At 50.1% G+C, this 199,439-nt stretch carries 182 protein-coding genes, 1 tRNA gene, 3 pseudogenes and 1 riboswitch (1 of these 187 only partly in view); of the genes and pseudogenes, 104 read left to right on the top strand and 82 right to left on the bottom strand.

Annotated features, from left to right (window positions below; all coding sequences use genetic code 11):
• Both M979_RS23635 and M979_RS16915 read left to right on the top strand, forming a co-directional pair.
• Window positions 1-287, top strand: a pseudogene (locus M979_RS23635) (hypothetical protein); the annotation flags it as partial.
• Window positions 288-695: 408 nt separating this feature from the next.
• Window positions 696-1,940: an MFS transporter gene (locus M979_RS16915; RefSeq protein WP_064555736.1), complete on the top strand. Its 1,245-nt coding sequence runs from the start codon at window positions 696-698 to the stop codon at window positions 1,938-1,940.
• Here the strand turns inward: M979_RS16915 and M979_RS16910 are convergent.
• A complete protein-coding gene (locus M979_RS16910) occupies window positions 1,937-2,791 on the bottom strand; it encodes a helix-turn-helix domain-containing protein (protein ID WP_064555733.1) in 855 nt (284 codons plus the stop codon). The two genes, M979_RS16915 and M979_RS16910, sit on opposite strands and share 4 nt — an antisense overlap.
• A 77-nt stretch (window positions 2,792-2,868) precedes the next feature.
• Window positions 2,869-3,528 carry a LuxR C-terminal-related transcriptional regulator gene (locus tag M979_RS16905; protein ID WP_034460551.1) on the bottom strand — a complete coding sequence of 220 codons (660 nt, stop codon included), beginning with the start codon at window positions 3,526-3,528 and terminating at the stop codon, window positions 2,869-2,871.
• A gap of 404 nt (window positions 3,529-3,932) precedes the next feature.
• Between M979_RS16905 and M979_RS16900 the strand changes: the two genes are divergently transcribed.
• From M979_RS16900 to M979_RS22660, 5 genes are read left to right on the top strand one after another with little or no spacing between them, the layout of a single operon-like run.
• Window positions 3,933-4,508 carry a fimbrial protein gene (locus tag M979_RS16900; RefSeq protein ID WP_064555731.1) on the top strand — a complete coding sequence of 192 codons (576 nt, stop codon included), beginning with the start codon at window positions 3,933-3,935 and terminating at the stop codon, window positions 4,506-4,508.
• Window positions 4,509-4,562: 54 nt separating this feature from the next.
• Window positions 4,563-5,270, top strand: coding sequence for a fimbrial biogenesis chaperone (locus M979_RS16895; protein ID WP_034460549.1), 708 nt, complete (start codon window positions 4,563-4,565; stop codon window positions 5,268-5,270).
• A gap of 15 nt (window positions 5,271-5,285) precedes the next feature.
• Window positions 5,286-7,739, top strand: coding sequence for a fimbria/pilus outer membrane usher protein (locus M979_RS16890; protein ID WP_064555730.1), 2,454 nt, complete (start codon window positions 5,286-5,288; stop codon window positions 7,737-7,739).
• Window positions 7,730-8,683, top strand: coding sequence for a fimbrial protein (locus tag M979_RS16885; RefSeq protein ID WP_064555728.1), 954 nt, complete (start codon window positions 7,730-7,732; stop codon window positions 8,681-8,683). The genes M979_RS16890 and M979_RS16885 overlap by 10 nt, the downstream gene beginning before the upstream one ends.
• 16 nt (window positions 8,684-8,699) lie before the next feature.
• Entirely contained in the window at window positions 8,700-9,044 is a 345-nt protein-coding gene (locus M979_RS22660) for a hypothetical protein (protein WP_074388677.1), read from the top strand.
• A gap of 50 nt (window positions 9,045-9,094) precedes the next feature.
• Here the strand turns inward: M979_RS22660 and M979_RS16880 are convergent, their stop codons facing one another.
• Both M979_RS16880 and M979_RS16875 read right to left on the bottom strand, forming a co-directional pair.
• Entirely contained in the window at window positions 9,095-10,486 is a 1,392-nt protein-coding gene (locus M979_RS16880; protein WP_064555726.1) for a M24 family metallopeptidase, read from the bottom strand.
• A 64-nt stretch (window positions 10,487-10,550) separates the two neighbouring features.
• On the bottom strand, window positions 10,551-11,600 hold the full coding sequence (locus M979_RS16875; RefSeq protein WP_034460545.1) for an AI-2E family transporter: 1,050 nt from the start codon (window positions 11,598-11,600) through the stop codon (window positions 10,551-10,553).
• A gap of 143 nt (window positions 11,601-11,743) precedes the next feature.
• Between M979_RS16875 and M979_RS16870 the strand changes: the two genes are divergently transcribed.
• Window positions 11,744-12,970: an MFS transporter gene (locus tag M979_RS16870; protein ID WP_064555724.1), complete on the top strand. Its 1,227-nt coding sequence runs from the start codon at window positions 11,744-11,746 to the stop codon at window positions 12,968-12,970.
• On the opposite strand, the gene M979_RS16865 is transcribed toward M979_RS16870, so the two are convergent.
• Complete coding sequence (locus M979_RS16865; protein WP_034460543.1) at window positions 12,971-13,525, bottom strand: DcrB family lipoprotein; 555 nt, start codon at window positions 13,523-13,525, stop codon at window positions 12,971-12,973.
• 71 nt (window positions 13,526-13,596) lie between these two features.
• Window positions 13,597-14,262: a 7-cyano-7-deazaguanine/7-aminomethyl-7-deazaguanine transporter gene (locus M979_RS16860; RefSeq protein ID WP_064555723.1), complete on the bottom strand. Its 666-nt coding sequence runs from the start codon at window positions 14,260-14,262 to the stop codon at window positions 13,597-13,599.
• Window positions 14,263-14,437: 175 nt separating this feature from the next.
• On the opposite strand from M979_RS16860, the gene tusA reads away from it, so the two are divergent.
• The 6 genes from tusA (at window position 14,438) to M979_RS16830 (ending at window position 18,551) form a co-directional block, all read left to right on the top strand.
• Complete coding sequence (gene tusA / locus M979_RS16855) at window positions 14,438-14,680, top strand: sulfurtransferase TusA (protein WP_034460541.1); 243 nt, start codon at window positions 14,438-14,440, stop codon at window positions 14,678-14,680.
• A gap of 201 nt (window positions 14,681-14,881) precedes the next feature.
• Complete coding sequence (locus tag M979_RS16850) at window positions 14,882-15,865, top strand: TRAP transporter substrate-binding protein (protein ID WP_064555721.1); 984 nt, start codon at window positions 14,882-14,884, stop codon at window positions 15,863-15,865.
• Window positions 15,866-15,899: 34 nt separating this feature from the next.
• A complete protein-coding gene (locus M979_RS16845) occupies window positions 15,900-16,409 on the top strand; it encodes a TRAP transporter small permease (protein ID WP_034460537.1) in 510 nt (169 codons plus the stop codon).
• Window positions 16,410-16,423: 14 nt separating this feature from the next.
• Window positions 16,424-17,710, top strand: coding sequence for a TRAP transporter large permease (locus tag M979_RS16840; RefSeq protein WP_064555720.1), 1,287 nt, complete (start codon window positions 16,424-16,426; stop codon window positions 17,708-17,710).
• A gap of 113 nt (window positions 17,711-17,823) precedes the next feature.
• A complete protein-coding gene (locus M979_RS16835) occupies window positions 17,824-18,138 on the top strand; it encodes a type II toxin-antitoxin system HigB family toxin (protein ID WP_064555719.1) in 315 nt (104 codons plus the stop codon).
• A complete protein-coding gene (locus M979_RS16830) occupies window positions 18,135-18,551 on the top strand; it encodes a helix-turn-helix domain-containing protein (RefSeq protein ID WP_064555717.1) in 417 nt (138 codons plus the stop codon). The genes M979_RS16835 and M979_RS16830 overlap by 4 nt, the downstream gene beginning before the upstream one ends.
• Window positions 18,552-18,665: 114 nt before the next feature.
• Here M979_RS16830 and zntA read toward each other — a convergent pair whose 3' ends face one another.
• Window positions 18,666-20,873, bottom strand: a complete 2,208-nt coding sequence (gene zntA / locus M979_RS16825) for a Zn(II)/Cd(II)/Pb(II) translocating P-type ATPase ZntA (RefSeq protein ID WP_064555716.1) — start codon at window positions 20,871-20,873, stop codon at window positions 18,666-18,668.
• 107 nt (window positions 20,874-20,980) lie between these two features.
• Window positions 20,981-21,607, bottom strand: a complete 627-nt coding sequence (locus M979_RS16820) for a lysoplasmalogenase (RefSeq protein ID WP_034460531.1) — start codon at window positions 21,605-21,607, stop codon at window positions 20,981-20,983.
• A gap of 175 nt (window positions 21,608-21,782) precedes the next feature.
• Here M979_RS16820 and M979_RS16815 point away from each other — a divergent pair, with 175 nt between their 5' ends.
• Window positions 21,783-22,139, top strand: coding sequence for a DUF2500 domain-containing protein (locus M979_RS16815; protein WP_064555715.1), 357 nt, complete (start codon window positions 21,783-21,785; stop codon window positions 22,137-22,139).
• A 2-nt stretch (window positions 22,140-22,141) separates the two neighbouring features.
• Here M979_RS16815 and M979_RS16810 read toward each other — a convergent pair whose 3' ends face one another.
• Together M979_RS16810 and rsmD are read right to left on the bottom strand one after the other, a co-directional pair.
• On the bottom strand, window positions 22,142-22,411 hold the full coding sequence (locus M979_RS16810) for a DUF1145 family protein (RefSeq protein ID WP_034460527.1): 270 nt from the start codon (window positions 22,409-22,411) through the stop codon (window positions 22,142-22,144).
• On the bottom strand, window positions 22,411-22,998 hold the full coding sequence (gene rsmD, locus M979_RS16805; protein ID WP_064555713.1) for a 16S rRNA (guanine(966)-N(2))-methyltransferase: 588 nt from the start codon (window positions 22,996-22,998) through the stop codon (window positions 22,411-22,413). Before rsmD ends, M979_RS16810 begins: the two co-directional genes overlap by 1 nt.
• A 160-nt stretch (window positions 22,999-23,158) precedes the next feature.
• On the opposite strand from rsmD, the gene ftsY reads away from it, so the two are divergent.
• The 5 genes from ftsY (at window position 23,159) to M979_RS16780 (ending at window position 29,154) form a co-directional block, all read left to right on the top strand.
• Window positions 23,159-24,808, top strand: a complete 1,650-nt coding sequence (ftsY, locus tag M979_RS16800) for a signal recognition particle-docking protein FtsY (RefSeq protein WP_064555711.1) — start codon at window positions 23,159-23,161, stop codon at window positions 24,806-24,808.
• A 2-nt stretch (window positions 24,809-24,810) separates the two neighbouring features.
• Complete coding sequence (ftsE, locus tag M979_RS16795) at window positions 24,811-25,479, top strand: cell division ATP-binding protein FtsE (protein ID WP_034460521.1); 669 nt, start codon at window positions 24,811-24,813, stop codon at window positions 25,477-25,479.
• Window positions 25,472-26,527 carry a permease-like cell division protein FtsX gene (ftsX, locus tag M979_RS16790; protein ID WP_034460744.1) on the top strand — a complete coding sequence of 352 codons (1,056 nt, stop codon included), beginning with the start codon at window positions 25,472-25,474 and terminating at the stop codon, window positions 26,525-26,527. The genes ftsE and ftsX overlap by 8 nt, the downstream gene beginning before the upstream one ends.
• A gap of 256 nt (window positions 26,528-26,783) precedes the next feature.
• Window positions 26,784-27,638, top strand: coding sequence for an RNA polymerase sigma factor RpoH (rpoH, locus tag M979_RS16785; RefSeq protein ID WP_034460519.1), 855 nt, complete (start codon window positions 26,784-26,786; stop codon window positions 27,636-27,638).
• Window positions 27,639-28,050: 412 nt separating this feature from the next.
• Complete coding sequence (locus M979_RS16780) at window positions 28,051-29,154, top strand: branched-chain amino acid ABC transporter substrate-binding protein (RefSeq protein WP_122974048.1); 1,104 nt, start codon at window positions 28,051-28,053, stop codon at window positions 29,152-29,154.
• Between the two features lie 92 nt (window positions 29,155-29,246).
• Here M979_RS16780 and panM read toward each other — a convergent pair whose 3' ends face one another.
• The gene (gene panM, locus M979_RS16775) at window positions 29,247-29,627 is read right to left on the bottom strand and encodes an aspartate 1-decarboxylase autocleavage activator PanM (RefSeq protein ID WP_064555707.1); all 381 of its coding nucleotides are present in this window, start codon (window positions 29,625-29,627) and stop codon (window positions 29,247-29,249) included.
• Between the two features lie 416 nt (window positions 29,628-30,043).
• Between panM and livK the strand changes: the two genes are divergently transcribed.
• The 12 genes from livK (at window position 30,044) to ugpQ (ending at window position 40,919) form a co-directional block, all read left to right on the top strand.
• Entirely contained in the window at window positions 30,044-31,156 is a 1,113-nt protein-coding gene (gene livK, locus M979_RS16770) for a high-affinity branched-chain amino acid ABC transporter substrate-binding protein LivK (protein ID WP_034460512.1), read from the top strand.
• Window positions 31,157-31,229: 73 nt separating this feature from the next.
• Window positions 31,230-32,156 carry a high-affinity branched-chain amino acid ABC transporter permease LivH gene (gene livH / locus M979_RS16765; protein WP_034460510.1) on the top strand — a complete coding sequence of 309 codons (927 nt, stop codon included), beginning with the start codon at window positions 31,230-31,232 and terminating at the stop codon, window positions 32,154-32,156.
• The gene (locus M979_RS16760) at window positions 32,153-33,439 is read left to right on the top strand and encodes a high-affinity branched-chain amino acid ABC transporter permease LivM (protein ID WP_034460508.1); all 1,287 of its coding nucleotides are present in this window, start codon (window positions 32,153-32,155) and stop codon (window positions 33,437-33,439) included. Before livH ends, M979_RS16760 begins: the two co-directional genes overlap by 4 nt.
• Complete coding sequence (gene livG / locus M979_RS16755) at window positions 33,436-34,203, top strand: high-affinity branched-chain amino acid ABC transporter ATP-binding protein LivG (protein WP_034460506.1); 768 nt, start codon at window positions 33,436-33,438, stop codon at window positions 34,201-34,203. The genes M979_RS16760 and livG overlap by 4 nt, the downstream gene beginning before the upstream one ends.
• A gap of 18 nt (window positions 34,204-34,221) precedes the next feature.
• Window positions 34,222-34,935, top strand: a complete 714-nt coding sequence (livF, locus tag M979_RS16750; protein ID WP_034460504.1) for a high-affinity branched-chain amino acid ABC transporter ATP-binding protein LivF — start codon at window positions 34,222-34,224, stop codon at window positions 34,933-34,935.
• A gap of 181 nt (window positions 34,936-35,116) precedes the next feature.
• Window positions 35,117-35,338: a type II toxin-antitoxin system Phd/YefM family antitoxin gene (locus tag M979_RS16745; RefSeq protein ID WP_034460502.1), complete on the top strand. Its 222-nt coding sequence runs from the start codon at window positions 35,117-35,119 to the stop codon at window positions 35,336-35,338.
• Window positions 35,335-35,706, top strand: coding sequence for a type II toxin-antitoxin system death-on-curing family toxin (locus tag M979_RS16740; RefSeq protein WP_064555706.1), 372 nt, complete (start codon window positions 35,335-35,337; stop codon window positions 35,704-35,706). The genes M979_RS16745 and M979_RS16740 overlap by 4 nt, the downstream gene beginning before the upstream one ends.
• 260 nt (window positions 35,707-35,966) lie before the next feature.
• Window positions 35,967-37,286, top strand: coding sequence for a sn-glycerol-3-phosphate ABC transporter substrate-binding protein UgpB (gene ugpB / locus M979_RS16735; protein ID WP_064555704.1), 1,320 nt, complete (start codon window positions 35,967-35,969; stop codon window positions 37,284-37,286).
• A 92-nt stretch (window positions 37,287-37,378) separates the two neighbouring features.
• The gene (gene ugpA, locus M979_RS16730; protein WP_064555702.1) at window positions 37,379-38,266 is read left to right on the top strand and encodes a sn-glycerol-3-phosphate ABC transporter permease UgpA; all 888 of its coding nucleotides are present in this window, start codon (window positions 37,379-37,381) and stop codon (window positions 38,264-38,266) included.
• Complete coding sequence (gene ugpE / locus M979_RS16725; RefSeq protein WP_034460497.1) at window positions 38,263-39,108, top strand: sn-glycerol-3-phosphate ABC transporter permease UgpE; 846 nt, start codon at window positions 38,263-38,265, stop codon at window positions 39,106-39,108. The genes ugpA and ugpE overlap by 4 nt, the downstream gene beginning before the upstream one ends.
• A 3-nt stretch (window positions 39,109-39,111) precedes the next feature.
• On the top strand, window positions 39,112-40,182 hold the full coding sequence (locus tag M979_RS16720; RefSeq protein WP_064555701.1) for a sn-glycerol-3-phosphate import ATP-binding protein UgpC: 1,071 nt from the start codon (window positions 39,112-39,114) through the stop codon (window positions 40,180-40,182).
• On the top strand, window positions 40,179-40,919 hold the full coding sequence (gene ugpQ, locus M979_RS16715) for a glycerophosphodiester phosphodiesterase (protein WP_064555700.1): 741 nt from the start codon (window positions 40,179-40,181) through the stop codon (window positions 40,917-40,919). Before M979_RS16720 ends, ugpQ begins: the two co-directional genes overlap by 4 nt.
• Before the next feature lie 78 nt (window positions 40,920-40,997).
• On the opposite strand, the gene M979_RS16710 is transcribed toward ugpQ, so the two are convergent.
• A complete protein-coding gene (locus tag M979_RS16710; protein ID WP_064555699.1) occupies window positions 40,998-41,447 on the bottom strand; it encodes a DUF2756 family protein in 450 nt (149 codons plus the stop codon).
• Between the two features lie 124 nt (window positions 41,448-41,571).
• Here M979_RS16710 and ggt point away from each other — a divergent pair, with 124 nt between their 5' ends.
• Window positions 41,572-43,344, top strand: coding sequence for a gamma-glutamyltransferase (gene ggt, locus M979_RS16705; RefSeq protein ID WP_064555698.1), 1,773 nt, complete (start codon window positions 41,572-41,574; stop codon window positions 43,342-43,344).
• Window positions 43,345-43,425: 81 nt separating this feature from the next.
• On the opposite strand, the gene M979_RS16700 is transcribed toward ggt, so the two are convergent.
• Window positions 43,426-43,923, bottom strand: a complete 498-nt coding sequence (locus M979_RS16700; RefSeq protein ID WP_064555697.1) for a GNAT family N-acetyltransferase — start codon at window positions 43,921-43,923, stop codon at window positions 43,426-43,428.
• A 443-nt stretch (window positions 43,924-44,366) separates the two neighbouring features.
• Between M979_RS16700 and M979_RS16695 the strand changes: the two genes are divergently transcribed.
• The 5 genes from M979_RS16695 (at window position 44,367) to gntU (ending at window position 49,507) form a co-directional block, all read left to right on the top strand.
• Window positions 44,367-45,404, top strand: a complete 1,038-nt coding sequence (locus M979_RS16695) for an oxidoreductase (protein ID WP_064555696.1) — start codon at window positions 44,367-44,369, stop codon at window positions 45,402-45,404.
• Window positions 45,405-45,528: 124 nt separating this feature from the next.
• Window positions 45,529-46,224, top strand: coding sequence for a pirin family protein (locus tag M979_RS16690; RefSeq protein ID WP_034460489.1), 696 nt, complete (start codon window positions 45,529-45,531; stop codon window positions 46,222-46,224).
• Between the two features lie 105 nt (window positions 46,225-46,329).
• The gene (gene gntR, locus M979_RS16685; protein WP_064555695.1) at window positions 46,330-47,325 is read left to right on the top strand and encodes a gluconate operon transcriptional repressor GntR; all 996 of its coding nucleotides are present in this window, start codon (window positions 46,330-46,332) and stop codon (window positions 47,323-47,325) included.
• A 311-nt stretch (window positions 47,326-47,636) separates the two neighbouring features.
• Complete coding sequence (gene gntK / locus M979_RS16680) at window positions 47,637-48,170, top strand: gluconokinase (protein WP_034460487.1); 534 nt, start codon at window positions 47,637-47,639, stop codon at window positions 48,168-48,170.
• Complete coding sequence (gene gntU / locus M979_RS16675; protein WP_034460486.1) at window positions 48,167-49,507, top strand: gluconate transporter; 1,341 nt, start codon at window positions 48,167-48,169, stop codon at window positions 49,505-49,507. Before gntK ends, gntU begins: the two co-directional genes overlap by 4 nt.
• A 57-nt stretch (window positions 49,508-49,564) precedes the next feature.
• Here gntU and xylB read toward each other — a convergent pair whose 3' ends face one another.
• On the bottom strand, window positions 49,565-51,019 hold the full coding sequence (xylB, locus tag M979_RS16670; protein ID WP_064555694.1) for a xylulokinase: 1,455 nt from the start codon (window positions 51,017-51,019) through the stop codon (window positions 49,565-49,567).
• Window positions 51,020-51,121: 102 nt separating this feature from the next.
• Window positions 51,122-52,444: a xylose isomerase gene (gene xylA / locus M979_RS16665; RefSeq protein WP_064555692.1), complete on the bottom strand. Its 1,323-nt coding sequence runs from the start codon at window positions 52,442-52,444 to the stop codon at window positions 51,122-51,124.
• A gap of 366 nt (window positions 52,445-52,810) precedes the next feature.
• On the opposite strand from xylA, the gene xylF reads away from it, so the two are divergent.
• From xylF to xylR, 4 genes are all read left to right on the top strand, one after another.
• Window positions 52,811-53,803 carry a D-xylose ABC transporter substrate-binding protein gene (gene xylF, locus M979_RS16660; protein ID WP_034460483.1) on the top strand — a complete coding sequence of 331 codons (993 nt, stop codon included), beginning with the start codon at window positions 52,811-52,813 and terminating at the stop codon, window positions 53,801-53,803.
• Between the two features lie 58 nt (window positions 53,804-53,861).
• Entirely contained in the window at window positions 53,862-55,403 is a 1,542-nt protein-coding gene (locus M979_RS16655; RefSeq protein ID WP_064555690.1) for a xylose ABC transporter ATP-binding protein, read from the top strand.
• On the top strand, window positions 55,381-56,562 hold the full coding sequence (gene xylH, locus M979_RS16650; RefSeq protein WP_064555688.1) for a xylose ABC transporter permease XylH: 1,182 nt from the start codon (window positions 55,381-55,383) through the stop codon (window positions 56,560-56,562). Before M979_RS16655 ends, xylH begins: the two co-directional genes overlap by 23 nt.
• Window positions 56,563-56,733: 171 nt before the next feature.
• Window positions 56,734-57,912: a D-xylose utilization transcriptional activator XylR gene (xylR, locus tag M979_RS16645; RefSeq protein ID WP_064555686.1), complete on the top strand. Its 1,179-nt coding sequence runs from the start codon at window positions 56,734-56,736 to the stop codon at window positions 57,910-57,912.
• Window positions 57,913-57,990: 78 nt separating this feature from the next.
• On the opposite strand, the gene M979_RS16640 is transcribed toward xylR, so the two are convergent.
• The gene (locus tag M979_RS16640) at window positions 57,991-58,824 is read right to left on the bottom strand and encodes a protein bax (RefSeq protein ID WP_034460478.1); all 834 of its coding nucleotides are present in this window, start codon (window positions 58,822-58,824) and stop codon (window positions 57,991-57,993) included.
• A gap of 315 nt (window positions 58,825-59,139) precedes the next feature.
• On the opposite strand from M979_RS16640, the gene M979_RS16635 reads away from it, so the two are divergent.
• Complete coding sequence (locus M979_RS16635) at window positions 59,140-61,158, top strand: alpha-amylase (protein WP_064555683.1); 2,019 nt, start codon at window positions 59,140-59,142, stop codon at window positions 61,156-61,158.
• Between the two features lie 190 nt (window positions 61,159-61,348).
• Window positions 61,349-62,602 carry a valine--pyruvate transaminase gene (avtA, locus tag M979_RS16630; protein WP_034460476.1) on the top strand — a complete coding sequence of 418 codons (1,254 nt, stop codon included), beginning with the start codon at window positions 61,349-61,351 and terminating at the stop codon, window positions 62,600-62,602.
• A gap of 43 nt (window positions 62,603-62,645) precedes the next feature.
• Here avtA and M979_RS16625 read toward each other — a convergent pair whose 3' ends face one another.
• The 4 genes from M979_RS16625 to hydN form a co-directional block, all read right to left on the bottom strand.
• On the bottom strand, window positions 62,646-63,668 hold the full coding sequence (locus M979_RS16625) for a HoxN/HupN/NixA family nickel/cobalt transporter (RefSeq protein ID WP_034460741.1): 1,023 nt from the start codon (window positions 63,666-63,668) through the stop codon (window positions 62,646-62,648).
• Window positions 63,669-63,672: 4 nt separating this feature from the next.
• Window positions 63,673-65,892, bottom strand: a complete 2,220-nt coding sequence (gene hypF, locus M979_RS16620; protein WP_064555681.1) for a carbamoyltransferase HypF — start codon at window positions 65,890-65,892, stop codon at window positions 63,673-63,675.
• Window positions 65,893-65,999: 107 nt separating this feature from the next.
• Window positions 66,000-68,150 (bottom strand): formate dehydrogenase subunit alpha, encoded by a 2,151-nt coding sequence (fdhF, locus tag M979_RS16615; protein WP_064555680.1) that lies wholly within the window; start codon window positions 68,148-68,150, stop codon window positions 66,000-66,002.
• 37 nt (window positions 68,151-68,187) lie between these two features.
• Window positions 68,188-68,733 carry an electron transport protein HydN gene (hydN, locus tag M979_RS16610; RefSeq protein ID WP_064555679.1) on the bottom strand — a complete coding sequence of 182 codons (546 nt, stop codon included), beginning with the start codon at window positions 68,731-68,733 and terminating at the stop codon, window positions 68,188-68,190.
• Between the two features lie 260 nt (window positions 68,734-68,993).
• Here hydN and M979_RS16605 point away from each other — a divergent pair, with 260 nt between their 5' ends.
• On the top strand, window positions 68,994-69,308 hold the full coding sequence (locus M979_RS16605) for a type II toxin-antitoxin system RelE/ParE family toxin (RefSeq protein ID WP_064555678.1): 315 nt from the start codon (window positions 68,994-68,996) through the stop codon (window positions 69,306-69,308).
• Complete coding sequence (locus M979_RS16600; RefSeq protein WP_034460470.1) at window positions 69,305-69,589, top strand: helix-turn-helix domain-containing protein; 285 nt, start codon at window positions 69,305-69,307, stop codon at window positions 69,587-69,589. Before M979_RS16605 ends, M979_RS16600 begins: the two co-directional genes overlap by 4 nt.
• 77 nt (window positions 69,590-69,666) lie before the next feature.
• On the opposite strand, the gene hycI is transcribed toward M979_RS16600, so the two are convergent.
• The 9 genes from hycI to hycA all read right to left on the bottom strand — a co-directional run bounded on the left by hycI (window position 69,667) and on the right by hycA (window position 77,585).
• Window positions 69,667-70,146 (bottom strand): hydrogenase maturation peptidase HycI, encoded by a 480-nt coding sequence (gene hycI, locus M979_RS16595; RefSeq protein WP_034460469.1) that lies wholly within the window; start codon window positions 70,144-70,146, stop codon window positions 69,667-69,669.
• Window positions 70,139-70,549, bottom strand: a complete 411-nt coding sequence (locus M979_RS16590) for a formate hydrogenlyase maturation HycH family protein (RefSeq protein ID WP_064555677.1) — start codon at window positions 70,547-70,549, stop codon at window positions 70,139-70,141. The genes hycI and M979_RS16590 overlap by 8 nt, the downstream gene beginning before the upstream one ends.
• The gene (locus tag M979_RS16585) at window positions 70,549-71,313 is read right to left on the bottom strand and encodes an NADH-quinone oxidoreductase subunit B family protein (RefSeq protein ID WP_034460467.1); all 765 of its coding nucleotides are present in this window, start codon (window positions 71,311-71,313) and stop codon (window positions 70,549-70,551) included. The genes M979_RS16590 and M979_RS16585 overlap by 1 nt, the downstream gene beginning before the upstream one ends.
• A complete protein-coding gene (locus tag M979_RS16580) occupies window positions 71,313-71,855 on the bottom strand; it encodes a formate hydrogenlyase complex iron-sulfur subunit (protein WP_034460466.1) in 543 nt (180 codons plus the stop codon). The genes M979_RS16585 and M979_RS16580 overlap by 1 nt, the downstream gene beginning before the upstream one ends.
• Window positions 71,856-71,957: 102 nt before the next feature.
• Window positions 71,958-73,667, bottom strand: a complete 1,710-nt coding sequence (locus M979_RS16575) for a hydrogenase large subunit (RefSeq protein ID WP_034460465.1) — start codon at window positions 73,665-73,667, stop codon at window positions 71,958-71,960.
• A 17-nt stretch (window positions 73,668-73,684) separates the two neighbouring features.
• Window positions 73,685-74,611, bottom strand: coding sequence for a respiratory chain complex I subunit 1 family protein (locus tag M979_RS16570; protein ID WP_034460464.1), 927 nt, complete (start codon window positions 74,609-74,611; stop codon window positions 73,685-73,687).
• Between the two features lie 10 nt (window positions 74,612-74,621).
• The gene (gene hycC / locus M979_RS16565; RefSeq protein ID WP_064555676.1) at window positions 74,622-76,430 is read right to left on the bottom strand and encodes a formate hydrogenlyase subunit 3; all 1,809 of its coding nucleotides are present in this window, start codon (window positions 76,428-76,430) and stop codon (window positions 74,622-74,624) included.
• On the bottom strand, window positions 76,427-77,032 hold the full coding sequence (locus M979_RS16560) for a 4Fe-4S dicluster domain-containing protein (protein ID WP_064555675.1): 606 nt from the start codon (window positions 77,030-77,032) through the stop codon (window positions 76,427-76,429). The genes hycC and M979_RS16560 overlap by 4 nt, the downstream gene beginning before the upstream one ends.
• Before the next feature lie 97 nt (window positions 77,033-77,129).
• The gene (hycA, locus tag M979_RS16555; RefSeq protein ID WP_034460460.1) at window positions 77,130-77,585 is read right to left on the bottom strand and encodes a formate hydrogenlyase regulator HycA; all 456 of its coding nucleotides are present in this window, start codon (window positions 77,583-77,585) and stop codon (window positions 77,130-77,132) included.
• Window positions 77,586-78,402: 817 nt separating this feature from the next.
• On the opposite strand from hycA, the gene hypA reads away from it, so the two are divergent.
• The 7 genes from hypA (at window position 78,403) to yajD (ending at window position 84,673) form a co-directional block, all read left to right on the top strand.
• Complete coding sequence (gene hypA, locus M979_RS16550) at window positions 78,403-78,762, top strand: hydrogenase maturation nickel metallochaperone HypA (protein WP_034460458.1); 360 nt, start codon at window positions 78,403-78,405, stop codon at window positions 78,760-78,762.
• Window positions 78,755-79,618 carry a hydrogenase nickel incorporation protein HypB gene (gene hypB, locus M979_RS16545; RefSeq protein WP_034460457.1) on the top strand — a complete coding sequence of 288 codons (864 nt, stop codon included), beginning with the start codon at window positions 78,755-78,757 and terminating at the stop codon, window positions 79,616-79,618. Before hypA ends, hypB begins: the two co-directional genes overlap by 8 nt.
• On the top strand, window positions 79,609-79,869 hold the full coding sequence (locus M979_RS16540; protein WP_034460456.1) for a HypC/HybG/HupF family hydrogenase formation chaperone: 261 nt from the start codon (window positions 79,609-79,611) through the stop codon (window positions 79,867-79,869). The genes hypB and M979_RS16540 overlap by 10 nt, the downstream gene beginning before the upstream one ends.
• Window positions 79,869-80,990, top strand: coding sequence for a hydrogenase formation protein HypD (hypD, locus tag M979_RS16535; protein WP_064555743.1), 1,122 nt, complete (start codon window positions 79,869-79,871; stop codon window positions 80,988-80,990). Before M979_RS16540 ends, hypD begins: the two co-directional genes overlap by 1 nt.
• An 86-nt stretch (window positions 80,991-81,076) precedes the next feature.
• Complete coding sequence (hypE, locus tag M979_RS16530; RefSeq protein WP_064555673.1) at window positions 81,077-82,087, top strand: hydrogenase expression/formation protein HypE; 1,011 nt, start codon at window positions 81,077-81,079, stop codon at window positions 82,085-82,087.
• A 115-nt stretch (window positions 82,088-82,202) separates the two neighbouring features.
• Window positions 82,203-84,287: a formate hydrogenlyase transcriptional activator FlhA gene (gene flhA, locus M979_RS16525; protein WP_034460454.1), complete on the top strand. Its 2,085-nt coding sequence runs from the start codon at window positions 82,203-82,205 to the stop codon at window positions 84,285-84,287.
• A 38-nt stretch (window positions 84,288-84,325) separates the two neighbouring features.
• Window positions 84,326-84,673, top strand: coding sequence for an HNH nuclease YajD (gene yajD / locus M979_RS16520; RefSeq protein WP_034460453.1), 348 nt, complete (start codon window positions 84,326-84,328; stop codon window positions 84,671-84,673).
• Window positions 84,674-84,716: 43 nt separating this feature from the next.
• Here yajD and M979_RS16515 read toward each other — a convergent pair.
• Window positions 84,717-85,187, bottom strand: a pseudogene (locus M979_RS16515) (NUDIX hydrolase).
• A 447-nt stretch (window positions 85,188-85,634) separates the two neighbouring features.
• Between M979_RS16515 and wecA the strand changes: the two are divergent.
• Window positions 85,635-86,738, top strand: a complete 1,104-nt coding sequence (gene wecA / locus M979_RS16510; RefSeq protein ID WP_064555671.1) for a UDP-N-acetylglucosamine--undecaprenyl-phosphate N-acetylglucosaminephosphotransferase — start codon at window positions 85,635-85,637, stop codon at window positions 86,736-86,738.
• Window positions 86,739-86,822: 84 nt separating this feature from the next.
• Here wecA and M979_RS16505 read toward each other — a convergent pair whose 3' ends face one another.
• Window positions 86,823-87,647, bottom strand: coding sequence for an AraC family transcriptional regulator (locus M979_RS16505; RefSeq protein WP_064555670.1), 825 nt, complete (start codon window positions 87,645-87,647; stop codon window positions 86,823-86,825).
• 243 nt (window positions 87,648-87,890) lie between these two features.
• Between M979_RS16505 and M979_RS16500 the strand changes: the two genes are divergently transcribed.
• The 3 genes from M979_RS16500 (at window position 87,891) to ompA (ending at window position 92,783) form a co-directional block, all read left to right on the top strand.
• Window positions 87,891-89,294 carry an MFS transporter gene (locus tag M979_RS16500; protein WP_064555669.1) on the top strand — a complete coding sequence of 468 codons (1,404 nt, stop codon included), beginning with the start codon at window positions 87,891-87,893 and terminating at the stop codon, window positions 89,292-89,294.
• A gap of 9 nt (window positions 89,295-89,303) precedes the next feature.
• Window positions 89,304-91,271: a glycoside hydrolase family 127 protein gene (locus M979_RS16495; RefSeq protein WP_064555668.1), complete on the top strand. Its 1,968-nt coding sequence runs from the start codon at window positions 89,304-89,306 to the stop codon at window positions 91,269-91,271.
• A gap of 462 nt (window positions 91,272-91,733) precedes the next feature.
• Window positions 91,734-92,783 (top strand): porin OmpA, encoded by a 1,050-nt coding sequence (gene ompA, locus M979_RS16490; protein ID WP_064555667.1) that lies wholly within the window; start codon window positions 91,734-91,736, stop codon window positions 92,781-92,783.
• A gap of 179 nt (window positions 92,784-92,962) precedes the next feature.
• Here ompA and M979_RS16485 read toward each other — a convergent pair whose 3' ends face one another.
• The gene (locus M979_RS16485; RefSeq protein ID WP_034460450.1) at window positions 92,963-93,832 is read right to left on the bottom strand and encodes an ROK family protein; all 870 of its coding nucleotides are present in this window, start codon (window positions 93,830-93,832) and stop codon (window positions 92,963-92,965) included.
• Window positions 93,833-94,021: 189 nt separating this feature from the next.
• Here M979_RS16485 and exaC point away from each other — a divergent pair, with 189 nt between their 5' ends.
• Window positions 94,022-95,560, top strand: coding sequence for an acetaldehyde dehydrogenase ExaC (exaC, locus tag M979_RS16480; RefSeq protein WP_034460449.1), 1,539 nt, complete (start codon window positions 94,022-94,024; stop codon window positions 95,558-95,560).
• Between the two features lie 61 nt (window positions 95,561-95,621).
• On the opposite strand, the gene selB is transcribed toward exaC, so the two are convergent.
• The 3 genes from selB to M979_RS16465 form a co-directional block, all read right to left on the bottom strand.
• Window positions 95,622-97,469 (bottom strand): selenocysteine-specific translation elongation factor, encoded by a 1,848-nt coding sequence (selB, locus tag M979_RS16475; RefSeq protein WP_064555666.1) that lies wholly within the window; start codon window positions 97,467-97,469, stop codon window positions 95,622-95,624.
• On the bottom strand, window positions 97,466-98,854 hold the full coding sequence (gene selA, locus M979_RS16470; protein ID WP_064555665.1) for an L-seryl-tRNA(Sec) selenium transferase: 1,389 nt from the start codon (window positions 98,852-98,854) through the stop codon (window positions 97,466-97,468). The genes selB and selA overlap by 4 nt, the downstream gene beginning before the upstream one ends.
• Before the next feature lie 70 nt (window positions 98,855-98,924).
• Window positions 98,925-99,533 carry a glutathione S-transferase gene (locus M979_RS16465; RefSeq protein ID WP_034460446.1) on the bottom strand — a complete coding sequence of 203 codons (609 nt, stop codon included), beginning with the start codon at window positions 99,531-99,533 and terminating at the stop codon, window positions 98,925-98,927.
• A gap of 499 nt (window positions 99,534-100,032) precedes the next feature.
• Between M979_RS16465 and M979_RS16460 the strand changes: the two genes are divergently transcribed.
• The 6 genes from M979_RS16460 (at window position 100,033) to M979_RS16435 (ending at window position 105,060) form a co-directional block, all read left to right on the top strand.
• A complete protein-coding gene (locus M979_RS16460) occupies window positions 100,033-101,952 on the top strand; it encodes a PTS mannitol transporter subunit IICBA (protein ID WP_064555663.1) in 1,920 nt (639 codons plus the stop codon).
• Between the two features lie 111 nt (window positions 101,953-102,063).
• The gene (gene mtlD, locus M979_RS16455) at window positions 102,064-103,212 is read left to right on the top strand and encodes a mannitol-1-phosphate 5-dehydrogenase (RefSeq protein ID WP_034460443.1); all 1,149 of its coding nucleotides are present in this window, start codon (window positions 102,064-102,066) and stop codon (window positions 103,210-103,212) included.
• A 51-nt stretch (window positions 103,213-103,263) separates the two neighbouring features.
• Window positions 103,264-103,803: a mannitol operon repressor MtlR gene (mtlR, locus tag M979_RS16450; protein ID WP_034460441.1), complete on the top strand. Its 540-nt coding sequence runs from the start codon at window positions 103,264-103,266 to the stop codon at window positions 103,801-103,803.
• An 83-nt stretch (window positions 103,804-103,886) separates the two neighbouring features.
• Window positions 103,887-104,249, top strand: coding sequence for a YibL family ribosome-associated protein (locus M979_RS16445; RefSeq protein WP_064555742.1), 363 nt, complete (start codon window positions 103,887-103,889; stop codon window positions 104,247-104,249).
• Between the two features lie 254 nt (window positions 104,250-104,503).
• Window positions 104,504-104,758: a type II toxin-antitoxin system Phd/YefM family antitoxin gene (locus M979_RS16440; protein WP_034460437.1), complete on the top strand. Its 255-nt coding sequence runs from the start codon at window positions 104,504-104,506 to the stop codon at window positions 104,756-104,758.
• The gene (locus M979_RS16435; RefSeq protein WP_034460435.1) at window positions 104,758-105,060 is read left to right on the top strand and encodes a type II toxin-antitoxin system RelE/ParE family toxin; all 303 of its coding nucleotides are present in this window, start codon (window positions 104,758-104,760) and stop codon (window positions 105,058-105,060) included. The genes M979_RS16440 and M979_RS16435 overlap by 1 nt, the downstream gene beginning before the upstream one ends.
• A gap of 31 nt (window positions 105,061-105,091) precedes the next feature.
• Here M979_RS16435 and ghrB read toward each other — a convergent pair whose 3' ends face one another.
• The 5 genes from ghrB to M979_RS16410 form a co-directional block, all read right to left on the bottom strand.
• Window positions 105,092-106,066, bottom strand: coding sequence for a glyoxylate/hydroxypyruvate reductase GhrB (gene ghrB / locus M979_RS16430; protein WP_064555661.1), 975 nt, complete (start codon window positions 106,064-106,066; stop codon window positions 105,092-105,094).
• Window positions 106,067-106,127: 61 nt separating this feature from the next.
• Window positions 106,128-107,411: an MFS transporter gene (locus tag M979_RS16425; protein ID WP_034460431.1), complete on the bottom strand. Its 1,284-nt coding sequence runs from the start codon at window positions 107,409-107,411 to the stop codon at window positions 106,128-106,130.
• 68 nt (window positions 107,412-107,479) lie between these two features.
• Entirely contained in the window at window positions 107,480-108,418 is a 939-nt protein-coding gene (locus M979_RS16420) for a sugar kinase (protein WP_064555658.1), read from the bottom strand.
• Between the two features lie 3 nt (window positions 108,419-108,421).
• Window positions 108,422-109,171, bottom strand: coding sequence for a sugar phosphate isomerase/epimerase family protein (locus M979_RS16415; RefSeq protein ID WP_064555656.1), 750 nt, complete (start codon window positions 109,169-109,171; stop codon window positions 108,422-108,424).
• Between the two features lie 110 nt (window positions 109,172-109,281).
• Window positions 109,282-110,301: a LacI family DNA-binding transcriptional regulator gene (locus M979_RS16410; protein WP_034460426.1), complete on the bottom strand. Its 1,020-nt coding sequence runs from the start codon at window positions 110,299-110,301 to the stop codon at window positions 109,282-109,284.
• Window positions 110,302-110,478: 177 nt separating this feature from the next.
• Between M979_RS16410 and M979_RS16405 the strand changes: the two genes are divergently transcribed.
• Together M979_RS16405 and M979_RS16400 are read left to right on the top strand one after the other, a co-directional pair.
• The gene (locus M979_RS16405) at window positions 110,479-111,021 is read left to right on the top strand and encodes an isochorismatase family protein (protein ID WP_064555654.1); all 543 of its coding nucleotides are present in this window, start codon (window positions 110,479-110,481) and stop codon (window positions 111,019-111,021) included.
• On the top strand, window positions 111,018-111,935 hold the full coding sequence (locus M979_RS16400; protein ID WP_034460424.1) for a GlxA family transcriptional regulator: 918 nt from the start codon (window positions 111,018-111,020) through the stop codon (window positions 111,933-111,935). Before M979_RS16405 ends, M979_RS16400 begins: the two co-directional genes overlap by 4 nt.
• Here the strand turns inward: M979_RS16400 and M979_RS16395 are convergent.
• Window positions 111,932-112,927: an acyltransferase gene (locus M979_RS16395; protein WP_064555652.1), complete on the bottom strand. Its 996-nt coding sequence runs from the start codon at window positions 112,925-112,927 to the stop codon at window positions 111,932-111,934. The two genes, M979_RS16400 and M979_RS16395, sit on opposite strands and share 4 nt — an antisense overlap.
• A gap of 143 nt (window positions 112,928-113,070) precedes the next feature.
• Between M979_RS16395 and M979_RS16390 the strand changes: the two genes are divergently transcribed.
• The 6 genes from M979_RS16390 to M979_RS16365 all read left to right on the top strand — a co-directional run bounded on the left by M979_RS16390 (window position 113,071) and on the right by M979_RS16365 (window position 118,241).
• On the top strand, window positions 113,071-113,382 hold the full coding sequence (locus M979_RS16390; RefSeq protein WP_064555650.1) for a YsaB family lipoprotein: 312 nt from the start codon (window positions 113,071-113,073) through the stop codon (window positions 113,380-113,382).
• 108 nt (window positions 113,383-113,490) lie between these two features.
• The gene (gene glyQ / locus M979_RS16385; protein WP_034460421.1) at window positions 113,491-114,402 is read left to right on the top strand and encodes a glycine--tRNA ligase subunit alpha; all 912 of its coding nucleotides are present in this window, start codon (window positions 113,491-113,493) and stop codon (window positions 114,400-114,402) included.
• A 9-nt stretch (window positions 114,403-114,411) separates the two neighbouring features.
• Window positions 114,412-116,481 (top strand): glycine--tRNA ligase subunit beta, encoded by a 2,070-nt coding sequence (gene glyS, locus M979_RS16380; RefSeq protein WP_064555649.1) that lies wholly within the window; start codon window positions 114,412-114,414, stop codon window positions 116,479-116,481.
• Window positions 116,482-116,836: 355 nt separating this feature from the next.
• Window positions 116,837-117,550 carry a hypothetical protein gene (locus tag M979_RS16375; RefSeq protein ID WP_064555647.1) on the top strand — a complete coding sequence of 238 codons (714 nt, stop codon included), beginning with the start codon at window positions 116,837-116,839 and terminating at the stop codon, window positions 117,548-117,550.
• Entirely contained in the window at window positions 117,543-117,746 is a 204-nt protein-coding gene (locus tag M979_RS16370; protein WP_064555646.1) for a hypothetical protein, read from the top strand. The genes M979_RS16375 and M979_RS16370 overlap by 8 nt, the downstream gene beginning before the upstream one ends.
• A 15-nt stretch (window positions 117,747-117,761) precedes the next feature.
• Complete coding sequence (locus M979_RS16365) at window positions 117,762-118,241, top strand: Hcp family type VI secretion system effector (protein WP_064555644.1); 480 nt, start codon at window positions 117,762-117,764, stop codon at window positions 118,239-118,241.
• A 152-nt stretch (window positions 118,242-118,393) separates the two neighbouring features.
• On the opposite strand, the gene uspF is transcribed toward M979_RS16365, so the two are convergent.
• From uspF to M979_RS16320, 9 genes are all read right to left on the bottom strand, one after another.
• Window positions 118,394-118,828, bottom strand: a complete 435-nt coding sequence (gene uspF / locus M979_RS16360) for a universal stress protein UspF (protein ID WP_064555642.1) — start codon at window positions 118,826-118,828, stop codon at window positions 118,394-118,396.
• Window positions 118,829-119,033: 205 nt separating this feature from the next.
• Window positions 119,034-119,324 (bottom strand): HTH-type transcriptional regulator, encoded by a 291-nt coding sequence (locus M979_RS16355; RefSeq protein ID WP_034460413.1) that lies wholly within the window; start codon window positions 119,322-119,324, stop codon window positions 119,034-119,036.
• Window positions 119,325-119,582: 258 nt separating this feature from the next.
• Window positions 119,583-120,965 carry an MFS transporter gene (locus tag M979_RS16350; RefSeq protein ID WP_064555640.1) on the bottom strand — a complete coding sequence of 461 codons (1,383 nt, stop codon included), beginning with the start codon at window positions 120,963-120,965 and terminating at the stop codon, window positions 119,583-119,585.
• Between the two features lie 287 nt (window positions 120,966-121,252).
• Window positions 121,253-124,783: a 5-oxoprolinase/urea amidolyase family protein gene (locus M979_RS16345; RefSeq protein WP_064555638.1), complete on the bottom strand. Its 3,531-nt coding sequence runs from the start codon at window positions 124,781-124,783 to the stop codon at window positions 121,253-121,255.
• A gap of 79 nt (window positions 124,784-124,862) precedes the next feature.
• On the bottom strand, window positions 124,863-125,498 hold the full coding sequence (locus M979_RS16340) for an urea amidolyase associated protein UAAP2 (RefSeq protein ID WP_064555636.1): 636 nt from the start codon (window positions 125,496-125,498) through the stop codon (window positions 124,863-124,865).
• Window positions 125,492-126,205: an urea amidolyase associated protein UAAP1 gene (locus tag M979_RS16335; RefSeq protein ID WP_064555634.1), complete on the bottom strand. Its 714-nt coding sequence runs from the start codon at window positions 126,203-126,205 to the stop codon at window positions 125,492-125,494. Before M979_RS16335 ends, M979_RS16340 begins: the two co-directional genes overlap by 7 nt.
• 14 nt (window positions 126,206-126,219) lie before the next feature.
• Window positions 126,220-126,984 carry an ATP-binding cassette domain-containing protein gene (locus M979_RS16330; RefSeq protein WP_034460402.1) on the bottom strand — a complete coding sequence of 255 codons (765 nt, stop codon included), beginning with the start codon at window positions 126,982-126,984 and terminating at the stop codon, window positions 126,220-126,222.
• 9 nt (window positions 126,985-126,993) lie between these two features.
• Window positions 126,994-127,806 (bottom strand): ABC transporter permease, encoded by an 813-nt coding sequence (locus tag M979_RS16325; protein WP_034460401.1) that lies wholly within the window; start codon window positions 127,804-127,806, stop codon window positions 126,994-126,996.
• 14 nt (window positions 127,807-127,820) lie between these two features.
• Entirely contained in the window at window positions 127,821-128,876 is a 1,056-nt protein-coding gene (locus tag M979_RS16320; protein ID WP_064555632.1) for a putative urea ABC transporter substrate-binding protein, read from the bottom strand.
• A gap of 60 nt (window positions 128,877-128,936) precedes the next feature.
• Window positions 128,937-129,031: riboswitch (guanidine-I (ykkC/yxkD leader) on the bottom strand.
• A gap of 315 nt (window positions 129,032-129,346) precedes the next feature.
• Here M979_RS16320 and M979_RS16315 point away from each other — a divergent pair.
• From M979_RS16315 to cspE, 3 genes are all read left to right on the top strand, one after another.
• Window positions 129,347-130,057 (top strand): DUF3053 domain-containing protein, encoded by a 711-nt coding sequence (locus tag M979_RS16315; RefSeq protein ID WP_034460399.1) that lies wholly within the window; start codon window positions 129,347-129,349, stop codon window positions 130,055-130,057.
• Between the two features lie 146 nt (window positions 130,058-130,203).
• Window positions 130,204-130,473: a hypothetical protein gene (locus tag M979_RS16310; RefSeq protein WP_064555630.1), complete on the top strand. Its 270-nt coding sequence runs from the start codon at window positions 130,204-130,206 to the stop codon at window positions 130,471-130,473.
• A 490-nt stretch (window positions 130,474-130,963) separates the two neighbouring features.
• Complete coding sequence (cspE, locus tag M979_RS16305; RefSeq protein ID WP_034460397.1) at window positions 130,964-131,176, top strand: transcription antiterminator/RNA stability regulator CspE; 213 nt, start codon at window positions 130,964-130,966, stop codon at window positions 131,174-131,176.
• A 64-nt stretch (window positions 131,177-131,240) separates the two neighbouring features.
• Here the strand turns inward: cspE and yiiM are convergent, their stop codons facing one another.
• From yiiM to M979_RS23395, 3 genes are all read right to left on the bottom strand, one after another.
• Window positions 131,241-131,915, bottom strand: coding sequence for a 6-hydroxyaminopurine reductase (gene yiiM, locus M979_RS16300; protein ID WP_064555628.1), 675 nt, complete (start codon window positions 131,913-131,915; stop codon window positions 131,241-131,243).
• Between the two features lie 70 nt (window positions 131,916-131,985).
• On the bottom strand, window positions 131,986-132,606 hold the full coding sequence (sodA, locus tag M979_RS16295; protein WP_034460735.1) for a superoxide dismutase [Mn]: 621 nt from the start codon (window positions 132,604-132,606) through the stop codon (window positions 131,986-131,988).
• Between the two features lie 200 nt (window positions 132,607-132,806).
• Window positions 132,807-132,980: a hypothetical protein gene (locus M979_RS23395; RefSeq protein ID WP_157093261.1), complete on the bottom strand. Its 174-nt coding sequence runs from the start codon at window positions 132,978-132,980 to the stop codon at window positions 132,807-132,809.
• Window positions 132,981-133,003: 23 nt separating this feature from the next.
• Between M979_RS23395 and M979_RS16290 the strand changes: the two genes are divergently transcribed.
• Window positions 133,004-134,425: an L-fucose/L-arabinose isomerase family protein gene (locus M979_RS16290; RefSeq protein WP_064555626.1), complete on the top strand. Its 1,422-nt coding sequence runs from the start codon at window positions 133,004-133,006 to the stop codon at window positions 134,423-134,425.
• A gap of 210 nt (window positions 134,426-134,635) precedes the next feature.
• Window positions 134,636-135,670 (top strand): L-rhamnose/proton symporter RhaT, encoded by a 1,035-nt coding sequence (gene rhaT / locus M979_RS16285; protein WP_034460392.1) that lies wholly within the window; start codon window positions 134,636-134,638, stop codon window positions 135,668-135,670.
• Between the two features lie 45 nt (window positions 135,671-135,715).
• On the opposite strand, the gene rhaR is transcribed toward rhaT, so the two are convergent.
• Together rhaR and rhaS are read right to left on the bottom strand one after the other, a co-directional pair.
• Window positions 135,716-136,591, bottom strand: coding sequence for an HTH-type transcriptional activator RhaR (gene rhaR / locus M979_RS16280; RefSeq protein ID WP_051880742.1), 876 nt, complete (start codon window positions 136,589-136,591; stop codon window positions 135,716-135,718).
• A gap of 147 nt (window positions 136,592-136,738) precedes the next feature.
• A complete protein-coding gene (rhaS, locus tag M979_RS16275) occupies window positions 136,739-137,575 on the bottom strand; it encodes an HTH-type transcriptional activator RhaS (RefSeq protein ID WP_034460390.1) in 837 nt (278 codons plus the stop codon).
• 301 nt (window positions 137,576-137,876) lie between these two features.
• On the opposite strand from rhaS, the gene rhaB reads away from it, so the two are divergent.
• The 5 genes from rhaB (at window position 137,877) to rhaM (ending at window position 143,111) form a co-directional block, all read left to right on the top strand.
• Window positions 137,877-139,349, top strand: coding sequence for a rhamnulokinase (gene rhaB, locus M979_RS16270; RefSeq protein WP_064555625.1), 1,473 nt, complete (start codon window positions 137,877-137,879; stop codon window positions 139,347-139,349).
• Window positions 139,346-140,605, top strand: coding sequence for an L-rhamnose isomerase (locus M979_RS16265; protein ID WP_064555623.1), 1,260 nt, complete (start codon window positions 139,346-139,348; stop codon window positions 140,603-140,605). The genes rhaB and M979_RS16265 overlap by 4 nt, the downstream gene beginning before the upstream one ends.
• Before the next feature lie 113 nt (window positions 140,606-140,718).
• A complete protein-coding gene (gene rhaD / locus M979_RS16260; RefSeq protein ID WP_064555621.1) occupies window positions 140,719-141,543 on the top strand; it encodes a rhamnulose-1-phosphate aldolase in 825 nt (274 codons plus the stop codon).
• Window positions 141,544-141,651: 108 nt separating this feature from the next.
• Window positions 141,652-142,800, top strand: coding sequence for a lactaldehyde reductase (fucO, locus tag M979_RS16255; RefSeq protein ID WP_064555619.1), 1,149 nt, complete (start codon window positions 141,652-141,654; stop codon window positions 142,798-142,800).
• On the top strand, window positions 142,797-143,111 hold the full coding sequence (gene rhaM, locus M979_RS16250; protein ID WP_034460382.1) for an L-rhamnose mutarotase: 315 nt from the start codon (window positions 142,797-142,799) through the stop codon (window positions 143,109-143,111). The genes fucO and rhaM overlap by 4 nt, the downstream gene beginning before the upstream one ends.
• A gap of 55 nt (window positions 143,112-143,166) precedes the next feature.
• Here the strand turns inward: rhaM and M979_RS16245 are convergent, their stop codons facing one another.
• The gene (locus M979_RS16245; RefSeq protein ID WP_064555618.1) at window positions 143,167-144,132 is read right to left on the bottom strand and encodes a chemotaxis protein; all 966 of its coding nucleotides are present in this window, start codon (window positions 144,130-144,132) and stop codon (window positions 143,167-143,169) included.
• Between the two features lie 165 nt (window positions 144,133-144,297).
• Here M979_RS16245 and M979_RS16240 point away from each other — a divergent pair, with 165 nt between their 5' ends.
• The 3 genes from M979_RS16240 (at window position 144,298) to M979_RS16230 (ending at window position 148,122) form a co-directional block, all read left to right on the top strand.
• Window positions 144,298-145,344, top strand: coding sequence for a LacI family DNA-binding transcriptional regulator (locus M979_RS16240; RefSeq protein ID WP_064555616.1), 1,047 nt, complete (start codon window positions 144,298-144,300; stop codon window positions 145,342-145,344).
• A gap of 161 nt (window positions 145,345-145,505) precedes the next feature.
• A complete protein-coding gene (locus M979_RS16235) occupies window positions 145,506-146,576 on the top strand; it encodes an SIS domain-containing protein (protein WP_064555614.1) in 1,071 nt (356 codons plus the stop codon).
• 184 nt (window positions 146,577-146,760) lie between these two features.
• Window positions 146,761-148,122 carry a PTS transporter subunit EIIC gene (locus tag M979_RS16230; RefSeq protein WP_034460377.1) on the top strand — a complete coding sequence of 454 codons (1,362 nt, stop codon included), beginning with the start codon at window positions 146,761-146,763 and terminating at the stop codon, window positions 148,120-148,122.
• A 61-nt stretch (window positions 148,123-148,183) separates the two neighbouring features.
• Here M979_RS16230 and M979_RS16225 read toward each other — a convergent pair whose 3' ends face one another.
• The 10 genes and pseudogenes from M979_RS16225 to fdhD all read right to left on the bottom strand — a co-directional run bounded on the left by M979_RS16225 (window position 148,184) and on the right by fdhD (window position 155,223).
• Complete coding sequence (locus tag M979_RS16225; RefSeq protein ID WP_034460376.1) at window positions 148,184-148,741, bottom strand: P-loop nucleotide/nucleoside kinase family protein; 558 nt, start codon at window positions 148,739-148,741, stop codon at window positions 148,184-148,186.
• Window positions 148,738-149,175 carry a PTS sugar transporter subunit IIA gene (locus M979_RS16220; RefSeq protein ID WP_034460375.1) on the bottom strand — a complete coding sequence of 146 codons (438 nt, stop codon included), beginning with the start codon at window positions 149,173-149,175 and terminating at the stop codon, window positions 148,738-148,740. Before M979_RS16220 ends, M979_RS16225 begins: the two co-directional genes overlap by 4 nt.
• A 9-nt stretch (window positions 149,176-149,184) precedes the next feature.
• Window positions 149,185-149,454, bottom strand: coding sequence for a hypothetical protein (locus M979_RS16215; protein ID WP_064555612.1), 270 nt, complete (start codon window positions 149,452-149,454; stop codon window positions 149,185-149,187).
• Between the two features lie 68 nt (window positions 149,455-149,522).
• Window positions 149,523-150,365: a class II fructose-bisphosphate aldolase gene (locus M979_RS16210; RefSeq protein ID WP_034460371.1), complete on the bottom strand. Its 843-nt coding sequence runs from the start codon at window positions 150,363-150,365 to the stop codon at window positions 149,523-149,525.
• A complete protein-coding gene (locus M979_RS16205) occupies window positions 150,352-151,719 on the bottom strand; it encodes a PTS sugar transporter subunit IIC (RefSeq protein WP_064555610.1) in 1,368 nt (455 codons plus the stop codon). Before M979_RS16205 ends, M979_RS16210 begins: the two co-directional genes overlap by 14 nt.
• Complete coding sequence (locus M979_RS16200) at window positions 151,712-152,026, bottom strand: PTS sugar transporter subunit IIB (RefSeq protein ID WP_034460367.1); 315 nt, start codon at window positions 152,024-152,026, stop codon at window positions 151,712-151,714. The genes M979_RS16205 and M979_RS16200 overlap by 8 nt, the downstream gene beginning before the upstream one ends.
• A gap of 11 nt (window positions 152,027-152,037) precedes the next feature.
• Window positions 152,038-153,018 carry a 6-phosphofructokinase gene (locus M979_RS16195; protein ID WP_034460365.1) on the bottom strand — a complete coding sequence of 327 codons (981 nt, stop codon included), beginning with the start codon at window positions 153,016-153,018 and terminating at the stop codon, window positions 152,038-152,040.
• Between the two features lie 427 nt (window positions 153,019-153,445).
• Window positions 153,446-153,739, bottom strand: a pseudogene (locus tag M979_RS16190) (DapH/DapD/GlmU-related protein); the annotation flags it as partial.
• 180 nt (window positions 153,740-153,919) lie between these two features.
• Window positions 153,920-154,279, bottom strand: coding sequence for an acid resistance repetitive basic protein Asr (gene asr / locus M979_RS16185; protein ID WP_064555609.1), 360 nt, complete (start codon window positions 154,277-154,279; stop codon window positions 153,920-153,922).
• A gap of 119 nt (window positions 154,280-154,398) precedes the next feature.
• Window positions 154,399-155,223, bottom strand: a complete 825-nt coding sequence (gene fdhD, locus M979_RS16180; protein ID WP_064555607.1) for a formate dehydrogenase accessory sulfurtransferase FdhD — start codon at window positions 155,221-155,223, stop codon at window positions 154,399-154,401.
• Window positions 155,224-155,395: 172 nt separating this feature from the next.
• Between fdhD and fdnG the strand changes: the two genes are divergently transcribed.
• The 5 genes from fdnG to M979_RS16150 are packed head-to-tail and all read left to right on the top strand — an operon-like array spanning window position 155,396 to window position 161,897.
• Complete coding sequence (gene fdnG / locus M979_RS16170) at window positions 155,396-158,446, top strand: formate dehydrogenase-N subunit alpha (protein ID WP_157093260.1); 3,051 nt, start codon at window positions 155,396-155,398, stop codon at window positions 158,444-158,446.
• A gap of 12 nt (window positions 158,447-158,458) precedes the next feature.
• Entirely contained in the window at window positions 158,459-159,364 is a 906-nt protein-coding gene (gene fdxH / locus M979_RS16165; RefSeq protein WP_034460351.1) for a formate dehydrogenase subunit beta, read from the top strand.
• A complete protein-coding gene (fdoI, locus tag M979_RS16160) occupies window positions 159,361-159,996 on the top strand; it encodes a formate dehydrogenase cytochrome b556 subunit (protein WP_034460350.1) in 636 nt (211 codons plus the stop codon). The genes fdxH and fdoI overlap by 4 nt, the downstream gene beginning before the upstream one ends.
• Window positions 159,993-160,922 (top strand): formate dehydrogenase accessory protein FdhE, encoded by a 930-nt coding sequence (fdhE, locus tag M979_RS16155; protein WP_064555603.1) that lies wholly within the window; start codon window positions 159,993-159,995, stop codon window positions 160,920-160,922. Before fdoI ends, fdhE begins: the two co-directional genes overlap by 4 nt.
• Window positions 160,923-160,982: 60 nt before the next feature.
• Complete coding sequence (locus M979_RS16150) at window positions 160,983-161,897, top strand: alpha/beta hydrolase (protein ID WP_064555599.1); 915 nt, start codon at window positions 160,983-160,985, stop codon at window positions 161,895-161,897.
• Between the two features lie 46 nt (window positions 161,898-161,943).
• Here M979_RS16150 and M979_RS16145 read toward each other — a convergent pair whose 3' ends face one another.
• The 5 genes from M979_RS16145 to M979_RS16125 form a co-directional block, all read right to left on the bottom strand.
• Window positions 161,944-162,165 (bottom strand): YgdI/YgdR family lipoprotein, encoded by a 222-nt coding sequence (locus M979_RS16145; RefSeq protein ID WP_034460347.1) that lies wholly within the window; start codon window positions 162,163-162,165, stop codon window positions 161,944-161,946.
• Window positions 162,166-162,336: 171 nt separating this feature from the next.
• Window positions 162,337-162,696 (bottom strand): hypothetical protein, encoded by a 360-nt coding sequence (locus M979_RS16140; protein WP_034460346.1) that lies wholly within the window; start codon window positions 162,694-162,696, stop codon window positions 162,337-162,339.
• 397 nt (window positions 162,697-163,093) lie between these two features.
• Window positions 163,094-163,438, bottom strand: coding sequence for a type II toxin-antitoxin system HicB family antitoxin (locus tag M979_RS16135; protein WP_034460344.1), 345 nt, complete (start codon window positions 163,436-163,438; stop codon window positions 163,094-163,096).
• A complete protein-coding gene (locus M979_RS24075) occupies window positions 163,435-163,692 on the bottom strand; it encodes a type II toxin-antitoxin system HicA family toxin (protein ID WP_064555597.1) in 258 nt (85 codons plus the stop codon). Before M979_RS24075 ends, M979_RS16135 begins: the two co-directional genes overlap by 4 nt.
• A gap of 132 nt (window positions 163,693-163,824) precedes the next feature.
• Window positions 163,825-164,355, bottom strand: a complete 531-nt coding sequence (locus M979_RS16125; protein WP_064555596.1) for a hypothetical protein — start codon at window positions 164,353-164,355, stop codon at window positions 163,825-163,827.
• Between the two features lie 136 nt (window positions 164,356-164,491).
• On the opposite strand from M979_RS16125, the gene M979_RS16120 reads away from it, so the two are divergent.
• Both M979_RS16120 and M979_RS16115 read left to right on the top strand, forming a co-directional pair.
• Window positions 164,492-164,665, top strand: coding sequence for a YlcI/YnfO family protein (locus M979_RS16120; RefSeq protein WP_064555740.1), 174 nt, complete (start codon window positions 164,492-164,494; stop codon window positions 164,663-164,665).
• Between the two features lie 149 nt (window positions 164,666-164,814).
• Complete coding sequence (locus M979_RS16115; RefSeq protein ID WP_064555594.1) at window positions 164,815-166,161, top strand: ImmA/IrrE family metallo-endopeptidase; 1,347 nt, start codon at window positions 164,815-164,817, stop codon at window positions 166,159-166,161.
• 41 nt (window positions 166,162-166,202) lie between these two features.
• On the opposite strand, the gene M979_RS16110 is transcribed toward M979_RS16115, so the two are convergent.
• Window positions 166,203-166,297: transfer RNA gene (locus tag M979_RS16110), tRNA-Sec, on the bottom strand.
• Window positions 166,298-166,580: 283 nt separating this feature from the next.
• On the opposite strand from M979_RS16110, the gene yicI reads away from it, so the two are divergent.
• Window positions 166,581-168,905, top strand: a complete 2,325-nt coding sequence (gene yicI / locus M979_RS16105) for an alpha-xylosidase (protein ID WP_064555592.1) — start codon at window positions 166,581-166,583, stop codon at window positions 168,903-168,905.
• Between the two features lie 31 nt (window positions 168,906-168,936).
• Here yicI and M979_RS16100 read toward each other — a convergent pair whose 3' ends face one another.
• Window positions 168,937-169,752 carry a helix-turn-helix transcriptional regulator gene (locus tag M979_RS16100; protein WP_245164768.1) on the bottom strand — a complete coding sequence of 272 codons (816 nt, stop codon included), beginning with the start codon at window positions 169,750-169,752 and terminating at the stop codon, window positions 168,937-168,939.
• Window positions 169,753-169,918: 166 nt separating this feature from the next.
• Here M979_RS16100 and M979_RS16095 point away from each other — a divergent pair, with 166 nt between their 5' ends.
• Window positions 169,919-171,358, top strand: coding sequence for an MFS transporter (locus M979_RS16095; protein WP_064555590.1), 1,440 nt, complete (start codon window positions 169,919-169,921; stop codon window positions 171,356-171,358).
• A 95-nt stretch (window positions 171,359-171,453) separates the two neighbouring features.
• Here the strand turns inward: M979_RS16095 and M979_RS16090 are convergent, their stop codons facing one another.
• Window positions 171,454-172,047, bottom strand: coding sequence for a YhgN family NAAT transporter (locus tag M979_RS16090; protein WP_034460330.1), 594 nt, complete (start codon window positions 172,045-172,047; stop codon window positions 171,454-171,456).
• 143 nt (window positions 172,048-172,190) lie between these two features.
• Here M979_RS16090 and asd point away from each other — a divergent pair, with 143 nt between their 5' ends.
• From asd to glgP, 6 genes are all read left to right on the top strand, one after another.
• A complete protein-coding gene (gene asd / locus M979_RS16085) occupies window positions 172,191-173,297 on the top strand; it encodes an aspartate-semialdehyde dehydrogenase (RefSeq protein ID WP_064555588.1) in 1,107 nt (368 codons plus the stop codon).
• Between the two features lie 350 nt (window positions 173,298-173,647).
• Window positions 173,648-175,834 (top strand): 1,4-alpha-glucan branching enzyme, encoded by a 2,187-nt coding sequence (gene glgB, locus M979_RS16080; RefSeq protein WP_034460328.1) that lies wholly within the window; start codon window positions 173,648-173,650, stop codon window positions 175,832-175,834.
• Window positions 175,831-177,813, top strand: coding sequence for a glycogen debranching protein GlgX (gene glgX / locus M979_RS16075; protein WP_064555586.1), 1,983 nt, complete (start codon window positions 175,831-175,833; stop codon window positions 177,811-177,813). The genes glgB and glgX overlap by 4 nt, the downstream gene beginning before the upstream one ends.
• Window positions 177,814-177,827: 14 nt before the next feature.
• Window positions 177,828-179,111 (top strand): glucose-1-phosphate adenylyltransferase, encoded by a 1,284-nt coding sequence (gene glgC, locus M979_RS16070; protein ID WP_034460326.1) that lies wholly within the window; start codon window positions 177,828-177,830, stop codon window positions 179,109-179,111.
• Between the two features lie 98 nt (window positions 179,112-179,209).
• Complete coding sequence (gene glgA / locus M979_RS16065) at window positions 179,210-180,643, top strand: glycogen synthase GlgA (RefSeq protein WP_034460728.1); 1,434 nt, start codon at window positions 179,210-179,212, stop codon at window positions 180,641-180,643.
• 22 nt (window positions 180,644-180,665) lie between these two features.
• Window positions 180,666-183,113 (top strand): glycogen phosphorylase, encoded by a 2,448-nt coding sequence (gene glgP / locus M979_RS16060; protein WP_064555585.1) that lies wholly within the window; start codon window positions 180,666-180,668, stop codon window positions 183,111-183,113.
• A gap of 104 nt (window positions 183,114-183,217) precedes the next feature.
• On the opposite strand, the gene M979_RS16055 is transcribed toward glgP, so the two are convergent.
• The 3 genes from M979_RS16055 to glpE all read right to left on the bottom strand — a co-directional run bounded on the left by M979_RS16055 (window position 183,218) and on the right by glpE (window position 185,224).
• Window positions 183,218-183,976 carry a DeoR/GlpR family transcriptional regulator gene (locus M979_RS16055; RefSeq protein ID WP_034460324.1) on the bottom strand — a complete coding sequence of 253 codons (759 nt, stop codon included), beginning with the start codon at window positions 183,974-183,976 and terminating at the stop codon, window positions 183,218-183,220.
• A gap of 22 nt (window positions 183,977-183,998) precedes the next feature.
• The gene (gene glpG / locus M979_RS16050; RefSeq protein WP_064555583.1) at window positions 183,999-184,829 is read right to left on the bottom strand and encodes a rhomboid family intramembrane serine protease GlpG; all 831 of its coding nucleotides are present in this window, start codon (window positions 184,827-184,829) and stop codon (window positions 183,999-184,001) included.
• Between the two features lie 65 nt (window positions 184,830-184,894).
• Window positions 184,895-185,224, bottom strand: coding sequence for a thiosulfate sulfurtransferase GlpE (glpE, locus tag M979_RS16045; protein ID WP_034460322.1), 330 nt, complete (start codon window positions 185,222-185,224; stop codon window positions 184,895-184,897).
• Window positions 185,225-185,419: 195 nt separating this feature from the next.
• Between glpE and glpD the strand changes: the two genes are divergently transcribed.
• Window positions 185,420-186,928: a glycerol-3-phosphate dehydrogenase gene (gene glpD / locus M979_RS16040; RefSeq protein ID WP_064555581.1), complete on the top strand. Its 1,509-nt coding sequence runs from the start codon at window positions 185,420-185,422 to the stop codon at window positions 186,926-186,928.
• Window positions 186,929-187,027: 99 nt separating this feature from the next.
• Here the strand turns inward: glpD and malT are convergent, their stop codons facing one another.
• Window positions 187,028-189,736, bottom strand: a complete 2,709-nt coding sequence (gene malT / locus M979_RS16035) for an HTH-type transcriptional regulator MalT (protein WP_064555579.1) — start codon at window positions 189,734-189,736, stop codon at window positions 187,028-187,030.
• 376 nt (window positions 189,737-190,112) lie between these two features.
• Here malT and malP point away from each other — a divergent pair, with 376 nt between their 5' ends.
• Both malP and malQ read left to right on the top strand, forming a co-directional pair.
• Window positions 190,113-192,515: a maltodextrin phosphorylase gene (gene malP, locus M979_RS16030; protein WP_064555576.1), complete on the top strand. Its 2,403-nt coding sequence runs from the start codon at window positions 190,113-190,115 to the stop codon at window positions 192,513-192,515.
• An 8-nt stretch (window positions 192,516-192,523) separates the two neighbouring features.
• Window positions 192,524-194,605: a 4-alpha-glucanotransferase gene (malQ, locus tag M979_RS16025; RefSeq protein WP_064555574.1), complete on the top strand. Its 2,082-nt coding sequence runs from the start codon at window positions 192,524-192,526 to the stop codon at window positions 194,603-194,605.
• Between the two features lie 99 nt (window positions 194,606-194,704).
• Here malQ and nfuA read toward each other — a convergent pair whose 3' ends face one another.
• Window positions 194,705-195,280, bottom strand: a complete 576-nt coding sequence (gene nfuA, locus M979_RS16020) for a Fe-S biogenesis protein NfuA (RefSeq protein WP_034460317.1) — start codon at window positions 195,278-195,280, stop codon at window positions 194,705-194,707.
• A 58-nt stretch (window positions 195,281-195,338) separates the two neighbouring features.
• Window positions 195,339-196,022, bottom strand: a complete 684-nt coding sequence (gntX, locus tag M979_RS16015; RefSeq protein ID WP_064555572.1) for a DNA utilization protein GntX — start codon at window positions 196,020-196,022, stop codon at window positions 195,339-195,341.
• A 38-nt stretch (window positions 196,023-196,060) separates the two neighbouring features.
• Here gntX and bioH point away from each other — a divergent pair, with 38 nt between their 5' ends.
• Entirely contained in the window at window positions 196,061-196,831 is a 771-nt protein-coding gene (gene bioH, locus M979_RS16010; protein ID WP_064555570.1) for a pimeloyl-ACP methyl ester esterase BioH, read from the top strand.
• 85 nt (window positions 196,832-196,916) lie between these two features.
• On the opposite strand, the gene feoC is transcribed toward bioH, so the two are convergent.
• Both feoC and feoB read right to left on the bottom strand, forming a co-directional pair.
• Complete coding sequence (gene feoC, locus M979_RS16005) at window positions 196,917-197,156, bottom strand: [Fe-S]-dependent transcriptional repressor FeoC (RefSeq protein ID WP_034460314.1); 240 nt, start codon at window positions 197,154-197,156, stop codon at window positions 196,917-196,919.
• 9 nt (window positions 197,157-197,165) lie between these two features.
• Window positions 197,166-199,439, bottom strand: the 3' portion of a protein-coding gene (feoB, locus tag M979_RS16000; RefSeq protein WP_064555568.1) for a Fe(2+) transporter permease subunit FeoB. Its footprint extends 48 nt past the window's final position; only the last 2,274 of its 2,322 coding nucleotides appear in the window; its start codon lies beyond the right edge, outside the window; its stop codon occupies window positions 197,166-197,168.

The raw sequence follows: 199,439 nt of genomic DNA, 5'->3' as shown, positions 1-199,439 counted from the left end.
TATCACGCACCCCAACTTCCGATCGCCGACAGTATGAACAATACAACAGGGTAATCTACGATAACCTGTCCAAAACCTATATCGGTATGGCTGATAGCCCAAGCATTGTATGGGGCTCGGCACGCGACAATGGCCAGACAGAGGATACTTATCGTTTGGCCCTGGGCTCACACGTCTATATTTGCGGGAAATTAGAAAAACTGCCGGATGAAACCGCGAACACCCTGTATGGAGAAGCGGACGACGAAAAACCGAGTGACGGGACCAATGCAATCTACGGTCAATAGCATTTGGCCGTAGTATTCTTTTCTTCAGATACCGTTCTTAGGTTCCTTTCTTAACTGCTGGTTTGACAATGTCATGCCAGCAGTTACATACCTCAGTCGTTCCCCGACAGCTTAAAATCACACGCTGATTTTATTTATTTCAGTCGTAACGTATTGCCTGGTGAGATCTGTATTTCATTGATGTCACTTAGCTTCCCGGAACCCTTTACCTTAAACTTACTGATAAATAACCTTTCTGGCTATGAGTTCGCCATGAACCGTTGGTACATAGCAAAGATCTTGTAGGTGGTGTTAGTAAGGGGGAAGTAAGGCATTACATATACCCATCATCCTTCTAGTTGTTGATGCGCTTGCCGCCTTATCACATCATAGTGAATATTAAGCCGCAAAATAGTTCGGGGAAAATTAGTGAGCACAGGTACGGCAGCGATATCTTCTAAGCGGGCATTTTACTATGCGCCGTTCCGCAATTTGTTTTTTGCTCGCCTCTTGACCGTGCTGGGCAATGGAATCGCACCGATTGCCCTGGCGTTTGCCGTGCTCGACATGGGGGGATCAGCCGCTGATTTGGGTATTGTTATTGCTGCGCGCTCTATCTTTAACGTCGCTTTCTTACTGATTGGTGGCGTACTTGCCGATCGTTATTCCCGAAGCCGTGTACTGCTGTACTCATCGGTTATCGCTGCAATCTCACAGGGTATTGTTGCCGTCCTTGTTCTGGATGGCTCAGCAACCATTATGTTGTTGGTGATACTAGGCGCAGTAAACGGAGCCGCAGCGGGGGCTTCATTACCTGCTTCACAAGCCATGGTCCCACAAACTGTCCCGGTGCACTCCTTGCGGGAAGCGAATGCTTTTATCCAGTTGGGTATTTATGGTGGGACGGTCATTGGCGCATCGCTGGGTGGTGTTCTCATAAGCGTAATGGGGCCTGGTTGGGGATTAGCAATTGATGCTTTAGGGTTTGCGGCATCAGCACCGCTGTATTTAATGATTCGAACTAATGCGGCGCAGTCTCAGGGCGCTGAATCCAATATCTTGCAGGATTTAAAGGATGGTTGGGCTGAGTTTATTTCACGCTCATGGGTATGGGCTATTGTGGTGCAATTTACCATCGTGAACGCCGCTTTTAGTGGGATGATGATGGTGCTGGGTCCGGTAGTCGCAGATGCAACATTTGGCCGAACAGGTTGGGGAATGGCGATAGCCGCGCAGAGTACGGGTTTGATTGTCGGCTCTGTTATTGCGCTTCGCTGGCGGCCGCGTCGGGATTTATTAATCGGTACAATTTTAACGGCATTTTGCGCAGGACCACTTGTTATCCTTGCTCTGATTCCGTCAACTTCAATTTTGATGGCAGCATTTTTTATCGCAGGTGTTGGTTTCGGGTTGTTTGGTGTGGCCTGGGCGCACTCGTTACAAACTCATATCCCCCCTGAAAAACTTGCCCGTGTTTATGCCTATGATGCATTGGGCTCATTTGTGGCGATTCCGATTGGCGAAATCGCCGCAGGGCCTCTTGCGATGCACTACGGCAACACAAATGTTTTACTGGCGTGTGCGGCTGCGGTTCTTGTTGCAACCTTTGCAGCCAGTTTCACACCCTCGATTAGAAAACTCGATAATACAACGCAGATCAGACAACACGGCTAGTTCTTATTCGGCACCGCTTCGACAGGAATGTAGTATTCACAATCCAGAGCATTTTCTGACCTGGCATAGCCGTTATAAGTAAAAACTTCAATATCAGGTGCGGTTCTGCGTTTTAACCTGTGTTTAGGAAAAATGCTGAGATAAATATGTTTTGAATACTTTGAATATTCTTCTTTATTGCACCTGAATGAGAATCTGGCATATACCCCCGAAGGGTAGGCATGATCACCCGGTTTTTTATTTACCTCTTTTTTATGTATGCCAATAATAGAGCTTAGTTTTATTCGCATTGAGTGTTTCTTATGTGCATTATATTCTGATATAGACCAAATATTTTGTTTCTGACTATTCAAATGGTTAATGATGGTATTCCAGCGGGACTCTAAAATATCTTTATTGGTGGGGATAGCTATTTCTTGATGAGACATATGGCCGGAAACATATCCTTCGGGCAATGTGCATATCTGAAAACTGCCTACGTCGACGCGGTTAAAGTTAAATTCTGCCAGTAATGGTGAGAAGTCCCAACAGCTACTGCGACGGTACTGAAGTGGTGTTATTCCTGCTGCTTTTTTAAATTCCCGGCAAAAGGACTGTTGCGAGTCGTAGCCAAATTTTGAAGAAATATCAATTACATTCATGCTGGTTAAACGCAGATAGATCGATGCTCGTGTCACTCTACGCTTACGTATGTACAGGCCGAGAGGCATCCTTACATGATGTTTGAAAATAGTCTGGATATGCCTGCGACTGTAACCTGTAAACAGGGATATATCATCAATGTTAATATTCACATCGATATGGTTTTCAATGTAATTTAATACTTCCTGTACTATATTCTTTTTAAGCATGTGGCAATGCATCCTTGAATAAAAAAATCCCTGATCAGATATACATATTGAATTAGTTTAGTCAATCAACCCCGTTATTATTGCGTTGTAGGTAAATTGATGTAATTAACAAGTTGGTTGTTAACCCAATTTACAGCTTGTATCCGATTATTTACTGATATTTTCTTAAATATATTATAAAGATGCGTTCTGACCGTGTTTTCACTGATAAAGAAAGATTGGGCGATACGTGCATTAGATTCACCTTTACATAACTCGTGCAGGATCTCGTACTCTCGTACGGTTAAATTTCCTGATTTTTTATCACCATATGTCTGTTCCGGTGCAATTTGAAGGTAAGCGTTTGCATTATTCTCATGTTTATTTTGCATCATACTTTTTATGGCATTAACCAGACTGCCAGGAGTGGAGTCTTCGGGTAATATGGTGTCGAAACGATGCCAAATTGATTTCTCATAAACCGATAAAGCCCTTGAGCAGTTAAGCAGGCATATCCGTATGCTGGACTGGCTTTCCGCAAGCAGCTTTGGCCAAACTTTGTTGGATTTGCTGCTGGCAGCATCAGTATCGTAAATAAAGATAGATTTCTCAGAAGCATAAAACATCATCGGTTTTTTTACATTGAGCACGACAACCGGGATCTTAATTTCCTGATTCAGACGCTCAAGAAGAAGATGGTTTTGCACTGAGGGTCGGGTGACTAAGAACAGTTTTTGCTCTGCTGCGTAGTTAAGCATTGATCTTCCCTCTTTATAGTTATTTTCTCCAGGACAGTAATTTCACTGTCACCCATTAATTGGGCTAACGATAAGATGTAAGACCTAATGAGATTTAGCTTATTGTGCATAATAATAAATCGGTTTTACCGAATTATTAAGCAGGAGTTATTTGTCTTTAGAATGGGGTTGTTGATATATAAGGGTTTAATTTTCCAAAGTGTTTCTTATAACCAGGAAAAGATAAAAACACATTCCATTGCATAACAAATTTTAAGATTAATATATTAGTAGCAAGCACTAGGCACTATACAAATACGTTAATATCCGTAGTTACTTATATGTTTACTTATTCATAATATATCTGAGGTAAATGCCTCTTGATAGATACAGAATTATTGTATTCCTAACAAAGGGAAAATATTATGAATAAGGTATCAATTCTTGCTTTATTGACATGTGTTAGTTTCTCTCCTGTAGCAATGGCTCTTGAAGGCAATGGATCAGGAATAAAAGAATGGGCCAATGTGGTTCATTTCGATGGCCTCGTATTTGAGAGTTCATGCAAGATATCTACCTCTGATAGAGGGAAACAGGTCTCTTTACCACCAGTAAGATTTTCAGAAATACCAACGTCAGAAACAAGAACCAACGCTGTATCATTTAAGTTAACACTTGAAAATTGTGGGTTAATTGCTGAAAAACCTCCGAAGATTGCCATTCAGTTTAATGATAATAATGTGACACAGCAGGGGTACTTGAAGAACTCAAATGAAGCATTGGGTAATGTTGGACTTCTGCTTATGACCAAAGATGGGAAAAAGATTGACGTAGGTGAAAGAAGCTCTCATCTGGCAGATGATGAAGGTGGTCATTATAATAGTAATAAACGCAACTATTCATTCAATGTTGGTTATATAAAAGTGAGCGACCCAGGTGTGAAATCTGGTACATCAGGTCCAGTTACTGCCCAGGTTAATTATCACATAACATATTTTTAAGATAAAAATACCATAGCCATTTATGGCTATGGTATTAATCACATGGAGGTTGCGATGCGATTTTTAATTCTTATATCTTGCATGCTATTAACGCCACGGTCCTATGCCGACAATATTATTGTTAATGGAACTCGTTTTATCTACCCGGCTAATGCTCCAGAAATCACTATCCAAATGACAAACACAGGTAGCGCGCCATCGCTGGCTCAAATCTGGTTGGATGAAGGTGATCCTGATGTACCGCCAGAAAAAATCTCTACGCCATTTATAATATCTCCACCTATTGCTCGCGTTGATGCGAAAAATGGTCAATCAATAAGAATTAAAAAACAGGATTTGAAAAAGATCACGATTAATGACAAAGAGTCGCTATGGTGGCTAAATATTTTGGATGTTCCTGCAATCGATAAGAACGAGTATAAAAAAGATGCTGGCATGCTAAATATGGCGATCCGTTCCCGTTTTAAATTTATATGGCGGCCTGAAGGGCTTGGTAATAGAGCAGATGCAGAAAATAAATTAGAGTTACTTGCTTCAAAAAATAAAATTACGGTTCTTAATTCCTCGCCATTCTTTATTACTATTGTCGATATTAAAACGGCTTCAGGTTCCGGCCTTTTAGAAGAAAGTGAGATGGTCGCCCCCAGGAGCCAAATGGAATTTAAAGTAAAAGAGAACATTTCTCACGGGCAAAATTTAGTTGTTCAAAGTATTAATGATTACGGTGGAGTAGTTGAAACAAAAATCATTACTCATGGATAGTAAGGATATAAAAAGATGGATCTCTATAAGAAAACGACTATCACTCCATTTTTAGTGCTGGCAAATATTTCATTTCTGCCAATGAGTGCAACCGCAGAGGATGATATTCGTTATACATTTAATAATGCCATTCTGATGGGAAATGCTAAGAGTAATGATCTTAGTGCTTTCGATATAAAATCATTGCCACCAGGGAGCTATAGCGTTGATGTTTATGTCAATGAGCATTGGCGCGGTCGTCACGATGTTATTTTTAATAAAACCAAAGAGGGTGACCTGGCAACCTGTCATTCAGCTTATTTTCTCGAGTCTGTCGGGATTAATACAATTCGGATGAATAAACCTCTTGCTGATGAAAAAAATTACTGTGGCACGATTAATAAATGGGACGTTTACGGTAATGCTGTAGAAACCTTTAATGCCGGGTTGTTGGAATTACGGATGAGTGTTCCACAAGCATATCTGGATAATACCGATAGTAACTATGTGCAGCCTGAGCAGTGGCAGCAGGGGATTCCGGCAATTAATCTCGGTTATATGGCTGATTACTACTCGATGCAGCAGCGTGACGATAGTCGTTCCAGTTCGGACAGTGCCTGGCTAGGACTTGATATAAGAGCTTCTGCATCAGGTTGGTTACTTGAGCATTTTGGCAGCCTCGACTGGAACAATGACAGTGGAAACCATTATTCCAGTAACCGGACTACCTTAAAAAAGCCATTGATTGGCTGGAAGTCCATGCTCAGTGCCGGGCAATTTTATACCGATAGCCAGTTGTTTGATGGTTTAAGCATTTTGGGGGCATCCCTTGAATCACAGGATCAAATGCACCCGGATAATACGTTGAGTTGGGCGCCAAATATCAGAGGGATGGCGGAAACGAATGCGCGTGTCACTGTTACACAAGATGGAAGGGTTATTCATCAAACATCTGTACCGGCAGGACCTTTCTCAATTGAGTCTATTTTACCGGCAAATACCGGTGGCGACTTGCTGGTGACAATTCAGGAATCTGACGGACGTATTCGGCGTTTCTCTGTGCCTTATTCATCAGTGCCACAATTGTTAAAACCAGGTGTGAGTCGCTATAACGTTTCGCTTGGAAAAATTGATGAGCAAGATAGCAATGAATCCCCCTTTGCTGCTCAGGCGACGTGGCAGTATGGCCTAAATAACTTTGTATCGCTCTATTCAGGTGCTACAGGATTTGACCATTACCAGTCGGCATTAGTGGGTGCTGGGTTGAATACCTTTTTTGGCGCTTTTGCTCTCGACATTACGCAGTCACGCTTTAATTTCGATAATCAGGAAAACCACGGGCAGGGTTACCGGCTGACCTACAACCGAACCCTACCATTGTCGCAAACCTCATTTTGGCTGGAGGGAAAATTCAATGCGAAAAATTTCTATGGACAGCGTGATGCTTTTGAACAGCAAGACAGTGGTTTGGAATACGCCGTATTACGCGAAAAACAGTCCTGGTCATTAAGCCTGAGTCAGCCTTTTCAGGATGGATGGGGATCATTAAATATCTCTGGTTCGATTAATAAATACTGGGAACAGCAGGATAGTTATCGGCAATATTCTGTGGGCTACAGCAATAACTGGGGCAATTTAAACTGGACGGTTTCAGTACAGCGTTTATGGAATGAAGATGAATATGGTGGAGTAACGAAAGACGATCAGGTTGCGTTAAACTTTAGTTATTCACTCCCGCGCTCAGACTCTGGGTATACGCAGATATATTCAGACAGCTACAGCAGTAATGGTAAAGCCAGCAATACGCGTATGGGCTTCTCAACCTCAGTTGATGAAGAAAATAATATGATGTTAGGCATTAACGCCGCCTACGGCCGTGGTGGAGAGATGGATTGGGGAATGAATGGAACTTATCGTTCACCCTATAGCACTCTTAGCACGACATTAAGCCAGGGCAATAACTGGCATCAGGCAAGTGCGGGTATGAGCGGTTCAATGATTGCGCATAGTAAAGGGGTGACTTTCTCCCCAGAACGAAGCGATACCGTAGCATTGGTTTACGCCGCAGATGCCAAAGGTGCCCGTTTGGATGGTGCGCCAGGAACCCGTTTTGACTCAAATGGTTATGCAGTTATGCCCTGGTTGCGTGCCTGGCGTGTTAACGATGTGGTGATTAACCCAAAAGGCGCGGATGACTCCGTGACTTTTCAGCAAACACAAAGGAAAGTTGTGCCCTTTGAAGGCAGTGTTGCTCACGTTGTTTTTGATACAAAGATAAATAAACAGACCATTATTCATCCTAAGCTTCATAACCAACAGACATTACCTTTTGGCGCAATTATCAAAGATCAGGAAAATAACCATATTGGTTATGTGGGGCAGGGTGGGCTTATTTATATTGATCAAACCCAATCATCTACGGTGAGTGTGCCGTCGGAAACTGGAGTATGCACAGTTGATATTAAAAGCCAGGGGGCAATATGTCGTTAGTTCGTGCAGGAATACCACTGCTGATACTCCTGGTAGTTGGTTTTAATTCCCAGGCTACATGTATTGTTAAATCACAAAAAATGACATTATCACCGGAAGTACTGACCAAGAGAAATAATCCTGCTTTAGGAACAGTATTAAAAAAGAGTTCTTTCGCTGTACAGCTTCCACCGTCTCCGGACTGTGAAAAGATTATTAAATTTAGTGCTGATGTTCCGGGTGGGGTATCGAAAATGAAAACTTCTGGAATTTTTCAAACCAATGCAAAAGGTGTTGGTATGAAAATGACTTTAGTAACGTCAAGTGGGCGTGAAATATTATGGCCTTCTAAATTTTCTGCAAGCATATCTGAATTATCTGGTGCCAAAATAATTATCGAATTAATTAAGGCCGATAACGGAACATTGGTTAGAGGAGGCTCAGGAGATATGCGCTTTGAAATAAATAACCTATTGCAGGGTACACCTCTGATAGATATTTATGTTCCGCCCAATTTTGTTACTGTCCTGAACCGTTCATGCCAAATTTATGGTGAGAGAACTCGCAATATAACGTTACCCAGTGTCGTACTTGACCGGTTTAAATCACCTGGTTCTGTGGCAGGTAAAACCCCTTTTGATATTCATTTATCTTGTGTAGCTGATGATAAAGCACACTCCGCTGTTTTCTTGAAATGGAATGGTCAATTCGGAAAAAAATCGGGTTCTGACGGTGTGTTAAGCAATTTAGTGGTGGGGCGTTCTGCTGCTAAGGGGATCGGAGTGCAAGTGCTTGGTGGTGATCATCAGCCGCTTAATTTTCATGAAATGAAAAAGGTTGAATTGAGAAATACCAAATCCGACAAATACGCCGTTCGATTTTATTCACAGTATTACCAGATTGATGAACAGGTACAACCGGGGAAAATCCACGCCAGCCTGTATTTCAATATTGATTACCAATAAATGAGTGAGACGAAATATGCACGCAACTCTTGTTAGAACCAGAGATCAGATATGGGTATCGCACAATCATCAATTTGGTCATCAAAATCTCACTGCATATGCTGTGTTTGAGAGAGATATTTCCGGGCAAATGACCATAGAACTGGTCATTAATACACAGCGAGGTTCTCAGCGAACCCGGCAGAAAATGTTTGTTTCCTATCAGGCTGGCTGCCCATACCCACTGACGCAACTTTTCTTTACCCTGCAATCAGGTGAATTTGCACAATTACATATTGCCGTCAGAAGCCCGGATGGACATGTAGTTGAATTCCACTGGACACCTGAACTTGTTCATCAGACCCATTGCCCGAGAAACTAAAGATTCAAAACTCCTGCGCGCGGAAGATATCCGGCGCAGGAATATAAGCATTACTGGCAAATCAGCGCCAAATCTTTATTCAGCAAATAGGGCCGCAAATATCCCACGGTGTTAGAGAGCGGCAGCACGTCCTCATGCAAGTGAATATTCAGTACTTCACGGATGTAATTCCGGCGTGCGCTGATGCGTTGCCATAACTCCGGGTAGAGGGTGGCTATTTTCAGACGTAAAGATTCATCGGCAAGCGCAATGGTGTCTTCAATACTGGCACCAGCGTAGCCTTTACGTGATGGGATAATGTCGATTTGCAGTAACATTCCACTGGATAAAGGGATATTTGACGCCGGGTAAATCGGCGAGCATAGCCACTCTTCGTCAGCAACTAAGTGACCAGGGTTAAGGTGCCAGTGGTATTCATTTTTTGGCAGGACCTGCTCAATCAGTTCATATACTTCATGGCCTTTGATACCGACACGCATGTATTCAAGCCAGCTCACGATGGCCTGATAATACGGGATGGCAACCACATCGAGATAATCACTGACTTCATCATGAAGTTCATTCGCCTGGCTGACAACGTATGCTGCACGGCTGGTTAAACCGCCCTTATAACTCACAGTTAATGAAAACTTATCGCCTTTTTGGATCTGTTTATCCGATGGGTACAAGTTGGCATTTTCAAAACGATCGCCTGTAGCAGCAATGGTCACGACGTTATTGGCTTGCCCATCGGCGGCAAGCAGGGCTGCAATCGACTTTTCCGTTTTACCTAATTCAATTGCATTCAGTGCGGTCAGCGCCGCGCCTGAAGCCAGGTTTGCGCCATATTCGTAGTGCGCAATTTCATTGGCGTTATTAGTTGTCCTGGCTCCCATGCGTGGAGAAATAAACAGATCTGTAGCGTTGAGTAATTCATATGCTGGAGTCAGCGCGCTTTGAAGCGCCAGGAAAATGAAGGTAGGGATATCAAACAGAGACTTATTGTTGTCGTTGATGCCAGTGAAAAGCTTCCAGCCCGCTATACCAACACGCTTTTGCCCACGAAGCCCGGCTTGTTGCAACACTTCGCTTAGTGAAAGTGTGGTGTCCATTGGTTGGTTTGGCAGTGAAAACCACGGTGCATGTACCACAGTTGCTGGAATTCTGGAGTGCTGTGCAAGTTTGAGATTTTCATTGCCGAGAACCAGTACCGCCTCACCGCTTTTATGCAGTACCAGCAAGCCCTCTTCAAAACGCGGAATGAAACCGGTCAAATATTCAAAATTCCCACCATGCTCTTTATCGGCATAAACGACGAGCGAATCCAGGTTTTGCTGCGCCATTCCCTGCAAAATTTTGCGCAAACGCTCCTCAATAGTCTGGTTATTTAGCACCACGCTTGGGGTATTCAGGTAAATTGCTGGCTGCTCTATGGCGGCAAGTGTGATTGTTGGCTGCGGCATGGGTGAGTCACTCCTTTTTCTTTTCCCGGGTGAACATTAACTTATCACCCGGGAAATTAAGAACCTATCCCGGCAACCGACTTTTTGGGCGCCCTTGCCCAAGCAGCACCGCAAGTTTTGCGCCTCCCTGAGTGGTTTCCATCAGAATCTTACATACGCTGGTTAGCGGCACTGACAGGAGCATACCCACCGGGCCGAGCAGCCAGCCCCAGAACAGCAATGACAGAAACACCACAAAGGTCGACATCCCGAGGCCGCGCCCCATCATGCGTGGTTCGAGGATATTCCCGAGCAGCATATGCACCGCAAGGAACAGCACGCCAACCAAAATCATTTCATAGGTGCCGTTAAACAAAAACGCCTGAATCATTGGCGGAATAGCGGAAATAACCGAACCGATATTGGGGATGTAATTGAGCAAGAATCCCAACACGCCCCACATCAATGCAAATTGCACGCCCAGCAGTTCGAGGCCAAGCCAGATAATCAGACCGGTCCACAGGCTGATGAGCGTTTTTAGCGCCAGATAATGCGTCACACCTTTGAGTGCGCGGTGCAGGCTGGCGATATGAATTTTCGGGTTGGAAAGGGCGAAGCGCAGTTTGTACGGAACATGGCGCACTTCGAAAAGCATAAATACCACAGTCATCACCAGCAGCAGAATACTGGCCATCGCGCCAGAAAGTCCGGTCATTAACGTGGTGGCGTAAGACATCACTTTCTCAGAGTCCATACGCTGCAACATGCGTTCAGGTGATAATCGCAGGTGCATAAACGGCAGCATCTTTTCGAGCTCAAACACTTTTTGCGTCAGCATCTTGTTGTACTTCGGCAGCATATCGATGAATTCAGACATGGATGCTGCCAGCACCCCGACCACCATCGTCAGTACGACGAGCATCGCAAACACGACCATCGAAATTGCGAGCGGGCGGTTTACTCCTCGACGAATCAGCCAGGTGACCAGCGGATTGAGCACAATGGCAAAAAATAGCGCGAGCAATAGCTGCACGATAATGTCTGCCGCAGCATGAATCCCGGCAAGAATAATCACCAGCGCTGAAAGCTTTATTAAAATATGTAGCCCGGTTTTATCGGGTTCTGGAGAGAGCATGGAAAAATCCTGAAAAGGAGGAATTCTCTAAGTGTAGCGCTTCGTTTATTTCGCACCCGCAGGGCAAGTCTGAAAGTCTGTTGCTGAAATGTGAATCTCGACGTGTATATACTGGGGAACGCTGTTTTAAAAGTGAATGCCCGATGCCTGACCTCACTCCTGCCCCCGCATTAAGCAGTTTCCGACTCAATCTACAGATTGTCTCTGTAGTGATGTTCAACTTTGCAAGCTACATGACCATTGGCCTGCCGCTGGCTGTTTTGCCTGGTTACGTTCATGACGTGATGGGCTATAGCGCGTTTTGGGCCGGGCTTGTGATAAGCCTGCAATATTTCGCCACGTTGCTAAGCCGCCCACATGCCGGGCGCTACGCAGATATTCTTGGCCCTAAAAAAATCGTCATTTTTGGTTTATGCGGCTGCTTCCTGAGTGGGGCGAGTTACATGCTGGCGGCGCTTGGCAGTGCCTGGCCGTTGGTGAGTCTGGTGTTGCTTTGTATAGGACGCGTCATTTTAGGGATTGGGCAAAGTTTTGCCGGAACCGGTTCAACGCTCTGGGGCGTGGGTGTCGTCGGGTCGCTGCATATCGGGCGGGTGATCTCCTGGAATGGCATTGTGACCTATGGCGCGATGGCGATGGGCGCTCCGTTGGGCGTGCTCTTTTATCATCTCGGCGGGCTAAAACTGTTAGCTGGAATTATTATGGCAGTGGCACTGGTGGCTGTGTTGTTGGCACTTCCACGTCCGGCGGTAAAAGCCAATAAAGGCAAACCGCTGCCGTTTCGCGCGGTGCTAGGCCGCGTCTGGCCTTATGGTATGGCGCTCGCTCTCGCATCTGCCGGTTTTGGTGTGATCGCAACTTTCATCACACTGTTTTACGACGCCAAAGGCTGGGACGGTGCTGCTTTTGCGTTAACACTCTTTAGTTGTGCGTTTGTGGGCACTCGCTTACTTTTCCCGAACGGGATTAACCGCTTCGGCGGCCTGAATGTGGCAATGATTTGTTTCTCGGTCGAGATTATCGGTTTGCTGTTTGTTGGGTTTGCCGTTGAGCCGTGGATGGCAAAAGTAGGCACGTTCCTGACTGGAGCTGGCTTCTCTTTAGTGTTCCCGGCGCTGGGCGTGGTGGCGGTGAAAATGGTGCCGCAGCAAAACCAGGGCAGCGCGCTTGCGACCTATACCGTATTTATGGATTTATCGCTGGGTATTACCGGGCCGTTAGCCGGGTTAGTGATGGCTTACTCCGGTGTATCGGTGATTTATCTGGCAGCTGCAGTGCTGGTTTGCATCGCATTGCTGATGGCATGGCAGCTAAAAAAACGGCCCCCGGTTGAGCAACCGGAGGCCGTGTCATCATCACAGCAACAATAGTTATTTGATGGTGATGGTATTAATGATGTTCTCAGCGGCCGTTTGCGCCAGTTGCTGATTATCCGCAGGCAGTGTGATCTGCATGGTTAACAGTTGGTTATCTACTTTACCCAGGATAACAGATGAGTAAGCTGTCTGGCCTTTTGCAGAGATAATACTGTCAAGTTGTTGCAGCGTGTGGCCTTTAATCTCAATGGATTTATTGGTCACGACTTGCAGCTGTGGGTCTCGAGCACGTTGTTGTTCTTCAAGACGTTTTGTCAAAGCTGCCAAATCGTCAGGCGTATTGTCACCGACAATCACAATGACTGCTTTCTGACCCGTAGCATCAGAATATACGTGCATGTTGTTTGCCTGAGTGCCCAATTTACCGCTCTGGTCGGTCATATCGGCGGGCAATGCAAAGCTTATTTTCCCGTCCAGCAGGCTGACCGGCTGACCGGCTGCGCTGCTTTGCGCCGCAGGTGTAGTAGCCGTTTTGCTGTCGTTGTTATCGCAAGCGGCCAGGCCTAATACCAGCAGGCCGATACCGACATATTTTACCAGGTTACCCATGACTTCTTCCTTTACGTTAGCAAGCCTTTGCGGCCTTCTACGCATCTTATCACAAGATAATTCAACCACCGTCAACCCGGCTGTAACGCCGAACTTTCAGACTTATCTGCCAGACGTTTCAACAACATATTCAGCAGCACGCCGTACATCGGCAGGAAGAATATAATGCTGATAAGCACTTTAAAGCAGTAATCTACGATGGCGATTTCGACCCAATGCTGCGCCATAAACGCATCCGGGCTGCGCCAGAAAGCAATAAAGAAGAAGGAGAGCGTGTCGCTGACGTTACCCAGGAACGTTGAAGCCGTTGGCGCAAGCCACCAGTGGCGGCTCTGACGCAGGCGGTTAAACACGTGCACATCCAGAATCTGCCCTAACGCATAAGCCATAAAGCTGGCGGCGGCGATACGGGCGACGAACAGGTTGAAGTGCAGTAACGCGTCAAACCCTTGCCAGGTGCCCATATAAAACAGTGCAGAAATGGCGTACGAAATAATCAGCGCGGGCATCATCACGGCAAAAATAATGCGGCGTGCGAGAGGGGCGCCAAAAATGCGTACCGTCAGGTCAGTTGCGAGGAAAATAAACGGAAAACTAAACGCGCCCCAGGTGGTATGGAAACCAAAAACCGAGACCGGTAATTGCACCAGATAATTGCTGGAGGTGATCACCAGCAAATGGAATAGCGATAGCCAGAACAGCGCTTTAGTGCGCTGAGTAGAATTGAACTGCGTCATTTTGTAGCCTTTTTAGTGGTGGGGTGAGGGAACCCAAAACGCTTTTTTAAGCGGGGGCGATGATACTGCTTTAGCCCTGCTTTGCAATGGTTAATTTTAACGCAATCGTTCACGTGACTTGCACGAGAATCTTCCCGGCGTAAACTATCGCGGTTTGTTAAATGCGAGCTTTCTCATGACCGATCTTTTTTCTAATCCTGACCACACTCTCGATGCCCTGGGCCTGCGCTGCCCCGAACCCGTCATGATGGTGCGTAAAACAGTCCGCAATATGCAGGCTGGCGAAACCCTGCTGGTGATTGCTGATGACCCGGCAACTACCCGCGATATCCCAGGATTTTGCATTTTCATGGAACACGAACTGCTTGCTAAACAAGTGGAATCATTGCCTTATCAGTATCTGTTGCGTAAAGGCTAATAACGCCGCGCAAGCCCTCTGCTCCCCGCTTTGGGCTTCTGAACCCTCTTTGCATCTCTAATGAACCCCAATTTCATTTTTTGTCGCTTTTTGTGAAGTGCTTCACCCACGCTTTTCTCCACGTAGTCTAGTTTTTAATCGACAAATTAAAACATTGTTTTACTTCCTACCTCACATTTCTACCTCTGCTGGAGCGACACAATGAAGAAGACCTTTCTGCCTGCTTTTGCTGGTTTATGTCTGTCTACCGCGTCAGTTCTGTTTGCTCAAACTGCACTCGCACAAGTGATTAAAGCCGCTGACGTTCACCCGGAAGGCTATCCGAACGTGGTCGCAGTGCAGCATATGGGCGAAAAACTTAAGCAAGAAACCAATGGTGATTTAGAGATTAAAGTGTTCCCAAGCGGTGTGCTTGGGGATGAAAAACAGATGATCGAACAGGCGCAAATGGGGGCGATCGATATGATCCGCGTTTCGATGGCGCCGGTTGCTGCGATCCTGCCGGATGTTGAAGTCTTTACCCTGCCGTACGTATTCCGCGATGAAGACCATATGCACAAAGTAATCGACGGCGATTTAGGTAAAGAGATTGGCGACAAGCTGACGAATAACCCGAAATCTCGCCTGGTGTTCCTCGGCTGGATGGACTCTGGCACGCGTAACTTGATTACCAAAAACCCGGTTGTAAAACCTGAAGATCTTAAGGGGATGAAAATCCGCGTTCAGGGTAGCCCGGTCGCACTGGCAACGCTTAAAGACATGGGGGCAAACTCGGTCGCGATGGGCGTGAGCGAAGTGTATAGCGGTATGCAAACTGGTGTTATCGACGGCGCTGAAAACAACCCGCCGACATTTATTGCCCACAACTACATGCCGGTCGCCAAAAACTACACGCTGAGCGGCCACTTCATCACGCCAGAAATGCTGCTTTATTCCAAAGTGAAGTGGGACAAACTTACGCCTGACCAGCAGCAAAAAGTCCTGACTCTGGCGCGTGCAGCGCAAATGGAACAGCGCCAATTATGGAATGCCTATAACACACAGGCACTGGAAAAAATGAAAGCCGGTGGCGTGCAGTTCCATGAAATCGACAAAGCCTGGTTTGTGAAAGCGACTGAGCCAGTCCGTAAAGAATACGGCGATAAACATCAGGACCTGATGAAAGCTATTGCTGATGTTCAGTAACTTTTGCCGCTAACGTTTTCGTGGAGGACATCCTATGTCCCAACGCTATTCAGACTTGATGGATAAAGTTTATTTGCTGGCGATGTTTGTGGCGGGGCTATCTCTGCTGGTGATGACAGTCATTATTCCGATTGGGATTTTCTCGCGCTATGTCCTTAACCGTGGGGAATCCTGGCCGGAACCTGTAGCGATAATCTGCATGGTGACCTTCACGTTCATTGGCGCGGCGGTAAGTTACCGCGCCGGTTCACATATTGCGGTTAACATGCTGACAGATCGTCTGCCGCTTGCGTGGCAGACGTTTTGCGCACGTATCGTCGACCTGCTCATGCTGATCATCTCACTGGTGATGTTCTATTACAGCTTCTACCTGTGTGCAGATCTATGGGAGCAACCTGTTGCCGAATTCCCCGTTCTCACTTCTGGCCAAACCTATCTCCCGCTGCCTGTTGGCGCGATTTTATTGATTCTGTTTGTTGTCGAGCGATTACTGTTTGGCTCTCAAGAGAACCGCCCGGTAGTGCTGCTTGGTAATCACGGTTAAGACCAGGGGATAACATGGACGCATTTATATTATTAGCAACACTCGCGGTGCTGCTTGCAGTGGGTATGCCTGTGGCTTTTGCCGTTGGGCTAAGCGCCATTGTGGGAGCGCTATGGATCGATTTGCCGCTGGAAGCGATCATGATTCAAATCACCAGTGGGGTGAATAAATTTACTCTGCTGGCGATCCCGTTCTTTATCCTGGCCGGGGCGATTATGGCGGAAGGGGGCATTGCCCGTCGTCTGGTCAACTTTGCGTATATTTTCGTTGGGTTTATTCGCGGCGGGTTGTCGCTGGTGAATATCGTGGCGTCCACTTTCTTTGGCGCGATTTCCGGATCGTCTGTGGCGGATACGGCATCTATCGGCAGCGTAATGATCCCGGAAATGGAGAAAAAGGGTTACCCACGTGAATATGCGGCGGCGGTAACGGCGAGTGGATCGGTGCAGGCGATTTTGATCCCGCCGAGCCATAACTCGGTGATTTACTCTCTGGCGGCGGGTGGCACAGTTTCTATTGCTACGCTGTTTATCGCGGGTATTTTGCCAGGGTTGTTGCTGGGTTTCTGCCTGATGGTGATGTGTCTCGGGTTTGCCCATAAGCGCGGTTATCCGAAAGGTGAACGCATTCCCTTCAAACAGGCGTTGAAAATTTTCTTTGATGCGCTTTGGGGCTTAATGACGGTGGTCATTATTCTCGGCGGGATTTTAACCGGGGTCTTTACCGCAACAGAATCGGCGGCAGTGGCCTGCGTGTGGGCGTTCTTCGTGACCATGTTTATCTACCGCGACTACAAGTGGAATGAGCTGCCAAAACTGATGTTCCGCACCGTTAAAACAGTCTCTATTGTGATGATTTTGATTGGTTTTGCCTCAGCGTTTGGCGCTGTCATGACTTACATGCAACTGCCTTCACGCATTACCGAGTTCTTCACTTCGCTATCTGACAACAAGTACGTGATTCTGATGTATCTGAACATCATGCTGCTGCTGATTGGCACGCTAATGGACATGGCACCGATTATCCTGATCCTCACGCCGGTACTGTTGCCGGTGACGAATTCACTGGGTATCGACCCGGTTCACTTTGGCATGATCATGATGGTGAACCTGGGCATCGGTTTGATTACACCACCGGTCGGTTCAGTGCTGTTTGTCGCCAGCGCGGTGAGTAAGCAGAAAATCGAAGTGGTGGTTCGCGCCATGTTGCCGTTCTACGGCGTGTTACTGGTGGTGCTGGCGATGGTGACCTATATTCCGGCAGTTTCATTGTGGTTGCCGCATGCTTTGGGGATGAATTAAAAAGACAAAAGGGCCCTTGTTCCAGTGGAATGAGGGTTAAATAAACATCATTGTTGACTGGTAGACAACAAAGAGATAGTGTGTTGACACGCAGACAACAATAAGCCTGTAAAATGCGCCTTATAACACGAAAGCCATTGAGGGAAGCCGCAGAAAAATATCCAAAGGCTGCGGACGCGCTGGAGGATTTTTGGAAACTTATCGAAAAGGGGGTTTTTGCGACGCCGGAGGATTTACGGAAAGTCATTCCTTCGCTGGATAACCACAAAGATATTGATAGGCATTACGTGATTAACATCTGCCGTAATAGCTATCGCGTGATAGTAAAAATAGATTTTAAACACCAGGTTGTTTACGTAAAGCATGTATTCACTCACAAGGAATATGATGTTTTTAACGCTAAACACAAAAGGGGAAGTAAAAAATGATCGCTGCTGAAATTAATAAAGCCGCCGCTGCACTCTACGCCATTGCGCCGTTTGTGGCGGGTATCCGTAACGACGAACAGCATGTTGCAGCGCTGGCATTCATTGAAGAGTTGATGGATGCAGATGATATTGCCAACCCTCTATTCGATATCGTTGTTGATAAAATTAAAGCCTACGAAGATTCTGCACCTGAATATGCAGAATTTAATGCCCGTTTAGCGGCGCTGCCTGCTGGCCTGGCCGTGCTGCGCACACTTATAGACCAACATAATCTCACTCTTTCCGATTTACCGGAGATTGGTAGCAAGTCTATGGTGTCCCGTGTCCTCAAGGGCGAGCGTAAATTATCGCTGGATCACATTAAGGCTTTGGCAGCCAGATTCGGTATCTCTCCAGGACTGTTTATTGAATAAGGTTTTAAAACTTTATTTCTGATCTGCCACTAAAGAGCATCTCGTTATTTATTAAAAATCGGTCAGGTAATTACCTGACCGTTATCACTTTAGCCTTAGCTTGTTCTTTGCGATTTACCGTTTCCGCAGCAGCCGCAAAGCATTCGCCGTAACCAATGCTGTCGCGCCAGAATCGGCTAATACCGCAAGCCACAGACCGGTTATCCCTAAAAGCGTGGTCACCAGGAAAATCCCCTTCAGACCCAATGCGATTGTGATGTTCTGGCGAATATTGTTATGCGTGGCTCGTGCCAGGCTAATCATACTAGCCAGTTCCGTCAGACGGTTATGCGTGAGAGCTGCATCGGCGGTTTCAAGTGCGACATCCGTGCCACTGCCCATCGCAATACCGATAGTTGCGGCCTTCATTGCGGGAGCGTCGTTGATGCCGTCGCCGACCATCGCTAACGGTGCACGGGCGTTGAGTTCATTCACCGCACTGACTTTATCGGCAGGCAACAGGCTTGCACGATAATCCATTCCTAATTCCTGCGCGATGGCTGCTGCTGCACGTGGGTTATCACCCGTTAGCATCACGCTCTGAACCCCGAGGTTGTGCAGTGCTGCAACTGCCGTTTTTGCATCGCTGCGTAAGGTATCGCGTAAAGCCAGAATGCCAAGTAACTGGCCTTGTTGTAAGAGTGCAACTACCGTCTGGCCTTCGGCTTCAAGATGAGTGATTCGCTGCTGCCAGGCCGTATTAAGCACGGTATTCGCGAGCTTACCCGGTGCGCTTAATAACAACGTTTCGCCATTAAGTGTGGCTTCCACGCCAATACCTGCCAGCGCCCGGTGTGCACTGGTGTCGGGCAATTCCAGATTGCGGTTTTGCGCTTCACGCACAATCGCCTGGGCCAGGGGATGCGACGATCCAAGCTCTACGGCAGCGGCCAGCGCCAGCAGATCGTTTTCGCTAAGTTCGCCATTTACTTCAATGGCTGTCACTTGTGGTTTGCCGGCGGTTAACGTGCCGGTTTTATCAAAAGCGATATGCTGAATTTGCCCGAGGCGTTCGAGTGCTGCGCCGCCTTTAATTAATGCCCCACGGCGAGCCGCCGCCGCAAGCCCTGAAGTGATTGCGGCAGGAGTGGAAATCACCAGCGCGCATGGGCAACCAATCAGTAATAATGCCAGCCCTTTATAGATCCACTCGCCCCAGCTTTGCCCAAACAGCAGCGGAGGAATAACCGCCGCAAGTAGTGCAATCGCCATAATAATTGGCGTGTAAATCCGGCTGAAACGGTCAATAAAGCGCTCAATCGGGGCGCGGCGCTCATCGGCCTCTTCAATTAAACGCAGGATGCGGTCAATTGCGCTGTCACCGGGTTCGGAAATGACTTCGAGCTGCACCAGTCTGTCTACGCTGGTGCTTCCTGCCGGGACTTTTTCATCTTGCTGGCGCTCGACCGGAATGGACTCGCCGGTTAATGCGCTTTCATCAAAGCTGGCAAATGGGGTTAACAAGCGACCATCGGCAGGTAAACGCCCGCCCGCCGCTACTTCTATGACATCGCCCGGGCGTAAATCAGAGAGCGCGATGCTTTCACGTTCACCGTTACGAATACGAGTCGCCACTTCTGGTTTCAGCGCCATCAGCGCGCTCACACCACGGCGTGCGCGATTGGCGGCATAGGATTCCAGACGCTCACCAATTAAGAACAGCAGTAAAACCATCGCGGCTTCGGCGGTCGCCCCGATAAACAGTGCGCCAATAGCGGCCACGCTCATCAACGTTTCGATGGCAAACCAGTTACCGCTGCGCATCAGACGCACCGCCTGACGAGCGATCGGCCACAGGCCAACCAAAGTGGTGACGATAAACGCCATATTGCCAAACGGGTGATTAAACTGCTCAAGACCCCAACTCAGCGCCATCATGGCTATCAGTAAGATGAGCGGTAAATTCTCATGCCATGAAGAGGTTTTTGGTGCCGGAGCTGTGCTGTTACGCAAAGTGTATCCTGCGGCTTTGACCGCTTTTTCAACGTCCTGACGAACGTCTCGTTCGGCGCTGACCAGCAGTTTTTCTGTAGAAAACAAGACCTTTACATGCTGCACATCAGCAACCTGTTTTACGGCGTTTTCAACTTTGCGGGCGCAGGCGGCACAGTCCATACCGTTGATAACCCAGCTATAACGTTCACCGCTTTGAGGGAGCATCTCCGTTTCCGGAGCGACGGTAGCTTCGCTACAGCAATCATTACCCTGGCATGCGTCTGTTTTAATCGGCAATGGGCTAAGTTTTGCCTTCGCAAATTGTGGTGTTTTTGGGGAGTTGAGCATATGCCCTCCTGGGTAATGATAATGTTCTCATTACGCATGTTACTCTCTGGAGTTGACTCCAGAGTCAAGAGGGAAATTTAAGGGGCGGTAACAACCGCCCCTCAAGGTCAAATATATAACGCGCGGACAATCATAAAGTGACCGGCAAAATAGCAGGCCGCGGCGATGGCGCTATCACCTGTGAAGCGGCGGCGGTAATGGCTACCCAGCCACACTATGTTGCCCAATAGCAGCAGCGTTGCGCCAATAAAGCCTGAGAAACTCGGACGTGTTGGTAAGAAGAAATAGAGCTCACCGGCCAGCCATACCATCACCAGCGTCATGCCAATAAATGTCAGAATCGGCCAACGGAAAGTTTCGAGGCGTGTCCAGATTACGGCGGTCAGTAGCGCACCAATTACCAGCAAAATTAGAGGCAAAGGCCAGAAGAAACTGAACGTCATTTGGCTGGCGAAATAGAGGGTATACAGCAGGTGCGACAGGAAAAAGGCCCCGATTGCATACAACATGCGCTGGGTTGGAAGCAGGGTGAGAGCGTCACCGAGCAGCGTTGCCGCAAGCCCCGCGAGGATCAAATAGCCTGTCGCGTTGAACATCGGCGCTTGCCAGGCTAGCAGTAATAACAGCAATAGTGTGACAGGTTTGAAGACCCAGCGTTGCCAGGTTGGGCCACGATAGGAGGCGTCAACGTATAGCCACCCGGAAAAGAATACAGCGATGAAAGACCAGAGCATGGCGGATCCCTTTTCCTACCCCTCATCCTGCAACTCGAATGCTGAAGGGTATTGAATTAAATTTATCGTACTTAAAGCACGACTCTATTGTCAGTCTAGTGGTTAACGTCGATAGATGACAACGCCACGACGTGCAGGGTATTCTTAAAAGTGCCTGACAAATCGAGATAAATCTATGAGTAAAATGCCACTTTTCTTCATTGCTGTTGTTGCTGTCATCATCGTGGCGGCATCGTTCCGCTTTGTGCAGCAGCGTCGTCAGAACGCTGAAAATGATGCGGCACCCGTGATGGAAAGAAGCGTGTTGGTGGCGACAAAACGTGAATCGCCAACCACCGATCGTCGTTCACGACAACGCCAGGTGACACCTGTCGAAGATATCATGCGTTATGAGGTTTGGTTTCGCCCACAAAGTGGCGGGCTGGAGCTAAAAATGCGCGTGACGGCAGAGCAATATCATTCGATGAGTGTGGGAGATAAAGGCATGTTGCAGTACAAGGGGACGCGCTTTGTTGGCTTCATCCCCGAGTGATTTTATTTGCCCTGACGCAGTTTCTTCTGCCAGACCAGCAGTTCAAATACTCCAAAGATAAAAATTTTAATCTGCTGAGCACGGCTGAGTGGCGGGCTGCCTTTCGGTTGAGTCGATTTCAGTAACGCTAACTGCATGCCGTGCATCAACACAGTAAAGATTAGCGCGACGTTAACGAAAATATTCAGCGGGCGCGGGAACGGATGGAAAATATTCAGTAACAAAAATGCCCAGACGCCCAACATTAGCAACCGGCCTATATTAATCAGCATCACTTCGCTCCTTGAACTTCACGACTGTATAAACGATATGCGACCTGGCCTGCGACTTTTTCACGATGCAGCGACCAGTTTGCTGGCACCGCTGGCATTCCGTTTTCAACTTCGCTTTCTACATAAATCAGCGCTTCATCTGCCAGCCAGTGGTTGTTTTCCAGCAGCGCGAGTGTGTCGTCCAGCAACCCCTTACGGAACGGCGGATCAACAAACACAACGGTATGCGGCTCGCCGGGTTGCGCGAGGAAATTGAGTGTGTTGGTGTTCACTACCTTTCCATTGGTCGCTTTTAACGTGACGAGATTTTTTTGCAACTGCTGTGAAACGTTACGATCCATCTCCAGCAATGTGGCACGGCTCGCGTAACGCGACAAGGCTTCAAGTCCCAACGCACCGCTTCCTGCAAAGCAATCCAGCACCGTGGCATCAACCATTGATGGTGCCAGCCAGTTAAACAGGGTTTCACGAACCCGATCCGTGGTAGGACGCAGGCCTGGGCTGTCTGGGACGGGGAGTTTGCGGCCGCGCCATTGGCCTCCAATAATACGGATCTGGCCGGTGCCAGTAGATTGCGGTTTTTTCATGAGACTCACTGCGATGCAATTTCTTGCCGTCTAGTGTAACGGTGTGTGTAAGGCGGGGAAAGTGATAGACTAAGGCATTCATTAGATAATTATTTTCAGTGCCCGTGGCATGCTCAATCGGGCCTGTGCCATGAATTAACAGCGAGGAGTGTGTTCGCAAATGGCGAAAGAGAAAAAACGTGGCTTTTTTTCATGGCTAGGCTTTGGCCAGAAAGAGCAGGCTTCTGAACAAGAACCAGAACAAAAAGTAGCTGAAGAACAACCGGTTGCCGAAGAGGTTGTTGAACAGGTCGTTGAATCTGAACAACCGCAAGCCGCTAAAGAAACTGCCCAGCCAGAAGAGACTAAGCCAGAAGCTCAAACCGAGATTCAGCCAGAGGTTTTGCCTGAAGCTGTGGTGCTTGATAAGCATGAAGAACCTGAAGCCTTCGCTGAAGAGATCGTAGAAGTCACTGAAAAACTCGTCGAAAGCGAAGTGGCTGCGGTTGAACCGGAAATCATTCCAGAACCAGAAATAACCGCGCAAGCGGCGGTTGAACACGAAGAGTTACCGGTTCCTGAAGAGATAGTCACGCCAGAAGCTGTGCAGGTTGAATCGCCAGAAGAGTGGCAGCCTGAGCAAGAACCTGTCCTTGCGGAAACTCCTGTTGAAGCTGTCGTTGAAGTTGAAACGGTTGTTGAGCCCGAAGAACTTGTTGCGCCTGAAGAAATTGCAGTCGCTCCGGTTGAAGACGTAGTCATTGAAGAAGTTGTTGCTGAAGAAGCGCCGGTAGAAGACCTCGTTGAAGACATTCCTGTTGCAGCCGTTATTGTTGAAGACGCTGCGGCAGAACTCGAGCCTGAAGAGACTCAGGCCGAAGAAGTCCAGCACGAACAAGAGCGACCAACCAAAGAAGGTTTCTTTGCTCGCCTTAAACGCAGCCTGATTAAAACCAAGCAGAACCTCGGTTCCGGATTTATCAGTCTGTTCCGCGGCAAGAAAATCGACGATGATCTGTTTGAAGAGCTCGAAGAGCAGTTGCTTATTGCCGACGTTGGTGTTGAAACCACGCGTAAAATCATCACCAATCTGACAGAAGGCGCAAGCCGCAAAGAACTGCGTGACGCCGAAGCGTTGTACGGTCTGCTGAAAGAAGAGATGGGCGAAATTCTGGCGAAAGTCGATGAGCCGCTAAAAGTGGAAGGCAAAACGCCATTCGTTATTCTCATGGTTGGTGTTAATGGCGTGGGTAAAACCACTACCATCGGCAAACTGGCTCGTCAGTTCCAGCAGGAAGGCAAATCTGTGATGCTGGCGGCGGGTGATACCTTCCGTGCCGCTGCGGTAGAACAACTGCAGGTGTGGGGCGAGCGTAACAATATTCCTGTTATTGCTCAGCACACGGGCGCTGATTCTGCCTCAGTGATTTTCGATGCCATTCAGGCCGCGAAAGCACGTAATGTCGACGTACTTCTGGCTGATACTGCCGGGCGTCTGCAGAACAAAGCGCACCTGATGGAAGAGCTGAAGAAAATCGTCCGCGTAATGAAAAAACTGGACGAAGACGCACCGCATGAGGTTATGCTCACCCTCGATGCCAGCACCGGGCAGAATGCGATTAGCCAGGCTAAATTGTTCCATGAAGCCGTTGGATTGACAGGCATTACGCTTACCAAACTCGATGGTACAGCCAAAGGCGGCGTGATTTTCTCCGTTGCCGATCAGTTTGGTATTCCGATTCGCTATATTGGCGTCGGCGAGCGTATTGAGGACTTGCGTCCGTTTAATGCGGGCGATTTTATTGAGGCACTTTTTGCCCGAGAGGATTAACCATGATTCGCTTTGAACACGTTAGTAAGGCCTATCTCGGTGGGAGACAAGCGTTGCAGGGAGTGACTTTCCATATGCAACCTGGCGAGATGGCTTTTCTGACCGGCCACTCAGGCGCGGGGAAAAGTACCCTGCTCAAGCTTATCTGCGGTATTGAGCGGCCAAGCGCCGGGAAAATTGCTTTTGGCGGCCATGATATTAGCCGCCTTAAGAGCCGCGAAGTGCCGTTCCTGCGTCGCCAGATTGGTATGATCTTCCAGGATCACCATCTGTTGATGGATAGAACCGTATATGACAACGTGGCAATCCCGCTGATCATCGCAGGTGCCAGCGGTGAAGATATTCGCCGTCGCGTTAGTGCGGCACTGGATAAAGTCGGCCTGCTCGATAAAGCGAAGAATTTCCCGATCCAACTCTCTGGTGGTGAACAGCAGCGCGTGGGTATTGCCCGCGCTGTTGTGAACAAGCCCGCTGTATTGCTGGCGGATGAACCAACCGGTAACCTCGATGATGCGCTCTCGGAAGGGATTTTGCGTCTGTTCGAAGAGTTTAACCGGGTGGGGGTAACTGTTTTGATGGCGACGCACGACATGGGGCTGATATCTCGCCGTAATTATCGCATGTTGACGTTAAGTGACGGCCATTTGCATGGAGGCCTGGCAGGTGAATAAACGCAGCGCGCTCAATCACATAAAGCGCTTCAGCAACAAGCTGGATAAAATCAACTCGCTCAATAAGCTAGGGGATTTAGGTCGCTCGGTGAAAAAACGTGGCAAAGGGCCTCAGTCGAAAAGCAAATCTCTAAAAGGTGGCGTGAACGAACAGTTCCGTTACGCCTGGCAGGGCGCTTTACAAGACCTGCGCAGCAAGCCACTAGCCACTTTCCTGACGGTGATGGTTATCGCCATCTCCCTGACGCTGCCTAGCGTGTGCTACATGGTTTACAAGAACGTGAATCAGGCCGCCACGCAGTATTATCCTTCTCCGCAAATCACGGTTTACCTCGATAAAGCGCTGGATGATAACGCCGCACAGCAAGTCGTTGGCGCGATTCAGGCGGAAGAGGGCGTCGATAAAGTTAACTATCTTTCGCGTGACGAAGCCTTAGGCGAGTTCCGCAACTGGTCGGGCTTTGGTGGCGCGTTGGATATGCTGGAAGAAAACCCGCTTCCTGCCGTTGCGGTGGTGAACCCGAAACTTGATTTCCAGACTACAGACCACCTAAATACCTTACGTGACCGCGTAGCCCGTATTAACGGTGTTGATGAAGTGCGTATGGATGATAGCTGGTTTGCGCGCCTGGCTTCGTTGACTGGCCTTGTAGGTCGTGTTGCTGCAATGATTGGTGTGCTGATGGTCGCTGCGGTGTTCCTGGTGATTGGTAACAGCGTGCGTCTGAGCATCTTTGCTCGCCGCGATACCATCAACGTGCAAAAACTGATTGGTGCAACGGATGGATTTATCCTGCGTCCATTTTTGTACGGCGGCGCATTGTTAGGGTTCAGCGGGGCATTTTTGTCGCTGATCCTCACCGAAATTCTGGTATGGCGGTTATCTTCTGCGGTGACAGAAGTGGCGCAAGTGTTTGGAACTAAGTTCGATCTTACGGGTTTAGGCTTCGATGAATGCCTGCTGCTGCTGCTGGTTGCCTCCATGAGTGGATGGTTGGCAGCATGGATCGCAACGGTACAACATTTACGTCGTTTTACCCCAGAGTAAAAATTTTTTGGTATACTTGTTCCCTGCTACGAAGTACCCGTCAGCAGGGGACACGCTCCCACCCCGGTATGTGTTTCTCCTGCCCAGTTTCATAGCTCTGTCACATTTTGTGTGTAATATATGCACAGCTTTACAGTGAACTTGTGGATAACATCACTGTCTGAGTTTACTGTGGATGGTACGGTTTGGCGCTTGACGTGTTGTCAGGTGCAGCATGGTGTAGCAACCTGTACGTTAGTCTTAAGAGAGGGTTTGAATGACCAAAGAAATGCAAAATTTAGCTTTAGCCCCTGTTGGTAACCTGGAATCTTATATCCGGGCCGCTAATTCCTGGCCGATGTTAACGGCTGAGGAAGAGAAGGAGCTGGCTGAAAAGCTGCATTACCAGGGCGATCTGGAAGCAGCGAAAAGGCTGATCCTGTCTCACCTGCGCTTTGTTGTTCATATCGCTCGTAATTACTCGGGCTATGGCTTGCCGCAGGCTGACTTGATTCAGGAAGGCAACATCGGCCTGATGAAGGCAGTGCGTCGCTTTAACCCGGAAGTCGGTGTCCGTCTGGTGTCGTTCGCCGTGCACTGGATCAAGGCTGAAATTCACGAATACGTTCTGCGTAACTGGCGTATTGTGAAAGTGGCAACCACTAAAGCACAACGTAAGTTGTTCTTTAACCTGCGTAAAACTAAACAGCGTCTGGGTTGGTTCAACCAGGACGAAGTGGAAATGGTCGCCAACGAGCTGGGTGTTTCCAGCAAAGATGTCCGCGAGATGGAATCTCGTATGGCGGCGCAGGACATGACGTTCGACATGGGTAACGACGACGATTCAGACAGCGCGCCAATGGCTCCTGTGCTGTTCTTGCAGGATAAATCTTCTAACTTTGCTGACGGCATTGAAGACGACAACTGGGAATCGCACGCGGCTGATAAACTCAGCGATGCCATGTTAGGCCTGGATGAACGTAGCCAGGATATTATTCGTGCCCGTTGGCTCGACGAAGAGAATAAGAGCACGCTGCAAGAACTGGCCGATCGTTATGGTGTTTCTGCTGAGCGTGTGCGTCAGCTTGAAAAGAACGCAATGAAAAAACTGCGCATGGCCATCGAAGCGTAAGTTATTCAACAAGACAAAAAAACCGCCTTCCGGGGCGGTTTTTTTATGCCCGTCACTTTCCTTTCCCATTGTGAAAAAATTGTTATTCCAAAAACCGTAAATTCGGGTATGTTTTTAACTCGGAGTGCGGCGAAGGCACGCGCGGTGTTCTTAAATCAAAAATAAAACCGTGCCAAAACAACACAACAATTATCCATTAGCATTCGAGTTGCAGGACAAAAGGTTTTTACCTTTTGAACAGCGCTTGCGCTGGCCCCAACGGGGCGAGGCTTTGCCGAGTAACGCGGCCAGGGAGCTTATCCCGATGAACTTACTAAGGTAAGTGATTCGGGTAAGTGAGTGCAGCCAACACCCCTGCAGCTTGAAGGATGATGGGTAAATACCAATCACAACAAGAATGGGGATTCTCAGGATGAAAATGAAGGGCAAAGCGTTATTGGCTGGTTGTATTGCGCTTGCGATGAGCAACGCGGCATTTGCTAAGGATATCAAAGTAGCGGTAGTTGGGGCGATGTCTGGCCCGGTTGCTCAGTATGGCGACCAGGAATTTACCGGTGCAGAACAAGCGGTTGCTGATATTAATGCCAAAGGCGGCATCAAAGGCGACAAACTGGTTATCACTAAATACGACGATGCTTGTGACCCGAAACAAGCCGTGGCTGTCGCTAACAAAGTGGTTAACGATGGGATCAAATACGTTATCGGCCACCTGTGTTCCTCTTCCACCCAGCCTGCGTCTGACATCTACGAAGACGAAGGTATTCTGATGATTACCCCTGCGGCAACGGCTCCTGAGCTGACTTCGCGCGGTTATAAACTGACAATGCGTACTACCGGTCTGGACTCCGATCAGGGCCCGACTGCGGCGAAATACATCCTTGAGCATGTAAAACCGAAAAACATCGCGGTAATTCATGACAAACAACAGTATGGCGAAGGCCTGGCGCGCTCCGTTCAGGACAACCTGAAAAAAGGCGGCGCTAACGTGGTGTTCTTTGATGGCATCACCGCAGGCGAGAAAGACTTCTCCACGCTGGTGGCACGCCTGAAGAAAGAGAACATCGACTTCGTTTACTACGGTGGCTACCACCCGGAAATGGGTCAGATCCTGCGTCAGTCTCGTGCAGCAGGCCTGAAAACTCAGTTCATGGGTCCAGAAGGTGTTGCGAACGTTTCATTGTCTAACATTGCCGGTGAATCTGCTGAAGGCCTGTTAGTCACCAAACCGAAGAACTACGACCAGGTTCCTGCTAACAAACCGGTTGTAGATGCCATCAAAGCGAAGAAACAAGATCCAAGCGGCGCATTCGTATGGACGACCTACGCAGCACTGCAATCTTTGGCGGCGGGTCTGAACCAGTCAGAAGATCCTGCTAAGATCGCGACTTACCTGAAAGGCGCGACGGTGGAAACCGTAATGGGGCCGTTGAGCTGGGATGAGAAGGGCGATCTGAAGGGCTTCGAGTTTGGCGTGTTTACCTGGCATGCTAATGGTACGGCGACCGACGCTAAGTAAAAATTGTCGGGTGGCGCTGGCGCTTACCCGACCTACTTTTGCTCACGTGATCGTAGGTCGGATAAGCGTTAGCGCCATCCGACGCTTAAATCCTACTTCTCCCAACCACCACTCTGTTCAACAAAGCCCAAAGCCCGCATAAATGCCGTCATAACTGCGCGGTCTTCCACGCCGACATCTGCCATCCACCAACCGGCAACGTCAGGATTATCACGAATCACTTCTTCGATCAGATATTGCCCAACGCCACGGCGACGGGTGATTTCACGTACCCGTAGCGAATCTAATGCACCTTCTGTTCCGGCAAGCGTGACGCGAACCGCGCCTAATAGTCTGTCATTAAATTTTGCAGCATAAATTCTGTGAGTATCAGTCAAAGCAAGCGAAGCGCTGGAGTATTCCGGCCAGATCTTAGCAAGATCGATCTCATCCTGAGCACTACACTCAAACAGACGAATGATGGTGAGTTTCATAAGCGAGCTAACCAAAAAGCGGGAAAACCCCGAGTGTAACCAATTTATTTGCGCCAGACGCTTTATCTTTTATCTGTCATATACCAGACGATTAATTTTTGCGTCAAACGTATGCCAGTTCGATAAGCGGCAGATTGAAATATGGTCAGTATAAAACCCTAAAACCTAGTGATTTATTCCGCTCTTTGTATCGCTATTTTATGCTGAAAAAGCTGCTTTTTTTTGTTTAACTATGAGCAAATACAGAATAATATCTTTGCTTAATAGCCTGAAAAATAGAGAGTTTAGCTTTAAAAATTGTAAATTTTAGCGCTAAGCCCTTAAAGGCACTCATAAAAATGGTTAAAGGCTACAAAACGCACAGTGCGTTTTTTGGTCACTATAAAACCACATAATCACGAACAGGAATTGGATCTATGAAAATGAACGCGAAGACATTACTCGCTGGGGTTATTGCGCTGGCGGTGTCTCACGCGGCAACCGCAGCAGACATCAAAGTTGCGGTTGTTGGTGCGATGTCTGGTCCGGTTGCGCAGTGGGGCGATATGGAATTCAACGGCGCGCGCCAGGCAATTAAAGACATCAACGCTAAAGGCGGCATCAAAGGCGACAAACTTGTTGCGGTTGAATACGACGATGCTTGTGACCCGAAACAAGCGGTAGCAGTTGCCAACAAAATCGTTAACGACGGTGTGCGTTATGTCATCGGCCACCTTTGCTCTTCTTCTACTCAGCCAGCGTCTGATATCTACGAAGACGAAGGCATCCTGATGATCACCCCTGGCGCAACTAATCCAGAGCTAACTGCTCGCGGTTACAAAATGATTATGCGCACCGCTGGCCTGGACTCTTCTCAGGGCCCAACGGCATCTAAATACATTCTCGATACTGTGAAACCGAAGCGCATCGCAGTCATTCATGACAAACAGCAATATGGCGAAGGCCTGGCGCGTTCTGTACAGGATGGCTTGAAAAAAGGTGGGGCTAACATCGTCTTCTTCGACGGTATCACTGCGGGCGATAAAGACTTCTCCACGCTGGTTGCGCGTCTGCAGAAAGAAAACATCGACTTCGTTTATTACGGCGGCTACTACCCAGAAATGGGTCAGATTCTGCGTCAGGCGCGCGCTGTTGGCCTGAAAACTCAGTTTATGGGTCCAGAGGGTGTGGGTAACGCATCGCTGTCTAACATCGCAGGCAATGCAGGCGAAGGTATGTTAGTGACTATGCCAAAACGCTATGACCAGGACCCGGCGAACAAAGCTATTGTTGATGAGCTGAAAGCTGAGAAGAAAGATCCAAGTGGTCCATACGTATGGATTACTTACGCAGCAGTGCAATCTCTGGCGACTGCACTTGAGCGTACCGGCAGTGCAGAGCCTGCTGATTTAATCAAAGATTTGAAAGCTAACGGTGCTAAAACCGTGATTGGGCCGCTGAACTGGGATGAGAAAGGCGATCTGAAGGGATTTGATTTTGGTGTATTCCAGTGGCATGCCGACGGTTCGTCATCTGTTGCGACGAAATAAGCAGATCGGTAATTCTGGGTCATCCCACCTCCCCGGCGGCTATGCGCTGGGGAGGAATAAATAAGGTTATTGTATGTCCGAGCAGTTCCTCTACTTCCTGCAACAGATGTTTAACGGCGTCACGCTGGGTAGTACTTACGCGTTGATAGCCATCGGTTACACCATGGTTTACGGCATTATTGGCATGATCAACTTCGCCCATGGCGAGGTATATATGATCGGCAGCTACGTCTCGTTTATGATCATCGCAGCGCTGATGATGATGGGCATTGATGTGGGCTGGATGCTGGTTGGTGCGGGTTTTATTGGTGCCATTGTCATCGCCAGTGCCTACGGCTGGAGCATCGAGCGCGTTGCGTACAAGCCGGTGCGTAACTCTAAGCGTCTGATTGCACTGATCTCTGCTATCGGGATGTCCATCTTCCTGCAAAACTACGTCAGCCTGACCGAAGGTTCACGTGATATTGCGCTGCCTAGCCTGTTTAACGGCCAGTGGGTCGTCGGTGCCAGCGACAATTTCACCGCAACCATTACCACAATGCAGTTGGTGATTTGGGTTGTAACGTTCATCGCAATGCTGGCTCTGACGCTGTTTATTCGCTACTCCCGCATGGGCCGTGCGTGCCGTGCGTGTGCAGAAGATTTGAAAATGGCGAGCCTGCTCGGAATTAACACTGACCGCGTTATCTCCCTGACCTTCGTCATTGGCGCAGCCATGGCTGCGGTTGCAGGTGTACTGCTCGGCCAGTTCTACGGCGTTATCAACCCATACATCGGCTTTATGGCCGGGATGAAAGCTTTCACCGCAGCAGTACTTGGCGGTATCGGTAGTATTCCTGGTGCGATGATTGGTGGCCTGATTTTAGGTGTTGCAGAGGCGCTGACTTCCGCGTATCTGAGCACTGAATATAAAGATGTTGTCTCCTTTGCGCTGCTCATCGTGGTACTGCTGGTTATGCCTACCGGTATCCTGGGTCGCCCGGAGGTAGAAAAAGTATGAAACCGATGCATGTTGTTTTGGCGCTGCTTTCGGCGGCCATATTTTTCGTGCTGGCGGGCGTCTTTATGGGCGTTCAGCTGAGCCTCGATGGCACTAAGCTTGTCGTCCATAGCGCAGAAACGGTGCGCTGGGAATGGGTGTTGATTGGTACAGCGATTGTCTTCGTCTTCCAGTTACTGCGCCCTGTATTCCAGAAAGGCATGAAAAAAGTCTCCGGGCCGAAGTTTGTCCTGCCTGCGTTAGACGGTTCTACGCCGAAACAAAAACTGTTCCTGTTGGCATTGTTGGTGCTCGCGGTTGCGTGGCCATTCGTGGTGTCACGCGGTACGGTGGATATCGCAACGCTGACGATGATTTATATTATTCTCGGCCTTGGCCTGAACGTAGTTGTCGGTTTGTCTGGCTTGTTGGTTCTGGGCTATGGCGGTTTTTATGCCATCGGTGCTTATACCTTTGCGCTGCTCAACCACTACTACGGTCTGGGATTCTGGACATGCTTGCCAATTGCGGGCCTGGTGTCTGCGGCAGCAGGTTTCCTCCTCGGCTTCCCAGTTTTGCGTTTACGCGGCGACTACCTCGCGATTGTGACGCTCGGCTTTGGTGAAATCGTCCGTATTTTGCTGCTCAATAACACCGAAATTACCGGTGGCCCGAACGGCATCAGCCAGATTCCAAAACCTACGCTGTTCGGTCTGGAATTCAGCCGCAGCGCGCGTGAAGGCGGATGGGATACGTTCAGCAACTTCTTTAACGTCGCATATAACCCAGGTGACAGGATTATCTTCCTGTACCTCGTTGCGCTGTTGCTGGTTGTGCTGTCGCTATTTGTCATTAACCGACTGCTGCGTATGCCTCTGGGCCGTGCATGGGAAGCATTGCGTGAAGATGAGATTGCTTGCCGTTCACTGGGTCTGAACCCAACGCGTATCAAGCTGACCGCATTCACTATTAGCGCCGCATTTGCAGGCTTTGCCGGTACGCTGTTTGCGGCACGTCAGGGCTTTGTTAGCCCGGAATCTTTCACCTTTGCCGAATCTGCATTCGTACTGGCGATTGTTGTGCTGGGTGGTATGGGCTCGCAGTTTGCCGTTATCCTCGCCGCCGTGCTGCTGGTGGTGTCGCGCGAATTGATGCGTGATCTGAACGAATACAGCATGTTGGTGCTGGGTGGCTTGATGGTGCTGATGATGATTTGGCGTCCACAAGGCTTGCTGCCAATGTCTCGTCCGCAATTAAAGCTTAAAAAAGAGCAAGTGGAACAAGTGAAAGGAGAGCAGGCATGAGTCAGCCATTGTTATCCGTAAACGGCTTGATGATGCGTTTCGGCGGCCTGCTCGCCGTAAACAATGTTTCTCTGGAACTGCATCCACAAGAAATTGTTTCGTTAATCGGCCCGAACGGTGCCGGTAAAACCACGGTGTTTAACTGCCTGACTGGTTTCTACAAGCCTTCAGGCGGTACGATTCTGTTGCGTGATCAGCACCTTGAAGGTTTGCCGGGCCAGCAAATTGCACGTATGGGCGTGGTGCGTACTTTCCAGCACGTGCGTCTGTTCCGTGAAATGACCGTGATTGAAAACTTGCTGGTTGCTCAGCATATGCAACTGAAAACCGGTGTGTTCTCAGGTTTGCTGAAAACACCCGCTTTTCGCCGCTCACAAAGCGAAGCGCTGGATCGTGCCGCAACATGGCTTGATCGTATTGGTCTGCTTGAGCAGGCTAACCGTCAGGCGAGCAATCTGGCGTATGGCGATCAGCGCCGCCTTGAGATTGCACGCTGCATGGTCACTCAGCCAGAAATTCTGATGCTTGATGAGCCAGCGGCTGGCCTTAACCCGAAAGAAACGCATGAGCTCGATGAGTTAATCATGGAGTTACGCAACCATCACAACACCACCGTGCTGTTAATCGAGCACGATATGAAACTGGTGATGGGCATTTCTGACAGGATTTACGTGGTAAACCAAGGGACGCCTCTTGCGAACGGCACGCCGGAGCAAATCCGTAATAACCCTGACGTAATCCGCGCCTATCTGGGCGAAGCATAAGAATGGGTGAGGCATAAGATGGAAAATATCATGTTGTCATTTGACCACGTAAGCGCCCACTACGGAAAAATCCAGGCGCTTCACGAGGTCAGTCTGCATATCAAACAGGGCGAAATTGTCACCCTGATTGGCGCAAACGGTGCCGGTAAAACCACGCTGTTGGGAACACTGTGTGGTGATCCGCGTGCTTCAAGCGGCAAGATTACCTTTGATGGTAAAGACATTACCGACTGGCATACCGCGCGCATCATGCGTGAAGCCGTTGCAATTGTGCCAGAAGGCCGCCGCGTGTTTTCTCGCATGACAGTAGAAGAAAACCTGGCGATGGGCGGCTTCTTTGCGGAACGCGACCAGTATCATGAACGCATCCAACGCGTTTACGAACTGTTCCCGCGCCTGCTGGAGCGTCGTATTCAGCGTGCGGGCACGATGTCTGGTGGTGAGCAGCAAATGCTGGCAATTGGCCGTGCATTGATGAGCCAGCCGCGTTTGTTGCTGTTAGATGAACCGTCGCTCGGTCTTGCACCAATCATCATCCAGCAGATTTTCGACACCATCGAAAAATTGCGCAGCGAGGGGATGACCATCTTCCTCGTTGAGCAGAACGCCAACCAGGCGCTGAAGCTTGCTGACCGTGGCTACGTGCTGGAAAACGGCCACGTGGTGCTGGAAGACACAGGCGACGCACTGTTAGCTAACGAAGCGGTACGTAGCGCCTACCTTGGCGGCTAATTTTACCCGTCATACTTCAAGCTGTAGGACTAAAACGCCTTCATCGTTTTAGTCCTACAACTCGAATTATCTAGGTTATATGCCTTAATTAAAAAGGAGCTCACGAGCTCCTTTTTTTCTCTCTGACTTCAAAATCGTACAATATACTTGTACAATAAATGTGTACTTTAAGGAGTCTGAAATGAACACCATGAATTATAGTGAGGCACGGCAGAATCTTGCCGCAGCATTGGATTTAGCCGTTGATGGCCAGCCGGTAACCATTACCCGTCGCGGGCATAAATCGGCAGTGATTATTAGCAGTGAAGAGTTTGAACGTTATCAGGAGGCAAAAATGGATGCGGAATTTGCCGCCATCATGGATGTTCATGGTGATGCGATAAGGGCACTGGCAGATAAATGACAATTCAGTTTATCTCAGCGGAAGAGATAGTTCAGTTCCATGACAGAATTTTGAAAATGACGCCCGGTGTCCCAGGAATGCCCGATCGCGGCAGAGCTGAAGCGTTGTTGTACCGTGTGCTGAATAAGTATGTCTATGAAGGCATCAATGATCTCTATTTGCTTGCCGCGATGCATTTGCTGGCGATTTCTCGCGGCCATATTTTTAATGATGGCAATAAACGTACGGCGCTTTTTATTACCTTATTATTCCTGCGTCGTAATGGTATCGATCTTCCTGGTAGCCATCACTTTGTTCAGCTCACAGTCGATGCCGCTGCAGGGCAGCTTTCTCTGGATGAAATAGCGGAACAACTGCGCCTGGCATAATTCCGTCATCTCCCCTTCACCCCATCGTCACGATCCTGTCACCTCACGGTTATTTTTCTGTCATACGCGCATGTCATGTTTTGATGCGAACAAAAACGCGTATTTCCGCGCAACCTATAGACCCCTAAATAATTCTGGTTGCATCGCGGCGGCAACAGAGCAAGTCCCGATGAGCTTACTCAAGTAAGTGATTCGGGCGGTGAGTGAAGCCAACAAAGATGCGGCCTGAAGTATGAAGGGGATAACTAGAGAGATAAGACATGACTGCATCGTTACGACATACAGCACTTTGCTTAGCGCTAGGATGCGTATTTAGCAGCAGCGCCATCGCAGCCACCTCCATTCCGTTCTGGCATTCCATGGAAGGTGAACTGGGCAAAGAAGTCGATTCACTGGCTCAACGCTTCAACCAGACGCACCCTGACTACCAAATTGTCCCGGTTTATAAAGGCAACTACGAACAAAATCTGGCGGCAGGGATCGCGGCTTTCCGCTCTGGCAACGCACCGGCTATTTTGCAGGTTTACGAAGTAGGCACCGCCACCATGATGGCTTCCAAAGCGATCAAACCGGTGTACGAAGTGTTCAGCGATGCGGGCATTAAGTTCGATGAATCCCAGTTTGTGCCGACGGTTTCCGGTTATTACACCGATGCGAAAACCGGGCATTTGCTCTCACAACCGTTCAACAGCTCCACGCCAGTGCTGTATTACAACAAAGACGCCTTCAAGAAAGCCGGGCTTGACCCTGAACAGCCGCCAAAAACCTGGCAGGATCTGGCTGAATACACCGCCAAACTTAAAGCTGCGGGCATGAAATGCGGCTACGCCAGCGGTTGGCAGGGCTGGATCCAAATCGAAAACTTCAGCGCCTGGAATGGCCTGCCGGTTGCGACGAAAAATAACGGTTTCGATGGCACCGACGCAGTTCTGGAATTTAATAAACCAGAGCAGGTGAAACATATCGCCCTGCTGGAAGAGCTTAATAAGAAAGGCGATTTCAGCTACTTTGGCCGCAAAGACGAATCCACCGAGAAGTTCTACAACGGTGATTGCGCCATCACCACCGCCTCTTCCGGCTCGCTGGCTGATATCCGCCACTACGCCAAATTCAACTACGGCGTGGGCATGATGCCTTACGATTCCACCATTCCGAATGCGCCGCAAAACGCCATTATTGGTGGGGCAAGTCTGTGGGTTATGCAGGGTAAAGACGCCGCAACTTACAAAGGCGTTGCCGAGTTTATGCAGTTCCTTGCTCAGCCAGAAATTGCTGCTGAATGGCACCAGAAAACAGGTTATCTGCCGATTACCAAGGCCGCGTATGACCTGACGCGCAAACAAGGCTTCTACGAGAAAAATCCGGGTGCCGATATCGCTACGCGCCAGATGATGAACAAGCCGCCATTACCATTCACCAAAGGTCTGCGTCTGGGCAACATGCCGCAGATTCGTACCATCGTGGATGAAGAACTGGAATCTGTGTGGACCGGCAAGAAAACCCCTCAGCAGGCTTTAGATAGCGCGGTTGAGCGTGGGAACCAGCTTCTGCGCCGTTTTGAACAGTCGACGAAGTCTTAAAACTTTACCATCGCCTTAACCCCCTCCCAACCTCCCCTGGAAAGGGGGAGGTTGGGAGGGGGTCATCCAGAGTCACCTACAAGAGCAACACTATGTCATCATCTCGTCCGGTGTTCCGTTCCAGCTGGCTTCCGTATGCACTAGTCCTGCCGCAACTGATTATCACCATTATCTTTTTCATCTGGCCTGCGGGCGAAGCTCTGTGGTATTCACTCCAGAATGTCGATCCGTTTGGGCTTTCGAGTACGTTTGTCGGACTGGACAACTTCAAACAGCTATTCCACGACAGTTACTATCTCGACTCTTTCTATACCACATTGATTTTCAGTGGCTTAGTTGCTGGCAGCGGCCTGCTGGTGTCACTCTTTTTCGCCGCGCTCACCGATTATGTCATTCGCGGCAGTCGAATCTACCAAACGCTAATGCTGCTGCCGTATGCGGTGGCACCAGCGATTGCCGCCGTGCTGTGGATATTTCTGTTTAACCCTGGACGTGGCCTGCTGACCCACGTGCTTGAGCAGTTTGGTTATCACTGGAACCACGCGCAAAACAGTGGTCAGGCGATGTTTCTCGTCGTGTTTGCCTCGGTGTGGAAGCAAATCAGCTACAACTTCCTGTTCTTCTTTGCGGCATTGCAATCTATCCCTCGCTCGCTCGTAGAGGCTGCATCGATTGATGGCGCAGGGCCGGTACGACGTTTCTTCAAGTTGTCGCTGCCGCTCATTGCTCCGGTGAGTTTCTTTCTGCTGGTGGTGAACCTGGTGTATGCCTTTTTTGATACCTTCCCGGTTATCGACGCCGCAACAGGCGGTGGCCCGGTGCAGGCAACCACCACGCTAATCTACAAAATTTATCGCGAAGGTTTTGCCGGGTTGGATCTTTCCGCCTCGGCGGCACAGTCAGTCGTGCTGATGTTCTTAGTGATAATCCTGACCGTGGTCCAGTTTCGTTTCGTGGAACGTAAGGTGCGTTATCAATGATTGAGAATCGTCGTGGGCTGACCATTTTCAGCCATACCATGCTGATACTTGGCATCATCGTCATTCTATTTCCCATGTATGTCGCATTTGTCGCGGCGACACTGGATAACCAGGCCGTATTTCAGACGCCGATGACGCTGATTCCTGGCACGCATCTGCTGGAAAACATGTCTTATATCTGGACGCATGGTGTTGGTGCTAACAGTGCACCGTTCGGCCTGATGCTGTTCAACAGTTTTGTGATGGCGCTGGTTATCACCATCGGCAAAATCACGGTGTCGATGCTTTCCGCTTTTGCCATCGTCTGGTTCCGTTTTCCGCTGCGTAACCTGTTCTTCTGGATGATCTTTATCACCCTGATGCTGCCCGTTGAAGTGCGTATTTTTCCAACTGTTGAAGTCATCGCAAATCTTAAAATGCTCGATAGCTACACCGGTCTGACGCTGCCACTGATGGCTTCAGCGACCGCGACCTTCTTATTCCGCCAGTTCTTTATGACGCTGCCCGATGAGTTAATGGAAGCGGCACGCATCGATGGTGCAACACCGATGCGTTTCTTTCGCGACATCGTGTTACCGCTCTCAAAAACCAATCTGGCGGCGCTGTTCGTCATCACCTTTATCTACGGCTGGAACCAGTATCTGTGGCCGCTGCTGATCATTAGCGACGTAAACCTCGGCACGGCGGTGGCGGGTATCAAAGGGATGATGTCTTCCGGCGAAGGAAGCACTCAGTGGAACCAGGTGATGGCGGCCATGTTACTGACCCTGATTCCCCCGGTAATTATCGTTTTAGTAATGCAACGCGCGTTTGTGCGTGGCTTAGTGGATAGTGAGAAATAACCCATGGCAGGACTGAAATTACAGGCAGTATCCAAAAGCTGGGACAACAAAACTCAAGTGATTCAACCGCTGACGCTGGATGTGGCCGACGGTGAGTTTATCGTGATGGTGGGTCCGTCGGGCTGCGGCAAATCCACGCTGCTACGCATGGTTGCCGGACTCGAACGCGTCACCAGCGGCGACATCTGGATTGACCGGCAGCGCGTCACAGAGATGGAACCGAAAGAGCGTGGAATTGCGATGGTGTTCCAGAATTACGCACTTTATCCGCACATGAGCGTGGAAGAAAACATGGCCTGGGGCCTGAAAATCCGTGGCATGGGCAAAGGGCATATTCAGCAGAAAGTCGCGGAAGCGGCCCGTATTCTGGAACTTGATGGCTTGCTCAAACGCCGCCCACGTGAACTTTCCGGCGGGCAACGCCAGCGTGTAGCTATGGGGCGCGCCATCGTGCGCGATCCGGCGGTTTTCCTGTTCGATGAACCGCTCTCAAACCTTGATGCCAAACTGCGCGTGCAGATGCGCCTGGAATTACAACAGCTACACCGTCGCCTGAAAACCACAAGTTTGTACGTTACGCACGATCAGGTGGAAGCAATGACGCTGGCGCAGCGCGTGATGGTGATGAACAAAGGTATCGCGGAGCAAATCGGTACGCCTGTCGAAGTCTACGAACGCCCGGCAAGCCGCTTTGTAGCGAGCTTTATTGGTTCGCCTGCCATGAACCTGCTGGAAGGCAATATCAGCGACGACGGCACGCGTTTCGAACTGGCTGGAGGGACGGCTCTACCACTGGGCAATGCAGCTAATCAGCAACGAGGTAGGGCTGTTACCCTGGGTATCCGCCCGGAACATATTGCGCTAAGCTCCCAAACCGCAGGCGGTGTGCCATTTGTGGTGGACTCGCTGGAGATGCTCGGGGCAGATAATCTGGTGCATGGGCGCTGGGGTGAGCAAAAAATGGTGGTGCGCTTAGCGCATCAGGAACGTCCGCAACCCGGTAGTACGCTGTGGCTATATCTGCCTGAAAATCATCTACATTTCTTTGATAAAGAAAACGGACAACGTTTATGAGTAACTGGCCTTATCCAAAAATCGCAGCCCATCGTGGTGGGGGAAAACTGGCGCCGGAAAATACGCTGGCGGCAATTGATGTCGGCGCGCGTTACGGTCACACCATGATTGAGTTTGACGCCAAGCTTTCACAAGACGGGCAAATCTTCTTGCTACATGACGACACGCTTGAGCGCACCAGCAACGGCTGGGGAATTGCAGGCGATTTACCGTGGGATAAGTTGCTGAATGTTGATGCAGGAAGCTGGTTCAGCGGTAAGTTTAAAGGCGAGCCATTACCTCTTCTTTCGCAGGTTGCCGCGCGTTGTAAACAGCACGGCATGATGGCGAATATCGAAATTAAGCCGACCACCGGCACCGATAGAGAAACCGGGAAAGTTATCGCACTGGCGGCTCGTGAATTATGGCTGGGGCAAACAGCGCCATTGTTATCTTCGTTTTCTATCGAAGCGCTGGAGGCGGCGCAGCTTGCTGTTCCAGAATTACCGCGCGGATTATTACTCGATGAATGGCGTGACGATTGGCGCGAGCTGACCGACAGGCTCGGTTGCGTTTCAATCCACCTGAACCATAAACTGCTCGACGAAACTCGCGTGCAGCAATTGAAAGAGGCGGGATTACATATTCTGGTTTATACCGTGAATATTCCCCAGCGTGCAGCAACGCTGCTGCGCTGGGGAGTCGATACGATTTGCACCGATAGAATTGATGAAATTGGGCCGGATTTTAACGCGTGATTGCGTTGGGTGGCGCATTCGCTTACCCAACCTACGATTTGTAGGTGGGATAAGCGCTAGCGCCATCTACCGTTACCTTTACGGCCCAATTGTTTTCAGCGGGATGTTCGGCTGTAGTGAAGTCGAGTTGCTGTTTTGATTGAGCATGCTGCCATTGGTTTTCGGTTGCAGCATATGATCCTGGCTGCTACCTCCGCTGCCACTTAGCATTCCGCCATTGGTATTTGGCAGTACCTGCTGCGTTCCTACTTCCATCTCATTCGGCAGCGTTTTTTTCACCTTAAAGACGCCCTGCTGCGAATTATTGTTTATCTGCCCTTCCAGATGCTGCTGTTGCATGCGTGTTTGCGTTTGTAACTGCTGATTCAACATCCCTTTTTGCTGTGCCTGTTGAGTTTGCATCTGCTGCTGCATCCGCTGCTGGCTTGGGATCTGGTAATCCGGTTGGTTTGGATTATTCAGGGTATTAATCGGCTGCGCCAAACAGGTCAATGGCAGCAGGGCCGCCAGTAATAATATTTTTTTCATCGTCATTTCCTCCATTGGGGGATCTATTAAGTTTAATCCTTTTCTATTCACATGAAGATTATTTAGGAATTGTGGACCAGGCTTATTGGGCGATTGACCTCATTGAAAAATGGAGAAAATAACGATGAAGCAGTGGAAAACAATACGTCTGGAAATTCTGCGCTGGATAGCCGTTCCTGCGTTAACGATCGGACTGTGCCTCTCAGTTAGTGCCGCACCACCGCCCGTTGCGGCTCCGGCTCCCGTTTCCTACGGCGTGGAAGCGGATGTGTTTCATCCTGTACGTGCTGAAAACGGCATGGTGGCGTCCCAGGATTCCCTCGCCACGCAAGTGGGTGTTGATATTCTTAAACAAGGTGGGAACGCGGTTGATGCCGCCGTTGCCGTGGGCTTTGCACTGGCGGTAACCCACCCGCAGGCGGGGAATATCGGTGGCGGTGGTTTCATGATGCTGCGCACCAAAGATGGTAAAACAACCGCGATAGATTTCCGTGAAATGGCGCCAGAAAAAGCCACGCGCGATATGTTCCTTGATGCGCAGGGCAATGCCGACAGTAAAAAATCCCTCACTTCTCATCTGGCATCAGGCACGCCTGGCACCGTTGCGGGCTTCGCCATGGCGCTGGAAAAATACGGCACGCTGCCGCTCAACAAAGTTATCCAACCGGCGATCAAACTGGCGCATGACGGATTTACCGTCAACGACGCGCTGGCTGAAGACCTGAAAGTCTACGGCGCGGAAGTCCTTCCGAATCACCCCAACAGCAAAGCTATTTTCTGGAAAGCAGACGGTAATCCGCTGCAAAAAGGCGACAAATTAGTGCAGACCAATCTCGCCAAAAGCCTGGAGATGATTGCTGAGATTGGCCCGGATGCTTTCTATAAAGGGACGATTGCTGACCAAATCGCCGAAGAGATGGCAAAAAACGGCGGGCTGATTAGCAAGGACGATCTGGCGAATTACAAAGCGGTTGAACGTGCGCCGATTAGCGGCGATTACCGTGGCTACCAGATTTTCTCCATGCCACCACCGTCTTCTGGTGGTATCCATATCGTCGAAATCCTGAATATTCTGGAGAATTTCGACCTCACCAAATACGGTTTTGGTAGCGCCGATGCGATGCAGTTAACCGCTGAAGCCGAAAAATACGCGTATGCCGACCGCTCGGAATATCTTGGCGATCCAGACTTCGTGAAAGTGCCGTGGCAGGCGCTGACCGACAAAGCGTACGCCAAATCGCTGGCTGATAAGATCGACATCAACAAAGCGCGTCCGTCGAGTGAAATCAAACCGGGGAACCTCGCGCCGTATGAAAGTAACCAGACCACGCATTTCTCGGTGGTAGATAAAGACGGCAACGCCGTGGCGGTGACTTACACGCTAAACACCGTGTTCGGAACAGGTATCGTGGCGGGCAACACCGGCATTATCATGAACAACCAAATGGATGATTTCTCTGCCAAACCAGGTGTGCCGAATGTATACGGGCTGGTGGGTGGCGATGCAAACGCCGTTGGGCCGCATAAACGCCCGCTGTCGTCGATGTCGCCAACTATCGTGGTGAAAGATGGCAAAACCTGGCTGGTGACCGGCAGCCCTGGCGGTAGCCGAATAATCACGACCGTGCTGCAAATGGTGATGAATACTATCGATTACGGTATGAACGTCGCCGAAGCGACCAATGCGCCGCGCTTCCATCATCAATGGCTGCCTGACGAGTTAAGGGTCGAAAAAGGCTTTAGCCCGGACACGCTTAAACTGCTGAAAGAAAAAGGGCAGAACGTGGTAGTGAAAGAGGCGATGGGAAGCACGCAAAGCATTATGATGGGGCCGGATGGCGCATTGTACGGTGCGTCTGACCCGCGCTCGGTGGATGATTTGACGGCGGGTTACTGAATAATTGGTGGATGGCGCTGCGCCTATCCACCCTACAAATCTGAGCCGTAGGGCGGATAAGCGCAAGTGCCATCCGCCTTGTTACACCGGCTTAAACCGCGCCATAAAATAGGCGTCTACATACTGACCTTCACGCAGCGCGAAGTTCTTACCAGTGCCTTCAATTTCAAAACCGAATTTGCGATAGGTTGCCAACGCCGCCTCGTTATCGGTGAAAACCGTCAGTTCAATACGCTCGATGCGCAGCCAGTTGTCGCACAGATTTACCATTTCCTGCATTAGCGCACTAGCGACTCCCTTGCCCTGATGGCGGCAGTCGACGCCCATCCCAAAAGTGGCTACATGGCTACGACGTGGGGACTGTTCCACCATCAGCATTAGCTGCCCGACAACATTATTGTCGATGCATGCCACCAGGTTACGGCTGCCGGGTTTTAGATCGTTCAGGCGATCGGTGAAAAGTTTTAGCGCAGGATGAGGAAGATGTAGCGTGTCACGAACCAATGCTGGCTGGGAGTAGATTTCATGCAGCGCCTGAGCGTCGCTGATTTCAGCGTGACGTACTACGATTTCGTTCATCCTTTTATCCTCAATGAGTTACATAATCCCTTTAAACATCATTGACTTTCACTTTGCTGTCAACCGCATATTTTTTGAAATTTCGCTTTACAAGTGCGAATGATAATGATTATTATTGCCATGCGTTCAGGGGAGACCCCTACGGAGACAACCTGAAAGCACGACATTGCTCACATTGCTTCCAGTATTACTTTAGCCAGCCTAGTGCTGGCTTTTTTTTGCCCGTCTTATTTGAAGCTGTAGCTGCGTTGGCTGCACTCCCTCACCCGAATCACTTACCTAAGTAAGCTCATCGGGATTCACTCCCTTGCCGCCTTGCTACAACTCCAAATAAATAGGGCAAACCAAGTGTCACTTTGCATTAGTAGGGCGGATAAACGAAGTGCCATCCGCCGGAGTTTGCAGTAGGGTAATTGCAATTCAAAGTCAAAAAGGACGAAGCAATGACCCTACACTGCGCTTTTATAGGTTTTGGCAAAAGCACCACGCGTTACCACCTTCCTTACGTTCTGGTTCGCAAAGATAAATTCCACGTTGCCCATATTTTCCGTCGCAATGAAAAGCCGGACATCGAACAGCAGCCGGAGTATAGCCATATTCATTTCACCAGCGATTTAGACGAAGTGCTGAATGATCCGCAGGTAAAGCTGGTGGTGGTTTGCACCCACGCTGACAGCCATTTTGATTACGCGAAACGCGCACTTGAAGCGGGTAAAAACGTACTGGTGGAAAAACCGTTTACCCCGACCCTTGCTGAAGCCAAAGAGTTGTTTGAACTGGCGAAAGCAAAAGGGCTGACCGTCACGCCTTACCAGAATCGCCGTTTTGACTCCTGCTTCCTGACGATGAAAAAGGCTATCGAAAGCGGCAAACTTGGCGACATCGTTGAAATAGAAAGCCACTTTGATATGTATCGTCCGGTTGCGGAAACTAAACCTGGGCTGCCGGCAGATGGCGCGTTCTATGGCCTCGGCGTGCATACCATGGACCAAATCATCTCGCTATTTGGCCGCCCGGACCACGTCACCTACGATATTCGTAGCGTGCGCAATAAAGCTAACCCGGACGATACCTTTGAAGCCCAGCTTTTCTATGGCGATATGAAAGCTATCGTTAAAACCAGCCATCTGGTGAAAATCGATTACCCAAAATTCCTGGTTCACGGCACCAAAGGCTCATTCATTAAGTACGGCATTGACCAGCAAGAAACCAGCCTTAAAGCGTACATCATGCCGGGCGAACCGGGCTTTGCGGCAGACAGCAGCGTAGGCGTGCTTGAGTATGTAAACGATGCGGGTGAAAGCGTGCGCGAAGAGTTGAAGCCGGAAGCGGGTGACTACGGGCGCGTATACGACGCGCTGTACGAAACCATTCTTAATGGCAAGCCAAATTACGTCAGAGAAATTGAAGCACTGACCAACCTTGAGATCCTCGAGCGCGGTTTCGAGCAAGCCTCTCCCTCTACTGTGACCCTCGCTTAAACCGAAATACGACGCCTCTGACTCGTTCATTTTTTTTGAACAGAGGCGTCAATTTTCACCCTCTATGATCATTTCCGATTCGAGTCCACACTTAGTCCATCAAACGAATTGCGGAGAAATGAAAATGATCTACTTAAGAAAAGCTGAAGAACGTGGTCATGCGAATCATGGTTGGTTGGATAGCTGGCACACCTTCTCTTTCGCTAACTATTACGATGCCAATTTCATGGGTTTCTCGGCATTACGTGTGATTAACGAAGACGTAGTGGAAGCTGGTGAAGGGTTCGGTACCCACCCGCACAAAGATATGGAAATCCTGACTTATGTGCTGGAAGGTGCCGTAGCACACCGTGACAGCATGGGTAACGAAGAAAAGGTTCCTGCGGGTGAATTCCAGATTATGAGTGCCGGTACCGGGATTACTCACTCCGAGTACAACCCAAGCAAAACTGAGCGCCTGCGTCTGTACCAAATCTGGATCATCCCAGAAAAAACCGGCATCACGCCGCGTTACGACCAACGCCGTTTTGATGCGCCGCAGGGCCGCCAGCTGGTGCTTTCACCAGATGCGCGAGACGGTTCATTGAAAGTGAATCAGGATATGGAGCTTTCACGCTGGGCGCTGGCTAAAGATGAGCAATCTGTTTATCAGATCCCGGCAGATCGCCGTATATGGGTTCAGGTAGTGAAAGGTGATGTGTCGATTAATGGCACTCAGGCAAAAACCAGCGACGCGGTTGCGGTGTGGGATGAGCAAGCGATTTCGATTCATGCAAATGCTCAAAGTGAAGTGTTGCTGTTCGATTTACCACCAGTCTAATATTTTCCGATAGTTACCGGTCACAACCTTCTCCTGAAACAGGGGAAGGTTGTGCTTTGTCCGTGCTAAACTTTGTCGTCGATTGTTAACCCGCACAGCAGGACAATGAAAAAGAAAAGACCGGTATTACAGGACGTTGCAGACCGCGTTGGCATCACCAAAATGACGGTCAGTCGCTTTTTGCGAAACCCCGATCAGGTTTCCGCTGCGTTGCAGGTAAAAATTGCCGCGGCCCTTGATGATCTTGGCTATATTCCGAACCGCGCACCCGACATCCTCTCCAATTCTACCAGCCGTGCAATCGGTGTGTTGTTGCCTTCACTTACCAACCAGGTTTTCGCTGAAGTGCTACGAGGTATTGAAAGCGTTGTCGATGCTTATGGCTACCAGACTATGCTTGCTCACTATGGTTATAAACCGGAGTTAGAAGAAGAGCGCCTGGAATCAATGCTTTCCTGGAATATCGACGGTCTTATCCTTACTGAACGTACCCACACTCCGCGCACCTTGAAAATGATTGAAGTGGCGGGTATTCCCGTTGTCGAATTGATGGACAGCGTTTCACCATGCCTGGATATTGCCGTAGGGTTTGATAACTTCGAAGCAGCACGCCAGATGACAGCCGCAATTATTGCGCGTGGCCACCGCCATGTAGCGTATCTCGGCGCCCGTCTTGATGAACGTACTGTGATTAAGAAAAAAGGCTATGAGCAGGCGATGAACGATGCCGGGCTTGTACCATATAGTGTAATGGTTGAAAACTCATCCTCATATTCCACCGGTATTGAATTGTTTCGTCAGGCCAGACGTGAATATCCGCAGCTCGATAGCATCTTCTGTACTAACGATGACTTAGCCATCGGTGCGGCATTTGAATGCCAGCGTCAGGGCTTGAGTATTCCAAAAGATATGGCGATTGCCGGTTTCCATGGCCACGATATCGGGCAGGTGATGGAGCCACGTCTTGCCAGCGTGTTGACACCACGTGAACGTATGGGGCGTATTGGTGCGGAGCGTTTGCTGGCGCGGATACGTGGCGAAACGGTCACACCACAAATGCTGGATTTGGGCTTTACGCTCTCTTCAGGCGGCTCAATTTAATTCTCGTTTAATTCAGGTTGCAGTGGCGCTAACTGCAACTCGGATTATTTACAGTTTATTTTTTGATGTAGTTCACAGTTATACGCTTTGCAAGCTAATGGTTATTGCTTATTGCTCGATCAGCTCAGAGAATGTTACCGATAACAGTTACCCGTAACAGTTTCTAATATTCCCAAAATAATTCGCGTTGCATCGCGACGGCAAGAGAAGGAGTTCCGATGAGCTTAGTAAACTAAGTGATTCGGACGAGTGAACGCAGCCAACAAAGATGCAACTCGAAGTATGAAGGGTATAACAGTCGGAGCTACGCTATGAGCACTACCAACCATGACCACCACATCTACGTCCTGATGGGCGTCTCTGGCAGCGGTAAATCTGCTGTTGCAAGCGAAGTTGCACATCAACTCAAAGCCGCGTTCCTCGATGGCGACTTCCTTCATCCACGCTGCAATATCATGAAAATGGCATCAGGCGAGCCGCTCAACGACGACGATCGTAAGCCGTGGCTGCAGGCGCTAAACGATGCGGCTTTCGCTATGCAGCGGACAAACAAAGTTTCCCTGATTGTTTGTTCTGCGCTGAAAAAGGTTTATCGCGACCAATTGCGCGACGGTAACCCAAATCTCTCTTTCATCTACATGAAAGGTGATTTTGAGGTAATCGAAAGCCGTCTGAAAGCACGTAAAGGTCACTTCTTCAAAACTCAGATGTTGGTCACTCAGTTTGAAACGCTGGAAGAACCAAAGTCTGATGAACCTGATGTTCTGGTCGTGGATATTGACCAAACGCTGGAAGGCGTGGTGGCCAGCACTATTGATGTGATTAATAAAGGCAGTGTGCAGTGAGTACATTAACACTTGTTTTAACAGCAGTAGGTTCAGTTTTACTGCTGCTGTTTTTAGTGATGAAGGCGCGTATGCATGCCTTCGTTGCTTTGATGGTGGTTTCAATTGGTGCAGGGATATTTTCCGGGATGCCGCTCGATAAAATCGCGGCAACCATGGAAAAAGGCATGGGCGGTACACTCGGCTTTCTGGCCATCGTCGTCGCGCTCGGTGCGATGTTTGGCAAGATTCTTCATGAAACGGGTGCCGTAGACCAGATAGCCGTCAAAATGCTCAAGGTTTTCGGCAAGAGTCGCGCACATTACGCGATTGGCCTGGCAGGCTTGATTTGCGCACTACCGCTGTTCTTCGAAGTTGCCATTGTTCTGCTGATTAGCGTGGCGTTTTCTATGGCCCGTCACACCGGAACAAACCTGGTAAAATTAGTTATTCCTCTGTTCGCAGGTGTTGCCGCTGCCGCAGCGTTTCTGCTGCCAGGGCCTGCACCCATGCTGCTGGCTTCCCAAATGCACGCCGACTTTGGCTGGATGATTCTGCTAGGCTTGTGCGCCGCCATTCCAGCTATGATTATCGCCGGGCCGCTGTTTGGTAACTTCATCAGTAAATACGTCGAACTGCATATTCCGGACGACATCACTGAACCGCATCTGGGCGAAGGCAAATTGCCATCGTTCAGCTTCAGCCTGTCGCTGATCCTACTGCCGCTGGTGTTGGTAGGGATGAAAACTATCGCTGCGCGTTTCGTTGAACAGGGTTCCACGCTGTACGAATGGCTTGAGTTTATTGGCCATCCGTTCACCGCGATTCTGGTGGCGTGTCTGGTTGCTATTTATGGCCTGGCATATCGTCAGGGAATGGCGAAAGAAAAGGTCATGGAAATCTGCGGCCACGCGCTGCAACCGGCTGGTATTATTTTGCTGGTTATCGGTGCAGGCGGGGTATTTAAACAAGTGCTGGTGGACTCGGGCGTAGGCCCTGCACTGGGCGAAGCGCTGACCGGTTTAGGTTTGCCCATTGCTTTAACCTGCTTCGTACTGGCTGCTGCGGTTCGTATTATTCAGGGTTCCGCAACCGTTGCTTGCCTGACCGCCGTCGGTCTTGTGATGCCGGTTATTGAACAACTGAACTATAACGGCGCGCAAATGGCTGCTTTGTCGATTTGTATCGCAGGTGGTTCGATTGTTGTGAGCCACGTTAACGACGCTGGTTTCTGGTTATTTGGTAAGTTCACGGGTGCAACCGAAGGGCAAACCCTGAAGACCTGGACCCTGATGGAAACCATTCTCGGCACCACGGGTGCGGTTGTTGGGATGATTGCGTTTACCTTGCTGTCTTAAATATTGGATGGTGAATGCTGCTAACGCTCAGGTAAAACCTGAGCGTTATTTTTTGTGTCACGACATCAGTGGCAGCAGTTGCTGATAAATTTGGTTAAACACTTTACGGCGCGTTTTGTAACGCGCATGGCGCGCCATATCTGGCGTGTGCTGTTGCTCAAGAAGCAATTGTGGCAGCAGAGATTGTAATGGCTTACCTGGAGACATCGCGATTTGTGCCAGACGCGCCGCCCCCAGCGCCGGTCCAACATCACCCCCTGTACGGTAATCCAACGTTTGCCCGCTGATATCCGCCAGTATCTGCCGCCAGTAAGGGCTACGCGCACCGCCCCCGATTAGCGTCACGCTATGTGGTGTCGCTCCACAAGAATGAACGACGTCCATACCGTCTGCCAGCGCATAACCCACTCCTTCAAGCACAGCCCGGGCAAGTTCTGCCGGCCCATGCTGATGCGTCAGGCCAAAGAAAACCCCTTTTGCCTGCGGATTGTTGTGTGGTGTGCGTTCGCCTGAAAGATATGGCAAGAACCAAATATCTCCCGCTTCTTCATCGGCTTTTTCAGCGGCTGCCAGTAATGCCGGAACGGTGCCAAGGCCAGTCAGTTTTGCTGCCCAATCCAGACAAGATGCAGCACTTAACATCACAGACATTAAATGCCAGCGGTTTGGCAGCGCGTGACAGAAGCTGTGAACGGCACTTTCAGGTTTGCTGCGAAAACCATCGCTAACAGCGAAGTAAACGCCTGATGTACCCAGCGACAACATCGCCTGGCCGGCATCCATCATGCCAACGCCAACGGCCCCTGCGGCGTTATCCCCACCGCCTGCAACAACGGGCACAGCGGGCATATTCCACGCCTTAGCCACGTCCTCTTTCAACGTGCCGGTTATTTCAGTGCCTTCATATAAGGCAGGCATTTGCTGGCGGTTGAGTTGGCAGGCGTCGAGCATTTTGTCGCTCCAGTCTCGCTTTGCGACATCCAGCCACATGGTGCCTGCAGCATCTGACATGTCACTGGCAAACACGCCGGTCATACGTAAACGCAAATAATCTTTTGGTAACAGGACCTTATCGATTTTGGCGAAAACGTCTGGTTCATGGCGCTGAACCCAAAGCAGCTTCGGTGCAGTAAATCCTGGCATCATCAGGTTGCCGGTAATCTCACGTGATTCAGGTACGGCAGCTTCCAGTAGCGCACATTCTTCACTGCAGCGGCCGTCATTCCATAAAATGGCGGGGCGTAGCACCTTCTGCTGGCTATCAAGCAGCGTTGCACCGTGCATTTGCCCGGCAATTCCCAGTGCTTTCACATCGGTGAGAGGATGCTGCTCCCCAAGTGCTTTCATTGCGCGGTCTGTGGCTTGCCACCAGTGTTCTGGATCTTGTTCCGACCACAGTGGATGTGGGCGTGACACAGTCAGCGTTTCGGTTTGTGAAGCCAGCACCTCGCCTTGCTCATTGAGCAAAATGGCTTTAACGCCTGACGTCCCGAGATCGATTCCGATGTACATACTGACCACTCCTTACAAACGCACCACGACAGGCGTGGTGCGAGGAAAATATGTGGGTGGATAAGTCGAAAGCTACCCACCACTTTTTGTATAGATCTGAATTTATCTATCAAACAGATAATGATTCACCAGGTTCTCCAACAACTCCTGATGACCGCTCTGGTGCTGCGGCGCCAGGTTATGTTGTTCAGCGTACTGTGCAATCTGCGCAAGAGACATTTGTCCTTTCAGAATTTGCTGGCCCAGTTCACCATTCCAACCGGCATAACGCTTCGCAACACGCTTATCCAGTTCACCATCTTCAATCATGCGTGCAGCAATTTTTAGCGACAGTGCCATCACGTCCATGGCACCAATATGACCATAGAACAGGTCGTACTTATCGGTGCTTTGGCGGCGTACTTTGGCATCAAAGTTCAGGCCGCCCGTGGTGAAACCACCTGCTTTGAGGATTTCGTACATCACTAATGAATTTTCTTCCACGCTATTTGGGAACTGGTCTGTATCCCAGCCCAACTGCGGGTCACCACGGTTGGCATCGACTGAACCGAAAATACCCAATGCAATAGCGCTGGCGATTTCGTGATGGAACGAATGGCCCGCAAGTGTTGCGTGGTTTGCTTCAATGTTTACTTTGATCTCTTTTTCCAGACCAAACTGTTTCAGGAAGCCATAAACCGTGGCGACATCGTAATCGTACTGATGCTTGGTAGGTTCTTGCGGTTTCGGTTCGATAAGTAATGTGCCACGGAAACCAATTTTGTGTTTATGCTCAACGACCATTTGCAAGAAGCGGCCAATTTGCTCACGTTCTTGACGCAAATCGGTATTGAGCAGGGATTCGTAACCTTCACGGCCACCCCAAAGTACATAGTTTTCACCGCCCAGTTTGTGAGTGGCATTCATTGCTGTTACGACTTGTGTGGCAGCCCAGGAGAACACTTCCGGATCCGGGTTTGTTGCCGCACCGGCACCAAAACGTGGGTTGGTAAAGCAGTTGGCAGTACCCCACAGCAATTTCACACCACTTTCTTGCTGCTTTTGCGCCAGTACTTCGGTCATTTGTGCGAAGTTGTTCAGATACTCTTTCAGAGACGCTCCTTCTGGTGAAACGTCTACATCGTGGAAGCAGTAATACGGCACATTCAGCTTGTGGAAAAATTCAAACGCCACGTCAGCTTTCTGTTTAGCCAGACCTAACGCATCGCCTGCTTGTAGCCAGGGACGCTCAAAGGAACCGGAACCAAACATGTCTGTGCCATTCCAGCAGAAGTTATGCCAGTAACAGGCAGCAAAACGCAGATGCTCTTCCATGCGTTTACCCAGAACGATTTCGTCTGGATTGTAGTGGCGGAATGCCAGAGGATTAGTGGATTTGGTACCTTCAAAACGAACGCGTTCAAGTTGGTCGAAATAGGCTTGCATAAGTGACTCCGTAATCAGGGGGGCGGCAAGTAAGCGATTCTGTCACCATCCTGTATTTTCCTCTGGTATTGCTCAATTACGTTATTTCACACTGCGTTTAAGAGAATCCTCAAATGTGCGCTGCTTCGCAAAAATACTGAAAATAATGAATGAAATATCTCGATGGTTATTCCAGTAAATAAAGAAACGAATGAGTTTGTTAAATTAAAAGCAGATCGTCATCATAAATTAGAAATTAAACCAAAAAACGTAATGGGAAGATAAAAATCTGTAATTGCTGGAATTGCATTCACAGACAACAATCTTCTCCGGTCGACAGATAATAAATTTAATCCGAGTTATTCATCCCTACAAAGGTATAACAATATGAAGATTAAGAACCTCTTACTAACGCTGTGCGCCTCACTCGTTCTGACCAGTATCAGTGGTATTGCTAAAGAAGTGAAAATTGGCATGGCAATAGACGATTTACGTCTCGAACGCTGGCAGAAAGACCGCGATATTTTTGTTAAAAAAGCCGAATCGTTGGGTGCGAAAGTCTTTGTACAATCCGCGAATGGCAACGAAGAAACGCAAATGTCGCAAATAGAAAACATGATCAACCGTGGTGTTGATGTACTGGTCATTATTCCTTACAACGGCCAGGTGTTAAGTAATGTGATTGCTGAGGCTAAAAGAGAAGGAATAAAAGTATTAGCTTATGATCGCATGATTAATAATGCCGATATTGATTATTACATCTCATTTGATAATGAAAAGGTTGGTGAATTACAGGCGCAAAGTCTTGTTAATAAAGTGCCTTCTGGGAATTATTTCTTAATGGGCGGTTCACCTGTTGATAATAATGCCAAAATGTTCCGTGCAGGGCAGATGAAAGTATTAAAACCTTATATTGAGAGTGGGAAAATAAAAGTTGTCGGCGATCAATGGGCTGATGGTTGGCTGCCTGAAAACGCATTGAAAATTATGGAGAATGCTCTGACAGCTAATAACAATAAAATTGATGCTGTTGTGGCGTCAAACGATGCGACTGCAGGCGGCGCAATTCAGGCATTAAGTGCGCAAGGGTTAGCTGGTAAAGTCGCCATTTCCGGGCAGGATGCGGATTTGGCTGGGGTGAAACGTATTATTGCCGGTACGCAAACCATGACGGTTTATAAGCCAATTACCAAGCTTGCGAATACGGCAGCTGAAATTGCTGTGGAATTAGGTGAAGGCAAACAACCCGCTTCTGACGCTGTATTGAACAATGGCATTAAAGATGTTCCCTCACGTCTACTGACACCTGTCGAAGTCGATAAAGCCAATATTGACAGCACCGTTGTGGCAGACGGTTTCCACAAGAAAAACGAGCTATAACCCACCGCGCCCGTGCTTTGCCACGGGCGAGACCCTGAAAACAGGTAAAGGAGGGGCTATGCCTTGTTTACTGGAAATGAAAAATATCACCAAAGCTTTTGGTGTTGTGAAGGCCGTGGATAACGTCAGTCTGTCAGTGGATGCTGGTGAAGTGATGTCCCTCTGTGGTGAAAACGGCTCTGGTAAATCTACATTGATGAAAGTGCTGTGCGGTATCTACCCCTACGGCAGTTACGAAGGTGAAATATGGTTCGCCGGTGAAAAACTTCAGGCGAGCCATATCCGCGATACCGAACGCAAAGGTATTGCGATTATTCACCAGGAGCTGGCTCTGGTTAAACATCTGACTGTACTTGAGAACATTTTCCTCGGCGCTGAGTTGTCGCGGCATGGTGTACTGGATTACGACAGCATGACGCTCCGATGCCAAAAACTGCTCTCACAGGTGAGCCTGAATATTTCCCCGGATACGCGCGTTGGTTCGCTGGGGCTTGGGCAGCAGCAGTTGGTTGAGATTGCCAAAGCGCTTAATAAACAAGTGCGCTTACTCATTCTGGATGAGCCTACAGCTTCACTAACTGAGCAAGAAACAGCAGTGTTACTAGCAATTATTCGTGATCTACAGGCTCATGGTATTGCCTGTATTTACATCTCCCACAAACTCAATGAAGTGAAAGCTATTTCCGACACCATCTGCGTTATCCGCGATGGGCAGCCGATTGGTACACGGGATGCGGCACTGATGCGCGAAGAAGACATCATCACCATGATGGTGGGACGTGAGCTTACGGCGCTTTACCCTAATGAACCGCATCAGACGGGTGAAGAAGTGTTGCGTGTTGAGCATCTCACTGCGTGGCATCCGGTCAATCGGCATATCAAACGAGTTAATGACATCTCTTTTTCACTGCATAAAGGTGAAATTCTTGGGATCGCAGGACTGGTCGGTGCCGGGCGTACCGAAGCTGTGCAATGTTTGTTTGGCGTCTGGCCGGGCAAGTCTGAAGGTCGTATTTTCATTGATAATCAACAAGTCGCTATCGGCAATTGCCAGCAGGCGATAGCTCACGGCATTGCGATGGTGCCAGAAGACCGCAAAAAAGATGGCATCGTGCCGGTCATGGCTGTGGGGCAAAACATCACACTTGCCGCATTAAGCCAGTTTTCTGGCGCGTTAACTCAGCTCGATGACGCTGCCGAACAAAACTGCATTCTGCAATCGATTGAGCGACTGAAAGTTAAAACTTCATCACCAGAATTGGCAATTGGTCGCCTGAGCGGCGGCAACCAGCAAAAAGCCATTCTGGCGCGTTGCCTGCTGCTCAACCCACGCATTTTGATCCTCGACGAACCCACGCGTGGCATTGATATCGGCGCGAAATACGAAATCTACAAACTTATTAATCAGCTGGTTCAGCAAGGTATTGCGGTCATTGTTATCTCATCGGAATTGCCGGAAGTGCTCGGTCTGAGTGACAGGGTGCTGGTGATGCATGAGGGGCGAATCAAAGCCAATCTGATTAACAATAACCTGACCCAAGAGCAGGTTATGGAAGCTGCACTGAGGAGTGAAAAGCATGTCGAAAAGTCATCCGTCTGAAATGAAACTCACGGCACCTGCGGCATCACCTTTTGCCGGACTACGGGCACTTAATCTCCAGGTTTTTGTCATGATCGCAGCGATTGTGGTGATTATGCTGTTCTTTACCTGGACCACCGAAGGCGCTTATCTCAGTGCCAGAAATATCTCCAATTTATTACGCCAAACCGCTATCACCGGGATTCTGGCGGTAGGCATGGTATTCGTCATCATTTCGGCAGAAATCGATCTTTCTGTCGGCTCGATGATGGGGTTACTTGGCGGTGTGGCGGCCATTTTTGATGTTTGGCTTGGGTGGCCACTACCACTCACGATTGCCGTAACGCTGGTACTTGGGCTCGTTTTAGGGGCGTGGAACGGATGGTGGGTGGCGTATCGTAAAGTGCCGTCATTTATCGTCACCCTTGCTGGAATGCTGGCGTTTCGCGGCGTGCTGATCGGCATTACTAACGGTACAACCGTATCGCCAACCAGTGCCTCAATGTCGCAAATCGGGCAAAGCTACCTGCCAGACGGAATTGGTTTTGGTATTGGTACTTTAGGGTTGGTGGTTTTTGTTGCCTGGCAATGGAGGATGCATAGTCGGCGGCAGGCTCTGGGGCTGGAAACGCCGGCCTCCACAGGTGTCTTAGGGCGACAAGCCATCACAGCAGTTATCGTGTTGGGGGCAATCTGGCTACTCAATGATTACCGTGGTGTACCTACACCGGTGCTGATCCTCACGTTATTACTGCTAGCGGGAATGTTTATGGCGACTCGCACAGCGTTTGGCAGACGTATTTACGCGATTGGCGGCAATATTGAGGCGGCGCGGCTATCGGGCATTAATGTGGAGCGCACCAAGCTTGCGGTGTTTGCCATAAACGGTTTGATGGTGGCGATTGCTGGGTTAATTCTTAGCTCGCGATTGGGGGCAGGCTCTCCGTCTGCCGGCAACATTGCTGAGCTGGATGCCATTGCAGCATGTGTCATTGGTGGTACGAGTCTTGCCGGCGGCGTTGGAAGTGTTGCAGGGGCAGTGATGGGGGCATTTATCATGGCTTCACTGGATAACGGCATGAGCATGATGGATGTCCCGACATTTTGGCAATACATCGTAAAAGGCGCCATTTTATTGCTGGCTGTCTGGATGGATTCGGCTACTAAACGTAGAGCATAAGTGTGCAAAATGCCCGTCGCTCTTCAATCTGCAGGGTTGTTGGCGGCTCTCGTTCACCTGAGTCACTTACTTGATAAGTTCTCAGGGTTCTCTCGATTGCCGCCAACCTGCATTTTGAAGTAGCTTGGGCATTGTTATTTTCACATACAGTTTTTTTATCAGGGAAAAGGCATGTTTGAGAAACGTCATCGCATCACGTTGTTATTCAATGCCAACAAAGCCTACGACCGTCAGGTAGTGGAGGGCGTTGGAGAATACTTGCAGGCGTCTCAATCTGAGTGGGACATTTTTATTGAAGAAGATTTCCGTGCCCGCATCGACAATATCAAAGAGTGGCTAGGCGACGGCGTGATTGCCGATTTTGATGATACTGAAATCCAGCGTTTATTAGATGGAGCGGATGTTCCTATTGTTGGTGTGGGAGGGTCCTACCATTCGCCAGAACACTACCCACCAGTACATTACATTGCTACCGACAACCATGCCCTGGTGGAAAATGCATTTTTGCATCTAAAAGAGAAGGGTGTGCAACGTTTCGCCTTCTATGGTTTGCCGAACTCCAGCGGCAAGCGTTGGGCTATGGAACGTGAGTACGCTTTTAATCAGCTTGTGGCAAAAGAAAAATATCGGGGCGTGGTTTATCAGGGTATAGAAACGGCCCCGGAGAATTGGCAGCATGCGCAAAACCGCCTGGCGGATTGGGTGCAAACACTTCCACCGCAAACCGGGATTATTGCCGTGACGGATGCGCGTGCACGACACCTGCTGCAAGTTTGCGAACATCTGCATATTCCCGTGCCGGAAAAACTCTGTGTGATTGGGATAGATAACGAAGAACTGACGCGTTATCTATCCCGCGTGGCACTTTCGTCGGTAGCACAGGGAACAAGGCAGATGGGATATCAGGCCGCAAAGTTATTGCATCGTTTGATGGACAATGAGCCACTTGCTTTACAACGCATTCTGGTGCCGCCGGTGCGTGTGGTTGAACGCCGTTCAACGGATTATCGTTCTTTGCACGATCCCGCTGTGATTCAGGCAATGCACTACATCCGAAACCATGCCTGTAAAGGTATCAAAGTTGAGCAAGTTTTGGACGCGGTAGGGATCTCGCGTTCTAACCTCGAGAAGCGGTTTAAAGAAGAAGTCGGTGAGACGATTCATACAATAATTCACACCGAAAAGTTAGAAAAAGCGCGCAGTTTGCTGGTGTCTACATCTTTGTCTATCAATGAAATATCGCAAATGTGCGGTTATCCATCATTGCAATACTTCTATTCGGTCTTTAAAAAAGAGTATGGCTCAACGCCGAAAGAACATCGTGAAAGACATAGTGAAATATTGGTTTAGTGAATGAGTTAAGCAAAAAAAACGCCTTCGAATTGAAGGCGTGAATTATTACTTATTATTAACATTCTATTTTTTTAATTAGTTCGGTGCCATAAATCGCTGATTGGTTTGGTACATCGCAAATAGGTAATTGTTATAGCTACTACCTTTTGTAGAATACCCTTTCAGCTTATGAATCATATTGCTGGCAGTCACTTCCTGATCCGCTTTACGCAATTGCGCACGTGATTTACGGAAGGAATTATAGGCCGGATGCGTATTCAGATTTGTTACGTAAGCGTTAACGCCTTCCTTAACTGAATCGTAATGCAAATAGCCTTTAACTTTACCTGGTTCACTGTTGCAATGGCGTTTGCTGCACTTCATACCAAACAAATTGTTGTTGCTACGGGCAAGTTTCGACGTACCCCAGCCGCTTTCAGCTGCAGCCATCGTTGCCACCATGTTGGTAGGAATGATGTCGACTTTTTCCATCAGCGTATTCCACGGCACACGCTTAGTATTACCATTCCACGCAATTTTATAGCGCTGGGTAATTCCTTTCAGGCGTGTACGCTCTGATGGTGACCAGCGTTTTTCATACTGCTTAGAAACCAACCAGTTACGGTCCGCAGTGATCGCTGCATTTTGACTAGTAATATATGGCATGACTGTCCGGAGAAACGCTTTTTTTCTAGGTGTTCCGGAAGGGTATTTTCGCAAGTCAGGGAGCGATGCAATTTCACTATTGCGAGAATACTCTTTTTTACTACTTACCAATTTCTTACTGTGTGTCGTCGTGCTTTTGGTCTTAACTATGTGGGCTTTATGCGATTTTGGCTCATGTTTACTTGCTAATACCCCAGTTGAAAAACTGAAGGTCAGTAACATAAGTATCGCAGCCCCAAATCGTCGGAAATGGGTTGATATCATTAGATCTCCTGGTCGGATCGTTACGTTTCCAGTGCCTTATTTATAAAAGGTTTCGAATAAAGTAAACGCAGATACTAACAAAAATAGACCTTCAGAGCACCAAAAGAAATAATCCCATTCCTAAATGATGTCACGTACGAACTTCTTATGACGCCAAAAAGTATTGCAATATGCGATGTTTATCCCATATTTACGCAAACTGATAACTGCATCACTCACCCTATTATCTCCACCCCTGACAACCCCTTTTGGGGATGAACTCCGCTATTTAAAACAGTGCCAAACTGAATAAAAGACAATCGCGGGCTTAACCCTATGAAAAAATTACCTCTGCTGCTTTTACTGTTTCCAGGACTTGTGCAAGCCGCCTGGATTGTTCCCGGAATACCTGCATTTAAAGAGCAAACTCCGGGCCTATTTGTCAGCGAGGCACAGCTTGCGAAAGGCACTCTACCGCTAAGTCTTAAGCTTGATCAGGCCTGCTGGCAGCCCGCGGAATCTATCAAACTTAACCAGGCACTGTCGCTTAAACCTTGTGAAGGGGCAGCACCCGTCTGGCGTTTATTTCGCGAAGGAGAATATCGCGTTCAAATTGATACGCGTAGCGGCACTCCTACACTCATCCTGAGCGTTAATAGCGAGACACAAGCCGCTCCTGTCGATGTCACCCGTCAGTGCCCGAAATGGGATGGCAAGCCGCTCACACTGGATGTCAGCAAAACCTTTGCTGAAGGGAGTGAGGTTCGAGATTTCTATAGCGGTGCCACAACAACGGTCAAACAAGGCAAGATTACTCTAATGCCTGCTGCGAATAGCAATGGGCTGCTGCTGCTTGAATCTGCCACTACCAAACAGGCAGCGCCGTTTAGCTGGCATAACGCCACGGTCTATTTTGTGCTGACTGATCGCTTTGAGAATGGCAACCCGAAAAACGATAACAGCTATGGCCGTCATAAAGATGGAATGCAAGAGATCGGCACGTTCCACGGTGGTGACCTGGCTGGACTTACCCAAAAACTCGATTATCTACAGCAACTGGGTGTGAACGCATTGTGGATAAGCTCTCCTCTCGAGCAAATTCATGGTTGGGTTGGTGGCGGCACAAAAGGGGACTTCCCGCACTATGCCTACCACGGTTACTACACCATGGACTGGACCAAACTCGATGCCAATATGGGGACTGAGGACGAACTACGCACATTGGTGGACGAAGCCCACAAACGCGGCATTCGAATTTTGTTCGACGTTGTGATGAACCATACAGGCTATGCAACGCTTGCCGATATGCAGGAGTACGATTTTGGCGCGCTTTATCTTAAAGGTGACGAGCTGACTAAAACCCTCGGCAAGCACTGGACAGACTGGAAACCAGGGCCTGGCCAGAGCTGGCACTCCTTTAATGATTACATCAACTTTGGTGATAAAACGGCGTGGCAAAACTGGTGGGGGAAAAACTGGATTCGCACCGATATTGGAAATTACGACTCCCCTGGATTTGACGATCTCACAATGTCGTTGGCCTTCCTGCCAGATTTAAAAACGGAATCCACACAACCGGCAGGCTTGCCGATTTTTTATCGCCACAAATCCGATACCCACGCGAAAGAAACTGCTGATTACACCGTGCGAGACTACCTGACCCATTGGTTGAGCCAATGGGTGCGCGATTACGGTATCGACGGTTTCCGGGTGGATACGGCAAAGCATGTCGAAAAATCGGGCTGGCAGCAGCTTAAAGAGCAATCTGTTGCTGCACTGGCCGAATGGAAAAAAGCTAACCCAGATAAAAAGTTGGATGATGCGCCGTTCTGGATGACCGGAGAATCCTGGGGCCACGGCGTGATGCGGAGCGATTACTACAACAGCGGCTTTGACGCGATGATCAATTTTGATTATCAGGAACAAGCGGCAAAAGCGGTGGATTGCCTCGAAAACATCGATCTCACCTGGCAACAGATGGCGTCTAAGTTGCAGGATTTCAATGTGCTTAGCTACCTTTCCTCGCATGATACCCGCCTGTTCCGCGAAGGCGGTCAGCGTGCGGCAGAATTGCTATTGCTGGCCCCTGGTGCGGTGCAAATTTTCTATGGCGATGAGACTGAACGCCCGTTTGGCCCGACAGGTTCCGACCCGCTTCAGGGAACCCGTTCTGATATGAACTGGGGGCAGAATGTTGCCACGCTTTCGCACTGGCAGAAAATCAGCCAGTTCCGAGCTCGCCACCCGGCAATAGGCGCGGGCAAGCAGAACACACTGAGCATGAAACAAGGGTACGGCTTTAGCCGTGAATCCGCAGATGACAAAGTGATGGTGGTCTGGGCAGGGAATCAATAACGAATAGCGCTTCGCTTATAGGGTATACAAATGCACTTGTAGGCCATAAAGCGAAGCGCGGTACTTAATGCTTTTAATCAGCGTTAAAGCAGCACATTCCATGACTGCGACTATCCTTAATGCGTTTGCACCGTGTCTTCTCCGGCGCTATGGTTAGCCTCTTTTTGATAGTCAAAGACAGATCTACGCTATGACGTTTTCACTTTTCGGCGACAAATTTACCCGCCATGCAGGCATTACACGCCTGATGGAGGATCTCAACGATGGTCTACGCACACCTGGAGCGATCATGCTCGGTGGCGGTAATCCTGCGCAAATTCCTGCTATGAATGACTACTTCCAGGATCTGCTGGCAGACATGCTGGCAAATGGGAAAATGGCTGATGCGCTATGCAATTACGACGGTCCGCAGGGGAAAAGTGAGTTACTTGACGCGCTTGCAGATATGCTGCGTACAGAATTAGGTTGGGATATTAATCCTCAGAATATTGCACTGACAAATGGCAGTCAGAGCGCATTTTTCTACCTGTTTAATCTGTTCGCGGGTCGGTATGCGGATGGCAGCACTAAAAAAGTGTTGTTCCCACTGGCACCTGAATATATCGGCTATGCAGATTCGGGTCTCGAAGAAGACCTGTTTGTCTCAACGCGCCCGAATATCGAACTGCTGCCGGAAGGCCAGTTTAAATATCACGTCGATTTTGAACATCTGCAAATCGGCCCGGACACCGGGATGATTTGCGTGTCGCGCCCGACCAACCCGACGGGCAACGTCATTACCGATGAAGAGCTGATTAAGCTCGATGCGTTGGCGCACCAGCACGGTATTCCGTTGGTGATTGATAACGCATATGGCGTACCGTTCCCGGGGATTATTTTCACCGAGGCACGCCCGCTGTGGAATCCGAATATTATCCTGTGTATGAGTCTCTCGAAGCTCGGCTTACCGGGTAGTCGTTGTGGCATTATCATCGCCAATGAAAAAATCATCTCTGCTATCAGCAACATGAACGGCATTATCAGCCTGGCCCCAGGAGGTATTGGCCCGGCAATGGCTTGCGAAATGATTAAGCGTAATGATTTGCTGCGCCTGTCTGAAACGGTCATCAAACCCTTCTATTACCAGCGCGTTCAGGACACAATCGCGACGATTCGCCGCTATTTGTCACCAGAACGCTGCTTAATTCATAAACCGGAAGGGGCAATTTTCCTTTGGTTGTGGTTTAAAGACTTGCCGATTTCCACCGAATTACTCTATCAGCGTCTGAAAAAACGCGGTGTATTGATGGTGCCGGGGGATTACTTCTTCCCAGGTCTTGATAAGCCGTGGCCGCATACGCATCAGTGTATGCGTATGAACTACGTGCCAGAGCCTGAGAAAATCGAAGCGGGTGTGAAGATTCTTGCCGAAGAGATTGAACGGGCGTGGGCTGAAGCGAAGTAAAATTTAAAAACCTTCTCCCTTTCCAGGGAGAAGGTTTGTCTGATTAGCGCACAACCAAAGAGTCGTACCCCTTCCAGCGGTAATTCAGCATGGAAATAATCCAGCAAGCAATAAACAACCCAACCACGATAAAGCCCGCATTGCCGAGATTTTCATTCAGCGCATCAACCCATTTCCACAGGCCTGTGTGCAGGTTGAATTTATCCGCCAGCAAACCTAATGCTTCCATGCCGCCAATAAACAGCGCCACGACCACAGAAGTGCCAGTGATAGTCATGTTGTAATAGAGTTTGCGCTGCGGTTTGTTAAACGCCCAGCCGTAAGCGCCAACCATAATCATATTGTCGAGTGTATCAATCAGTGCCATACCGCTGGCAAACAGCGCCGGGAACACCAGAATCGACCACATCGACATGCCGCTTGAAGCACTGGCAGCAGAAATGCCTAATACGCCAATCTCTGTTGCAGTATCAAAACCTAACCCGAACAAAAAGCCGACCAAATACATGTGCCAGCTCTTGTTGATAAGCTTGAAAGTGGAGCGGAACAGCCAGCTCATCATGCCGCCGCCGTTAAAATCGGTAGCCTCTTCAGACAATGATTCACCGCGTTTAAGCTGGCGGAAATTACGCCATACGCCGCGTAAAATCACCAGATTGACCAACGCCATTGCCAGCAAGAAGCAGGCTGAAACAGCGGTGCCAATCACGCCACCAACGTCATGAAACCAATCCATATCGCTCTGAAATGCCGCCGCTGTTGCGGCAATCGCAACCGATGCCAGCACGACAATACTCGAGTGACCAAGTGAGAACCACGCGCCAATACCAAACGGGCGCTTCCCCTGCTGCATCATTTTGCGCGTCACGTTATCAATCGCCGCAATGTGATCGGCATCAACGGCATGGCGCAAGCCATAGCACCAGGCAAGCAGGCTTGCGGCCATCAGAGCTGTGCTGTGATGGAATGAAACCAAAGCCCAGGCCCAGGCGGCTAAATTGGCTGCAACTAAAGCCACGAGCAACACAGCAGCGCGTGGGTTGTCACGAAGAATACGCAATAACATCATTTTATCCTTGTGAGGGAATGGTGATACGGGCGGCAGCAACAAGAGCCTGGCCCAATGAAAGGGCACCGTCACCAGCAGGCAACTGTGTCGGGAAGAGCAGGTTGAAATCTGCGAGGTGATACGAAAATCTTTGACGCATCAGCTGGTTATGCAGCACGCCACCGCTGAAGACGAGGGTGTTAATCGAAAGCTTATGCGCGTGGCTTCGGGCCAGATCAGCAAAACCTTTTGCCAGCGCATCATGAAATGCCCAGGCGCGTGCGGGTGCACAGCCGTGCCAGTTCAGCCATTGCTGCCAGAAGGTCGCTAAATCCAGTTTTCCATTGATGATCGGCAGTGTGACAGGATGGTGGCATTGCCCATTTTGCGTTGCCAGCGCTTCAAAGCGGCAGGCGGCTTCACCCTCATAACTTTGTTGTAGCGGTGCGCAATTGAGTGCCGCAGCGGCGGCATCAAATAACCGCCCTGTGGAGGAGGCGACTGGCACGTTAATGCCTCGTTCAATTGCCCTGGCCAGCAATGACCAGTTCTGCGTACGCACTACTGCCGTTTCAGGATACTGTTGCCAGTCAGGAACAAATGCCTGGCAATGAGCAAAAAGGTTGCGCCATGGTTGGCGCGCCGCAAGGTCACCACCTGGCAGCGCTACTGCCGGTAAGCCTCCGAAATGCTCGCATTCGCGATAGTTAACTCGCAGGCACTCACCACCCCACAACTGGTCATGCTCGCCATAACCGATGCCATCAAGGGTTATGGCAATCACATCACCGTTATCCAGCGGCCAGCCGTGTTCAGCCATACAGGCCACTGCGTGAGCGTGATGATGCAAAACAGTGCTCACTGGCAATCCCATCTCTTTCCCGAGACGGGAGCTGTGGTAGCCTGGGTGTGCGTCTATGGCGATATATTGCGCTTTAAAATCATAAGCCTCACACATGAGTGCACGAGCTTTTTGCCACTGCTGTTCAACACCATCTTCAGCCAGATCGCCCAGATGCTGGCTGAGCACCGCCTGGTTGCCGCGCAGCAGGCAGAAGGTATTTTTCAGGTCAGAACCTAACGCCAGAATCGGTGGTAACGCCTCAAAACCTGGTGGCAGCGGGAGAGCATCTGGCACAAACCCTCTGGCGCGGCGCAGCATCTCACCGTTTGCACGCACCACAGAATCATCCATACGCTGAACGATGTCGCGGTTATGTAGCAACCATCCGTCGGCAATTTCCGCCAACTCTTCAAGCGCTTGCTGATTGGTAATGGCTGGTGGTTTGCCATTTAAATTACCGGATGTCATTACCAGCGGACCGCCAAAATCCTGCATCAAAAGGTGTTGTAGCGGGTTGGCGGGTAACATCACACCGACTTCGCGAAGTCCTGGGGCGATAAGCGTGCTTAACTCGCGCAATGCTGATTTCGCCATTAAGACAATGGGTGCCGTTGGTGTGTTGAGCTGTGCGATGATATCTGCGGGTAAATTGCGTGAATCTGGTAGCATCACAGCCAATGGTTTTGCCGGGCGATGTTTGCGTTCACGTAAGCGAGCAACGGCTTCGTCATTGCTGGCATCCACGGCCAGATGAAAACCCCCCAGCCCTTTTATTGCCACGACTCTTCCGGCTTTTAACGCTGCGACGGCGGCCTGTAATGCGTCTTTATGCTCAAGCTTTTTCTCACCACATTGCCAGCTAATCTGCGGCCCGCATTGCGGGCATGCGACAGGTTGGGCGTGAAAGCGGCGGTCCATCGGATCGCGGTACTCTTTTTCACATGCCGGGCACAACGGGAACGCAGCCATCACCGTTTTGGGCCGGTCATACGGCATAGCATTAATGATGGTGAAGCGTGGGCCACAGTGGGTGCAGTTGATAAACGGATAGCGATAGCGGCGATCGTTAGGGTCGTTTAGCTCACGCAGGCAGTCCGGGCAGGTTGCGGCATCCGGGACGATTTGCGTGTCCATCGAGCTGCTGGCACTGTGGCGAATGGTGAAATCATGGGGGATTATTTCCCACTGCATTGTCGATTGTTCAACGCTATCAATACGTGCAAGTGGTGGGCATTTGGCGTGAAGCTCGGTGATAAACGCATCCGCACCAGAGGACAGGCGCACCAACACACCGGCACCGTCATTGCAGACATCGCCCGTGAGTTTGAGATGTTGCGCCAGTTGCCAGACGAACGGTCTGAAGCCAACGCCCTGTACTTTGCCGCGAATGCGTAGCATCACGCCGTTAAAATTCACAATGGGTACCAATTTTGGGTATTTTGTCGGATGACGCTGCGCTTATCCGACCAACCAGATATTTGGTGCGCAAGCGTCATCCACCGTTTTTAAGCTTCTACTGCCTGGCGCAAACGCGCTTTCATATCGCTATATGTTGTCTGGGCGTAGTTTTCTGCCCACTGCTGGTCAGCAATTTGGCTGACGTTGACCGCGCAATACTTGGTTTCCGGTGTTTTGGAAATCGGGTCAAGATTGTCCTGAGTCAGCTCATTACAAGCCCCAATCCACCACTGGTAAGTCATGTACACAGAGCCCACATTGATGCGCTCATTCACCTCGGCACGGCTGATAACTTTGCCGCGACGTGAACTGACCCATACCAGCTGCTTGTCTTTAATGCCGAGCAGGTTGGCGTCTGTCGGGTTCATCTGCACAAAACCAGGTTCGTCGGCCAGGGTTTGCAATGCAGCACAGTTCCCGGTCATTGAGCGGCAGGAGTAGTGGCCAACTTCACGCACGGTGCATAGCACCAACGGGTATTGGGCATCGGGTACTTCGGCTGGCGCACGCCACTGGGCGGCAAACAGCTGGCCTTTACCGGTGGGGGTATCGAACTTGCTGTCTTTGTAGAGATAAGGCGTACCTGGGTGATCCAATGTTGGACACGGCCACTGTACATGGCCCATATCGCCCATTTTTTCGTAAGTTACGCCGTAGAACAGCGGGCAGAGTTCGCGCAGTTCATCCCAGATTTGCTGGTTGTTGTCGTAGTGCATTGGGTAGCCCATCTCTGTTGCCAGCAGGCTGATAATTTCCCAGTCACGTTTGACGTTATATTTTGGCTCGATGGCTTTCTCAAAACGCTGGAAACCACGGTCAGCACAGGTGAATACGCCACCGTGTTCACCCCAGGAGGTCGCGGGTAAAATCACATCCGCTACTTCCGCGGTTTTGGTCATAAAGATGTCCTGCACCACGACAAAATCGAGCGCTTCGAAACCTTTGCGTACCAGGCCAAGGTCAGCTTCGGTCTGCAACGGATCTTCGCCCATGATGTAGTAGGCTTTCATCTCACCATGGATAGCCATATGCGGCACTTCGGTGATACGCACGCCAACTTTGTCGTCCATATCATCAACGTTGATACCCCAGGCTTTGGCGAATTTGGCACGCACTTCCGGGTCAACCACGTCCTGATAGCCAGGGAATTGGTTTGGCAGCACGCCCATGTCACATGCGCCCTGCACGTTGTTTTGACCTCGAACCGGACCAACGCCGACATTTTCACGGCCAAGATTGCCGGTGAGCAATGCAAGGCTTGAAAGTCCTTTAACGACATCGACCGCCTGGCCAAATTGCGTCACGCCCATCCCCCACATAATGGTGGCAGAAGGTGCTGCGGCAAAAGTGCGCATTGCCTGACGGACTTGCTGGGCCGGTACACCGGTCAGGTGTTCAACGTCTTCTGGCGCATAGCCTTTAACCACTTCACGGTAAGCATCCAGCCCTTCGGTAAATTTCGCGACATACTCTTGATCGTAGAGATTTTCTTCGAGTAGCACGTAACCAAAGGCATTAACCAGTGCCATATTGCAGCCGTTTTTCAGTTGCAGATGCTGGTCGGCAATACGCGCGGTTTCGATACGGCGCGGATCGCAAACAATGATTTTCGCGCCATTTTCTTTCGCTTTAATCACACGACGCGCCACGATCGGGTGCGAATCGGCGCAGTTATAGCCAAACACCAGCAGGCATTTTGAATTTTCGATATCGCCGATGGAGTTACTCATCGCGCCATTACCCAGCGTCACCTGCAAACCGGCAACGGACGGCCCGTGGCAAACACGCGCACAGCAGTCAACGTTGTTGGTATGCAGCACACCGCGTGCAAACTTCTGCATCACATAGTTGGTTTCGTTACCTGTCCCACGTGACGAACCGGTTGTCATTATTGAACGCGGGCCATACTGCTCTTTGATGGATTTCAGGCGTTTAGCAGTGTAGCTAATCGCTTCTTCCCAGCTCACCGGCTGAAGCTTGCCACCTTTTTCGTAGCGAATCATTGGCTGCGTCAGACGCGGTGTGAGCAACTTGGTATCGTTGAGGAAATCCCAGCCGTAATAGCCTTTCAGGCAGAGTTCATTTTGGTTAGTTACGCCATCAGCCGCTTCGGCACGGATAATTTTGTTCTTCTCAACAACCAGTTTGAGTTTGCAGCCTGCGCCACAGTAAGGGCAGACGCTGGTAATTTTTTTCATCAGTAACAGACCTGTTAAAAGTTGAAATACAGTTAAATTAAAAAATCAGGGATGAAGTCGCATCGAACGCAGCGCGGCGGCGTTTTTCGGCACTCATTTGTTCAAGCTTATTACGATCAACACAGATAATGGCGTTGGTTGGGCAGGACTCCATGCACGCCGGGCCTTCCGGGCGGGTGTGGCAAAGGTCGCACTTATTCGCTTCGGCTTTTTCGGCCATCACGTTAAGGCCCGCGCCGCTATTGCGCACAACCGGACGAACAACGACTTCCATCGCGCCATACGGGCAGGCAACCACACAGGTTTTGCAACCGATGCAACGTTCTTGCATCACATTTACAAAGCCATGCTCGCGGCTAATCGCCCCGTTAGGGCAGACGTTGGCACAAGGCGCGTCTTCGCACTGGCGGCACATGGTCGCGGTAGAAACATTCACGCCTTTAATCACATGAATACGTGGGAGGAAGGTTTGCGGGGTTAAGGTCGCGCAATCCTGCGCTTCCTGATGGGACACGACACAGGCCACTTCGCAAGTGCGACAGCCAATACATTTGCTTGAATCAGCAATGATGAAACGGTTCATCATAGACTCCTGGATAGAGTGTTTTTTTATAAGACTGCTCTAGGCATACATAAAGTGTGCCAACTTTGAAACTAGCGTGATTCAAGGCTTTGCGCATTGATCGGGGGAGGGGTGACAGTGACATCGACACATTTGACGATGTCATTTGGGCAAATGACAGAGGGTTCTGGAAAGCTGCTCGCAGTCCGTGCCGGCAAGTTGAAAAATTGATTAGGGAAAGCTTCCCCTCTTGATATGTTTCAGGGAACGGAGGGGTTAGAATGTATACAATATTGACGCATGGAGCGGCGGCTGAAGAACTGGTTGCTTTGCCAGCACAACTGCGAGGCCGAATGTTTCGCTTAATTGAACGCCTGGCATCTGAAGGTAACCAGCTAAAAATGCCTCATAGCCGAGTCCTGGGAAATGGGCTTTTCAAACTACGAGTCGGTGACAAAGATATTGCTCGAGCGGTCTATGCTTTTAGTTATGGGCAAACCATTTATATTTTGCATGCCTTTACGAAAAAGACAGCTAAAACGCCAGCTAACGCAATCGACATTGCCCGGTTAAGGCTGAAGGAGTTTATGAAGTGAAACCAGTCTCTCTTGATGAATTGAAAACAAAAATGCTTTCTGATGCTGAGTCCATTCAGGCATATAACGAGGCCGATCAGGAGCTGACGCTGATTCAGGCACTTTATGAAATGCGTGAAAGAGCAGGGCTTTCGAAAACAGAGTTGGCTGACAAACTCGGGACAAATTCATCAGGTATTAGTCGTCTTGAGAAGAACCCACTCAGCGCCAGTGTGAAGACGCTTGAACGCTATGCTGCAGCCTGTGGCGCAAAGATCTCACTCAATATTCGGTACGTGTGATATCAAATGGTCGGATGTTGCTGCGCTAAACCTACGAAACCCGTAGGTCGGATAAGCGCAGCGTCATCCGGCAACTATCACTCGAACTCAGGTGCTTCCAGATCGGCGAAACCGCCTTTTCCTTCCCAACCAGCCAGGCTTTGATATACCGTCTCAACCGCTGCTTTTATCGCATCAGTCATTGGGTAATAAAATCCGACGATATCTGGCTGAATGCCGAGGAAAATCACCTCGCCAACATCTTCTTTAATCTGATCGATTAAATAGTTAAGTGGCATGTTGTGGGTGGTCATCATAAACATTTCAGCGATATCGTCCGGATCGATAATACGGATCTCGCCAGGGTTCAGGCCCATATCCGTTGCATCTACCAACAGCAATCTGTCCGGGCGCAATTCGCGAATCGCCACCACATCATTTTCAGGAGCGGTGCCGCCGTCGATAACAATCCAGTCGCCTTGCGGGGCGGCCAGGCATTTCTCGGCAAGTAATGGACCTGCGCCGTCATCGCCCATCATGCTGTTGCCGACGCACAATAGTACGTTTTTGTTAGTCATAGCGTCTCCGTACCATCAAATAGATGGCGGGTTCTTGTTGAATGGCTTGCAGCATATCGAGCAATTCCTGGCTCCACTGTTGCTGCTGTGCCGTTTGCGTTGGTTTTGCGGTATCGAACGCTTTTGCCAGTAAAACGACGTGGCTTTGGTCGATAACGATTTCACCGTAACGCGGCACACCTTCCATTTTGCGTCGCGCTTCACTGCCCTCTTCAAGCGTGGCAATCCACGCTTTGTAAGGTTCAAACGAACAGACTAAATTTTCTTTCAGGCAGTCGATAACGCCGAGGTGGTGGCCGATTGCCAGGCTGTAATAAACCACCTGTTGCGCATCACTCGGTGTGTTGTCGTTTTCATCGACAAACTTACGGCTAAGCTGGCAAAAAACCACCGACTCGCTCATTACACGCGCTCCTGCTTCACTAGTTCTTCCAGATGCGTGACGATTTCAGTCAGACGCGGATCGTTCTCGTGCGCCAGCCACTGCTGAACGCTACCACCACCGGCGGTGAGATTTTCCATGTAGCTGTCAGCAATCTGGCGGCCATAACGATAGCCAGCCAGATGACGCGCTGCGCGGTCGATACGAACGCGCAATGGCTGAACCATATCCGGGTGCAGAATTTGCGCCGGTTGTGCATCCATTTCGCTGGCTTCACGGGCGTGGATTTTCTGCTCCAGCAGACCCAGCGCCATGGCAAATCCATACAGCGTTGCCGCAGGCGTTGGCGGGCAACCCGGAATATATACATCCACCGGTACGATTTTGTCGGTGCCGCCCCAGACGCAATACAGGTCGTGGAAGATACCGCCGCTATTACCACATGCTCCGTAAGAGATGCAGATTTTTGGGTCCGGTGCTGATTCCCAGGCACGAAGCGCGGGGGAACGCATGGCGCGAGTCACAGCACCGGTAAACAGTAAAATATCTGCATGGCGTGGAGATGGGACAACTTTAATCCCGAAGCGTTCTGCGTCGAAAAGTGGCGAAAGGGTGGCGAAAATTTCGATTTCGCAGCCGTTGCAACCGCCACAGTCGACGCGATAAACATACGCGGAACGCTTAATTTTTTTGAGTAGCGATGCTTTCATGCTGGCGATGGATTCATCCACCGTCATCGGTACTGGCATGCCTTTATCGTCACGTGGACCGAGTAACATACTCATTAGCTGGCCTCTCTTATCTGGCGGCTAAGATCGATTTGGTCGGAAGAGACCAGGCTTTGCTGGCGTTTGCATTCCGGGCAGGTTTCAAACGAGGCGCGATGCGCTTCGGCAAGCTTGTCGCCATTGTGCTCAAGCAAGGCAATCGCGTAATCAATCTCTTTTTGAACCGCGAAAGGCTTGCTGCATTGGCGGCAATTGCACAGGTCAAAACGTGCCTGTTGCAGGAAATCAGCTTTGTTCCATACAGCTAACTCGTACTCCTGAGAAAGCTTGATAGCAGCCGTTGGGCAGACTTCTTCACAGCGAGCACAGAAAATGCAGCGCCCCAGATTGAAGGTCCATGCCAGTTGCCCTGCAACCAGATCGGTCTCTACCGTCAATGCGTTGGATGGGCATGCGTTAACGCAGGCCGCACAACCAATGCATTGCTGCGGATTGTGTTCCGGTTTGCCACGGAAATTGGGATCCACGGCAATCGGTTGTAGCGGGTACGACTCAGTGGCCACGCCGCCTTTAATGGCTTTTTTGATGAAGTTAAACATGGTCGTTCCTTTGCTTTGCCTCCCGGCCGTTTTTGCGTCGGATGGCGCTACGCTTATCCGACCTACGCGTAAAATTTGTAAGCCGGCGGGAAGGCATCAAAATCATTTCAGCGGCGAATTAGTGCGCTCAATGCTATAGCGCTCAAGCTCTTTGTACGGCACCACTTTGGTCTTGCGCTTACGCACATCGACAATCGTCATGCGGTCAGTACATGAGTAGCAAGGATCGAGGCTACCGATGATCAATGGCGCATCAGAAACGGTGTTGCCACGCAGCATGTAACGCAGAGTCGGCCAGTTGGCGTAGGTCGCCGCACGGCAGCGCCAGCGGTAAAGCTTCTGGTTATCACCGGTCATTGACCAGTGAATATCATCGCCACGCGGTGCTTCAGAGAAACCGAGTGCAAAACGGTTTGGAATATAGGTGAAACCGTCAACAGCCAGCGGGCCACCAGGCAAGTTATCGAGGCCGAAATCAATCATATTCAGCGCGGTATAGACTTCATTGATACGCACTTTCAGGCGCGACAGCACATCGCAACCTGTCTCGCTATGAACTTCCATTGGCAGCAAGCCGTAACCGACAAACGGGTGATCGGCGCGGGTGTCACGAGCGTGGCCACTTGCGCGAACCATTGGACCGACGTTACTGAAATCACGAGCGATTTGCGGGTCGAGGCGGCCAATGCCGACGGTGCGCTGCTCGATGTTTGGCGTGCTCATCAGAATATCGACCAGATCTTTCACTTCGCGGCGCATTTGCTGTGCGAGCTGGCGCGTCTGGATCATGTCGTCTTTGAGCAGATCGCGACGAATCCCGCCGATCAGGTTCAGTCCGTAAGTCTTACGGGCACCGGTGAGGATCTCTGCCATTTTCATGGACATCTCACGTACGCGGAAGAACTGCATGAAGCCGGAGTCGAAGCCAACAAAGTGACAGGCCAGGCCGAGGTTCAGCAGGTGGCTGTGCAGGCGTTCAACTTCCAGCAAGATGGCGCGGATCATCTGGGCGCGTTCCGGGACTACGATGCCCATCGCATTCTCAACTGACGTGGTGTACGCCGTGCTGTGGGCGAAGCCACAGATGCCACATACGCGGTCAGACAAGAAGGTGACTTCGTTGTAACCCATGCGGGTTTCAGCCAGTTTTTCCATGCCACGGTGCACGTAGAACAGACGGTAATCGGCGTCGATAATGTTTTCGCCATCAACGAACAGGCGGAAGTGGCCTGGTTCATCGCTGGTGACGTGCAGTGGGCCAATTGGCACTACGTTGTTTTTCTTGCTGCCCAGCTCATTAATGAACTGATAAGTTTCCTGATCGCTGGTTGGAGCAGGGCGCTGACGGTAATCCATGCTGTCTTTACGCAGCGGATACAGGTCATCTGGCCAATCATCTGGCAGCACTAAACGGCGCTCATCTGGCAGGCCAACAGGTTGCAGGCCGTACATATCACGCACTTCACGCTCACCCCATACAGCCGCAGGTACACGCGGTGTAACGGATGGGAATTCTGGTTTGTCGGCGTCGACTTCTACGCGCACGGTAATCCAGCATTTCACGCCGCTTTCCATGGAAAGTACGTAATAAACGGCATAGTTTCCGCACAGTTGACGCTCATCGTTGCCGAACAATACGGATAACCAGCCGCCTTGTTGGTAGTAAAGCCACTCCACCACTTCTGGCAGCATGTTGAGCTTCACGGTGACAGTGATTTGATCTTTGGTTTGCCACGCTTCGTCGATCACCGCATGAGGAAACTGCTTATGCAAAGCGGCGAGATAATGTTGGCCAATCTTTTCTTCAGACATTGATAAATTCTCTTAAATCACGCCGCCAGCAAGGAGACGAAGGCTAAAAAGGCAAAGCCAAAACCGGCCCAGGTAACTGTTGAGGCTTCCAGCATCCGTAAACGCGCCATGCTGTTTTCAAACAGCGCGATAATCAGCACGCCAAGCACCAATTTTACTGCCGCCAGAACCAGCGCAATGACGAGGCCGCCCCAGCTAAATTCGCTCATCTGGCCCCATGGCAGGAACACGCCAACGAACATCTGCAACACGACCAATTGCTTGAGGGAAATCCCCCATTTCAGCACGGCAAAACCTGCGCCGCTGTACTCGGTCAATGGCCCTTCCTGCAACTCTTGCTCAGCCTCTGCGAGGTCGAATGGCAGTTTGCCCATTTCGATAAAGGTGGCGAAGGCACAGGCGGCGAGCGCCAGAATCAGCGTTAAGCTTTGTGCAGTTGGCCAGTGGTAGATAGTGGAGGCGATATTGCTGATGTGTGTGCTACCAGCGACTTGCGCTGCAACCCACAGTCCCAGAATCAGGATTGGCTCAACCAGTACACCGAGCATCGCTTCACGGCTGGCACCGATACCAGTAAACGGACTACCGGTATCCAGGCCTGCAATGGCAAAGAAGAAACGCGCAATGGCGAACAGATAGATAAGCGTTATCAAATCACCAAGTGACGGCAGTGGCGAATACAGCGTTACCACCGGCAGCGCGGTGGCTATCGTCAGCATTACGCCAACCATCACAAACGGCATCAGACGGAACACCCAACCTGAGGCGGCTGGTGCAACACTCTGGCGACCAAGCAATTTGAACAGGTCGCGATATTCCTGCATCACGCCAGGCCCACGGCGATTGTGCATGCGGGCGCGAGTGACACGAGTAATACCGGATAACAGTGGCGCGACGGCAAATAACACCAGCGCCTGAATTAACGAAAAGAAAATGGTATTCATCTCAGGCTCCTTAAGCGCAAACCGCAACCAGCAACACGGCCAGTTCGATCATTGCCAGGCGACGGAACGTACCGGCAAGGCAATCACACTGCCAGCCTGGTACCCATTTCACCGGGTTCAGGGTTTTGCGTAGTTTCAGCAGTGGCGCGAACGCCGCTTTGACGGGTTGAGCAAAACCACCCGCAGTAATGACCATTGCTTGTTCGTGGTCGTAACCGCAGACCCATGCCGTGCCGCGTGTGCGATTTGGCAGGCGGTCACCACGGAAAATCACCATCAGAATGAATGGCAACAGCGGGCTGGCAATCAGCAGCAGGGTGATCATCGGTTGTGAAACGGTGGTGTTCGCGGTTTGCAGCGGCAGAGGAATGGCATTCTGCAACAGCGGAATCAGCCATGGAGCCGCAACACCTGCAATCACACAACATGCCGCAAGTGCAGCCACACTCAGGCTCATCAGGAACGGTGCAGAGGTAGCATTTTCAGCCTCTGGTGTGCGAGGTGCACCCAGGAAGGTGACGCCATAAACCTTCGCCATACACATCACGGCCAGTGCGCCGGTAATCGCCAGACCTACAGCCAGCAATGGACCTAAGAAGCGTGCGATAAACAGCGGCAAGGTGCCAAGGTGGAAGAAGGACTGGTAAATGACCCATTCGCCAGCAAAACCGTTGAGCGGAGGCAGTGCTGCCATTGCCATTAAACCGACCAGCATGGCAATGGAAATCAGTGGCATACGCTTGCCGATACCACCCAGTTTTTCGATGTCGCGATGACCAGTGCGGAACCAGACTGCGCCTGCGCCAAGGAACAACGTGGTTTTGAATACGCTATGGTTGAACAGGTGATACAGGCCGCCAATCATACCGAGTGCAACCAGCGTGGATTCATTCAGCGCAAGTCCCATCATGCCGCAGCCCAGGCCGAGCAGAATAATGCCGATATTCTCAAGGGAGTGATAAGCCAGCAGACGGTTGATATTGTGTTCCATCAGCGCATACAGGCCGCCGATAAACGCTGTAATCATCCCAAGAATGACGACCAGAACACCCCACCACAGCGGCATTGTGTTACTGATGAGCGAGAAGCTCATGATGCCGTAGAGTCCAATTTTCAGTACTACGGCTGAGAATAATGCAGCAGCCGGAGCCGAAGCGTTGGCGTGTGCCTGAGGTACCCAACCGTGAAGCGGGATAATGCCTGCCAGCAAACCAAAACCAACCAGACCCAGCAGCCAGATAACAGAGCTAATCGGCGCGCCGTTGGTCATCAGATGCAATTCGGCATAACTGAGCGTGCCGTATTGCTTCCACAGCAACCAGCATGCGACCGCCAGCAGCACGGTGCCGAGACGACCCAGTGCAAACCACAACTGCCCGGACTTCTGGCAGCCTGTCAGGAAGTAGCCGCTCAAAGCAACGATTTCCGCCAGCACAACTAACATGCCGAGGTTATCTGCGACCAGTGCTGCCACCGCTGCGGCCATCACCAGGTTCACCAGCAAGCCATTAGCTTTAACGGCGTGGTGACGATGCCAGTCGATATTAAACAGAGAGATAAACAAACCAGGCAGACCCAACGTCACCAGCCATATGCCGTTAAAGGCGTTGAGCTGTAGATGCAGCTGCCAGATTTGCGCCATACCGCTAAACCCGGTTAACGCATCAAAACCAGCAATCAGCACCAGAACCGAACTTATCGCGCCACCAAGCCCGGCAATAAAGCCGCTCAGCGGTTTATTAAATGCCGTGACACCTGCCAGAACTGCACTCAGCACAAAGCCCATCAGCGCCCAATGAATCAGGATAAAAGCACTCATTTTTTTACCTCTGGCTGGGTAAACGCAGTGAGATCGCCAAGCGTCGCGCCCAGAGTCAGTTCACGTTTACGTTTGCTTGATTTGGCAATGTCGTTGTTATCAACCACGCGCAAAGCTTTGGTTGGGCAGGTGCGAACACACGCCGGGCCATCTTCATCGAAACTGCACAGGTCGCATTTCACAGCGATGGCGCGAACACCTGGCACCCAGTCAATAAGCGTACTGACGCGAGCAGGTGCCGGAGGCGCAGGTGGCGCTTTCGGGCTGTTAGCATTTGCCGGAATATGAATCGGGCGGCTGCCGGAGAATTCGATAGAGCCGAATGGGCAGGCAATAGCGCACAGTTTGCAGCTTACGCACAGGCTTTCATTGAGCTGCACCGCACCATTGATGCGGGTGATGGCATTAGCCGGGCAGACGCCTGCACAAGGCGCGTCTTCGCACTGATGGCACATTTGCGGCGCGGAATCATTCGCGTCACGCATCACTTTCAGGCGAGGCATGGATTGCAGGCCATGCAGACGGTGCGTTTCAGAGCAAGCCGCCTCACAGGTATGGCAACCCATGCAAAGTTTGGAGTCGGCGATTATAAAGCGGTTCACCAAGTCATCCTTAAAGAAGGCAGATCATTATCATCATTTTTGACGAAACCGTGCCGAAGGCTGTCGTTTCGACAGTTTTCGACACCCAACATGGCTATCAGGCCTGGGCGCTTTGTTGCAGCTGTCCCATCGATACCGGGGTATCGGTGTTAACCGCGCTGTACAGGCTTTCGTATACCGGGCGAATTTTTTCGAGGTAATGATCGAGCACATCGTCGCGGCTACGGTTGTTGATGCTGTTGTCTACGCGGCCTTCGTCATCGAGGATTGCTTTAGCAATCAAGACTCTATCTTCACCGTTACGCTTCTCAACGTAGTACTCGATGGTGTGGCTGTTGAAGCCTTCGGCGAGGCGTACGTGAATGACGAAATGGTCAAATAAGAAGAAGCGCAGGGAATCATCAGGATTGCACCCTACGGCGTGATGCAGTTTCGCTTTAGAAAGGGTGATGCCCTGAATCAAGCTATTGCAGTAATGTTGCCACTGCGTGAGCAAGCGTTGGTGCTTGTCGGCAATGTATTCGGCTTTTTCGCTCAGTTCCCAAATGTTCATTATTAAATCACTCTGTTTTTGCTGTTGCGTCTACAGAGCACGTTTCGTGCCAATATTGTATTGCATTGAAATAATTGGTTTTTGTATTAATAAGGTGCAAATAGCCACAGGAATGACATGTCATTTCGTCATGTTTGACGGGGGAGTGACAGAGTTGTTTATGCTTATGCCTGGACTGGTGATTTTCCGTTCACCCGACAGTTATCCGCTCCCACATATATTAGTGAACGGTGAACGTATCAAGGGGTTAACGCCAACCCCTTGATAATCCAGGCGTCCGGTAAATCAATCGCTGCTTCGCAGTAAACCTCCGTTTTTCCTTTCAGTCCCAGGGTCGGTTGTGACTCGCTCCCGGCGATCACAACCTCTCGCCGTTCCCGACGGCTCGACCCGGCCTTAAAGTCAAAATGGAGGCGATTGAAGCCGGAATCAAAGGTCAACGTCAAAGGCTAAAGACGACACTGAGCCGGTTTTGACCCTGTTCCCGGTATAAATTGCCCCAGTGTTCCCCATAAGTCAGGGTTGAGCTGCCGGGAGCAGCGAAAGAGAGCGATCGCCGGGAGCGAGTCGCGAACGACCGTGAACGTTGGGGATAAGCTGGGGTTTACCGCGCAGCGGCAATTTAAAACCGGGCGGCGGGGTTGTCAGGGGATGCCGTAATCCCCCTGACACGTTCACCGTTAGCAAAGTTATAAAGGAACGCAGAACTTACGGGTGAACGGAACACAACCATACCTAATTAACCTCCCTCAACGGCAAGTGCCAAATTCCTGGCATCATCCTTGCATTACTCTCCCCAGATATCCCCGGAGGCAATATGCACGAAATCACCCTCTGCCAACGCGCACTGGAACTCATTGAAGCTCAAGCCCGCCAGCACGGCGCTACTCGCGTCACAGGTGTTTGGCTGGAAGTGGGCGCTTTCTCATGCGTTGAGCAAAGTGCGCTGGAGTTCTGTTTCGAACTAGTGTGCCGCGACACATTAGCTGAAGGCTGCCAGCTTCACATTCATCAGCAAGAAGCGGAGTGCTGGTGCTACGACTGCCAGCAACACATCACCTTATTAACTCAGCTGGTGCGGCGCTGTCCGCTGTGTGAAGGCAGCAATTTACGCGTAGTGGCAGATGATGGCGTGCAGATTAAGCGTCTGGAAGTGGAGGAGACGAATCATGTGTAGTACTTGTGGTTGCGCTGAAGGCAACTTGTATATAGAAGGCGACGAGCGCAATCCGCACTCTGGTTTCCGTAGCGCACCTTTCGCGCCAGCAGCACGCGCAACGATGCAAATCACCGGCGTCAAATTTGCCCCAACTGCAGACGAGCAGGGCGATCTGCATTATGGTCACGGTGCTGCAGGCACTCATGCGCCGGGTATGACCCAGCGCCGTATGCTGGAAATCGAACTTAACGTGCTGGATAAAAATAACCAGCTCGCCGCTTATAACCGTGAGCAGTTTGCCAAACAGCAACAACTGGTGCTGAACCTGGTTTCAAGCCCGGGTTCCGGCAAAACCACATTGCTGACTGAAAGCTTAAAACGTCTGCACGGGCGTGTATCTTGCGCCGTAATTGAAGGCGACCAGCAAACCGTGAACGACGCCGCCCGGATTCGCGCCACCGGCACGCCAGCGATTCAGGTGAATACCGGTAAAGGCTGCCATCTTGACGCGCAGATGATTCGCGATGCCATGCAACGACTGCCGCTTGAGCGTAACGGGATTCTGTTTATTGAGAACGTCGGCAACCTGGTGTGCCCGGCGAGCTTTGATCTCGGCGAACGCCATAAAGTGGCGGTACTTTCGGTGACTGAGGGCGAAGACAAGCCGCTGAAGTATCCGCATATGTTTGCCGCCTCTTCGTTAATGCTGCTCAATAAAATCGACCTGCTGCCCTATTTGCAGTTCGATGTTGATAAGTGCCTCGACTATGCCCGCCAGGTGAATCCGAATATTGAAATCCTGCTGGTTTCTGCGACTAGCGGAGAAGGTATGGATGAGTGGCTTAACTGGCTGGAGACACAACGATGTGCATAGGCATTCCGGGCCAAATTGTTGAAAAACTGCCAGACGGCAGCGCCAAAGTAGATGTGTGTGGTATCAAACGCGATGTAAACCTGATGCTGGTGGGCGATGCGCAAATCGGCCAGTGGGTGCTGGTTCATGTTGGTTTTGCGATGGCGATTATTGATGAAGCCGAAGCCCGCGACACTTTAGATGCCCTGCAAAACATGTTCGAAGTGGAGCCCGATGTTGGCGGCCTGCTGTTTGGGGAAGAACGCGGATGATGCATTTTGTTGACGAATACCGCGCGCCAGAAAAAGTCATGCAGCTTATTGATGTGCTGCGTGAGCGTGCGCCAAAACTAACTTACACCGCCGAGCGCCCGCTGCGCATTATGGAAGTCTGTGGCGGGCATACTCACGCTATCTTTAAGTTTGGCCTTGACCAACTGCTGCCAGAAAACATTGAGTTTATCCATGGCCCGGGCTGCCCGGTCTGTGTGTTACCGATGGGCCGCATTGATGCCTGTATCGAAATCGCCAGCCACCCGGAAGTCATTTTTTGCACTTTTGGCGATGCGATGCGTGTGCCGGGTAAAAACGGTTCACTGATGCAGGCGAAAGCGCGTGGCGCGGATGTGCGTGTGGTTTACTCGCCAATGGACGCTCTCGCAATTGCAAGCCAGAACCCGGACCGCAAAGTGGTATTTTTTGGCCTCGGTTTTGAAACAACGATGCCGACCACTGCTATTACGCTCAAACAGGCGAAAGCGCAGGGTATCAATAATTTTTACTTTTTCTGTCAGCACATTACGCTTATTCCAACGTTGCGTAGTTTGTTGGAGCAGCCGGATAACGGCATTGATGCTTTCCTGGCTCCTGGCCACGTCAGTATGGTGATTGGCACTGAAGCCTATGACTTTATTGCCACCGAGCATCAGCGTCCGCTGGTGGTTGCCGGTTTTGAACCACTGGATTTGCTGCAAGGCGTAGTGATGCTGGTGGAGCAAAAAATCCATCAACACAGTAAGGTGGAAAACCAATACAAACGTGTGGTGCCGGATGCCGGTAATAGACTTGCGCAGGAATCTATTGCAGACGTCTTTACCGTGCGTGGTGATGCTGAATGGCGGGGGCTTGGTACTATCAGCGATTCCGGCGTGCTGCTCACCGATGACTATCGTCAGTTTGATGCGGAAGAGCATTTTAAACCTGCACCGCAACAGGTGTATGACGACCCGCTTGCCCGCTGTGGCGATGTGCTCACCGGGCGCTGCAAACCGCATCAATGTCCGATGTTTGGTAAAACCTGTAATCCACAAAATGCCTTTGGCGCACTGATGGTGTCATCTGAAGGGGCATGTGCTGCCTGGTATCAATATCGCAGCCAGGAATCTGAAGTCTAAAAATGGTGGATGACGCTGCGCTTATCCACCCTACGATTAGCGTGTAGGTCGGATAAGCGCAGCGTCATCCGACACAGGTAAAAATCATGAAAACTATCGAACTCGCCCACGGCAGCGGCGGCCAGGCAATGCAAAAGTTGGTAGCAGACTTGTTTATGCAGGCGTTTGATAATCCCTGGCTTGCTGAGCAAGAAGATCAGGCACGTTTACCGCTGGCTGAACTGACCGCCAGTGGCGATCGCCTGGCATTTTCAACCGACAGCTATGTTATCGACCCACTCTTTTTCCCCGGCGGTGATATCGGTAAGTTAGCCATTTGCGGGACGGCAAACGACGTAGCAGTCAGTGGTGCAACCCCGCGCTGGTTATCGTGCGGGTTTATCCTTGAGGAAGGATTGCCGCTTGAAACGCTGGAGCATGTGGTTACCAGTATGGCGGCTACCGCAAAAGCGGCGGGCATCGCGGTGGTTACCGGTGATACCAAAGTCGTGCAGCGTGGCGCGGCAGATAAACTGTTTATCAACACGGCGGGGATTGGTGCGATTCCTACGGGCCTGAACTGGGGCGCACAGCAAATTAGCGCTGGCGATGTGTTGATCGTCAGCGGAACGCTGGGCGACCACGGAGCGACTATCCTTAACCTGCGTGAATCGCTGGGGCTTGAAGGTGCGCTGGTCAGTGACTGCGCGGTGCTGGCACCACTAATCGTTCCACTGCTGAATATTCCCGGCGTTAAAGCGCTGCGCGATGCGACGCGCGGCGGCGTGAATGCTGTACTGCATGAGTTTGCCGCGTCGTGTGGTTGTGGAATGGAAGTGGCTGAAAGCCAGCTGCCGTTAAACCCAGCGGTGCGTGGTGTTTGTGAATTGCTTGGTCTTGATGCGCTTAATTTTGCCAACGAAGGTAAACTGGTTATCGCAGTACAGCGCGAATCTGCTGAAGCGGTGCTTACTGCACTGCGTGCTCATCCTTTAGGGAGAGATGCGGCAATTATTGGTGATGTAGTAGAACGTAAAGGAGTACGTGTCACCGGGCTATATGGTGTAAAACGGACATTAGACTTGCCGCATTCAGAGCCGCTACCACGCATTTGTTGACCTAAGCCAAGAGCGCTGTGTACCGCCCTGGCTACACTAAGCGTTGAGCGCCAATTGTATGATAAACATATTCCCTACCCGGTAATTTACCGGGTCTATTTTTTGGATAAGCAAAATGCCATACACACCGATGAGCGATCTCGGGCAGCAGGGTCTATTCGATATTACGCGTACCTTGTTGCAGCAACCTGATCTCCCGGCGCTTGCCAATTGCCTGACTCAATTGGCGGAACAAGGTGCGCTGGCGAACAGAGTGAATATTCTGCTTTATCATCCGCTACATCAGCGCGTGGCCTTCTATGGCATGGACAAACACGGCAAAGAACTGCATTACGAAGATGAAATGGTACTGGCCAATGGGCCGGTGCGGCGTGTGCTTTCGCGCCCGGAAGCGCTGATTTGTACGCAGGAAGAGTTCAATGATACCTGGCCGCAGGTGATGAACCTTGAGTTATACGCACCTTTTGGCCGTTACTGTCTGCTGCCGCTGGCCGCAGAAGGGAAAATCTTTGGTGGCTGCGAATTTATTCGCGACAACGATATCGCGTGGACGGATAAAGAACTCAACCGCATGCATACCCTGGCCCATGTTGTGGCTCTGGCTGCGGAACAAATCCAGAACCGTATCGACTCAAACCTTGGTTACCAACAACTGTGCCGCGAACGTGACGATTTCCGTATCCTGGTTGCAGTAACAAACGCGGTACTTTCTAAGCTCGATCTTGATGAACTGATAAGCGAAATCGGCAACGAGATTCATCACTATTTCTCGATAGACTCGATAAGTATCGTGCTACGCGGAAACCGCAAAGATCGCCTTACCGTCTATTCCACCCATTTTGTGAAAGAACAGTCGCCAATCCACGATCAGAGTGATGTCGCTTTAGCCGGGACACTTTCTGAACGGGTATTCAAAAGCGGTGAAATGCTGCTATTGAATCTGCATCACGGTGATCAACTTGCGCCCTACGAGCGTATGTTGTTTGAAATGTGGGGTAACCAAATCCAGACCCTGTGCTTGCTGCCGCTGACTTTCGGCAACAACATGCTCGGTGTTTTAAAACTGGCACAGTGCGAGGCGGGCGTGTTCACGCCGCAAAACCTCAAACTTCTGCGCCAGATAGCGGAGCGTATCGCCATCGCGGTTGATAACGCGCTGGCGTACCAGGAAATTAATCGCCTGAAAGAAAATCTGGTGGATGAGAACCTCTATCTCACCGAGCAAATCAATAATGTTGCCAGTGATTTTGGTGAGATTATTGGCCGCAGCGACGTGATGTCGAATGTGCTCAAACAGGTTGAAATGGTGGCGAAAAGCGACAGTACCGTGTTGATTCTGGGAGAAACAGGTACGGGTAAAGAGCTGATCGCTCGAGCCATTCACAATCTGAGCGAGCGCAACAGCCGTCGTATGGTGAAAATTAACTGTGCGGCGATGCCGGCTGGTTTGCTGGAAAGCGACTTGTTTGGACATGAGCGCGGTGCATTTACCGGCGCAAACACTCAGCGTATCGGGCGTTTTGAACTGGCAGATAAAAGCTCGCTGTTCCTTGATGAAGTTGGTGATATGCCACTGGAGTTACAGCCCAAGCTTCTGCGCGTGTTACAGGAGCAGGAATTTGAGCGCCTTGGCAGCAATAAAGTTCAGCAGGTCGATGTACGCCTGATTGCCGCCACCAACCGTAATCTGAAAGAGATGGTGAATGAGCGTGAATTCCGAAGCGATCTCTATTATCGCCTGAATGTGTTCCCTATTATGTTGCCGCCACTGCGGGAACGTCCGGAAGATATTCCGCTGTTGGTGAAATCTTTCACCTTCAAAATTGCTCATCGCATGAACCGCAATATCGACAGTATTCCTGCTGAAACCCTGCGTGCCCTGAGCCGTATGGATTGGCCGGGTAACGTGCGTGAGCTGGAGAACGTGATTGAACGCGCGGTGTTGTTAACCCGCGGCAATGTGCTGCATCTTTCCTTGCCTGAAATGGAGTATCTCCAGCCAGAAGAAAAACCGATGCAGATGGTGGCAAGTGAAGAGTTTCGTGAAGGTGAAGATGAGGCACAGAGAATTTTGCGTGTGTTGAAAGAGACTAACGGTGTGGTTGCAGGCCCACGTGGCGCAGCACAGCGATTGGGATTAAAACGCACAACCTTGCTTTCGCGTATGAAGCGCTTGGGGATTGATAAAGAGGGGATATAAACTAGTTATAACCCTATATTTTCTACCAGGTATCAACCATGGCACTTATCCCGAAAAACTACACGCGGCTGGAAAGCGGCTATCGTGAGAAAGCATTAAAGATCTATCCGTGGGTGTGCGGGCGTTGTTCGCGTGAGTTTGTTTACTCCAACTTGCGCGAGCTGACGGTTCACCATATCGATCACGACCACACCAATAACCCGGAAGATGGTAGCAACTGGGAACTTCTGTGCCTGTATTGCCACGATCATGAGCACTCAAAGTACACCGAGGCTGACCAATACGGCACAACCGTAGTCGCGGGCGAAGATGCCCAAAAAGATGTGGGCGAAGCGACCTACAATCCGTTTGCAGATTTAAAGTCGATGCTTAATAAGAAGAAGTAGGCATCAGGTGGGCAAGCTTCACGGTAGCCCACCTTTTCCATTTTTAACTCTCTGATTTTTCATCATCTACTAAATCCTCCAAAATCGTTGTCAGTCCCTCCGGGAATATCACCTCGTCAGTCTCTAGTAATTCTGATTACGTCCACCATTTTTGTTGGCTTATCACCCGTTTTTCGTTTTCACTCCAGCCCGCTTGTGAAAGCTCATTTTCAGATGCATTGATGACATAAAAACGCTCGTCTGCCTTTACGGTTTCTCCACTCGGCAGTTGCATTGTGAATGTGCGTTGTGCAACACATGGCCCGCATTCAAGCCTCACGAGGCCGGTTTCTTCGTGTAGTTCGCGAATGGCTGCTTGTTCAAATGATTCACCGGCTTCAAGGCCGCCTCCGGGCGTTGCCCAATAAACCTTTCCTTCCAGTGCATCGTCACGATGAGAAAAACGAAACAGCAGTACCGCACCGCTATTATTTAGGATGAGTAAGCGAGATGAAGGGCGCGTGCGAGTCTTCATTTGTTTATCCCTGCATTCCAGATCACAGCTGGAGAGTTAAATTTTTTCATTATTAAGATATATCGATGTGCATGAATAAAAAAACACAAGAAAAAATCTATGTTAGTTATTTTATGACTTTAAGAAATATAATGTATGGGTGATTTTAATAAACAATGAATAATATAAGGGTGATGTTTAACATATTGTTTTATTTGAATAATATAAAGTAACAGGAAAAATAGTAACGTAACTAAACATATTTCATGCTCGTGCCTGTAAAGCATTATGACTTTGACCTGAAAATTTAGACGTAATAGAATGGAGGCACTTTCGTATTTATCCTATGTTAATAACATGTATGGCCATTGTGCCGGACATACACATTAAATGATTTTCTCTAATACTACGCGGAAATGTCTACATCTCCATAGGGGCAACTTTGCTAAAAAGAAATAAGGTCTTGCCATGAGTAAAGAAGTTATCATTATGTTCTTAACTGCGATGACTGCCCTCCTTATCGCTCGCCAGCTTGCCCTGAAGTGTGGTTTGGTTGATAAACCCGGTGGGCGTAAGCAACACAAGGGGGAAATCCCTTTAGTTGGTGGGATATCTTTCTACAGTGCCATAGTGGTTTTCTTCCTGTTTTGGCCTGAAGTTCTACCGTACACAGAAACACATTTTCTCCCTTACTTAGTGAGCATCTCACTACTGCTGTTTGTCGGTATTGCCGATGATCGTTTTGACTTACCGGTGATACCACGCGTATTTATCCAGGCCTTGTCTGCAGCTGTGATTATGGTTGATGGTTTATATCTTCAGACACTTGGCCATGTACTGGGCGGGAACGAATTAGTGCTCGGCCCAGTCGGCTACCTGGTAACGCTTTTCGCAACCTGGGCTGCAATCAATGCTTTTAATATGGTTGATGGCGTTGATGGCCTACTTGGTTCCGTTGCTAGTGCAACTTTTGCGGCTTTGATGGTGGTCTTCCTGCTTGCGGGTTCACATTTGCTCGCGACGTGGTGTTTCTTGATGATTGTTGCCTTAATCCCTTATTTAATGTTCAACATGGGGTTAATAGGGAAGAAGCGCTTTAAAGTATTTATGGGTGATGCTGGAAGCATGGTAATTGGTTTTACGATGCTATGGCTTGTGATGCTAGGTAGCCAGGGTGGTGAAGCTGTGATGGCTCCCGTTACGGCTCTGTGGGTAATAGCTCTGCCGCTGATGGATATGGTGACTATCATGGTGCGTCGCCTGCGCCGTGGACATAGCCCTTTCCATCCTGACCGCGATCATTTACATCATATCTTAATGCGTAGTGGGTTAACGGGTCGCCAGACTGTGCTGGTCATGACTCTGCTCACCGCAGTATTTGCTGGTTTCGGGATTGTACTTTCCCAACTTGATGTTGCAGAGTGGTTCTCTCTGGCTGTATTCCTTGGCTTGTTTACCGGTTATTTAGTGGTAAATAATAAGCTCCAAAAACGTAATCCAGATTTGAGAGCAAAAATTGGTCAGCAATATAACGTTGCAGCTAGTGCCGATATACCAACCGGGAACCAATAATTCATCGAATTTCAGGTACAAAACCCAGAATTACTGAGTTTTGTACCTTTAGTATTTGGGTAAAGTATCCATCACTATTCATGATCAATCCGAATTAATATGCACCTTACAATAACGTCGCTTCCATGCTACCGGTGTTAACCCCATCGCCTTACGAAACACTTTTCTGAAATACCCCACGTCCTGGAACCCGCAGCGTTCGGCAACCTCGCTCAGAGTGCAGGAGTCAGTAATAAGCATTTTCTCTGCGCTTAATACACGCTGGCGGTGAATGGCTTCGGTAATGGTTAGCTGAAATGTCTGGCGATAAACGCGGCCGAGATAATCTGCGTTGCAATATAATTGTCTGGCGAGCATTGAGGTAGAAATTGGCAGATGAAATTGCGTGCGAATGAGTTGCTGGGCTTTGTATGCCAGCGCAACACCGCTGTTATCTGGTTGAGGGTTATCATTCACCGCTACGGAAAGTTGCTGCATGATTAGCAATGAAATTAATTCCAATGCACTGCTTCGAGGGATTGCTTCTTGTTCGCTTAAAAACTGGCGAAATAAAGAAATAACATATTGTGGGTTAAGGACTTTCCCATGTTGTGGTAACGATATTAACGATGCTCGAAGGTCTGACTTTGTGCAGTATTGTGAATTAACTTCAAAATGTAGCCAGTAGAATTTTAAATCAGCCGGGAAAGTTCCAACTCCTACATGTTTACGATGTGGCCAAAGTAATAAGCTTTCTCCTGCCTTAACACTAAATAGTGTGTCATCTTCGCGGATCGTAAGTGTCCCTTTTTCAACGAAAATCATTTCCCAAGAGTCCAGTTTCCGCTGCGGATGACTCCCTACACCACGCGAAATGAACAGACCGCCGTTTTGTACGGATATTGGTAAAGATACTTTTAAATCAAGCAATTATTAAATCCCCCAGTTCCTGTTTCTGACGTAGTGTAGATAAAATAAACCTTATGGAGGAATTGGTGATGGTATTTGGCGATCTCCTTCACAGTTTTATCCTCAGGTCGGAATCGTCATCTTTTTATACTTTTCTCTCGCCTTGTTGGTGTTTAAATGCTGTGCAGAATTAAGCGGGTACTTTGCAAATACAACAATAACAATTCCCGGTTTCTAACCCGAAGATGATGCGAGGCGTAAATCATGACCTCTACCCCTATAAATAATACTGATATTGTGACTTCGGCTTTAAATGACAGACTCTCGATACGCGAGAAAATAGGTTACGGATTGGGTGATGCAGGCGGTACCGTAATTACCTGCTTAATCATGAACTTCCTGACTTATTTCTATACGGATGTATTTGGATTAACCCCCGCAATTGTTGGGACATTATTTATCGCTCTGCGCGTCTTTGACGCCGTTTCCGACCCGCTGATGGGCATTCTTGCTGACCGCACGCAAAGCCGATTTGGGCGTTTTCGTCCGTGGCAGTTGTGGATAGCGGTGCCGATTGGCGTAATCGGCGTGCTGACGTTCACTGTGCCTGATCTAAGTGCCAATATGAAAATCCTGTGGGCATTCGGCACTTATCTTTTACTTTCTGTCGGTTATACCGCGATTAACGTTCCTTACTGTGCACTGATCAACACCATGACAACGCGCCATGATGAGGTCATCTCCTGCCAGTCCTGGCGCTTTGTACTTTGTGGGGTTGCAGGCTTTCTGGTTTCAGTTGGCCTTCCATGGTTGGTGGAAATCATCGGCCAGGGCAATGCTGTAAAAGGCTACCAGATGGGAGTCGGTATTTTATGCACGATCGCGGTCGTGATGTTCCTGTGCTGCTTCTTCTGGGTCCGCGAGCAAGTGCCATTGGCGCTGATGGGTAAATTTACTTTACGTGAACACCTGGCAGGCCTGCGTAAAAACGACCAGTTATTACTGAGTCTGGTGATGTCATTCCTGCTGATTAACGTGTTTAACCTCAGAGGCGGCGGTTACATGTACTTCATCACTTATGTGCTGCAAGGCAGCGCCGGGTTTGCTTCGCTGTTCTTCACCATGGTGACCTTCGCCTCCATTCTCGGTGCGGTAATTGTCAATCCACTGGCCAAGCGCTTCGACACCGTAAAGCTTTACTACTACACCAATCTCGTGCTGGCAGTGCTGGCAGCTGGGATGTGGCTTCTGCCTACCGGCCCATCTTTCCAGACGCTGTGGTTACTGGTGATTCTCGTTAACGGCATCATTCTTGGTTTTACCTTACCACTGCACTTTTCCATCATGGCCTTTGCTGACGATTACGGTGAGTGGAAAAATGGTGTGCGCTCATCAGGCATGAACTTCGCCTTTAATCTGTTCTTTATCAAACTCGCCTGGGCGGCAAGTGCTGGGATCTTAAGTCTGGTCTTTATATTCGTTGCCTATAAGCCAGGACTCGAACACCAGACACATGCTTCGCTACAAGGCATTACTGCGCTGGAAACCCTGCTACCAGCAGCATTCCACTTATTATTGGCACTGGCGATTCGCCGTTGCCGTTTAAATAATCCAATGATGGCGAGAATTTCCACTGACTTACGTCAGCGCCATGTCCAGACCGCCTGAGGAGTTTTTATGAATCAGCCAGAAGTATTACAGGAAGTTGACCTGCACAAACTTAAAGTAACCGATGCATTTTTGGGACAGTATCAACGCCTGGTGCGTGATGTGGTTATTCCATATCAATGGGATGCCTTAAACGATCGCATTACAGAGGCTGACCCAAGTCATGCTATCGAAAACTTTGAGATAGCAGCAGGCCGTAAAGACGGCGAGTTCTACGGCATGGTTTTCCAGGATAGCGATGTGGCGAAATGGCTGGAGGCGGTGGCATGGTCACTGTGCCAGAAGCCGGATACCGAGCTTGAAAAAACTGCTGACGAGGTTATCGAACTGGTCGAGGCGGCGCAGTGTGAAGATGGTTATCTGAATACCTATTTCACCGTAAAAGCACCAGCGGAGCGTTGGACTAATCTTGCCGAGTGTCATGAGCTTTACTGCGCGGGGCACATGATTGAAGCGGGCGTTGCGTTCTTCCAGGCAACAGGAAAACGCCGTCTACTGGATGTGGTTTGTCGTCTGGCTGATCATATCGACAGCGTGTTTGGTCCAGGCGAAAACCAGCTCCACGGTTATCCCGGCCACCCGGAAATAGAGCTGGCAATGATGCGTTTGTATGAAGTTACAGACAACCAGCGCTACTTAGACCTGGTGAATTATTTTGTTGAGGAACGTGGAACACAGCCGCATTTCTACGATATCGAATATGCAAAACGTGGACGTACCTCGCACTGGAACATTCATGGCCCAGCATGGATGGTAAAAGACAAAGCATATAGCCAGGCGCATGAACCGCTAGCGCTCCAGCAAACTGCAATTGGCCATGCTGTACGTTTTGTCTACCTGATGGCGGGTGTTGCACATCTTGCGCGCTTACATAAAGACGAAGAAAAACGTCAGACCTGCCTGCGCTTGTGGGACAACATGGTCCAACGCCAGATGTACATCACAGGCGGTATTGGTTCGCAAAGCAGCGGGGAGGCGTTTAGCTCGGATTACGATTTGCCAAACGACACGGTCTATGCTGAAAGCTGTGCCTCTATCGGTTTGATGATGTATGCCCGCCGTATGTTGCAAATGGAGGCCGATAGTCGTTTTGCCGATGTGATGGAGCGTGCGCTATACAACACAGTGCTTGGCGGAATGGCGCTTGATGGCAAGCACTTCTTCTACGTGAATCCGTTGGAAGTCCATCCGAAAACACTCGCCTTCAATCACATATACGACCATGTAAAACCGGTTCGCCAGCGCTGGTTTGGCTGCGCCTGCTGCCCGCCAAATATAGCGCGCGTGCTGACTTCGCTCGGCCATTACATTTACACGCCGCAACCGGACGCGCTCTATGTGCATCTGTATGTCGGTAACGAAATGGCTGTATCGGTGGGTGAGCAAGAACTGCACCTAAAAATCAGTGGTAACTACCCCTGGAATGAGCAGGTCGATATCATCGTGATATCACCGCAGGCGATGCAACATACCGTGGCGCTGCGTCTGCCGGACTGGTGCGAAAACCCGCAAGTGTTGCTCAATGGCGAAACTTGCATTGGTGACGTACGCAAAGGCTATCTGCATCTTAACCGCGAGTGGCAGGAAGGTGATCGCATCAGCCTGACATTACCGATGCCGGTTCGTCGCGTTTATGGCAATCCATTACTGCGCCATGTCGCCGGGAAAGTTGCGGTGCAGCGCGGCCCACTGGTGTATTGCCTGGAAGAAGCGGATAACGGCGCAGAGTTGCATAACCTATGGCTGCCAAAGGAGAGCACATTTAGCCTGCTTGAAGGGAAAGGTATTTTCGCGCATAAGGTGCTGATTCAGGCTGATGGGTTACGGATGGCAAGTGAGCAAGCTGACCAGCAGGTACTGTATCACTATGATAAATCACCGGTGAAAGCCGAGCCGAAAAAGCTCACCTTTATTCCATGGTTTAGTTGGGCGAACCGTGGGGAAGGGGAAATGCGAATTTGGGTGAATGGCGAGTAAGCGGATTAAGTCGGGATCTCTATGATAAAGAGATCCCGGCGATCTTGTACCTGTTTCAGGCTCGCGTTTAGCCAGCACGGTTTCAATTTCACCCTTAATCACATCGAATCTTGATTGATATTGATATCGGCACAGAACATTTACGAAGAGGTATTTTAAAGGTTTTTAATGTGTAATTGTTGGTGTGATAATAGCAAATAATAAATATTAAAAGAAAGGTTGTCCAGAGATAATTTGTTTAATTATAAATTTGGTTGTTGTTTAATAACTATATATTATTTTTATTTTTTTGTTAATTAATTTATTCTATTGTGCGCTGGTGATGTGTAAATATTTTTAGTTTAAAAATAAACTAATTATAAGTTCAATTTAATGAGCTGCTTTCCTATTATTCCGTTCGACAAACTTATGGCAGTTTAATTCTGAGTCGTTTGCTCAGATATGGGATATGTTAGGGAATATATGAAAAAGACTCTTGTGGCTTTAATCGTGCTGAATGCTTGCGCTGTTTCTAACGTATTTGCTGCGGCAGACGCGAACACATGGTATGGCGGCGCAAAAATGGGCTGGTCGCATTATTTTGATGTGAGCGGCAACAAAGGCTTCAGCGATAACGCAAGCAATGCCACCGATTTCGATTTCGATAAAGACAACACCAGCGGCGGTGTGTTTGCAGGTTACCAGGTGCTTCCATGGTTGGCTGTTGAAGGTGGGTACGACTACCTCGGCAACATGGGTATTAGCGGCAACAATGGTGTCGCTGGCGCAAAAATGAAAAGCCAGGGCCTGCAGCTTTCTCTGAAAGCAAGCTACGGTTTAACGGATAACTGGGATATTTATGGCCGTGCTGGTGCGATGGGTTACCGCGCAGAAACCAACAATGCGGGCGATAACAATTTTGAAACCGGCGTGCGCCCATTAGCTGCAGTCGGTACTGAATATGCCTTTACCAAAAACTGGGCTGGCCGTCTGGAGTACCAGTGGGTAAGCAATGTGGGTAACTCTAATCAGATTGGTATTAGCAGTGATGTAAGTTCGTTATCCGCAGGTGTTGTGTACCGTTTTGGTCAGCATGATGACGCGCCAGTGGCGGTAGTTCCGGCGGCGGCAGTTGTTACAGCACCAGAAGTGAAAAAATTTAACCTGAAATCAGATGTGTTGTTCGGCTTTAACTCTGCAGAGCTGACTTCAGAAGGCCACGCAGCAATACAGCAGCTGTACAACAGCCCGGATATGCAAGCGGCGAAAAACAGCTCAACAACAGTTGTTGGTTACAGCGATCGCCTGGGCTCAGAGCAATACAATCAGCAGCTTTCTGCTCAGCGTGCACAAGCGGTTGTTGATGCGCTGATAGCGCAAGGTTTGCCTGCTCAGAATGTACGTGCCGAAGGCCGTGGTGAAAATGATTCAGTGACCGGCAACACCTGTGCAGACGATATGCCTAAGTCACAACTGATTGATTGCCTGGCTCCAGACCGCCGTGTTGTGGTTGAGATTGCAGGCGAGCAGTAAATATTCACCCCTGAGAATGTGAATTCATCCCGAAAGTGCAGAAAGAAGTTACCTTGATTATTTCGTGCCACGCCCTGGAAGCATGTAAGCGCATTTTTCCGATGTGGCACGATATATGAGAGGTTTATAAGAAATATTTCATTAATCGTCCGTTGCCCGACACATTCGTCGGGCTTTTTTTATTTCTGTTTTGCCAGCCAGACTGCGCCAAGCATGCCAGCTTTATTCCCCAGCTTGCAGGGGCGAATCGGCACTTGAAGCACATCCCAGAACTTAAACCCTTCCAGGTGACGTTCAAGCATCGGGTACAGCATCGGCTGAGTACTGACGCCGCCGCCCAGCAAAATCGCTTGAGGATCAAATAGCGACACAACGCTATAAATCCCACGCGCCAGGTATTTCACCCAGTTGTCGATAACACCCTGAATATGCAAATCTGTTTCAGCTCGGGCAAATATATCCTGGCCGCGAATTTTCTCATCTGCCGGGATATTCATCTCACGACGGCATGCATCCATCAGCCCTTTGGCTGACGCCAACTGATGCATATCCTCGCCATATCGTCCTACCGGCAAGACGCCAAATTCACCGGCCCGAAAGTGCGAACCGCGCATCAATTCGCGGTTTACGATAATGCCACCGCCAATGCCAGTACCAATCGTTACACAGACCAGCGAATCATACTCATTGCCCGCCCCCAACCACATCTCGCCGAGGGCTGCACAATTTGCATCATTTTCAACGGTAATTGGCAGGTCAGTCAGTTCCCCAAAAATCTCCAGCAAATTGCAGCCATCAAGAAACTCAAGCGCACCGGCTTTGGGGACATTGCCGGTATGGGGGTTGATATAACCTGGGAAACTGATGGCTATCCCGGCAATTTCATTATGCTGCCGATAGCCCGCCACCACACTTTGCCAGGCATCCAGAAACTGCTGGCGGTCATAGTGAGTGTCATACTCTTCAGCGATCAGCACCTCCCCCTCTTCAGTGAACAAACCATGCTTAACGTGGGTGCCGCCCACATCGAAACTTATAAACAGGCGCATGAGCAATCCTTGTAGCGAAACGGGAAAAGGTAAACTTTAAGTATGTATCAAAACCAATAAGCTGCAGGCTGATTACTCTTAATCAGCGAAAAACCAATCCGTGACCTGTGTCGTAAAGCGTTCAAACATTGGCGAAGAATTCACCGCTGGCGACTACGCTTGAGAGTGCTAACCGACAAGGAGATTCACATGACAAATAATCCTCCCGATACCCGAATTATCCCGGGCGAGTATGGTTTCCCGCTCAAGCTTAAACCTCGTTACGACAACTTCATTGGCGGCCAGTGGGTAGCTCCTGTCGAGGGAAAATACTACGAAAACCTTACCCCAGTTACCGGGCAACCTCTGTGCGAGATAGCCAGCTCCAGCAAAGGCGATATTGATTTAGCGTTAGATGCAGCGCATGAAGCGAAAGCTGGTTGGGGCGGTATGTCAGTTCAGGAACGTGCCAATATTTTGCTGAAAATAGCCGATCGTATGGAGCAAAATATTGAGCTGCTGGCGGCGGCTGAGACCTGGGATAACGGCAAACCAATCCGTGAAACCAGCGGTGCTGACGTGCCTCTGGCTATCGACCATTTCCGCTATTTTGCTTCCTGTATTCGCGCTCAAGAAGGCGGTATCAGCGAAGTTGATGGCGATACTGTGGCGTATCACTTCCATGAGCCGCTCGGTGTAGTAGCACAAATTATTCCGTGGAACTTCCCGCTGCTGATGGCGAGTTGGAAAATGGCTCCGGCGCTGGCTGCGGGTAACTGTATTGTGCTGAAACCAGCACGTTTAACGCCATTGTCAGTTTTGCTGCTGATGGAGTTGGTGGGAGATTTACTCCCGCCGGGTGTCATCAACGTAGTGAACGGTGCTGGCGGTGAAATCGGTGAATATCTGGCAACCTCCAAACGTATCGCCAAAGTAGCGTTTACCGGTTCCACTGAGGTGGGCCAGCAGATAATGCAGTATGCGACCCAGAATATTATCCCGGTCACGCTGGAATTGGGTGGTAAATCCCCAAATATCTTCTTTGCTGATGTGATGGACGAAGAGGACGCATTTTTCGACAAGGCACTGGAAGGTTTTGCTCTGTTTGCCTTCAACCAGGGGGAAGTTTGTACCTGCCCAAGCCGTGCACTGGTGCAAGAGTCTATCTATGAACGCTTTATGGAGCGTGCGATTCGCCGTGTGGAATCTATCCGCAGTGGCAACCCTCTGGACTCACGTACCCAAATGGGAGCGCAAGTGTCACAAGGGCAGATGGAAACCATTTTGAACTACATCGATATCGGTAAAAAAGAAGGGGCTGATGTCCTGACTGGCGGGCGCCGCAAAGCGCTGGAGGGGGATCTGAAAGCTGGTTATTACCTGGAGCCAACCATTCTGTTCGGTAAAAATAATATGCGCGTTTTCCAGGAAGAAATCTTCGGGCCCGTGCTCGCCGTGACCACCTTCAAAACCGTGGAAGAAGCACTGGAGCTTGCGAACGATACCGAATACGGCCTCGGCGCTGGTGTCTGGAGTCGTAACGGTAATCTGGCTTACAAAATGGGCCGTGGCATTCAGGCGGGGCGCGTATGGACTAACTGTTATCACGCTTACCCGGCGCATGCGGCGTTTGGGGGCTATAAACAATCCGGTATCGGGCGTGAAACCCATAAAATGATGCTGGATCATTATCAGCAAACCAAGTGCCTGTTGGTGAGTTATTCCGATAAGCCGTTAGGGTTGTTCTGATATGAGCTGAAAAAGACACATCTCACTCTGGCATTAGGCCGGGTGAGATGTGTTTATTGCGCTATTTCTCGGACATAAACAATGCTTTATCACGCAGTAAGTGGTCATTGCCACGACGACGGGTAAAACCGATACGGTCAAAATACTCGAGAATCTGTACTGCGAGTTTACGTCCCACGCCCAAGGAGTCGCGGAAGTCAGCAGCGCTGGTGGCTCCCTGCGTTTGATCCAATTCGCGGATCAAATTAGCAAAGGTTTGAATCCGATCGTTACGGTAATAACGATCTTTTAAGATCGCTGTTACCAGACCAAGTTGCGCGGCAAAACGCAGTAGCTGGCGTACTGTTTGTTCCTCTTGCTGTGTTTCCCGAGCCAGATCGCGGACCCACCAGGGGTCATCACCAAATAGTGCGTCAATTTTCTCCCAGACTACCAACTGCTCTGCGGAAAATCCCGGTTTGTGATCGGGCAGATGCAGCCAGCCTTGTCGGCTTGCGAGCAACCCTTCGTGGCGCATTTTTTCAATCAATGCCAAAACCAGTGGCTCATCTTCACTTGGTAAAGCCATGCGACGCAGACGCTCACGGCCAGGGCCGGGCTGGTCATCATGCTGTTGATGATAACGCTCCAGGGTATCGAGTAGTTTTTGCTTCCAGCGTGCGGCCATATCCTCGCTAAGCAGGCTATTGCCCGCGCGAAGAAAATCGGTTCTGTTTAGCAACGCTTGCAAACCCTGAGAGGTCAACTGCCGCCCCCAGGCGAAATCGGTCAGGGTTACGGCGCTTCGTTGTAGATGAATATCGAGCGCCTGCTGGTCATTTTCTGCATGTTTAAGCTGTTGTAACCACGCAAGGAATGCTGGCTGGCGTTTTCCACGACGCGGCGCGTGCAGAAGAATGGCTCGCGCTCCCGCGAGTGTAACGCGAGCGGATATATCACGCAGAACCAGATGGTCATTGTCTGCAAGCCATAATGGCGTATCCAGAACCAGTTCCGCGAGGTCATCTTCTAGCAGAGAAATACGCCCGGTGATGTGACTTGCTGCATGGTGGATATGTAACGGCTGCCATTGTTGCAGCTGCGCGTGGCTCTGGAGTTGAACGATTACGCGCGCAACTGGCTGAAGGGGTTGTTCCGCCAGCAGCCAGTCGCCACGTTTGATATCCAGTTTTTCCGCATCGCCGCTAATGTTGATTGCTATACGTTGCCCGGCAAAAGCCGTGTCGGTTTTACTATTTTGGGCATGCAAACCGCGTACACGCATCGGTTTATCAGCGCCGGTTAACCACAGAGTGTCACCAATTTTTACTTCGCCACTTAACGCGGTTCCGGTCACTACCAGACCTGCCCCTTTGACGGTAAAAGCGCGGTCAATAGCGAGGCGAAAACGGTGCTGGCGCGGATGTGAACGTTCCGGCAAAGCGAGCAGATGTGTGCGTAGCTCGTCAATTCCTGTGCCGTTGGTGGCTGCCGTGATAAACAAAGCCGCCTCTTGCCAGCCAAATTCACTGAGGGTTTCCAGCACCGCTTCGCGTACCTCATCGATTCGGGCATCACTTACCCGATCGGCTTTGGTCAAGGCCACGGTTAGCGACGGTTTGCCGGTTAATTGCAAAATGGCCAGATGTTCGCGAGTTTGCGCCATAACACCATCATCGCAGGCGACAACTAACAGCGCGTGGTCGATACCTCCCACGCCTGCCAGCATATTGGCGAGAAATTTTTCATGCCCTGGCACATCAATAAAACCGGGAATGCGGCCATCGGGTTGTGGCCAGTACGCATAGCCCAGGTCGATAGTCATGCCGCGCTTTTTCTCTTCGGGCAGACGGTCGGCATTCACGCCAGTTAAGGCTTGCAACAGGGTAGTTTTGCCGTGGTCAACATGCCCGGCGGTAGCAATAATCATGGGTTCAGGTTCTCCATGAAACCAGCTTCATCTTCAAGGCCTCGTAAATCCAGCCATAAGCGGCCATCGTTGATGCGGCCAATAATCGGTTTTGGTCGTTCGCGCAGGGCTTGTGTGAGCACGGCAAGTGTTGCGCCGCGCCCATCTTTTGGGGTGAACGTTAGCGCGGCACTTGGCAAACGATCCACTGGCAGTGAGCCGCTGCCAATTTGCGATAAACATGGTTCTACGCAAACGGTAAATTGCTCGCCATATTTACCTTCAAGGGCCGGCAGCAGACGCTGTGCAAGCTCTGTGATTTCACTGGCATTACGGGTTAGCTGGCGCAGCGTCGGCAATCGTTCGACCAATGTTTCGGGGTGTTGATAAAGGCGTAACGTCGCCTCTAGTGCTGCCAGTGTCATTTTATCCGCACGTAATGCGCGTTTGAGTGGGTGGCTTTGAATACGGGCTATTAACTCTTTTTTGCCGACAATAATACCCGCTTGCGGGCCGCCAAGCAGTTTATCACCGGAGAAGCTCACCAGGCTTACGCCTGCGGCAATCAACTGTTGAGGCATTGGCTCTTCCGGCAATCCCCACTGAGTCAGATCGACCAGCGAACCGCTACCTAAATCAGTCACCACGGGAATATTTAGCTCATTACCCAGTGCCACGAGTTCTGCTTCATCGACCGCTTTAGTAAAGCCCGCAACCTGGTAATTGCTGGTGTGGACTTTCATCAATAGCGCGGTATTTTCATTCGCTGCCTGACGGTAATCTTTCAAATGCGTGCGGTTAGTCGTGCCAACTTCAACAAGTTGGCAACCCGCCTGGCGCATCACATCAGGAATACGGAATGCACCACCAATTTCGACCAGTTCGCCACGTGAAACCACCACCTCTTCACCACTGGCACATGCCGCCAACATCAGCAATACGGCTGCTGCATTGTTATTGACGATACAGGCGTCTTCCGCACCGGTCAGTTCGCAAAGCAAGCCCGCCAATGCTCTGTCACGGTGCCCGCGCTCTGCACCATGTAAGTCATATTCCAGTGTTACGGGGTAGCGCATTGCCTGAGTCACGGCCTCAATTGCGGCTTCTGCCTGCAATGCGCGACCCAGGTTGGTATGAAGTACCGTGCCGGTCAGGTTAAATACTGGCACCAGGGCGCTGCGCTGGCCTGATTCAAGCTGTTGCTTTGCATGTGCTGCCCAATCGCTGTTCCAGGGTGGCAGGATTTCCTGAGTACGAATGTGTTCCCGTGCCACCTCCAGCATCTCGCGTAAGGTGTTCACCACCTGAGTGTGGCCGAAATGGTGCAGCAAAGTGCTGAATGAGGCGTCACGTAACAGTTTATCGATTGCTGGGAGTTGGCTGTACAAGGTGCGATGGGTAGTCATAGCAAGCCGCAGAATGGTGAAATATTGCGATAGTTTACAGGGGGAGTTGCCCCCCTGTCATGGCGGGAGATCATGCTGTTGGCGGTTCAGTACGTGCAAAACTTTCACGTTCGAAAAGTTTCTCAACCAGTTTGACTAAATGCGGGCGGTCGACACACCAGCCTGGTGAAACGCGACGGAAATTGAGGTAGCCCACAGCACATGCCACTGCAATGGTCGCGACGCTTAGGTTTTCCGCATCCAGTTTTTTATCTGCGACGTACTGTTCAAGCATTGTCAGGCTGCGGCTGATTTTTTCACGTTGGCGCAGCAGTTCCGTTTCAGATTGCTGCTCCGGCGGGCGCTGACGTTCGCGTACTGAAACCAGAGCCGCGTCCATAATGCCATCGGCCAGCGCTTCTATCTGGCGCATCTGCAGTGCGGCTAAGGGCTCGCGTGGAATGAGGGCAGGGGCGATATCCAACAACTCAAGATATTCGGCAATCACCGGTGAATCGAACCAGTATTGCCCATCGCCGGTGACCAGCGCCGGGACTTTACCAAGCGGGTTGTATTGCGGGGTGCTGCTTTCTGAAGTCCAGGGGTTGTCGTTTACAAATTCAAAAGTTATGCCTTTTTCCAGCATTATCACTGAGATTTTGCGCACATACGGGCTGGTGTAATTACCGATAAGTTTCATTACATCGTCCATTTTTAATCGACAAAAACTAAGTATGGATCAGGATGCAGTAAAAGGTAGTGCATCTGAAATGGTGAGAGTCCGAACTTGCCGCTGCGCTGTAATTTTCTGACAAAATCTAATGAACCGGCATCGCCGGGTTGCCCCGGATCACACTCCATAAAAATCACTTAAAATTTCTTGTGATGCTAATCACATATAAATAACAAAGTCACAACTATGAAATGTGATTTCCATCACGTTTAGGCGTCAACTATGCGCAAAAAATAGCTGCTGTGTTTTTTTTACACACTGATTATGTGACGTAGATCTCCTGATCGTAGTTAGCTGCCCCCATCAATTGGTGATCTTCATCACATAAATTTCCGCTAGCTGGACAGTTTCACGATTCAGTGCCAAATTCGCCTCACTTAGAGCATCTGGCAGCGTTGCTTGCCACCACATTAACAATAAACCTCGGGCTGCTTTTCAGCGCGTAAACACAATAAGGGGTGTGCGTATGTCATCCGATATCAAGATCAGAGTGCAAAGCTTTGGTCGTTTCCTGAGTAACATGGTAATGCCAAACATCGGCGCGTTTATCGCCTGGGGTATTATCACCGCCTTATTTATCCCGACCGGTTGGTTGCCAAGTGAAACACTGGCGAAACTGGTAGGCCCAATGATTACCTATCTGCTGCCCTTGCTCATCGGTTATACCGGTGGTCGCTTAATCGGTGGCGACCGTGGTGGTGTGGTTGGTGCAATCACGACTATGGGTGTTATCGTCGGTGCGGATATGCCGATGTTCCTCGGCGCGATGATTGCTGGTCCTCTGGGTGGCTGGGCGATTAAACATTTCGACGCGTGGGTAGACGGTAAAATCAAATCCGGCTTTGAAATGCTGGTGAACAACTTCTCCGCTGGCATCATCGGTATGATTCTGGCGATTCTGGCGTTCATGGGTATTGGCCCTGCGGTTGAAGTCCTGTCCAAAGTACTGGCGGCGGGCGTTAACTTCATGGTTGTTCATGACATGCTGCCACTGGCTTCTATCTTCGTAGAACCTGCGAAGATCCTGTTCCTGAATAACGCAATCAACCACGGTATCTTCTCACCGCTGGGTATTCAACAGTCCCACGAACTGGGCAAATCAATCTTCTTCCTGATTGAAGCAAACCCAGGTCCTGGTATGGGCGTGCTGATGGCGTACATGTTCTTTGGTCGCGGCAATGCTAAGCAGTCTGCGGGCGGCGCGGCAATCATCCACTTCCTGGGCGGTATCCACGAAATTTACTTCCCATATGTGCTGATGAACCCACGTCTGATTCTGGCCGTTATCCTCGGCGGTATGACTGGCGTGTTCACTCTGACTATCCTGAACGGCGGCCTGGTTTCTCCGGCATCTCCGGGTTCCATCCTGGCAGTTCTGGCGATGACACCAAAAGGTGCGTACTTCGCGAACATCGCAGCAATCGTTGCAGCAACCGCAGTCTCCTTCGTGGTATCAGCAATCTTGCTGAAAACCAGCAAAGTTAAAGAAGAAGATGATATCGAAGCAGCGGCTCGCCGTATGGCAGAGATGAAAGCAGAATCCAAAGGTGCAACTGCGCCACTGGCGGTAGGTGCTGGCCTGTCTAACGACCTGAGCCACGTACGTAAAATCATCGTAGCGTGTGATGCAGGCATGGGTTCAAGTGCTATGGGTGCTGGTGTGCTGCGTAAGAAAGTCAGCGATGCAGGCCTGAAAAATATCTCCGTGACTAACTGTGCAATCAATAGCTTGCCGGATGATGTTGACCTGGTGATTACGCACCGTGACCTGACCGAACGTGCGATGCGCCAGGTTCCACAGGCACAGCATATTTCTCTGACCAACTTCCTCGACAGCAGCCTGTACTCCAACCTGACCGAGCGTCTGGTGGCCTCTCATAACCTGAGCGAGAAAGAAGTGAAGGTCATGAGCAGCCTGGAAGATAGCTTCGTACCAAGCGAAGAAGGGCTGTTCCGTCTGGGTGCTGGCAACGTGTTCCTTGGCCTGGCTGCCACTACTAAAGAAGAAGCCATTCGCTTTGCGGGTGAGCAACTGGTGAACGGTGGTTACGTCCAGCCTGAATATGTTGATGCGATGTTTGAACGTGAAAAACTGACCCCAACTTATCTGGGTGAAGGTATCGCAGTTCCACACGGTACAGTTGAAGCGAAAGACCGTGTACTGAAAACCGGTGTTGTATTCTGCCAGTATCCACACGGTGTTCACTTCGGTGAAGAAACTGATGATATTGCCCGCCTGGTTATCGGTATTGCCGCTCGCAATAACGAACACATCCAGGTTATCACCAGCCTGACCAACGCGCTGGATGATGATTCAGTGATTGATCGCCTGGCGAACACCACCAGTGTTCAGGAAGTTCTCGACCTGCTGGCAGGTAAGAAGTAAGTCTCCATTTCCCTCTCCCGAATGGGAGAGGGTTCTGGTGAGGGTGGTCAAAACCACAAACCTCCTCACCCGAACCCTCTCGGGTAATTCAAATTTAAGAAGGTGAACGACATGAAAGCATTACATTTTGGTGCAGGTAATATCGGACGTGGCTTTATCGGAAAATTGCTGGCAGATGCCGGTATTCAACTGACCTTTGCCGATGTGAACCAGACTGTGCTGGACGCACTGAATGCGCGCCATAGCTACCAGGTTCACGTTGTTGGCGAGCAAAAGCAAATCGATACCGTTTCCAATGTTAATGCCGTTAGCAGTATCGGCGATGAAGTGATTACCCTGATTGCCGATGTAGACCTGGTGACCACAGCAGTCGGCCCGGTAGTACTTGAACGCATTGCACCAGCCGTAGCGAAAGGTCTGGTTCTGCGTCGTACCAACGGTAATGAGAAACCGCTGAACATCATCGCTTGCGAGAATATGGTGCGTGGCACCAGCCAGCTTAAAGCTCATGTGATGAAGGCGCTTTCAGAAGATGATCAAGCGTGGGTTGAGCAGCACGTTGGCTTTGTTGATTCCGCTGTTGACCGTATTGTTCCACCGTCAGAATCTGCCACTAACGATCCGCTTGAAGTCACGGTTGAAACATTCAGCGAATGGATTGTTGATAAAACCCAGTTCAAAGGTGATCTCCCGAACATTCCTGGTATGGAACTTACTGATAATCTGATGGCGTTTGTTGAGCGCAAACTCTTCACGCTGAATACCGGGCATGCTATAACCGCATACCTTGGCCAACTGGCCGGTCATCAGACCATTCGCGACGCCATTCTGGATGAAAAAGTCCGCGCTGTAGTGAAAGGGGCAATGGACGAAAGTGGTGCGGTGCTGATCAAGCGTTATGGTTTTGATGCAGACAAGCACGCAGCCTACATCCAGAAAATCCTTGGTCGTTTCGAGAACCCGTACCTGAAAGATGATGTGGAGCGCGTAGGCCGCCAGCCGCTGCGTAAATTAAGTGCGGGTGACCGTCTGATTAAGCCATTGCTTGGCACCATTGAATACGGTTTGCCACATCAGAACCTGGTGGAAGGTATTGCCGCAGCGATGCATTACCGCAGTGCAGAAGATCCGCAAGCTCAGGAGCTGGAAAAACTGCTGGCAGAAAAAGGCCCACAGGCCACTCTCGCAGAAATTTCTGGCCTTGATGCCAATAGCGACGTGGTAGCTCAGGCGGTGAAGGCGTTTGACGCCAAAGCTTAAAGAGAAGAGAGCGGGTGCAGTGGATGCTGCACCCAATAGAAAATTTTAGTGATGCAGGCAAAGATGGAAGAAACCCAGGCCTTTGAAAACCGTGTGCTTGAGCGTCTCAATGCCGGCAAAACCGTACGCAGCCTGCTGATTGCCGCGGTCGAACTTCTCACCGAAGCGGTTAATATCCTGGTGCTTCAGGTCTTCCGTAAAGACGACTATGCGGTGAAATATGCGGTTGAACCCTTGTTAGATGGTGACGGGCCACTAGGGGATCTCTCCGTGCGTCTTAAACTTATCTACGGGCTTGGCGTGCTCAATCGCGCGGAGTACGAAGATTGCGAATTGCTGATGGCCCTGCGTGAAGAGTTAAATCACGACGGTAATGAATATAATTTTACCGATGATGAGATGCTTGGCCCATTCGGTGAACTGCACTGTGTTTCTGCTCTACCGCCGACACCAAAGTTTGTAGATGGCAGCGATCCTGAGCTGTTTGCCATGCAAAAACAGCGCTACCAACAAATAGTTCGTTCCACGATGGTGCTCTCTTTAACTGAGCTGATCTCACGGATCAGCTTAAAAAAAGCCTTCCAGAAGTAATCACAAATAAAGTCCCTTTTCGCCCTCTTACGCCGAATGGTGTATCCTTGCCAGCAATGAAAGTTATTCACGGTCAATTAAAAATGAAAGAAATCGAAAAAGCAGAAATCAAACGTCTTAGCGATCGTCTCGATGCTATCCGTCACGAGATGCCAGAACTGCATCTGATCAATGACGCTGAAAAGTATGCTGAGATGGAAAAAGAGAAAGCGAAGCTGGAAATCGAAATCGTGCGCCTGCAAGCGGTGCGCAACCAGAAGCTGAGCAAAGAAGCACAAAAACTGATGGCACTGCCGTACAAACGTCCCATCACCAAGAAAGAGCAGGCTGACATGGGCAAGCTGAAGAAAGCGGTACGTGGCCTGGTTATCGTGCATCCAATGACGGCGTTAGGCCGCGAAATGGATCTTGAAGAAATGACCGGTTTTTCAAAGACTGATTTCTAAGTTAACACTAGATTTTGAGAAGGGATGATCCGTTAAGGTTCATCCCTTTTATTTTGTTTAAATTCCTCTTTTGCGAAGCTTGTTCATAACTTATTCCCTCACTATTGGATTCAATTCTCACAATATCTATTCTCTGGCTCTTGTGTATGAACTGGCCGACACCAAGTAACAAAACTCGCTCCTGTTCACTACGTAGTTTAAAATAGGTATAAATCGAACGATTTATACCTATTTAATCGAAATGAGGGTGAGGCATGATCAGTTTTACAGCCAACCAGGCAAAAACTCAGTTTGGGGAAATGATTGCTAAAGCGCAGCGTGAACCAGTGAGCATCACCAAAAATGGCAAACCTTCTGTTGTCGTGATGTCCATTGCCGATTACAACGCTATCGAAGAGCTCAAGTTACAGAACCTGCGCGATAAGCTTGCACGTTCCGTTGCTCAGATTAAAACAGGCAATATCTGTGATGGTGACGACGCGTTTGATGAGTTACTGAAGGATCTCTAATGGCTGGATATAAGCTGACGGAAGATGCGCGAGAGGATTTGCGCGAGCTAAAGGGATTTTCATTGAAGCAATTTGGGGATCTTATTACCCGTGAATATCTGGTTGGCATGCGAGTTACGCTACAGCATTTGGCAAAAATGCCGGGGATGGGAATGGATGAATCTGACGACTTATTTCCGGGTGTATGGAGCTTTCCCTATATGAGTCATATGCTCTATTACCAAAAAGCCGAAGCAGGGATTGTCGTTATCGGTATCATTCATCAGAGTCGAATGCCGGAGCTGTTGTTAAAAAGACGATAAGCCAGCAGTTTTCCCACTGGCTTTTTAGTTTCTACTTCAATACCTGCGGGTTCACGCAGTTCTCTTTCACTTTACCACTGAGCGCAGCAATCAAATTATCTACAGCGCAAGCCGCCATGTTATAGCGAGTTTCGTGTGTTGCGGAACCGATATGTGGCAGGGCGACAACGTTCGGCAGGCTAAGCAGCGGCGAGTCAATTGGTAGCGGTTCTTGCTCAAATACATCCAGACCGGCCGCGTGAATTTTGCCGTCTATCAATGCCTGAATCAGCGCCTTTTCGTCAATCACCGGGCCACGTCCTGCGTTGATCAAAATTGCGGAAGGCTTCATTTTTGCCAACTGCTCAGCACCAATCAGATGATACGTTTCATCGGTCAATGGCAGAGAAATACAGACGAAGTCAGATTCGGCCAGCAGCGTATCAAGGTCGCAATAGCGAGCGTTGAAGCGCTCTTCTGCTTCCTGATGGTGTCGGCGAGCGTTATACAGAATCGGCATGTTAAAACCGAAGTGAGCACGTTGTGCCAGAGCAAGACCAATGCGGCCCATACCCAGAATACCCAGCGTTTTGTGGTGCACGTCGATGCCAAACCAGTCCGGCCCGATACTGCCTTGCCACTCACCAATTTTCACACGCTCTGCCACTTCCACCGCTCGTCGAGCTGTAGCCAGCACTAATGTCATCATGGTATCTGCAACGGTTTCAGTCAGCACAGTTGGTGTATGCATCAGCGCGATACCGCGTGAAGTCAGCGCGTCCACATCAAAATTGTCATAGCCAACAGAAACCGTTGAGGCGGCACGCAGCTTTGGAGTGTGTTCCAGAAACGCTTTATCGACTTTCTCGCTAGAGCCAAGAATCCCTTCCGTATTGGCAAAAACCTGCGCATTTTGCTTGAGCGTATCAGGGCTTAAGTCGTCCAGTTGAGTGACGGTAAAGTGATTTTCAAGGCGGGTCAGCAGGTCGTCAGGTAGCTTTTTGTAGAGGATGACGGACGGCTTCATGGCGTTCTCCGTTAAACAGTTAAATACAGACCTGGCGGTGTAACGACCGCCAGGCTTGAGATTAGGCGTGGTGTGCTGCCACCGGAATTTGTTGGTTTCTCGCCGGTTTCACTATCAGAGTTAGCCACACAGAAGCAAGCAATGCTACCCCCATAAAAATGTAGGAAGCAGACGGGCTGCCCGTTGCGCCGTTGAGGTAGCCAACAAACCAGGAGCCAACAAATGAGCCGAGCGCACCCATGCTATTAATTAATGCCATCGCGCCACCGGCGACGTTTCTTGGCAGCATTTCCGGGATAATCGCGAAGAATGGGCCATACGGTGCATACATTGCGGCACCTGCAATTACCAGCAAGGTGTAGGAAACCCAGAAGTGATCAGCGCCAACCAGCCATGAGCCAAGGAATGCCAGTGCGCCAATCAGCAGCAGTGGCCAGACAAACAGCTTACGGTTCTGCATTTTGTCGGAAGCCCAGGAAACCACAATCATGGCAATTGTTGCCGCAAGATATGGCACTGAAGATAGCCAACCGACTTCAACCATTCCCATGCCTGCGGCACCTGCGTTACGGATGATCGATGGTAACCACAGCACAAAGCCATATACACCAATGCTCCAGCAGAAATATTGCATGCAAAGCAGCACAACATTACGTGAACGGAAGGCTTCGCTGTAATTACGTACCGCTTTAATTCCTTCTTGTTCCTTCTCAAGTTGTGCCTGCAACGCCGCTTTTTCAGCATCAGATAACCAGCCAACCTGGGTCGGTTTATCTTTTACCAGCACCCACCAGGCGAATGCCCAGATGACCGCCGGAATACCTTCAAAGATAAACATTTCGCGCCAGCCGAATGCCTGAATCAGGTAGCCGGAAACGACAGACATCCAAAGTACCGTCACCGGATTACCCAGGATTAAGAATGTATTGGCCCGCGAACGTTCAGATTTAGTAAACCAGTTGCTGATGTAAATCAGCATCGCTGGCATCACGGCGGCTTCAACTACGCCGAGGATAAAACGAATCGCCGCCAGCGCAGGAATGTTGCTGACCATCCCGGTCAATGAGGCGCAGGCACCCCACAGAATCAGGCAGACAAAGATCAGTTTGCGCACGCTGCGGCGTTCGGCGTACATCGCTCCGGGGATCTGGAAGAAGAAATAGCCGAGGAAGAATAGTGCTCCCAGCAGTGACGAAATCCCTTTAGTGATACCGAGGTCTTCGTTAATGCCTGCGGCGGACGCAAAACTAAAGTTGGCACGATCAAGGTACGCCAGGCTGTAGGTGATAAACACGATTGGCATGATGTACCACCAACGTTTTGGCGCAATTGTATTGGTTTTCATAGGCTAGCCTCTATGTTGAGGAGAGACGCATCATGCCGAGTGTAGGGCACAGCAGATGCAATCTTAGTTCATTCGCCAAGCGCTGCTCGGGTGGGTAACCCTTCGCTATCGCCGATGACTTGTATCGCCAGTGAGCCGATTTTGTTACCGCGGCTAACAGCTTGTGGTAAGGATTTTCCTTCGAGCAGGGCGCTTATCACTCCTACGGCAAAGCCGTCGCCAGCACCAACGGTGTCGACAACATTCTCGACCTTCACCGCATTTACTGCGCCTTTCTCGCCAGTAGCAGTTTTAAACCACGCTCCGTCAGCACCGGTTTTCAGTACTACCGTTTTCACGCCGCGGTCGAGATAGAAATCCGCAATGGCTTCCGGAGTTTTGTGCCCAGTCAGGATTGCACCTTCGCTCAGGCCTGGCAGAACCCAATCGGCCTGGAAAGCGAGTTTATTCAACTGCTTCACCATTTCCGCTTCGCTTTTCCACAATACCGGGCGCAGATTCGGGTCGAACGAAATTGTTTTGCCTTTTTCTTTCATCACTTTGGATGCGTGAATGAGCAGTTCTAATGAGCTGGCAGAAAGCGCTGCCGCCACGCCGCTCAAATGCAGATGGCGTGCCGAACAAAAGTACTCTTCGTTGAAATCCGCAACCGACAGGTGACTGGCTGCCGAGCCTTTACGGAAATACTCCACAATGGGATCGGTTCCATTTTCTGCTTTAGATTTAAGCTGAAAGCCTGTAGCAAAACACTCGTCAGTCGTCACACCCCGGCTGTCGATATTCTCTTTCGCCAGTTGTTGCAGAACGTAGCGGCCAAAAGAGTCATTGCCCACGCGGCTAACCCAACCCACTTTCAGGCCAAGACGCACAAGACCAGTTGCAACGTTCAACTCCGCCCCTGCGACACGTTTAACAAATTGCTCTGCGGCTGCTAAATCGCCGCTTTGGCTGGAGACAAACATGGCCATCGCTTCACCGATGGTAATGACATCAAGTTGTGTCGACATCGCTTACTCCTCGCGTAATAAGTTGACGTAATGGCGGGTGACAGCCGTCAGGTCACGGCCTTCAAGCGGAAATTCGATTCCACGCGGCGCATCGGCTGGCAGGTTTTTGAGTAATTCGAGCCAGCGCGGTTCGGCATCATCAAGCGCAATGGCCCGATAGTGGTAATGGTGTGGCACGGCAGCTTTGACGTGGATATAACTGACTGAAGGTGCCAGCACGCGTGCGGCGGCCTCTGGAGATTCATCGACCCATAGCCAGTTCGCCATATCAAAAGTGAGCGTCACTGGAAGGTTTAGCACCTTGCAGGCGGCCTGAAAGCGTTGCATTGGAGCGAGTTTGCCGCTGCTGGTCTGGTCATTTTCCACCACCAAAGCCACGTCGCTTTGCGCCAGCCACTGCTGTAAAACCGGGAACTGCTGGCTGCCGCGAAAATGGCCGAGCGAAAGTTTCAGCCAGCTTGCGTTTAGTTGGTGGGATTCAAGCAGCAAAGAAGGTATGAGCGGATTCAGTTTGCCGTCTTCAACAAACAGCGGTTCAGGGGCGGAGTAACAGGCCAGCAGATTATGTTCAGCGATTTGCTGCGCCAGTTCTGACAGAGCATCAAGCTGAGTGCGGCTAAATAATTCGCGGCGGATTTCCACGCCGTCAGCGCCGGCATTGGCGATAATCGGCAGCAGTGCGTGTTGGCCCCCCAGCGCTGCGATACGGTCATGCCCGTAAGCGGCAGTGACGACAATAATTTTTCTCGGCATTAAATTCTCCGGCCAATCTCATCTAACTAATATAACTATTACGCTAGATGGAACCGGTTCCAAAGAAAAGCCAGCAGTGTCTAATTTATGATCGCTATCACGAACATTGATTAACGGGTGGTGGAACCGCGAACGATTAATTCGCCAGAAAAGACCTGTTCATAAACGGTGTCACTACCGTCTTCAATGCGCTTTACGACTTGTTCGAGAGCAGCGTAACCTATCTGCCAGGTTGGCTGTTTAAGTGTCGTGATACCAACACCAGCAAGCTCCGCCCATTCGAGTTCATCAAACCCTAGTAGGCCAATGTCGGAACCCCAGTGCAGGCCGATACGTCGCAGGGAGCGGGCCACCTGAAGTGTGAGTGCACCGTTTGCCGAAATCACAGCTTTACGCATTCCCCGATGGCCGGAATGGAACTGGCGCAGTGTGTTATCCATCAAATCGGCTTCGTGCAAAGGCACTTCTGCATTTTCGGCGACAATGCCAGGAAAGCGTTTGAGGGTGGAGTGGAAAGCATTGAGGCGCTCGCGGCGGGTGTTCACCGTGCCGAGAGGTTCGCTGAGGAACAGAATGGCTTCAAATCCTTGTTCGACAAGGTGTTCGGTTGCAGTGGTTGCAGCCTGAGTATTATCCAGCCCAACCACGTCACAGGCAAAATCCGGGATTTTTCGGTCAATCAGCACCATAGGTAGGGCTGATTGTTGCAGGCGATTTAACCCTTCTTCGCGCATACCTACCGCATTAACCACGATGCCTTCCACCTGATAGCTATGCAGCAAATCCAGGTAATGTAACTCCTGATCGACTTCGTTATTGGTGTTACAGACTAGCGGCGTAAAGCCTTTTTCACGGCACGCAGCTTCTATGCCACTTAGAACATCGACAGAGTAGGGGTTAGTGATATCGGCGATGATCAGGCCAATTAAGCGTGTGCGCCCACGTTTAAGGCCGCGAGCCATCTGACTTGGACGGTAATCGAGTTCAGCGATGGCGGTTTCGATACGCAAACGCAGGTCATCGGACAGCACGTTTTGCTCACCGTTAAGATAGCGGGAAACACTGGTTTTTCCGGTCTTTGCCGCTTTCGCGACATCGCTTATCGTTGGGCGTGCGGCCTTACTGATCATGGTTTTCTCCAGGAGGTTTCAGGCTGGAGAGTAACACATTTTGCAGCTGAATCTGGCGGTGTGCATGGATAAACAAAAGATTGTCCCAATTCACCCTCACTATGTCCGTTTTTGGTATTAGCAACTAAGCTAACCCTTGTCACAATGGGTTTACACCCAGTGATAAGGAGTCCGAAAATGTCCCGTTCTGCTCTGCTTAATATCGACACGCAGCAATCTTTTTTCCATCGTGAATACTGGCAAGAAGATGACTTTCCGGCATTTCAACAAGCCATTTCACAGCTGATCTCTGGTTGCCAGGATTTGAAAATACCGGTGGTGGATATCTTCCATGTTGACGATGAGGGCCCGTTCTCGCTGGCTTCCGGCTATGTAAAAGCAATGCCTTTCTTGCAACATCATGCTGATGTGGCGTTCCAGAAACACGTGCACAACGCATTTACCGATACCGGGCTCGATCTTTGGCTGCGTCAACGCGACATTAACCACCTGATTATCTGCGGGATTCGTACCGAACAATGTTGCGAAACCACCACGCGGGTGGCGTCCGATTTGGGTTATCGCGTTTCATTTGTTAGCGAAGCGATGCTCACCTTCCCGATGCGCTGGAAAGGGGTTACGCTGGATACGCAAACTCTACGCCATCGCACAGAAACAGTGCTGGCAGGGCGTTTTGCGCAAATCCAAACCGTTGCAGAGTGCCTGGAGTCTTTATCGTGAGTATTGGGGTCTGGTTCGTTGTGTTGCCTGGTGTTTTGTCTCTTGACCTGAGCGGCCCTGCGGAAACGCTGAAGCTTGCAGGCGACGCTTTTCATCTGCATTTCATCGGCCCGGACCCACAAGTGACTACCTCAATTGGGCTCAATTTTTCCGGTATCGAACCGCTGCCGGAAAGTTTCCCTACAGGCAGTTTGCTGGTCTTGCCGGGTGTTTGCGATTCAAATCGCTATTTTGATACGCCACAAGCCGAAGCGGTGCGCCGTTGGCTGACACGCCTGCAACCGCAAATTCATAGCCAGCAACTCAATTTAATGTGCGTCTGTTCCGGCTCGCTGCTGGCGGCGAAAGCGGGGCTGATGAATGGTGTGCAATGCACCACGCATCACGATGTGCTGGCGAGATTACGAGCGGCAGCACCTGGGGCGCAGGTGAAAGAAAATCGTATTTTTGTCGAAGACCGAAGCATCTGGACCAGTGCCGGAATTACCTCCGGGATTGATCTCTCGTTGCATCTGATTAACCGCTATTGCGGCCCGAAAGCAGCACTGGATGTGGCGCGTGAAATGGTGGTGTGGTTTCGCCGTTCGGGCGACGACCCGCAGTTATCGCCTTGGCTGCGCTATCGCAACCACATTCATCCGGCAGTGCATCGTGCACAGGATTTGTTGTCAGCCGCACCGGAATCGGCGTGGGATGTGCAGGAAATTGCCAACAAAGTTCACGTTAGTTCGCGCCATTTATCACGGCTTTTTCAACAGCATTTGGGGATTTCAGTACGGGATTATCTGGAGCAATTACGCCTGGCAGTCGCTGAACAGCGCTTATTGCAGGGGCAACGGATGGAGCAGGCGGCTATCGCGGCGGGCTTTTCTTCTCCCCGCCAGTTGCATCGCGCCCGTGCCAGGAACGCTTAGCTCACCCATTTTCGCGTATCCAACCGCTGTAATCCCATGGAAAGCAGCAAACTGCCGGCGAGGGTTGCGCCGAAAATCCACAAAATATCGAGAACTGGCGAGCTGGTTAACTGGTAACCGTGAGTACGCAAGAAGTGAATAATTAACGCATGGAAGCCGTAAATCCCTAGCGAATGCTGCGAAATTAAAGCTAAACCTGGCAACGGCCTGTTATTAAGGCAATTTTTTACCACCACCAATAAACTGATCGCGGCGATAAATACCAGCGGCCCGCAATAGACATAAAAAGTATCGGCAAAATTACCGTTCACTTCTAATTGGTGGCGCGTGCCAGTGGAAATCGAAAAGATACACAACGCAAACAAGCCCGCAGCCAGCCCGCTAATCCAGCGCTTATCCGTTTCCAGCATGCCAATTGCTCGGCCTAGTAAGCCATACAGCATGTAATAAAACGTGTCGCCGCGAATATATAAATTAATCGGCAGCCATTTCACACCACCAAGCGTCTGCGGCACGGTATTTGGATTGGCGATGACGCCGAGCAAAACCATCAGCCCGAGAATCACCATCGCATTAACCTTTTTCACCTGAATCAACGGTGAAAGCAAGTATATCACCATGATCGCAAAGAAGAACCACAGGTGGTAGAACACCGGTTTTTGCAGGATGTAACGTAGGGAAAGCCCAGCGTTGATGGGGGTGAACAACTTGATGTAAATGAGCGCAATCACGCTATAAAACAACAGACATGTGACGATGCGCAAAAAGTGGCGCTGCTGCGCGCTGCGCTCACCAAAAAACAGATAACCTGAAATCATGAAAAACAGTGGAACGCTGACGCGAGAAGCCGAATTGAGTACGTTCGACAAATCCCAACTAAATGGCGTGACAATATTTGCGTTGGTGATGTACCAGGTGGTGGTGTGGATCATGACCACCATCAGGCACGCAATCCCGCGTAAATTATCAATCCAGTTAATTTTTTGCTGCATTGGTTCCTCTGGTGTTTTAAGCGGGTATTAATCTGAGTTTGCGTAAGCACCCTTGTAAGGCGTCATGCGGGTTTGCAGAATGCTCAATACCTGTTAATTATTGAATAACAGAAAAGATTTTAACTTACAGATAATGAATGATGATGCCAAAAATAAAAAATAGCCGCTGGGCTCTCGTTTTTTGCGTTCTGTTATTGAGCGCTTGCACTACACCAGAGCAACAACCGCAATATGCGCAAGTCGCACAACAGCCTGTTGTTGAGGGTGATGTGATGATTGAAACTTGTCGGCAGGAAGCTGCATATCGTTATAACACCCGCGAGCAACAGATTAGCGTTGTCGATTTTAAGCAGTACCAGGGTAGTTATGAGATTCAAGGCAGCACTGTTCGCCGGGAAGGGTTTACCTGCTCATTCGACGAAAGTGGTCAATTCTTACACCTTTCGACGACATAAAGCCGCAACACAAGGCAAACGCACGTGGATTGAGGCTGTATATCTTGCACTCAACAGGTATACTGGCCGCTTCCCTTTTTAACCCTCTCGAACGCGTGCGAAATCAACATGCAAAAGTTTGATACCAAGACCTTTCAAGGCCTGATCCTGACTTTACAGGACTACTGGGCGCGCCAGGGCTGCACCATTGTTCAACCTTTGGACATGGAAGTCGGCGCCGGCACCTCTCACCCAATGACCTGCCTACGGGCTTTAGGGCCAGAGCCGATGGCGACTGCATATGTGCAGCCATCTCGCCGTCCTACCGATGGCCGTTACGGTGAAAACCCGAACCGCTTACAGCACTACTATCAGTTCCAGGTGGTGATCAAGCCTTCTCCTGACAACATTCAGGAGCTGTACCTTGGGTCGCTTAAAGAGCTGGGTATGGACCCAACTATTCATGACATTCGCTTCGTAGAAGACAACTGGGAAAACCCAACGCTGGGTGCCTGGGGTCTGGGCTGGGAAGTGTGGCTCAACGGGATGGAAGTCACTCAGTTCACTTACTTCCAGCAAGTTGGTGGCCTGGAGTGCAAACCGGTTACCGGTGAAATCACCTACGGTTTAGAGCGCCTGGCTATGTACATCCAGGGCGTAGACAGCGTTTACGATCTGGTCTGGAGCGACGGCCCGCTGGGTAAAACCACTTATGGCGACGTGTTCCACCAGAACGAAGTTGAGCAATCAACTTACAACTTCGAACACGCCGATGTGGACTTCCTGTTCTCCTGCTTCGAGCAGTATGAGAAAGAAGCGCAGCACCTGCTGGCGCTGGAAAACCCACTGCCGTTGCCTGCTTACGAACGCATTCTGAAAGCTGCGCACAGCTTTAACCTGCTTGATGCCCGTAAGGCCATCTCGGTTACCGAGCGCCAGCGCTACATTCTGCGTATTCGTACTCTGACGAAAGCCGTGGCCGAAGCCTATTACGCTTCTCGTGAAGCGCTTGGCTTCCCGATGTGCAATAAGAACAAATAAGAGGCTGCCATGTCTGAAAAAACTTTCCTGGTGGAGATTGGCACTGAAGAGCTGCCACCAAAAGCCCTGCGCAGCCTGGCGGAATCCTTTGCTGCAAACGTTACTGCGGAACTGGATGCGGCGAACCTCGCTCACGGCGAAGTAAAATGGTTTGCAGCGCCACGCCGTCTGGCACTGAAAATTTCTAATCTGGCGGAATCTCAGCCTGACCGTGAAGTTGAAAAACGTGGCCCGGCTATCTCTGCGGCATTTGATGCAGAAGGCAAACCAAGCAAAGCAGCTGAAGGCTGGGCTCGTGGTTGTGGCATCACCGTTGATCAAGCTGAACGTCTGGCGACCGACAAAGGCGAATGGTTGCTGTACCGTGCGCACGTTAAAGGCGAAAGCGCGCAAGCCCTTCTGCCTGCAATGATTGCCACCGCGCTGACCAAATTGCCGATTCCAAAACTGATGCGTTGGGGCGATAACAACACCCAATTCGTGCGTCCGGTTCACACTGTGACCCTGTTGTTGGGCGACGAAGTTATTCCTGCAACAATCCTGGGCATTGCCTCCGATCGTGTTATTCGTGGTCACCGTTTTATGGGCGAGCCGGAATTCACCATCGACAATGCCGATCAGTACCCAGAAATCCTGCTTGAACGTGGCAAAGTTATTGCCGACTACGAGCAGCGTAAAGCGGTTATCAAAGCAGGCGCTGAAGAAGCGGCGCGCAAAATTGGCGGTAACGCTGATTTGAGCGAAAGCCTGCTGGAAGAAGTAACTTCTCTGGTGGAATGGCCGGTTGTTTTGACCGCGAAATTCGAAGAGAAATTCCTTGCCGTTCCTGCGGAAGCGCTGGTTCACACCATGAAAGGTGACCAGAAGTACTTCCCGGTTTACGCAAACGACGGTAAATTGCTGCCGAACTTTATCTTTGTTGCCAACATCGAATCGAAAGACCCGATTCAGATTATCTCTGGTAACGAGAAAGTTGTGCGTCCACGCCTGGCAGATGCCGAGTTCTTCTTCAACAGCGACCGTAAAAAGCGTCTCGAAGACAATTTGCCGCGTCTGGAAACCGTGCTGTTCCAACAACAGCTCGGTACGCTGCGCGACAAAACTAACCGTATTGAAGCGCTTTCTGGCTGGATCGCGGGTCAAATTGGCGCTGATGTAAACCACGCAACTCGCGCCGGTTTGCTGTCTAAATGCGACCTGATGACCAACATGGTGTTCGAGTTCACCGACACTCAGGGCGTGATGGGCATGCACTATGCGCGTCACGACGGCGAAGCAGAGGATGTAGCTGTTGCGCTTAACGAGCAGTACCAGCCGCGCTTTGCGGGTGATGAACTGCCGTCTAACCTGGTGGCTTGCGCCGTGGCTATCGCCGATAAAATGGATACCCTCGCGGGCATCTTCGGCATTGGTCAGCACCCGAAAGGCGACAAAGACCCGTTTGCTCTGCGCCGTGCAGCGCTCGGTGTTCTGCGTATTATCGTTGAGAAAAACCTGCCTCTGGATCTGCAAACTCTGACCGAAGAGGCCGTGCGCCTTTACGGCGATAAGCTGACTAACCAGAAGGTTGTCGACGAAGTCATCGACTTTATGCTGGGCCGTTTCCGCGCCTGGTATCAGGAAGAAGGCCACAGCGTGGATACCATCCAGGCCGTGTTGGCTCGTCGTCCAACCAAACCAGCAGATTTCGATGCACGTATGAAAGCGGTGTCCCACTTCCGTACGCTTGAATCTTCATCTGCACTAGCAGCTGCGAATAAGCGTGTTTCCAACATTCTGGCGAAGTCAGACGAGACGCTGAACGACCACGTTCACGCATCCGTTTTGAAAGAAGCCGAAGAGATTCGCCTCGCGACTAACCTGGTTGTGCTGCGCGACAAACTGGAACCATTCTTCGCTGAAGGTCGTTACCAGGAAGCACTGGAAGAATTAGCCAACCTGCGCGAGCCGGTTGATGCGTTCTTCGACAAAGTGATGGTGAATGCAGAAGACAAAGATCTGCGTATCAACCGCCTGACGCTGCTGTCCAAACTGCGTGAACTGTTCTTGAAGGTTGCAGATATCTCTCTGCTTCAGTAAATACTTAGTAGTAGGGTGGATAAGCAACTGCTTTATCCACCCAGTTATGTCGGATGACGCTGCGCTTATCCGACCTACTAAAGAGAGTTGTCAGCAGTTTAAAACTCGCCCAGGCGCAATGCCATTCGTTTAAGCATTTGATATAACGAAATGCTTAACGGGAGAACAGGTGAAGCCCAGAATTGGGCTTCACCTTATATTGGAAATACTTTCTCTATCTCGAATATTAGGTCAACGGCGTTATCTATGCCGGGGGCTTTTTGCTGTGTGAAAAATCTGAAAATAACACGCTACATTGTCCATATATTTTCTGTGGGTTAGTCTTGCGAGAGTGACTAACAGGAGATAACTCTGTATGACTGCATCTGATTATTTGCGGCTGAAATATACAAGTGACAGACATTTAGCTATGACCACGCAAAACGCGATCGGTGGAGTCATGCAATCCGCACGTGGTGTTGAATCTGATATATATTCAGGAATCGAGAGGGTAAGCTGGTATTCATCATGCTTTATTCCTAAATACAACGATATATGTCAGGAGCTAAAAGCGGAAGAGATCCGAACGGCTTATTCTATCGCTTCTATATTCAGGTACCGCGATGTTATTGCCTATATGCTGTATTTGTATTTTAAAATGCTTAGTGACGACATTAAGGAGGGCAACGAGGAAGGATCGGCGCGCAAGTTTATAAGGGACGTGTCATGGCTGGTGGCGCAGTTCAGGGTTACCGGCCTCACCCGGTACGTCTTAGCGGAGTCTGCAGCCGCAGCGCTGGCACACTCGGATTTCTTATCAAAAATCGTTGTTGAACGGGTATCGGCAGGGGTGCCAAGAGCCGTGTTTGGTCTGCAATTTTTTGGCATGGAGCAAAAATCCGCGCTTGCTGCACGGCATCTAAAAGCGATTCAACCGGATTATTACTGGATTCTCTATCAGGCCAGGCTTGAGATGCTTTATTACTTTGTTGAACCGCTGCTTGCCGGAATGATTAAAAAAGTAAGGGAAACGGCATTTGAGAACATGGATGAGTTGACCGATTTCATAAGGGATAATTACGGTGTTTAAATTTGAGATCATTGTTTTTATTGATGCCGTATTATTCCCAGCGCTAGTAGTTGGTTTCGGTGTCTTATGGGCACATTTATTTCCTGAATATTACGTACCACTTACTTTCATCACGTTTATTATTTTACTTTGGTTATTTCCTGAATATGGAAGAAAAAAGAAAACCAAGTCTAAAAATAAATACAAAAACAAATAAAAGGAATTTATTTATATGTCTAACCCGGCTTATCTCTGGTTAACGGACGAAAATGGATCGCCTATGGTGGGTGGTTCACTTGTTGTTGGTCGCCTGGGTGCTATTGAGATGAAATCGCTGACTCATAACGTCAACATCCCTACCGACCACAACACAGGGCGACTGACGGGTACGCGTATTCATGCACCTATCCAGTTTCAAAAGGAATTTGATAGGGTAACACCGCTGTTGTACCGGGCATTGACCAAGGGCGACATACTCAAATCAGGCACGATAAAAATGTACAACATCAATGAAGCGGGTATGGAACGGGAATATTTCAATATCATTCTTGAGAATGTGAAAATTACTTCAATCACGCCCGATCTGTATCCCGGCGCATCTACCGGCACGCACCTGGAAACAGTACTGGTGCACTACGAGAAGATCACCTGGAAGTACTGCGACGGGAATATCATCTATACCGACCAGTGGAATAGTCGCGCCACATATTAACCCCCGCGCTTTAGGTAATACGGTTCACTTATGTCAATGAATTAGAAAAAACACCGGGATTGGGTTCCTGAAGGGATGCCAAACCCGGTGGTCGCCCCGCACATCTCGCTCTTAAACTAACGGCGTTAACGCTTTGCGGGGTTTTTTATGACTCAGCGAACCACGAGCACTGAGCATTTTGCATGGCGAACCACTGCGGCAGCGTTTGAGCCAAGAAGATAGGTAGACATGCTAGGGCGGTGGGAGGCCAGAATAATCACATCGGCGTCAATGTCATCGGCTAACTGGAGGATATGATCTTTCGGCGAACCGCTCAGAACGTGCTTTTTAATCCGATCTTCAGGCAGGTTAAATTTAGCCACTATTTCGCTCAGCGATTCCATGGCGGCGGCCTCCCTCTCTTTGGCATCTGGTGCAATCGAAGTATAGCCCAGGCCGTAAGCGGCAAAATAGGTATAGTCAGGGATGACGGCCAGGAAGTGGATCGTGGCATCGTCTTGCTTTGCATACCCTTCTACATGGGGGATAACCTGCTGTGTCAGTTCTGTTTCGGAAATATCGATAGGAACCAGGATTTTCTTAGACATACAACCTCCTTTTGCTTTACGTGTTAATAACCCTCTCTAAGTTATGGTTTAGAATTGCGATTTCGGGAGTGATGTAGATCAGGTTTCGCCAAATTGCCGCTTCGTTTCATACTATTTACGTAGCATTCAGAAACGACAAACCCCGCTCTGGCGGGGTTTTGGTTAACAATGTTGGGACAAGGCAATCAGGGTACAAAGTACAAAATTATTCCATCAACTGCTTACTGATTGTTGGATTCGCCTGCATTAAGCGCATCAACTTCAGTTCGGTATTGGAGGGTCTGAGTCGTTTTGATTCCCACTCCTGTACCATTGCAACACTCACACCCATTGCGCGGGCGAAATCATCAATCTTAAGTCCGGTACTTTTTCTCAATTGTTCAAATTCAGAAAATGCATTGGGCTTGTCATTAAGCGCCATCGTTTGCTGTTTATCTTTAAAAACAATCTGCTCAAGGTTGCTCAGTAGCTCAAACATTGGATCTTTATATTCCATCGATAACTCCTCATAAATCACACATTGACCTCGTGAACGGTAAGAAGCCTATTAAGAGTAGTTGGAAAAAAAGCGTACCGATGGTTTTCAGGCTAACTATTTTCTTGCGGTATCAGGCTTATGCGTTTCAGCAAAAAAACTAAGCGGCATAACGAATTGAAAAGTCTGTGATGAGTGAGGTTGAGTATAAATTTGTAAATGATTATGCATTTTACGCAAAACGGCGGGACTGGCCCGCCGTGCTTATCGATTTTTCCATCATGCTTTTTGCGTAACTTTATCCAGCTCGTGGTTATTGGCGCGGTTTTCAGCCAGGGTACGCTGGCCAGCCCAGGATTTCACCATCAGCGCGGTGGCAGAAAGCACTGCCGGAATCGCCAGTAACATGAAGATAGTTTTGAACGACAATTCAGCCTGCATCAGGAATGCGCCACTAAACGCGCCAAGGATTCCGCCGAAACGCCCAAGCCCCAACATCCAGGCCACACCGGTTGCACGACCTTGTGTTGGATAGAACCCGGCGGCTAGCGCAGGCATTGAAGATTGTGCGCCATTCATAATGGTGCCTGCGATAAACACCATCACGCCCATTAATACCAGGCTTGAAGTAGAGAACCCTACCAGGCAGACGAACAGACCCGTCAGTAAATAACCCACTGCGACCACTTTGTTTGGGTTCAGCTTGTCCATCAGTGCGCCAATAATCAGAACCCCAATGCCTCCGCCCAGCGGGAATAGTGCGGTGATAATTGACGCCTGGCTAAGGGTTGCACCTGTTTCCCGAATCAGCAGCGGCAACCAACTGGTCAGGAGATAGAAAATCAGCAGACCCATGAAATAGGTCAGGCAGAGCATTAAGGTTCCCACCAGATATCTTGGTGAGAAAATCACGCCCAGCGCGGTTTTGTCTTTGAGATGGCCACCGACTTCGTTCAGTACAAAACGCAGGTTTTCGCCAGATGGCAGCGGTGCGATGCGCTTCAAAATGGCGGAGATATCTTTCTGCGGTTTGTTTTTCACGACCAGATAACGTGCTGATTCCGGCAGCCAAATCATCAGCACAACCGAAAGAATCAGGGGCATCACGCCGCCCAGCACCAGTACACTCTGCCAGCCGTAATGTGGGATCATCCATGCGGAGACAAAACCGCCCATTGAAGAACCAATCGGGAAGCCGACAAACATCAGGTTCACCAGCAGGGCGCGTTTACGCTCTGGTGCATATTCTGACATCAGCGTTGCCGCGTTAGGCATTGCCGCACCCAGACCAAGCCCGGTGAGGAAACGCAGTAAAGCGAGGGATGTCAGGCTGGTCGCAAAGGCAGTTAGCAGGCTAAAACCACCGAATACCAGAATCGATAACACCAACACCTTTTTGCGACCAATACGGTCAGCCATTGGTCCGGCAGTTAAAGCACCGACTGCCAGCCCGACCAGAGCGGCACTCATCACCGGCCCAAGATCAGATTTCTGCACGCCCCATTCCTGTACTAAGTCTGAGGCGATAAATCCAATAATTGCGGTATCAAAACCGTCCAACGCCACCGTAATAAAACAGAGAATGAGGATCATCCACTGATATCTGGAAAAGCGGTTGTTATTTATAAATGCCTGAATATCTGTCGTTGTTGTCTTTGTCATAAGGCACGTCCTGAAGGATGCTGAGGTGTTCGATTATCGAACAATAATTCGTTAATCGTTCGTTAAATCAAACCACTCAGGAGGCTATTGGGCAATCATTCGGCAGGTGTTTGTGTGCGATTATCGTACTGTCAGGGATGGAAATACTGGTGCTTGTGAAATAACACATTAAATATGAGTAGGTTAAATGAATATCTTTGCTGTGCGGATTTGTGAGTGAGTTAACAACTGAGCAACATATAAAATTGGCGGGTCGTCAGCGCAACCCACCTTATAAAAAGTGAAAATCAGGCCGCTGTCTCAATCACCATTAGCAACTGCCCGGCGTGGACCTGATGCCCTTGTTGGCGCTGGAAGGTACGGATAACGCCATCCACGGGTGAAGTAATGGGGATCTCCATCTTCATGGACTCCAGAATACCAATGGTTTGCCCAGCGCTAACCTGCTCGCCAGGTTCAACCAACCATTGCCATACACTCCCGGCGACCTGGCTTTCAACGCCGCAACAGGAATCAGGGATGTACTCTTCATTAGAAGGGGCTTCATCCAGCGCACTGTCAAAGGTGAATTGCCCTTCAGCACGCCAGCGAGCCAGTTCCTCATCAAAAGCATGTTGGCGTTGCTGCTGGAAGGTATCGATGGTTTCTGCTTCTTGCTCAAGCAGTTGCTGATAATCATCGAGGCAAAATTCCTCTTCTTCAATGCGCAGCGGGTAGTCGCCCCACGGGAAATGTTCACGTATTTCCAGTAGCTCTTCAGCACTCACCTCATAGAAACGAATCTGGTCGAAGAAGCGCAGTAGCCACGGTTTGGTGAATACATCTGTTTGGCGATCGCGGTTCCACATTTGCAATGTGCGTCCGATAAACTGGTATCCGCCAGGCCCTTCCATGCCATAAACGCACATGTAAGCCCCCCCAATGCCCACGGAGTTTTCCGCAGTCCATGTACGCGCCGGATTGTATTTGGTGGTGACCAGGCGGTGGCGAGGATCAAGCGGTGTTGCCACTGGCGCGCCGAGATAAACATCCCCCAGACCCATCACTAAGTAACGGGCATCAAAGACAATTTTTTTGACCTCATCAACTGAATCTAGGCCATTGATACGGCGGATAAATTCGATATTGCTCGGACACCATGGGGCGCCCGGACGAACCGATTGGGTATAACGTGTTATTGCTTCACGACAGGCGGAATCATCCCAGCTCAGTGGGAGCCAGACGGTACGCGACGGGACTTTGGCGTTTTGTAGATCGCCAAGATCTTTATCGGCTGCAACTATCGTATCTAGCAGCTGCTGGCGAGGGCAAAGATAGTTATCGAAATGAATTTGTAGTGAGCGAATACCGGGGGTTAGTTCAAGGCGTCCTGCTTGCGGATAGGCTTCCAGGTGCTGCATTAGCGCGTGGACGCGAAAACGCAGGGCAATATCCAGCATCTGCTCGCCGTATTCCACCAGTAAAAAGCGATCGCCAGCAGCGCGGATAGTAACGGAAGGCATGCCGTTGTTGGCGTGATCGTGATAGAGGATTGGAGAGGTCATTTGGTTTTCCACACCATCCAGACTCACCGCCACAAACTCAATCGTGTCCCCGGCTTTAAGCTGCCCGAGTTTCCACAAATCATCGCTAATCACTGTTGCCGGGCAAACAAAGCCACCAAGCGACGGGCCGTCCGGCCCTAAGATCACTGGCATATCACCGGTAAAATCCACCGTGCCAAAGGCGTAAGCGTTGTCGTGGATATTCGATGGGTGCATTCCCGCTTCGCCACCGTCGCTACGCGCCCAGGTCGGTTTGGGGCCAATCAGGCGAATACCGGTGCGGCTGGAGTTGTAATGCACCTGCCAACGCGCTGCAAAAAATTCCTTAATATCCTGCTCGGTGAAGAACTCCGGTGCGCCATGTGGGCCGTAGATCACGCGTATCTGCCAGCTATGACTGAGTTGCGGGTAATCCTGCTCGGTTAATACTGCTGCTGGGCGATGCTGCGCTGCTGCCAGGTGCAACACATCGCCAGCACGTAGAGCGCGCCCTGCATGCCCGCCAAACTTGCCCAGCGTAAAAGTACTGCGGCTGCCAAGATATTGCGGGCAGTTCAGCCCACCCGCCAGCAGCAAATAACTCCGGCAACCCGCGCCAGTAATATCGCCCAGGGTTAAGGTTTGCCCTGCGTTAGCATTGATAACCACGCCTGTTGATACCTTTTCGTCATCGAGCTTTGCGGCAATTTCGGCACCAGTCAGCACGAAAGCGCATGGCTGATTAAAGCGAAGTGTCGGGCCGCGCAATGTAATTTCCAGCCCTGCGGCCTGCGCAACGTTGCCCAGTAGCTTATTGCCTACCGCAAAGGCGCGGTTGTCGAACGGGCCGGAAGGCGGCACACCGACGTGCCAGTAACCGCTACGGCCTGGTGCATCCTGAATAGTGGTCATGGTGCCGCCGGTAATGACATCCAGCGTTGCAGGTTGCCAGTTCACCTGGCCAAGCGTGGCCGTGATGACGCGTCCTTCTTGTACTTCTGGCAAAGTCAGTAAATATCGCAGCCATTTTAGGTTGGTTTCGATGCCATATAGCGACGTTTGCTGCAAGGCGTTTGATAACGATAACAGCGCCTGCTCGCGCGAATCAGCGTGAACAATTACTTTTGCCAGCATCGGGTCGTAAAAAGGCGAGACTTCACAGCCACTCGCCAGCCAGTGATCGACACGAAGCACAGCGCCGTCTATGACCTGTGGGAATATCACTTCGCTTAACAGTCCGGCCACCGGTTGGAAGTTTTTCGCCGGGTCTTCGGCATACACGCGCACCTGAATTGCATGGCCGTGCGGCGTAGTGCGCAAGGTTTCTAACACAGGCAGTTCATTTGCACCCAATGCCACCATCCAGCTCACGATATCCACGCCGTAAACCATCTCGGTCACGCCATGTTCAACCTGCAAACGGGTGTTCACTTCCAGGAACCAGAACTGCTCGCTGATATCGTCATAAACGTATTCAACCGTTCCGGCACTGCGATAATTCACCGCCTTGCAAAGCTCGACTGCCGTGCGGTGCAAGGCGCTGCGGGTTGCATCAGACAGGCGCGGAGCAGGGGTTTCTTCAATGACTTTTTGGTTGCGGCGCTGCGCTGAACAATCGCGTTCGCCAAGTGCGATAACGTTGCCCGCACCGTCGCCAAAAACCTGCACTTCTATATGACGTGCGTGGGCTATAAATTTCTCTAAAAAGACCCCATCGTCGGAGAAATTATTACCTGCGAGGCGCTTTACGCGGGTAAACGCCTCTTTCAATGCTGATGCGTTATCACAGCACTGCATGCCAATCCCACCGCCGCCCGCAGTGCTTTTCAGCATCACCGGGTAGCCGATACGCTCGGCTTCCGCTAAGGCAACATCGAGCGAAGTTAGCAGGCCGCTGCCAGAAAGCAGCGGAACATGATTCTGTTCAGCCAGTTCACGGGCGCGATGCTTGAGGCCAAAGGCTGCCATCTGTTCAACGGTTGGGCCAAGGAACACGATATTTTCTGCATCGCAACGCTCAACGAAGCTTGCGTTTTCACTCAGGAAACCGTAGCCCGGATGCACCGCTTCAGCGCCACTTTCTCTGAGGATCGCAAACAATTTGTCCTGGTTGAGATAAGTTTCGCGCACGTTACCGTCGCCTAATGAGAAGGCGATATCAGCCTGGCGCACGTGTTGGGAGTGTTTATCGGCTTCGGCATAGACCGCAATCGCGGTGATGCCCATTTGCTTCAGGGTACGGATGATACGCACCGCAATTGCGCCACGGTTGGCAATCAAGACTCGTTTAAACATAGCCGTTTCTCAGACTCGCAGGTCGTCCTGCTTTCAATTCGGGCGCTGGAGTGCGGGCCGTCCCGCGGCGCTAAAAGTGTTACCAGACGGCGACTTCAATCGGCGTTGGGTTGTAACCGTTGCAAGGGTTGTTGAGTTGCGGGCAGTTGGAGATCATTACCAGAACGTTCATTTTCGCCACCAGCTCGACATATTTCCCCGGTGCTGAAATTCCATCGGCAAACTGCAACCCGCCTTCTTTAGTGACCGGCACGTTCATAAAGAAATTGATGTTGTGCGTGATATCGCGGCGCGTCAGGCCATATTCCGGGTGCTGCGCTACGGCAAGTAGCCAGCTATCGCGGCAGGCGTGCATATGGCGCTTTTCGAGCGAGTAGCGCACGGTGTTGCTCTCGGTGGCGCAGGCCCCGCCGAGGGTATCGTGGCGTCCACAGGTATCAGCTACAATTTCCAGCATTGGGCGGTCTTCACTGGAGCGCAACACGCTGCCGCTGGTGAGGAAAACGTTGCGCTGGCCGCGCAGCGTATCCGTCACGCTGTAGCGTTCGGCGGTGTCGTCAGCGTTATAAAACAAGGTATCTGCCGCCTGGTTGCCCTCCAGATCGGTGATACGCATCGTCTGGCCTTCTTGCAGACGATAAACCCAATAATCTCCGGCGTTTACCGTGGCTCGCAGCGAGGCGTTTTCTGTGTGGCGTGGGCTTTCAGTCAGCATCCGCAGGCTCCTTCAGTCAGAATGTAGAGTTCGTTGTTATGCAGGCCACGGCAGTTTTCTTCACGTTGCAGGCAGATTTCTGGCAGCGGCCGGCGGGTGGAGTCCAGTTGAATACCCAGCGCCTGGCGCGGGTATGCAGCGGCAGTCTTCAACGGGTGTGGGCAGGTGTGCAGAACCACTAAGGTATCCATCGCAAAACGCAGCGTGACGGATGTACCCGCAAGGCCCTGTTGTTCAAGTTTTAAATCGCCTTCAGCGCTTGCGGTGACTTTGGCAAAGAAGTTAACGTTCGCGGCCATATCGCGTTTGCCAAGGCCGTATTTCGCCAGTTCAACCAGAAAGCTGTCGTAGCCGTTTTGATGGCGCTCGTTACGCGCATGTTGGTAATCCAGTGCGCCAAATTGCTCCGCGATTTGTGCGGCGTTGCTGCTGCCGCAGACGGTTTCATGCCAACCAAAACTGTCTTGTTCGATGCCACAGAAAATGCGGCCCATATCGGAATAGAGGCAGTGTCCGGCGGTTAAGCGGAAAGTGTGCTGGCATTTCAGGGTGTCCGGCGCGTTATAACGCTCCAGCAGGTTTTCCGGGTTGTAAAACAGTGCGGCAGCGTTCACGCCGCCGTTAATGTCGGTGAGTGTTAAAGCTGTGCCCCTGCGCATAATCAGCGACCAATGGCTGCCTGCGGGAAGTGTGGTTTGATAGGTCATGTAGGCTCCTTATTTCAGGCGACTTTACGTTCAGGTTCGGCATCCACCGGGCTGGCGGGTTTTTTATCAAGCGGGATATCGTAGGTAATGCTTGCGCCCCAACGGTCTGGTGCTTGCGGGTCGTGGCGCACTTTGTCGAACACCCACAGCCTTGAACCGAGTGAAAAACCTTCTTTCAGATCGTGTGTAATCATGAAAATGGTCAGGCGGTGGCGCTCCCACAAGTCGCTAATCAGCAGGTGCATTTCGTTACGGATGCCGGGGTCAAGCGCGCCAAAAGGCTCATCAAGCAGCAGAATGCGCGGCTGTTTCATCAGTGCCTGAGCCAGCGCCAGGCGCTGCTGCATGCCACCTGAAAGCTGGTGCGGATATTTGTTTTGCGCAGGCAATAAGCCGACCTGGTCGAGCATCGCGCGGGCGCGTTCACGAATTTCCCGGCGCTTTTTGCCCCACACGCGACCCAGCCAGCGGGCGGTGCTGAACTCTTCTGCCAGCATCACATTGCCAATCACCGTCAGGTGCGGAAACACCGAGTAGCGTTGGAAAACCACACCACGCTGCGCATCCGGTTCTTGTGAGATAGGTTTGCCATCCAGCAAAAACTCCCCTTTGGTGGCCGATTCAGTACCGAGCAGCATCTTCAGAAAAGTGGTTTTACCGCAGCCTGAAGCCCCGACTATCGAGACAAACTCGCCCTCTTCAACGGTGACATTTAGCCGTTCCAGCACCACCTGGTCGCCATAGTGCTTTTCGATATTTTTCAGTTCGAGCAACGCCATAGCGCCTCCTTATTTTGCGTAGTACCACGGGAAGCAGCGGCGGTTGATCACGCGCAGCAGCAGGTCAAGGGTGAAAGCCAGTAACGTAATCCACGCCACGTACGGCAAAATCACATCCATCGCCATATAACGGCGCATCAGGAAGATGCGGTAACCCAGTCCTTCGGTGGCGGCAATCGCTTCGGCGGCAATCAGGAACAACCAGGCGGAACACAGCGACAAACGCACGGCGTCAATCAGACGCGGCAAAAGCTGAGGCAACACCACGCGCCAGAGGATTTGCGCACTATGGCCGCCAAGCGTCTGGGCTTTCACCATTTGTTCGTGGGGAATCGCCTGCACCTGGAGCTGCAAATCGCGCACGATAAACGGTGTAATGCCGATGACAATCAGCACCACTTTTGAGACCTCTCCCAGACCAAAGGTGATGAAAAGTATCGGTAAAATCGCCAGCGGTGGGATTAGCGCAATTAAGGTAATCAGCGGTGAAAGCACTGAACGCACAACCGGCAGCGCCCCGCAAAACAGGCCAAAAACCAATGCCAGAAAAGCACTAAGCCCCACGCCGACCAGCAGGCGAAGCAGGCTTGCGGCACTGTCTGTCCAGAACAGATATTCCCCGGTACGCGGGCTTGGCGTGAATGCCATGCGGTCGATGGCCGCCCACATCGCATCAAATCCCGGCAGCAGTTTGTCGTAACTGTTTGCCGCAAGACGTGCATCAGATGCCACCAGATAGAAGAAGATCATCGCAACCAGCGGTAGGGCGCCCATCAGCACACGAGTCATTGGCTGGGGTTGGTAGTTAATAATTTTGCGCATTGGGCACCTCCGGTTTAGAGCGCGTTGCTTACGACGAGGCGAAGGAACTCATCAGTGAAGCGCAGTTTGGTGTTGTTGGTGTCACCCCAATTCCCGGCAGGTGTCGCAACGCCTACCACGTCGGCTGATGGCGCGGCGTCACCTAATAAGCCGTGTTTAAAGGAGAACTCTGCAACCAACTGCATCGTGGCTTTCAGTTGTGGGCTGTCGGTAAAATCGAGTGCGAGTTTCGGGTCGCTGAAAAGATGTGTGGCAGCAAGCTGGGCATCGAACCCCGCTAAATCTGTGCCTGCGGCCTGGCCCATTTGCGTGCGGGCGGTTTTGGCGGTTTCCGATTCCCCCTGCATCACTTTCAGCGTTTCAAACCATGCGCCAGTGAGTGCTTTGCCTAATTCCGGGTGCGCTTTCAGGGTTTCAGTGTTGACCACCAACAGATCGAGAATTTCGCCGGGGATTTGTGCGGAAGAGAAAAGTAATTTGGCATCAGGTTGTTTTTGCGCTTCGGCCAACAGCGGGTTCCAGGTGACGATGGATTTCACCTCCGGTGTAGTGAACGCAGCCACAAGATCCGCATCGGCGGTATTCACCACTTTCACATCACGTTCGCTCAGGCCGGACTTTTCAAGGGCGCGGGCCAGTAAATAGTGGGAAACCGAAAGCTCGACCAGGTTAACGGGCTGGCCTTTTAATTCGGCAATAGATTTTGCGGATTTAGAGAGAATGCCGTCGTTACCGTTGGAGTAGTCGCCAATAATCAGCGCGGTGCTATCTACGCCGCCTGCGGCAGGAATGGTCAGTGCGTCCATGTTGGTCATGGTGCAACCGTCAAATCCTCCTGCGGTGTATTGATTCACTGATTCGATATAGTCGTTAACCTGCACGAACTTAATATCGATGCCGTATTTATCGGCCCATTTTTTAACGATGCCGCTTTGCTGGGCGTAATCCCATGGCATCCAGCCTGCATAGATAGACCAGCAGAGTTTAAAGGTGGGTTTGGCGGCAAAGGAGCTGACGCTAAACAGCGCGAGTGCGGCAAACAAGATTCCACGGTGGCAAGCTTTAAGCATGGTGGTTCCTCTGACGGTTGCGGAAAAAGGTGCAGGAGGGCGGCGCTCAATGGTCGCTTATCCTCCCGGGCTTTTGTCCCGCCGTGTAACCGCCAGAGGGCGGTCGATCACTCTCGGACCAGCATCTTTCGACCGGAACCCTAGTGATCCATTACCAAATTGTATGGCGACATTGGTTGCCCGTATCACCCCTGCATCCAGATATCAGCAAGATGAATGCCAGGTATGAAAAATAGATGATTTATCTATTTATTACAGAGGATTAACGTACGTTTAGGGGAGTGGGCAGTTGAAGGGAAATGTACCAATAAGGTGCACAGTGGCGTTTGAAAATGCACCATTTCAGCGCAAATATGCCTGAAAGAGATTGTTGTGAAAGGGTATCTTGCAAAGTCAGGTTGGACTATCCTTAGCAGCATTATTGGGTGCGCATTTGCGTATTTGCATTGAATGGTGAAGGAGTAGAAAAGATGGCGACAGGTAAGTCCTGGTCACGCTGGTTTGCGCCGCTTGCGGCAATTTTAATGGTGGTAAGTCTGAGTGGCTGTTTTGATAAAGAAGGCGATCAACGTAAAGCGTTTATCGATTTCTTACAAAACACAGTTATGCGCAGCGGTGAACGCCTGCCGACGCTGACAACCGATCAGAAAAAGCAATTCGGTCCACTGGTTTCTGATTACGCAATTTTGTATGGCTTTGCCCAACAGGTAAACCAGGCAATGGATGACGGCATGAAGCCAGTCGCTGATAGCGTAAACAGCATTCGTGTACCACAAGATTATATGACTCAGCGCGAACCTCTGAGCCAGGCGAACGGTTCACTGAACGTGTTGGGCCAACAGGTGCAGAATGCCAAAATGCAGGCAGACAGCGCTCGCTCCACCTTAAAGCAGCCTGACGATTTGAAAGTTGTTTACGACAAGGTTTATCAGAAAGTGGTTACTGCTCCGGCAGACGCTATGGCTCCACTGATCCCTGCGGCGCAAACTTTCACAGCGCAACTGGTGCAAGTGGGTAACTTCATTCAGCAGCAGGGCACTCAAGTTGGCTTTACTGCTGGTGGCATTCAGTTCCCAACTTCACAGCAGGCAAGCCAGTACAACTCGCTGATTGCTCCGCTGGCCTCTCAGCATCAGGCGTTTATGCAGGCGTATTCTGCTGCTCAAGCTTCAATGCAGTAATGGCTGTTCTCCCCGTCGAAAGGCGGGGGATTTTCCCTCCCCAGTCCTCTCTCTTATCTTAACGCGCGTACAAATTTGTCATAAATTTGATATCGCCTGACGCTGTTCATAAACTCACCATTACTTGCCTGTTATGAGGAGTTCTCATGCCTGACACAATGTCCCAAAAGACCGCCCGGGAAGGGTTAAGCAACCCCGAACTTTTTGAAGGTGGCATTTCCGCCACGAAAAATGGTGTTGCAGAACCCTTCGTTCAGACCGCAGCAGAGCGCCAGATAGAAGAGGCTGAACGCTTACGTGAACGCCAGAGTAATGCACTGTTAAAACTCGTTATGAAGGCAAAACAAGAAGTTGCAGAGGGAAAAACTGTCTCACCTGAGGTTGCACTGCAACGTTTACGCGCATCCAGAAAATAAACAAGCAGTGCGAAGTGAAGGAACACACCATTACGCTCACCGAAACTGCGGCGATAGGCCTCCAGGATACTGAGTTTTTTAAGTCACAATTCATCGGCGTGAATGCTGCGGCAACCTTCATTGAATCGCTGTTTTTATGACGACAGTAACCATGCTCAAATCAATATTTTACTCTACGCAAGCATGAAGGAAGACTTTGAATCGGCGCTCTATCGTCACAATGTTATTTACTGAATTTGCAGCCAGGCCGCGGCTGGCTTGAGCTCTAGCCCTGCGGACGGCTAAAATAAACCTTGCCATTCACATGCTGAATATGTGTTAATACGTCCATCGGTTTGAAGCACAGACCCTTAAGCAGTTTAGTAGCGCAGTCCTCAAAGAGTTATCATAGATACCCTTCGACGTGATCTACCTTCCTTTATCGCTTTAAAAAATCTGTAAAACATTCCAATTGCGCCGGAAGGCAAATTTAATTTAAAAGGTAATATCTATGTCTAACAAAATGACTGGTCTCGTAAAATGGTTCAACTCTGACAAAGGCTTCGGCTTCATCACTCCTGACGATGGCTCAAAAGACGTGTTCGTACACTTCTCTGCTATCCAGATCGATGGCTACAAGTCTCTGGACGAAGGCCAGAAAGTCTCTTTCACCATCGAAAGTGGTGCTAAAGGCCCAGCTGCTGGTAACGTAACTAACCTGTAAGGTTAACGTTAGCAAAGCTAAGAATTTTAAAACCCGCCTCGGCGGGTTTTTTCGTTTCTGGGGTTTATTTCCCAAACAATCTCCGGGAATTATCTTCGATCTTCCCTAGTAGACGCCGTTTCTGCATGGTTCGTGTCCAGCTTACGGATAGCCCCGCCGCAGAAAGTAAGCGGTGATACTGCTCATCATCAAATGGCATATGCCATGCTGTCGCAATTGCTTCAGCAACTGTCACATCACTCACGCGAGAAACGAGCTCAAGTGGTGATTCCGTCGATACATTTCCCGCCATGACAACCCGATAAAGCCAGCCGCAATAACCCGTTTCCTGCATCAAAGACGACATATCGCTAATGCCAAAATGATAGTTCAGTTTGAAGCACGGTGAACGCGGCTGCGTGACCTGAATCAGCGCTTCACCCCAACGAAAAATATCGCCGATATAGACATTTTTTTCCGTCAGCCCTTCGGTTGATAAGTTTTCACCATAGGCAGGAGCGGTAAAAAGCTCAGCTTGTTCGGGGAATTCACGCGCCCAGTGAAGATAATGTTCACGCGGGTAGTGGCATAACGCGCGATCCGGCCCGCCATGAATGACTTTTTCAGCCTGCTGATCGCCTTCAAGGCCCAGTTCGGTGAGTTTAAGTTCACCATCGACCTGACATTTGGCGATAGCACTCGGCCGACTACCCTGATATTCACGAATTTTGCCGATATAAACGTTTAGCGAATAGTGCATCTGAACCTCCCTGCAACAGACATAAAAAAAGCGAGCCATCAGGCTCGCCTCTCGTCAGCTGCAATGCAACTTATTTTTTAGCGGCAAAACGTGCTGCTGCTTCGTCCCAGTTCACTACATCCCAGAATGCTTTGATGTAGTCAGGGCGACGGTTTTGGAATTTCAGGTAGTAAGCGTGTTCCCACACATCCAGACCCACGATTGGGAAACCGGAAACGCCAGAAACAGCTTCGCCCATCAGTGGGCTGTCCTGGTTTGCGGTAGAAACCACAGCCAGTTTGTCGCCTTTCAGAACCAGCCACGCCCAGCCTGAACCAAAGCGAGTTGCAGCTGCTTTCTCAAATTCTGCTTTGAAGTTGTCAACGCTACCGAAGTCACGCTCGATGGCAGCTTTCAGGTCACCTTGCAGGGTGGTGCCAGTTTTCAGGCCTTTCCAGAAGAAGCTGTGGTTTGCGTGGCCGCCTGCGTTGTTACGCAGAACGGTTTTTTTGTCTGCTGGCAGTTGATCCAGTTTAGCGATCAGCTCTTCAACAGGCAGGCTTGCGAACTCTGGCAGAGACTCCAGCGCTGCATTCGCGTTATTTACGTACGCCTGGTGGTGTTTGCTGTGATGGATTTCCATCGTTTGTTTGTCGAAATGTGGTTCCAGGGCGTCGTATGCGTAAGGCAGGGATGGCAGTGTATAACTCATATTCATCATCTCCATTTATACCCGTTACCCTTCAAGCTGCAGTTACGTTGGCTGCGTTCACTCATCCGAATCACTAAGTTTACCTGGCTCATCGGGATTCGTTCACTTGCCGCCTTCCTGTCGCTCATAGGTCACAGGGATATTATCGAACGGCGAACAGGCTGTTAACGCCGCGTAATCAGTTGGTTCATTATAGTTAATTAAATGATATTGAAAATGATTATCAATGCCGTACTTTTAGCATGGTTATAACTTTTCGTCATGTTGGCGAAAATGTGAGCGCCGTCAGGTGGATAAATCGTTTTTTGCCACCCACCACAGAAACTGGCATCACGGTGAAGGTAACGCTGCGTAATTAAGAGGATAGTCGGCATTTCTTTCCTGCTGGAGCCTTATCATGTCGCTAAATGTCGCCCTTTTTGGTATCGGCCTTGATACCTACTGGCCTCAATTTTCTGGACTGGAACAACGCCTTACGGATTATCTGCAGCAAATTGACCAGCGCCTTACACAGCTCAATGCCTGCGTCATTAACGGTGGTCTGATAGACAGTGTCGACAAAGCCGATACATTTGCCACACAACTTCAGCAACAGCCCATTGATGCCATTGTGCTTTACATCAGCACTTACGCGCTGAGCTCAACGGTTCTGCCGTTGGTGCAAAAAATAAATAAGCCGGTGATTATCCTGGCGCTTCAACCAGAGCCAGGTTTGCCCTATGCCAAAATCCGTGGCATGAGCGATCGCGGCCAACGTACCGGTGAGTGGCTTGCTCATTGCCAGGCGTGCAGTGCACCCGAGTTGGCGAACGTATTTAATCGTGCCGGTATTCGCTATCAACTTATCGTTGGCGCATTACAAGGTGATGACTACGTCTGGGAACAAACCTCGCAATGGCTACAGGCGCTGGAGGTGCAAAAAGGATTGTCTGCTTGTCAGGTGGGCGTTCTGGGTCACTATTACGATGGCATGGTGGATGTTTACAGCAACATGACCAACCTGAGCGCAAAACTTGGCGTGCGCTTCAAGCCCCTTGAAATGTGTGAGCTTGCCGAGTACCGCGAGCAGGTTTCACAAAGTGTCAGTACAAAAAAATGGCATGAAGTGGAAGCTACTCTGCAAATTGATCCCGCCTGCGAAAAAGCTGAACTTGAACGCGCGGTACAAACCGCCTGTGCCATGGATAAACTTATTGAAAACAATCACCTCGGTGCACTGGCTTATTACTATGAAGGGCGCAACGGCAACGCCTACGAAAATATTATTACCTCCATTATTCTCGGTAATACTTTGCTGACTCGCCGTGGCATTCCTGTTGCCGGTGAGTATGAAATCAAAAACGTACTGGCGATGAAGATCCAGCAACTTCTGGGAGCGGGTGGCTCGTTTTCGGAACCTTATGGCATAGAGTTTACCGACGATGTGGTGCTTTGGGGGCATGATGGTCCAGCACATCCACTAATGGCCGAAGGAGATGTGCGTCTTGTTCCTCTGCCGGTTTACCACGGCAAGCCTGGGAAAGGCGTTTCCATTCAGATGACGGTAAAACCTGGCCCGGTAACTTTCCTTTCAATTGTTGAGAATGCACAAAACGGCGTGTGTTTACAGTATGCCGAAGGGCAAGCCGTTCCCGGTGATGTACTCGATATTGGCAACACTAACAGTCGTTACCGCTTCCCACTTTCAGCGCGTGAATTTACTACGCAATGGAGTCTTGGTGGGCCTGCTCACCATTGTGCGATTGGCCTTGGTCATCAAGGTGAAGTTTTGGAAAAGCTTGCCTGGTTGCTCGGAGTGCAAACCTTAAAAATCTGTTAATTATTTTTAGTTTGCCTCCGTTCGCTTATCGGGCGGAGGCGAAATAAAGAACTGTGACACTCGTCAATCACACCCCCTGAATTTTGCCAGTTTTACCCCCGTTGCGGCAGCATATGGAAGGTTACCTCTTTGCTCACTCTTTAGACTCACAGGTAATGGGGGAGCCAGCTGTCACCCCTGCGTTTTTTAGTTAAAACAGAGGGATAGATAATGAGTAACGCAATAACCATGGGGATAATTTGGCATTTGGTCGGTGCTGCTAGCGCCGCCTGTTTTTATGCCCCTTTTAAGAAAGTACAAAGCTGGTCATGGGAAACAATGTGGGCCGTTGGCGGTATTGTTTCGTGGATAATTTTGCCATGGTTGGTGAGTTATATTTTGCTTCCTGATTTTTGGGCTTACTACGGTTCGTTTAACGCTTCTACCTTGCTGCCAGTATTTTTGTTCGGTGCGATGTGGGGCATTGGCAATATCAACTATGGCCTGACGATGCGTTACCTGGGCATGTCTATGGGCATTGGTATTGCGATTGGTATCACGCTGATTGTTGGCACCTTAATGACGCCAATCATCGCCGGGAAATTTGATGTGCTAATTGGTACACCTGGTGGGCGTATGACGCTGCTGGGTGTTCTGGTTGCGCTGGTAGGCGTGGCAATTGTTACCCGCGCAGGCCAGCTTAAAGAACGTAAAATGGGTATTAAAGCTGAAGAGTTCAACCTGAAAAAAGGGCTGATGCTGGCGGTAATGTGCGGCATCTTCTCAGCAGGTATGTCTTTTGCGATGGACGCCGCAAAACCGATGCACGAAGCCGCAGCCGCACTGGGTGTTGATCCGCTATATGTGGCATTGCCAAGTTATGTGGTGATCATGGGTGGCGGTGCGCTGATCAACCTTGGCTTCTGCTTCATTCGTCTGGCTAAAATGAAAGATCTCTCGATCAAAGCCGACTTCTCGCTGGCAAAACCATTAATTATCAGCAACGTATTATTCGCTGCACTTGCCGGTTTGATGTGGTACTTGCAGTTCTTCTTTTATGCCTGGGGTCACGCCAAAATCCCTGCCCAGTACGACTATATGAGCTGGATGTTGCATATGAGCTTCTACGTACTGTGTGGCGGGCTGGTTGGCCTGATTATGAAAGAGTGGAAATCTGCGGGGACTCGCCCTGTTGGTGTGCTGAGTGTGGGCTGTGTGGTGATTATTATTGCGGCCAATATAGTCGGTCTGGGCATGGCCAGTTAATTACCCTTCATACTTCAAGCCGCAGGGGATAAGTTCGCTTGCCGCCTACCTGCAGCTTGAATTATTTAGGGTATCAAAGTGAGTGATATAGCGTTGGCGCCACATCCGTGGCGTCATCCCCGTCTCTTTAAGAAACACCACTGAAAAGTAGTTACTGTCCTCAAAGCCACAACGCGTGGCGATATCACTAATCAACATCTCACTGTGCCGCAGTAAATCCTGGGCCTGACAAATACGTAACTGACGCAAATATTGGCTGATACTCATGCCCGTTTGCTGGCGAAAAAGCTGTCGTAAATGGCGATCTGCCACTTGGTTTTTCTGGCAAAATTGCTGCAAATCGAACGGGGTATGGAAGCTGTTTCCCAACGTTGCCAATAACAAATCCAGCGTTTCACCGCCATTGGGGGCCGAAGTATCGTGTGGTTGATAACGATGGCGGCGCAGCAAAATACACAATTGCAAAAACAGGCTTTCGGTAAGGCAAAATGACAGTGCATCTTGCTGCTGGCTTTCATGTTCGAGCTGGCTGATTAACTGTCGGGCCTGCGCCATGCCGTGACTACTGAGTCGCCACCGGGGATCTTTACCCGCTTCAGCCTGGCTGTATAGCAAATCGTTCCAGTCAACGTTGAGCTTCAGGCGTTCCGGGCAGTAAATGATGTTATGCAGGACTAAATCATTGACTGATTCATAGCTGTGACGGTCCTCGGCACGGATATAAAAAAGATCACCACAGGTTATTCGGTAAGGACGGTCATTAAGAACGTGCAGCCCATTACCGCGCCACACTAGTACCAGTTCACAAAAATCATGAGTGTGTTCAGCGAAGACATTTTGTGGATAGCGGTCTGCCACTGCCACGGGCTGCGCGGCAGAAGCAAAGAAATCTGCTTTTCTAAGAACTAATTGACTCGCCACCGCAATACCTCAAAACCAGAATAATTGGCAGATGAACCACCCAAAAACTGCATTTCGTAGATCGGATTAGCGTTGCGATATCCGATAAATTAACTAACTAGAAATTATTTGCTTTTTCGCTGCAAAAAACGGTGATTTCCTTCGTATTTACTGAAGTTGCGTATCACGTCCCTGGCGAATCTCTCGCGGCGACCAGGAAAACTCGCGTTTAAAAAGCGTCGAAAAATGGTTGCTGTCACCAAAACCGCACTGAAAGGCGACATTTGTTACGCTTTCTTCGCTATGGCGGAGCAGATGACGGGCTTTCATCAGGCGTAAACGATTGAGGTAACGCTGTGGTGTCATGCCGGTTTGCTGTTTGAGTTGGCGATGAAGTGTGCGAAGAGAAAGCGTGAATTGGGATGCCAGTTGCTCCCAGCAAATATCCTCAGCGAAATGATCTTCAAGCCAGGCCATCAACTGATTTAGCCGGCCTTCTGAGTTTGTCACTCCTTCCATCATGCTGCCTTTACGCAGCAACACCAACAACTGCATAAACAGAATTTCGCGGTTGGCGACGGCATGGGTATCAGTGGCCTCACCAATTTGCTCAAACTTTTCAATTAGCACACGTACTTGTTGCAACACTGGCTGGTTTACACGCCAGTGCGATGGGTAATTGCCGTCTTTTTCTTGCGGTAGCAGTTGATCCAACCCGGATAAAAAGCAAAACGCATCAGGCGCACGGTAAAGGATATTAGTCAGGCACAGGTTTTCTGTGTGTTCATAGAGATGGCGGTCATGGTCACGTACGAAACAGACTGAACCGCCGCTTAGCGTGTACGGTTGACCATTAAAAACGTGTGTTCCAGTGCCATGTTCAACAATCACAATTTCATAAAAATCATGGTGATGTTCTGGAAAGGCAACCTGAGGTAAGCGTGGCTCAATGGCCAACGACGCATTCCCTGATGGGAAAAAATCAAAACCATGTAATACCGTCATTCTTACCTCCATGTGCGAGTAATTGTTACCTGATAGTAGGTAACGACTCTCCTTTGCACCTTAAATTTTCGACACGAAATCCGTTTAAAACTGCGCGTTTTTTAAGAAAGTCCGGGAATTATCAGGAAATGCGGCAAGTGTCACAGGTCGATGAAAAGAGTGATAAATATGAATCTGTGACATAACTCACGTTCATCTTTGCTTCTTTGCCAGCGGCTCATATGCACTGTCAGTGTCGAGAAGGTGGGCGATAGCGTTACTTTTTAGAGTGGAGTCAATTAATTTAGCAAGGACCCCGACAATGACTCTACGCCATAGTGTTGCGGTAGACCTGGGCGCTTCAAGTGGCCGTGTCATGCTGGCACGCTTCGAACGTGACACTCGCAGCATCTGCCTGCGTGAAATTCACCGTTTCACCAACTGCTTAAAACAGGCGGAAGGTTCCACCGTCTGGGATGTTGATGCACTGGAGCAGGAAATTCGCATTGGGCTGCAAAAGGTCTGTGATGAAGGCATTGCCATCAACAGCATCGGCATCGACACCTGGGGTGTGGATTATGTGTTGATTGACCAAAGCGGTAACCGCGTTGGGCAGCCTGTTTCCTATCGCGACAGCCGTACCGATGGCGTGATGGATCTCGCTTGTAAACTGTTAGGGCGTGACGAAATCTACCGCCGTACCGGCATTCAATTTCTGCCATTCAATACGCTTTACCAGTTCCGCGCTCTTGTAGAACAACAACCTGAGCTGCTTGATTGTGTCGAACATGCATTGTTGATCCCGGATTATTTTGCTTACCGCCTGACGGGAGAGCTGAATTGGGAATATACCAACGCGACGACCACGCAATTGGTGAATATCAACAACGACAGCTGGGATGAAACATTGCTCGACTGGGCCGGTGTGCCGCATAAATGGCTCGGTACGCCGACACATCCTGGGCGCGTTATTGGCCAATGGGTTTGCCGCGAAGGCAACAAAATCCCGGTAGTAAGCGTTGCAACTCACGACACCGCGAGTGCGGTCATCGGTGCACCACTCAAAGATAAAGACGCCGCATACCTTTCTTCCGGCACCTGGTCGCTGATGGGCTTTGAGAGCAAAACCCCTTATGCCAATAGCACTGCACTCGCCGCCAATATCACCAATGAAGGGGGGGCAGAAGGGCGTTACCGGGTACTGAAAAATATAATGGGTCTGTGGTTGTTGCAGCGCATCACCAAAGAGCTGGGTATTACAGATCTTGTCGATCTGATCGACCGTACCCGAAAGATCCCGGCGTGTCGTTTTGTCATAAACCCAAACGACGATCGCTTTATTAACCCGGAAAGCATGAGCCGTGAAATTCAGGCTGCTTGCCGTGAAAGTAACCAACCCGTTCCATTCAACGACAGCGAACTCGCTCGCTGCATTTTCGACAGCCTTGCGCTTCTGTATGCCAAAACATTGAAAGAGCTGGGCACTGTCCGTGGTCGCTCGTTTAGCAGCCTGCACATCGTGGGTGGCGGAAGCCAGAATGAATTACTTAACCAATTGTGTGCTGATGCCTGCGGTGTGCCGGTATATGCGGGCCCCATTGAAGCCTCAACGCTTGGCAATATCGGCTGCCAACTGATGGCGCTGGACGAAATTACTGATGTTGACGACTTCCGAAAAATTGTCGCCGCCAGCTACGAACTGAAATCTTTTATTCCCCAATCCGATAGCGAAATTGCTCGTTCTATCGCGCAGTTTCCACTCAATATTCAAACACGTAAGGAGTTTTGCGCATGACCACATCTCTTGAACAAGCCTGGGAACTGGCGAAACAGCGCTTTGCTGCTGTCGGTGTTGATGTTGAAGCTGCCCTGCAACAGCTCGATCGTTTGCCGGTCTCTATGCACTGCTGGCAGGGTGATGACGTTGCTGGATTTGAAAACCCGGAAGGGGTGCTGAGCGGCGGGATTCAGGCTACGGGAAATTATCCGGGCAAAGCGCGAAACGCAGGCGAATTACGTGCTGATCTTGAACGTGCACTCAGCCTGATCCCTGGCCCAAAACGCCTGAACCTTCACGCTATTTATCTGGAATCAGAGCAACCCGTAGCGCGCGACAAAATCAAACCAGAACATTTCAAAAACTGGGTTGAATGGGCAAAAGCTAACAATCTGGGGCTGGATTTTAACCCGTCTTGCTTCTCACACCCGTTAAGTGCTGACGGATTTACGCTGTCGCACGTTGATGACGAAATTCGCCAGTTCTGGATTGACCATGTCAAAGCCAGCCGCAAAATTTCCGCATATTTTGGCGAGCAACTTGGTACACCGTCAGTGATGAACATCTGGATCCCTGATGGCATGAAAGATATCACTGTTGACCGCCTTGCACCGCGCCAGCGCCTTGTTGCAGCGCTCGATGAAGCGATGAGCGAAAAACTCAACCCGGCACACCATATTGATGCGGTAGAAAGCAAGCTGTTCGGTATTGGTGCAGAAAGTTACACCGTGGGTTCCAACGAATTCTATTTCGGTTACGCGACCAGCCGACAGACCGCACTGTGCCTGGATGCAGGCCACTTCCACCCAACCGAAGTCATCTCCGACAAAATCTCCAGCGCCATGCTGTACGTGCCACGCCTGCTGCTACACGTAAGCCGCCCGGTTCGTTGGGATAGCGACCACGTAGTACTGCTGGATGACGAAACACAAGCTATCGCCAGCGAAATCATCCGCCACGACCTGTTTGACCGCGTGCACATCGGCCTGGATTTCTTTGATGCTTCCATTAACCGCATCGCCGCGTGGGTTATTGGCACCCGCAACATGAAGAAAGCGCTGCTGCGTGCGCTGTTAGAGCCAACCGAAACCCTGCGCCAGCTTGAGAAAGAGGGCGACTACACCGCACGCCTGGCGCTGTTAGAAGAGCAAAAATCTCTGCCATGGGCTGCCGTCTGGGAAATGTATTGCCAACGAAACGATACGCCGGTTGATGCCCAGTGGCTGAAGACGGTTCGCCATTACGAAAACGATGTTTTGAGCAAACGCGGCTAACCCTTTATTGGTGGATGGCGTTTCGCTTATCCACCCTACAACTGATGACCGAACGTAGGGCGGATAAGCGTGAGCGCCATCCGCCAGACCAATATCAAAGGAACCACAAGACTATGCAGAACATCCTCAAAGCCTGGTTTGTAGAAGGCATGATCAAAGCAACCAGCGATGCCTGGTTAAAAGGTTGGGACGAACGTAACGGCGGCAATATTACAATGCGCCTGGATGAAGCCGATATCGCGCCATTTCAGGCTGATTTCCATGCAGCACCGCGTTACATCGCACTAAGCCAGTCAATGCCTGAATTGGCGAATACGCCATTTATTGTTACCGGCTCCGGCAAATTCTTCCGCAATGTTCAACTGGCGCCTGCTGCAAATATTGGTGTGGTGAAAGTGGACAACCGCGGTACGGGTTACCACATCTTGTGGGGGCTGGAAAACGAAGCAGTACCCACATCTGAACTGGCGGCACACTTCCAATCCCACAGCGTGCGCATCAAAACCACGGGTGGAAAAGACCGTGTGATCATGCACTGCCATGCCACCAATCTGATTGCCCTGACTTACGTGCTGGAAAACTCCACGAATGTCATTACCCGCAAACTTTGGGAAGGCAGTACCGAATGCCTGGTGGTATTCCCTGATGGTGTGGGTATTTTGCCGTGGATGGTTCCGGGCACCGATGAAATTGGAACGGCAACAGCTGGCGAAATGGCCAAACACTCGCTGGTATTGTGGCCGTTCCACGGAGTATTTGGCAGTGGCCCAACGCTTGATGAAGCATTTGGGCTTATCGATACCGCTGAGAAATCCGCTGAAGTGTTGGTAAAAGTCATTTCGATGGGCGGCATGAAACAAACCATCAGTCGTGACGAGCTTATCGCCCTTGGTAAACGTTTCGGTGTTACCCCACTGGCTGGTGCTTTAGAACTTTAAATCAGTGTAATGGTGGATGCGGCTTCACTCATCCACTGTACTTCAATGGATTGTAGGCCGGATAAGTAAAGCGTCATCCGACATTTACGGTAGTTAAGGAGCATAACAATGAGTTTTATGTTGGCCTTACCAAAAATCAGCCTTCATGGTGCAGGTGCAATCGGCGACATGGTGAAATTGATTGCCGCCAAACCTTGGGGAAAAGCCCTGATCATCACCGATGGGCAATTGGTGAAAATGGGTTTGCTGGATAGCCTGTTTAGCGCACTCGATGAACATCAACTTTCTTATGAATTGTTCGATGAAGTATTCCCGAACCCGACAGAAGAGCTGGTGCAAAAGGGCTTTGCCGCTTACCAGGCTGCCGATTGTCACTACCTGATAGCTTTTGGCGGCGGCAGTCCGATCGATACCGCCAAAGCGGTAAAAATCCTGACCGCAAACCCAGGTCCATCAACCGCTTATTCCGGTGTTGGCAAAGTCACTAACCCTGGCGTGCCGCTGGTGGCGATTAACACCACTGCCGGGACTGCCGCAGAGATGACCAGCAATGCGGTCATCATCGATTCCGTGCGCCACGTGAAAGAAGTGATTATCGACACTAACCTTATCCCGGATATTGCAGTGGATGATGCAAGCGTCATGCTCGATATCCCGGCAAGTGTCACTGCTGCAACAGGTATGGACGCATTAACTCACGCCATTGAAGCTTATGTTTCCGTTGCCGCGCATCCGTTAACGGATGCTAACGCTCTGGAATCTATTCGCCTGATTAGCCAGTGGCTGCCAAAAGCAGTCGACGATGGCCATAACCTTGAAGCGCGTGAAATGATGGCTTACGGGCAATACCTGGCGGGTATGGCTTTTAACAGCGCAGGCCTTGGGTTGGTACATGCGCTGGCTCACCAACCGGGTGCGACGCACAACCTGCCGCACGGTGTTTGCAACGCGATTTTACTCCCAGTCATTGAAGCTTTTAACCGCCCGAAAGCCGTTGCACGTTTTGCAAAAGTTGCCGCAGCGATGGGTGTGAATACTCAGGATATGAACGAAGAAGAAGCAAGCCTGGAGGCTATTCTGGCGATTCGTGCGCTTTCTTCGCGCGTCGGCATTCCATCTGGTTTCAGTCAACTTGGAATTCAGATCGCAGATATCGAAGGCTGGCTGGATAACGCTTTGGCTGACCCATGCGCGCCATGTAATCCACGCGTGGCGACCCGTGAGGAAGTGCGCGAGCTGTATCTGGAGGCGTTATGATCCGCAAAGCTTTTGTGATGCAGGTAAACCCCGATGCTCATGAAGAATATCAACGTCGCCATACGCCGATTTGGCCAGAGCTGGAAGCGGTACTTAAACAGCACGGTGCTCATCACTACGCTATTTATCTGGATGTCGCACGCCACCTACTTTTTGCAACAGTAGAGATTGAGTCTGAAGCTCGCTGGAACGCCGTCGCACAAACGGAAGTCTGCCAACGCTGGTGGAAGCATATGAGCGAGATAATGCCTAGCCATGCCGATAACAGCCCGGTAAGTGCCGAACTGAAAGAAGTGTTTTATTTAGAATAAAATTGAGGACGGGTGGCATTACGCGGCCCGTCCTTTTTCGGTCTAAACCAAAAAACTAAACCACCGCACCTTCCAACGCTTTGTTAATCACCTGGGAAAGCTCTTTCACATCGAACTTCGCCACATAGCCGTTCGCGCCCACTTTGCGGACGTGATCTTCGTTGGCACTACCTGATAGAGATGAGTGAATCACCACCGGAATCTGCTTTAACGAAATATCCGATTTGATATTACGGGTCAGGGTGAAGCCATCCATTTCCGGCATTTCAATGTCTGTTAGCACCATACCAATACGATCGGTGATCGGCTGGCCAGCGGCTTTGGCTTCTGCGGCGATAACTTTTATTTTCTCCCAGGCTTCCAGGCCCGTGGAATGCATCATCACCGGAATACCCATGCCTTTCAGCCCTTGCTCGAGCATCTGGCGGGCGACTTTTGAATCTTCAGCAACAATCGCGACAGCACCCGGTTTCAGAGGATTTGTATTCCCTTCAATAGCCGCCATATCGACTTTGCGTCCTGAAGGGATAATGTCGTAAAGAATCTGTTCAACATCGAGCACCAGCGCCAGTTCATCTTTGTATTCATCGCTATTGAGTGAAGCGATACTGGTGATATTACGGCTACTCACACCGGATTCGGCGGCATGAACCTGGCTCCAGTCGAGGCGGATAATATTTTCCACCGACTCCACCGCAAATGCCTGCGTGCTGCGGGCATATTCGGTAATCAAAAGAAGATTCAGGCCAGTTTTTGGTGTGCAGCCGGTAACGGCGGGCAGGTCGATAACCGGGATAAATTGGTCGCGAATAGTTGCCATGCCCAACAGCGGTGACATCATCCCTGCCGCGCGGTTAATTTTCGGCATGGGCACAATTTCGCGCAGCTTAAATACGTTGATGCCATACAGCTCTGATTTACCGCCGTGCTGGCCTTCCCCTAAGCGGAACAACAATAGTTCAAACTTGTTGGATAACGCCAGGTTAGCCCTTTCATCAATATCTTTTTGAAAACTATCCATTTTAACCTCTGGTTGTAACCCGGCGGGTCATCGTTGCCCCGTTTCCTGTTTAAGTTATCGGCAGTTGGAATAAAAAGTGCAGTCTGTTTGGATGAAGAAAATCCCCCTTTGCTTCACCCGGCGCGTTGCCCTACTATTAACGCCTTGTAGGGACGGGACAAAAAAATGAAAAAGCCGCTAACAATCAAGGATATTGCTGAACTGGCCAATGTATCTATTGCGACAGTTTCCCGTGTTCTGAATAACAACAGCTGGGTGGCGGATAAAACTCGCGCCAGGGTCGAGAAAGTTATTCAGGAGCAGCAATTCAGCCCAAATTTGTTGGCGCGCGGTATGATTTCCAAAAAAACACAGACGCTGGCGATTGTCGTTTCCGATATCAGTAACCCATATTTTGTGATGCTGGTTGCTCAAATCGAAAATGAGAGTTTGCGGGCCGGATATAAAGTCACACTCTACGATACACAATCGGCGAATAAATCCTCTTCGCAGGGAGAAATTATCCCTGAAGAAAATATTTTTAACTCGATTACTGATAGCCAGATTGATGGGGTTATTATTCTTGGTGGGAATATTGATTATAATAATGTGCCAGAATCTTATTCCCATGAGTTGAAGAAACTTTGTGCGGCAATTCCGGTTATTGTTGTTGGGCGGCAACTGGCCGATGTAGATTATTCCTGTGTAGAGCGCGATCAGTCCGGGTGTGTTGCACTTGCAACTAATCACCTGATAAGTAAGGGCTATAAAAGCATCGGATTTATTGGCGGTTCGAAAAGCGTTTATATCACCCGGCAACGTATAGATTCGTTTAAAAACACGCTTCAACAAGCGAATATTGTGGTTAATAATAATCACATTGTATTAAATAATTTCTACTTACAACATGGCTATGAAGCAGTAGATAAGTTGTTTTCGCAAAATAAAAAATTGCCCGAAGCTATTGTTGCAATTAATGATCATGTTGCAAAAGGAGCCATTCGGGCATTAAAAGACAGAAATATATCTGTGCCTGAAGATATTGCTATTGTCAGCTGTGAATATTTCCCTGGTAGCGAATATTTTATTCCACGCATTACCACTGTGAATCATCACAATGAACTCATCGGTAAAACAGTGATGCAAGTTTTAATGACATTGCTGAAAGATACCACTGAATCTGTAGTGCCTGAAAAAATCCAGCTGAGCCTGATACCAGGTGAGTCCTGCTAGCTCTCTCTGAGCATTTCAGTATTTCTGATTTCTCCAAAACTCCCGCACACGATATTTTTTGATCCCCGCCACAATTGCTGAAAAGTGGATTGACAACCCCACTCAAGCTCCTCTAGCCTAAAACCTGAAAACGTTTTCAGGTTTTGATTTCAGGAGGGCCAATGAAGCCGACAATGATGACTTACATTCACGAAGAGCAAGCTACGCTTTCAGCAATGCTTGATCGTTATCCACATGATCTTCCAGAGATTAAAGGAAAGGGCACGTGGTTGGTTTTAGCTACTGGTTCAAGTATTAACGCCATCAAAAGCGCGAAATACTACGTGGAAAACCTGGCGAACGTACGCATTACCGTAGAGGAACCGTTCCACTTCCAGCACTATGAAAAAATGGATACCGCGACCGATTTAGTACTTGGTGTATCGCAAAGCGGCGAAAGCACATCCACCATCAATGCGATAAAACACATTGGTAAAAGTTTCCCGGTGGTGACCTACGGTTTAACCAGCAAACTGTCCAGCGAACTGGCGAAAACTGTCGATCACGCCATCGATATTGAAATTGGCGAAGAGCGCGTGGGTTATGTCACTAAAGGTTATGTGGCGACTATTTTTAAATTCATGTTGCTCGGTCTTTATACCGCGCGTTGCAATGGCTTAATCACTGAAACGCAGGAAGGCGAAGAGTTAGCGAAATTATCCGTTGCAGTAAAATCTATCCCGCAGATTATTGATACAACTGAAGTCTTCTTTGAAAAATGGAAAGATGAGCTTACTGCCTCCCCAAGATTTACGGCAATTGGCTATGGCCCAAGCGTGGGTGTGATTAAAGAAATGGAAACCAAGTTTGCGGAAACAATTCGCGTGCCATCGCAAGGGGTAGAACTGGAAGCCTTTATGCATGGCCCTTATTTTGAAGTCAACGGTAATCACCGGATGTTTTTCCTCGACACGCCTGGAGAAGCGCGTGAGCGTTTATTACTGCTGAAAGCCTATGAGCAAAAATATACCGATTATATTTACACCGTTAAATTAGGTGAAAGCAGCGATGAACGAACGCTCGCCATTAATGCTGATGTAGATATATTTATCGCCCCGTTACTGATGGTGATTCCATTCCAGATTCTGGCGCACCATATCGCGGAAGCTAAAGGGAATAATTTGCCACAGCGTATTTTCACCGATTTTGGTATTTCCGTTAAGAGTAAAACAAAACCTGGCGATTACGCCTGATATACCCTTCATATTTTAAGTTGCATGTGCGTTGGTAATACTCGGCCCTTTGGGGCACAGCTAGCTGCCTTCCTGCAACTCGAATTATTTTGGGTATAGATATAAATAGCTCGACCCTACAATGTTGCCTGATATTTTTATCGGGCAATAAATACAGCGCAAACCTTGAAACTAAGGAAATACCATGACGACATATAGTCAGCTTGCCCAACAAATAATTAAGCATGTTGGTGAGACTGGGAATATTGAACATATTACTCATTGCGCAACACGCTTACGTTTTACATTAAAAGATAAAAATAAAGTGAACCCGGAAGCGCTATATGGTCTTCCTGAAGTCGTGAAATTAGTGGATAGCCCGAGTCAATTCCAGATAGTGATTGGCCCGAAAGTCGATCAGGTATTTTCAGCGATTAAAGAGCTGCTCGGTGAACAAACGCCTGTAGCTGAAGAAACAACGGCACAAGGCTCATGGGTAAGCCGCTTGCTGGCGACACTTTCCGCCATTTTCACACCTTACATCGGTGTGCTGGCGGGCGTCGGTGTTGTAAAAGGGATTGTGGTATTGCTGCAAACAATGAACCTGGTGGATACGCATTCTTACGTATTCACCGTGTTTAATGCGCTGTCGAGCGGCGTGTTTGTGATGTTGCCGTTGTTTATCGCCGTTACGGCAGCTGAACGTTTTAAAACGAATAAATTCACCGCGCTGGCACTGACTGCGGCGATGATCTTCCCATTAACCGATCCAGGTGTTCCCGGTGCATTCCATATTATGGGACTTGCGCTGAACGTTAAGATTTATGGTGGCGCAGTTATTCCAGCTGTATTTGCCGTGTTGTTCCTGAGCTATGTGGAACGCTGGCTGAAAAAGATAATCCCTGAACTGGCTGCTTTTGTATTTGTGCCTTGCTTATCGCTCATTATCTGCGGGTTTGTGGTGTTCACCTTAATTGGCCCGATTGCAGATTACGTGGGAGTCGGTATTGCTAACGGATATGCATGGCTTTATAACCTTAGCCCGGTCATTTCTGGCGCACTGCTTGCCGGTATTGGCCAACTGTTTGTGGTATTCGGTGTGCACTGGGGCATCATCCCACTGGCGCTGATCAATATTCAGGTCAACGGCTACGACACTATCATGGCGATGTTCATGTCGGCGGTAATGGGGCAGTTTGGCGCGGCATTCGGTGCAATCTTTATTGCCCGCAACCTCAAGGACAAACAGATTGCGATTTCTGCCTCAATTTCTGCCTTCTTCGGTATTACTGAACCGGCGCTGTATGGCGTGAATCTGAAATACAGAATGCTGTTTGTCTTCGGTTGTATTGGTGCGGCGTTGGGCGGTGGCATCACTGGTTTGTTGGGCGTTAAAACTTACAGTTTCCTGCCAGTACTTAACGTGTTCGAGTTAGGTCTGTTCAGCGGCCCGGATTCCAAAATGATTTATGAAGTGTTTGCGATAATCGTCGCATTTACTGTCCCTGCGGTGCTGACCATTGTTTATGGTAAGACGCGCAAACTGGTGGCTTCTCCGGCTTCTTGATTTATCCCTAAGCCCTCTGGAATGCAGAGGGCTTAACTGACCAACGAAATCAGCATTCGTATTAGTCTCCAAATTCTTTACTCAGCCATGTAAGGAGACCGTCGGTGTCTATCGGCTCTCGGTGGTCCACGGTGTAAACCGGCCCAAGTGACATCGGCTTTGCGTTATTCGCAAGTTTTACCAACTCCGGCAGATATTCTTCCCCTGGGTGCCCGTGGCGTCTTACGCCGAGCCGCAGCGCATAGCGTTCGGCGGCAAGATCGCCGGGGACATGGTTCCACACTTCCAGAACGCGTGTGATTCCCGCCTGCTCAAGATAACGTTCAAGCACCTCTTTCGGCTGGAAGCCAAACCATGCATCGACAATAAAGACACACTGTGTTGGGCTATCGGCCACTATCGACCAAATCACCTCATAAGCGGCACTTCCGAGGCGGCGGTTGAATGGCCGATCAATTTCATCGAACTGCGCCATAAAAGGCTCTTTTATGCCATCGATGGTCAGAATCGGTAGCGCAAAATGTTCGGACAACAAGCGGGAAATCGTGCTTTTGCCTGAGGCGGGTACACCGTTCACAAGTACAACCGTTTTGCCCTGTGTTCGCATGGTCTGGCTCATAATATTGCGATCACCTCTTCCTTGCCTTTTGCCCGACGTAGTTTTGCCATTACATCATCATCGCCCAACAAATTAACAATCGCGCGGATACCTTCTTCGATATGTCCATTGCTGTCACAGGCGGCAAACATAATCACGATATCGGCCTTTTCGCTGTCGGCAAAGGCGATGGGTTCATCAAGCAAAACCAGACTGAAGCAATTTTTCATCACCCCGCATTCCGGGCGAGCGTGGGGCATGGCGACGCCCTCTTCAAAAACGTAATACGCGCCATGCTCCAGGGTGTTATTAATGACTGCCTGGTAGTAAGAGGGCAGGATATAGCCATTATCAACCAGCGGTTGAGCCGCAAGTCTAATCACCTTTTTCCAGTCCGTTTCGCGCACGCCAACTTGTATTGCCTGCGCTTCAATTAATAACTCTTTAATGGCCATGAGTTCTCCCTAAATATTCTTGCGAATAATATTTCTCAGCTCATCAATTTTGATAAATAAAGCATCGATATGCTGACGGTGTGTTTTACTCTTCGCAAAAACTTGTAACGCCTGGTTATAGCGCAACATTAATGCTTTTTGTGTTTCGCCATTATTTGGGTTTTCCGTTAACGTGTTTTCCAGAGCAGTTAATTCAGTTTCAAGTTGTACGGCTTGAATATCATATTGCGCCGTATCCGAATTATCACTGTGAAAAAGTTTTTTTAAAGATCCAAACATAGCTAGCTCCCGCCCGACGGTTGCCACGCAACCAGGGTTACAATGAAGAGTAGAGGATAACGCCTGCTTTATTTAAATAATGCGATCTTTTCGATTAATACCGCAGCGACTGCATCATTTGCCGGAATTAAGAATTTACGCACGCTGTCGTTCACTTTGCCTTTCTCAAACGTCTCTTTGCAGTGCCCGACCCATTGCACGTTCATTTCGGTACCGACGTTAACTTTATCAATCCCTCCGGCAACGGCGCGGCGCATATCTTCATCGCTAACACCTGTGCCGCCGTGCAGCACCAGCGGGGTTTTGGTCACTTCGCTGATATCCGCCAGGCGTTGATGCTGAATTTTCGCTTTACCGGTATATAGGCCGTGTACCGTCCCGACGGACACCGCCAGCATATCGACGCCGGTTTCATCCACAAAGCGTTTGGCATCTTCCGTGGTGGTAAAGCAGATATCTTCCATGGCGACCGCTTTGCCATCTTCTGAGCCGCCAATCGCGCCTAATTCTGCTTCTACAGAGATATTACGTGGACGGGCGATATCAATCACCTTGCGGGTATTAGCAATATTATCTGCCATATCCAGATGAGAACCGTCATACATTACCGAGCTAAATCCAGCGTCGATGGCCGTTTTAATCGATTCAATATCTGAGCAGTGATCCAGATGCAAACAAGTCGGTATTTGCTCGCTTTCGGATAAAGAACGAATGGAATCCACTAATAAACGATAACCTAAATATTCCGCAGTCCCGGTAGAAATTTGAATCATTAATGGGCTATTGGTCGCTTTGGCTGCTTTAAAATAAGCGGGCAGCATTTCAAGGCAATGCAAATTAAAGGAACCTACCGCTTTAAATTTACGCTCTTTGGCTACCTGTAATAAATCCGGGAAGTTATACAGACTCATGTGCTTTTTCCTCTTGAGGTTTGGTTGATTTGCCATTTACGAACCAGGCGATAAGAGCGACGAACAGGATGAATAAGCCGACAAAAGTCCAGTTATTCTGGAATACATGTCCCAAAATCAGGCCGCTACTGATCACATCAGAATCACTGAAAGTCACACCGGTAAAGCCGTAGCTTTCAAGCATTGGCACCAGGATGGCAGGAAGGAAGGTAATAAACAGGCCGTGGACTACACCGCCGATGATTGCACCGCGTCTGCCACCCATCGCGTTACCGAAAATTCCTGCGGTGCCGCCAGCAAAGAAGTTGGTCAACAAGCCTGGCAGAATCATCGCCAGGCCAAACATTGGGAAGACAATCATGCCGATGATGGAGCCGACAGTTGTGGCAAGGAAACCAACGATTACGGCATTGGGGGCGTAAGGGAACAGCACCGGGCAGTCCAGCGCCGGTTTGGCATCCGGTACGATGCGCATCGCGATGCCACGGAACGCAGGCACCAGTTCGTTAAGCAGTAGACGCACACCGCTATAGAGCACGAATACCCCAGCAACAAACTGAATCGCCTGCATAAAAGCAAACATCAGGTAATTCACGCCGTTGGAGTATTGGCCGATGTATTCCGGACCAGCCGCCAGAGCAGGAATCAAATACATCGGGATCATGACGACGGCCATCGACAAATAAGTGTCTTGCAGGAATTTAAAGTTATCCGGCAAAACCAGGTCTTCAGTGGATTTCGACCCTTTGCCAACGACCTTCGCCACCGCAGCCTGCACCAGGTAACCGATAGTACAGAAGTGGCCCAGAGCTACATCGTCAGTACCGGTAATACGGCGGACCACGGGTTGGGCGAGGGCTGGCATCAGCACCGCCATAATTCCACCGAAGATCCCGCCAGTAAGAATCAACGGTAGGCCAGTCAGCCCTGCTTTATAGCCGATAACTGCACCAATCGTTGCCATCCAAAGCAGTGCTTGCCCGGTGAGAAAAATGTACTTAAACGGCGTGATACGGGCAATGATGATGTTGACGATGAATATCACCATTAGCGTAAGGGCCACTTCGGAACCCAGCTCACGGTTTGCAAGCCCCGCAATAGCTGCCACATCTGTGATGTAGCCTTTCATGCCAAATCCATGGGTGAAGATATCGTTCAGGAAAGTCAGCGTATCAACAATAATGTTGATACCTGCCATCATGATTAAAAAACCAAGCAGCGTTTTAAATGTACCCTCCGCGACCTTACCCTTCGATTTTTTTTGTAGCAAAAGACCGAGCATGGCAATAAAGGCAATCAATATTGATGCCTGCCCTAGCAGGTCTTTAACAATAAAGTTAATGATGCTATTCATGGTCGAATACCTTCACATTGCGATCTTTTAAAAAGGCGACAATCTTTTGTTCGATTTCGTCTTTATCCGTAAGGCGGTGCAGCACAATGACGCGTTTAATTTCTTCTTCACTTGCATCGGCTGTTAAAATATCGGCGAACGTTTTTTGCGTTAAAATAATGTCAGATTTAAAGGCTCCCGCTTCTGAAACAGTTGTGTGATCAATTTCTGCCGGAATCTGAAGTTTTTTAAGTACCGCAGTTGCAGCCATTTCTATGGCGAAACTGGAACCTAAACCGCAGCCACATACACAAAGAATTTTAAGCATTGAAAGTCTCCTCAAATAATATTGAGCTGCTTCGCTAATTTATAATGATGCCCTTCGGTGTCGACGAGGCGTTTTTGCATACTGATTAAATCTATAGGGATCGGTTTATTACTCGAATTAATAATAATGGCTTTATTTCTCATACCGGACTGGATACAACGAACGACTTCGCCTGCCATAATAGTGCCCTGATAGATTTCCTCGCAGGTAGGGTCACCGTTACGTAGGCTATAACCAATAATTGACTTACGAATGCGTACACCAATTTTCGGTTCAAGCTGTTTAATCATGGTGTCAATTGCCCCCTGAAAGCCGGGGGAGTATTCTTTGGTATAACCTTCAGAGCACAGAATCACGACGCTGTTTTGTGTCTCAAGTCGTGCCCTAATCTTATGTGCCAGTTCGCTCAGCGACTGTTGGCACTCAGGGATTAGTGCAAAATCAGCGTTGCTTTTAATCGCCGATTGCAGTGTCAATTCACCGCAGTAACCACCCAGCAGTTCAACCATAAAAACACGCCCTGGCAAAGCGCGGCCTGTATTACGCAGCTTGGCGACTTCTTTAATGACTTGCTCACATGCTGTTGAAAAACCGATGGTGTAATCACTGCCGTAAACATCATTATCGATGGTCATGCCGACACCAAAACAATTCACACCATATTCACTGAGGTTATTAAGAAATTGTAATGATCCATCGCCACCAGCCATAATAAGTACATCGATATGCAGGTTTTTTAACTGTTTTGCGATAGTTTCATATTCACAGCCCATTAATTTACGGTTAGTTCGACCTGAAGACATAATCGGAATGGATGCTACGGAAAAATCCACTAAATCCCGGATGGAAATATCCTGGTGTTTATTCTGCAATAGACCTGGAATACCACCGTTAAACAAAACGATTTCTGCTTGAGCCAGTCGGGAAACCTGAAAAACGAAGTTATTTATCCCCGTGACATCACCGCCGCTAATTACCATGCCGATTCTCATGACATTTGCCTCGTTTATTTTCCTTGCAGCTATTTTTCCCTTTAAACAAGCCTTGGATTTGCAGGTGACATCACAAAATTGCTATTAATTTATTAGGGAGAGTGGTTGACAGATGTTTTTTTGAGGTGATTTTTGTGATTTAAATCACAAGTTTTTGGTGTAGAAGTGATGAGCAAGAGATAAGAAAAGTCTCTATATTTCAATGGATTAATCTTACTGATTGGAAAATGGAATTCTCCCATATTATTGGTGTTGTAAATGAATAATATTAGCTTTCAAAAATGTGACTACTCACGCATTTTTCTGCGGGGGAAAGGGGGGCGGAATTAATTAAGAGGCGTGAAAGAAAGATGAGGAACTACTTACCACACAGTTAGGCGGGTAAATATGAATCTCTTATCCGCCTTTTGTATATAAGAGAGGATAACTACCGAGCAAACGCCAACTTATCTTCTGCGGTAATTTCTCGTATCACACGGCAAGGAACCCCTGCGGCAACCACGTTTGGCGGAATTGATTTTGTCACAACGCTACCTGCGCCAATGACGCTATTACGTCCAATCACCACGCCTGGGTTGATGATGACACCGGTTCCCAACCAAACGTTGTCTTCAATAGTGACTGGCAGAGAAAATTGCTGCCCGGTGATGCGGATTTCTGGGTCTATCGGATGCCCGGCGGTTGATATCGTCACATTTGGTGCGACCATTACTTTATCGCCAGGATTTTAAGTTGTGGAGAGAGAGAAGAACAAAAAATAGCAGCAGACCGCAGCCATTCCATAAATAATGACCAGCATCAGAATGATTTCAAACCGAAAGCGTTTTAGCAGCAGCTCAGGTTTGATAAAAAAACACCCGGCAAGCCGGGTGTTTTTAATAGTGAGGGGTTTCATTGCAACTTATGCAGCTGGTTTAACCGCTGGTTTTGCTGCTGGTGCAGCTGCTTTTTTGTGGTGCTTTTTGGCAGCCTGAGCTTTCTGTGGCGCTACTGGAGTTGCGGTTGTAGCGGCTTTTTTGTGGTGTTTTTTAGCAGCCTGAGCTTTCTGTGGTGCGGCTGGGGTTGCGGTTGTTGTCGCTTTTTTATGGTGCTTTTTAGCAGCTTGCGCTTTTTGAGCTACAGGCGCTGCTTTATGGTGTTTCTTGTGGTGCACAGTAGTGGTGTGTTTTGCTGGAGCAGGTGCCGCAGTGGTGTCAGCAGCGAAAGCAACAGAGGACATACCCATTACAGCAACAGCAATCAGAGTTAATACTTTTTTCATTTTGATAGTCTCGTAGTTGTTTATGTGTGGGTTGTTGGCCCGTTGAAATCACTTTAGGCCAACAAACAAATACGTTCAGTGAGTGATTGGTGTCGGTACGTAACGGAATGTACAGCCTGTTAATACAACCGCTGCGGATGGGTATAAACCGTTGCGCGGCCTGGTTTACTAAAGCCCACCAGCGTCAGGTTACAGCGCTGTGCGACTTCTACCGCAAGCGTTGTCGCCGCAGAAACGGCGAACAGAATTTCTACCCCGCACTGGGCCGACTTTTGCACCATCTCATAGCTGGCGCGGCTTGAGACTAAAACCGCGCCGTTGTGCCAACTCTCACGCCCACGTGCGCCGAGCAGTTTATCCAGCGCCACATGGCGGCCAATATCTTCTTTACCTTCCAGAATCTGGCCATTTTCGTTAAGCCACAATGCTGCGTGCGTACACCCTGTGAGTTGTCCCACCGGCTGGTAGTCGCGCATTTGTTTTAAAGCGGCATCAAGATTATTCAAATCGAAGGTTTGTGTGAACGGCAGAGGGGTAATCGGGCGGCCAATATCGTTGAGTTGTTCAACACCACAGACCCCACAACCGGTACGTCCGGCAAGTGAGCGGCGGCGTTCTTTCAGCCCCATAAAGCGGCGGCTTGAGAGCTCTATTTGTACTTCCAGGCCGTTACAGACTGGTAAAACATCAATTCCGTAAATGTCTGATGGGGATTCAATTATCCCTTCCGATAAAGAAAAACCTAACGCAAAAAGCTCCAGATCTTTGGGAGATGCCATCATTACTACATGTGAAATACCATTGTAGACCAGCGCTACCGGGACCTCTTCAGCCAGCCAGTCGCCTTTAGCCTCGAGTAAGTCTTGGCGTTGCCATAGCTCTATCGTCCGCGCACCAGTGATGGTGTTCACATTTTTGTTCTGATTTGGTTCGGAATTGTTCACTTTGTCTTAACCTGATTGGAACAGCCTTAATCCTAATGTGGTATTCTGGAAACGCTACCCCTATTGGATTAGGGGGTATTTCCAGTTTGGGTTTGATTGTGAACCTTAGTCGGTCAAACCGCAAAAATTACACTTATAAAACTTGTGAAAAATGTCGAAACAAGGAGCACCCATGCAGGTCAGCAGAAGACAGTTCTTTAAGATCTGTGCTGGCGGTATGGCAGGGACTACGGCAGCGGCACTGGGCTTTGCCCCGGGCGTAGCACTTGCGGAAACGCGGCAATATAAATTGCTGCGCACCCGTGAAACGCGTAATACCTGTACATACTGTTCCGTTGGTTGTGGGCTATTGATGTACAGCCTCGGCGACGGCGCGAAAAATGCCAAAGCATCTATCTTCCATATTGAAGGCGACCCGGATCACCCGGTTAACCGTGGTGCACTTTGCCCGAAAGGTGCAGGACTTGTGGATTTCATCCACAGCGAAAGTCGTCTCAAATTCCCGTCTTACCGCGCACCAGGCTCGGACAAATGGGAGCAGATCAGTTGGGAAACGGCATTTGACCGTATCGCCAAACTGATGAAAGCAGACCGCGACGCCAACTTTATTGCCCAGAACGACCAGGGAACCACGGTCAACCGTTGGCTCTCCACCGGCATGTTGTGCGCATCCGCTTCCAGTAATGAAACCGGTTATTTAACCCAGAAATTTTCCCGCGCCCTCGGCATGTTAGCCGTGGATAACCAGGCGCGTGTCTGACACGGACCAACGGTAGCAAGTCTTGCTCCAACATTTGGTCGCGGTGCGATGACCAACCACTGGGTTGATATCAAGAACGCCGATCTCGTTATTGTGATGGGTGGAAACGCGGCAGAAGCGCATCCAGTTGGGTTCCGCTGGGCGATGGAAGCCAAAATCCACAACGGCGCGAAGCTGATTGTCATCGATCCACGCTTTACGCGTACCGCTTCGGTGGCGGATTTCTACACCCCAATTCGTTCCGGTTCTGACATTGCTTTCTTGTCAGGCGTGCTGCTGTACCTGATCAACAACAATAAATTCAACCGCGAATACGTTGAGGCTTATACCAACGCCAATCTGATTGTGCGCGAGGATTACAGCTTCGACGACGGCCTGTTCTCCGGCTACGACGCGGCAAACCGTAAATATGACAAAACCACCTGGAACTATGAGCTGGACGAAAAAGGCTTCGCGAAACGCGACCTGACGCTCAGCCATCCGCGTTGTGTATGGAACCTGCTCAAAGAGCACGTTTCCCGTTACACGCCGGATGTGGTTTCCAATATTTGCGGCACCCCGAAAGATGATTTCCTGAAAGTTTGTGAATACATCGCCGAAACCAGTGCAAAAAACAAAACCGCGTCGTTCCTGTACGCGCTGGGCTGGACGCAACACTCGGTGGGCGCGCAGAACATTCGCACTATGGCGATGATTCAGTTGCTGCTGGGCAACATGGGGATGGCGGGCGGTGGCGTGAACGCCCTGCGCGGGCACTCCAACATTCAGGGTCTGACCGACCTCGGCCTGTTGTCACAAAGCCTTCCGGGCTACATGACGCTGCCGAACGAAAAACAGCCGGATCTCCAGACTTACCTTGCCGCCAACACGCCGAAACCGCTGCTGGAAGGCCAGGTCAACTACTGGGGCAACTACCCGAAATTCTTCGTTTCGATGATGAAAGCCTTCTACGGCGACAAAGCTACCGCGGAAAACAGCTGGGGTTATGACTGGTTGCCGAAATGGGACAAGGGCTACGACGTCCTGCAATATTTCGAGATGATGAACCAGGGCAAGGTGAACGGTTATTTATGCCAGGGCTTTAACCCTGTCGCGTCGTTCCCGAACAAAAACAAAGTCATTGCGTCACTCTCAAAATTGAAATTCCTTGTGACCATTGACCCGCTGAACACGGAAACCTCTAACTTCTGGCAAAACCACGGCGAGATAAACGATGTCGATCCGTCGAAAATCCAGACCGAAGTGTTCCGCTTGCCATCCACCTGCTTTGCCGAAGAAAACGGTTCTATCGTTAACTCCGGCCGCTGGTTGCAGTGGCACTGGAAAGGTGCGGACGCCCCAGGGGAAGCGCTGAACGACGGCGAAATTCTTGCGGGTATCTTTAGCCGCATGCGCCACATGTACCAGAGCGAAGGCGGTGCGTTGCCTGAGCAGGTGCTGAATATGACCTGGAATTACCTGACGCCAGATAACCCGGCGCCGGAAGAAGTGGCGATGGAAAGCAACGGTAAAGCGTTGCAGGACGTTGTCGACCCGGCAACCGGCGCGGTTCTGGTGAAAAAAGGCCAGCAGCTCAGCTCGTTCGCCCAACTGCGTGATGACGGCACCACTTCAAGTGGCTGCTGGATCTTCGCCGGTTCCTGGACGCCAGACGGCAACCAGATGGCACGCCGTGATAACGCCGATCCGTCAGGTTTAGGCAACACGTTAGGCTGGGCCTGGGCGTGGCCGCTCAACCGCCGCATTCTGTATAACCGTGCCTCTGCCGATCCAGCGGGTAAACCGTGGGATGAAAAACGCCGCCTGATCTCCTGGGATGGCGCGAAGTGGAGCGGGGCGGATATTGCCGACTACAGCACTGCGGCACCTGGCACTGACGTTGGGCCGTTCATCATGCAACCGGAAGGTTTAGGGCGCTTGTTTGCTATCGACAAGATGGCAGAAGGGCCGTTCCCGGAACACTACGAACCGTTTGAAACGCCGCTTGGCACCAACCCGCTGCACCCGAACGTGGTTTCTAACCCGGCGGCGCGCGTGTTTAAAGGTGACCTGGAAGCGATGGGCAAGCACGACAAATTCCCGTATGTCGGCACCACGTATCGTCTGACCGAGCATTTCCACTACTGGACCAAACACGCGGTACTGAACGCCATCGCGCAGCCAGAGCAGTTTATCGAGATTGGCGAGAAGCTCGCTAATTCACTCGGTATTGCCCACGGTGACACGGTGAAAGTCTCCTCCAACCGTGGCTTTATCAAAGCCAAAGCGGTGGTGACCAAACGTATTCGCCAGCTTGATGTGAACGGCCAGAAAGTGGACACCATCGGCATTCCGATTCACTGGGGTTATGAAGGCGTGGCGAAGAAAGGCTTTATCGCTAACACCCTGACGCCGTTTGTCGGTGATGCTAACACGCAAACGCCTGAATTTAAGGCGTTCCTGGTCAATGTGGAAAAGGTGTAACGGAGACGAATTATGGCTTATCAATCTCAGGACATTATCCGTCGTTCCGCCACCAATGGCCTCACGCCCGCGCCTCAGGCGCGGGATCATCAGCAAGAGGTCGCGAAACTTATCGATGTGACCACCTGCATCGGTTGCAAAGCCTGCCAGGTGGCCTGTTCGGAGTGGAATGACCTGCGTGATGAAATCGGCAGCAACGTCGGCGTTTACGATAACCCAGCGGATTTGACCGCCAAATCGTGGACGGTCATGCGTTTCTCGGAAGTGGAACAGAACGACAAACTGGAATGGTTAATCCGCAAAGATGGCTGTATGCACTGCGCGGATCCTGGCTGCCTGAAGGCGTGTCCATCTGAAGGCGCGATTATTCAGTACGCCAACGGTATTGTCGATTTCCAGTCTGAACAGTGTATCGGCTGCGGTTATTGTATCGCCGGCTGTCCGTTCGACGTGCCGCGCCTGAACCCGGAAGACAACCGTGTCTACAAATGTACCCTGTGCGTAGACCGTGTGACCGTCGGCCAGGAACCAGCGTGTGTGAAAACCTGCCCAACCGGCGCGATTCATTTCGGCTCGAAAGAGGATATGAAAAACCTGGCGGGTGAGCGTGTGGCTGAGCTGAAAACGCGTGGTTACGACAACGCCGGGTTGTACGATCCTGAAGGCGTTGGCGGCACACACGTTATGTATGTGCTGCATCATGCGGACAAGCCGACGTTGTATCACGGCCTGCCGGAGAATCCGTCCATCAGCCCAACGGTGAAATTCTGGAAAGGTGTCTGGAAGCCGCTGGCCGCTATCGGCTTTGCTGCGACCTTCGCCGCCAGCGTGTTCCACTATGTGGGGGTCGGCCCGAACCGTGCCGAAGAAGATGACGATAACCTGCATCATGACGATGACGAGGTGCGCAAACCATGAAAAAACAAGTGACCATTCAGCGTTATAGCGCGCCTGAACGTATCAACCACTGGGTAACCGCCTTCTGCTTTATGCTGGCGGCAATCAGCGGGCTGGGCTTTTTCTTCCCATCCTTCAACTGGTTGATGCACATTCTTGGCACGCCGCAGCTGGCGCGTATCCTCCACCCATTCGTGGGGGTGGTGATGTTTGCCTCGTTTATCATCATGTTTTTCCGCTACTGGCATCACAACCTAATCAATCGGGATGATATCTTTTGGGCGAAGAATATTCGTAAGATCATCGTCAACGAGGAAGTGGGTGACACCGGGCGTTATAACTTCGGCCAGAAATGCGTGTTCTGGGCGGCGATTATCTTCCTGGTGTTGCTGCTGGTGAGCGGCGTAATTATCTGGCGTCCGTATTTTGCCCCTGCTTTCTCAATCCCGGTGATTCGCGTAGCCCTGATGGTGCATTCATTTGCCGCAGTGGCACTGATTGTGGTTATTATGGTCCACATCTACGCTGCCCTTTGGGTGAAAGGCACGATTACCGCGATGGTGGAAGGCTGGGTCACCACGACCTGGGCGAAGAAACACCACCCGAAATGGTATCGTGAAGTTCGCCAGAAACAGGAAAAACGACAGGAATGAGTATTCGCATAATCCCGCAAGATCAGCTGGAGAAGAGCGATAAACGCACGGCGGAGATGATCCCGCCGTTGTTGTTCCCCCGGCTGAAAAATCTCTACAACCGCCGCGCAGAACGTCTGCGCGAGTTAGCGACCGACAATCCGTTGGGTGATTTCCTGCGCTTTGCCGCACTTATCGCCCACGCGCAAGAAGTGGTGCTCTACGACCACCCACTGCAAATGGATTTAACCGAGCTGATTCAGAAGTCTTCTGAAACGGGCAAGCCGCCGTTGGATATTCACGTGCTGCCGCGTGATCCACATTGGCAGCGCCTGTTGAATTCACTGATTGCCGAGTTGAAACCAGAAATGGACGGTCAGGCGTTAGCGGTTATCGAAAACCTGGAAAAAGCGTCATCGCAAGAGCTGGAAGAGATGGCAACCGCGCTGTTTAACGCGGATTTTGCGCTGGTTTCCAGCGACAAAGCGCCATTCATTTGGGCTGCGCTGTCGCTCTACTGGGCGCAAATGGCGAGCCTGATTCCAGGGCGTGCGAAAGCAGAATACGGCGAACAGCGCCAGTTCTGCCCGGTTTGCGGTTCCATGCCCGTTTCCAGCATCGTGCAGATTGGCGGCACCAGCGGCCTGCGTTATCTGCACTGCAACTTGTGCGAAACCGAATGGCATGTGGTGCGCGTGAAGTGCAGCAACTGTGAGCAAACCCGTGACCTGAACTACTGGTCGCTGGAAAGTGAGCAGTCAGCGATTAAAGCGGAAAGCTGTGGCGACTGCGGCACCTACCTGAAGATTTTGTATCAGGAAAAAGATGCCAAAGTGGAAGCCGTGGCCGACGATTTAGCCACGCTGGTGCTTGATGCGCGCATGGAGCAAGAAGGTTTTGCCCGAAGCTCAATCAATCCTTTCCTGTTCCCAGGGGAAGGCGAGTAATCAGTTCCCAGGGCGGAGAGCGTTGGCTTTTCCGCCCTGTTTATCACCCAGGATCACAGAATGTCCCTCGAACCCGCAATTGCCGGGCTGGTTGATGAGTTCATCGCCTCCGGCCGTCCTTCTTCACGCCAACAAACTTTTGCCGAACGCCGCACCGGGTATATCGCCAGCACTATTTTAGCGGGTGAAACCGAAACACGAGTTGACGTGAAAGACATCAGTCTTGATGGATGCACGTTACGCATATTTTCCCCACTCAACGCGACCGGATCACTCCCTGCCGTGATCTACTACCACGGCGGTTGCTTTGTTAGCGGTGGGTTTGAAACCCATGACAACCAGTTACGCCAGCTTTGCTATTACAGTGGTTGTCGGGTGATTGCAGTTCAGTATCGCGTGGCACCAGAGCATACTTATCCGGCTGCGCATGACGATGCTGAGCGTGCAGCGGATGCTATCTGGAAAGCGGCTGATCAACTGGAAGTGAACCGTGAACGAATTACGCTCGCGGGCGACAGTGCTGGTGGGCATATTGCTCTGGTGACGGCTCTGCGCCTGAAAAGTGCGGGAAACTGGCTGCCTGCGCGGCTGATGCTGATTTACCCGATGCTGGACGCTACGGCGGAATCTGTCAGCTATCAGGAAAATGGCTACGACTACATCATTACCCGCGATACGCTGCTTTCAGGTTACGAGGCCTATATGCCCGATCTGGACTCAATGGATGATGAAGCCAGCCCGTTATTTCGTGAAGATTTTGCAGGTCTGCCACCGGTACATATCATTACCGCCGAATACGACCCACTTCGCAATGAAGGCGAGGTCCTGCATGAGTGCCTGATGGACCAGGGCGTTGAATCCACCTGCCAACGCTATCTCGGCGTGATCCACGGCTTCTTCCAGCTTGGTGGTATCAGCCAGGCAGCCCGCGATGCCATGCGTGATGTAGCGTGGCGAGTAGGTCAGGCACGCTAAGACGAGATACCAGTCAGCACGGGCTGGCTGGTATTGGCACCGAAATTCAGTCTTTCTTAATCATCTGCACGATTTGATCGTCATTAATCTGGTGCTCATTGCCTTGCTGATCGGTGTAACTAATCAGGCCAGTATCTTTATCCACTTCCGGTTTCCCCTGCGTCACAATCATATCGCCTGCTTTGGTCGACATAACGTAATCGCTCGAACACGCCGTAACCGAAAGTGCCACACCGCTTAACAGCAGAACTGCCATCAATTTTTTCATGTTGAAATATCCCTTTTAAATAAGAAGGGGATTCTACCTGTTGCGCTCAAGACAGATTGTTAAGGTGTATGACGAAGGGTTTATTGGCGTTATGGCGCGGCCAGGCTACAAAACAAAAAACCGCCTGGCTTTACCAGACGGTTTTTAGAATTTTCAATGTCTTAATGCTTTTTAAGAGCTCAAATGAGCTTGTTTTCTGCGTGCGACATCAATAAACAAAAGGCTGGCGGCAAAAGACAAACAAGACGCAATAATTAAAACAAGAAGATAGGAAGTTACGTAGCTATATTCTTTGTCCAGATGGCTTAGTTGTTCAGATATCAGGTCGATGTTTTCTACTGTGTAATTTCTGCAGGCATAAAGCCCGTACCAGAAGGCGCTGAATGCGACCATGCAGGTGTAACAGAACCAGGTGAGTTTTTTATCTATGTATTCCAGATAAAATTTGGGGTCCGAGTAGGCGACTTTCAGAAGCCCGAAAAAACAGCCAAAGTAGATGCCAATCAACCACTTCAACACATCCCAATTCATAAAAACCTCTTCAATTGCTGCCTGCTTTATTCCCTAAATAATTCGAGTTGCAGGCAGGCGGCGACGCAGTGAATCCCCAGGAGCTTACTCTAGTAAGTGACCGGGGTGAGCGAGGAAAGCCAACGCACATGCAACTTGAAGTATGACGGGTATATAAGGCATTAAAAAAGGCTACGCATCACGTAACCCCTTGTTTTATTTCATTTACGCCAGTTAAGTCTAACAGACTGATTCTTTTACTTATGTGGCAGAAATAATATCGGCGAAGTATGCCATATGCTGGAGTGACAAAGAAGAGCGTGGAGGTGACGAGTGGATGAAGGCGTTGCTTTAAAAAATGGCGGATGTCGCAAGCTAATCCGCCCTACAAAACCTGATTAATTCCTGGCACCGCTAATCACGCATCATGTTGCTTAATGATTAATTTTGCGCCCTGATTGAGTAACTGATTAATACTCTCGCCGCATGCCAGCGCGATACGTTCAAGAGCTGCATGGTCTTCAGGCGTTAGACGAGCAGAAATCTTCCCGCTGTATGATTTATAAGGCTCAATGTTTTTTGCACGACATGTATGAAGAAAGAATTTAAGAGATTCGGCTCCCTCTGTTTTCAATTCCTGCACACTGTAGGCGTAAAAATCTGCACCGCCGTTTAATCCAACGAACTCGCCGCGAAACATTTCAATGTCTGGGTCGAAGCTAACAATAGCGGCGTGGCCATCAATTTTAATAATGTTATTCATGGTTTGATTCCCATACTTTCTAACCAGATGCGGGTCGCATTTACGGCACCTTTATCCATAGTCGATTGCGGATGTGGCCGGTGATACACACGAACCTCTTCCCGTAATGTGAATGCTTCTCGCGATCCAGCGGCACTTACATCTACCTCCGCCCCCAGCGAAATCATTAACGCTTTAAAGTCCCGCCATTCCAGAGAACCTGCCACGGGACGACGATAGATCGCCTCCAACGTCCTTTGATGTTGTCGTTTCATACAAGAGTAGTATGACTTCCTTGTCATTCGATGGTATCAAAAAATAATACCATCGAGAAGTGTGTATTAAGGACGTGAAGGGGGCACAAATCGCCGCGCGGTTATAGCCCTCCTTCACTCGTAAAATAAAGGTTAGTGAATTCCAGGCACTGCCTCACCACTGATCATTGCCAACCCACCATCAGCGCGAACAAAACGCGGTGCTTTTAAATCCTCGACCAGAAGGTTAATCAACTCGAATAATAGCCCTGTGATGTGTTCTTTCTGCTCGGGAGACTGCTGGTGTTGCAGTAATAAGATGGTGAGTGCGGAACAATACTCGCGCAGAGTCCCGGAATCAGTAGAAAGCGGAGCGCGATAATTATCAGGTTCTGCCACATCCACCGTCAGGCGCTCAATTAAATGCGCTGGTAACGGCGCTTTTAGCGCGAACTTCAACATTTCCAGCCCGGCAAGCAACCGCCCGCAAAGCGCCATGCATTCGGTATTGTTGTCGTTTTCGATTAGCGCATCGACATAGTGCTGACAGGCGTCGAGTATCTGAAAGAGATCTTGAGTGGCACCGAGCGGGGTTTTGAGCAGCGCGGCAATCGCCGTTTCATTAACTTGCGGTGGGCTGATGATTTCAGGATTGGTGGTTGTGGTACTATTGGTGTTAGCCATGTCGTTAACTCCATTAACGATTGTGGTTAAACGCCTCGGTAGTGTTGCAAGCACTATCGGGGCGTTGCTATTTGTTGCTTCTGTTTTCGATGGTAGTTACCATCTGTGGATAAAAATAAACCCATTGGTACCTACCATGCAAGAGAAAAAATCTAAACTCGCCTTTGATCGATCAAAAAGTACGATGAAGAACATTCGCTTCGAAGATGAGCTTTTAGAACAGATTGAGAAAGCTGCTGGAAAGGGGAATTTTAGCGCTTGGGTGAAAGAGGCCTGTAAAATGCGTTTGGGTTATAAAATTAAAAAATAGTAGAATGATTTCTAGGAAGCTATAGAATTATGGCATATTAAAATATTGCTATTAACTGGTTATTATATAAATTGAATATTAATCATAACTTGAGCGAGTTTACACTTAACGTTATTATAGGCCAATATAGAAATAAATAGGCTATTAAAATGAATACTGTTAAAAAAGGCGATGCTTTTGAGGACGAGGTTTTCGAGCTTATAAAGAATTATATCAATAGTGGTAGTTTTTGGCTAAATCCTAAATTTTGTAAATTTTATAAGAAGAAAAAATATTATTCCCACAAGAGATCTGGGTATATAGTAGTTGATATATCGATAGAATGCTTTTTGGATGGAAAGAGTGAGTATTCTCAGCTAATTGTTATTGAATGTAAGGATTATAAATCAAAAGTTCCAGTAGATGATGTTGAGGAATTTGAATCGAAACTTCATCAAATATCAGGAGTGAATGTTAAAGGGATTTTTGCATCAAGAACACCATTTCAATCTGGTGCATTTAATGTTGCAAAGAATATTGGGATGGCATTGATAAGAATACTTCCTGATGAACAAATCGATTGGGTGCTCCAGCGTAACCCTATATCTTCAAAATTTTCTGAAAGAACAAAAGAAGATAAAGTTACTTCAAAAACCGCTTTAAATGATGATGGATTCATTGGTAAGTCACAAAATTTATTTTGCTATTATAACGATATTTATTCCTCTTTTTTTATCAATGTATTGAATGAGATAGTATGTGGTGACAAAAAACCTTCTCATGCAACAATTCCATCTAAATATAAAATAATAAGATCTAAGACTTTAAATCATTTAAGTTTAGATGAAATAGATGCAAGGGGTCTTCAGTTGACCATAGACTCCGGAGCGAAAAAAAATAAAGAACCAGTTGATTTATATAAAATAATTTCTTATATGACTGAGTCAACGGGATTAACATTTGACCTTGCCTCTGAGTTAGGTACGGATGAAAATTATACATCTGTAATTGGTTCAATGGACTCAAAAAACAATATTATAAAAATATCAAGCTCACTAGAATTAAACTCCCCCAGATGGCGATTTACACTAGCACATGAAATCGGTCATTATATATTTCATCATGGTTATATGTTGAAAAACACTATAGACGAGCACATTGATATTATTGATAATTATTCCATTCTAGATTTTAAGTTATCATCGAATCTCTATCGAAAATTAGAGTGGCAAGCAAATATGTTTGCAAACAGTTTATTAATGCCTCGATATGATGTAATTAATTCCATGGCTGAATTGATCAAACAACTTGATATACATAACTTTAACAATGGAATTATCTATGTGGACAATCAGCACTGTAATATCCACAATTATAACTATATTATAACGAAGTTAAAAAAGGAATTTAATGTTTCTGCAACTATAGTCGAAATACGTTTGAAGCAATTGAGAGTATTAAATGACATGCGAACTCAAGCAGTCAAATTTAATCTCGATCTTTTTGGTGGAAAATAGAGAAATACTAGAATATTGCACTTATGTTTAATGCTAAAAATTGGCGGAAGATCACAGGAGTTGAACCTGCCCGGCACCGCTGGCGGCACCAACTGGATTTGAAGTCCAGCCGCCTCACCGGAGACGACGATCTTCCTGGCCTCGATTGCTACATGGAGGCGGTGCGCAGTATACCTGGTTTTTCGCTTGTACCAAACAATGCTTTCCCCTTTCCTCAATGAATCCTTCAATACTATTAGCACGATCAATTAAATCGTTCACTTACCACGCGTTTAGCATTTCCTATCCCATTTGAAAGAGCGACTGCGCTCACACTTATCAAGAATCGTAATCTGATAACGAGATTACAGAATTCACGCACTGTCCCCGATGCTTTAAAACCGTAGAAATCTAAATTCCATCGTTCAAAGGATTGCATTATGAAGATTAGTGACGGCAATTGGCTGATCCAGCCTGGTTTATCGCTTATCCACCCGGTGCAGGTTTTCGATGTGGAGCAGCAGGGCAATGAGATGGTGGTGTATGCGGGCATGAAAGATGTCCGCGAACGTGGCAACCAGCTCGATACCCCACTGTTTACGTTGCGCTTTTTCTCCCCGCAGGAAGGTGTATTGGGCGTGCGTATTGAGCACTTCCAGGGTGCGGTGAATAACGGCCCACACTATCCGCTTAATGTGCTGAAAGATGTAAAAGTTGAGATGCAAAACACCGCTGAATTTGCCGAGCTGAAAAGCGGCAACCTGGCGGTGCGCGTCACTAAAGGCGTTGAATGGGCACTGGATTTCCTGCGTGACGGCGTACGCATCACGGGTAGTGCGGTGAAAAACAACGGTTACGTGCAGGATGGCAATACCGGAAATACGCATATGTTCGAGCGCCTGGATTTGGGCGTTGGGGAAACGGTTTACGGCCTGGGCGAGCGTTTTACGGCGTTGGTGAAAAACGGCCAGACGGTGGAGACCTGGAACCGTGATGGCGGCACCAGCACCGAGCAATCCTACAAAAACATCCCGTTCTACCTCACCAACCGTGGCTACGGCGTGCTGGTAAACCATCCGGAATGTGTCTCTTTTGAAGTGGGTTCCGAAAAAGTTTCCAAAGTGCAGTTCAGTGTGGAAGGGGAATATCTCGAATACTTCGTGATTGACGGCCCAACGCCGAAAGCAGTGCTCGACCGGTACACCCGCTTCACCGGCCGCCCGGCGCTGCCGCCAGCGTGGTCGTTTGGACTGTGGCTCACCACTTCATTTACCACCAACTACGACGAGGCGACGGTCAACAGCTTTATCGACGGCATGACGGAACGTAATCTGCCGCTGCACGTTTTCCACTTCGACTGCTTCTGGATGAAAGCCTTCCAGTGGTGCGATTTTGAGTGGGACCCGGTGACCTTCCCGGACCCGGAAGGCATGCTCAAACGCCTGAAAGCGAAAGGCCTAAAAATCTGCGTGTGGATTAACCCGTACATCGGCCAGAAATCCCCGCTGTTCCGCGAAGGGATGGAAAAAGGTTATCTGCTCAAACGCCCGAACGGCGCGGTGTGGCAGTGGGATAAATGGCAGCCGGGGCAGGGAATTGTCGATTTCACCAACCCTGCGGCCTGCGAATGGTACGCCGGGCACCTGAAACGCCTGGTGCGCATGGGCGTGGACTGCTTCAAAACTGACTTCGGCGAGCGCATCCCGACGGATGTTGTCTGGCACGACGGCAGCGATCCGCAGAAAATGCATAACCATTATGCGTTCATCTACAACGAACTTGTGTGGAACGTGCTCAAACAGGAGCTGGGCGAAGAAGAAGCGGTGCTGTTTGCCCGTTCTGCTTCCGTGGGCGCGCAACAGTTCCCGGTTCACTGGGGCGGTGATTGCTATGCCAACTATGAATCTATGGCAGAAAGTCTGCGCGGTGGCTTGTCGCTCGGCATGTCAGGTTTTGGGTTCTGGAGCCACGATATCGGCGGTTTCGAAAACACAGCCCCGGCGCATGTGTATAAACGCTGGTGTGCGTTCGGGCTGCTTTCCAGCCACAGCCGCCTGCACGGCAGCAAATCTTACCGTGTGCCATGGGCGTACGACGACGAAGCCTGCGACGTGGTGCGCCACTTCACGCAGTGGAAATCACGCATGATGCCGTATCTGTATCGCCAGGCAGCGCAGGCCGCAGAGTTCGGTACGCCGATGATGCGTTCCATGATGCTGGAGTTCCCGGACGATCCGGGCTGCGATTACCTCGACCGCCAGTACATGCTCGGCGAGTCCGTGATGGTCGCGCCGGTGTTCTCTGAGGCAGGCGACGTGCAGTTTTACCTGCCGGAAGGCCGCTGGACGCACCTGTTCAACAACGCTGAGGCGCAGGGCAGCCGCTGGCATAAAGAGAAACACGATTTCCAGAGTCTGCCGGTATATGTGCGTGACAACACACTGCTGGCGCTGGGTAATAACGACCAGAAGCCGGATTATGCCTGGCATGAAGGCACCGCCTTCCAGCTGTTTAATCTTGATGATGGGCGCGAAACAGTTTGCGAAGTCCCGGCGGCAGATGGTTCGGTTATCTTCACGCTGAAAGTTAAGCGCGAAGGCAACACGCTGACGGTGCAGGGCGACGGCCAGGCAAAAGACTGGACGCTGTGTCTGCGCAACATAGGCGATGTGAGAGGCGTGAAGCAAGGTAAGAGTGCTGCGGGCGAACAGGGCGTGGTGATTATGCCGGATTCGTGCGATGCGGGACTGGTTATCGAGCTGTAATGTTTTTGGCGGGCATTTTTGCCCGCCTTTATCACGCGAATTGTGATAGCTGTTCCAGCTGCCGTTCCCCTTCTTCATCCACCGGTAAATACACCAGCAGACGCGCGCCATCACGAGGGGTGGAAAACCAGTTCGTCTGTTGCATCTGGATGGTGCCAATTTGCGGATGGGTAAACTGCTTGAGGTGGTTTTCGATGCCGCGAACTTCGTACCGCTGCTGCCATAATGCTTTAAATTCCCCTGAAACCGAGAAAAAACTCTCCAGTAAGGCCTCCCAGCGCGGGTCCCCTCGGTGCTCTGTCATCCCTGCGCGGAAATAGCCAACGAACAGGGGCAAAATCAATTCTCTGTCCCCAAGGCGACGGCTCCAGTTTTCGTCAGTCAGGTACTGATAAATACAGTTGCGCTCATCTACCGGCACGGCATCGAGATCCACACCCATCAACAGACAAAAATTGTGGTTGTAACCGAGAATATCGAAGTTGGGCTTCTGCATGCAGGCAGGGTTTGGCATTAGTGCGTCGAGCAGGCGGCGTGAAGCGGGGCTGAGGTTCTCGCATAATGCTGATGCCGGGATTTCTGCAGGTGACAAACCGGCAAGAATAAATAAATGACGAGTCTCAACGGGGGAGCATTGCAACGCATTAGCGATAGCCGTCATCACGCTGACGGAAGGATTCACATCCCGTCCTTGCTCAAGCCAGGTGTACCAGGTCACACCAACGTCGGCCAGCAGCGCGACTTCTTCACGGCGCAGCCCTGGTGTACGGCGCCGTCCACTGCGGGGTAAACCGAGGCGCTGAGGGTCAAGACTTTCACGCCGGGTGCGTAAAAAGGCCGCCAGCATTTTTCGATTGTCTTCCAGTGTGGAAGTAAACTGGTCAAGTTTTGTGATGGTTGTCACGGAAAACTCCAGAAGGGTAGTGCCAATACCAGTATAAGCAAGAACTGGTACCCGTTTAAACATTGGGGGATGCTACGCCGGTATCCTGAACCGTGCAATGGAGCACATGATGAGAATTCCCCCTTTTTCCCTTGGACGAGCAGGTTTGATTTTGCTTCTGACAAGCCAGATGCTGCCGCTTATTGATACGTCGATTACCAACGTGGCCCTGGACTCGATTACCCAGTCATTGGGTACCAGCCATACAGAGTTGGAACTTATTGTCGCGCTCTATGGGGTGGCCTTTGCCGTTTGTCTGGCTGTGGGCAGCAAGCTTGGAGATAACCTGGGCCGCAGGCGTGTTCTGATGTGGGGAGTGGCGTTGTTTGGTATTGCCTCTTTGCTGTGCGGCATTGCTGGCTCTGTTGGAACGCTGCTTGCTGCACGCACTTTGCAGGGCATGGGGGCTGCACTCATTGTGCCGCAGATCCTCGCAACTCTACACGTCACGTTAAAAGGCACCGCTCATACCAGAGCCATTAGCCTTTATGGTGGTATCGGAGGTATTGCTTTTATTATTGGGCAAATGGGCGGGGGATGGCTGGTATCAGCAGATATCGCCGGGCTTGGTTGGCGTAACGCCTTTTTTATTAATGTCCCGATTTGCATATTTGTATTGATGGTAGGAAAGCGTTATTTGCCGGAAACCCGTAGCGAAAGCGTTTCGCGTATCGATTGGCAGGGGACTTTTTGTCTGGCTTTAATACTCTGTTGCCTGCTCTTTCCTATGGCACTTGGCCCAGAACTGCATTGGCCATGGCAGATGCAAGCTGCATTGATAGCGATTATTCCCCTAGGTTGGTGGATGCGCTCTGGAGCATTAAGCCAGCAACAACGCGGCCTACAGCCTTTGCTTCCACCACGTTTGCTTAAACTGACCAGTATTCGTTTTGGCTTTTTGATAGCCGTTTTGTTCTATACCTGCTGGTCGGGCTTTATGTTTTGTATGGCTTTAACGCTACAGGCTGGGCTGGGAATGGCTCCGTGGCAGTCGGGTAATAGCTTTATTGCTCTTGGCGTAGCCTATTTTATTTCAGCCTGTTATGCCCCAAAACTGATTGCACGCCATTCAATGAGCACGATTTTGCTGGCTGGCATAGCCGTGCAGGTGGCTGGGCTATTGGCGCTCATTGCTACGTTACAACACTTTGGCCACAGTGCTGGCGCGTTAGCTGTTGCCCCTGCAACAGTGTTGATTGGCTACGGGCAGGCGCTGATCGTTAACAGTTTTTATCGCCTCGGGATGCGTGACATCGCCCCTAATGATGCCGGTGCGGGGAGTGCGATTTTAAGTACGCTGCAACAATCAACGCTTGGACTTGGTCCGGCAATCCTCGGCGCGTTGTTCCTGCATTTTCGTGTGCTGAGCAATGGTGACTATGTGACGGCGATGATGGGATTCTTGCTGGTGGAAGTGTTGGTTATGCTGGTATTGGCGGGTGTGACGCTGATGAGCCGTCGCCGGCTTCATCCTCCTGTCCTGTGCAAGCCTGTGATTTCGCAGAAGTGATTCTCAGAACGTTACGATAATAAAAAGCCGCCTTTATGAAGGCGGCTTTCTTGTTTGTGCTGAGACTAAATGGAAGCTCGCGCAGTGACCAGGCGTTATCCCTTCATCCAAATTCGAAGCCCATCAAGGAACATTTGAGTTGCCAGCATTACCAATACCAGGCCCATCAGGCGCTCCAGCGCGTTAACGCCCTTTTCCCCGAGTAAACGTAAGAACAGCGATGATTGCAGCAAAATCACCACGGTGCCGCCCCAGGCCAGCATCAACGCTGCAACCAGATGCCCCATCTGGTTTGGATACTGGTGTGATAACAGCATTAATGTTGCCAGTAACGTCGGCCCGGCAACGAGAGGAATCGCCAGTGGTACGATAAATGGCTCTTCGCCAGCAGGCAGGCCAGAGGCATTGCCTTCATGGCTTGGGAAGATCATTCGGATGGCAATCAGGAACAGGATAATCCCGCCGGAAATCGACACGCTTTCCGCACGCAGGTTAAGAAATGCAAGGATTTTTTCCCCAGCGAACAAGAAAATAAGCATTATTATCAATGCAATAAGCAGCTCACGGATCATGATGGCCCGGCGACGCTTAGGCTCAGTATGCTTGAGCACTGACATAAAAATCGGCAGGTTCCCTAACGGGTCCATAATCAGGATTAACAATACTGCCGCAGAAATGATTTCGGTCATGAATGGTTGTCTCTAATAAGTTGTATTTCTAATAGCTTGCAGATCATTGATTAATTTCACTTGCGACTTTGGTAGCATTTTGTAATGTGGGACATATTCCCTTGAATGCACACAATGCAAATACCTCTGCAGGATTAGTCGCTATGAAAAATGTTGGTTTTATCGGTTGGCGCGGTATGGTCGGTTCCGTTCTCATGCAACGCATGGTTGAAGAACGCGACTTTGACGCCATTCGCCCAGTTTTCTTCTCCACTTCTCAGTTAGGCCTTCCGGCCCCATCTTTTGCAGGCCAGAACAATGGCACGCTGCAAGATGCCTATGACCTGGAAGCGCTGAAGGCACTGGACATTATCATTACCTGCCAGGGCGGCGATTATACCAACGAAATCTATCCAAAGCTTCGTGAAAGCGGCTGGCAAGGTTACTGGATTGATGCTGCGTCTTCACTGCGTATGAAAGATGACGCGATTATTATCCTCGACCCGGTTAACCAGCACGTTATTCAGGAAGGCCTGAACAATGGCGTGAAAACCTTTGTTGGCGGTAACTGTACCGTTAGCCTGATGCTGATGTCCCTTGGCGGCCTGTTTGCAAACGACCTGGTTGACTGGGTTTCTGTTGCGACTTACCAGGCGGCTTCCGGCGGCGGCGCACGTCACATGCGTGAACTGCTGACCCAGATGGGTCAGTTGCACAACCACGTTGCCAGCGAACTTGCTGATCCTGCATCTGCCATTTTAAACATCGAACGTAAAGTGACTGATCTTGCGCGTAGCGGCAGTCTGCCAACCGATAACTTCGGTGTGCCACTGGCTGGCAGCCTGATCCCATGGATCGACAAGCAGCTTGATAATGGCCAGACCCGCGAAGAGTGGAAAGGCCAGGCTGAGACCAACAAAATCCTTAATACCGGCACTATCATTCCGGTTGATGGCTTGTGTGTCCGTGTTGGCGCACTGCGCTGCCACAGCCAGGCATTTACCCTCAAACTGAAAAAAGATGTTTCTTTGCCAACCATCGAAGCGATGCTGGCCGGGCATAACGATTGGGTGAAAGTCGTACCAAACGACCGTGATATCACCATGCGTGAGCTGACGCCTGCGGCGGTAACCGGCACGCTCACGACTCCAGTCGGACGTTTGCGTAAACTGAATATGGGTCCTGAGTACTTGTCGGCCTTCACTGTTGGCGACCAACTGCTGTGGGGCGCTGCCGAACCGTTACGTAGAATGTTGCGCTTGCTCGCATAAGTACACTTAATTACACAAGGGGCATTGCAGCCCCTTTTTTTATCACGTCATATACCCTTCATACTTCACGTTATGGATGTGTTGGTTGCACTCCGTCACCTCAGTCACTTACTTAAGTAAGCTCCTGGGGATTCCTGAGCTTACCGCCTTCCCATAACGTGAATTATTTGGGTATACATGAAGCGTATGACTTTTGTTTATTAATTTTCGGGAGCAAAACAGAGCGTTGGCTATGCTTTATTCAGGGCGATAAACCGCCGTGAACATTAGTTGGGCGGAACGGCTTACAGGAAAACAATGTTATTGCCGTCCGTTAGGGTCAATGAATGACAAAAAACAGGACGAATTCCATGTCTGTTCATCCAGAGAAAGACGTGATAAATGCGCTAATTGCGGGTCATTTTGCTGATCCTTTTTCGCTGCTGGGAATGCATAAAACTGAAGCCGGGCTGGAAGTTCGCGCCCTGTTACCGAATGCTACAGAAGTATGGGTTATCGACCCGAAAACAGGTGGGAAGGTCGGTAAGTTAGAGTGTATTGATTCACGTGGTTTCTTTTGCGGGGTCATCCCCCGTCGTAAAAATATCTTCCGTTACCAACTGGCTGTCGTCTGGCATGGCCATGAAAATCTTATTGATGATCCCTATCGCTTTGGCCCGCTAATTCAGGAAATGGATAGCTGGCTGTTGTCTGAAGGCACGCATTTACGCCCCTATGAAACGCTTGGCGCACACGCCGATACCATGGATGGCGTTACCGGTACTCGTTTCTCCGTTTGGGCACCTAATGCCCGTCGCGTCTCAGTTGTTGGCCAGTTTAACTACTGGGATGGCCGTCGCCACCCGATGCGTTTGCGCCGTGAAAGCGGTATCTGGGAACTCTTTATTCCAGGCGCTCATCCTGGGCAGCTCTATAAGTTCGAACTGATTGATACCGAAGGGCATCTGCGCCTGAAGGCTGACCCCTATGCGTTTGAGTCGCAAATGCGCCCGGAAACCGCGTCGCTGATTTGCGGATTGCCTGATAAAACCACTCTTAGCCCGGCGCGCCAGCGTGCGAATGGCTTTGACCAGCCCATTTCAATTTATGAAGTCCATCTTGGTTCATGGCGTCGCCATGCCGACAATAATTTCTGGCTCAGTTACCGCGAATTGGCAGATCAACTGGTGCCATACGTAAAAGAGATGGGCTTTACTCACCTCGAACTGTTGCCGATTAACGAGCACCCATTCGATGGCAGTTGGGGGTATCAGCCACAAGGTTTATACGCACCAACACGCCGCTTCGGTACGCGTGAAGACTTCCGCTATTTTATTAATGCCGCGCATGCTGCGGGCTTAAATGTGCTGCTCGATTGGGTTCCTGGTCATTTCCCGACTGACGATGCAGGTCTTGCGAAATTTGACGGTACATCTTTGTATGAACACGGCGACCCGCGCGAAGGTTATCACCAGGACTGGAACACGCTGATTTACAACTATGGGCGGCGTGAAGTCAGTAACTATCTGGTGGGCAACGCACTGTACTGGATTGAACGCTTCGGTATTGATGGTTTACGTGTTGATGCGGTGGCATCGATGATTTACCGCGATTACAGCCGCAAGCCTGGTGAATGGATACCTAACGATAAAGGCGGGCGTGAAAACCTCGAAGCTATCGAATTCCTGCGTAATACCAACCGTATTATTGGGGAGCAAACGCCGGGTGCGGTAACCATGGCTGAAGAGTCGACCGACTTTACCGGCGTGTCGCGGCCACCTTCCATGGGCGGTTTAGGTTTCTGGTTTAAATGGAACCTTGGCTGGATGCACGACACGCTCGACTACATGAAACTCGACCCTATTCACCGCCAGTACCATCACGACAAGATGACCTTTGGCATGCTCTACAACAGCACCGAAAACTTCGTACTGCCGCTGTCGCATGATGAAGTGGTACACGGCAAAAAATCCATTCTCGACCGCATGCCTGGCGATGCCTGGCAGAAGTTTGCCAACCTGCGCGCCTACTACGGCTGGATGTGGGCTTTCCCGGGTAAAAAGTTGCTGTTTATGGGCAATGAATTCGCCCAAGGGCGAGAGTGGAACCACGACAGTAGTCTCGACTGGCACTTGCTGGAAGGCGGCGACAACTGGCATCACGGCGTGAAGCGGCTGGTGCGCGATTTAAACCGCACATATCGCCACCATGCTGCGATGCACGAACTGGACTTTGACAGCTATGGTTTTGAATGGCTGGTGGTTGAAGACAACATTAATTCGGTATTTATCTTTGTGCGCCGAGACTCAAAAGGCAATGAAATCATTGTTGCCAGTAACTTCACCCCGGTGCCGCGCTACAACTATCGCTTTGGTATTAATCAGCCAGGTCGCTGGCGCGAGGAGCTGAACACAGACTCAATGCACTATCACGGCAGTAATGCCGGGAACAGCGGTGCCGTGCATAGCGATGCTATTCCAAGTCACGGTCGCGAACACTCCCTGAGTCTGACATTGCCTCCGCTTTCGACTATCTGGTTGGTTCGGGAGGCTGAATGACGCAACTCACTGCCGGGAGCCCGGCTCCGTATGGTTCGTTTTTTGATGGAAAAGGCGTCAACTTCACACTGTTTTCGGTTCATGCAGAAAAGGTTGAACTGTGCGTTTTTGACGAACATGGCCACGAGCGGCGTTATGACTTGCCGGTGCGCACAGGCGACATCTGGCATGGTTATTTGCCAGATGCAAAGCCAGGCCTGAAATATGGCTATCGCGTCCATGGCCCATGGGATCCGCAAAACGGGCACCGTTTTAACCCGGCAAAATTGTTGCTAGACCCTTGCGCGCGAGTGGTTGTTGGCGGTGTCGATAACCACCCCCATCTTCACGGTGGTTATGATGAGCCAAACCTGGAAGACAGCGCCCCACACATGGCGAAATGCGTGGTGGTGCGCGATAAGTTCGACTGGGAAGGCGACGAACACCCGCGCACCCCTTGGGGCGACACGGTTATTTACGAAGCGCATGTTCGTGGGCTGACGTTATTGCATCCGGAAATACCCGAAGAGCTGCGCGGCACTTATGCCGCACTCGGCCATCCGGTGATGATTAACTATTTCAAACGCCTCGGGATTACGGCGCTTGAATTGATGCCGGTCGCGCATTTTGTCACGGAGCCGCGCGTTGCTCATTTAGGGTTAAGCAACTATTGGGGCTATAACCCGCGTTCGTTTTACGCCGCCGAAGGTTTTTACGCGGTAAATCATGATCCGCTTGCCGCCGCCAACGAGCTGCGTGGTGCGGTGAAAGCACTGCACGAAGCGGGAATTGAGGTGATTCTTGACATCGTTCTTAACCACAGCGCCGAGCTGGATCGTGACGGTCCAACCCTCTCGCTGAGCGGAATCGATAACCGTAGCTATTATTGGTTAATGGACAATGGTGATTACCAGAACTGGACTGGTTGCGGTAACACCTTGAATTTGAGCACGCCAGGCGTAGTGGCGCAGGTAGTCGATTGCCTGCGTTATTGGGTCGACAGCTGCCATATTGACGGTTTCCGTTTCGATCTGGCATCGATCATGGGGCGAACCCCGGAATTTCGTCAGGATGCACCATTGTTTGAGGCAATCAAAAACGATCCGATTTTGTCGCAGATAAAGCTGATTGCGGAACCTTGGGATATTGGTGCAGGGGGTTATCAGGTTGGTAACTATCCGCCTTTATTTGCGGAATGGAACGATCATTTTCGTGACGGTATGCGGCGTTTCTGGCTGCGACAAGATTTATCGTTGGGGGGATTCGCTTGCCGTTTTGCCGGTTCAAGTGATGTCTATCGACATGGAGATCGCCTCCCTTCGACCAGCATCAATTTAATCACGGCTCACGACGGCTTCACCCTGCGTGATTGTGTCAGCTTCAATCAAAAACACAATGAAGCTAACGGTGAAGACAACCGTGATGGCACCAACAATAACTACAGTAATAACCATGGCTTCGAAGGGCTGGAAGCCTCGCTGAATATTAAAGAAAGACGGCGCGACAGCGTTCACGCCTTGCTTACATTGTTACTGCTGTCTCAGGGGACGCCGATGCTTTTGGCCGGTGATGAACATGGGCACAGTCAGCATGGTAATAACAATGCTTATTGCCAGGATAACCAACTGACATGGCTTGACTGGGAACACTGCAACGATGGCTTAACCACTTTTACCGCGACATTGATTCATCTACGCAAGACGATTCCGGCATTAACCCGAAATGTCTGGTGGGAGGAAGGCGATGGCAATGTGCGCTGGTGGAATAAAGAGGCTCAACCTCTGAATGCTGACGAGTGGGAGAACGGGGTTCATCGGTTACAAATCCAACTCTCAGATCGTTGGCTTATTACGATTAACGCTACCGAAGAAGTGGCAGACATCGTTCTACCCGAAGGGGAATGGCGTGCTATTCCTCCGTTTGCCGGCGAAGACAACCCGGTGGTAATGGCTGTATGGCATGGTCCCGCGCACGGAGTATGCGTTTTCCAGAAATCATAAAAAAGGAGTCAGTCATGGTTAGGCTTGATAAGAACGATCCTCTGATGTTGGCAAGACAACTGCCAAATAAATCTGTAGCCCTGATTCTGGCTGGTGGGCGCGGTACCCGATTGAAAGATTTAACCTCAACGCGCGCCAAGCCTGCTGTCCACTTTGGTGGCAAGTTCCGCATTATTGATTTTGCGCTGTCCAATTGCATTAACTCGGGTATTCGCCGTATTGGTGTGATTACGCAATATCAGTCACATACGTTGGTTCAACATATCCAACGTGGCTGGTCATTTTTTAGCGAAGAGATGAACGAGTTTGTTGATTTGCTCCCGGCGCAGCAACGTGTACACGGTGAAAACTGGTATCGCGGTACCGCTGATGCCGTTACGCAAAACCTCGATATTATTCGCCGCTACAAAGCCGAGTACGTGGTTATCCTCGCGGGTGATCATATCTACAAGCAAGATTACTCACGAATGCTGATAGACCATGTGGAGAAAGGTGCGCGCTGTACCGTGGCATGTATGCCTGTTCCACTCCATGAAGCTTCTGCATTTGGCGTAATGGCGGTTGATAGCGAAGAGAAAATTATCGAATTCGTTGAGAAACCGGCAAACCCGCCGTCCATGCCGGGTGACGACAGCAAAGCGCTCGCCAGTATGGGTATCTACGTTTTCGACGCCGATTATCTGTACGAACTGTTAGAAGCCGATGATAAAGACGAAAACTCAAGCCATGACTTCGGGAAAGATATCATCCCGTATGTCATGAAATCCGGTGAAGCGTTTGCCCACCCATTCCCACTCTCCTGCGTGCAGTCTGATCCTGACGCCGAGCCATACTGGCGTGATGTGGGGACACTGGAAGCCTACTGGAAAGCTAACCTTGATCTCGCTTCAGTAACTCCGGAGCTGGATATGTACGACCGGGATTGGCCAATCCGCACTCATATGGAACCGTTGCCTCCGGCGAAATTTGTGCAAGACCGCTCTGGTAGCCACGGTATGACGCTCAACTCGCTGGTGTCTGGCGGCTGCATTATTTCCGGATCGGTAGTGGTTCAGTCGGTGCTGTTCCCGCGTGTACGCGTTAACTCGTTTTGCAATATCGATTCGTCAGTGTTGTTGCCAGATGTCATCGTCGGGCGATCTTGCCGGTTGCGCCGTTGCATTATCGATCGCGCCTGCGTCATTCCTGAAGGGATGGTCGTCGGGGAGAACGCTGAAGAAGACGCACGTCGTTTCTATCGTTCTGAAGAAGGCATTGTGCTTGTCACTCGTGAAATGCTGGCCAAGCTACCTGGTTAAATGTTTAAGGATTGACCGCCGTGCAGCAAGGGCTGCGCGCAGTAATTTTATCGTTTGGCGCGCGATTTCGCGCTATGACTTTCCATACGGGAGCGATAATGCAGGTCTTACATGTATGTTCTGAAATTTTTCCACTGCTGAAAACGGGTGGTCTTGCGGATGTGCTTGGCGCGTTACCGGCAGCACAAATTGCAGGCGGCGTTGAGACGCGAGTCTTGCTGCCTGCTTTCCCTGACATTCGTCGTGGCATTGTTGATGCGCAGGTTGTGGCACATCGCGACACCTTCGCGGGTCATATGACTTTGTTATATGGCCACTTCAACGGAGTGGGAATTTACCTGATTGACGCCCCACATTTATACGATCGTCCCGGTAGCCCATATCACGATACAAATCAGTTTGCTTACACAGACAACGTGCACCGTTTTGCGTTGTTGGGTTGGGTAGGCGCTGAGATGGCATGTGGTCTGGACCCCTTCTGGCACCCGGATATTGTGCATGCGCATGACTGGCATGCGGGCCTGGTGCCCGCCTATCTGGAAGCTCGTGGTCGCCCGGCAAAATCGGTATTTACTGTCCATAACCTGGCGTATCAGGGGCTGTTTTACGCACATCATATGAATGAAATTGATCTACCCTGGTCGTTCTATGACATGAACGGTCTGGAGTTCAATGGTCAAATTTCGTACTTGAAAGCTGGCCTTTACTATGCTGATCATATTACGGCGGTCAGCCCGACTTATGCCCGCGAGATTACCGAACCGCAATTTGCCTACGGTATGGAAGGGCTGTTGCGACAGCGTCACCGTGAAGGGCGACTGTCCGGCATCCTCAATGGTGTGGATGAGAAAATTTGGGACCCTGCTCATGACTTGCTTCTGGCTGCTCGCTATACCCGCGATACGCTGGAGGAAAAGGCTGAGAATAAACGCCAGTTGCAGGTGGCGATGGGGCTTAAGGTTAACGATAAAGCGCCGCTGTTTGCAGTAGTGAGTCGTTTAACCAGCCAGAAAGGCCTGGATTTGGTGCTTGAAGCGTTGCCAGGGTTACTTGAGCAAGGTGGGCAACTGGCATTATTGGGGGCGGGTGACTCGGTGATGCAGGAAGGGTTCCTTGCGGCAGCAGCAGAGCATCCAGGGCAGGTGGGTGTCCAAATTGGTTATCACGAAGCTTTCTCGCACCGAATCATAGGCGGGGCAGATGTCATTTTGGTGCCGAGTCGTTTTGAACCTTGCGGCTTAACGCAATTGTATGGCCTTAAGTACGGCACATTGCCATTGGTGCGGCGCACAGGCGGACTAGCAGATACCGTGTCTGACAGTTCGCTGGAAAACCTGGCTGATGGTATCGCCAGTGGATTTGTGTTTGAAGACAGTAATGCCTGGTCGCTGTTAAGAGCGATTAGACGTGCCTTCGTGTTGTGGTCTCGCCCTTCGCTGTGGCGATTTGTTCAACGTCAGGCAATGGGCATGGATTTTAGCTGGCAGGTAGCGGCGCATTCCTACCGCGATCTGTACCAACGTTTGCTGTAGCCATCCACCAGGAATCACTGATATGAACGCACCCTTTTCCTATGCTTCACCGACGCTCAGTATTGAGGCTCTAAAGCACTCAATCGCCTATAAACTGATGTTTACGGTTGGGAAAGACCCTGCCATTGCGAACAAACATGAGTGGCTAAACGCCACGTTATTTGCGGTTCGTGACAGGTTGGTAGAGCGCTGGCTGCGTTCTAACCGTGCTCAGCTATCCCAGGAAGTTCGCCAGGTTTACTATCTGTCGATGGAATTTCTTATTGGCCGGACACTCTCCAACGCGCTGCTTTCATTAGGTATTTATGAAGACGTCAAAAATGCGTTGGAAGAGATGGGTCTGGATCTTGAAGAGTTGATTGACGAAGAGAACGACCCCGGCCTCGGCAATGGCGGGCTCGGTCGTCTCGCCGCCTGTTTCCTCGATTCACTGGCAACGCTCGGTTTGCCTGGCCGTGGTTACGGCATTCGCTACGACTACGGCATGTTCAAACAAAATATCGTTGATGGCCGTCAGAAAGAGTCGCCAGATTACTGGCTCGAGTACGGCAACCCGTGGGAGTTCAAGCGCCACAACACGCGCTACAAAGTGCGCTTTGGTGGGCGCGTGCAGCTTGAAGCCAAAAAATTCCGCTGGGTAGAAACCGAAGAAATTCTTGCGGTCGCGTATGACCAGATAATCCCTGGCTACGATACCGATGCTACAAACACGCTGCGCCTGTGGAATGCGCAGGCGAGTAGTGAAATTAACCTTGGTAAATTTAATCAGGGCGATTATTTCGCTGCGGTGGAAGATAAAAATCATTCGGAAAACGTGTCGCGCGTGCTCTACCCGGATGACTCAACCTATTCAGGCCGTGAACTGCGTTTGCGCCAGGAGTATTTCCTGGTCTCATCAACGGTACAGGATATTCTCAGCCGTCATTTCCAATTGCATAAAACCTATAACAACCTGGCGGATAAAATCGCCATCCACCTTAACGATACGCACCCGGTGTTGGCGATTCCTGAACTGATGCGTTTGTTAATCGACGAGCATAAGTTCAGTTGGGAAGATGCTTTTGAGGTTTGCTGCCAGGCATTTTCGTATACCAACCACACTCTGATGAGCGAGGCGTTGGAAACCTGGCCGGTAGATATGCTGGGCAAAATTCTGCCGCGCCATTTGCAGATAATTTTCGAGATTAACGATTACTTCCTGAAAACCCTTCAGGAGCAACATCCAAACGATACCGCTCTGCTGGGGCGCACTTCGATCATTGATGAATCCAATGGTCGTAAGGTTCGGATGGCTTGGCTTGCGGTGGTTGTCAGTCACAAAGTGAATGGCGTTTCTGAGCTGCACTCCAACCTGATGGTTCAGTCGTTATTTGCTGATTTTGCTGCCATCTTCCCGATGCGTTTTTGTAATAAAACGAACGGTGTGACGCCGCGTCGCTGGCTGGCTTTGGCTAACCCACCGCTTTCAGAAGTGCTGGATGAAAATATTGGCCGCACCTGGCGTACCGATCTCAGCCAGTTGAATGACCTGAAACAGCACATTGATTACCCAACCGTGCATCAGGATGTGCGTAAGGCGAAACTGGCAAATAAAAAGCGCCTGGCAAGCTACATTGGCCAGCAACTCAATGTGGTCGTTAACCCCAATGCGCTGTTTGATGTACAGATCAAACGTATCCACGAATACAAACGGCAGTTGATGAATGTGCTGCACGTGATTACCCGCTATAACCGCATTAAGGCCGATCCGACAGCCGATTGGGTTCCGCGGGTGAATATCTTCGCCGGTAAAGCAGCGTCTGCGTATTACATGGCAAAACACATTATTCACCTCATCAATGATGTGGCGACGGTGATCAACAACGATCCGATAGTTAAAGATCGCCTGAAAATCGTGTTTATCCCGAACTACAGCGTCAGTCTTGCGCAGATCATTATCCCTGCAGCCGATCTCTCTGAGCAGATCTCTCTTGCGGGAACTGAGGCTTCGGGCACCAGTAATATGAAGTTTGGCCTGAACGGGGCGCTGACCATTGGCACGCTGGACGGGGCAAATGTTGAAATGCTGGAGCACGTTGGGGCGGATAATATCTTTATCTTTGGTAATACCGCGGAAGAGGTCGAAGCATTACGGCGCGAGGGCTACAAGCCGCGTGAATACTACGAAAAAGATGAAGAACTGCATCAGGTACTGACGCAAATCGGTACGGGTACGTTTAGCCCGGATGAGCCGACACGCTATCGTGACCTGCTGGATTCACTGATTAACTTTGGTGACCACTATCAGGTGCTGGCAGATTACCGCAGCTATGTGGATTGCCAGGATAGGGTGGATGAGCTTTATCGCCAGCCAGAAGAGTGGACTATTCGAGCTATGCACAATATTGCCAATATGGGGTATTTCTCATCTGACAGGACGATTCAGGAATACGCCGATGAGATTTGGCATATTAAGCCGGTGAGATTGTAATAGTTAGGGCGGATAAGTAGTGGCGAGTGACGCTGCGCTTATCCGCCCTACAACGCTGAACGTAGGGTGGATAAGCCGCAGGCGTCATCCACCATGTTATTGCCTCAGCACAACTCCAGTTGCACATTATTCTCAGCAATCACCTGCATCACACCTGCTGGTGGAATGGCATCGGTATATACCGCATCTACCAAAGCAATGCTGCCAAGATTCACCATCGCATTACGACCAAACTTAGAGTGGTCTACAACCAACATGACACAGCGTGAGTTTTCAATAATGGCGCGTTTAGTGCGAACTTCGTGGTAATCAAACTCCAGCAATGAACCGTCACCGTCGATGCCACTAATCCCCAGAATGCCGAAATCCAGGCGGAACTGAGAGATAAAATCGAGTGTCGCCTCGCCGATAATCCCACCGTCGCGGCTGCGTAATTCACCACCGGCCAGAATAATGCGGAAGTCTTCTTTAATCTTGAGCGTATTTGCGACGTTCAAATTATTGGTTACCACGCGCAAATTGCTGTGGTTTAACAACGCATGAGCGACGGCTTCCGGTGTGGTGCCGATATCAATAAACAGTGTGGCACCGTTAGGGATCTGGCTGGCAACTTTCTGCGCGATACGTTCTTTTTCCGCAGTTTGGGTCGCCTTGCGATCGTGCCACGGCGTATTCACGGAACTTGAAGGTAGAGCGGCGCCACCGTGATGGCGCATGATCAGGTTCTGGTCTGCCAGATCATTAAGATCGCGACGGATAGTTTGCGGGCTGACTGCAAACTGTTCGACGAGCTCTTCGGTGCTGACATAACCTTGTTTTTTCACCAGTTCGACAATCGCATCATGACGTTGTGTTTGCTTCACGCTGTTTTATTCTCCTGAAATGCTATGTTCGTTTTCGCGCATGCATAGTATCAACCAGCGCCATCGCAAGCCCAACAACCAGCCCGGTGATATGAGCGGCGTTGGCGATCGACATTCCTAAAACATCGAAAAATCCTATCACAATCCACAGCACAGCAAAGCCCATCAGGCCGCGCTGCATATAGATGCCGCTTTCTGGATCACGTTCGCCACGTAGCCAGACATACCCCATTAGTGCATAAACCACGCCCGACAAACCACCAAACATCGGGCCGCCGAATTTGGCCTGCACAAAGCCGCTAAGCAGGGCTGAAATCAGAGTCAGCGTAATGAGTTTGCCGCTACCGAGACGCTTTTCTACCGGGCCGCCAAGATACCACCACCACAGTAAGTTGAATGCGATGTGCATTATCGAGAAGTGCATCAACGCGTGGCTGAAATAGCGCCACAATTCATAGTGCAAACTCTCTTTATATGGCCAGGCTAACCAGGTCATGACCGCACGATCGCCTACGATTTGCATCAGCAGGTAGACCAGCACACAGGCGGCCATAATGACCATCGTGAATGGGCCCGCTTTTTGTGCAATTGTGGCCAGGAAAGGGTAGCGCTGATAACGCAAACCACCACCTGTATGACCGGTATTCCAGCTTGCTGCCAGATAGCGTGAGTCGCCAGGGTTTGCGAGGAATTGTTCAAGCTCGGCACGAACGCGCGATTCCTGGCTGTCGTTTGCCAGCCAGATATCTGTTTGTTCATGGCTTTGAATCGTGAGGATAATCCCCTGCGTCGCCATATAGTCGACAAAGGCCTGCGCGACTCGCGGGTTGGCAAACGAGGTAATCATGATCATAAGGTTTCAACTAAATCCATACAAAAAAAATTAGTATACCTGTAATGCCGCGATTCCCTGACGACTTAAGACGCGCCGTGTGCGACTTCTGACGGGAAATGGCGGTGCCATGCGTCAAAACCACCATCGATGCTATATACCTGATCGTAACCTTGTTGCAGCAGATACTGCGCCGCACCTTTGCTGCTGTTGCCGTGGTAACACATCACCATCACCGGGGTTTCAAAATCAGTTTGCTGCATAAAAGCCACCAGACGGTCGTTGGTCAGATGGAATGCACCCGGCGTGTGACCCATAGCAAAGCTTTGTGGATCGCGGATATCGACTAACACTGCCAGTTTTTGCTGCAACTTCTGGTGCGCTTCTTCCACACCAATACACTCAAAAGTTTCCATGGATTTGCTCGTTACTTTATTGAATCGGCTTGCGCCATATTAAGGGAATCTCCCCCTCTGACCGCTGATATTAACGTCATTATGTTATCCATATCACGCAGTAATGTTTTTTTTTCGTTACAAAGCGCGCTTACTCTTGCTAGTATGAGCGATAACGAACATATTTGAACTTTAACGAAAGCGTGTGAGGGCAGCATGGAAACTAAAGATCTGATTGTGATTGGCGGAGGAATTAACGGGGCAGGTATCGCCGCTGACGCCGCAGGCCGTGGTTTATCCGTGTTGATGCTTGAAGCGCAGGATCTGGCCAGTGCAACATCATCTAATAGCTCTAAATTGATTCACGGTGGCCTGCGCTACCTGGAACATTACGAGTTTCGTCTGGTGAGCGAAGCCTTAGCCGAGCGCGAAGTATTGCTCAATATGGCACCACATATCGCCTTCCCAATGCGCTTTCGTTTGCCACATCGCCCGCATTTACGTCCGGCGTGGATGATTCGAATTGGCCTGTTTATGTACGACCATCTGGGTAAACGCACCAGTTTGCCTGCATCTACCGGTTTGCGTTTTGGCGCAGATTCCGTTCTCAAATCAAATATTGTGCGCGGTTTCGAATATTCTGACTGTTGGGTAGACGATGCCCGTCTGGTCCTGGCGAATGCGCAGATGGTGACGCGTGAAGGTGGGGAAGTGAAAACCCGCACCCGTGCAACCCGTGCTCGCCGTGAAAATGGCCACTGGATTGTTGAAGCCCAGGATATTGATACCGGCGAAACCTTTAGCTGGCGCGCTCGCGGGCTCGTGAATGCGACCGGCCCATGGGTGAAAAACTTCTTTGACGATGGCCTCCAGTTGCCTTCGCCATACGGTATCCGCCTGATCAAAGGCAGCCATATCGTGGTACCACGCGTACACAACCAGAAGCAGGCTTACATTCTGCAAAACGAAGATAAGCGCATTGTGTTCGTGATTCCATGGATGGATGAGTTCTCTATTATTGGCACCACTGATGTGGAATATAAGGGCGATCCGAAAGATGTTCACATCGATGACAATGAAATTAATTACCTGCTGAATGCTTATAACGCTCACTTCAAAAAGACACTAAGCCGCGAAGATATTGTCTGGACGTACTCTGGTGTACGCCCGCTTTGCGATGATGAGTCAGATTCACCGCAAGCAATCACGCGTGACTACACACTCGATATCCATGACGAGCATGGCAAAGCCCCGCTGTTGTCGGTGTTTGGCGGCAAGCTAACAACCTATCGCAAACTCGCGGAACATGCTCTGGATAAGCTGAAAGGCTATTACCCGAAAATGGGCCCGGCATGGACGAAAGGCAGTACATTGCCGGGTGGCGATATCAATGGCGACCGTGATGATTACGCCGCGCAGTTACGCCGCCGTTACCCATTCCTGACAGAAAGCCTGGCTCGCCGTTTTTCACGCACCTACGGCAGCAACAGTGATTTAATTCTGGGCAGAACCACCAGCATCAGTGATTTAGGTGAAGATTTCGGGCATGAGTTTTATGAGGCCGAATTGCGCTACCTGGTTGAGCATGAGTGGGTGCGTGGCGTTGATGATGCTATCTGGCGTCGTACCAAATTAGGTATGTGGTTGACCGAAGAACAGCAGGCGCGGGTGGCACAGTGGCTGGTAAAGCGGGATGCTAAGGCGAAGTTATCGCTGGCGTCTTAAAAACAGTGGTGGATGAAGCTTTCGTTTATCCACCCTACAACCACCTTTCCCATAGGGCGGATAAGCATTAGCTTCATCCGCCAGTTTTATTTCAGAAAGCTAAACTCCGTAACCCATCATCTTCAGCAATTTCTGCGCATGCTGCACCGCATCCTGGCGATGCGCGACACCCAGCTTCTGATACAAATTACGAATGTGCGTTTTAATCGTCGTCGCCGCGACATCCAGCTCTCCGGCGATTTGCTCATTGCTGTAGCCTGAATAAATTAGCCCTAAAACCTGCCATTCGCGCTGAGTCAGTGGACTGGTACGAATAAGCTCCGGTACTTCAGGGTGCGTCAGCAGACGGTTAACAAAGTTCTCATCAAAATGGGCAAACTTATGGCGATGGTGCTGGTTGATTTCACGCAAAATGCGCTGCGCGCGGTGTTGATCCAGCTCAGGTAGTGTGTTGAGTTGAATTAACTGGCGCAACTGCTGCGCCATCGCTTCACCTTCAATAACAAAGTGGCTGATAAATCCTGTACGGTTAGCTAAAGCGAGTGCTTCCAGCAACACGCGCTGCGCATCGCTTTTACGTCCCGCTTGCCAGTAAAGCTGGTTTAGCAAAAGCAAGTTGCGGTTTAGATCACTCATCAAACGCAGGCTGCGCGCATTTTCGTTTAACTCTTCGAGCACCATTTCGGCGGGTTCAAAGTCACTCAGCAAAATTTGCGCGCGAGCGATGTTACGCCACTGGCTTTGCAGGAAATGGTTATTGGCAAATTCTGGCTTCGGCGTCAGGCGTAGCCAGTTGGCGGCAGATTTTTTGTCCCCCGTCATTTGCCAGTAGATCACCCGTACTTTGTCGGCGTTGGAAACCCAGTCGCTATGGAACGAACCATTGCCCAGCAAGTTTTCAAGTCGATTCAGGTGATTACGCGCATTGTCCAGGTCGCCTCGCGCCAACGAACATTGCACTAATAACGCCATGCACTGTAATTGCTGTTGTGGCTGATAGCCTGAAAGTACTTCCAGACCCATACGCGTGGTTGCTTCAGCTTCATCCAGGCGCGACCACGCCCAAAGTAATTGCGCGCGAATACGCAGTAAAAACTCATGCAGCGGGAGCTGTTCCAGATGCTGCTCTTCAATCAATGCGAAGGCTTTCTCTTGCGATTCCCAGGCAGACTGAAGAAAACCTTGTGCCAGCAAGATTTCGCTCTGCTGGCATAGGCCCCATAACGCGTAATGCCACATATCGTGGCGGCGCGCCATCTGCTCAGTTTGCTGCATAACAGACAGCGATTTGGTGAGCTCACCTTTGCAGTGCAGCACTTCACCGTGAACTGAAGTTGCGACAATACGGCTGTAGAAACTGGCCAGTGGCAGCATGTCGAGAGCAATCATGGCCAGACGTTCTGCTTCGTCAGGGTTGCCGTCATTAATTGCGACCTGGGCACGCAGGGCGTTAAATTCACCATGTATGACATCGTCCATCACGATATCCATTTCCTGCTCAGCACGCGCGAGAAGAGTATTGACTTCGCTGTAGCGGTGCTGGCTTTGCATTAGCCACGCCTGAAGCAAAACCAGTTTTGGATTTTCCAGCAGACTTTCCCACGGCAGCGCTTTTAACGACTCTTCCAGTAACGTGAGTTCGCTGTGGTTGAACAGCGCCCAGGCATGATGCAGCAAGATATCGCGCAGCAAGCTGGCGTCGCCTGCAGCAAGGGCGTGGTGAATAGCTTCGCTTGGGAAGCCCTGCGCCATCCAGCTTTCTGCTGCGGCGCGATGAATATCAGGAAGTTCTGTCGCCAGTTCCCATTGGCAGCGCTGGCGCAAGAAATTGCCAAACAGTGGGTGAAAACGGAACCACTCGCCGCTGTCATCCATGCGCTGAATGAATAACCCTTGCCGTTCTGTCTCTTCAAGGCGCATCTGGCCGTTTTCTTCGCCGGTGACGCGCACAATTAAGGCGTCGTTCATTGAACGTAGAATCGAACTGCGCAGCAGGAAGTTACGGGTTTGCGCATCGACATTATCCAGCACTTCATCGGCCAGATAGTCGGATAAGTGGCTGGCATTAATGCCCGAAAGACGACGCGCGGAGTGATGCGCCGACGAGTTGCTGTTCTGGCGTGCGGAAAGCGCGATTAATTGCAGCGCTGTTGCCCACCCCGCGACATCATCACACAGGCTGTTGCTGTCGGTATGTTCGAGCGGCGAATTCAGCCGATGGTCAAAGAACTGTTTCGCTTCTGGATGTGTGAATGCAAGTTGCTGGCTACCAATTTCCAGCAGTTGGTCGCGTACGCGTAAATTGGCGATACCCAGCTGTGGCAAATTGCGCGACAACACTACCAGCGTCATATTTTCTGGCTGGTGGCGAATGAAAAAGCGCATAGCTTCATGAATGACAGGGTTGGTTATTAGATGGTAATCATCAATCACTAAAAAGAGTGGGCGATGCCATTCCACCATTTCAATAAAGAGCTGTGCGAATAAGTCTGTCAGACTGGAGTATTGGCGTTTTTGCACCATCACTTCGCTGGTCACACAATGACCCGATGTGGCTTGTTGAATCGCCGCTATCAAATAGCTGGCGAACCGTTCTTGTTGGTTATCACCCTCATCCAGAGAGTACCAACCTAGCTCATTTTTCCCTGCCGCCCACTGAGAAATCAGTGTGGTTTTCCCATAACCCGCCGGGCTGGTTATTAGCGCCAGCCGATAGTTATTAGCTGTTGATAATTTCATCAACAGCCGGTCGCGTACCACCGTATTTTCCAGACGTACTGGACGACTTAATTTGGAGGGGATCAGCATGGTCAATCACTTCACTGTGTATGAGATATGCACGAATGCGATTTTTTTCACGCTTCGTAATTAATACTAACTACAAGGTCGACCAGATTAAGGCTTATTGCAAGATTGTTAAGGGTTTCAGGCGTTGTAAGTTGCACTTTGTCACAATTCTATTGATTAGATGAATCTAATCGAGGCGTAGAAGAGGTCGAAGTAAAAACTCAGTGCTTGTGGGCATTCTGCCAGTAAGCACCTAACTTTAAGTGGCGGCGATCACATTTCTAGCTACTCCCCGGTACTCATCCCTCCGTAATCCCCCTCAGGATGAGGAATTCGCCCAGGCCACCCGGCACACTAACGGGTAATGAAATTAGAACATCACAGGACCCGAGCCCCTATGTCACAGACGACCTTCAATAAAGCACAATTTCAGGCTGCACTGACACGTCAGTGGCAGCGTTACGGACTATATTCCGCCGCTGAAATGACTCAGCAACAATGGTGGCATGCCGTCAGCGGCGCGCTGGCAGAATTGTTGGCAGCACAGCCTGTCGCGAAAACAGAGAAGAACCAGCGCCACGTAAACTACATTTCGATGGAGTTTTTGATTGGTCGTCTGACGGGTAACAATTTGCTGAACCTTGGTTGGTATCAGGAAGTGGCAGACGAGCTGAAAGCGTTCGATATCAACCTGACCGATTTATTGGAAGAAGAGACCGACCCGGCGTTAGGTAATGGTGGCCTGGGACGTCTTGCTGCGTGTTTCCTGGATTCTATGGCAACGGTTGGTCAGTCTGCGATTGGTTACGGCCTGAATTACCAATACGGCCTGTTCCGCCAATCCTTCCAGAATGGCCACCAGATGGAAGCGCCTGACGACTGGAAGCGGGGTAGCTACCCATGGTTCCAGCATAATGCGGCACTTGATGTGCAAGTGGGTGTCGGCGGTAAAGTGATTAAAGACGGCAAAACCGTGCGTTGGGAACCGGCGTTTATTTTCCATGGCGAAGCATGGGATTTGCCGGTCATCGGCTACCGTAACGGTGTGACGCAACCGCTGCGTTTATGGCAGGCGAAACATGCCCATCCGTTTGATTTAACGAAATTCAATGACGGCGATTTCCTGAAAGCAGAACAGCAGGGCATCGACGCGGAAAAATTGACCAAGGTTCTCTACCCGAACGACAACCATCTGAACGGCAAAAAACTGCGCCTGATGCAGCAGTATTTCCAGTGCGCATGTTCAGTGGGCGATATTTTACGTCGTCACCATCTGGCGGGCCGCAAGCTTGCGGAACTGGCTGATTACGAAGTGATTCAGCTTAATGACACCCACCCAACTATCGCCATTCCTGAGCTGCTGCGTGTGCTGATCGACGAGCACCAACTGAGCTGGGACGAAGCCTGGGCCATCACCAGCAAAACCTTCGCCTACACCAACCACACGTTGATGCCTGAAGCGCTGGAGTGCTGGGACGAGAAACTGGTGAAAGCGTTGTTGCCACGCCATATGCAGATTATCAATGAGATCAACGCACGCTTTAAGAAGCTGGTTACTAAAACCTGGCCGGGTGATGAAGCTGTTTGGGCGAAACTGGCCGTGGTACATGACAAACAAGTTCGCATGGCGAACATGTGCGTGGTCAGTGGCTTTGCGGTAAACGGCGTGGCGGCGCTGCACTCCGATCTGGTAGTGAAAGATCTGTTCCCGGAATATCACCAGCTGTGGCCGAACAAATTCCATAACGTCACCAACGGCATTACGCCGCGCCGCTGGATCAAACAATGCAACCCGGCATTGGCTGCTCTTCTTGATAAGAAATTGAAAAAAGAGTGGGCGAACGATCTGGATGTGCTTGAAGGACTAGAAAAATACGCCGATGACGCAAAATTCCGCAAAGAATACCGCGACATCAAATATCAGAACAAAGTGAAGCTGGCGGCGTTTGTGAAAGCACGCACCGGCATTGTGATAAGCCCGGACGCGCTGTTCGATGTGCAAATCAAACGCCTGCACGAATACAAACGCCAGCACCTGAACCTGCTGCATATTTTGGCGCAGTACAAAGAGATTCGTGAAAACCCGACCGCTTCCCGCGTACCACGTGTGTATCTGTTCGGCGCGAAAGCAGCACCAGGTTACTACCTCGCTAAGAATATTATCTTCGCCATCAACAAAGTGGCGCATGCGATCAACAACGATCCGATCGTCGGTGATCAGCTGAAAGTCGTATTCCTGCCGGATTACTGTGTATCTGCGGCAGAAGTAATGATTCCGGCGGCGGATATTTCAGAGCAAATTTCTACTGCAGGTAAAGAAGCTTCCGGTACTGGCAACATGAAACTGGCGCTCAACGGTGCACTGACCGTCGGCACGCTCGATGGTGCGAACGTAGAAATTGCCGAGAAAGTGGGCGAGGAAAACATCTTTATCTTTGGTCATACCGTGGAACAAGTGAAAGCGCTGAAAGCTAAAGGCTACGACCCGGTGAAATGGCGTAAGAAAGACAAAGCGCTGGATGCGGTACTCAAAGAACTTGAGAAGGGCATTTATGCCGATGGCGATAAACACGCGTTCGACCAGATGCTGCATAGCATCGGCAAACAAGGCGGTGACCCGTATTTAGTGATGGCAGATTTCACCGCCTATGCCGAAGCTCAGAAATTAGCGGATGCGTTGTATCTCGACCAGGAGGCATGGACTCGTGCTGCGATTCTGAACACGGCGCGTTGCGGCATGTTCAGCTCCGATCGCTCTATCCGTGATTATCAGCAACGCATCTGGCAGGCAAAACGCTAAGGGAACGCATGGACAGCAAACGTCTTGATAACGCCGCTCTTGAGGCGGGAATTAGCCCAAACTACATTAACGCCCACGGCAAACCGCAGGCTATCCCTGCGGATACCAAGCAGCGTTTGCTGGAAGCCATGAGCCGTACTACCACCTTAAAAAAGGTGGCGGTGACGCCAGTCGCAAATGTGCTGGTGTTTACCTCCGGCACTCGCATGACGACAGTGCTGGAAGGCAACGGTGATTACACATGGCAGTTGACCACCGAAGACGGTAAGCAGCACAAAGGGCATACACTGGCGGGCAAAAAGCTGACTCTGCCTACAGCGTTGGCGGAAGGCTATCACGACCTGACGGTTAGCCAGAACGAGCACCACTGGCAGTGCCGCGTGATTGTTGCGCCAAAGCGCTGTTATGAACCAGCGGCGCTTATGCGGGATGAAAAACTGTGGGGCGCATGTGTACAGCTCTATACCTTGCGTTCCGCACATAACTGGGGAATTGGTGATTTCGGCGATTTACAGCGCATGCTGGTGGATGTGGCAAAACGGGGCGGGGCGTTTATCGGCCTGAACCCAATCCACGCGCTGTATCCTGCCAATCCTGAAAGCGCCAGCCCATACAGCCCGTCGTCTCGTCGTTGGTTGAACGTGATTTACATCGACGTGAACGCGGTTGATGATTTCTTGCTCAGTGATGAAGCGCAAGACTGGTGGAAAATGCCGGTCACGCAGCAAATGCTGAAAGAAGTTCGTGATGCACAGTGGGTAGATTACTCCACCGTTACCGTGCTGAAGATGGCTGCTTTGCGTATGGCGTGGAAGCAGTTTTCGCGGCGTACTGCGCGTGACGAACAGGTTGTCGCATTCCAGAAATTTGTCCAGGAAGGTGGCGATAGCCTCTACTACCAAGCAGCTTTCGATGCGCTGCACGCTTATCAGGTCAAAGAGGATGAAATGCGTTGGGGCTGGCCGGTATGGCCAGAAGGTTTCCGCGACGCGCACAATCCTGAAGTAAAAGCGTTCTGCACTGAACACAGTGACGAAGTGAATTTCTATCTGTGGCTGCAATACCTCGCCTACGCTCAGTTTGATGCATGCTGGCAAACCAGCCAGGGCTTTAAAATGCCAATTGGCTTGTATCGCGACCTGGCGGTAGGTGTTGCCGAAGGCGGCTCAGAAACCTGGTGTGACCGCGAGCTTTACTGCCTGAAAGCCTCGGTTGGAGCACCGCCGGATATTCTTGGCCCGCTAGGCCAGAACTGGGGTTTGCCGCCGATGGACCCGCATGTGATTACTGCGCGCGCCTATCAGCCGTTTATCGAACTGTTGCGCTCCAATATGACCAGCTGTGGCGCATTGCGTATTGACCACGTGATGTCGATGCTGCGTTTGTGGTGGATTCCGTATGGCGAAACCGCAGATAAAGGTGCGTATGTGCATTACCCGGTCGACGATCTGCTGTCGATCCTGGCGCTGGAAAGTAAGCGCCATAACTGCATGGTGATCGGTGAAGATCTCGGGACTGTGCCGGTTGAGATCGTCGGCAAGCTGCGTGATAGCGGAGTTTACTCGTACAAAGTGCTCTATTTCGAGCACGACAGCGAAAAACAGTTTCGCGCCCCCCTTGCGTGGCCGAAGCAGTCCATGGCGGTAGCAACCACCCACGATTTACCGACGCTGCGCGGTTACTGGGAAAGCGGTGATTTGACGCTGGGTAAAACGCTCGGGCTTTACCCTGATGAAGAGATGCTGACTGAGTTGTATCAGGATCGTGAACGCGCGAAACAAGGTCTGCTCGATAGCCTGCACGAATATGGTTGTTTGCCGAAACGCGCAGGGCACAAAGCCTCGCTGATGGCGATGACCTCAACGCTTAATCGCGGAATGCAGCGTTACATCGCCGACAGCAACAGTGCGTTATTGGGTCTGCAACCGGAAGATTGGTTAGGTATGGCGGAGCCGGTGAATATTCCAGGGACCAGCTACCAATACAAAAACTGGAGACGCAAGTTGTCGACATCGCTTGAGGCAATGTTCGCTGACGAAACTGTAAATAAGTTGCTGAAGGATTTAGATAAGCGGCGGAAGAAGAGATAGGAGTTTTTGATATGTCGGGTGGCGCTAGCGCTTACCCGACTTACAACATCGTTTTGAGTAGGGTGGATAAGCGCAAGCGCTATCCACCGCTATTTCGCATCAGTAGTAAGAGTGCTCGCCACGCTGGTGTTCGGTCAAATCACGAACGCCTTTCAGTTCAGGGAACTCTGCCAACAGTTGCTTCTCGATGCCTTCTTTCAGGGTCACATCGACCATTGAACAGCCGTTACAGCCGCCGCCGAATTGCAGAATCGCAAAACCTTCGTCGGTAATTTCCATCAGCGTCACACGGCCGCCGTGGCCTGCCAGCTGTGGGTTAACCGTTGCTTGCAGCATATATTCAACGCGCTCCATCAACGGTGCATCGTCAGACACTTTACGCATTTTGGCGTTTGGCGCTTTCAGTGTCAGCTGCGAGCCGAGCTGGTCGGTGACGAAATCAATTTCAGCATCTTCGAGGTAAGGCGCGCTTAACTCATCCACATATGCGGTCAGCTGCTCAAATTTCAGGGCAGTATCTGAAGCTTCAACCGCATCCGGCGGACAGTAAGAAACCCCGCACTCCGCATTTGGAGTACCAGGATTGATGACGAATACGCGAATTTGCGTCCCTTCTTCCTGACCTGCCAACAGTTTGGCAAAGTGGGATTGTGCTGTATCGGAAATACGGATCATAACGATTGCTCAATAGTTGACTATTTTAGTCGGTTATAATACGCCCATCATCGAGGGTCTACAAGGTTCGACAAAGGCACCACACCTGGATAGTCGCCGCGCCCTGCTTTTTCAGCATCTGCGCAATTTCCGCCACCGTACTGCCCGTCGTGACGACATCATCCACAATAATTATATGGCGGCCTGCTACCGGAAAATCAACCCTGAAAGCACCTTTAAGATTGTTGCGTCGCATTCGGGCGTTAAGCTGATGCTGTGTTTGCGCGGCTCGAATTCGTTTGATGCCCTGTGGGAGATAGTCGCATTGCAGCCAGTGTGAGAGCTGCCTTGCCAGCAGGTCGCTTTGATTAAAACCACGCAGCCAGGCACGGCGCGAATGCAATGGAACACTCACGATATAATCGGGTTTAGGCCACTGAAACTGGCGTTTTGTATCCAGAATACGTAGCAGCAGTAAGCGCGCTAAAGCTGGGGCAAGAGCAACAGTTGCATTGAATTTGAAGCGTTGAACCAGCCTACTCATTGGTGGACAGTAATCGGTAACGAATATTAACGCATTCCACGCAGGTGGTTTTTGCAGGCATCGGCCGCAGGGGGAGTGGGTGTTTGCGCAGGGTAAACCACAGCATGGGCAACAGGGTGGTGGAATGGGTAATGCTTTGGCACACCGTGAACAGAACCCCCAATGTGCGCAAGCGAGTGGCATCTGGCATATCCAACATAGCCCTGGGACTGTTAGCATATTCGCCTCCTTGCAGATAAAAATGAGAACAGTAACTGATGAGCAAGCTTTGGTGGCAGACAAAAGGTGAAGGAAAAGATGATCTTGTGCTGCTGCACGGATGGGGGCTGAATGCGGAAGTATGGCATTGCATTTGCGAGGAACTAAGCTCGCATTTTCGCCTTCATCTTGTCGACCTGCCCGGCTATGGCCGAAGCCAGGGGTTCGGCGCGCTTACTCTTGAAGAAATGGCTACTATTGTGTTGGCGCAAGCGCCAGAGCAGGCGATTTGGCTGGGCTGGAGTTTAGGTGGGCTGGTGGCAAGCCAGGTTGCACTAAACCATCCACAGCGCGTGAAAGGTTTAGTGACTATCGCTTCTTCGCCTTGTTTCACTGCGCAGGAAAGTTGGCCGGGCATCAAGCCTGAAGTTCTGGCTGGCTTCCAGCATCAGTTAAGTGAAGACTTTCAACGAACTGTCGAGCGTTTTCTGGCATTACAAACGCTGGGAACAGAAACTGCGCGCCAGGATGCTCGCCGTCTGAAAGCGGTTGTGCTTGAGCAGCCTATGCCGAGCGTTGAGGTGTTAAACGGTGGTCTGGAAATTTTGAAAACGGCGGATTTACGTGAAGCGCTGAGCCAGATTACGGTGCCTTTCCTGCGTTTATATGGGCATTTGGATGGGTTGGTACCGCGCAAAATCTCGGGTTTACTGAACGAGCGCTGGCCGCAAAGTGAGGCAATTATTTTCCCTAAAGCGGCCCATGCACCGTTTATTTCGCACCCGCAGGATGTTTGCCGGGTACTTGAAGAGTTTCATCAGCAGATTTAGTCGGATGACGCTGCGCTTATCCGACCTACGCGATTGGTTTTGTAGAGTGGATAAGCCCTGGTGCCATCCACTATCTACATAACCTTTACGCCCGCAACACCCACATTTCCCGAACACATTTTTTACCTTCAGGGCAGCTTTTACAGCTGCCTGTCAGACAATCGCTCGGATCTTCTGTGATACGCATTGCCTTGCCCATAGCCTCGAGGCGGCTCAGCATGGCGTTAACCAGCGGCAATGGTGTCGCGAGCTGTTGGCTAATTTGCGTCGCATCCATACGCCCTTGCAGCGCCAGTGCATCACGAATCTCAATTAAGCTCGCCATACCTTCTCCTTAGTGACAATCGCCAGCGCTGCTTTTACAGCAAGCAGCTGTGACTGTTTTACGTGTAGACATCAGGCTGACATCCACACGGCTACGTGCCCGGCGTAAACCACCAATCAGCATCACATTGAACAACACCACCGCGAGGATACAGACCAGGCTGAACTGTGGATGGGCACTAAATGTCACGGTCTGGTAATAGAGTGTGGAAAGTGAATAGGCGATGTTCAGACCCCACAGAACTGAGAACATCATCCAGCCGCGGCTTGATTCACGCGCCACTGCACCCATCACCGAAATACATGGGATATAGAGCAGAACGAAAATCAGGTAGCTATAGGCCGCAGCCGCACTGCCGAATTTGCTACTCATCACGCCCATTGCGCCGCTTGCCATTTCACCATCGCCTTTGCTGGCTTCGATTGGGTTGAGCAGCACGCTCAGGCTGAAAGTGTCTTTCAGGCTTTGCCAGGTTTCACCCGCAGCACTGCCTAACTCATCGAGCAAGTTGAAGCTTGCGGCATCAAACGGTTCTTCATGCATGTCTTCAGCGGTGTAAAGCGTGTTGAGTGTACCAACCACCACTTCTTTTGCCATTGCACCAGTAAACAGGCCAACGGTCGCTTGCCAGTTATCTTCATGGACGCCAATCGGTTTTAGCAATGGAGTCAGCACACGGCTAACTGATGCCAAAGCCGAATCATTGATGTTGTCCACTTCTTTGCCGCTAAACGAGAAACTGTTCAGTGCACCAATGAAAATACTGACGATGACGATAACTTTACCGGCACGCAGCACGAAACCTTTCAGACGTTGCCAGGTTTGCAGCAGCAGGCTTTTCAGGTGCGGAACGTGATACACCGGCAGCTCCATCACAAACGGTGTTGCTTCGCCGCGCATGATGGTGTGCTTGAGCATCAGGCCGGTCAGAATCGCCATCACGATGCCAAGAATATAGAGCGAGAAGACAACCAGCGCGCCTTGCTGCCCAAAGAATGCCGCGGCAAATACTGCAAAAATAGCCAGACGCGCACCGCATGACATAAACGGTGCCATCATGATGGTCATTAGGCGTTCACGCGGAGCATCCAGCGTACGTGCGCCCATCACCGATGGCACGTTACACCCGAATCCGACGATAAGCGGTACGAATGATTTGCCCGGTAAGCCTAGGGATTGCATCAGGCGGTCCATCACGAATGCGGCACGCGCCATGTAACCGGAGTCTTCAAGGAACGAAAGGAACAGATACATCATGCCGATTTGTGGCACCAGTGGCAGCACGGTGTTGATACCACCGCCGATACCTTGCGCTAAGAAAATCGTCAGCCAGCCTGGGAAGTGAAGTGTGGCGCCAATCCACTGAATACCGTGGATAAAGATAGCCGCAGAACCGCCGTCAAAAATGGGCTGCAATGCGCCGCCGATGTTAATCGCCAGCAAGAACATCAGGTACATCACCAGCAGGAACACAGGCAAACCGAGGAAGCGGTTAAGAATGATTTTATCCATCATGGCCGTTAAACGGTGTGGTTCGGCGGTCAGACTGTTGCTGATGGAATCGCAGATGGCGGCGATAGTTTGATAACGTGCATCGGCAATCAGCAGCGCCGGGTCTTCGTTCTCTGCTGCCAGTTGTGCACGCATCGCGTCCAATTTGTCAGCGGCGTGACCCGCGTATTCACGGCTGTAGATATCGCCCTCCAGCATTTGCAGTGCTAACCAACGGCGCTGCTGTGCGGGCATATCGCCAGGCATTTCAGTAGCCAGTTTGTCGGCTTCTTCAAGCAGTTTTGGCGGGTAAAGTACTAAATCGCTATGTGCATTTGGTAGGCGGCGGTCGATTGCCAGTTTCAGGCCTTCCATACCCCGGCCACGAGTGGAAACCAGCGGTACAACCGGGCAGCCCAGACGTGCGGCGAGTGCGTCGATATCAATGCGAATATCTTGCTTCTCGGCGATGTCGAGCATGTTGAGCGCAACGACACAAGGAATGCCCAGTTCAAGAAGTTGTAACGTCAGATAGAGATTACGTTCGAGGTTAGACGCATCGACAACGTTAATGAGCAGGTCGGCGTCACCGCTGAGAATGTAGTGGCAGGCAATTTGTTCATCGAGGGAGGTTTGCGATGAAATGGTGGTCAGCGAGTAAGTGCCAGGTAAGTCAACCAGTGTGACTTGGTGCGCAAGCGTTGAAAACTGGCCTTCTTTACGTTCTACAGTAACGCCCGCCCAGTTACCAACCCGCTGGCGTGAACCAGTGAGTTGGTTGAATAAGGTGGT

This window comes from Buttiauxella noackiae ATCC 51607 (genome assembly GCF_001654865.1).
Classification (GTDB): Bacteria; Pseudomonadota; Gammaproteobacteria; order Enterobacterales; family Enterobacteriaceae; genus Buttiauxella; species Buttiauxella noackiae.
The sequence above is the reverse complement of the archived record's forward strand: the minus strand, read 5'-3'. Positions and strand labels throughout refer to the sequence as shown.

Coding starts and splice junctions, on each gene's coding strand:
- M979_RS16910 (WP_064555733.1), bottom strand. CDS start 2,791: ATGCTTAAAAAGAATATAGTACAGGAAGTATTAAATTACATTGAAAAC.
- M979_RS16905 (WP_034460551.1), bottom strand. CDS start 3,528: ATGCTTAACTACGCAGCAGAGCAAAAACTGTTCTTAGTCACCCGACCC.
- M979_RS16900 (WP_064555731.1), top strand. CDS start 3,933: ATGAATAAGGTATCAATTCTTGCTTTATTGACATGTGTTAGTTTCTCT.
- M979_RS16895 (WP_034460549.1), top strand. CDS start 4,563: ATGCGATTTTTAATTCTTATATCTTGCATGCTATTAACGCCACGGTCC.
- M979_RS16890 (WP_064555730.1), top strand. CDS start 5,286: ATGGATCTCTATAAGAAAACGACTATCACTCCATTTTTAGTGCTGGCA.
- M979_RS16885 (WP_064555728.1), top strand. CDS start 7,730: ATGTCGTTAGTTCGTGCAGGAATACCACTGCTGATACTCCTGGTAGTT.
- M979_RS22660 (WP_074388677.1), top strand. CDS start 8,700: ATGCACGCAACTCTTGTTAGAACCAGAGATCAGATATGGGTATCGCAC.
- M979_RS16880 (WP_064555726.1), bottom strand. CDS start 10,486: ATGCCGCAGCCAACAATCACACTTGCCGCCATAGAGCAGCCAGCAATT.
- M979_RS16875 (WP_034460545.1), bottom strand. CDS start 11,600: ATGCTCTCTCCAGAACCCGATAAAACCGGGCTACATATTTTAATAAAG.
- M979_RS16870 (WP_064555724.1), top strand. CDS start 11,744: ATGCCTGACCTCACTCCTGCCCCCGCATTAAGCAGTTTCCGACTCAAT.
- M979_RS16865 (WP_034460543.1), bottom strand. CDS start 13,525: ATGGGTAACCTGGTAAAATATGTCGGTATCGGCCTGCTGGTATTAGGC.
- M979_RS16860 (WP_064555723.1), bottom strand. CDS start 14,262: ATGACGCAGTTCAATTCTACTCAGCGCACTAAAGCGCTGTTCTGGCTA.
- tusA (WP_034460541.1), top strand. CDS start 14,438: ATGACCGATCTTTTTTCTAATCCTGACCACACTCTCGATGCCCTGGGC.
- M979_RS16850 (WP_064555721.1), top strand. CDS start 14,882: ATGAAGAAGACCTTTCTGCCTGCTTTTGCTGGTTTATGTCTGTCTACC.
- M979_RS16845 (WP_034460537.1), top strand. CDS start 15,900: ATGTCCCAACGCTATTCAGACTTGATGGATAAAGTTTATTTGCTGGCG.
- M979_RS16840 (WP_064555720.1), top strand. CDS start 16,424: ATGGACGCATTTATATTATTAGCAACACTCGCGGTGCTGCTTGCAGTG.
- M979_RS16835 (WP_064555719.1), top strand. CDS start 17,824: ATGCGCCTTATAACACGAAAGCCATTGAGGGAAGCCGCAGAAAAATAT.
- M979_RS16830 (WP_064555717.1), top strand. CDS start 18,135: ATGATCGCTGCTGAAATTAATAAAGCCGCCGCTGCACTCTACGCCATT.
- zntA (WP_064555716.1), bottom strand. CDS start 20,873: ATGCTCAACTCCCCAAAAACACCACAATTTGCGAAGGCAAAACTTAGC.
- M979_RS16820 (WP_034460531.1), bottom strand. CDS start 21,607: ATGCTCTGGTCTTTCATCGCTGTATTCTTTTCCGGGTGGCTATACGTT.
- M979_RS16815 (WP_064555715.1), top strand. CDS start 21,783: ATGAGTAAAATGCCACTTTTCTTCATTGCTGTTGTTGCTGTCATCATC.
- M979_RS16810 (WP_034460527.1), bottom strand. CDS start 22,411: ATGCTGATTAATATAGGCCGGTTGCTAATGTTGGGCGTCTGGGCATTT.
- rsmD (WP_064555713.1), bottom strand. CDS start 22,998: ATGAAAAAACCGCAATCTACTGGCACCGGCCAGATCCGTATTATTGGA.
- ftsY (WP_064555711.1), top strand. CDS start 23,159: ATGGCGAAAGAGAAAAAACGTGGCTTTTTTTCATGGCTAGGCTTTGGC.
- ftsE (WP_034460521.1), top strand. CDS start 24,811: ATGATTCGCTTTGAACACGTTAGTAAGGCCTATCTCGGTGGGAGACAA.
- rpoH (WP_034460519.1), top strand. CDS start 26,784: ATGACCAAAGAAATGCAAAATTTAGCTTTAGCCCCTGTTGGTAACCTG.
- M979_RS16780 (WP_122974048.1), top strand. CDS start 28,051: ATGAAAATGAAGGGCAAAGCGTTATTGGCTGGTTGTATTGCGCTTGCG.
- panM (WP_064555707.1), bottom strand. CDS start 29,627: ATGAAACTCACCATCATTCGTCTGTTTGAGTGTAGTGCTCAGGATGAG.
- livK (WP_034460512.1), top strand. CDS start 30,044: ATGAAAATGAACGCGAAGACATTACTCGCTGGGGTTATTGCGCTGGCG.
- livH (WP_034460510.1), top strand. CDS start 31,230: ATGTCCGAGCAGTTCCTCTACTTCCTGCAACAGATGTTTAACGGCGTC.
- M979_RS16760 (WP_034460508.1), top strand. CDS start 32,153: ATGAAACCGATGCATGTTGTTTTGGCGCTGCTTTCGGCGGCCATATTT.
- livG (WP_034460506.1), top strand. CDS start 33,436: ATGAGTCAGCCATTGTTATCCGTAAACGGCTTGATGATGCGTTTCGGC.
- livF (WP_034460504.1), top strand. CDS start 34,222: ATGGAAAATATCATGTTGTCATTTGACCACGTAAGCGCCCACTACGGA.
- M979_RS16745 (WP_034460502.1), top strand. CDS start 35,117: ATGAACACCATGAATTATAGTGAGGCACGGCAGAATCTTGCCGCAGCA.
- M979_RS16740 (WP_064555706.1), top strand. CDS start 35,335: ATGACAATTCAGTTTATCTCAGCGGAAGAGATAGTTCAGTTCCATGAC.
- ugpB (WP_064555704.1), top strand. CDS start 35,967: ATGACTGCATCGTTACGACATACAGCACTTTGCTTAGCGCTAGGATGC.
- ugpA (WP_064555702.1), top strand. CDS start 37,379: ATGTCATCATCTCGTCCGGTGTTCCGTTCCAGCTGGCTTCCGTATGCA.
- ugpE (WP_034460497.1), top strand. CDS start 38,263: ATGATTGAGAATCGTCGTGGGCTGACCATTTTCAGCCATACCATGCTG.
- M979_RS16720 (WP_064555701.1), top strand. CDS start 39,112: ATGGCAGGACTGAAATTACAGGCAGTATCCAAAAGCTGGGACAACAAA.
- ugpQ (WP_064555700.1), top strand. CDS start 40,179: ATGAGTAACTGGCCTTATCCAAAAATCGCAGCCCATCGTGGTGGGGGA.
- M979_RS16710 (WP_064555699.1), bottom strand. CDS start 41,447: ATGAAAAAAATATTATTACTGGCGGCCCTGCTGCCATTGACCTGTTTG.
- ggt (WP_064555698.1), top strand. CDS start 41,572: ATGAAGCAGTGGAAAACAATACGTCTGGAAATTCTGCGCTGGATAGCC.
- M979_RS16700 (WP_064555697.1), bottom strand. CDS start 43,923: ATGAACGAAATCGTAGTACGTCACGCTGAAATCAGCGACGCTCAGGCG.
- M979_RS16695 (WP_064555696.1), top strand. CDS start 44,367: ATGACCCTACACTGCGCTTTTATAGGTTTTGGCAAAAGCACCACGCGT.
- M979_RS16690 (WP_034460489.1), top strand. CDS start 45,529: ATGATCTACTTAAGAAAAGCTGAAGAACGTGGTCATGCGAATCATGGT.
- gntR (WP_064555695.1), top strand. CDS start 46,330: ATGAAAAAGAAAAGACCGGTATTACAGGACGTTGCAGACCGCGTTGGC.
- gntK (WP_034460487.1), top strand. CDS start 47,637: ATGAGCACTACCAACCATGACCACCACATCTACGTCCTGATGGGCGTC.
- xylB (WP_064555694.1), bottom strand. CDS start 51,019: ATGTACATCGGAATCGATCTCGGGACGTCAGGCGTTAAAGCCATTTTG.
- xylA (WP_064555692.1), bottom strand. CDS start 52,444: ATGCAAGCCTATTTCGACCAACTTGAACGCGTTCGTTTTGAAGGTACC.
- xylF (WP_034460483.1), top strand. CDS start 52,811: ATGAAGATTAAGAACCTCTTACTAACGCTGTGCGCCTCACTCGTTCTG.
- M979_RS16655 (WP_064555690.1), top strand. CDS start 53,862: ATGCCTTGTTTACTGGAAATGAAAAATATCACCAAAGCTTTTGGTGTT.
- xylH (WP_064555688.1), top strand. CDS start 55,381: ATGTCGAAAAGTCATCCGTCTGAAATGAAACTCACGGCACCTGCGGCA.
- xylR (WP_064555686.1), top strand. CDS start 56,734: ATGTTTGAGAAACGTCATCGCATCACGTTGTTATTCAATGCCAACAAA.
- M979_RS16640 (WP_034460478.1), bottom strand. CDS start 58,824: ATGATATCAACCCATTTCCGACGATTTGGGGCTGCGATACTTATGTTA.
- M979_RS16635 (WP_064555683.1), top strand. CDS start 59,140: ATGAAAAAATTACCTCTGCTGCTTTTACTGTTTCCAGGACTTGTGCAA.
- avtA (WP_034460476.1), top strand. CDS start 61,349: ATGACGTTTTCACTTTTCGGCGACAAATTTACCCGCCATGCAGGCATT.
- M979_RS16625 (WP_034460741.1), bottom strand. CDS start 63,668: ATGTTATTGCGTATTCTTCGTGACAACCCACGCGCTGCTGTGTTGCTC.
- hypF (WP_064555681.1), bottom strand. CDS start 65,892: ATGCTACGCATTCGCGGCAAAGTACAGGGCGTTGGCTTCAGACCGTTC.
- fdhF (WP_064555680.1), bottom strand. CDS start 68,150: ATGAAAAAAATTACCAGCGTCTGCCCTTACTGTGGCGCAGGCTGCAAA.
- hydN (WP_064555679.1), bottom strand. CDS start 68,733: ATGAACCGTTTCATCATTGCTGATTCAAGCAAATGTATTGGCTGTCGC.
- M979_RS16605 (WP_064555678.1), top strand. CDS start 68,994: ATGTATACAATATTGACGCATGGAGCGGCGGCTGAAGAACTGGTTGCT.
- hycI (WP_034460469.1), bottom strand. CDS start 70,146: ATGACTAACAAAAACGTACTATTGTGCGTCGGCAACAGCATGATGGGC.
- M979_RS16590 (WP_064555677.1), bottom strand. CDS start 70,549: ATGAGCGAGTCGGTGGTTTTTTGCCAGCTTAGCCGTAAGTTTGTCGAT.
- M979_RS16585 (WP_034460467.1), bottom strand. CDS start 71,313: ATGAGTATGTTACTCGGTCCACGTGACGATAAAGGCATGCCAGTACCG.
- M979_RS16580 (WP_034460466.1), bottom strand. CDS start 71,855: ATGTTTAACTTCATCAAAAAAGCCATTAAAGGCGGCGTGGCCACTGAG.
- M979_RS16575 (WP_034460465.1), bottom strand. CDS start 73,667: ATGTCTGAAGAAAAGATTGGCCAACATTATCTCGCCGCTTTGCATAAG.
- M979_RS16570 (WP_034460464.1), bottom strand. CDS start 74,611: ATGAATACCATTTTCTTTTCGTTAATTCAGGCGCTGGTGTTATTTGCC.
- hycC (WP_064555676.1), bottom strand. CDS start 76,430: ATGAGTGCTTTTATCCTGATTCATTGGGCGCTGATGGGCTTTGTGCTG.
- hycA (WP_034460460.1), bottom strand. CDS start 77,585: ATGAACATTTGGGAACTGAGCGAAAAAGCCGAATACATTGCCGACAAG.
- hypA (WP_034460458.1), top strand. CDS start 78,403: ATGCACGAAATCACCCTCTGCCAACGCGCACTGGAACTCATTGAAGCT.
- hypB (WP_034460457.1), top strand. CDS start 78,755: ATGTGTAGTACTTGTGGTTGCGCTGAAGGCAACTTGTATATAGAAGGC.
- M979_RS16540 (WP_034460456.1), top strand. CDS start 79,609: ATGTGCATAGGCATTCCGGGCCAAATTGTTGAAAAACTGCCAGACGGC.
- hypD (WP_064555743.1), top strand. CDS start 79,869: ATGCATTTTGTTGACGAATACCGCGCGCCAGAAAAAGTCATGCAGCTT.
- hypE (WP_064555673.1), top strand. CDS start 81,077: ATGAAAACTATCGAACTCGCCCACGGCAGCGGCGGCCAGGCAATGCAA.
- flhA (WP_034460454.1), top strand. CDS start 82,203: ATGCCATACACACCGATGAGCGATCTCGGGCAGCAGGGTCTATTCGAT.
- yajD (WP_034460453.1), top strand. CDS start 84,326: ATGGCACTTATCCCGAAAAACTACACGCGGCTGGAAAGCGGCTATCGT.
- wecA (WP_064555671.1), top strand. CDS start 85,635: ATGAGTAAAGAAGTTATCATTATGTTCTTAACTGCGATGACTGCCCTC.
- M979_RS16500 (WP_064555669.1), top strand. CDS start 87,891: ATGACCTCTACCCCTATAAATAATACTGATATTGTGACTTCGGCTTTA.
- M979_RS16495 (WP_064555668.1), top strand. CDS start 89,304: ATGAATCAGCCAGAAGTATTACAGGAAGTTGACCTGCACAAACTTAAA.
- ompA (WP_064555667.1), top strand. CDS start 91,734: ATGAAAAAGACTCTTGTGGCTTTAATCGTGCTGAATGCTTGCGCTGTT.
- M979_RS16485 (WP_034460450.1), bottom strand. CDS start 93,832: ATGCGCCTGTTTATAAGTTTCGATGTGGGCGGCACCCACGTTAAGCAT.
- exaC (WP_034460449.1), top strand. CDS start 94,022: ATGACAAATAATCCTCCCGATACCCGAATTATCCCGGGCGAGTATGGT.
- selB (WP_064555666.1), bottom strand. CDS start 97,469: ATGATTATTGCTACCGCCGGGCATGTTGACCACGGCAAAACTACCCTG.
- selA (WP_064555665.1), bottom strand. CDS start 98,854: ATGACTACCCATCGCACCTTGTACAGCCAACTCCCAGCAATCGATAAA.
- M979_RS16465 (WP_034460446.1), bottom strand. CDS start 99,533: ATGAAACTTATCGGTAATTACACCAGCCCGTATGTGCGCAAAATCTCA.
- M979_RS16460 (WP_064555663.1), top strand. CDS start 100,033: ATGTCATCCGATATCAAGATCAGAGTGCAAAGCTTTGGTCGTTTCCTG.
- mtlD (WP_034460443.1), top strand. CDS start 102,064: ATGAAAGCATTACATTTTGGTGCAGGTAATATCGGACGTGGCTTTATC.
- mtlR (WP_034460441.1), top strand. CDS start 103,264: ATGCAGGCAAAGATGGAAGAAACCCAGGCCTTTGAAAACCGTGTGCTT.
- M979_RS16445 (WP_064555742.1), top strand. CDS start 103,887: ATGAAAGAAATCGAAAAAGCAGAAATCAAACGTCTTAGCGATCGTCTC.
- M979_RS16440 (WP_034460437.1), top strand. CDS start 104,504: ATGATCAGTTTTACAGCCAACCAGGCAAAAACTCAGTTTGGGGAAATG.
- M979_RS16435 (WP_034460435.1), top strand. CDS start 104,758: ATGGCTGGATATAAGCTGACGGAAGATGCGCGAGAGGATTTGCGCGAG.
- ghrB (WP_064555661.1), bottom strand. CDS start 106,066: ATGAAGCCGTCCGTCATCCTCTACAAAAAGCTACCTGACGACCTGCTG.
- M979_RS16425 (WP_034460431.1), bottom strand. CDS start 107,411: ATGAAAACCAATACAATTGCGCCAAAACGTTGGTGGTACATCATGCCA.
- M979_RS16420 (WP_064555658.1), bottom strand. CDS start 108,418: ATGTCGACACAACTTGATGTCATTACCATCGGTGAAGCGATGGCCATG.
- M979_RS16415 (WP_064555656.1), bottom strand. CDS start 109,171: ATGCCGAGAAAAATTATTGTCGTCACTGCCGCTTACGGGCATGACCGT.
- M979_RS16410 (WP_034460426.1), bottom strand. CDS start 110,301: ATGATCAGTAAGGCCGCACGCCCAACGATAAGCGATGTCGCGAAAGCG.
- M979_RS16405 (WP_064555654.1), top strand. CDS start 110,479: ATGTCCCGTTCTGCTCTGCTTAATATCGACACGCAGCAATCTTTTTTC.
- M979_RS16395 (WP_064555652.1), bottom strand. CDS start 112,927: ATGCAGCAAAAAATTAACTGGATTGATAATTTACGCGGGATTGCGTGC.
- M979_RS16390 (WP_064555650.1), top strand. CDS start 113,071: ATGCCAAAAATAAAAAATAGCCGCTGGGCTCTCGTTTTTTGCGTTCTG.
- glyQ (WP_034460421.1), top strand. CDS start 113,491: ATGCAAAAGTTTGATACCAAGACCTTTCAAGGCCTGATCCTGACTTTA.
- glyS (WP_064555649.1), top strand. CDS start 114,412: ATGTCTGAAAAAACTTTCCTGGTGGAGATTGGCACTGAAGAGCTGCCA.
- M979_RS16375 (WP_064555647.1), top strand. CDS start 116,837: ATGACTGCATCTGATTATTTGCGGCTGAAATATACAAGTGACAGACAT.
- M979_RS16365 (WP_064555644.1), top strand. CDS start 117,762: ATGTCTAACCCGGCTTATCTCTGGTTAACGGACGAAAATGGATCGCCT.
- uspF (WP_064555642.1), bottom strand. CDS start 118,828: ATGTCTAAGAAAATCCTGGTTCCTATCGATATTTCCGAAACAGAACTG.
- M979_RS16355 (WP_034460413.1), bottom strand. CDS start 119,324: ATGGAATATAAAGATCCAATGTTTGAGCTACTGAGCAACCTTGAGCAG.
- M979_RS16350 (WP_064555640.1), bottom strand. CDS start 120,965: ATGACAAAGACAACAACGACAGATATTCAGGCATTTATAAATAACAAC.
- M979_RS16345 (WP_064555638.1), bottom strand. CDS start 124,783: ATGTTTAAACGAGTCTTGATTGCCAACCGTGGCGCAATTGCGGTGCGT.
- M979_RS16340 (WP_064555636.1), bottom strand. CDS start 125,498: ATGCTGACTGAAAGCCCACGCCACACAGAAAACGCCTCGCTGCGAGCC.
- M979_RS16335 (WP_064555634.1), bottom strand. CDS start 126,205: ATGACCTATCAAACCACACTTCCCGCAGGCAGCCATTGGTCGCTGATT.
- M979_RS16330 (WP_034460402.1), bottom strand. CDS start 126,984: ATGGCGTTGCTCGAACTGAAAAATATCGAAAAGCACTATGGCGACCAG.
- M979_RS16325 (WP_034460401.1), bottom strand. CDS start 127,806: ATGCGCAAAATTATTAACTACCAACCCCAGCCAATGACTCGTGTGCTG.
- M979_RS16320 (WP_064555632.1), bottom strand. CDS start 128,876: ATGCTTAAAGCTTGCCACCGTGGAATCTTGTTTGCCGCACTCGCGCTG.
- M979_RS16315 (WP_034460399.1), top strand. CDS start 129,347: ATGGCGACAGGTAAGTCCTGGTCACGCTGGTTTGCGCCGCTTGCGGCA.
- M979_RS16310 (WP_064555630.1), top strand. CDS start 130,204: ATGCCTGACACAATGTCCCAAAAGACCGCCCGGGAAGGGTTAAGCAAC.
- cspE (WP_034460397.1), top strand. CDS start 130,964: ATGTCTAACAAAATGACTGGTCTCGTAAAATGGTTCAACTCTGACAAA.
- yiiM (WP_064555628.1), bottom strand. CDS start 131,915: ATGCACTATTCGCTAAACGTTTATATCGGCAAAATTCGTGAATATCAG.
- sodA (WP_034460735.1), bottom strand. CDS start 132,606: ATGAGTTATACACTGCCATCCCTGCCTTACGCATACGACGCCCTGGAA.
- M979_RS23395 (WP_157093261.1), bottom strand. CDS start 132,980: ATGCCGACTATCCTCTTAATTACGCAGCGTTACCTTCACCGTGATGCC.
- M979_RS16290 (WP_064555626.1), top strand. CDS start 133,004: ATGTCGCTAAATGTCGCCCTTTTTGGTATCGGCCTTGATACCTACTGG.
- rhaT (WP_034460392.1), top strand. CDS start 134,636: ATGAGTAACGCAATAACCATGGGGATAATTTGGCATTTGGTCGGTGCT.
- rhaS (WP_034460390.1), bottom strand. CDS start 137,575: ATGACGGTATTACATGGTTTTGATTTTTTCCCATCAGGGAATGCGTCG.
- rhaB (WP_064555625.1), top strand. CDS start 137,877: ATGACTCTACGCCATAGTGTTGCGGTAGACCTGGGCGCTTCAAGTGGC.
- M979_RS16265 (WP_064555623.1), top strand. CDS start 139,346: ATGACCACATCTCTTGAACAAGCCTGGGAACTGGCGAAACAGCGCTTT.
- rhaD (WP_064555621.1), top strand. CDS start 140,719: ATGCAGAACATCCTCAAAGCCTGGTTTGTAGAAGGCATGATCAAAGCA.
- fucO (WP_064555619.1), top strand. CDS start 141,652: ATGAGTTTTATGTTGGCCTTACCAAAAATCAGCCTTCATGGTGCAGGT.
- rhaM (WP_034460382.1), top strand. CDS start 142,797: ATGATCCGCAAAGCTTTTGTGATGCAGGTAAACCCCGATGCTCATGAA.
- M979_RS16245 (WP_064555618.1), bottom strand. CDS start 144,132: ATGGATAGTTTTCAAAAAGATATTGATGAAAGGGCTAACCTGGCGTTA.
- M979_RS16240 (WP_064555616.1), top strand. CDS start 144,298: ATGAAAAAGCCGCTAACAATCAAGGATATTGCTGAACTGGCCAATGTA.
- M979_RS16235 (WP_064555614.1), top strand. CDS start 145,506: ATGAAGCCGACAATGATGACTTACATTCACGAAGAGCAAGCTACGCTT.
- M979_RS16230 (WP_034460377.1), top strand. CDS start 146,761: ATGACGACATATAGTCAGCTTGCCCAACAAATAATTAAGCATGTTGGT.
- M979_RS16225 (WP_034460376.1), bottom strand. CDS start 148,741: ATGAGCCAGACCATGCGAACACAGGGCAAAACGGTTGTACTTGTGAAC.
- M979_RS16220 (WP_034460375.1), bottom strand. CDS start 149,175: ATGGCCATTAAAGAGTTATTAATTGAAGCGCAGGCAATACAAGTTGGC.
- M979_RS16215 (WP_064555612.1), bottom strand. CDS start 149,454: ATGTTTGGATCTTTAAAAAAACTTTTTCACAGTGATAATTCGGATACG.
- M979_RS16210 (WP_034460371.1), bottom strand. CDS start 150,365: ATGAGTCTGTATAACTTCCCGGATTTATTACAGGTAGCCAAAGAGCGT.
- M979_RS16205 (WP_064555610.1), bottom strand. CDS start 151,719: ATGAATAGCATCATTAACTTTATTGTTAAAGACCTGCTAGGGCAGGCA.
- M979_RS16200 (WP_034460367.1), bottom strand. CDS start 152,026: ATGCTTAAAATTCTTTGTGTATGTGGCTGCGGTTTAGGTTCCAGTTTC.
- M979_RS16195 (WP_034460365.1), bottom strand. CDS start 153,018: ATGAGAATCGGCATGGTAATTAGCGGCGGTGATGTCACGGGGATAAAT.
- asr (WP_064555609.1), bottom strand. CDS start 154,279: ATGAAAAAAGTATTAACTCTGATTGCTGTTGCTGTAATGGGTATGTCC.
- fdxH (WP_034460351.1), top strand. CDS start 158,459: ATGGCTTATCAATCTCAGGACATTATCCGTCGTTCCGCCACCAATGGC.
- fdoI (WP_034460350.1), top strand. CDS start 159,361: ATGAAAAAACAAGTGACCATTCAGCGTTATAGCGCGCCTGAACGTATC.
- fdhE (WP_064555603.1), top strand. CDS start 159,993: ATGAGTATTCGCATAATCCCGCAAGATCAGCTGGAGAAGAGCGATAAA.
- M979_RS16150 (WP_064555599.1), top strand. CDS start 160,983: ATGTCCCTCGAACCCGCAATTGCCGGGCTGGTTGATGAGTTCATCGCC.
- M979_RS16145 (WP_034460347.1), bottom strand. CDS start 162,165: ATGAAAAAATTGATGGCAGTTCTGCTGTTAAGCGGTGTGGCACTTTCG.
- M979_RS16140 (WP_034460346.1), bottom strand. CDS start 162,696: ATGAATTGGGATGTGTTGAAGTGGTTGATTGGCATCTACTTTGGCTGT.
- M979_RS16135 (WP_034460344.1), bottom strand. CDS start 163,438: ATGAATAACATTATTAAAATTGATGGCCACGCCGCTATTGTTAGCTTC.
- M979_RS24075 (WP_064555597.1), bottom strand. CDS start 163,692: ATGAAACGACAACATCAAAGGACGTTGGAGGCGATCTATCGTCGTCCC.
- M979_RS16125 (WP_064555596.1), bottom strand. CDS start 164,355: ATGGCTAACACCAATAGTACCACAACCACCAATCCTGAAATCATCAGC.
- M979_RS16120 (WP_064555740.1), top strand. CDS start 164,492: ATGCAAGAGAAAAAATCTAAACTCGCCTTTGATCGATCAAAAAGTACG.
- M979_RS16115 (WP_064555594.1), top strand. CDS start 164,815: ATGAATACTGTTAAAAAAGGCGATGCTTTTGAGGACGAGGTTTTCGAG.
- yicI (WP_064555592.1), top strand. CDS start 166,581: ATGAAGATTAGTGACGGCAATTGGCTGATCCAGCCTGGTTTATCGCTT.
- M979_RS16100 (WP_245164768.1), bottom strand. CDS start 169,752: ATGCTGGCGGCCTTTTTACGCACCCGGCGTGAAAGTCTTGACCCTCAG.
- M979_RS16095 (WP_064555590.1), top strand. CDS start 169,919: ATGAGAATTCCCCCTTTTTCCCTTGGACGAGCAGGTTTGATTTTGCTT.
- M979_RS16090 (WP_034460330.1), bottom strand. CDS start 172,047: ATGACCGAAATCATTTCTGCGGCAGTATTGTTAATCCTGATTATGGAC.
- asd (WP_064555588.1), top strand. CDS start 172,191: ATGAAAAATGTTGGTTTTATCGGTTGGCGCGGTATGGTCGGTTCCGTT.
- glgB (WP_034460328.1), top strand. CDS start 173,648: ATGTCTGTTCATCCAGAGAAAGACGTGATAAATGCGCTAATTGCGGGT.
- glgX (WP_064555586.1), top strand. CDS start 175,831: ATGACGCAACTCACTGCCGGGAGCCCGGCTCCGTATGGTTCGTTTTTT.
- glgC (WP_034460326.1), top strand. CDS start 177,828: ATGGTTAGGCTTGATAAGAACGATCCTCTGATGTTGGCAAGACAACTG.
- glgA (WP_034460728.1), top strand. CDS start 179,210: ATGCAGGTCTTACATGTATGTTCTGAAATTTTTCCACTGCTGAAAACG.
- glgP (WP_064555585.1), top strand. CDS start 180,666: ATGAACGCACCCTTTTCCTATGCTTCACCGACGCTCAGTATTGAGGCT.
- glpG (WP_064555583.1), bottom strand. CDS start 184,829: ATGATCATGATTACCTCGTTTGCCAACCCGCGAGTCGCGCAGGCCTTT.
- glpE (WP_034460322.1), bottom strand. CDS start 185,224: ATGGAAACTTTTGAGTGTATTGGTGTGGAAGAAGCGCACCAGAAGTTG.
- glpD (WP_064555581.1), top strand. CDS start 185,420: ATGGAAACTAAAGATCTGATTGTGATTGGCGGAGGAATTAACGGGGCA.
- malT (WP_064555579.1), bottom strand. CDS start 189,736: ATGCTGATCCCCTCCAAATTAAGTCGTCCAGTACGTCTGGAAAATACG.
- malP (WP_064555576.1), top strand. CDS start 190,113: ATGTCACAGACGACCTTCAATAAAGCACAATTTCAGGCTGCACTGACA.
- malQ (WP_064555574.1), top strand. CDS start 192,524: ATGGACAGCAAACGTCTTGATAACGCCGCTCTTGAGGCGGGAATTAGC.
- nfuA (WP_034460317.1), bottom strand. CDS start 195,280: ATGATCCGTATTTCCGATACAGCACAATCCCACTTTGCCAAACTGTTG.
- gntX (WP_064555572.1), bottom strand. CDS start 196,022: ATGCTAACAGTCCCAGGGCTATGTTGGATATGCCAGATGCCACTCGCT.
- bioH (WP_064555570.1), top strand. CDS start 196,061: ATGAGCAAGCTTTGGTGGCAGACAAAAGGTGAAGGAAAAGATGATCTT.
- feoC (WP_034460314.1), bottom strand. CDS start 197,156: ATGGCGAGCTTAATTGAGATTCGTGATGCACTGGCGCTGCAAGGGCGT.